This window comes from Pseudonocardia sp. C8 (assembly GCF_014267175.1).
In the GTDB taxonomy this organism is placed as follows: domain Bacteria; phylum Actinomycetota; class Actinomycetes; order Mycobacteriales; family Pseudonocardiaceae; genus Pseudonocardia.
On sequence record NZ_JACMTR010000002.1, the window covers coordinates 1837922 to 2068607 of the forward strand.

217 protein-coding genes and 1 riboswitch (2 of these 218 cut by a window edge) are annotated in these 230686 nt (G+C 75.1%); of the genes, 142 read left to right on the forward strand and 75 right to left on the reverse strand.

Annotated features, from left to right (window positions below):
- From H7X46_RS09250 to H7X46_RS09265, 4 genes are all read left to right on the forward strand, one after another.
- A protein-coding gene (locus H7X46_RS09250) for a cobyrinate a,c-diamide synthase (protein ID WP_370588671.1) crosses the window boundary here: on the forward strand, positions 1-291 show its final stretch. It extends 1086 nt beyond the left edge of the window; only the last 291 of its 1377 coding nucleotides appear in the window; its start codon lies off the left edge, out of view; the stop codon is at positions 289-291.
- A complete protein-coding gene (locus H7X46_RS09255) occupies positions 288-716 on the forward strand; it encodes a cobalamin biosynthesis protein (RefSeq protein ID WP_186359015.1) in 429 nt (142 codons plus the stop codon). Before H7X46_RS09250 ends, H7X46_RS09255 begins: the two co-directional genes overlap by 4 nt.
- 127 nt (positions 717-843) lie before the next feature.
- Complete coding sequence (gene cobA / locus H7X46_RS09260; RefSeq protein WP_186359016.1) at positions 844-2067, forward strand: uroporphyrinogen-III C-methyltransferase; 1224 nt, start codon at positions 844-846, stop codon at positions 2065-2067.
- Between the two features lie 47 nt (positions 2068-2114).
- Positions 2115-2284: riboswitch (cobalamin riboswitch) on the forward strand.
- A gap of 37 nt (positions 2285-2321) precedes the next feature.
- Entirely contained in the window at positions 2322-2705 is a 384-nt protein-coding gene (locus tag H7X46_RS09265) for a hypothetical protein (protein WP_186359017.1), read from the forward strand.
- Positions 2706-2724: 19 nt separating this feature from the next.
- Here H7X46_RS09265 and H7X46_RS09270 read toward each other — a convergent pair whose 3' ends face one another.
- From H7X46_RS09270 to H7X46_RS09280, 3 genes are all read right to left on the reverse strand, one after another.
- Positions 2725-4263: a DNA polymerase IV gene (locus H7X46_RS09270; protein ID WP_370588672.1), complete on the reverse strand. Its 1539-nt coding sequence runs from the start codon at positions 4261-4263 to the stop codon at positions 2725-2727.
- Complete coding sequence (locus H7X46_RS09275; protein WP_186359018.1) at positions 4260-4967, reverse strand: 4'-phosphopantetheinyl transferase superfamily protein; 708 nt, start codon at positions 4965-4967, stop codon at positions 4260-4262. Before H7X46_RS09275 ends, H7X46_RS09270 begins: the two co-directional genes overlap by 4 nt.
- Before the next feature lie 63 nt (positions 4968-5030).
- Positions 5031-5390, reverse strand: coding sequence for a hypothetical protein (locus H7X46_RS09280; RefSeq protein WP_186359019.1), 360 nt, complete (start codon positions 5388-5390; stop codon positions 5031-5033).
- Positions 5391-5634: 244 nt separating this feature from the next.
- On the opposite strand from H7X46_RS09280, the gene H7X46_RS09285 reads away from it, so the two are divergent.
- Complete coding sequence (locus tag H7X46_RS09285; protein WP_186359020.1) at positions 5635-6753, forward strand: FAD-binding oxidoreductase; 1119 nt, start codon at positions 5635-5637, stop codon at positions 6751-6753.
- A gap of 43 nt (positions 6754-6796) precedes the next feature.
- On the opposite strand, the gene H7X46_RS09290 is transcribed toward H7X46_RS09285, so the two are convergent.
- The 4 genes from H7X46_RS09290 to H7X46_RS09305 form a co-directional block, all read right to left on the reverse strand.
- The gene (locus tag H7X46_RS09290; RefSeq protein ID WP_186359021.1) at positions 6797-7423 is read right to left on the reverse strand and encodes a 3-oxoacid CoA-transferase subunit B; all 627 of its coding nucleotides are present in this window, start codon (positions 7421-7423) and stop codon (positions 6797-6799) included.
- A gap of 2 nt (positions 7424-7425) precedes the next feature.
- The gene (locus H7X46_RS09295; protein ID WP_186359022.1) at positions 7426-8169 is read right to left on the reverse strand and encodes a CoA transferase subunit A; all 744 of its coding nucleotides are present in this window, start codon (positions 8167-8169) and stop codon (positions 7426-7428) included.
- A 241-nt stretch (positions 8170-8410) separates the two neighbouring features.
- Entirely contained in the window at positions 8411-9310 is a 900-nt protein-coding gene (locus tag H7X46_RS09300; RefSeq protein WP_186359023.1) for an MOSC domain-containing protein, read from the reverse strand.
- A gap of 44 nt (positions 9311-9354) precedes the next feature.
- Positions 9355-10002 carry an HAD hydrolase-like protein gene (locus tag H7X46_RS09305; protein ID WP_186359024.1) on the reverse strand — a complete coding sequence of 216 codons (648 nt, stop codon included), beginning with the start codon at positions 10000-10002 and terminating at the stop codon, positions 9355-9357.
- A 40-nt stretch (positions 10003-10042) separates the two neighbouring features.
- Here H7X46_RS09305 and H7X46_RS09310 point away from each other — a divergent pair, with 40 nt between their 5' ends.
- The 7 genes from H7X46_RS09310 (at position 10043) to H7X46_RS09340 (ending at position 17184) form a co-directional block, all read left to right on the forward strand.
- Positions 10043-11194: a lyase family protein gene (locus H7X46_RS09310; RefSeq protein ID WP_186359025.1), complete on the forward strand. Its 1152-nt coding sequence runs from the start codon at positions 10043-10045 to the stop codon at positions 11192-11194.
- On the forward strand, positions 11191-11979 hold the full coding sequence (locus H7X46_RS09315) for an IclR family transcriptional regulator C-terminal domain-containing protein (RefSeq protein ID WP_186359026.1): 789 nt from the start codon (positions 11191-11193) through the stop codon (positions 11977-11979). Before H7X46_RS09310 ends, H7X46_RS09315 begins: the two co-directional genes overlap by 4 nt.
- Positions 11980-12033: 54 nt before the next feature.
- On the forward strand, positions 12034-12498 hold the full coding sequence (locus tag H7X46_RS09320; RefSeq protein ID WP_186359027.1) for a pyridoxamine 5'-phosphate oxidase family protein: 465 nt from the start codon (positions 12034-12036) through the stop codon (positions 12496-12498).
- A 226-nt stretch (positions 12499-12724) separates the two neighbouring features.
- Entirely contained in the window at positions 12725-13789 is a 1065-nt protein-coding gene (locus H7X46_RS09325; RefSeq protein ID WP_186359028.1) for a winged helix DNA-binding domain-containing protein, read from the forward strand.
- 67 nt (positions 13790-13856) lie between these two features.
- A complete protein-coding gene (locus H7X46_RS09330) occupies positions 13857-14822 on the forward strand; it encodes a GlxA family transcriptional regulator (protein ID WP_186359029.1) in 966 nt (321 codons plus the stop codon).
- A 58-nt stretch (positions 14823-14880) separates the two neighbouring features.
- Positions 14881-15741 (forward strand): PaaI family thioesterase, encoded by an 861-nt coding sequence (locus H7X46_RS09335; protein ID WP_186359030.1) that lies wholly within the window; start codon positions 14881-14883, stop codon positions 15739-15741.
- 60 nt (positions 15742-15801) lie between these two features.
- On the forward strand, positions 15802-17184 hold the full coding sequence (locus H7X46_RS09340) for an FAD-dependent oxidoreductase (protein ID WP_186359031.1): 1383 nt from the start codon (positions 15802-15804) through the stop codon (positions 17182-17184).
- Positions 17185-17219: 35 nt separating this feature from the next.
- Here H7X46_RS09340 and H7X46_RS09345 read toward each other — a convergent pair whose 3' ends face one another.
- On the reverse strand, positions 17220-17528 hold the full coding sequence (locus H7X46_RS09345; protein ID WP_186359032.1) for a hypothetical protein: 309 nt from the start codon (positions 17526-17528) through the stop codon (positions 17220-17222).
- A 288-nt stretch (positions 17529-17816) separates the two neighbouring features.
- Here H7X46_RS09345 and H7X46_RS09350 point away from each other — a divergent pair, with 288 nt between their 5' ends.
- From H7X46_RS09350 to H7X46_RS09400, 11 genes are all read left to right on the forward strand, one after another.
- Positions 17817-18095, forward strand: a complete 279-nt coding sequence (locus H7X46_RS09350; RefSeq protein ID WP_186359033.1) for an Lrp/AsnC ligand binding domain-containing protein — start codon at positions 17817-17819, stop codon at positions 18093-18095.
- A gap of 8 nt (positions 18096-18103) precedes the next feature.
- Positions 18104-19222, forward strand: coding sequence for a Gfo/Idh/MocA family protein (locus H7X46_RS09355; protein WP_186359034.1), 1119 nt, complete (start codon positions 18104-18106; stop codon positions 19220-19222).
- 114 nt (positions 19223-19336) lie between these two features.
- The gene (locus H7X46_RS09360; protein ID WP_186359035.1) at positions 19337-20248 is read left to right on the forward strand and encodes an alpha/beta hydrolase; all 912 of its coding nucleotides are present in this window, start codon (positions 19337-19339) and stop codon (positions 20246-20248) included.
- The gene (locus H7X46_RS09365; RefSeq protein WP_186359036.1) at positions 20245-21543 is read left to right on the forward strand and encodes an aromatic acid/H+ symport family MFS transporter; all 1299 of its coding nucleotides are present in this window, start codon (positions 20245-20247) and stop codon (positions 21541-21543) included. The genes H7X46_RS09360 and H7X46_RS09365 overlap by 4 nt, the downstream gene beginning before the upstream one ends.
- Positions 21540-22397 carry a TetR/AcrR family transcriptional regulator gene (locus H7X46_RS09370; RefSeq protein ID WP_186359037.1) on the forward strand — a complete coding sequence of 286 codons (858 nt, stop codon included), beginning with the start codon at positions 21540-21542 and terminating at the stop codon, positions 22395-22397. Before H7X46_RS09365 ends, H7X46_RS09370 begins: the two co-directional genes overlap by 4 nt.
- A 94-nt stretch (positions 22398-22491) precedes the next feature.
- Complete coding sequence (locus H7X46_RS09375) at positions 22492-24183, forward strand: (2,3-dihydroxybenzoyl)adenylate synthase (RefSeq protein WP_186359038.1); 1692 nt, start codon at positions 22492-22494, stop codon at positions 24181-24183.
- Positions 24180-25814 (forward strand): FAD-dependent monooxygenase, encoded by a 1635-nt coding sequence (locus tag H7X46_RS30365; RefSeq protein WP_186359039.1) that lies wholly within the window; start codon positions 24180-24182, stop codon positions 25812-25814. The genes H7X46_RS09375 and H7X46_RS30365 overlap by 4 nt, the downstream gene beginning before the upstream one ends.
- The gene (locus H7X46_RS09385; protein ID WP_370588673.1) at positions 25807-26472 is read left to right on the forward strand and encodes a VOC family protein; all 666 of its coding nucleotides are present in this window, start codon (positions 25807-25809) and stop codon (positions 26470-26472) included. Before H7X46_RS30365 ends, H7X46_RS09385 begins: the two co-directional genes overlap by 8 nt.
- Positions 26469-26795, forward strand: coding sequence for a hypothetical protein (locus H7X46_RS09390; protein WP_186359040.1), 327 nt, complete (start codon positions 26469-26471; stop codon positions 26793-26795). The genes H7X46_RS09385 and H7X46_RS09390 overlap by 4 nt, the downstream gene beginning before the upstream one ends.
- Positions 26792-27574, forward strand: a complete 783-nt coding sequence (locus H7X46_RS09395; protein ID WP_186359041.1) for a maleate cis-trans isomerase — start codon at positions 26792-26794, stop codon at positions 27572-27574. Before H7X46_RS09390 ends, H7X46_RS09395 begins: the two co-directional genes overlap by 4 nt.
- 1 nt (position 27575) lies before the next feature.
- The gene (locus H7X46_RS09400) at positions 27576-28808 is read left to right on the forward strand and encodes an alpha/beta hydrolase (protein WP_186359042.1); all 1233 of its coding nucleotides are present in this window, start codon (positions 27576-27578) and stop codon (positions 28806-28808) included.
- Between the two features lie 32 nt (positions 28809-28840).
- Here H7X46_RS09400 and trpD read toward each other — a convergent pair whose 3' ends face one another.
- Positions 28841-29881 (reverse strand): anthranilate phosphoribosyltransferase, encoded by a 1041-nt coding sequence (trpD, locus tag H7X46_RS09405; protein ID WP_370588674.1) that lies wholly within the window; start codon positions 29879-29881, stop codon positions 28841-28843.
- 12 nt (positions 29882-29893) lie between these two features.
- Positions 29894-30289 carry a hypothetical protein gene (locus H7X46_RS09410; RefSeq protein WP_186362545.1) on the reverse strand — a complete coding sequence of 132 codons (396 nt, stop codon included), beginning with the start codon at positions 30287-30289 and terminating at the stop codon, positions 29894-29896.
- Positions 30290-30478: 189 nt separating this feature from the next.
- Between H7X46_RS09410 and H7X46_RS09415 the strand changes: the two genes are divergently transcribed.
- The 4 genes from H7X46_RS09415 (at position 30479) to H7X46_RS09430 (ending at position 34899) form a co-directional block, all read left to right on the forward strand.
- On the forward strand, positions 30479-31087 hold the full coding sequence (locus H7X46_RS09415; RefSeq protein WP_186359043.1) for a heme-copper oxidase subunit III: 609 nt from the start codon (positions 30479-30481) through the stop codon (positions 31085-31087).
- A gap of 178 nt (positions 31088-31265) precedes the next feature.
- Positions 31266-32054: a c-type cytochrome gene (locus tag H7X46_RS09420; RefSeq protein ID WP_186362546.1), complete on the forward strand. Its 789-nt coding sequence runs from the start codon at positions 31266-31268 to the stop codon at positions 32052-32054.
- A complete protein-coding gene (locus tag H7X46_RS09425) occupies positions 32051-33187 on the forward strand; it encodes a ubiquinol-cytochrome c reductase iron-sulfur subunit (RefSeq protein ID WP_222131253.1) in 1137 nt (378 codons plus the stop codon). Before H7X46_RS09420 ends, H7X46_RS09425 begins: the two co-directional genes overlap by 4 nt.
- Entirely contained in the window at positions 33184-34899 is a 1716-nt protein-coding gene (locus H7X46_RS09430; protein ID WP_186359044.1) for a cytochrome bc complex cytochrome b subunit, read from the forward strand. Before H7X46_RS09425 ends, H7X46_RS09430 begins: the two co-directional genes overlap by 4 nt.
- Before the next feature lie 289 nt (positions 34900-35188).
- Here H7X46_RS09430 and H7X46_RS09435 read toward each other — a convergent pair whose 3' ends face one another.
- Entirely contained in the window at positions 35189-36934 is a 1746-nt protein-coding gene (locus H7X46_RS09435; RefSeq protein ID WP_186359045.1) for a DEDD exonuclease domain-containing protein, read from the reverse strand.
- A gap of 119 nt (positions 36935-37053) precedes the next feature.
- Here H7X46_RS09435 and H7X46_RS09440 point away from each other — a divergent pair, with 119 nt between their 5' ends.
- The gene (locus H7X46_RS09440) at positions 37054-38697 is read left to right on the forward strand and encodes an NYN domain-containing protein (RefSeq protein WP_255426105.1); all 1644 of its coding nucleotides are present in this window, start codon (positions 37054-37056) and stop codon (positions 38695-38697) included.
- 13 nt (positions 38698-38710) lie between these two features.
- On the opposite strand, the gene H7X46_RS09445 is transcribed toward H7X46_RS09440, so the two are convergent.
- From H7X46_RS09445 to H7X46_RS09480, 8 genes are all read right to left on the reverse strand, one after another.
- Entirely contained in the window at positions 38711-39046 is a 336-nt protein-coding gene (locus H7X46_RS09445) for a hypothetical protein (protein ID WP_255426106.1), read from the reverse strand.
- Between the two features lie 89 nt (positions 39047-39135).
- Positions 39136-40683: a long-chain fatty acid--CoA ligase gene (locus H7X46_RS09450; RefSeq protein ID WP_186359046.1), complete on the reverse strand. Its 1548-nt coding sequence runs from the start codon at positions 40681-40683 to the stop codon at positions 39136-39138.
- A gap of 105 nt (positions 40684-40788) precedes the next feature.
- Complete coding sequence (locus H7X46_RS09455) at positions 40789-41949, reverse strand: TetR/AcrR family transcriptional regulator (RefSeq protein ID WP_186359047.1); 1161 nt, start codon at positions 41947-41949, stop codon at positions 40789-40791.
- Positions 41950-41965: 16 nt separating this feature from the next.
- Positions 41966-42796, reverse strand: a complete 831-nt coding sequence (locus tag H7X46_RS09460; protein WP_222131254.1) for an enoyl-CoA hydratase-related protein — start codon at positions 42794-42796, stop codon at positions 41966-41968.
- Positions 42780-43613 (reverse strand): SDR family NAD(P)-dependent oxidoreductase, encoded by an 834-nt coding sequence (locus H7X46_RS09465; RefSeq protein ID WP_186359048.1) that lies wholly within the window; start codon positions 43611-43613, stop codon positions 42780-42782. The genes H7X46_RS09460 and H7X46_RS09465 overlap by 17 nt, the downstream gene beginning before the upstream one ends.
- Positions 43610-44047: a MaoC/PaaZ C-terminal domain-containing protein gene (locus tag H7X46_RS09470; protein WP_186359049.1), complete on the reverse strand. Its 438-nt coding sequence runs from the start codon at positions 44045-44047 to the stop codon at positions 43610-43612. The genes H7X46_RS09465 and H7X46_RS09470 overlap by 4 nt, the downstream gene beginning before the upstream one ends.
- Positions 44044-44505 carry a MaoC family dehydratase N-terminal domain-containing protein gene (locus tag H7X46_RS09475; RefSeq protein WP_186359050.1) on the reverse strand — a complete coding sequence of 154 codons (462 nt, stop codon included), beginning with the start codon at positions 44503-44505 and terminating at the stop codon, positions 44044-44046. Before H7X46_RS09475 ends, H7X46_RS09470 begins: the two co-directional genes overlap by 4 nt.
- Complete coding sequence (locus H7X46_RS09480; RefSeq protein WP_186359051.1) at positions 44502-45692, reverse strand: lipid-transfer protein; 1191 nt, start codon at positions 45690-45692, stop codon at positions 44502-44504. The genes H7X46_RS09475 and H7X46_RS09480 overlap by 4 nt, the downstream gene beginning before the upstream one ends.
- 154 nt (positions 45693-45846) lie before the next feature.
- Here H7X46_RS09480 and H7X46_RS09485 point away from each other — a divergent pair, with 154 nt between their 5' ends.
- Positions 45847-47016 (forward strand): glycosyltransferase family 4 protein, encoded by a 1170-nt coding sequence (locus H7X46_RS09485; RefSeq protein ID WP_186359052.1) that lies wholly within the window; start codon positions 45847-45849, stop codon positions 47014-47016.
- A 58-nt stretch (positions 47017-47074) separates the two neighbouring features.
- Here H7X46_RS09485 and H7X46_RS09490 read toward each other — a convergent pair whose 3' ends face one another.
- Entirely contained in the window at positions 47075-48916 is a 1842-nt protein-coding gene (locus H7X46_RS09490; RefSeq protein WP_186359053.1) for an AMP-dependent synthetase/ligase, read from the reverse strand.
- 183 nt (positions 48917-49099) lie between these two features.
- Between H7X46_RS09490 and H7X46_RS09495 the strand changes: the two genes are divergently transcribed.
- From H7X46_RS09495 to H7X46_RS09520, 6 genes are read left to right on the forward strand one after another with little or no spacing between them, the layout of a single operon-like run.
- Complete coding sequence (locus H7X46_RS09495; protein WP_186359054.1) at positions 49100-49516, forward strand: polyketide cyclase / dehydrase and lipid transport; 417 nt, start codon at positions 49100-49102, stop codon at positions 49514-49516.
- Positions 49517-50323 (forward strand): metallophosphoesterase, encoded by an 807-nt coding sequence (locus tag H7X46_RS09500; protein WP_186359055.1) that lies wholly within the window; start codon positions 49517-49519, stop codon positions 50321-50323.
- A 10-nt stretch (positions 50324-50333) separates the two neighbouring features.
- Positions 50334-50771, forward strand: a complete 438-nt coding sequence (locus tag H7X46_RS09505; protein WP_186359056.1) for an SRPBCC family protein — start codon at positions 50334-50336, stop codon at positions 50769-50771.
- 39 nt (positions 50772-50810) lie between these two features.
- Positions 50811-52058: an ArsA family ATPase gene (locus tag H7X46_RS09510; protein WP_186359057.1), complete on the forward strand. Its 1248-nt coding sequence runs from the start codon at positions 50811-50813 to the stop codon at positions 52056-52058.
- A complete protein-coding gene (locus H7X46_RS30370; protein ID WP_186359058.1) occupies positions 52055-52606 on the forward strand; it encodes a hypothetical protein in 552 nt (183 codons plus the stop codon). Before H7X46_RS09510 ends, H7X46_RS30370 begins: the two co-directional genes overlap by 4 nt.
- Positions 52603-53595: an ROK family glucokinase gene (locus H7X46_RS09520; RefSeq protein ID WP_186359059.1), complete on the forward strand. Its 993-nt coding sequence runs from the start codon at positions 52603-52605 to the stop codon at positions 53593-53595. The genes H7X46_RS30370 and H7X46_RS09520 overlap by 4 nt, the downstream gene beginning before the upstream one ends.
- On the opposite strand, the gene H7X46_RS09525 is transcribed toward H7X46_RS09520, so the two are convergent.
- Positions 53571-54020: a hypothetical protein gene (locus tag H7X46_RS09525; RefSeq protein WP_186359060.1), complete on the reverse strand. Its 450-nt coding sequence runs from the start codon at positions 54018-54020 to the stop codon at positions 53571-53573. The two genes, H7X46_RS09520 and H7X46_RS09525, sit on opposite strands and share 25 nt — an antisense overlap.
- 164 nt (positions 54021-54184) lie before the next feature.
- Between H7X46_RS09525 and H7X46_RS09530 the strand changes: the two genes are divergently transcribed.
- Genes H7X46_RS09530 through H7X46_RS09540 form a run of 3 tightly spaced genes read left to right on the forward strand, consistent with a single transcriptional unit; the run spans position 54185 to position 56865 of the window.
- Positions 54185-54940, forward strand: a complete 756-nt coding sequence (locus tag H7X46_RS09530) for a lysophospholipid acyltransferase family protein (RefSeq protein WP_186359061.1) — start codon at positions 54185-54187, stop codon at positions 54938-54940.
- On the forward strand, positions 54940-55440 hold the full coding sequence (locus tag H7X46_RS09535; protein WP_186359062.1) for a polyadenylate-specific 3'-exoribonuclease AS: 501 nt from the start codon (positions 54940-54942) through the stop codon (positions 55438-55440). The genes H7X46_RS09530 and H7X46_RS09535 overlap by 1 nt, the downstream gene beginning before the upstream one ends.
- Before the next feature lie 27 nt (positions 55441-55467).
- Positions 55468-56865 (forward strand): class II 3-deoxy-7-phosphoheptulonate synthase, encoded by a 1398-nt coding sequence (locus H7X46_RS09540; RefSeq protein WP_186359063.1) that lies wholly within the window; start codon positions 55468-55470, stop codon positions 56863-56865.
- A gap of 12 nt (positions 56866-56877) precedes the next feature.
- Here the strand turns inward: H7X46_RS09540 and H7X46_RS09545 are convergent, their stop codons facing one another.
- Positions 56878-57933 carry a LacI family DNA-binding transcriptional regulator gene (locus H7X46_RS09545; RefSeq protein WP_222131255.1) on the reverse strand — a complete coding sequence of 352 codons (1056 nt, stop codon included), beginning with the start codon at positions 57931-57933 and terminating at the stop codon, positions 56878-56880.
- Positions 57934-57998: 65 nt separating this feature from the next.
- Here H7X46_RS09545 and H7X46_RS09550 point away from each other — a divergent pair, with 65 nt between their 5' ends.
- Both H7X46_RS09550 and H7X46_RS09555 read left to right on the forward strand, forming a co-directional pair.
- Positions 57999-58439: a DUF1801 domain-containing protein gene (locus tag H7X46_RS09550; protein WP_186359064.1), complete on the forward strand. Its 441-nt coding sequence runs from the start codon at positions 57999-58001 to the stop codon at positions 58437-58439.
- Between the two features lie 124 nt (positions 58440-58563).
- Entirely contained in the window at positions 58564-59418 is an 855-nt protein-coding gene (locus H7X46_RS09555) for a ribokinase (RefSeq protein WP_186359065.1), read from the forward strand.
- Between the two features lie 9 nt (positions 59419-59427).
- Here H7X46_RS09555 and pknB read toward each other — a convergent pair whose 3' ends face one another.
- A complete protein-coding gene (gene pknB / locus H7X46_RS09560; RefSeq protein WP_186359066.1) occupies positions 59428-61287 on the reverse strand; it encodes a Stk1 family PASTA domain-containing Ser/Thr kinase in 1860 nt (619 codons plus the stop codon).
- A 157-nt stretch (positions 61288-61444) separates the two neighbouring features.
- On the opposite strand from pknB, the gene H7X46_RS09565 reads away from it, so the two are divergent.
- Positions 61445-61798, forward strand: a complete 354-nt coding sequence (locus H7X46_RS09565) for an Rv2175c family DNA-binding protein (protein ID WP_186359067.1) — start codon at positions 61445-61447, stop codon at positions 61796-61798.
- On the opposite strand, the gene H7X46_RS09570 is transcribed toward H7X46_RS09565, so the two are convergent.
- The 4 genes from H7X46_RS09570 to H7X46_RS09585 all read right to left on the reverse strand — a co-directional run bounded on the left by H7X46_RS09570 (position 61767) and on the right by H7X46_RS09585 (position 67379).
- On the reverse strand, positions 61767-62768 hold the full coding sequence (locus H7X46_RS09570) for a phytoene/squalene synthase family protein (protein WP_186359068.1): 1002 nt from the start codon (positions 62766-62768) through the stop codon (positions 61767-61769). The two genes, H7X46_RS09565 and H7X46_RS09570, sit on opposite strands and share 32 nt — an antisense overlap.
- On the reverse strand, positions 62749-64275 hold the full coding sequence (gene mptB, locus H7X46_RS09575; RefSeq protein WP_370588675.1) for a polyprenol phosphomannose-dependent alpha 1,6 mannosyltransferase MptB: 1527 nt from the start codon (positions 64273-64275) through the stop codon (positions 62749-62751). Before mptB ends, H7X46_RS09570 begins: the two co-directional genes overlap by 20 nt.
- A gap of 333 nt (positions 64276-64608) precedes the next feature.
- Positions 64609-66264, reverse strand: a complete 1656-nt coding sequence (gene crtI, locus H7X46_RS09580) for a phytoene desaturase family protein (protein ID WP_186359070.1) — start codon at positions 66262-66264, stop codon at positions 64609-64611.
- Positions 66261-67379 carry a polyprenyl synthetase family protein gene (locus tag H7X46_RS09585; RefSeq protein WP_370588676.1) on the reverse strand — a complete coding sequence of 373 codons (1119 nt, stop codon included), beginning with the start codon at positions 67377-67379 and terminating at the stop codon, positions 66261-66263. The genes crtI and H7X46_RS09585 overlap by 4 nt, the downstream gene beginning before the upstream one ends.
- 123 nt (positions 67380-67502) lie before the next feature.
- Between H7X46_RS09585 and metF the strand changes: the two genes are divergently transcribed.
- On the forward strand, positions 67503-68450 hold the full coding sequence (gene metF, locus H7X46_RS09590) for a methylenetetrahydrofolate reductase [NAD(P)H] (protein ID WP_370588677.1): 948 nt from the start codon (positions 67503-67505) through the stop codon (positions 68448-68450).
- Between the two features lie 51 nt (positions 68451-68501).
- Here metF and H7X46_RS09595 read toward each other — a convergent pair whose 3' ends face one another.
- Both H7X46_RS09595 and H7X46_RS09600 read right to left on the reverse strand, forming a co-directional pair.
- Entirely contained in the window at positions 68502-69185 is a 684-nt protein-coding gene (locus H7X46_RS09595; protein ID WP_186359072.1) for a DUF3153 domain-containing protein, read from the reverse strand.
- Positions 69186-69223: 38 nt separating this feature from the next.
- Positions 69224-69847, reverse strand: coding sequence for a GNAT family N-acetyltransferase (locus tag H7X46_RS09600; protein WP_370588678.1), 624 nt, complete (start codon positions 69845-69847; stop codon positions 69224-69226).
- Between the two features lie 332 nt (positions 69848-70179).
- Between H7X46_RS09600 and H7X46_RS09605 the strand changes: the two genes are divergently transcribed.
- Positions 70180-70446, forward strand: a complete 267-nt coding sequence (locus tag H7X46_RS09605; protein WP_370588679.1) for a hypothetical protein — start codon at positions 70180-70182, stop codon at positions 70444-70446.
- Between the two features lie 29 nt (positions 70447-70475).
- Positions 70476-71093, forward strand: coding sequence for an SAV_6107 family HEPN domain-containing protein (locus H7X46_RS09610; protein ID WP_222131256.1), 618 nt, complete (start codon positions 70476-70478; stop codon positions 71091-71093).
- A 15-nt stretch (positions 71094-71108) separates the two neighbouring features.
- On the opposite strand, the gene H7X46_RS09615 is transcribed toward H7X46_RS09610, so the two are convergent.
- Positions 71109-71939: a ParA family protein gene (locus H7X46_RS09615; protein ID WP_186359074.1), complete on the reverse strand. Its 831-nt coding sequence runs from the start codon at positions 71937-71939 to the stop codon at positions 71109-71111.
- 185 nt (positions 71940-72124) lie between these two features.
- On the opposite strand from H7X46_RS09615, the gene H7X46_RS09620 reads away from it, so the two are divergent.
- Both H7X46_RS09620 and H7X46_RS09625 read left to right on the forward strand, forming a co-directional pair.
- A complete protein-coding gene (locus H7X46_RS09620) occupies positions 72125-72880 on the forward strand; it encodes a bifunctional 2-polyprenyl-6-hydroxyphenol methylase/3-demethylubiquinol 3-O-methyltransferase UbiG (protein ID WP_222131814.1) in 756 nt (251 codons plus the stop codon).
- A gap of 303 nt (positions 72881-73183) precedes the next feature.
- Complete coding sequence (locus H7X46_RS09625) at positions 73184-73591, forward strand: DUF3040 domain-containing protein (RefSeq protein ID WP_186359075.1); 408 nt, start codon at positions 73184-73186, stop codon at positions 73589-73591.
- A gap of 404 nt (positions 73592-73995) precedes the next feature.
- Here H7X46_RS09625 and H7X46_RS09630 read toward each other — a convergent pair whose 3' ends face one another.
- Genes H7X46_RS09630 through H7X46_RS09640 form a run of 3 tightly spaced genes read right to left on the reverse strand, consistent with a single transcriptional unit; the run spans position 73996 to position 78831 of the window.
- Positions 73996-76287: a transglutaminaseTgpA domain-containing protein gene (locus H7X46_RS09630; RefSeq protein WP_186359076.1), complete on the reverse strand. Its 2292-nt coding sequence runs from the start codon at positions 76285-76287 to the stop codon at positions 73996-73998.
- Complete coding sequence (locus H7X46_RS09635; RefSeq protein ID WP_186359077.1) at positions 76284-77765, reverse strand: DUF58 domain-containing protein; 1482 nt, start codon at positions 77763-77765, stop codon at positions 76284-76286. The genes H7X46_RS09630 and H7X46_RS09635 overlap by 4 nt, the downstream gene beginning before the upstream one ends.
- Before the next feature lies 1 nt (position 77766).
- Positions 77767-78831, reverse strand: coding sequence for an AAA family ATPase (locus H7X46_RS09640; protein ID WP_370588680.1), 1065 nt, complete (start codon positions 78829-78831; stop codon positions 77767-77769).
- A gap of 636 nt (positions 78832-79467) precedes the next feature.
- Between H7X46_RS09640 and mraZ the strand changes: the two genes are divergently transcribed.
- The 25 genes from mraZ to H7X46_RS09765 all read left to right on the forward strand — a co-directional run bounded on the left by mraZ (position 79468) and on the right by H7X46_RS09765 (position 113112).
- Positions 79468-79899, forward strand: coding sequence for a division/cell wall cluster transcriptional repressor MraZ (gene mraZ, locus H7X46_RS09645; RefSeq protein WP_186362556.1), 432 nt, complete (start codon positions 79468-79470; stop codon positions 79897-79899).
- Positions 79900-80241: 342 nt separating this feature from the next.
- Positions 80242-81255 carry a 16S rRNA (cytosine(1402)-N(4))-methyltransferase RsmH gene (gene rsmH, locus H7X46_RS09650; protein ID WP_186359078.1) on the forward strand — a complete coding sequence of 338 codons (1014 nt, stop codon included), beginning with the start codon at positions 80242-80244 and terminating at the stop codon, positions 81253-81255.
- Positions 81252-82094 (forward strand): hypothetical protein, encoded by an 843-nt coding sequence (locus tag H7X46_RS09655; RefSeq protein WP_186359079.1) that lies wholly within the window; start codon positions 81252-81254, stop codon positions 82092-82094. Before rsmH ends, H7X46_RS09655 begins: the two co-directional genes overlap by 4 nt.
- Positions 82094-83929: a penicillin-binding protein 2 gene (locus H7X46_RS09660; protein ID WP_186359080.1), complete on the forward strand. Its 1836-nt coding sequence runs from the start codon at positions 82094-82096 to the stop codon at positions 83927-83929. Before H7X46_RS09655 ends, H7X46_RS09660 begins: the two co-directional genes overlap by 1 nt.
- A 315-nt stretch (positions 83930-84244) precedes the next feature.
- On the forward strand, positions 84245-85837 hold the full coding sequence (locus H7X46_RS09665) for a UDP-N-acetylmuramoyl-L-alanyl-D-glutamate--2,6-diaminopimelate ligase (RefSeq protein ID WP_186362557.1): 1593 nt from the start codon (positions 84245-84247) through the stop codon (positions 85835-85837).
- A 52-nt stretch (positions 85838-85889) separates the two neighbouring features.
- Positions 85890-87341, forward strand: coding sequence for a UDP-N-acetylmuramoyl-tripeptide--D-alanyl-D-alanine ligase (gene murF, locus H7X46_RS09670; protein WP_186359081.1), 1452 nt, complete (start codon positions 85890-85892; stop codon positions 87339-87341).
- Between the two features lie 23 nt (positions 87342-87364).
- Complete coding sequence (gene mraY / locus H7X46_RS09675; RefSeq protein ID WP_222131817.1) at positions 87365-88408, forward strand: phospho-N-acetylmuramoyl-pentapeptide-transferase; 1044 nt, start codon at positions 87365-87367, stop codon at positions 88406-88408.
- 17 nt (positions 88409-88425) lie between these two features.
- A complete protein-coding gene (gene murD, locus H7X46_RS09680) occupies positions 88426-89853 on the forward strand; it encodes a UDP-N-acetylmuramoyl-L-alanine--D-glutamate ligase (protein ID WP_370588681.1) in 1428 nt (475 codons plus the stop codon).
- Positions 89850-91124: a putative lipid II flippase FtsW gene (gene ftsW, locus H7X46_RS09685; RefSeq protein WP_186359083.1), complete on the forward strand. Its 1275-nt coding sequence runs from the start codon at positions 89850-89852 to the stop codon at positions 91122-91124. The genes murD and ftsW overlap by 4 nt, the downstream gene beginning before the upstream one ends.
- Positions 91125-93225: 2101 nt before the next feature.
- Positions 93226-94302, forward strand: a complete 1077-nt coding sequence (murG, locus tag H7X46_RS09690) for an undecaprenyldiphospho-muramoylpentapeptide beta-N-acetylglucosaminyltransferase (RefSeq protein ID WP_370589061.1) — start codon at positions 93226-93228, stop codon at positions 94300-94302.
- Positions 94303-94349: 47 nt separating this feature from the next.
- On the forward strand, positions 94350-95717 hold the full coding sequence (gene murC, locus H7X46_RS09695) for a UDP-N-acetylmuramate--L-alanine ligase (RefSeq protein WP_222131819.1): 1368 nt from the start codon (positions 94350-94352) through the stop codon (positions 95715-95717).
- A 45-nt stretch (positions 95718-95762) separates the two neighbouring features.
- Complete coding sequence (locus H7X46_RS09700; RefSeq protein WP_186359086.1) at positions 95763-96890, forward strand: cell division protein FtsQ/DivIB; 1128 nt, start codon at positions 95763-95765, stop codon at positions 96888-96890.
- A 1262-nt stretch (positions 96891-98152) separates the two neighbouring features.
- Positions 98153-99595, forward strand: coding sequence for a cell division protein FtsZ (gene ftsZ, locus H7X46_RS09705; protein ID WP_186359087.1), 1443 nt, complete (start codon positions 98153-98155; stop codon positions 99593-99595).
- Complete coding sequence (pgeF, locus tag H7X46_RS09710) at positions 99592-100383, forward strand: peptidoglycan editing factor PgeF (protein WP_370588682.1); 792 nt, start codon at positions 99592-99594, stop codon at positions 100381-100383. Before ftsZ ends, pgeF begins: the two co-directional genes overlap by 4 nt.
- Positions 100380-101132: a YggS family pyridoxal phosphate-dependent enzyme gene (locus tag H7X46_RS09715; protein WP_186359088.1), complete on the forward strand. Its 753-nt coding sequence runs from the start codon at positions 100380-100382 to the stop codon at positions 101130-101132. Before pgeF ends, H7X46_RS09715 begins: the two co-directional genes overlap by 4 nt.
- 107 nt (positions 101133-101239) lie before the next feature.
- The gene (locus tag H7X46_RS09720) at positions 101240-102004 is read left to right on the forward strand and encodes a cell division protein SepF (protein ID WP_186359089.1); all 765 of its coding nucleotides are present in this window, start codon (positions 101240-101242) and stop codon (positions 102002-102004) included.
- 3 nt (positions 102005-102007) lie between these two features.
- Entirely contained in the window at positions 102008-102304 is a 297-nt protein-coding gene (locus H7X46_RS09725; protein WP_186359090.1) for a YggT family protein, read from the forward strand.
- Between the two features lie 47 nt (positions 102305-102351).
- Positions 102352-103233 carry a DivIVA domain-containing protein gene (locus tag H7X46_RS09730; protein WP_186359091.1) on the forward strand — a complete coding sequence of 294 codons (882 nt, stop codon included), beginning with the start codon at positions 102352-102354 and terminating at the stop codon, positions 103231-103233.
- Positions 103234-103316: 83 nt separating this feature from the next.
- Positions 103317-104921 carry a hypothetical protein gene (locus tag H7X46_RS09735; RefSeq protein WP_186359092.1) on the forward strand — a complete coding sequence of 535 codons (1605 nt, stop codon included), beginning with the start codon at positions 103317-103319 and terminating at the stop codon, positions 104919-104921.
- A gap of 334 nt (positions 104922-105255) precedes the next feature.
- Complete coding sequence (gene ileS / locus H7X46_RS09740) at positions 105256-108465, forward strand: isoleucine--tRNA ligase (RefSeq protein ID WP_186359093.1); 3210 nt, start codon at positions 105256-105258, stop codon at positions 108463-108465.
- A 112-nt stretch (positions 108466-108577) separates the two neighbouring features.
- Complete coding sequence (locus H7X46_RS09745; protein WP_186359094.1) at positions 108578-109378, forward strand: bifunctional 2-polyprenyl-6-hydroxyphenol methylase/3-demethylubiquinol 3-O-methyltransferase UbiG; 801 nt, start codon at positions 108578-108580, stop codon at positions 109376-109378.
- A 15-nt stretch (positions 109379-109393) separates the two neighbouring features.
- The gene (locus H7X46_RS09750; protein WP_186359095.1) at positions 109394-110875 is read left to right on the forward strand and encodes a potassium/proton antiporter; all 1482 of its coding nucleotides are present in this window, start codon (positions 109394-109396) and stop codon (positions 110873-110875) included.
- 8 nt (positions 110876-110883) lie between these two features.
- Positions 110884-111438: a signal peptidase II gene (gene lspA / locus H7X46_RS09755; RefSeq protein ID WP_186359096.1), complete on the forward strand. Its 555-nt coding sequence runs from the start codon at positions 110884-110886 to the stop codon at positions 111436-111438.
- Positions 111431-112363: an RluA family pseudouridine synthase gene (locus H7X46_RS09760; RefSeq protein WP_186359097.1), complete on the forward strand. Its 933-nt coding sequence runs from the start codon at positions 111431-111433 to the stop codon at positions 112361-112363. Before lspA ends, H7X46_RS09760 begins: the two co-directional genes overlap by 8 nt.
- Positions 112360-113112, forward strand: a complete 753-nt coding sequence (locus H7X46_RS09765; protein WP_186359098.1) for a hypothetical protein — start codon at positions 112360-112362, stop codon at positions 113110-113112. The genes H7X46_RS09760 and H7X46_RS09765 overlap by 4 nt, the downstream gene beginning before the upstream one ends.
- A 589-nt stretch (positions 113113-113701) precedes the next feature.
- On the opposite strand, the gene H7X46_RS09770 is transcribed toward H7X46_RS09765, so the two are convergent.
- Positions 113702-113854 carry a hypothetical protein gene (locus H7X46_RS09770; RefSeq protein ID WP_186359099.1) on the reverse strand — a complete coding sequence of 51 codons (153 nt, stop codon included), beginning with the start codon at positions 113852-113854 and terminating at the stop codon, positions 113702-113704.
- 931 nt (positions 113855-114785) lie between these two features.
- Here H7X46_RS09770 and dnaE point away from each other — a divergent pair.
- Positions 114786-118328: a DNA polymerase III subunit alpha gene (dnaE, locus tag H7X46_RS09775; RefSeq protein WP_186359100.1), complete on the forward strand. Its 3543-nt coding sequence runs from the start codon at positions 114786-114788 to the stop codon at positions 118326-118328.
- Positions 118329-118346: 18 nt separating this feature from the next.
- Here the strand turns inward: dnaE and H7X46_RS09780 are convergent, their stop codons facing one another.
- Positions 118347-119228, reverse strand: coding sequence for a PaaX family transcriptional regulator C-terminal domain-containing protein (locus H7X46_RS09780; RefSeq protein WP_186359101.1), 882 nt, complete (start codon positions 119226-119228; stop codon positions 118347-118349).
- Positions 119229-119389: 161 nt separating this feature from the next.
- Between H7X46_RS09780 and trxA the strand changes: the two genes are divergently transcribed.
- The 9 genes from trxA to H7X46_RS09825 all read left to right on the forward strand — a co-directional run bounded on the left by trxA (position 119390) and on the right by H7X46_RS09825 (position 127273).
- Positions 119390-119764, forward strand: coding sequence for a thioredoxin (trxA, locus tag H7X46_RS09785; RefSeq protein WP_186359102.1), 375 nt, complete (start codon positions 119390-119392; stop codon positions 119762-119764).
- A gap of 144 nt (positions 119765-119908) precedes the next feature.
- Positions 119909-120586, forward strand: a complete 678-nt coding sequence (locus H7X46_RS09790) for a DNA alkylation repair protein (RefSeq protein ID WP_186359103.1) — start codon at positions 119909-119911, stop codon at positions 120584-120586.
- Between the two features lie 147 nt (positions 120587-120733).
- Complete coding sequence (locus tag H7X46_RS09795; RefSeq protein WP_186359104.1) at positions 120734-121249, forward strand: type II toxin-antitoxin system PemK/MazF family toxin; 516 nt, start codon at positions 120734-120736, stop codon at positions 121247-121249.
- Between the two features lie 24 nt (positions 121250-121273).
- Complete coding sequence (locus H7X46_RS09800; RefSeq protein ID WP_186359105.1) at positions 121274-121873, forward strand: TetR/AcrR family transcriptional regulator; 600 nt, start codon at positions 121274-121276, stop codon at positions 121871-121873.
- A gap of 89 nt (positions 121874-121962) precedes the next feature.
- A complete protein-coding gene (locus H7X46_RS09805) occupies positions 121963-123195 on the forward strand; it encodes an MFS transporter (protein ID WP_186359106.1) in 1233 nt (410 codons plus the stop codon).
- Positions 123179-123961: a cyclase family protein gene (locus H7X46_RS09810; protein ID WP_186359107.1), complete on the forward strand. Its 783-nt coding sequence runs from the start codon at positions 123179-123181 to the stop codon at positions 123959-123961. The genes H7X46_RS09805 and H7X46_RS09810 overlap by 17 nt, the downstream gene beginning before the upstream one ends.
- Complete coding sequence (locus tag H7X46_RS09815; protein WP_186359108.1) at positions 123958-124932, forward strand: fumarylacetoacetate hydrolase family protein; 975 nt, start codon at positions 123958-123960, stop codon at positions 124930-124932. Before H7X46_RS09810 ends, H7X46_RS09815 begins: the two co-directional genes overlap by 4 nt.
- 95 nt (positions 124933-125027) lie before the next feature.
- A complete protein-coding gene (locus tag H7X46_RS09820; RefSeq protein ID WP_186359109.1) occupies positions 125028-126728 on the forward strand; it encodes an ATP-binding cassette domain-containing protein in 1701 nt (566 codons plus the stop codon).
- Between the two features lie 38 nt (positions 126729-126766).
- Positions 126767-127273, forward strand: coding sequence for a DUF6328 family protein (locus H7X46_RS09825; protein ID WP_186359110.1), 507 nt, complete (start codon positions 126767-126769; stop codon positions 127271-127273).
- Positions 127274-127318: 45 nt separating this feature from the next.
- On the opposite strand, the gene H7X46_RS09830 is transcribed toward H7X46_RS09825, so the two are convergent.
- The gene (locus tag H7X46_RS09830; protein WP_186359111.1) at positions 127319-127999 is read right to left on the reverse strand and encodes an LON peptidase substrate-binding domain-containing protein; all 681 of its coding nucleotides are present in this window, start codon (positions 127997-127999) and stop codon (positions 127319-127321) included.
- A gap of 4 nt (positions 128000-128003) precedes the next feature.
- Complete coding sequence (locus H7X46_RS09835) at positions 128004-128729, reverse strand: NUDIX domain-containing protein (RefSeq protein ID WP_370588683.1); 726 nt, start codon at positions 128727-128729, stop codon at positions 128004-128006.
- A 167-nt stretch (positions 128730-128896) separates the two neighbouring features.
- On the opposite strand from H7X46_RS09835, the gene nadA reads away from it, so the two are divergent.
- The 3 genes from nadA to nadC are packed head-to-tail and all read left to right on the forward strand — an operon-like array spanning position 128897 to position 132443.
- A complete protein-coding gene (gene nadA, locus H7X46_RS09840; protein WP_186359112.1) occupies positions 128897-129895 on the forward strand; it encodes a quinolinate synthase NadA in 999 nt (332 codons plus the stop codon).
- Positions 129892-131475 carry an L-aspartate oxidase gene (locus H7X46_RS09845; RefSeq protein ID WP_186359113.1) on the forward strand — a complete coding sequence of 528 codons (1584 nt, stop codon included), beginning with the start codon at positions 129892-129894 and terminating at the stop codon, positions 131473-131475. The genes nadA and H7X46_RS09845 overlap by 4 nt, the downstream gene beginning before the upstream one ends.
- Positions 131472-132443: a carboxylating nicotinate-nucleotide diphosphorylase gene (nadC, locus tag H7X46_RS09850; protein WP_186359114.1), complete on the forward strand. Its 972-nt coding sequence runs from the start codon at positions 131472-131474 to the stop codon at positions 132441-132443. Before H7X46_RS09845 ends, nadC begins: the two co-directional genes overlap by 4 nt.
- On the opposite strand, the gene H7X46_RS09855 is transcribed toward nadC, so the two are convergent.
- Positions 132409-133734 (reverse strand): winged helix DNA-binding domain-containing protein, encoded by a 1326-nt coding sequence (locus H7X46_RS09855; RefSeq protein WP_186359115.1) that lies wholly within the window; start codon positions 133732-133734, stop codon positions 132409-132411. The two genes, nadC and H7X46_RS09855, sit on opposite strands and share 35 nt — an antisense overlap.
- A 144-nt stretch (positions 133735-133878) precedes the next feature.
- Here H7X46_RS09855 and H7X46_RS09860 point away from each other — a divergent pair, with 144 nt between their 5' ends.
- From H7X46_RS09860 to hisB, 4 genes are read left to right on the forward strand one after another with little or no spacing between them, the layout of a single operon-like run.
- A complete protein-coding gene (locus H7X46_RS09860; protein WP_186359116.1) occupies positions 133879-135372 on the forward strand; it encodes a hypothetical protein in 1494 nt (497 codons plus the stop codon).
- 34 nt (positions 135373-135406) lie between these two features.
- Positions 135407-136753: a histidinol dehydrogenase gene (gene hisD, locus H7X46_RS09865; RefSeq protein WP_186359117.1), complete on the forward strand. Its 1347-nt coding sequence runs from the start codon at positions 135407-135409 to the stop codon at positions 136751-136753.
- The gene (locus tag H7X46_RS09870) at positions 136750-137871 is read left to right on the forward strand and encodes a histidinol-phosphate transaminase (protein ID WP_186359118.1); all 1122 of its coding nucleotides are present in this window, start codon (positions 136750-136752) and stop codon (positions 137869-137871) included. Before hisD ends, H7X46_RS09870 begins: the two co-directional genes overlap by 4 nt.
- A complete protein-coding gene (gene hisB / locus H7X46_RS09875) occupies positions 137868-138467 on the forward strand; it encodes an imidazoleglycerol-phosphate dehydratase HisB (RefSeq protein ID WP_186359119.1) in 600 nt (199 codons plus the stop codon). Before H7X46_RS09870 ends, hisB begins: the two co-directional genes overlap by 4 nt.
- Here the strand turns inward: hisB and H7X46_RS09880 are convergent.
- From H7X46_RS09880 to H7X46_RS09890, 3 genes are read right to left on the reverse strand one after another with little or no spacing between them, the layout of a single operon-like run.
- Positions 138464-140548, reverse strand: a complete 2085-nt coding sequence (locus H7X46_RS09880) for a xanthine dehydrogenase family protein molybdopterin-binding subunit (RefSeq protein WP_186359120.1) — start codon at positions 140546-140548, stop codon at positions 138464-138466. The genes hisB and H7X46_RS09880 overlap by 4 nt on opposite strands.
- Positions 140549-140550: 2 nt before the next feature.
- Positions 140551-141549, reverse strand: a complete 999-nt coding sequence (locus H7X46_RS09885; RefSeq protein ID WP_186359121.1) for a xanthine dehydrogenase family protein subunit M — start codon at positions 141547-141549, stop codon at positions 140551-140553.
- Positions 141549-142079, reverse strand: a complete 531-nt coding sequence (locus tag H7X46_RS09890) for a (2Fe-2S)-binding protein (protein ID WP_186359122.1) — start codon at positions 142077-142079, stop codon at positions 141549-141551. The genes H7X46_RS09885 and H7X46_RS09890 overlap by 1 nt, the downstream gene beginning before the upstream one ends.
- Positions 142080-142267: 188 nt before the next feature.
- Between H7X46_RS09890 and hisH the strand changes: the two genes are divergently transcribed.
- The 6 genes from hisH to hisI all read left to right on the forward strand — a co-directional run bounded on the left by hisH (position 142268) and on the right by hisI (position 146012).
- Entirely contained in the window at positions 142268-142900 is a 633-nt protein-coding gene (gene hisH, locus H7X46_RS09895; protein ID WP_186359123.1) for an imidazole glycerol phosphate synthase subunit HisH, read from the forward strand.
- 58 nt (positions 142901-142958) lie between these two features.
- A complete protein-coding gene (locus H7X46_RS09900) occupies positions 142959-143546 on the forward strand; it encodes a DUF3558 family protein (RefSeq protein WP_370588684.1) in 588 nt (195 codons plus the stop codon).
- 76 nt (positions 143547-143622) lie between these two features.
- On the forward strand, positions 143623-143994 hold the full coding sequence (locus H7X46_RS09905) for a PE domain-containing protein (protein ID WP_255426109.1): 372 nt from the start codon (positions 143623-143625) through the stop codon (positions 143992-143994).
- Positions 143995-144052: 58 nt separating this feature from the next.
- Positions 144053-144799, forward strand: coding sequence for a bifunctional 1-(5-phosphoribosyl)-5-((5-phosphoribosylamino)methylideneamino)imidazole-4-carboxamide isomerase/phosphoribosylanthranilate isomerase PriA (gene priA, locus H7X46_RS09910; protein ID WP_186359124.1), 747 nt, complete (start codon positions 144053-144055; stop codon positions 144797-144799).
- Between the two features lie 2 nt (positions 144800-144801).
- Positions 144802-145608 carry an imidazole glycerol phosphate synthase subunit HisF gene (gene hisF / locus H7X46_RS09915; protein ID WP_186359125.1) on the forward strand — a complete coding sequence of 269 codons (807 nt, stop codon included), beginning with the start codon at positions 144802-144804 and terminating at the stop codon, positions 145606-145608.
- Positions 145605-146012 (forward strand): phosphoribosyl-AMP cyclohydrolase, encoded by a 408-nt coding sequence (gene hisI / locus H7X46_RS09920; RefSeq protein ID WP_186359126.1) that lies wholly within the window; start codon positions 145605-145607, stop codon positions 146010-146012. The genes hisF and hisI overlap by 4 nt, the downstream gene beginning before the upstream one ends.
- A gap of 12 nt (positions 146013-146024) precedes the next feature.
- Here the strand turns inward: hisI and H7X46_RS09925 are convergent, their stop codons facing one another.
- The 4 genes from H7X46_RS09925 to H7X46_RS09940 all read right to left on the reverse strand — a co-directional run bounded on the left by H7X46_RS09925 (position 146025) and on the right by H7X46_RS09940 (position 150899).
- A complete protein-coding gene (locus tag H7X46_RS09925; protein WP_186359127.1) occupies positions 146025-146996 on the reverse strand; it encodes a universal stress protein in 972 nt (323 codons plus the stop codon).
- A 162-nt stretch (positions 146997-147158) separates the two neighbouring features.
- Complete coding sequence (gene ctaD / locus H7X46_RS09930) at positions 147159-148835, reverse strand: cytochrome c oxidase subunit I (RefSeq protein WP_186359128.1); 1677 nt, start codon at positions 148833-148835, stop codon at positions 147159-147161.
- Positions 148836-148905: 70 nt separating this feature from the next.
- The gene (locus tag H7X46_RS09935) at positions 148906-149850 is read right to left on the reverse strand and encodes an oxygenase MpaB family protein (protein ID WP_186359129.1); all 945 of its coding nucleotides are present in this window, start codon (positions 149848-149850) and stop codon (positions 148906-148908) included.
- Positions 149851-149954: 104 nt separating this feature from the next.
- On the reverse strand, positions 149955-150899 hold the full coding sequence (locus tag H7X46_RS09940; protein ID WP_186359130.1) for a hypothetical protein: 945 nt from the start codon (positions 150897-150899) through the stop codon (positions 149955-149957).
- Between the two features lie 109 nt (positions 150900-151008).
- Here H7X46_RS09940 and H7X46_RS09945 point away from each other — a divergent pair, with 109 nt between their 5' ends.
- Together H7X46_RS09945 and H7X46_RS09950 are read left to right on the forward strand one after the other, a co-directional pair.
- Complete coding sequence (locus tag H7X46_RS09945; protein WP_222131257.1) at positions 151009-152277, forward strand: histidine kinase; 1269 nt, start codon at positions 151009-151011, stop codon at positions 152275-152277.
- A 32-nt stretch (positions 152278-152309) separates the two neighbouring features.
- Entirely contained in the window at positions 152310-152966 is a 657-nt protein-coding gene (locus H7X46_RS09950) for a response regulator transcription factor (RefSeq protein ID WP_186359132.1), read from the forward strand.
- On the opposite strand, the gene H7X46_RS09955 is transcribed toward H7X46_RS09950, so the two are convergent.
- The gene (locus H7X46_RS09955; RefSeq protein WP_186359133.1) at positions 152924-153562 is read right to left on the reverse strand and encodes a TetR family transcriptional regulator; all 639 of its coding nucleotides are present in this window, start codon (positions 153560-153562) and stop codon (positions 152924-152926) included. The two genes, H7X46_RS09950 and H7X46_RS09955, sit on opposite strands and share 43 nt — an antisense overlap.
- A 161-nt stretch (positions 153563-153723) precedes the next feature.
- On the opposite strand from H7X46_RS09955, the gene H7X46_RS09960 reads away from it, so the two are divergent.
- From H7X46_RS09960 to H7X46_RS09985, 6 genes are all read left to right on the forward strand, one after another.
- Positions 153724-155301, forward strand: a complete 1578-nt coding sequence (locus H7X46_RS09960) for an anthranilate synthase component I (RefSeq protein ID WP_186359134.1) — start codon at positions 153724-153726, stop codon at positions 155299-155301.
- The gene (locus tag H7X46_RS09965; RefSeq protein ID WP_186359135.1) at positions 155298-155924 is read left to right on the forward strand and encodes a Trp biosynthesis-associated membrane protein; all 627 of its coding nucleotides are present in this window, start codon (positions 155298-155300) and stop codon (positions 155922-155924) included. The genes H7X46_RS09960 and H7X46_RS09965 overlap by 4 nt, the downstream gene beginning before the upstream one ends.
- Before the next feature lie 49 nt (positions 155925-155973).
- Positions 155974-156816, forward strand: a complete 843-nt coding sequence (trpC, locus tag H7X46_RS09970; RefSeq protein WP_186359136.1) for an indole-3-glycerol phosphate synthase TrpC — start codon at positions 155974-155976, stop codon at positions 156814-156816.
- A gap of 3 nt (positions 156817-156819) precedes the next feature.
- Positions 156820-157734, forward strand: coding sequence for a prolipoprotein diacylglyceryl transferase (lgt, locus tag H7X46_RS09975; protein ID WP_186359137.1), 915 nt, complete (start codon positions 156820-156822; stop codon positions 157732-157734).
- Entirely contained in the window at positions 157731-158369 is a 639-nt protein-coding gene (locus H7X46_RS09980; protein WP_186359138.1) for a DUF2461 domain-containing protein, read from the forward strand. Before lgt ends, H7X46_RS09980 begins: the two co-directional genes overlap by 4 nt.
- A 1119-nt stretch (positions 158370-159488) precedes the next feature.
- Entirely contained in the window at positions 159489-160529 is a 1041-nt protein-coding gene (locus H7X46_RS09985) for a M28 family peptidase (protein ID WP_370588685.1), read from the forward strand.
- A gap of 154 nt (positions 160530-160683) precedes the next feature.
- Here the strand turns inward: H7X46_RS09985 and H7X46_RS09990 are convergent, their stop codons facing one another.
- Positions 160684-161046, reverse strand: a complete 363-nt coding sequence (locus tag H7X46_RS09990; RefSeq protein ID WP_370588686.1) for a VanZ family protein — start codon at positions 161044-161046, stop codon at positions 160684-160686.
- A 97-nt stretch (positions 161047-161143) separates the two neighbouring features.
- On the opposite strand from H7X46_RS09990, the gene pyk reads away from it, so the two are divergent.
- From pyk to H7X46_RS10075, 17 genes are all read left to right on the forward strand, one after another.
- On the forward strand, positions 161144-162568 hold the full coding sequence (pyk, locus tag H7X46_RS09995) for a pyruvate kinase (protein ID WP_186359140.1): 1425 nt from the start codon (positions 161144-161146) through the stop codon (positions 162566-162568).
- A 25-nt stretch (positions 162569-162593) separates the two neighbouring features.
- Complete coding sequence (locus tag H7X46_RS10000) at positions 162594-163514, forward strand: acyl-CoA thioesterase II (protein WP_186359141.1); 921 nt, start codon at positions 162594-162596, stop codon at positions 163512-163514.
- Complete coding sequence (locus H7X46_RS10005) at positions 163511-164221, forward strand: dienelactone hydrolase family protein (RefSeq protein WP_186359142.1); 711 nt, start codon at positions 163511-163513, stop codon at positions 164219-164221. Before H7X46_RS10000 ends, H7X46_RS10005 begins: the two co-directional genes overlap by 4 nt.
- Before the next feature lie 19 nt (positions 164222-164240).
- Positions 164241-165581, forward strand: coding sequence for an O-acetylhomoserine aminocarboxypropyltransferase/cysteine synthase family protein (locus H7X46_RS10010; RefSeq protein ID WP_186359143.1), 1341 nt, complete (start codon positions 164241-164243; stop codon positions 165579-165581).
- Positions 165578-166057 (forward strand): CoA-binding protein, encoded by a 480-nt coding sequence (locus tag H7X46_RS10015; RefSeq protein WP_370588687.1) that lies wholly within the window; start codon positions 165578-165580, stop codon positions 166055-166057. Before H7X46_RS10010 ends, H7X46_RS10015 begins: the two co-directional genes overlap by 4 nt.
- Positions 166058-166284: 227 nt before the next feature.
- Positions 166285-167385 carry an FAD-binding oxidoreductase gene (locus H7X46_RS10020; RefSeq protein ID WP_222131258.1) on the forward strand — a complete coding sequence of 367 codons (1101 nt, stop codon included), beginning with the start codon at positions 166285-166287 and terminating at the stop codon, positions 167383-167385.
- A 346-nt stretch (positions 167386-167731) separates the two neighbouring features.
- On the forward strand, positions 167732-168544 hold the full coding sequence (locus H7X46_RS10025; RefSeq protein WP_186359145.1) for a hypothetical protein: 813 nt from the start codon (positions 167732-167734) through the stop codon (positions 168542-168544).
- A complete protein-coding gene (locus tag H7X46_RS10030) occupies positions 168537-169604 on the forward strand; it encodes an SRPBCC family protein (protein WP_186359146.1) in 1068 nt (355 codons plus the stop codon). Before H7X46_RS10025 ends, H7X46_RS10030 begins: the two co-directional genes overlap by 8 nt.
- Positions 169601-169984: a gas vesicle protein GvpJ gene (gene gvpJ, locus H7X46_RS10035; protein WP_186359147.1), complete on the forward strand. Its 384-nt coding sequence runs from the start codon at positions 169601-169603 to the stop codon at positions 169982-169984. Before H7X46_RS10030 ends, gvpJ (H7X46_RS10035) begins: the two co-directional genes overlap by 4 nt.
- Entirely contained in the window at positions 169981-170757 is a 777-nt protein-coding gene (locus H7X46_RS10040; protein WP_186359148.1) for a GvpL/GvpF family gas vesicle protein, read from the forward strand. Before gvpJ (H7X46_RS10035) ends, H7X46_RS10040 begins: the two co-directional genes overlap by 4 nt.
- 1 nt (position 170758) lies before the next feature.
- Positions 170759-171001: a gas vesicle protein GvpG gene (locus H7X46_RS10045; RefSeq protein WP_186359149.1), complete on the forward strand. Its 243-nt coding sequence runs from the start codon at positions 170759-170761 to the stop codon at positions 170999-171001.
- A 19-nt stretch (positions 171002-171020) separates the two neighbouring features.
- Positions 171021-172181 carry a gas vesicle protein GvpO gene (gene gvpO, locus H7X46_RS29070; protein ID WP_222131259.1) on the forward strand — a complete coding sequence of 387 codons (1161 nt, stop codon included), beginning with the start codon at positions 171021-171023 and terminating at the stop codon, positions 172179-172181.
- Positions 172182-172210: 29 nt separating this feature from the next.
- Positions 172211-172876, forward strand: a complete 666-nt coding sequence (gene gvpJ, locus H7X46_RS30585) for a gas vesicle protein GvpJ (RefSeq protein ID WP_186359150.1) — start codon at positions 172211-172213, stop codon at positions 172874-172876.
- Positions 172877-172882: 6 nt separating this feature from the next.
- Entirely contained in the window at positions 172883-173650 is a 768-nt protein-coding gene (locus tag H7X46_RS10060; protein WP_186359151.1) for a GvpL/GvpF family gas vesicle protein, read from the forward strand.
- Positions 173647-173865, forward strand: a complete 219-nt coding sequence (locus H7X46_RS10065; RefSeq protein WP_186359152.1) for a gas vesicle protein — start codon at positions 173647-173649, stop codon at positions 173863-173865. The genes H7X46_RS10060 and H7X46_RS10065 overlap by 4 nt, the downstream gene beginning before the upstream one ends.
- Positions 173862-174179, forward strand: coding sequence for a gas vesicle protein K (locus H7X46_RS10070; protein ID WP_186359153.1), 318 nt, complete (start codon positions 173862-173864; stop codon positions 174177-174179). The genes H7X46_RS10065 and H7X46_RS10070 overlap by 4 nt, the downstream gene beginning before the upstream one ends.
- A gap of 81 nt (positions 174180-174260) precedes the next feature.
- Complete coding sequence (locus H7X46_RS10075) at positions 174261-175247, forward strand: malate dehydrogenase (RefSeq protein ID WP_186359154.1); 987 nt, start codon at positions 174261-174263, stop codon at positions 175245-175247.
- Between the two features lie 163 nt (positions 175248-175410).
- On the opposite strand, the gene H7X46_RS10080 is transcribed toward H7X46_RS10075, so the two are convergent.
- From H7X46_RS10080 to glgX, 4 genes are all read right to left on the reverse strand, one after another.
- Positions 175411-177678 carry an HNH endonuclease signature motif containing protein gene (locus H7X46_RS10080; RefSeq protein WP_186359155.1) on the reverse strand — a complete coding sequence of 756 codons (2268 nt, stop codon included), beginning with the start codon at positions 177676-177678 and terminating at the stop codon, positions 175411-175413.
- Positions 177679-177976: 298 nt separating this feature from the next.
- On the reverse strand, positions 177977-179719 hold the full coding sequence (gene treZ, locus H7X46_RS10085; RefSeq protein WP_186359156.1) for a malto-oligosyltrehalose trehalohydrolase: 1743 nt from the start codon (positions 179717-179719) through the stop codon (positions 177977-177979).
- 222 nt (positions 179720-179941) lie between these two features.
- Positions 179942-182308: a malto-oligosyltrehalose synthase gene (gene treY, locus H7X46_RS10090; RefSeq protein WP_186359157.1), complete on the reverse strand. Its 2367-nt coding sequence runs from the start codon at positions 182306-182308 to the stop codon at positions 179942-179944.
- 12 nt (positions 182309-182320) lie between these two features.
- Positions 182321-184483 (reverse strand): glycogen debranching protein GlgX, encoded by a 2163-nt coding sequence (gene glgX / locus H7X46_RS10095; RefSeq protein WP_186359158.1) that lies wholly within the window; start codon positions 184481-184483, stop codon positions 182321-182323.
- A 135-nt stretch (positions 184484-184618) separates the two neighbouring features.
- Between glgX and H7X46_RS10100 the strand changes: the two genes are divergently transcribed.
- From H7X46_RS10100 to H7X46_RS10115, 4 genes are all read left to right on the forward strand, one after another.
- On the forward strand, positions 184619-185044 hold the full coding sequence (locus H7X46_RS10100; protein ID WP_186359159.1) for an HIT family protein: 426 nt from the start codon (positions 184619-184621) through the stop codon (positions 185042-185044).
- A 61-nt stretch (positions 185045-185105) separates the two neighbouring features.
- A complete protein-coding gene (locus tag H7X46_RS10105; RefSeq protein WP_186359160.1) occupies positions 185106-185702 on the forward strand; it encodes a histidine phosphatase family protein in 597 nt (198 codons plus the stop codon).
- Positions 185703-185935: 233 nt separating this feature from the next.
- Positions 185936-187210, forward strand: a complete 1275-nt coding sequence (locus tag H7X46_RS10110; protein ID WP_186359161.1) for an MFS transporter — start codon at positions 185936-185938, stop codon at positions 187208-187210.
- A gap of 223 nt (positions 187211-187433) precedes the next feature.
- On the forward strand, positions 187434-188753 hold the full coding sequence (locus H7X46_RS10115) for a GGDEF domain-containing protein (protein ID WP_186359162.1): 1320 nt from the start codon (positions 187434-187436) through the stop codon (positions 188751-188753).
- Positions 188754-188810: 57 nt separating this feature from the next.
- Here H7X46_RS10115 and H7X46_RS30590 read toward each other — a convergent pair whose 3' ends face one another.
- Positions 188811-190142: a GGDEF domain-containing protein gene (locus tag H7X46_RS30590; protein WP_186359163.1), complete on the reverse strand. Its 1332-nt coding sequence runs from the start codon at positions 190140-190142 to the stop codon at positions 188811-188813.
- 753 nt (positions 190143-190895) lie between these two features.
- Between H7X46_RS30590 and dxs the strand changes: the two genes are divergently transcribed.
- The 3 genes from dxs to H7X46_RS10135 are packed head-to-tail and all read left to right on the forward strand — an operon-like array spanning position 190896 to position 194782.
- Positions 190896-192854 carry a 1-deoxy-D-xylulose-5-phosphate synthase gene (gene dxs / locus H7X46_RS10125; RefSeq protein WP_186359164.1) on the forward strand — a complete coding sequence of 653 codons (1959 nt, stop codon included), beginning with the start codon at positions 190896-190898 and terminating at the stop codon, positions 192852-192854.
- On the forward strand, positions 192854-193549 hold the full coding sequence (locus H7X46_RS10130; RefSeq protein ID WP_186359165.1) for a response regulator transcription factor: 696 nt from the start codon (positions 192854-192856) through the stop codon (positions 193547-193549). The genes dxs and H7X46_RS10130 overlap by 1 nt, the downstream gene beginning before the upstream one ends.
- Before the next feature lie 3 nt (positions 193550-193552).
- Entirely contained in the window at positions 193553-194782 is a 1230-nt protein-coding gene (locus H7X46_RS10135; protein WP_370588688.1) for a sensor histidine kinase, read from the forward strand.
- A 5-nt stretch (positions 194783-194787) separates the two neighbouring features.
- Here H7X46_RS10135 and H7X46_RS10140 read toward each other — a convergent pair whose 3' ends face one another.
- The 3 genes from H7X46_RS10140 to H7X46_RS10150 all read right to left on the reverse strand — a co-directional run bounded on the left by H7X46_RS10140 (position 194788) and on the right by H7X46_RS10150 (position 197631).
- A complete protein-coding gene (locus tag H7X46_RS10140; protein ID WP_255426478.1) occupies positions 194788-195963 on the reverse strand; it encodes a ribonuclease D in 1176 nt (391 codons plus the stop codon).
- Between the two features lie 83 nt (positions 195964-196046).
- On the reverse strand, positions 196047-196715 hold the full coding sequence (locus H7X46_RS10145) for a response regulator (protein WP_370588689.1): 669 nt from the start codon (positions 196713-196715) through the stop codon (positions 196047-196049).
- A 310-nt stretch (positions 196716-197025) separates the two neighbouring features.
- Positions 197026-197631 carry a DUF3000 domain-containing protein gene (locus H7X46_RS10150; RefSeq protein ID WP_186359166.1) on the reverse strand — a complete coding sequence of 202 codons (606 nt, stop codon included), beginning with the start codon at positions 197629-197631 and terminating at the stop codon, positions 197026-197028.
- Between the two features lie 94 nt (positions 197632-197725).
- Between H7X46_RS10150 and hemE the strand changes: the two genes are divergently transcribed.
- The 3 genes from hemE (at position 197726) to hemQ (ending at position 201212) form a co-directional block, all read left to right on the forward strand.
- A complete protein-coding gene (gene hemE / locus H7X46_RS10155) occupies positions 197726-198835 on the forward strand; it encodes a uroporphyrinogen decarboxylase (protein WP_255426113.1) in 1110 nt (369 codons plus the stop codon).
- Positions 198832-200301, forward strand: coding sequence for a protoporphyrinogen oxidase (gene hemG, locus H7X46_RS10160; protein WP_186359167.1), 1470 nt, complete (start codon positions 198832-198834; stop codon positions 200299-200301). The genes hemE and hemG overlap by 4 nt, the downstream gene beginning before the upstream one ends.
- A 215-nt stretch (positions 200302-200516) precedes the next feature.
- Positions 200517-201212, forward strand: a complete 696-nt coding sequence (gene hemQ / locus H7X46_RS10165; protein ID WP_186359168.1) for a hydrogen peroxide-dependent heme synthase — start codon at positions 200517-200519, stop codon at positions 201210-201212.
- 12 nt (positions 201213-201224) lie between these two features.
- On the opposite strand, the gene msrB is transcribed toward hemQ, so the two are convergent.
- Positions 201225-201659: a peptide-methionine (R)-S-oxide reductase MsrB gene (msrB, locus tag H7X46_RS10170; RefSeq protein WP_186359169.1), complete on the reverse strand. Its 435-nt coding sequence runs from the start codon at positions 201657-201659 to the stop codon at positions 201225-201227.
- A 74-nt stretch (positions 201660-201733) separates the two neighbouring features.
- On the opposite strand from msrB, the gene ligD reads away from it, so the two are divergent.
- The gene (gene ligD / locus H7X46_RS10175) at positions 201734-202753 is read left to right on the forward strand and encodes a non-homologous end-joining DNA ligase (protein ID WP_186362570.1); all 1020 of its coding nucleotides are present in this window, start codon (positions 201734-201736) and stop codon (positions 202751-202753) included.
- Between the two features lie 91 nt (positions 202754-202844).
- Here the strand turns inward: ligD and H7X46_RS10180 are convergent, their stop codons facing one another.
- The 15 genes from H7X46_RS10180 to H7X46_RS10250 form a co-directional block, all read right to left on the reverse strand.
- Positions 202845-203819, reverse strand: a complete 975-nt coding sequence (locus tag H7X46_RS10180) for a DNA polymerase domain-containing protein (RefSeq protein ID WP_370588690.1) — start codon at positions 203817-203819, stop codon at positions 202845-202847.
- Positions 203820-203904: 85 nt separating this feature from the next.
- Positions 203905-204876: a glycine betaine ABC transporter substrate-binding protein gene (locus H7X46_RS10185; protein WP_370588691.1), complete on the reverse strand. Its 972-nt coding sequence runs from the start codon at positions 204874-204876 to the stop codon at positions 203905-203907.
- Between the two features lie 45 nt (positions 204877-204921).
- Positions 204922-205713, reverse strand: coding sequence for an ABC transporter permease (locus H7X46_RS10190; RefSeq protein ID WP_186359170.1), 792 nt, complete (start codon positions 205711-205713; stop codon positions 204922-204924).
- Entirely contained in the window at positions 205710-206789 is a 1080-nt protein-coding gene (locus H7X46_RS10195) for an ABC transporter ATP-binding protein (protein WP_370588692.1), read from the reverse strand. Before H7X46_RS10195 ends, H7X46_RS10190 begins: the two co-directional genes overlap by 4 nt.
- The gene (locus tag H7X46_RS10200) at positions 206782-207465 is read right to left on the reverse strand and encodes an ABC transporter permease (protein ID WP_186359171.1); all 684 of its coding nucleotides are present in this window, start codon (positions 207463-207465) and stop codon (positions 206782-206784) included. Before H7X46_RS10200 ends, H7X46_RS10195 begins: the two co-directional genes overlap by 8 nt.
- A gap of 150 nt (positions 207466-207615) precedes the next feature.
- Positions 207616-209292 (reverse strand): alpha/beta hydrolase, encoded by a 1677-nt coding sequence (locus tag H7X46_RS10205; protein ID WP_186359172.1) that lies wholly within the window; start codon positions 209290-209292, stop codon positions 207616-207618.
- Positions 209293-209406: 114 nt separating this feature from the next.
- Positions 209407-210159 carry a 3-hydroxybutyrate dehydrogenase gene (locus H7X46_RS10210; RefSeq protein ID WP_186359173.1) on the reverse strand — a complete coding sequence of 251 codons (753 nt, stop codon included), beginning with the start codon at positions 210157-210159 and terminating at the stop codon, positions 209407-209409.
- Between the two features lie 57 nt (positions 210160-210216).
- Positions 210217-210927, reverse strand: coding sequence for an alkaline shock response membrane anchor protein AmaP (locus H7X46_RS10215; protein WP_186359174.1), 711 nt, complete (start codon positions 210925-210927; stop codon positions 210217-210219).
- 1 nt (position 210928) lies between these two features.
- Complete coding sequence (locus tag H7X46_RS10220; RefSeq protein WP_186359175.1) at positions 210929-211480, reverse strand: DUF6286 domain-containing protein; 552 nt, start codon at positions 211478-211480, stop codon at positions 210929-210931.
- A gap of 39 nt (positions 211481-211519) precedes the next feature.
- Positions 211520-211894, reverse strand: a complete 375-nt coding sequence (locus H7X46_RS10225) for a hypothetical protein (RefSeq protein ID WP_186359176.1) — start codon at positions 211892-211894, stop codon at positions 211520-211522.
- Positions 211891-212079, reverse strand: coding sequence for a hypothetical protein (locus H7X46_RS10230; RefSeq protein WP_186359177.1), 189 nt, complete (start codon positions 212077-212079; stop codon positions 211891-211893). The genes H7X46_RS10225 and H7X46_RS10230 overlap by 4 nt, the downstream gene beginning before the upstream one ends.
- 24 nt (positions 212080-212103) lie before the next feature.
- Positions 212104-212457 (reverse strand): hypothetical protein, encoded by a 354-nt coding sequence (locus H7X46_RS10235; RefSeq protein WP_255426114.1) that lies wholly within the window; start codon positions 212455-212457, stop codon positions 212104-212106.
- Positions 212454-212783 (reverse strand): hypothetical protein, encoded by a 330-nt coding sequence (locus tag H7X46_RS10240; RefSeq protein ID WP_370588693.1) that lies wholly within the window; start codon positions 212781-212783, stop codon positions 212454-212456. The genes H7X46_RS10235 and H7X46_RS10240 overlap by 4 nt, the downstream gene beginning before the upstream one ends.
- Before the next feature lie 2 nt (positions 212784-212785).
- Positions 212786-213265 carry an Asp23/Gls24 family envelope stress response protein gene (locus H7X46_RS10245; RefSeq protein WP_186359179.1) on the reverse strand — a complete coding sequence of 160 codons (480 nt, stop codon included), beginning with the start codon at positions 213263-213265 and terminating at the stop codon, positions 212786-212788.
- Positions 213266-213382: 117 nt separating this feature from the next.
- Positions 213383-214045, reverse strand: a complete 663-nt coding sequence (locus H7X46_RS10250) for a dihydrofolate reductase family protein (RefSeq protein WP_186359180.1) — start codon at positions 214043-214045, stop codon at positions 213383-213385.
- Between the two features lie 206 nt (positions 214046-214251).
- On the opposite strand from H7X46_RS10250, the gene H7X46_RS10255 reads away from it, so the two are divergent.
- Genes H7X46_RS10255 through H7X46_RS10265 form a run of 3 tightly spaced genes read left to right on the forward strand, consistent with a single transcriptional unit; the run spans position 214252 to position 217159 of the window.
- Positions 214252-215247: an iron ABC transporter permease gene (locus H7X46_RS10255; RefSeq protein WP_255426483.1), complete on the forward strand. Its 996-nt coding sequence runs from the start codon at positions 214252-214254 to the stop codon at positions 215245-215247.
- Positions 215244-216335 carry an iron chelate uptake ABC transporter family permease subunit gene (locus H7X46_RS10260; RefSeq protein WP_186359182.1) on the forward strand — a complete coding sequence of 364 codons (1092 nt, stop codon included), beginning with the start codon at positions 215244-215246 and terminating at the stop codon, positions 216333-216335. The genes H7X46_RS10255 and H7X46_RS10260 overlap by 4 nt, the downstream gene beginning before the upstream one ends.
- Positions 216332-217159, forward strand: coding sequence for an ABC transporter ATP-binding protein (locus tag H7X46_RS10265; protein WP_186359183.1), 828 nt, complete (start codon positions 216332-216334; stop codon positions 217157-217159). Before H7X46_RS10260 ends, H7X46_RS10265 begins: the two co-directional genes overlap by 4 nt.
- A gap of 42 nt (positions 217160-217201) precedes the next feature.
- Here H7X46_RS10265 and H7X46_RS10270 read toward each other — a convergent pair whose 3' ends face one another.
- Positions 217202-218347: an acyl-CoA dehydrogenase family protein gene (locus H7X46_RS10270; protein WP_186362575.1), complete on the reverse strand. Its 1146-nt coding sequence runs from the start codon at positions 218345-218347 to the stop codon at positions 217202-217204.
- Positions 218348-218430: 83 nt separating this feature from the next.
- Here H7X46_RS10270 and H7X46_RS10275 point away from each other — a divergent pair, with 83 nt between their 5' ends.
- From H7X46_RS10275 to H7X46_RS10285, 3 genes are all read left to right on the forward strand, one after another.
- The gene (locus H7X46_RS10275; protein ID WP_186359184.1) at positions 218431-219543 is read left to right on the forward strand and encodes an alpha/beta fold hydrolase; all 1113 of its coding nucleotides are present in this window, start codon (positions 218431-218433) and stop codon (positions 219541-219543) included.
- A 75-nt stretch (positions 219544-219618) separates the two neighbouring features.
- A complete protein-coding gene (locus tag H7X46_RS10280; RefSeq protein ID WP_255426484.1) occupies positions 219619-220962 on the forward strand; it encodes an FAD-binding oxidoreductase in 1344 nt (447 codons plus the stop codon).
- A gap of 30 nt (positions 220963-220992) precedes the next feature.
- Positions 220993-222270, forward strand: a complete 1278-nt coding sequence (locus H7X46_RS10285) for a cyclopropane-fatty-acyl-phospholipid synthase family protein (protein WP_186359186.1) — start codon at positions 220993-220995, stop codon at positions 222268-222270.
- Here H7X46_RS10285 and H7X46_RS10290 read toward each other — a convergent pair.
- Both H7X46_RS10290 and H7X46_RS10295 read right to left on the reverse strand, forming a co-directional pair.
- On the reverse strand, positions 222264-223124 hold the full coding sequence (locus H7X46_RS10290; protein ID WP_186359187.1) for a fructosamine kinase family protein: 861 nt from the start codon (positions 223122-223124) through the stop codon (positions 222264-222266). The genes H7X46_RS10285 and H7X46_RS10290 overlap by 7 nt on opposite strands.
- Positions 223121-223636, reverse strand: coding sequence for a low molecular weight protein-tyrosine-phosphatase (locus H7X46_RS10295; protein WP_186359188.1), 516 nt, complete (start codon positions 223634-223636; stop codon positions 223121-223123). The genes H7X46_RS10290 and H7X46_RS10295 overlap by 4 nt, the downstream gene beginning before the upstream one ends.
- Positions 223637-223702: 66 nt before the next feature.
- On the opposite strand from H7X46_RS10295, the gene cobC reads away from it, so the two are divergent.
- The 5 genes from cobC (at position 223703) to H7X46_RS10320 (ending at position 228787) form a co-directional block, all read left to right on the forward strand.
- Positions 223703-224800: an Rv2231c family pyridoxal phosphate-dependent protein CobC gene (gene cobC / locus H7X46_RS10300; RefSeq protein WP_186359189.1), complete on the forward strand. Its 1098-nt coding sequence runs from the start codon at positions 223703-223705 to the stop codon at positions 224798-224800.
- Positions 224797-225963: a Nif3-like dinuclear metal center hexameric protein gene (locus H7X46_RS10305; protein ID WP_186359190.1), complete on the forward strand. Its 1167-nt coding sequence runs from the start codon at positions 224797-224799 to the stop codon at positions 225961-225963. The genes cobC and H7X46_RS10305 overlap by 4 nt, the downstream gene beginning before the upstream one ends.
- Positions 225960-226685: a zinc ribbon domain-containing protein gene (locus tag H7X46_RS10310; protein ID WP_186359191.1), complete on the forward strand. Its 726-nt coding sequence runs from the start codon at positions 225960-225962 to the stop codon at positions 226683-226685. The genes H7X46_RS10305 and H7X46_RS10310 overlap by 4 nt, the downstream gene beginning before the upstream one ends.
- A 2-nt stretch (positions 226686-226687) precedes the next feature.
- Positions 226688-227839, forward strand: a complete 1152-nt coding sequence (locus H7X46_RS10315; protein ID WP_222131843.1) for a bifunctional RNase H/acid phosphatase — start codon at positions 226688-226690, stop codon at positions 227837-227839.
- A gap of 774 nt (positions 227840-228613) precedes the next feature.
- Complete coding sequence (locus tag H7X46_RS10320; RefSeq protein ID WP_186359193.1) at positions 228614-228787, forward strand: hypothetical protein; 174 nt, start codon at positions 228614-228616, stop codon at positions 228785-228787.
- Between the two features lie 299 nt (positions 228788-229086).
- Here the strand turns inward: H7X46_RS10320 and H7X46_RS10325 are convergent, their stop codons facing one another.
- Positions 229087-229851: a sulfite exporter TauE/SafE family protein gene (locus H7X46_RS10325; RefSeq protein ID WP_186359194.1), complete on the reverse strand. Its 765-nt coding sequence runs from the start codon at positions 229849-229851 to the stop codon at positions 229087-229089.
- A 94-nt stretch (positions 229852-229945) separates the two neighbouring features.
- On the opposite strand from H7X46_RS10325, the gene H7X46_RS10330 reads away from it, so the two are divergent.
- Positions 229946-230686, forward strand: partial view of a bile acid:sodium symporter family protein gene (locus H7X46_RS10330; RefSeq protein ID WP_186362576.1) — the 5' portion only. The gene runs 228 nt beyond the window's last position; 741 of the gene's 969 nt are visible here — the first part of the coding sequence; the start codon lies at positions 229946-229948; its stop codon lies off the right edge, out of view.

Below are 230686 nucleotides of genomic sequence, written 5' to 3' on the forward strand. Positions count from 1 at the left end.
ATGTGCGGGGTCCTCGACACCACCGCCGCGATGACGCCGCGGCTCACCCTGGGCTACCGGGACGCCGTCGCCGTGTCCGGGTCGGCGCCGTTCGCCGCCGGAACCCGGGTGGGTGCGCACGAGTTCCACCGGTGCGCCGTCACGCCGCGGGCCGGCGCCACCCCCGCCTGGGCGTGGCGCGGCGGCGAACCCGAGGGCTTCGTCGCGGGCGGCGTGCACGCCTCGTTCCTCCACACCCACCCGGCCGGCGTGCCGGAGGCGGTGGCCCGTTTCGTCGACGCCGCCGCATGATCACCGTTTCGGGAGCGTGGCGTTCGCCTGCCGGGCGCAGCACTCCACAACGCGCGATCATCGCGGTCGGGATCGGGCTGCGGCCCGGCACGGGGGCGACCGCCGTGCGGGCGCTGCTGGAGCAAGTGGCGGCGACGCACGGGCTGGGCCTGGGCTCCGCCGTCGTCGCGACGCTGGACCGGCGGGTGGACGAGCCGGGGCTGCGGGCCGCCGTCGCCCCGCGGGTGCCGCGCGGCTACCCGGCCGCCGCGCTCGCCGCCGTGCCGGTCCCCAACCCGAGCCCGCGTGTGGCGGCCGCCACCGGGACGCCGGGGGTCGCCGAGGCGGCGGCGCTGCTCGCGGCCGGGCCGTGCGCCGAGCTCCTGGTGCCCCGGACCACCGGCGACGGCGTCACGGTCGCCGTCGCCGCCCGCCGGCGCCGGTGAGCCCGGTGTGGGCTTGGCCTCCGTGGTCTCTGCCCACGCATGCGCGGGTCGTTATCCTCGATCGTCGCCGCGGGCGGCGGGTTCGCTGTAGGCGGTCGGGCGCGGACGCCCCGGGAGAGGAACGTCGTTGAGCGCGCAGCACGAGCAGTACCTGGTCGGCCTGGACCTGTCCGGCCGGCGGGTCGTCGTCGTCGGCGGGGGACAGGTCGCTCAGCGCCGGGCCGCCCGGCTGATCGCGGCCGGGGCCGACGTCGAGGTCGTCTCGCCCGAGGTCACCCCGGCCGTCGAGGGCATGGCCTCGGCCGGCGAGATCACCTGGAGAGCCCGGCGGTACGCCGACGGCGACCTCACCGCGGCCTGGTACGCCATCGCGGCCACCGACGACCCGGCCGTCAACGAGGCGGTCGCCGCGGAGGCCGAGCGGAACCGGGTCTTCTGCGTCCGCGCCGACGACGGGGCGCGGGGCACCGCGGTCACCCCGGCCACCGGCGGGTACGACGGGCTGACCGTCGGCGTCCTCGCCCGGGGCGCGCACCGCCGCTCGGCCGCCGTGCGGACCGCGTTGATCGAGGCGCTGCAGTCCGGGCTCGTCGACGAGGACGCCGAGCTGCCGCAGGCCGGTGTCGCGCTCGTCGGCGGCGGGCCCGGCGACCCCGAGCTGATCACGGTCCGCGGGCGCAGGCTGCTGTCCCGTGCCCAGGTCGTCGTCGCCGACCGGCTCGGGCCGCGGGACATCCTCGACGAGCTGTCCCCCGACGTCGAGGTGATCGACGCCTCCAAGATCCCGTACGGCCGCGCGATGGCCCAGGAGAAGATCAACGAGCTGCTGGTCGGGCACGCCCGTGCCGGGAAGTTCGTGGTCCGGCTCAAGGGCGGGGACCCGTTCGTCTACGGCCGCGGGTTCGAGGAGGTCCAGGCGTGCGCCGCCGCGGGCGTCCCTGTCACCGTCGTGCCCGGTATCACCAGCGCGTTCGCCGCGCCCGCCGTCGCCGGGACGCCGGTCACCCACCGCGGTGTGGCGCACGAGATCGTCGTCGTGTCCGGGCACGTGGCGCCGGACGATCCCCGCAGCCTCACCGACTGGACCGCGCTCGGCCGGATGACCGGGACGATCGTGCTCATGATGGCGGTCGAACGGATCGGCCGGTTCGCCGACGCCCTGATCACCCACGGCCGCGCCCCGGACACGCCGGTGCTGATCGTGCAGGACGGCACCACCCGCATCCAGCGCTCCGTGCGCACCACCCTCGAGGCCGCCGAGAAGGTCGCCGCCGAGGAGGGCGTCAGCCCACCGGCGATCGTCGTGATCGGTCCGGTGGCCGGGCTGGAGGCACCCGTCGGCCGCGGTTGACCCCCGGCCGCCTGTGTGGTTGTTGACCGCCCACCCACCCGCGTGGTGGGCTTTGGACTGACGACGGTGCAGGAAGCCGGTGCGAGTCCGGCGCGGTCCCGCCACTGTCACCGGGGAGCGCGTCCCCACCCATGGCCACGGCCCGACCAGGGCGGGAAGGCCGGGGGCGCGCGACGATCCGGGAGCCAGGAGACTGACCGTCGTCGCCGGAGATCCCACCGATGAGGGCGAGGACCCTCGAGGAGGTCATACGAGTGAGCGACGACGCGCGCCCCGTTCTGATCGTGCTCGGCACCGACCCGGCCGGCGCGGCCGGATCCGGCGGGGCCGACGACCTGCTCGCGGAGGCCGACACGGTCTTCGCGTTCCCGCACGGACCCGAGTCGGTCGCGCTGTTCTACGCCGAGGCGTGGCGGGTGGAGCGGATCGCTCCGCGCGGCGCGGTCGAGCGGCTGACCGCGTGGGCACACGCGGGCCCGGGCCGCGCCGGTGTGCTGCTGGTCGCGGGGGAGCCGGGCGGCGACGTCGCACTCGGGGCCGTGCTGGACGGGCTCGCCCGCACCTGCCCGGAGCTGGACGTCCGCGTCCCCGCCGGCACCCGGGTCGCCCCGCCGCACCGCAGCCCGCTGATCGGCTGACCCGGGGTCGCCACGGGCGTCAGGCCGGAGCCCGCCAGCTCCCGAGCGGGTCGGCGCGGGTCAGGTCCGGGTCGGCGGCGTCGAGGGTCCGCGACGGGCCCGGGCCGGTCTGGGCGGTCTCGAACCGGATGGTGACCCGGCCGTGCCCGGCGCCCTGCACCCAGCCGTGCCCGTGCCCGGGATGGTGGACGTCGTCGCCGGCCCGCCACGGACGGTTCGGGTCCGGCGCCCGGTCCGGACGAGTGGGGCCGGGCCCGAGCGTCGGCTCGGCGGTGACGACGGCCTGCCCGGCGGCGGTGACGGTGGCCGGCCCGCCGGCGGCGACCGCTTCCCCCGGTCCATCGCCGGCCGCCGATTCACCCGTGGCGGCCGGGTCTCCCGCGGCCGCCGGGTGTCCCGCAGCGACCGGTGTGCCCGGGTCCGGCGGGCCCGCGGAGCCCGGATCGGCGGGCGCGGCCGTCCACCCCTGCTCGGAGGGCACCGCGTCGAACAGCGCCAGCGGCGGCTCGTCGCCGAAACCGGACACCGAGACGCCGAGCAGCCGGACCCCGCCCTCGCCGACGGCCGCGTCGGCGAGCCGCCGCGCCACCGCGGTCAGGGTGGACAGCTCCCGGCTGGGGAACGGCGTCGTCTCCGAGCGGGTGTGGGTCACGAAGTCCCCGGTGCGGGCCTTCACGGTCACGGTGCGGGCGGCCCGCCCGTCCGCGACGAGCCGCCGGTGCACGGCCACGCAGATGGACTCGACGGCCTCGTGGACCGCGGACATGGCGGTCAGGTCGGTGTCGAACGTCGTCTCCGCGCTGATCTGCTTCGCCGCGCCGCGCGGGGCGACCGGGCGGTCGTCGATGCCGCGCGCCAGCCGGTGCAGCTCCGCGCCGACCGCGGTGCCCAGGACGCCCGCGAGCTCCCGGGTGTCCAGGGCGGCGAGCTGGCCGATCGTCTCGACCCCGATCTTGCGCAGGGCTTCCCCGGACACCGGGCCGATGCCCCACAGGGACCGCACCGGCAGCGGGGCCAGCACGTCGTCCTGCTCGGCGTGCGCGACCACGCGCAGCCCGTCCGGCTTCGCGAGCTCGGAAGCGATCTTCGCGACCTGCTTGCCGGACCCGGCCCCGACCGACGCGGGCAGCCCGGTCCGCTCCCGCACCGCGGCACGCAGCGCGGTGCCGAACTCCTGCACGATCGCCGGGTCGGCCCCGGCCAGTGCCGGCGGCTCCAGGAACGCCTCGTCGACCGACACCGGCTCCAGCACCGGCGAGAACTCGCCGAGGATTCCCATCACCTCGTCGGAGATCGCCTTGTACAGCGGGAACCGGGGCGGCAGCACGGTCGCGTGCGGGCAGCGGCGCCGGGCCTGGCTCATCGGCATCGCCGAGCGCGCCCCGAACACCCTGGCCTGGTAGCTGGCGCCCGCGACGACGCCGCGCGGGCCGGCCCCGCCGACCAGCACCGGGCGATCGGCGAGCGTCGGCCGGGTGAGCTGCTCGACTGAGGCGAAGAACGCATCCATGTCGAGGTGCAGCACCCAGCGCGCGGCGCCGGTTCCGGACGTCGTCACCGCCCCATGATGTCGTGGACCCCCGACAGGACCGCGTCGCCGTCGGCGACCTCGATCCGCGGTGCCGCGGGGCCGGCGCCCGCGACGGCGCCCGGGTGGTCGTCGTGCGGGGTCGCGACGTCGGCGACCCACCACGCGCCGGCGGCGCCGGGCCAGTCCAGGATCCGGGCGGGCCCGCCGGGCGCGGTCAGCGTGATCGCGTCCATCGGGCTGGCCAGGCCCTCGCCGGTGGCCTTGAGCAGGGCCTCCTTGCGGGCCCAGGTGACGAGGAAACCGCCGGCCCCGACCGGGCCGGCTGCCCGCTCGGCGGGCGAGAGCGCGTGCCGGGCGAGGCCGTCCAGATCGGACAGCGTGCGGTGCCGCTCGACGTCGATCCCGACCGGCCCGGCGCCCACGGCGACCCCGACCAGTGCCCCGGAGTGGGTCAGCGAGAACCCGGGGTCGTCGGCGCGGCCGGCCAGGCGCGGCTTGCCGTGCGGCGCGCCGCAGCGGCAGGTGCGGTCGAGGTCGAGCGCCGCCGGGTCGGTGTCCAGGTGCGTCGCCAGCACGAGGCGGGCCAGCGCGTGCGCGGCCAGGTAGCGGGCGCGGTCCTCGGTGCGGCGCAGCGCACCCATCCGGGCGCGCTCGTGATCGTCCAGCAGCGGGACGAGGTCGGAGCGCGCCTCCGGATCGACCGGCGCGGCCCACCAGACGGTGACGGTCATGGGGCACACAGTGCCTCGTGAGTGGTTATCAGGGCCACAGCCCTGATAACCACGCACGAGGCGCTAGCCCGTCCGGCGGGCGGCGAAGTCCGTGCGGACGTGTGCGGGCTTCGCGTGCGGTGCCGGACCCGCGGTGCGGGGCGCGGCCGGCCCGAACCCGTGCCCGGCGTCGCGGCCGCGCTTCGCGGCCCGGCGCTCGGCGCGGTTGGCCGGCCGCGGCGGCGCGGCGTCCGGGCCCACGGCACCCGGCGCCCCGAGGGCTCCGGTACCCGGGGCCGGAGCCGCCTCGGTCCGGGGACCCGTGGGCCGGTTCGTGTCCGGCGAGCCGGAGCTCCGCAGCCCGCCAGGCAGGTGCGCGGCGAGGGACTCGGTGGCGGGCCGCGGCGCCGGACCGGTGGCGGCGCGGGATCGGGTGGTACGCATACGGGCCTCCTGGAGATGGTGGGTCGGGCGAGGACCGGGAAGGCCGGTGACGTGCCGGAACGGCCGGAGACGCGCAGCATCGGTTCCGGTCCCGGGGACGACGTCACGGGCCGGCGGGCGCGCGGCCTCCGTCGGAGGAGGAGGCCGGGCGGGCCGCTCAGCGGAACCGGATCAGCATGGTGAGGACGGTAGGGAGCGCCGCGGCGCCGTGCCACCGGTTTTCGCGCCGCTATCGTCGCCGGTGATGGACGGGCACGAGACGGACCTCGTCGTGATCGGCGGCGGCATCGCCGGGGTCTCGGTGGCGTACGAGCTGGCCGCGCACGCACGGGTCGTGCTGCTCGAGGCCGAGCACGACATGCCGGTGCACGCCACGGCCCGCTCCGCCGCGACCTACATCCCCGGGCACGGGTCGGCCCCGTTCCGCGCGCTGATCGCCGCGTCCGGGCCGCGGTTCGCGGCACTGCCCGACGAGCTGGGGACGCCACCGCTGCTGTCCCCGCGCCCGGTGCTGCACGTCGCCACCGACGACGCCGGGGCGGCCGCCCTCACCGCGATGCTGGCCGAGCAACGCGGCGAGCCCGGCGCCCCGGTCGCGCTGGACCCCGCCGAGGCCCACCGCCGGGCACCGGTGCTGCGTGACCCGCCGCGGGCGGCCGCGTGGACCGCCGGCGCCGCCGACGTCGACACCGCCGCCCTGCACGACGGCTACCGGCGCGGGCTGCGCGCCCGCGGCGGCACCGTGCTGCGCGGAGCGCGGGTGGTCTCGCTGGCGCGGGACGGCAGCGGCTGGGTCGCGACGACGGCCGCCGGGCACGTCGTGCGGGCCGGGGCCGTCGTCGACGCGGCCGGGGCGTGGACCGACGAGGTGGCCGCACTGGCCGGCGTCCCCCGGATCGGGCTGGTCCCGTACCGGCGCACGATCGCGGCGTGCCCGGTCGCGGACCCGTCCGTGCTGCGGGTGGACGGCGCCCCGCTCCCGCTGATCGCCGACGCCGCCGAATGCTGGTACCTCAAACCGGAGGCCGACACGGTCCTGGTGTCACCAGCCGACGAGTCACCCCAGCCGCCGGGCGACGCGCGGCCGGACGAGCTCGACGTCGCGCTCGCCCTGGACCGGGTCGGTGCCGCGACCACGCTCGGCCTGCGGTCCGTGCGCACCGCCTGGGCCGGCCTGCGGACCTTCGCCCCGGACCGGGCGCCGGTCCTCGGGGAGCGGCCGGGCCATCCCGGGTTCCACGTCGTCGCCGGGCAGGGCGGCTCCGGTATCGAGTCGGCGCCGGCGCTCGCCGCCCTGGCCGCAGCGGTGATCCTCGGACGCCCGGCACCGGACGACGTCGGGAGTGCGCTGGCGCGCTCGTGAGTGGTTGGTGGGGCCGGGGCCCGCGTATCCACTCACGGGCGCGTCAGCGCAGCGGTGCGCCGGTCTTGTCGCGGATCTCGGTTTCGGTGACGCCGGGGGCGGTCTCGACGAGTTGCAGGCCGTCGGGGGTCACGTCGATGACGGCGAGGTCGGTGACGATCCGGGTCACGCAGCCCAGCCCGGTGATCGGCAGGCTGCACCGTTCGACGATCTTCGGTGATCCGTCCTTGGAGACGTGGTCCATCATCACGATGACCCGGCGGGCGCCGTGGACGAGGTCCATCGCCCCGCCCATGCCTTTGATCATCTTGCCGGGGACGGCCCAGTTCGCGAGGTCGCCGTTGGCGGCGACCTCCATTCCGCCGAGCACGGCGACGTCGAGCTTGCCGGCGCGGATCTGGCCGAAGCTGTCCGAGGAGCCGAAGTAGGCGGCGCCGTCGTTGACGGTGACGGTCTCCTTGCCGGCGTTGATCAGGTCCGGGTCGACCTCGTCGTCTGTCGGGTAGGGGCCGACGCCGAGGATGCCGTTCTCGGAGTGCAGGATCACCGTGCGACCGGCCGGGATGTGCCCGGGGACCAGGGTCGGCATGCCGATGCCGAGGTTGACGTAGGAGCCGTCGGGCAGCTCCTCGGCGACCCGGGCGGCCATCTCGTCGCGAGTGAGAGCCATGATCAGCGCACCGTCCTGAATTCGACCGGCTTGTCGGCGTCGGGGACGTGCACGACGCGCTGGACGTGGATGCCGGGGGTGTGCACGTGGTCGGGGTCGATCTCGCCGGGTTCGGCCAGGTGCTCGACCTGGGCGATGGTGATCTGCCCGGCGGCGGCGGCGTCGGGGTTGAAGTTGCGGGCCGAGCGCCGGTAGACGAGGTTGCCGTGCCGGTCGCCCTTCCAGGCGTGGACCAGTGCGAAGTCGGGGGTCAGTGCCCGCTCGAGGACGTAGGAGGTGCCGTCGAACTCGCGGACCTCCTTGGTCGGTGACAGCACCGCGACCGAGCCGTCCGGGTGGTAGCGCCAGGGCAGGCCGCCCTCGGCGACGAGCGTGCCGACCCCGGCCGGGGTGTAGAACGCCGGGATCCCGGCCCCGCCCGCGCGCAGGCGCTCGGCCAGGGTGCCCTGCGGGGTCAGCTCGAGCTCCAGCTCGCCGGCGAGGTACTGGCGGGCGAACTCCTTGTTGTTGCCGACGTAGGAGCCGATCGTGCGCCGGATGCGGCCGGCGGCGAGCAGGGTGCCCAGGCCGAAGCCGTCGACGCCCAGGTTGTTCGAGATCGTCTCCAGATCGGTCGCGCCCTGCTCGAGCAGCGCCGCGATCAGCGCCGTCGGCACGCCGCACATGCCGAACCCGCCGACCGCCAACGACGCGCCGTCACCGATGTCGGCGACCGCCTCCGTCGCGGATGCCACCACCTTGTCCATCACGCACACACCTCCGTCGCCGACGACCGTACATGAGTGTTCGTCACACGCACAAGCGTTCGTTATGCGAACACGACGGCGTGCGCTCTTCCCGCGACGAAAGGGTCGTTCGTGGGACGGCGGTGACGCGGGGAGCGGCGACCACCTCGCCGGCGCTCACGGAGCCCGGCCACGCTCGCGCGACCGGGTGAGCGGCACCGGATCCCGTGAGCGGCGCGGACCGGGCCTCGCCGGTGCGGGGTCAGGGCGGGGTGGGGGTGCTGTGGCCGTCCCCGACGGCGATCTCGCCGTCCGCGGTGACGTCGGCGTAGACCCCCGCGCACGCCCACACCCCGCCGACCTGCGGGATCTCGATCCGGTTGTGCTTGGCGACGGTCCGGAGGACGCCGGCGTCACGCGGCAGGTCACCCTGCGCAAGGGTGGTCATCACGCACCGCATCGTGGCGAACGAGTACCGCACGCCGGTGCTGCCGATGGTCCCCACCGACCCGGGCCAGTCGTTCTCGACGAAGCCGGTGCCCGTCCCGTCGAGCACGACGTTCGGCCGGTACCGGCGGACGTCGAACGTGACCTCCGGTGCCAGCTCCCGCAGCCGGTCCAGGGTGGACTCGGTGAGGACGTGCAGTGTGGACAGGTCGAAGAAGGTCCCGGGCGCGCCGAACGCCGAGACGTCGAACCGGCTGACCCGCTCGCCGGACTCCTCCCGCCGCGCGGTCGTGCCCTCGATGAGCTGCTCGGGGGCCAGCTCGCCGACCGGCAGGTCCTCGAACTCCGGCCAGACCTCCTCGAACTGGCTGCCCTCCGGCGGTTCGGCGACCAGCCGCACCTCCCGGCCGAGCACCGTGGACAGTGCGATGTCGACTCCGGCGTCGTCGGAACGCAGCATCGAGCCGTCCGGGAACCGGATCTCGACCTCCGGCAGCGGGCGCCCCGGCTCCGGCTCGGCGGCGAACCGCGCCGAGAAGCCGAGCAGGCCGGCCCACAGTCGCGGCACCTTGGCGCTCGCCACCGTGCCGGACTCGACGTCGTACACCGCCAGCGCGCGGTCGCCGAGCAGGCCCCGGCCGGTCACCACCGACCGTTCCACGGACTCGCCGAGCATGGACTTGACCGGGTACCGGTGCAGGGAGACGACCGTCATACCCGGGTGTCTACCCGCTCCGGGCCCGGCTCGCGAGATCGTCCTCAGCCGAGGAGCGCCACCCGCAGGTCGTCCGCGGATGCGTACACGGTCTCGGCGCCCGCGGCCACCAGCTCGCCCGGCTCGGCGTAGCCCCAGCCCGCACCGAGGCAGCGCAGGCCGTGCTCGGCCGCGCCCTCGACGTCGTGCAGCCGGTCGCCGACCATCGGCGGGACGTCCGCACCGGACGGGTGGCCCAGCCGGCGCAGCGCCTCGGCGACGACCGCGCCCTTGGTGGGCCGGTCGGCCGCGCGGGTGTCGCCGACGATCTCGGTGAACAGGTCGGTCCACCCGTGGTGGGCGAGGATCTTGAGCGCGGACGGCTCGGCCTTGCTGGTGGCCAGCGCCATCGTCACGCCGGCGTCGAACAGCCCCCGCAGGAGCGTCTCGACGCCCGGGTAGGGCGTGCAGTCCAGGCAGCCGTCCTCGTCGCCGTAGATCCGCCGGTAGATCGGGAGGACGGCGGCGGTGCCGGCGTCGCCGAGGATCGGCGGCAGCGAGCGGTAGAGCGGCGGCCCGAGCAGGTGGGTGCCCAGCGCGGAGTCGGGGACGTCCAGGCCGGCCTCGTCGATCGCGCGGCGCAGCGAACCGAGGATGCCGGGGGCGGAGTCGACGAGGGTCCCGTCGAGATCGAGCAGGATGTGGGTCAGCACCCGACCATTGTCCCTGTGCGCCGGCCGTACACTCGTCCGCATGGCGAACTCGCTCTTCGGGCCGCTCTCCGGCACCGACCGGGTCGACGGGGTGCTCGACGACGCCGCCTGGATCGCGGCCCTGCTGGAGGTCGAGCTGGCGCTCTCCGCGGTCGCCGCCGAGCAGGGGACGGTCGCCGAGGCCGACGCCGACGGGGTGGAGCGCGCGGTCGCCGCCGTCGCCGGAGTCGACCCGGCCGAGCTCGCCGCCGCGTCGGTGGAGGGCGGCAACCCGGTGATCCCGCTGGTCAAGCGGCTCAAGGCGGCCGGCGCGCGGATCGCGCCGGGCACCGAGCGGGCCGTCCACCCCGGCGCGACGAGCCAGGACGTCCTCGACACCGCGCTGGTGCTGCTGACCCGGCGGGCCGGCGCCCGGATCGTCGACGACCTCACCGCCTGCGCCGACGCCGCCGCCGGCCTCGCCGGAGCCCACCGCGACACCCGGTGCGCGGCCCGCACCCTCGGCCAGCAGGCCCTGCCGACGACGTTCGGGCTGGTCGCGGCGAACTGGTGCGCCGGGCTGGACCGGGCCCGGGTGCGGCTCGCCCAGCTCCTCGACGACCTGCCCGTCCAGTACGGCGGCGCCGCCGGCACGCTCGCCGCCGCCCACCCGTACGGCCCCGCGGTCGCGGACGCCCTGGCTGCCCGGCTCGGGCTCGCCCCGCAGGGCGTGCCGTGGCACACCGAGCGCAGCCGGATCGGCGAGCTCGCCGGGGCGCTCGGCGTCGCGGCGGGGGCCTGCGCGAAGCCGGCGACCGACGTCGTGCTGCTGTCCGCGACCGAGGTCGGCGAGCTGTCCGAGGCCGCGCCGGGGGACTCGTCGTCGATGCCGCACAAGCGCAACCCGGCGGCCGCGGTCACCGCCCGCGGGTCGGCGAAGCGGGCTCCCGGGCTGGTCGCGACCCTGCTCGCGGGCGCCGAGCAGGAGTTCCAGCGCGCCGCAGGCGCCTGGCACGCCGAGTGGGGGACCCTCACCGAGCTCCTCCGCGTCACCGCCGGGGCGGCGGCCCGGCTGCGGGTCTGCCTGGAGGGCCTGCAGGTGCACCCCGAGGCGATGGCCCGCAACCTCGCCCTCGCCGCCGGCGCGCAGGGCGGCGGGCCCGGGCACGCGCCCGAGCTCGTGGACCGGGTGCTCGCGGGACGGCCGCGATGAGCGACGGGGAGCGCCGGGAACAGGTCCGCTCGCTGGCCCGCGGCCTGGCCGTGATCCGCTCGTTCGACGGCGACCGTCCCCAGCAGACACTCGCCGAGGTCGCCCGGGCGACCGGGCTCACCCGCGCCGCGGCCCGCCGGTTCCTGCTCACGCTCGCCGACGAGGGCTACGTCCGCACCGACGGCAGGCTGTTCACGCTCACCCCGCGGGTGCTCGAGCTGGGCTGGTCGTACCTGTCGGCGATGGGACTGCCCGAAGTGGCCACCCCGCACCTGGAACGCCTGGTCGCGACGGTGCGCGAGTCGGCGTCGGTGTCGGTGCTCGACGGCGATCCCGAGTCCGGTTACGACGTCGTCTACGTCGCCCGGGTGCCCACCGCGCGGATCATGACGGTGACGATCACGATCGGCACCCGCTTCCCGGCCTGGGCGACGTCGATGGGCCGGGTCCTGCTCGCCGCGCTGCCGCCGTCCACCCTGGACACCTATCTGGACGGCCTGCACCCGGAGACGCTGACCGAGCACACCGTGGCCGGTGCCGGCGCGCTGCGCGCGGAGCTGGACCGGGTACGGGCCGACGGGCACTGCGTCGTCGACCAGGAGCTCGAGGCCGGGCTGCGGTCGATCGCGGTGCCGGTGCACGACCGGGCCGGACGGGTGACGGCCGCCGCCAACGTGTCCACCCACGCGTCCCGGCGGGACGCCGCCGCCCTGCGCACCGAGATCCTGCCGGAGCTGCGGGCGTGCGTGTCGGCGATCGAGGCCGACCTGCGGGCGTCCGGATAGGGGATCATCTCCCGGCATGGAGCACGTGACACCGATCACCGTCCGGGAGCGGCGATGACCCCGCTGCTCGATCCGGCCGACCCCCGGCACGACCACGCGGCGGCCCGGCTGGCAGCCGAACCGATCATCTGGCTCACGACGGTCGGCGAGGACGCCCGGCCGCACTCGGTGCCGGTCTGGTTCCTGTTCGCCGACCCCGAGATCGTCCTGTTCAGCCGGCCGGACACCGCGAAGGTCGGGCGGCTGCGGGAACGCCCCGGCGTGTGCCTGGCGCTGGACACGGCCGCGTCCGGCACCGACGTCGTCCTCGCCGACGGGGACGCGACGCTCACGGGTGATCCCGCGCCCGCCGAGCTGAAGGCGTTCGGCGAGAAGTACCGGGACATGCTGCGCGGCCAGGACCTGGACTCCTGGCGGGCGGTGTTCGCCCAGCCGGTCCGGGTGCGGCTGCACCGGATCGTCGCCTGGCGCGCCGGTCCGGACGGCCTGGAGCAGATCGTCGCCGACCGGCACGGGTGAGCCCGGGGACCATCGCCGATCACCGGGGCGGCGCCCGGACCTGATCGCGGTGCCCGACTCGCCACATCCCGCCGACATGCACCTGAGCGCGAATTGTCGATCTTCGCCGAACGCTGGAGTGCATCTCGGCGAGGAGCCGGCGACCCGCGCGACGCGGGGGTCGCACCGCATCTCGGCGGGGCGTCCCGCGGGCGCGCCGGATCCGTGGCCGGGCAGACTCCGGTGCATGCGCCTGCTCACCGCGGACGACTCGCTGCGCGCGCTGCTCGCCCGCCAGCTGCTGCTGGAGCGGTCCGGCCTCCCGGTCCCGCGGGCGCTGGAACGGTTGTGCGGCCTGCAGACCCAGCACGCGCCGTCCGGCTACCTGGGCCTGTGGTCCCGGCTCGCCGGCTTCGAGCGCGACTCGCTGACCGCGATGCTGGGAGACGGCCGGGTCGTCCAGGCCTGGGCGATGCGCTCGACCGTCCACATGCTCTCCCGGCGCGACCACGACGTGTTCACCGCGGCGGTGCGAGCCGAGCAGCGGGCGAACTGGCTGCGGATGCGCCGCGACGTCACCGAGCACGACATGGTCGCGGCCGCGGCCGTGGTACGGGAGTTCCTGGCCGGCGGGCCGCGCCGGCAGGCCGAGATCACCGCGGAGCTCGCCGCGCGCGGGGTGCCGGCGGGCACCTTTCCCGGGGTACAGCACTGGGTCGGGCTGGTCCGGGTGCCGCCGGCCGGGACGTGGGAGGCGCCCCGGGCGCACGTGTACGGCCTGGCCGCCGGGCCGGGAGCGCCCGGGAGCGGACCCACCGACGACGAGGTCCGCGCGGCGCAGGTCGAGCTCGCCCGCCGGTACCTGAGGGCGTTCGGCCCGGCGTCCGCGCCGGACGTCGCGCGGTTCGCCGGCTGGCCGGTCGGCGTCGCCCGTGCCGCGCTGGGCGAGCTGACGCTGCGCCGGTTCGCCGGCGAGGACGGCGCCGAGCTCGTCGACGTCCCGCACGCCCCGCTGCCCGGCCCCGGCACCCCGCTCCCGGTCCGCTTCCTCGGCCCGTTCGACGCCGTCCTGCTACTCGGGCACGCCGCCCGCACCCGGATCCTGCCCGCCGAGCACCGCCACCACGTGTTCGCGACGAGCAAGCCGCGGTCGGCGCCGGTGTACCTGGTCGGGGGCCGGGTCGCCGGCACCTGGACCTACCGGGACGGGCGGGTCGTCACCGACCCCTTCACCGAGCCGGACCAGGACCGGGACGACCGCCGCGCCGTCGCCGAGGAGGCCGAGCGGCTGGCCGTCTGGCACCGGTCCTGACCGGATCCCGACGACGTCCGGCAGGATCTCGCTGGACCTGCCGGTTCCTGCCGCCTACCGTCGGCCCATGCTGCGCAGCGTCTCGGTCCTGGTGCTCGACGAGCTGGCGGTCTTCGAGTTCGGCGTGCTCTGCGAGGTCTTCGGCCTCGACCGCTCCGACGACGGGCTGCCGGTGTTCGACTGGAAGGTGTGCGGTGTCGAGGCCGGGCGGCCGGTGAGCACCAAGAGCGGGGTCACGATCACCCCCGAGCACGGGCTGGACGCGCTGCCCGGCGCCGACCTGGTCTGCGTCGCCGCGACGGCGCTGCGCGAGTTCCCGCCCGAGGCGCTCGACGCGGTCCGGGAGGCCCGCGCCCGCGGCGCGATGGTCATGTCGATCTGTTCCGGCGTGTTCGTGCTCGGCGCGGCGGGGCTGCTCGACGGCCGTCGCTGCACCGTCCACTGGATGCACGCCGACGAGCTGCGCCGGGCCCACCCCGAGGCGCTCGTCGAGGACGACGCCCTCTACGTCGACGACGGCGACCTCGTCACCGGGGCCGGCACCGCCGCCGGGATCGACGCCTGCCTGCACCTGGTGCGCCGCGAGCTCGGTGGCGCCGTCGCGAACGGGATCGCGCGGCGGATGGTCGTCGCGGCGCAGCGCGAGGGCGGGCAGCGCCAGTTCGTCGAGCTCCCGGTGCCGGAGTGCACCGCCGACTCGCTCGCGCCGGTGCTGGCCTGGATGCTGGAGAACCTCGACGCCGAGCACACCGTCGCCGCGCTCGCCCGGCGGGCCGCCATGTCCGAGCGGACCTTCGCCCGCCGGTTCGTCGAGGAGACCGGCACCACGCCACACCGCTGGATCTCGGCGCAGCGCGTGCTGCACGCGCGCACCCTGCTCGAGGAGACCGACCTCGGGATGGACGCCGTCGCCGCCCGGGCCGGGTTCGGCAGCGCCGCGCTGCTGCGCCACCACTTCCGGCGGGCGCTGGGCGTCGCCCCCGTCGACTACCGCAGCACGTTCCGCTGCCACCGCGCCGCGACCCCGGCGTGACCGACGGCACACCCGCGCCCCACCCGGAGGTCCCGCCCGGTCCCGCACGATGACGGGCATGACCACCACCACCGACCCCGGCCGCAGGACCCGGGGCCACCTCGGGCTCGGGCCGGTCGATGCGGGACTCGGGGTGGTGCGCGACCCGTCGCCGCTCCCGGACGGCCTGCGGCTGCGTGCCGCGCTGCACGACGGTGTCCGCGCCGGCGACGGCGGGGTCCGGCCCGTGCTCCCCGCGGTGCTCGCCGACTCCGGGATCGGGAAACTGATCTTCTCCGCCGCGCGCCTGACCGCGGGTGCGCCCACCGTCGACCTGCGGATCGACCTCGCCGGCCCGCCGGCGCCCGGTGCCGGGGAGCTCGTCGCCGACATCACCCTGCTGCACCTCGACGACGAGATCGGCGCCGGCCGGGCGGAGATCCGGGACGACACCGGGGTGCTGGTCGCGCACGCCGTCGCCACGATGGCGCTCAGCGGCGTCCCGGACCGCCCGGGCGGGCTCGCCGGGCCGGAATCCGCGAAGCCCGGCGACGGCGCCGCCGACTTCCGCGCCGGGATCCCGCCGTTCGACCCGGCCCGGCTCGAGCCGGACCGGCTCGGCACCGACGACGGTGATCCCGTGCTCACCCCCGGCCCGTCCACGATGAACCTCAACGGCACCACGCACGGGGCCGTGCTCGCCGGGTTCGCGCAGTCCGCGCAGGCCTTCCACCTGCGACGGTCCGGTCCCGGCCCGGCCCGGCCGCTGTCGTTGACGGTCGACTACCTGCGCCCGGTGCCGGTCGGCGCGCCGCTGCGCGCCCGCTCCGAGACGGTCCGGGACGGCCGGCGGTTCTGGACCGTGCACACCGAGCTGCTGCTGGCCGACGGGCGCCTCGCGGCGCGCGCGGTGGGCGGGGGTCTCCGCGCGCTCCGATGATCGCCCGGGGCGTCGTGGGCTGTTAGCGTCGTCACCACACGTTCCACGGAGGTGCCGACCGTGTCGTCCCCGCACAGCCCCCGGCCGTACCGGGTCGCAGTGATCGGGTCCGGCCCGTCCGGCCTGTACACCGCCGAGGCGCTGCTCGAGGGCGATCCGGGGGTTCACGTCGACGTCGTCGACCGGCTGCCCGCCCCGTACGGCCTCGTGCGCTACGGCGTCGCCCCCGATCACCTCAAGATGAAGTCGGTGGTCCGGGCCCTGGTGGCCACCTTCGACGACCCCGAACGTGTCCGGTTCCTCGGGAACGTGCACGTGGGGGAGGGCGGGATACCGCACGAGGCGCTGCGCGAGCACTACCACGCCGTCGTGCACGCCACCGGCAGCACCCACGACCGCAGCCTCGGCATCCCCGGTGAGGACCTGGCCGGCTCGGTCGGTTCCGGCGCGTTCGTCTCCTGGTACTGCGGCCACCCGGACGCCACCGGGGCCGGGCCGGCCCTGGACCGGCCCGGTGCGGTCGTCGTCGGTGCCGGGAACGTCGCGCTCGACGTCGCCCGGATGCTGGCCCGTCCCGCCGAGGACCTCGCGGCGACCGACCTGCACGACGCGGTGCTGGACCGGTTCCGCGACAGCGCCGTCGAGCGGGTGGACGTGCTGATCCGGCGCGGCCCGCAGCACGCCCGGTTCACCCCGGCCGAGCTGCGGGGCCTCGGCCGGCTCGACGACGTCGAGGTGCGGGTGCACGACGACGGCGTGCTCGCCGCCGGGGTCGAGGAACCCGCGGAACGCCGGATGCGGCAGGTCGTCGACACGCTCACCGAGTGGTCGGCCCACCCGCCGGGCGCGGGCGGGCGGCGGCGGATCGACCTGCGCTTCCTGCGCAGCCCGGTCCGGCTGCTCGGGGAGGGGGGCCGGGTGCGCGGCGTCGAGGTGGAGCGCAACGAGATCGGCCCGGACGGCCGGGTCCGGGGCACCGGCGAGACCGAGGTGATCGACGCCGGGCTCGTGGTCCGCGCCATCGGCTACACCGGCGAGCCGATCGACGGGCTGCCGTTCGACCGGTCGACCGGCACCGTCCCGCACGAGGCCGGGCGGGTGCTGCTCGGCGGGGAGCCGGTGCGCGGCAACTACGTGACCGGCTGGATCAAGCGCGGCCCGACGGGGGTGATCGGCACCAACAAGGTCGACGGCGCGGAGACCGCCGCGTCGGTGCTGGCCGACCTGCCCCGGCTGGGCACCCCGCCCCGGCCCGGTGGTGACGCGGTCCTGGCCCGGCTGCGCGAGTACGGCATCGACCCCGTGCTGTGGGACGACTGGCAGCGGCTCGACGCCGCCGAGATCGCCCTGGGGGAGCGCCGCGGCGGCACCGAACGGGTCAAGATCGCCGAGCGGGCGGCGATGCTGGACGCGGCCCGCGGGCGGACCAACGCGACCCCCTGACGACGGTCGCCCCCCGGTGACGGGCGCGGCCGGGATCAGTACGGGTCGACGGCCAGGACGTACGGCATCGCGCGCATCCGGGTCTCGAACTCGTCGGCCTCCGCGGGCGTCATCGACATGGTGCAGGTGACCGAACCGTAGGCGACGCCCTCGCGGACGTCGACGGAGAACTCCCGCAGGGGGCGGCCGCAGGTCTGGAGGGCGGTCGCGACCTGCATGGCCCCGTGCAGCCCGTCGGCGGTGACGACGGTGTGCCGGCGCGGCATGCGGGCCGCGATGTCGGCGGGCCCGCCCGATCCGGCGGGGAAGGTGAAGGTGGTCGGGCGGTCGGCGGTGATGCTCATGATCGGTGGCTCCGTGCGTGGCGCGAGAAGATGCTCGGACGCGAGCCAGGTCTCGAGAAGGAAGGGGAGCGCCGGGATCGGGCGCGGCGCGTCGGCAGCCTGGATCAGCCGACGCGCAGGGCTACTACCGCGAGAAGTCGTGCGGGCAGCGCTGCGACCGGAGCAGGGGTGTGCTCGACGGAACGCATGCGGGCACGGTAGCAAAGCCCGTGCGTCGTGCGCCACATCGATCTCCTACCGACTAGCCTGATCGCCGACGCCGACCACCGTCCCGAGGGGGAACCCGCCGTGATCACCGCGATCGTCCTGGTGCACACCGCCACCGACCGGATCCCCGAGACCGCGCAGGCGATCGCGGACATCCACGGCGTGTCCGAGGTGTACTCGTGCGCCGGCGACGTCGACCTCATCGCGGTCGTGAAGGTCCGCGAGCACGAGCAGCTCGCCGACGTCATCGCCGGCAAGCTCAGCAAGGTCGAGGGTGTGATCGCGACCGACACCCACATCGCCTTCCGGTCCTACTCGAAGGCCGACACCGACGCGGCGTTCGCCATCGGGCTCGACTGACGCGCGACGTGAGCGGGCGCGTGGGCGTCGGCGTCGTCGGCGCCGGGGTGATCAGCGAGCAGTACCTGTCCAACCTGACCGGGTTCCCCGACCTGGACGTCCGGTACGTCGCCTCCCGGGACCCGGCCCGCGCGAAGGCCCGGGCCGCGCAGTTCGGCGTACCCGCCTTCGGCGACCTCGACGGCCTGCTCGCCGACGACGGCGTCGACATCGTCGTCAACCTCACCGTGCCGTCGGCGCACGTCGAGGTGGCGCTGGCCGCGCTGCGCGCCGGCAAGCACGTGTGGAACGAGAAGCCGCTCGCCACCGACCGTGCGGGCGCCCGGCTGCTGCTCGACACCGCCGCCACCACCGGGCTCCGGGTCGCGGCCGCACCGGACACCGTGCTCGGCGGCGGCATCCAGACCGCGCGGCGGCTCCTCGACGCCGGCGCGATCGGCACCCCGCTGACGGCACTGGCCCTGATGCAGCAACCCGGGCCCGACCAGTGGCACCCGGACCCGGCCTTCCTGTTCGCCGAGGGTGCCGGCCCGCTGCTCGACCTCGGCCCGTACTACCTGACCGCGCTGGTGCAGCTGCTCGGCCCGATCACCCGGGTCACCGCGCGCACCGCCCGGTCGCGGGAGGTCCGCACCGCCGGCTCCGGGCCGCGGGCCGGGCAGGAGTTCCCGGTGACCGTGCCGACGCACGTCGTCGCGCTCTACGACTTCGCGGGCGGCCGCTCCGCGCAGTGCACGTTCAGCTTCGACTCGCCGCTGCGCCGGACCCTGCTCGAGATCACCGGCACCGAGGCGGTGCTGGCCGTGCCGGACCCGAACCGGTTCGACGGGAACCCCGCCGTCGTCGCCGAACGCATCGGCATGGAGGCGACCTCCCGCAGCCGTGTGGAGTACGAGGTGCCCGGGCGGCAGGCCGGCCGGGGCACCGGCGTGCTGGAGCTGGCCCGGGCGATCGCGGCGGGGGAGCCCGAGCGGGCCTCCGGTGCCGTCGCGCTGCACGTGCTCGACGCCATGCTCGCCACGCTGGAGGCCGGTGAGCGGGGGGCCGCGGTCGACGTCACGAGCACGGTGACGGTCCCACCTGCCCTGCCGGCGGACTGGAATCCCTTTGCGCTGACGCGCTCGTGAGTGGCTAGCAGGGCCCTGGCCCTGCTTGCCACTCACGGGGCGATACCCGTTCGGACTATTGCCGCTCCGGACAGAGATGTCCATAGTTCGACATCACTGTCGAAGGGAGTGGCCATGACACAGGTGTCGGCCATCGAGATCGAGGTCGAGGGGCAGGTTCTGAGCGGCCGTGCCGCCGAACCGGACACCGCCGCGCGGGCGATCGTGTTCGCGCTGCACGGCGGGTCCTACTCGAGCCGGTACTACGACCTCTGCTCGGCGCCGCGGGCGTCGGCGCTCCGCAACTACGCCGACCTCGGCTACCGGGCGATCGCGCTGGACCGCCCCGGCTACGGCGCGTCGGCGGGAATCGCGCCGGAGCGGTGCGGTTTCCGCGCCCAGGCCGCGCTCCTGCACCGCGCGATCGACCGGCTCCACGCCGACCGCGGCGACGGGCTGCCGGTGTTCCTCGTCGGCCACTCGATCGGGGGCATGCTCGCGATGACGGTCGCCGCGGCCGCCGCTGACACCGCCACCCCGCTGCACGGGGTGATGGCGTCGGGGATGGGCATGGTGTGGCAGCCGGGGATCCACGCGATGTGGGCGTCGCTGGTCGGCGACGACCCGCACGTGGCGGTGCCGAACGAGGCCCGCGACCAGATCATGTTCGTCGCGGACCCGGCCCTGGTGGACCCGGCCGTGCAGCAGGAGGTGGGGGAGGACCTGCACCCCATCCCGGCCGCGGAGTTGCGCGACGCACTCGCCTGGCACGAGGCGATGCCCGAGGTCGCCGCGGGCATCCGGGTCCCGGTCCTGCACGTGCTCCCCGAGTACGACGGGATCTGGAGCGCGGACGAGGACGCGCGCCGGCAGGCCGCGACCGCGCTGAAGGGCGTCGAGGGGGCCGCCGTGACCGTCCAGCGCGCCGCCGGCCACTGCCTCGACGCCCACCGCACCGGTTACGCCCACCACCTCACCACCGCAGCGTTCTTCGAGACCTGCCTCGCCGTGCGTGCGACGCGGGCCGACTCCGGGAGGTCGTCATGACCACACCGTCCACCAGTCCCCGTGCGGCGTCGGCAGCGGTCGGCCTGTGTTTCGGCGCGATCGTGTTCGACGGGTACGACCTGATCGTCTACGGCTCGGTCATGCCCGCCCTGCTGCAGTACGAGCCGTGGGGGCTCACGCCCGCCCAGGCCGGGGCGATCGGCAGCTACGCGCTGCTGGGGATGTTCATCGGGGCGATCGCCTCGGGAACGTTGACCGACCTGATGGGCCGGCGGCGGTTGTTCATCGCATCGCTGACCTGGTTCTCGGTGATGATGCTCCTGGTTGCGGCGGCTCCGGACCCGACATGGCTGGGCCTGTTCCGGTTCCTCGCCGGGTTGGGGTTCGGCGGTATCCCGCCGACCGCGATCGCGCTGGTCGTCGAGCTCGCGCCGGTCGCGCGCCGGCAGGTTCTCAACGGTCTGATGCTGTGTGGGTTCCCGATCGGCGGGGTGCTGGCCGCGGTCCTGGCGATCGCGCTGCTCGAACCGTTCGGTTTCCGCACGCTGTTCGCGATCGGAGCGCTCCCGCTCGTCACGCTGGTGCCGCTGGCGGTGTGGCTGCTCCCGGAGTCGCCGAGCTTCGTCCGGCGGGAGCGCCGCACGGCGCCGGGACGGCAGCGACGGGAGCTCCTGGAGCTGGTCCGGGGCCGGGCCGGGGTCGCCACCGCGCTGTTCGTCGTCGCGAACTTCTGCGGGTTCCTGCTGGTCTTCGGGCTGAACACCTGGTTGCCGCAGCTGATGCGGGGTGCGGGATACGAGCTGGGGTCGGCGCTGGCGTTCCTGCTGGTGCTCAACGTCGGCGCCGTCGCGGGCGGGCTGGGTGGTTCGGCGCTGGCCGACCGCTACGGCAGCCGCTGGGTCGCGACGATCCTGTTCGCCCTCGCGGTCGTGTCGCTGGGGCTGATCGCGGTACCGCTGCCCGCCGCCGTCCTCTACCTGCTGGTGTTCGTCGCGGGTGCCGCGACCACCGGGAACCAGATCGTGGTCTACGGCTACGTCGCGGCGCACTACCCGCCGCTGCGGCGCGCGACCGCGCTGGGGCTGAGCAGCGGCATCGGCCGGCTCGGTGCGGTGGCGGGGCCCGTCGTGGGCGGCTCGCTGGTCGCCGCCGGCCTCGGGCTGGGCTGGAACGCCGGTGTCTTCGCCCTGGTCGCGGTGGTGGGGGCGGTTGCATGTGCGCTCGTCCCGCGCCCGGCCGAGGTGTCCGCGGACCGGGTTCCGGCCGGGCCGGATCGCCGCCCGCGCGCGGACGGGGGACCCGCGCCGGTGCGTGAGCGGGAAGGTGCGTCGTGAGCGCGGAGGCGGACCTGCGTCCGAAGCGGCTCGCCGCCGTGGTGCAGGATGGCGGCGGACGCAGGTCGGACGAGCAGGGTGGGACAGCGATGGCGCGGCAGCACAATCGCCGGCAGCTGGTGTCCCACGAGCTGCTCGAGCACTCGGCCCGCCTGTTCGCGGCCCAGGGGTACGCGAACACCTCCTTCCAGGACATCGCCGACGCGATGGGGATCAGCCGCCCCGCGCTGTACCACTACGTCAGCAACAAGGAGGAGATCCTCGCCGCGCTGGTGCGGGACGTCCTCGAGCGGGTGGTCGAGATCCTCGAGGAGGCGCGGGCCCGCCACGACCTCGCCGAGGACGAGCGCGTCGAACAGGCCCTGCGCCGCATCATCGTCAACAACGCGCGCAACACCACCCGGTTCCGGCTGCTCGACCGCAGCGAGCCCGACCTGCCGGCCGAGATCGCCGAGCTGCACCGCCGGGCCCGTCGGCGCGTGCTGGAACTGCTCACCGCCCTGATCGAGGACGCGACCCGTGCCGGCCGGTTCCGGCCGCTGGAGGCCCGCACCGTCGCCCTGGGCATGCTGGGCATGGCGAACTGGGTCGCCTGGTGGTACCGCGCCGGCACCGACGGGGACGCGGAGGCCGTCGCGGATGTGCTGCTCGATCTCGTCATGGCCGGTGTCCGGCGGGGCGACGACCGGCAGGTACAGCCCGGCCCGTGGGCGGCGCTCGCCCTCCTCAAGGAGGACATCGCCCACCTGGAGAGCGCCCTGTCGGAAACCGGTGGCGCGGGCCCCGCCCCGGGCGCGGCCACCGAGCCGACCACCGCGGACCCCGACCCCGCGGACCCGAACGCGCAGGCCTGATCCGCCGTCCCGGCCGGTCGGGCGCAGCCGCAGGTCGCGCTTGACACTGCTGTCGATAGTTCTACACTCTTGTTCTCATCCCTGGGGAGTTGCCATGCCGGTCGATACCGAGATCCCGCCGACCCCGCCGTCCTTCCCGCTCGAACGCGCCGAGGCCTACCGGCGCCGCGGGCTGTGGACGGGCGAGACGCTGGGGGAGGCGCTGCACCGGGCGGCGCGGGCGCATCCGGGCCGGACCGCACTGGTCACCGTCGAGGGCCGGCTGACCCACGCCGAGCTGGACGAGCGGGCCGCGGCCTTCGGGGCCGGGCTGCTGGCGCGCACCTCGCTGCGCGCCGGTGACCGGGTCATGTTCCAGCTCGGCAACGAGCTCGAGACCGTGGTCGCCTACTACGGCTGCATCCGGGCCGGGGTCGTCCCGGTCTGCACCCTGCCCCAGCACGGGGAGCGGGAGATCGGCCGGCTCGCCGAGCACACCGGGGCGCGCGGCCACCTCGTGCAGGCCGACTTCCGCAACCGTGACCTCGTCGGACTCGGGCAACGGCTGCAGCGCGAGATCGACGTCCTGGACACGCTGATCGTGACCCGGGGCGACGCACCCGGGACCGCGCACGCCTACGCCGGGATCCTCGACGCGGGTGACGAGCGGCGGGCCCGCGAGGAGCTGGCCGCGGCCGCGATCGATCCGGACGGGCTGGTGGTGCTCCAGCTCTCCGGCGGCACCACCGGGCTGCCGAAGGTCGCCCCGCGCCGGCACGAGGAGTACGTCTACAACTCCCGGATCTGGGCCGAGGTGCTCGAGATGACCGAGGAGTCGGTGCTGCTGCACCCGCTGCCGATCATGCACAACGCGGGTACCGCGGCTGCACTGCAGCCCGCCCACCTCGTCGGGGGGACCTGCGTCGTCGCGCCCGACGCCGAGCCGGGCCGGCTGTTCGACCTGATCGCCGCGGAGCGGGTCACCGTCGTCCCGGTGGTGCCGCCCGCGGTCGCGATCCGGATGCTGGAGCACGAGCGGGCCGGGCACGCCGACGTCAGCAGCATCCGGCGGTTCGTGCTCGGCGGCCAGCGCCCGAGCGCGGACCTGATCGAGCGCCTGGAGCGCGAGCTCGGCATCCGGGCACTGCAGATGTTCGGGATGGCCGAGGGGATGTTCCTCTACACCCCGCCCGACGCGCCCGAGCAGGCCCGCCTGAGCACCGTCGGCACCCCGATCTCGCCCGCCGACGAGGTCCGGGTCCTGGACGTCACCGGAGAGGGCGAGGTGCCGGACGGCGAGCTCGGGGAGCTGGCCTGCCGCGGTCCGTACACCATCAACGGCTACTACCGGGCCGCCGGGCACAACGCCACGGCGTTCACCTCGGACGGCTTCTACCGCACCGGTGACCTGGTGACCCGGCACGTCCTCGACGGCCGGGCGTTCTACGCGATCGACGGCCGGATCAAGGACGTCATCAACCGCGGCGCGGAGAAGATCCACGCCGAGGAGGTCGAGGAGCTGCTCGTGCGGCACCCGGACGTGCGCAACGCGGCCGTGGTGGCCATGCCCGACCCCGTCCTCGGCGAGCGGGTCTGCGCCTGCCTGGTGACCGCCGAAGGTGCGGGGGCGCCGACCGTCGACTCGCTCGGCCGGTTCCTGCTGGACCAGGGACTGGCGAAGTTCAAGCTGCCCGAGCGGGTCGAGGTGTTCGACGCGTTCCCCCTGACCAACGTCGGGAAGGTCTCGAAGAAGGACCTGCGGGCCGGCGTCGAAGAGAAGATCGAGAAGGAGAAGGCCGTCTCATGAGGCTCGACAGCATCGCCGTCCTCGGCGGCGGCCCCGGCGGCCTGTACGCCGCGCGCCTGCTCAAGCTCGCCCATCCGGACGCGGTCGTGCGGGTGCACGAGCAGGGCACCCCGGAGACGACCTTCGGGTTCGGGGTCGCGGTCGCCGGCCGCACCCAGCGCAACCTCGAGGAGGCCGACCCCGCCACGCAGCGGGACATCATCGCCGCCGGCCGCCCGCACGACATGCGGATGCTGGTCGACGGCCGGGCCGCGCGGGTGCACAACGGACCGCTGATCGGCATCGCCCGCCCGGAGCTGCTCGCCGTGCTCGACCGGCACGCGCGGGCCGCCGGCGTCGAGCTGTGCTACGGCGAACGCCGCCGGCTCGAGGAGCTCGACGCCGACCTGGTCGTCGTCGCCGACGGGGTGAGCAGCCAGACCCGCACCGACCACGCCGAGGACTTCGGCGCCGAGGTCGAGGTCGCCGGCGGGCTCTACCTGTGGGCCGGGGCGGACTTCGCGCTCGAGACCGCGATCTTCGCCCCGGTCACGACCGGGCACGGCACGTTCGTCACCCACGCCTACCCGTACGCCCCCGACCGCAGCACCTTCCTCATCGAGACCGACGAGGCCACCTGGCGCGCGGCGGGCTTCGACGCGACCACCGAGGCGACCGCCCCGGACGCCTCCGACACCACCGCGCTGGCCTACCTGCAGGACGCGTTCGCCGAGCACCTCGACGGCCACCACCTCATCGGCAACCGGACCCGCTGGCTGCGCTTCCGCACCGTGCACTGCACGCGCTGGACCCGCGGCAACGCCGTGCTGCTCGGCGACGCCGCGCACACCGCGCACTACTCGGTCGGGTCCGGCACCAAGCTCGCGATGGAGGACGCGATCGCCCTGCGCGACGCGATCGCCGAGGCCGGCGACCTGCCCACCGCGCTGGCCGCCTACGAGAGCGTGCGCCGCCCCCAGGTCGAGCGGCTCCAGGAACTGGCCCGGCGCAGCCGGCTGTGGTGGGACTCCTTCCCGCGCCGCACCCACCTGCCCGTCGACCAGCTGATGCTCGCCTACATGACCCGGACCGGGAACGTCGGGCTGCAGCGCTTCGCCGGCACCAATCCCGAGATCGTCCGCCGGGGGCTCGCCGGGTTCGCCGGCGCCGACCCGGCGGAGGTGCCGGCCGACGACGTCGTCGAGTGGGTGCTGGCCCGCCCGCTGCGTCACGGCGACCGTCGCCGGGACGGCCGGGTCCTGGCTCCGGCCGAGCGCGACCGGCTCAGCACCCCGGCCCCGGACGTCGCCGCGGCACCGGCCGGTGCGGACCTGGCCCGCGTCCCGGTCACGCTCGGCGATCCCTGGAGCCCGGACGCCGACACGCTGGTCAAGAACCTGAACGACCTGGTCCTCGCCGGGTGGCGCGGGGTCTGGCTCACCGGACCGGCCGATCGGGGGAGCGTGCTGACCCGCCTCGACCTCGGCGAGCGGGTCCGCGCCGAGACCGGCGGACTGGTCGTCGTCGACGGGCCCGCGTCGTGCCGCGACGACCTCGCCGCCGGGGTCGTCGCCGGCCGCGCCGACCTGGTCTGCCCCCTGCCGCCCGCCGACACGTCACCGAACACCTTCGAGGAGGACCACCGTGCCTGACGACAGCATCCGCACCGAGCATCGTGTGCAGGGCGTGGACCACGCCGCATTCCCGACCTTCGACCCGGCCGCGACCGTCCGCTTCTACCGCGACACCCTGAAGTTCCCGGTCGTGCACTCGATCTGCGCGGCCGGATGGGGCCCGGAGGACCACCCGGACTTCATCCACTTCTTCTTCGACATCGGCAACGACGACCGGATCGCGTTCTTCTACTACTTCGGCGTCGACCGGGCCGTCGCCGGGGACCCCGGGCCGGCCAAGGGCGACGTGTACGCCCGGTTCGCCGCCGACGTGCCGGACTTCTTCGTGCGCTCGCGGCACCTGGCCATCCACGTCGACACCGAGGAGGACCTGCTCGAGTACCGGCGGCGCCTCGACGAGAGCGCCTGGCCGTGCGAGATGCAGGTCAAGCACGAGACCATCGAGTCGATCTACACCCACGACCCGAACGGGTACATGGTCGAGATCACCCGCGCGCTGCGCCCGGTCACCCCGCAGGAGGACCTCGACGCGGAGCTGACCATCGAGGCCCTCTGCGAGGTCGCGGACGGGCCCGACCCGTCGCTGGAGAAGCTGCTCACCCGCAAGGCCGAGCTGATCGTCGAACGGGCCGCGGGCTGGGAGGCCCCGGCCGACCCGGCCGAGGTGACGACGTGACCGCGGTGTTCGTGCTCGACGTGCCGGAGAACGAGGGCGTCGTCGAGGTGGCGGAGCAGGACGCGCTGCTGCAGGTCGAGAAGGTCGGCCCGTACTACCGGATCGCGCTCGACGACGACGGCGCGCCCGAGGCCGCCGACCCGGGCGAGGACGTCGGAGCCGGCCACACGAGCACCCGCGACCAGATCGTCATCGACCGCCGGGCCACCGGCTGCCGGCACGCCGTCTGGTACTCGGCGCTGGCCGGCCTGCAGCAGGCGCGTGTGGCCCAGCACGACAAGGACGCGCTGCGCGTGGTCCACGCACCGCAGGAGGCACGATGACCGGCTCACCGGACCGGCCGCATCACCGGATCGGGCTCGTCGTCCCCAGCTCGAACGTGACCGTCGAGACGGAGATGCCGGCCCTGCTGCAGCGCCACCGGGAGGCGACGTTCTCCTTCCACTCCACCCGGATGCGCATGCACACGGTCTCGCCCGAGGAGCTGCGCGCGATGAACGCGCAGCGCGGCCGCTGCATCGACGAGATCGGTGACGCCGGCGTCGACGCGGTCCTCTACGCCTGCCTGGTCGCCCTCATGGCCCAGGGCCACACCGACGGCGTCGGCGAGCACGAGCGCACCGAGCAGGCCGCCACCGCCCAGCTCGCCGCACGCGGGTTCGGCGCGCACGTCGTGTCCAGCGCCGGCGCGCTCGTCCACGCCCTGCGGGCGACCGGCGCCGAGCGGGTCGCGCTGGTCATGCCCTACCTGCGCCCGGTCGCGGAGCTCGTCGTCGGCTACCTCGAGGCGGAGGGCGTCACGGTGACCGACTGGCGGGCCCTCGAGGTCGCCGACAACGCCCAGGTCGGGTGCCTGCCCGGCCACCGCGTCCTCGGTGCCGCCCGTGCTCTCGACCTTGCCGGCGCCGACGCGCTCGTCCTGTCGGCCTGCGTGCAGATGCCGTCGCTGCCCCTGGTCCAGGCGGCCGAGGACGAGTTCGGGCTGCCGGTCCTGTCGGCGGCCACCGCGGGTGCGTTCACCCTGCTCGACCGGCTCGGGCTCGCGGTGGACCTGCCCGGCGCCGGTCGCCTCCTGACCCGCGACGCGAAGGTGGGTGCCTGACATGGCCGCGAACCCGGGCCTCAACGTCGACTGGTACCCGGCGACGCTGCCGGCCGGTACCGGCATCCACCTGCAGACCGTGGTCACCGTGGACGGCAACGCGGCCAAGGGCACCCTGTACACGCCGCCCGGCCGCGAACCCCGCGAGACCACGGTCGTCGTGCTGATGCACCCGCGGGTCGACTTCTCCCGGCACTACCTGATCCCGGCCCTGGTCGGGGCGGGCGACGCGGTGTACGTCCAGCAGTCCCGCGACGCCGGCAACGACCTCCGGCTCGTCCACGAGCAGGCCCTGCTCGACCTGGGCGCCGGCCTGGAGTGGCTGCACACCGTCGGGTTCCGGCGGACCGTCGGCCTGGGCAACTCCGGCGGCGGGGGGCTGCTCACCTACTACGTCCAGCAGTCCCAGCGGGCGCCGTCCGACCGGATCACCCGCACCCCGGCCGGCCGGCCGAGCGCCCTCGACCGGGCCACGCTCCCGATGCTCGACGCGCTGGCCTACCTCGCCCCGCACCCCGGGCAGGGCACCCTGCTCGGCCACTGCATCGACCCCTCGGTCACCGACGAGGACGATCCCTTCTCGGTCGACCCGGCGCTGGACCCGTTCGCCGAGCACAACGGCTACCGGCCCGCACCGGACAGCTCCAGCTACCCGCCCGGGTTCGTGGAGCGCTACCGCGCCGCCCAGCTCGACCGGGTCGCCCGCATCGACGAGCGCGCCCGCGCACACGTCGCCGAAGCCCGCGACGCACGCACCAGGGTCAAGGCGGGCGGCGCGACCCCGGACGACCGGCGCCGGGCCGGCACCGCCCGCCTGATCACGGTCTGGCGCACCGACGCCGACCTGCGGGCCATGGATCTCGGCCTCGACAAGTCCGATCGCGGGTACGGCTCCGTGATCGGCCCGCGGCCCGAGGTCACGAACTACGGCATCGCCGGCTTCGGGCGCCTCACCACCCCGGACGCGTGGCTGTCGACGTGGTCGGCGCACACGTCGAACGCGACGATCGCCCGGACCGGGCCGGACATGACGCTCCCGGCCCTGCTCGTCTCCTACACCGCCGACAACTGTGTCTTCCCCGGCGACGTCGACCGCATCGTCGACACCATCGCCAGCAGCGACCTGCAGGTCCACGCGATCGCCGCCGACCACTACGGCAACCCGGTCGACCCCGGCGACCGGCGCCGGGACCGCGCCGCCGGGATCATCGCCGAGTGGATGAGGGACTTGTGAGTGGGTAGCAGGGCCCTGGCCCTGCTACCCACTCACGACGCGAGTTGGGTCGACCGGGCCGCCCAGCGGGTCAGCAGGTCCGCCGCCGCGCCCGAGTCGATCGCCGTGGTGACGGCCTCGAGGGCGTCGGCGATCGCGGCCGTCAGGTCGCCGGAGATCCCGCGGTGCGACGCGAGCGCGCCGGCGGCGTTGAGCAGCACCGCGTCCCGCACCGGGCCCGGCTTCCCGGCGACCACGTCGCGGACGACGGCCGCGTTGACCTCCCGGGTGCCGCCCCGCAGGTCCTCGGCCGTCGCCGGACGCACGCCCAGCGCGGCCGGGTCCAGGCGTTCCCGGCGGACCCGGCCGCCGTCGGCGATCCAGACGGTGCTCGACGTGACGGTCGTGAGCTCGTCGAGGCCGTCGTCGCCGCGGACGAGCAGCACCGACTTGCCGCGCCGGGCGAACACCTCGGCCATGATCGGCGCCAGCCGGGGGTCGGCACAGCCGATCAGGCCGCACTCCGGCTGGGCCGGGTTCGACAGCGGCCCGAGGATGTTCATCGCGGTCGGGACGCCCAGCTCGCGGCGCACCCCTCCGGCGTAGCGCATGGCGGGGTGGAAGGCCTGCGCGAAGCAGAAGCCGATGCCGAGCTCGGCCACGCAGCGTTCCACGGCGGCCGGGGTCAGCTCGATCGCGACGCCGAGCGTCTCGAGGACGTCCGCGGTCCCGCACTGCGACGACGCGGCGCGCCCGCCGTGCTTGACCACCGGCGCGCCGGCCGCCGCGACGACGATCGCCGCCATCGTCGAGATGTTGACGGTGTGCGCCTGGTCCCCGCCGGTGCCGACGACGTCCACCGCCCGGCCGGGGACGGTGACCCGCAACGCGTGCGCCAGCATCGCGTCGGCCATGCCGGAGATCTCGGCCGGCGTCTCGCCCTTCGACCGCAGCGCGACGAGGAAGCCCGCGAGCTGCGCGGGCGTCGCCTCGCCGGCGAAGACCTGGTCCATCGCCCAGGTCGACTCCTCGGCGGTCACGTCCTCGCCGCCCATCAGCCGGCCGATGACCGACGGCCAGGTCGGTGCGCTCACGCCGGGACCCCCCTACTCGCCCGCGGTCACGGTGCCGGCCCGGGAGTCGCGCAGCACCTGGGCGACGACCTCGGCCGTCTCGATCGGGTCCAGCGGGTGCACCAGCACCGCGTCCGCCTCCGACCAGGTGCCCAGCCAGCGGTCGTCGCGGCGGCGGACGGTGAGCACGATCGGCGGGCAGTCGGTGATCTCGTGCCGCAGCTGCTTCGCCACGCCCATGCCGCCGGTCGGCTGCGCCTCGCCGTCGAGGATCAGGAGGTCGGCCTCGCCGGCGTCGCACGCGGCGAGGACGTCGGCGATGCCGGCGGCCTCGGTGAACCGCACCCGGCCGACGTCCGGGGCCGGGCGCCGCCCGACCGCGTCGATGATGCCCTGCCGGACCTCGGCGCGGTGGCTGTAGACGAGCACCGTGCTGGTGCCCGTCGCCGTGCCGCCGCCCGGTCCGCCGATCCTCGCTGCTCCGCTCGCCACGGGCCGGATAGTAGTCCGGGCGGGCCCCCGGGACGGGCGTGGACCCGCTGATCATGGCTGCCGTTCGGCGATCGTGATGCGACAAGGGGTATCCCGACAAGCCGTAGAAGTTCGGCTCGGGTCATAATGCCCGGCGTGACGACAGCGGCACCCAACATCAGCGCGCGGATCCACTCGCTGAACCGACCCAACCTGGTCAGCATCGGCACCATCGTCTGGCTCTCCAGCGAGCTGATGTTCTTCGCCGGGCTGTTCGCGATGTACTTCACCGCGCGGGCCCAGAACGACGGTCCCTGGCCGCCGCCGCCGACGCACCTCGACGTGCCGTACGCGCTCGTCGTGACGATCGTGCTCGTGGCGTCCTCGTTCACCTGCCAGTTCGGCGTGTTCGCGGCCGAGCGGGGTGACGTGTTCGGGCTGCGCCGCTGGTACCTGCTGACGCTGGCGATGGGCACGTTCTTCGTGCTCGGCCAGGCCGGCGAGTACCTCACGCTGGTCGAGGAGGGCACCACGATCGCCTCGAGCGCGTACGGCTCGGTCTTCTACATGGCGACGGGCTTCCACGGCCTGCACGTCATCGGTGGGCTGGTCGCGTTCGTGTACCTGATCATCCGCACCAAGCTGAGCAAGTTCACGCCGGCGCAGGCCACCGCGGCGATCGTCGTGTCGTACTACTGGCACTTCGTCGACGTGGTGTGGATCGGGCTGTTCGCCGTCATCTACTTCATCCGCTAGCTCCGACAGCCGAAGCCCGCTCCGTCCCACGAGACTCCCCACCCGCCACGACGTCGAGGTTGGAAGACCCCCAGCGATGACCGAGAACCCCGAGGGCGCCGAGAGCGCAGCCCAGAACCCACCACCGGGCAACCGGCCGGACCGCAACGGCGGGGGCCGCACCCGTCCGCACGGCAAGATGCGCCGCCGGATCGCGGGCGCCCTCGCCATCGGTCTGGGCCTGCTGTCCGTCGGCTTCCTCTACGCCGCTTTCGCGCCCCAGCCGCAGGTCGCGCAGGCGCAGCCGGACGCCGCGCTGATCGCCAAGGGCGAGCAGCTCTACAACAACACCTGCATCACCTGTCACGGGTCGAACCTGCAGGGCGAGCAGGGCCGCGGGCCGAGCCTGATCGGCGTCGGTGACGCTGCGGTGTACTTCCAGGTCTCCTCGGGGCGCATGCCGATGGCCCGCCAGGAGGCGCAGGCCATGCGCAAGCACCCGCTGCCGATCTTCGACCCGGAGACCGCCGAGGGCCGCGCGAACCTGGAGGCGCTGGGCGCCTACATCCAGGCGAACGGCGGCGGCCCTGTCACGCCGGCCCAGGAGGGTGAGGCGCTGCGGGGCGAGGACCCGGGCCGCGGCGGCACGCTGTACCGGCTGAACTGCGCGTCCTGCCACAACTTCACCGGCGTCGGCGGCGCGCTGTCGTCCGGCAAGTTCGCGCCGGCCCTGGACCCGGCCAGCGAGTCGCAGATCTACACCGCGATGCAGACCGGTCCGCAGAACATGCCGCGCTTCTCCGACCAGCAGCTCACGCCGGAGGAGAAGCGGGACATCATCGCGTACATCAAGTCCGTGAACGAGGGCAACAACCCCGGCGGCAACGCGCTGATGGGCCTCGGCCCGACGGCGGAGGGGATCTTCATCTTCGTCGCCGTGATGGCCGGACTGGTCGGGTTCGCGATCTGGTTGGGGGCGAAGAGTTGAGCAGCGACGTCGGCACCGGCTCGGGCAAGCGCCCGGCCCAGGAGGATCTCGACGCGATGTCGCCCGAGCAGCTGGCCCGGCTGGCCGGTGAGCTCGACGACGTCGACGTCGTGCACAACGCGCCCGCGTTCCCGATCCCGGGCACCCGGGCGGAGAAGCGGGCCGAGCGCGCGGTCGCGCTGTGGTTCGGGCTCTCGGCGCTGTCCGGGCTCGCGTTCGTGGTCGCGTTCATCTGGTGGCCGTGGGAGTACGTCAACAGCGGCGAGCCCGGCCACCTGACGTACCTGATGTACACGCCGGTCATCGGCTTCACGTTCGGGTTCTCGATCCTGGCGCTGGGCATCGCGGTGATCCAGGCCGTGAAGAAGCTCTTCCCGAACGAGGTGTCGGTCCAGCAGCGGCACGACGGCGCCTCCGACGAGGTCGACCGCCGGACCGTCATGGCCCAGCTGGCCGACGCGGGCAACTCGACCACGCTCGGCCGCCGCAAGCTGATCATCCGTACGGCCGGTCTGTCCGCCGCCGTGCTGGGCGTCGGCACCGGCGTGATCGCCCTCGGCGGCATCGTCCGGGACCCGTGGGCCGAGGGTGAGGAGGCGCCGCTGTGGCACACCGGCTGGCGTCCCGAGAACGGCGAGACGGTGTACCTGCGGACCGACACCGGTATCGTCGGTGAGATCGCACGGGTGCGGCCCGAGGACATGGAGCCCGGTTCGATGATGACCGTCTTCCCCTACCGGGAGAGCGAGCGCGGGAACGAGGAGGAGCTGCTGCACGCGCAGCGCGCCTCCGACGCGCCGGTCATGCTGATCCGCCTCCGTCCGGGCACGCACGTGACGCCGCGTCCGGGGCAGGAGAACTTCCACCACGGCGACTTCTACGCCTGGTCGAAGATCTGCACGCACCTCGGGTGCCCGACGTCGCTGTACCAGGCGCAGGACAACCGCATCCTGTGCCCCTGCCACCAGTCGCAGTTCCTGGCGACGCGGGACGCCGAGCCGGTCTTCGGCCCGGCCGCCCGCCCGCTGCCGCAGCTGCCGATCACGGTGAACGAGGAGGGCTACTTCGTCGCGCAGGGCGACTTCGTCGAGCCCGTCGGACCCGCGTTCTGGGAGAGGCCGAAGACGACATGAGTTCGATCACCACTCCGACCTCCTCCTCCGGAGGGGCGTCCGCGAAGGCCGCCGAGGCCCTCGACGAGCTGGACCAGCGTTTCCACCCGGCGGCCGGGCTGCGCAAGCAGTTCAACAAGGTCTTCCCGACCCATTGGTCGTTCATGCTGGGCGAGATCGCGCTCTACAGCTTCATCATCCTGCTGCTGTCGGGCACCTACCTGGGCCTGTTCTTCGACCCCTCCATGGAGGAGGTCGTCTACAACGGCCCGTACGACCCGCTCCGCGGCGTGCACATGTCGCGCGCCTACGAGTCGGCGCTCGAGCTGTCGTTCGAGGTCCGCGGCGGGCTGTTCATGCGGCAGCTGCACCACTGGGCGGCACTGCTGTTCATGGCGTCGATGATCATCCACATGTTCCGGGTGTTCTTCACCGGCGCGTTCCGCAAGCCGCGTGAGGCGAACTGGACGATCGGCATCGTGCTGATCCTGCTGGGCACCTTCACCGGCTTCACCGGCTACTCGCTGCCGGACGACCTGCTGTCCGGCATCGGCCTGCGGATCGCCTCCGGTATCACGCTGACGGTGCCGATCATGGGCACCTGGGTGCACTGGGCGCTGTTCGGCGGGGAGTTCCCCGGTACCGAGGTCATCCCGCGGCTCTACATCATCCACGTGCTGGTGCTGCCCGGGATCATCCTCGCGCTGATCGCGGTGCACGTCGGCCTGGTCTGGTACCAGAAGCACACCCAGTTCCCCGGTCCCGGCCGGACCGAGGGCAACGTGGTCGGCGTGCGGATCCTGCCGCAGTTCGCGGCGAAGGGCGGCGCGTTCTTCGCCGTCGTCGCCGGCGTGCTGTGCCTGATCGCGGGCCTGTTCCAGATCAACGGCATCTGGAGCCTCGGCCCCTACGACGCGTCGCACGTGTCGGCGGGGTCCCAGCCGGACTTCTACATGCTGTGGTCCGAGGGCATGGGCCGGATCTTCCCGCCGTGGGAGTTCTACCTGTTCGGCACCTACACGATCCCGGCCGCGTTCATCCCGACCGCGGGCTTCCTGCCGGTGCTGTTCGTGGTGGCGGCGATCTACCCGGCCGTCGAGCGCCGCTTCACCGGCGACGACGCGCTGCACAACCTGCTGCAGCGCCCGCGGGACGTGCCGGTCCGCACGGCGCTCGGCGCGATGGCGATCTCGTTCTACCTGTGGCTGGTGATGTGCGGGTTCAACGACTGGATCGCGTACTTCTTCCACATCTCGCTCAACGCGACGACGTGGGCCGGCCGCCTGGGCCTGCTGATCGTCCCGCCGATCGTCTACTGGGTGACCTACCGCTGGTGCCTCGGCCTGCAGAAGTCCGACCGGGCGGTGCTGGAGCACGGCATCGAGACCGGCATCATCAAGCGGCTGCCGCACGGCGAGTTCATCGAGGTGCACCAGCCGCTGGGCGGTGTCGACTCGCACGGCCACGCGATCCCGCTCGAGTACCAGGGCGCGTCCGTGCCGAAGCGGATGAACCAGCTGGGCTCGGCCGGCGAGCCGGTCCCGGGGTCGATGCTCACGCCGGACCCGGTCGACGAGTCGCGGGCACTGGCCCACGCGCGGCACGAGGCGCGCGAGCGCGAGCTCGCCGAGCTCGAGGAGCGCCGGGTGTCGCGGACCGAGCTGGCGGCCCGCACCGAGGAGCCGGCCGGCCGGCCGGACGACGGCGGTCGTCCCCAGCAGCCGACGGAGTGATCGGCTAGTGCCTCGTCAAGCAACGTTGGTGCGGAAATCGGTGGATCCAGGAGTTCGCCGGCAAGGCGCCGGCCGGGCCCAGTACCGGAGGTACTCGGCCCGGTCGGCAACGCCGCCGGCGGGCGCCTGGGCCGCCGAGTTCCGTGCCGAACGTTGCTTGATGGGGCACTAGCACGGACGACGACGGGCCCCGGCCCGGAGCGGACAGCTCCGGCCGGGGCCGTCGTCGTTCCGTGCGCCGCCGCTCGAGCTGTCGTCGGGTGCCGGTCCGGGCCCGTGCGGCCGGGTGTCAGGTGGTGCGTGCCTCGTCGGGCGCGCGGTCGCCGGTGCGGTGGGCGGCGTCGCGGGCCCGCTCGGCCCACGCCCGCCAGGGGCCGCCGCCGCGAGCGGGCTCGGCCCACGTGGGCGTGCTGGACACCAGCCGGGTGCCCCCGGTGGTGAGCCAGCGGTACAGCACGCGGACCTCCTCGGGCGGGGCACCGCGCAGCGGCCCCGGCCCGGGCAGCACGGTCTGCGCGCCCGTCCGCAACGCCTCCACCACCGGCATGGGGCGCACCCCGCGCGGGGCGTTCCCGGCGGCGGCGAGCCGCCCGTACCGCAGGACGGCGAGCTCCCAGCCGCCGCGCCCGTCGGGCCGGGCACCGACGACCTCCTCCAGCGATGCGAGGCCGGCGAGCGATCCGTGCCGGTCGACGCCGCCGGCGAGCGCCGCCAGCCGGTCCCGGGCCCGGGCGGCGGCCTCGTAGCGGCCGTCGGCGGAGCGGGCGTCGACGGCCGCGGCGAGCGTCCGCAGCGGGGTGTCGTCGCTGCCGGCGACGAGGGCGTGCCAGGCGTCGACGGCGAGGGCGTAGTCCGCGGCGCTCTGCAGCCCGGCGCAGGGCGCGGCGCAGCGCCCCAGCTCGTGCAGCGCGCACGGCGTGCCGGACGGGTCGCGGCGCGGGATCCGGATCGTGCACCGGCGCAGCGGCACCGCGTCGAGTGCGGCGTCGAGCGCGTCGGTCGCGGCCCGCTGGGAGGGGAACGGGCCGAGCGCCCCGGGCCGCGGGGAGGCGACCACCGACAGCCGGGGGAACGCCTCCGCGGTCGGCGCCACCCACCAGCTGCGGTCCGGGTTGCGGGAGCGCCGGTTGTAGCGGGGCCGGTGCGCGGCGATCAGCCGCAGCTCGCGGACCGCGGCCTCGAGCGCGTGCGCGCAGACCACGGTGTCGACCCGCTCGGCCTGGGCGACCATGTCGCGGATCCGGCGCCGCCGCTCCCCGGCGGTGAAGTACGACCGGACCCGCCGGTACAGGTCGGCGCTGGTGCCGACGTAGAGCACCTCGTCGCGCGCGCCGCGGAACAGGTATACCCCGGGCGCGGACGGCACCCCGTTCGCCAGGTGCCGGCGCCGGCGCTGCGCGGTGGTCGGGCGGTCCGGCGACCGGTCCTTCACCAGCCCCAGGAGCTCCTCCAGGCTCTGCACGCCCAGGTTCCCGATCCGCTCCAGCAGGTGGTGCAGGACCTCGACGGTGGCCCGGGCGTCGGTCAGCGCGCGGTGGTCCGGCGTCGTCGCGCACCCGAAATGGGCGGCGAGCGCCCCGAGCCGGACGCTGGGGACCTCGGTGCGGGGCAGCACGGCCCGGGCCAGCCGGGCCGTGCACAGCACGGGGGGTGACGGCCACGGCCGCTCGTGCCGCTCGCAGGCGGCCCGCAGGAACCCGGTGTCGAACGGCGCGTTGTGCGCGACCAGCACCGCGCCGCGCAGCCGGTCGAGCACCGCGGGCAGCACGGCGCCGAGCGGTGGTGCCCCGGCCAGCATCGCGTTCGTGATCCCGGTGAGGCGGGTGACGTCGACGGGCACCCGCGTGCCCGGGTCGACCAGGGTCGCCAGCTCGCCGACCCGTTCCCCGCCGCGCACCGAGACGGCCCCCACCTCGGTGATCGCGTCGGTCCGGTGGCTGCCGCCGGTGGTCTCCAGGTCGAGGACGCAGAAGGTGACGTCGCGCAGGGGCGTGCCCAGCTCGTCGAAGGCGAGCTGCGGGGAGCGGGTGGCCACGGCCGCACGGTAGCCCCCGGGACCGACAGTATGTTCGAAGGCCGGTGGCGGCCCGCTCCGTGGCCGGTCCCGTGGCGTGGGCCGCGGCGTCCCGCGCGTGGCGGGGATAGCCTGGACCGATGGCGAGCGACGACGGAGCAGGAGCGGGGCCCGCGGGTTCCGGCGCCCCGTCGGGCCCGGTGCCGGATGCGGCGGCCGGCCGGTGCGCCGCAGCGGGAGACGCCGCACAGGTGGCCTGGTCGTCGCTGCCGTCGCCGTTGCGGACGCGGCTCGCGGAGATCGCGGGCACCGCGCTGAGCGGGATGCCGGCCGCCGACGTCCCCGGCCCGTTGCGCCGGTTCGCCAAGTTCACGCCCGCCAAACGGGCCCGCCTCGGCGGCCAGGCGCTGGTCACCCGGCTGGAGCAGGACCCGGCGTTCCGGGCGGCCGTCGTCGCGTGGTGGGCCGAGCACCGGCCGGGTGAGCTGGAGCTGCCCGACGCCGGCGCCGCCGGGGGGACGGCGACCGGTGCGGATCACGGGACTGCCGGATCCGGCGCGGACCGCGGGACCGCCGCGGAGCACGGGACCGCCAGCGACCACGGCACCGGTGCGGAAGGCGGGACCGGCGCCGACCACGGCACCGCCACCGACCACGGGACCGGTGCGGGAGCGGCGACCGGTGCGGAGAGCGCACCGGCCCCGGTCACCGCGGCGGCCGGGCGCGACGCACCGCTGCCCGCGCCGGTCGACCGGATCGATGCGGCCGCCGTCGCGTTGCTGACCGGCGACCCGCTGGCCCCCCGGTGGGTCGCCGAGGTCGAGCGGGCGGCCGACCTGTCCGCCCTGCGCGCCGAGCGGGACGAGGCCCTCGCGAAGGTCGACAAGGTGACCGCGGAGCTGGAGCGGGTGACCGCGGAGCTGGCCGAGGAACGCGAGCGGGCGCGGTCGCGCGTCGCGGACCGCGAGTCGGAGTACCAGCAGATGCGCCGCCGGGTCAGCGAGCAGGGCGCGAAGCTACGGGCCGCACTGGACGCCCGCGCCGAGCTGGAGGCCGAGGTGGACCGCCTCCGGGCCGGCGCCGACGAGCGGCTGGCGGCGGCGCGCGCGCAGTGCGAGTCCGAGCGGGAACGCGCCGACCAGGAACGGCGGCGGGCCGAGTCCGCCGCCCGGGAGGTCGCCGCGGCCCGGCAGGCCGCGCGCGAGGCCCGGCGCGCCGACGAGGTGCGCCTCGAGCTGCTGATCGACACGGTCGGGGGCGCGATCGCGGGGCTGCGCCGCGAGCTGGACATCGGTGCCGGCGGGCCGCGCCCGGCCGATCTCGTCGCGGGCGGTGCGGGGGAGGCCGCGGGTGCGCGGGCCGGCGTCCCGGTCGACGGGCTCGCCGCCCTGGACACGCTGCTCGCGGTGCCCTCCATGCATCTCATCGTCGACGGCTACAACGTCAGCAAGACCGGGTACCCCGACCTGCCGCTGGCCGACCAGCGCTCCCGGCTGGTGGGGCAGCTGGGCGCGCTCGGCGCCCGCACCGGGGTGGAGATCACCGTCGTCTTCGACGGTGCGGCGGTCACCGCCGCCCCGATGCGGGGGACCCGCGGGGTGCGCGTGCTGTTCAGCGAGGCCGGTGTCCTCGCCGACGACGTCCTGCGCGACCTCGTCGCCGCCGAGCCGGCCGGGCGGCCGCTGCTCGTCGCGACCTCGGACCAGGAGGTCGTCCGCTCGGTGCGGCGACGCGGGGCCCACACGGTGCCGTCCGCGATCCTGCTGCGCCGCCTCGGCGGCTGAACCCGGCCCCCGGTCACCCCGCGGCCCGCCGCCGGGGCGCGCCGGGTGGCACCTCCGGTACCGGCAGCAGCGGTGGGTCCGCACGCCGGGCCGGACGCGCGGCCGGCGCGACCAGGCGCAGCTGCGGGACGAGGCCCTGGTCGGCCAGGACCTGCAGCGCCCGCCGCTCGGCCTCGGCGAACTCGACCGGCCCGTGGCCCGCACCGCCGGCCGTGCCGGCCGGGCCGGGCGGGTCCACCGGGAGGTAGGGGATCGGGCGGTCGATCTCGGGCACCTCCATGAGCACGCCGATCACGCAGTCCCCACAGGCGGTCCCGCGGACCTCGCAGCGGTCGCAGTCGACGATCATCGTGCGCCTCCTCCGTCGAACCTCGTGCGATCACCGCGGACGGTAGGGCAGGGGTCCGACAGAAACGGGCGGCGCAGGTCCGCCCGGCGTCAGGAGACGTTGCGGTCCGCGCCGCCCCAGTGCGCCGCCCTCAGCTCCCGCTTGAGGATCTTGCCCGCACCGGACATCGGCAGCGCGTCGACGAACTCCACGCTGCGCGGGCACTTGTAGCCGGCGATCAGCTCGCGGCAGTGGCTGCGCAGCTCGTCGGGCGTGACCGACGCGTCCGGCGCGGTCACCACCACCGCGTGCACGCGCTCGCCCCACTGCTCGTCCGGGACCCCGATCACCGCGCAGGAGGCCACGGCCGGGTGGCGGGCCAGCGCGTTCTCGACCTCGGCCGAGTACACGTTCTCCCCGCCCGAGACGATCATGTCCTTGATCCGGTCGACGACGAACAGGTACCCCTCCTCGTCGAGGTAGCCCCCGTCGCCGGTGTGCATCCACCCACCGCGGAGCGCGGTCGCCGTCTCCTCGGGCCGGTCCCAGTAGCCCAGCATGACGTGCGGCCCGCGGGCGACGATCTCGCCGACGCTGCGCGGGGGGAGGGGCTCGTCGTACTCGTCGACGACCCGGACCGAGCCGTGCGGGGCGGCCCGGCCGGCGGCGCGCCGCAGCTCCGGACGCGCGTGGTCGGCCGGGGTGAGGATCGTGCACACCGGGGCCAGCTCGGTCATCCCGTAGAGCTGCGAGAACTCGGTGTCCGGCAGCCGTGCCGCCGCGCGTTCGAGGACCGCCTCGCTGATCGGGGAGGCACCGTAGAAGAGGCGCCGCAGGCTCGACAGGTCGTGCTGCGCCGCCTCGGGGGAGTCGACCAGCATCTGGATCATCGTGGGGACGAGCAGGATGTCGGTCACCTGGTGCTCGGCGATCGCGGCCGCCACGCCGGCCGGGGTGAACCCGGACACGATCACGTGGGTGCCGCCGAGGAGGTTGCGGGCCACCCAGGCCGCGCCGTCCGCGAGGTGGAACATCGGCGCGGCGTGCAGGAACCGGCCCCCGGGGACCAGGAAGTGCTCGGTGGCCGCGGTCCCGAGCGCGGAGCTGAGCAGGTTCGCGTGGCTGAGCATGACGCCCTTGGGGCGCCCGGTCGTGCCGCCGGTGTAGTAGATGGCGGCCAGGTCATCGCCGCCGCGACCGGCGTCCGGGACCGGGTCGTGCTCGGCGATCAGCGTCTCGTAGGACTGCAGGGCCCCGGGGGCGTCCCCGTCACCGCAGTAGATCACCGTCTCGACGACCGGGGCGTGGTCGAGCACGGCCGGGACGAGATCGACGAACGTGTCGTCGACGACCAGCACCCGGGTGCCCGAGTCGGTCAGGGAGAACGCGATCTCCTCGACGCTCCACCGGGTGTTCACCGGGACGCCGACCCCGCCCGCCCACGGGACCGCGAGCTGGAACTCGTGGTAGTCGTCGCGGTTCAGCGCGAGGATCGCGACCCGGTCGCCGGGCCGGACACCGAGCGACCGCAGGGCGCCGGCGAACCGGGCGACCCGGTCGCGGCACTGGGCCCAGGTGCGGGTCCGGTCACCGAAGACGGTCGCGGCGAGCTGCGGCGTCTGCTGGACCGCCCGCTCGAGGGACTGGGTGAGCTGCATCGAACCACCTTCTCCGTTGAAGTGGATGGAAGCTTATTGCCGTTCACTTACTGCGAGCAAGTGCTGGTCAGGAGTGCTTGTTCCTCCGTTGGGAAATCTGGCGGTTCACCGACCGCGGAGCGTGGCGTGGCCGAGGGTCGCGATCTCGGACGCGAGGCCGGGCCGGCGGTGCAGGGGCCGGACCCGGGCCAGGCCGTTGACGACGGCCAGTGCCGCGTGGACCAGGACCCGGCATTCGGTCGCGTCGAGGTCCGGCCGGACGATGCCGAGCAGCGCGACCCACTCGGCGACGTACTCGAGCTGGTGGGTCCGGAACACGGCCCGTCGTTCCTCGGGCAGGTGGATGAGCTCCGAGTGCAGGACGCCGACGAGCCGGGGATCGGTGTGGGCGAACGCGGTGTAGTCCTCGACCAGGGCGCGCAGCGCCGAGGCCTCGTCGTCGGCCCGGGCGAGGACGTGGTGCAGGCCGAGCCAGAGACGTTCCTCCCCGCGCCGCAGGGCGGCGTCGAGCAGGTCGACCTTGGTCGGGAAGTGGTTGTACACGCTCGGCCCGGCGATCCCGGTGGCGGCGCCGATGTCGGTGAGCCCCACCGAGGGGTAGCCCCGCTCGGCGAACAGGCGCAGCGCCGCGGCCAGGAGCGCCTCGCGCCGGGAGGCCGGGGCGAGCCCGCGCCCGGCACGGCGCGGAACGGGTGCCGGCCGCGGCGGGTCCGGCAGCGACACGGCGAGGCAGGCGTGCGCGGCCTCGCCGAGCAGCCGCCGGAACCGCTCCTGGTCGAGGGCCACCCGGTGGTGGGACGGGCTGTTGGTCACCGACAGGGCCGCCCAGGCGCGGAGGTTCGCGGCGTCCGGGGCGGGCACCGCCGCCTCGACGGCCTCGGCGAGCCTGCGCAGCCGCCGCCAGATCGCGATCCGCTCGGCCGGCAGCAGGTGCCCCGCCTCCCGCTCCCAGAGCAGCCCGAACCCGCGGCGTTCCAGGCCGACCCGGGCCAGGCCGTCCACCACGTCGGCGCCGGTCAGGCCGACCGTCCGCTCGGCTGCGGTCAGGTCCTCGTCGAGCGCGGCCAGGAGCAGGTCGTGCTTGCTCCGGAAGTGCCGGTAGAGGGCGCTGGCCCCGATGTCGACGGCCGCCGCGAGCTCGGCCATGCCCACCTGGTGGTAGCCACGGGACCAGAACTGGTCCCGGGCCGCGGTGAGGATCTGCTGCTTGCGGTCGCGCGGCCTGCGGCGCGGGGCCGCGGTCCGCGGCGGGGTGTCGGTGCTCATCAGCTCCCCACTGCTGTCACGGCGTCCGGGACAGCGTATCGACGGGCCGGAACCGGGGATCCCGGCGCTCGAGGAACGCCGACACCCCTTCCGGGCAGTCCGGCCCCGCCGCCAGCTCGACGAGCGTGCGGCTCTCCGCGGCGGAGGCGGCCTCCGGGGTGTCCGGTGCGGCGGCGAGCAGGCCGCGGGTGGCGGCCACGGCCGCCGGCGAGCACCGCAGCGCCACCTCGCGGGCCCAGGCACGGGCCTCCTCGAGCACCCGGTCCGCCGGAAGCAGCCGGGACACGAGACCGGCGGCGAGGGCCTCGTCGGCGTCGATCCGCCGGCCGGACAGCAACCAGTCCGCGGCCCGGCCGGGACCGACCAGCCGGGGCAGGTGGTAGGTCGATGCGCCCTCCGGGCACACGCCGAGCCGGGTGAACGGGAACGAGAACCGGGCTCCGGCGGCGGCGTATCGGACATCGGCCGCGAGGGAGATCGTGGCCCCGCCCCCGGCGGCGTCCCCGTTGACCGCCGCGATCACCGGGACCCGGAGCCGGCGGATCGCCGTCACGATCCGGGCTGCGGGCTCGCGGTAGCCGGGCCGGTCGGCGCCGTCGTCCTCGAGCAGCCGGCGCAGTGATTCCGGGCCGTCGAGCAGGTCGGCGCCGGCGCAGAACGTGCGGCCTGCCCCGGTCAGGACCATGGCGCGGACCCGGCGGTCGGCACCGACGTCGTCGAGGGCACCCACGATCGCCTCGGCGAAGGCGGCGGTCAGCGCGTTGCGCGGGGGCCGGTCCAGCATGACAGTCGCGACGCCCGCGTCGACCTCGACGCGGGCCGTACCGGGCTCAGCCAGTGAACCCACCACCGCAGACCAGCACCTGCCCGGAGACGTAGTCGCTCTCCGGCTGGCAGAACAGGTAGACCGCACCGGCGGCCTCGGCCGGTGTCCCGGCCCGGCCGAGCGGGATGCCGTGCTCGAGCCGGGCGAGCAGGTCCGGGTTCACGCCGACCTTGATCTGGCGGCCGTCGACGTCGATGTGCGCGTCGCCGCCGGCGGCGGCCTCCGTGAGCCGGGTCCGGATCAAGCCGAACGCGACGCAGTTGACGGTGACGTCGTAGCGGCCCCACTCCTTGGCCAGCGTCCTGGTCATGCCGGTGACCCCGGCCTTGGCCGAGCTGTAGTTGATCTGGCCCGCGTTGCCGGCCGTCCCGGCGACCGACGAGATGTTGACGACCTTGCGGGTGATGCGCGGGCCACCGGCCGCCCGCTCGGCCCTGACCGCAGCGGAGATCACCGGCTGGGCGGCGCGGAGGATCCGGAACGGCGCCTTGAGGTGGACGTCGAGGATGTCGTCCCACTGCTGGTCGGTCATCTTCTGCACGACGGTGTCCCAGGTGTAGCCGGCGTTGTTCACGATGATGTGCAGGCCGCCGTAGGTGTCGGTGGCGGTGTCGACGAACCGCTGCGCGAAGCCGGGGTCGGTGACGCTCCCGGCGCACGCGGTGGCCCGCCCGCCCGCGGCCGTGATCTCGTCCACCGTCTGCGCGGCCACGTCGGCGTCCAGGTCGTTGACCACGACGGCCGCACCGGCCCCGGCGAGCTTGCGTGCGATCTCGCGGCCGATGCCACGCCCGGAGCCGGTGACGAGGGCGACGCGGTCGGTGAGGGGCGCGGTCATGGGGTCTCCGTTCCGGGGGTGTCGAGGGCGACGACGGCGTCGCCGGTGAGCGTGGTGGTGCCGTCGGCGAGGGTGACGGTGAGGGCGAGCGTGGCGCGCCGCTCGCCGTCGACGGCGTCGACGGCGGTGACCCGGCCGTGGCAGGTCGGCCGGGCGTGCACCGGGGTGATCGCCGCGAACCGCACACCGAAGGAGCGGACCGCGCGCTGGTCGACCCATCCGGTGAGCAGCCGCCCGAGGTAGGCCATCGACAGCATGCCGTGGGCGAACACGTCGTCCAGCCCGGCCGAGCGGGCCACGTCGAGGTCGAGATGGATCGGGTTGAGGTCCCCGGAGGCAGGGCCGAACAGGGCCAGCGTGGTCCGGGTGATCGGGGGCAGCTCCAGCGGCGGGAGCTCGGTGCCCACCTCCACCCGGCCGGGCACGGCGGTCACGATCCGACCTCCCGCACCACGATCGTCTCCTCGAGGTCGGCCACCGCCGACCCGTCCACCCGGGTCACGACCGTCTGCCGGACGAGGAACCGCAACGTGCCGCCCTTCTTCTCGTAGGTGTCGACGATCTGCGGGGTGAGCCGCAGGGAGTCCCCGGCGTGGGCCACCGAGTGGTAGGTGAACCGCTGCGAGCCGTGCAGCACACCGCGCAGGTCGACGCCGAGCGCGGTGAGCCAGGTGAAGTCGTCGCCACCGCGGCCGAGCCCGGCGCCGAACAGGAACGTCGGCGGTACCGGCAGGTCCGGATGACCGGCCGCGCGCGCCGCGTCGACGTCGACGTAGACGGGGTCGGTCTCGCCGATGGCGTGGGAGAACGCCCGCAGCCGGCCGCGTTCGACGTCGACCTCGACCGTCGGCTGGACGGTCCCGACGACCGAGTCGTCGATCCGCGCGCTCATGCCGCCACCCGCTCGTAGAGCGTGACCACGCAGGCCCCGCCGAGGCCGAGATTGTGCTGCAGGGCCAGGCGCGCGCCGTCCACCTGCCGCGGGCCGGCGGTCCCGCGCAGCTGCCAGACCAGCTCGGCGCACTGGGCGAGCCCGGTGGCGCCGAGCGGATGCCCCTTGGACAGCAGCCCGCCGGACGGGTTGGTCACGACCCGGCCGCCGTAGGTGTTGTCCCCGTCCCGCACGAACTTCTCCGCGGATCCCTCCGGCGTCAGGCCGAGGCCCTCGTAGGTGATCAGCTCGTTGGTCGCGAAGCAGTCGTGCAGCTCCACGACCGGCACGTCCTCCGGGGACACCCCGGCGGCCTCGTAGACCTGGGTCGCCGCGGCGGCGGTGAGGTCGTACCCGACGATGCGGCGCATGTCGCCGGCCTCGAACGTGCTCGGGGTGTCCGTGGTCATCGACTGGGCGCGGACCACGACCGAGGCGTCGATGCCGTGCCGGCGGGCGAACTCGGCGCTGCACACCACGGCGGCCGCCGCACCGCAGGTGGGCGGGCAGCACATCAGGCGGGTCAGCGGGCCGTAGACGGCCGGCGAGGCGAGCACCTCGTCCTCGGACACCGGGGTGCGGAAGACCGCGTACGGGTTGTTCGCCGCGTGCCGGCGCGCCTTGACCGAGATCTTGGCGAACGTGGCCTGCTCGGTGCCGTAGCGCTCCATGTGTTCGCGGCCGGCGCCGCCGAAGTACTGCGCGGCGAACGGGGCCTTCTCGTCGCGTTCCTGCAGGGGCCGGGCGGCCTCGTCGAAGCTCGCGAACGGTGACCGGCGATCGGTGTAGGCCATCGACAGGGCACCGTCGACCATCTGCTCGAAGCCCAGCGCGAGCGCGCACTCCACCGCGCCGGAGGCGACGGCCTGCCGGGCGAGGAACAGCGCCGACGAGCCCGTCGAGCAGTTGTTGTTGACGTTGACGACCGGGACGCCGGTCAGCCCGACCGGGTACAGCGCAGCCTGTCCCGACGTCGAGTCCCCGTAGACGTAGCCGACGTACGCCTGCTGGACGAGGTCGTAGTCCACCCCGGCGTCCTGCAGGGCCGCGCGGGCGGCCTGCGCTCCCATCGTCTCGTAGCCCTGCGTCTCGCGCGGCTTGGTGAACGGCACCATCCCGACCCCCGCGATGTGCGCACTTCGACTCATGAACGTTCCTCCCGGTCAGGAGCAGGGCTTGCCAGATAGGGTGACGACGTCTTGATTGAGCTAATCACAGTTCACATAAGGCCGGCAAGGGTCGGAGTCGGCCCGGGACGGGTGCCGTCGCAGGGGGCGACCCGGGCCGGGATACCGTCCGGCCGTGGCGCGCACGCTGCTCGTGACCAACGACTTCCCGCCGCGCCCCGGCGGGATCCAGAGCTATCTGCACGACCTCGCCCGCGGCCTGCCGCCCGGCGACCTCGCGGTCTACGCGCCCGCCTGGCGCGGGGACCGGGAGTTCGACGCCGCCCAGCCCTTCCCGGTGCACCGGCACCGCACGTCGCTGATGCTGCCGGTCGGGGAGGTCGCCCGGCGGGCCGCGTGCCTGGCGCGCGAGCACGGCGCCGGCACCGTCTGGTTCGGCGCCACCGCGCCGCTCGGCCTGCTCGGGCCGGGCCTGCGGCGCCGGGCCGGGATCGCCCGCGTCGTCGCGTCCACCCACGGCCACGAGGTGGGCTGGTCGATGCTGCCCGGCGCCCGGCAGGTGCTGCGCCGGATCGGGGCCGACGCGGACGTCGTCACCACCGTGTCGCGCTGGACCCGGGACCGGCTCGGCGCGGCGTTCGGCCCGGACGCCGCCCTGGAGCCGCTACCACCGCCGGTGGACACGGCCCGCTTCGCCCCGGACCCGGCCGCGCGGGCGGCGATCCGGTCCCGGTACGCACTCGGCTCGGCCCCGGTCGTGTCCTGCGTGTCCCGGCTGGTGCCACGCAAGGGGCAGGACGTGCTGGTCGCGGCGCTGCCCCGGATCCGGGAGCGGGTGCCGGGCACCCGGCTCCTGCTGGTCGGCGGCGGCCCCTACCGGGACCGGCTGCGGCGCCTGGCCGCCCGGTGCGGGGTGGCCGACGCCGTCGTCGTCACCGGGGGAGTGCCGGCCGCCGACCTCGCGGCGCACCACGCCGCGGGGGACGTCTTCGCGCTGCCCTGCCGCACCCATCTCGGCGGCCTGGACGTCGAGGGGCTGGGCATCGCGCTGCTGGAGGCCGCGGCGGCCGGGCTGCCGGTCGTCGCCGGGGACTCCGGCGGGGCCCCGGAGACCGTCGAGGAGGGCGTCACCGGGCACGTCGTCCCGGGCCGGGACGTCGCGGCCGTCGCCGACCGGATCGCGTCCCTGCTGGCCGACCCGGACCGGGCCGCGGCGATGGGCCGGGCCGGCCGAGAACGGGTGCGCCACATCTGGGGCGGCCCCGCCTCCGTGACCCGCCTGCGCACGTTCCTCGCCCCACCGGGAACCCACTCATGGAGCTTCAGTCCCGTGCCACAGGACTAAAGCTCCATGAGTGGCAATGAGGGGGGAGGGGCGGGCGCGAGCGCAGGGCCAGGGGCGGTCAGGTCCGGTGGGCGGGCGTGCCGGAGTAGAGCGCCTCGATCTCCTCGGCGTAGGACTCCAGGACGACCTTGCGCTTGACCTTCATCGTCGGCGTCAGCTCCCCGCCGGCCTCGGAGAAGTCGACGGGCAGGATCCGGAACTTGCGGATCTGCTCGGCCCGCGACACGGCCTGGTTGGCCTCCTCGACCGCGGCCGCGACCTCACCACGCAGCTCCGGGTCGTCGACCAGGTCGGACGCCGAGCCGCCCGCCCCCGCCGGCTTGCCGTGGCGCTCGCGCCAGCCGGGCAGGGCCTCCGGGTCGATCGTGACCAGCGCCGAGATGAACGGCTTCTGGTCGCCCAGCACGATGCACTGCCCGACCAGCGGGTGCGCCCGCAGCCGGTCCTCCAGCACCGCGGGCGCGACGTTCTTCCCGCCCGCGGTGACGATGATCTCCTTCTTGCGGCCGGTGATCGTGAGGAAGCCGGCGTCGTCGATCTCGCCGATGTCGCCGGAGTGGAACCAGCCGTCCGGCTCGAGGGCCTCCCGGGAGGCCTCCTCGTTGTGCCAGTACCCCCGGAAGACGATGTCGCCGCGGAGCAGGATCTCGCCGTCGGGCCCGATCCGGACCGCGCAGCCCGGCACCGGGCGGCCGACCGAGCCGATCCGCTGGGCGTCGAGCGTGTTCAGCGTGATGCCGGCCGAGGTCTCGGTGAGGCCGTAGCCCTCCAGCACCGGCAGCCCGACACCGCGGAAGAAGTGGCCGAGCCGGGCACCCAGCGGCGCCGACCCCGACACCGCGGCCCGGACGTTCCCGCCGACCGCCTCGCGCAGCTTGTTGTAGACGAGCTTGTCGAACAGCGCGTGCTTGGCCTTGAGCACCAGGCCGGGGCCGCCCTGGTCGAGCGCCTCGGAGTAGGCGATCGCGGTGTCCGCCGCCGCGTCGAAGATCTTGCCCTTGCCCGCGTCGTGCGCCTTGAGCCGGGCGCCGTTGTAGACCTTCTCGAACACCCGCGGCACCGCGAGCAGGAACGTCGGCCGGAACTCGGCCAGGTCGGGCAGCAGGTTCTTCACGTCCGGGGTGTGCCCGACCGTGGTCCGGGTGATCAGCGCGCCGCACTGGATGACCTTGCCGAACACGTGCGCGAGCGGCAGGAACAGCAGCACCGACCCGCCGGAGGCGAGCAGGTCCGGGATCGTCGCGGCGATCGTCCGGCACTCGGTGAGCAGGTTGCGGTGGGTGAGCTCGCAGCCCTTGGGCCGTCCGGTGGTGCCCGAGGTGTAGATCAGCGTGCAGAGGTCGTCGGCGCGGACCGCACCCCGGCGCTCGTGCACGACGTCGTCCGCGGTGTCCGAGCCGAGACCGGTCAGCTGCTCGACGGCCGACGGGGCGTCCGGGGCGGACGCGGCCGGCTCGATCTGCCAGATGTTGCGCAGCTGGGGCAGGTCGGCGCGCACCTTGTCGACCGACGCCGCGTGGTCGGCGGTCTCGACGACGATCCCGGCCGCGCCGGAGTCGGACACGATCCAGGCGATCTGGTCCGGCGACGAGGTCTCGTAGATCGGGACGGTGACGGCGCCCGCCGCGAGGATCGCGTAGTCGAACAGCGTCCACTCGTAGCGGGTGCGGGACAGCAGCGCGATCCGGTCCCCGGTCTGCACGCCGGCCGCGATCAGGCCCGCGGCCACCCGCGTCACCTGCCCGGCGAACTCGCGGGCCGTCACGTCGCTCCATCCGCCGGAACCCTTGCGGCGGTAGAGGACGTCCGCGGGGTGCTCGGCGGCGTGGGAGAAGACGGCGTCGGAGAGCGACTCCTCGGCTCCCACCGACACGTTCGCGGGGATGCTGTACTCACGCACGGGATCGACCTCCTGGCGGCCTCGACAGGGCTGGAACTCGTCGGAGCGACGAGCGCACCGACCTGCTGGGCCGTGAACTTACCGGCTGGTAGCGAGTCCGTACATCGCTCGGAGATGACAGACCGGTTGCAGCGCGACCGTACCCCCGCGGGCGGGCCGCCACCGGGCTGGCACGCTGGTCGGGTGACCGGCCCGCCGACCGCACCGACCGTGGACGTGATCGACGAGACGTTCCTGGCCGTGCCCCGGGAGCGGGTGGCGGCCGAGTTCGCCGATCCGGCGCGCTGGCCGGTCTACTGGCCGGACCTGCGCCCGGAGGTCGCGCACGACCGCGGCCCCGCGGGGCTGCGCTGGACGGTCACCGGCGCGCTCACCGGGACGATGGAGGTGTGGTGCGAGGAGGTGCTCGACGGCACCGTCCTGCACTTCTTCCTGCGTGCCGAACCCACGGAACCGGTGCCGGGGCTGCGCCGCCGCCGGGCCGGACGGGCCGAGAGCGACCGGCGGCACCGGGCGTTCAAGGCACACGCCTTCACGTTGAAGCGCCGCCTGGAGGGCGGGCGCCCGGCCGGTGTCGCGCCGTCGGTCCGGGAGCGCTGAGTGCGGCTGCACGTCGTCTCCGACGTCCACGGCAACGCCCGCGCGCTGGCCCGCGCCGCGGCCGGCGCCGACGGGCTGGTCGTGCTCGGGGACCTGCTCGAGTTCGTCGACTACCGCGACCCGGACAACGGGATCATCTCGCGGCTGCTCGGCGCCGGCGTCGCCGCCGAGTTCGGCCGGATGCGCCGGGTCGGGGCGCCCCGCGCCCAGATGCTCGGCCTGCTGGAACGGTCCTGGGCCCGGTTCGCCGACCCGGCCGCCGCCGTCGAGGAGGCCGTCCGGGAGGAGTACGCCACCCTGTTCGGCGTGCTCGGGGCGCTCGACGTCCCGGTGTGGGCGATCCCCGGCAACGTCGACGTGCCCGCCGCCTGGCCGGACACCGACGGTGTCACCGCCGCCGACGGCCGGGTGATCGAGATCGCCGGGCACCGGGTCGGGTTCCTCGGCGGCGTCCCGCTCCCGGCCGGGATCGACCCGCGCCGGCCCGGGCCGTGGCAGCCGCACTTCCTGACCCACGAGGACTGGACCGCCCGGCTCGCCGCGCTCGGGCCCGCCGACGTGCTGTGCACGCACGTGCCGCCGGCGGTCCCGGAGCTCGTCTACGACGTCGTCACGCGCCGCGGGGAGCTCGCCAGCGCACCGCTGACCGCGCGGATCCGGTCCGAGCAGCCCTCGCACGCGCTGTTCGGGCACGTCCACCAGCCGCTGCACCGCCGGGCCAGGGCCGGCCGGACCGAGTGCGTGAACGTGGGGCACTTCCGCGCGCTGGAGACGCCCTACGTGCTCCACCTGTCCGGTGGCCGATAACCTCCCCGCCATGGCCGACGCGACCACCTCCTCGATCCACATCGACGCCCCGCCGGAACAGGTGATGGCGGTCGTCGCGGACTTCGCGTCGTACCCGGAGTGGACCGACCAGATCACCGCGGTCGAGATCCTCGACCCGGGGACGGGCGACCGGGCCAGGCAGGTCCGGTTCTCGATGGACGCCGGCGCGATCAAGGACTCCTACACCCTCGACTACGACTGGGCCGGCGACGACCGCTCGGTCACGTGGACCCTGGTCAAGGGCGGTATCCAGAAGGCCCAGGACGGCGCGTACCGGCTGGAGCCGGACGGCACCGGCACCCGGGTCACCTACGAGCTCTCGGTCGAGGTGAACTTCCCGATGATCGGGATGCTCCGCCGCAAGGCCGAGAAGGTGATCATCGACGCCGCGCTGAAGGGACTGAAGCGACGCGTCGAGAAGGGGTGAGAGCCCGGCAGGGCACCGCCGGTCGTTAGGCTCCCGCCCGTGCGCGTCGTGCTGTTCACCGGCAAGGGCGGGGTCGGCAAGACGACCCTCGCCGCCGCCACCGCCGCACTGCTCGCCGGGTCCGGCCGGTCGGCGCTCGTGGTGTCCACCGACCCCGCGCACTCGCTCGGCGACGCCCTCGGCACCGAGCTCGGCGCCGAACCCACCGAGGTCGCCGACCGCCTGTGGGGCGCGCACATCGAGGCCCGGCACCTGCTCGACGGCGCCTGGGGCGAGCTGCAGGGCCACCTGCGCACCATGCTGGCCGGTGCCGGCGTCGACGAGCTGGTCGCCGACGAGCTCACCGTGCTGCCCGGCGTCGAGGACCTCCTCGCGCTCGTCGAGGTGCAGCGCTTCGCCGACTCCGGGGCCTACGACGTCGTCGTCGTCGACTGCGGCCCCACCGCCGAGACGCTGCGGCTGCTGACCCTGCCCGAGGCGCTGTCCGGCTACGTCGAGCGGCTGTTCCCCGCGCACCGCCGGGCGGTCCGCGGGCTCGTCGCGAACCTGGCCGGCGCGAAGAACGACAACGGCGGCTGGGACCGCACGGTCGCCGCGCTCGGCGCGTTCGCCGAGCAGCTCGCCGGGCTGCGCGCACTGCTCGCCGACCGGACCCGCACCTCGATCCGGCTCGTCCTCACCCCGGAGCGGGTGGTCGCCGCGGAGACCCGGCGCACGCTGACCGCGCTCGCCCTGCACGAGCTGCGGGTCGACGCGCTGCTGGCCAACCGGGTGATGCCCGGCCCGCCGCCGTCGCTGCGCGGCCCCGCGGCCCGCTGGCTGCGCGAGCGCGCCGCCGAGCAACGGGCGGTGCTCGCCGAGCTGGACCAGATCGGCGCGGACGTCCCGGTCACCACGGTGCGCTACACCGCTGCCGAGCCGACCGGCGTCGAGGCGCTGCGGGAGCTGGCCCGCTCGATCTACCACGACACCGACCCGGCCGGGTCGCCGGACGACGCGCCGGTGCGCCCGCTGATGGAGATGCGCCGCACCGCGGGGCACGGGGTCTCCCGGGACACCGAGTTCGAGCTGGACGTCGCCCTGCCCGGCGCCGAGGACGCCCCGCTGGACCTGGCCCGGATCGGCGACGACATGGTCGTCGGGATCGGGTTCTCCCGGCGGGTCGTCGCGCTGCCGTCGGTGCTGCGCCGCTGCGAGGCCACCGGTGCTCGGCTGGAGGGCGCCGGCTCCGACGCCCGCCTCGTGATCACGTTCGTGCCCGACCCGGGCACCTGGATGACCTCGTGACGGCCCGGAACTGCGGTGCCCACGCGGGGCTCTCCGACGAGCTGCGCGCCACCGCCCGCCTGCTCGCCGAGCGCCTGCGGGCCGCGGTCGAGCCGCTCGCCGCGGACGACCGCGAGCCCGCCCCGGGCAGCGCGGGGGCGTGCACCGCGTGCCCGGTGTGCGCGCTGATCGGGCTGCTGCGCGGTGAGCGTTCCGAGCTGGCGGCCGCGCTCGCGGAGCACGCCACCGGCCTGCTCGCCGCGCTGGTGGCGGTGCTGGAGGACCCGCCGCCGCGCCCCGGGGAGCCGGGGGCCACCGCACCGCCCGGGACCGGCGCACCGCCGGGGACCGACACGCCGCCCGGGGCCACCGCGCCGCGCGGTGCTGCCGGGTCACGCGAGTCCGCCGGGTCGCGCGAGACCACCGGGTCGCCCGGGGCCGCTGCGCCCTACGGGAGCGCCGCGCCGCGCGGGACCGGAGCGCCGCGCGGGACCGGGGGGCCGCACGGGTCCCCGGTGCGCCGGCCGCGCGGCCGCACCGTGCAGCGGATCGTGGTGCACCGGACGTGAGCCCCCGCACCGGCGACGGGCTCACGATCGGGGTCGACGTCGGCGGGACCAGCGTCCGCGCGGGGGTGGTCGACGCCGACGGCGAGATCCTCGACACCGCGACCGCGCCCACCCCCCGCACCGACGACGCCCTCGAGGCGGCGATCACCGGTGCCGTCGACGAGCTCCGCGGGCGGTACCCGGTCCGCGCGGCCGGGCTCGCTCTGGCCGGCTTCGTCGACGCCCCGCGCGGGCTGGTCCGGTACGCGCCGCACCTGTCCTGGCGGGACGCGCCGGTCGCCGACCGGATCTCGGAGCGCCTCGGCGGGCTGCCGGTCGTCGTCGAGCACGACGCCAACTCCGCGGCGCTCGCCGAGCGCCGCTACGGGGCCGCGGCCGGGGCGTCCACCGTCGTCGTGATCGCGCTCGGCACCGGCATCGGCGGCGCCCTGCTGCTCGGCGGGGACCTGTTCCGCGGCGCGCACGGCGTCGCCCCGGAGCTGGGGCACCTGCGCGTGGTCCCGGACGGCCGGGCCTGCCCGTGCGGCAAGCGCGGCTGCTGGGAGCGCTACTGCAGCGGCACCGCGCTCGCCACCACCGCCCTGGAGATGATCTCGTCGGCGGACGCGCCCGGTCCGTCGGTGCTGGCCCGCGAGGCGGCCGCCGACCCGGGGCGGATCACCGGCAAGCGGGTGGCCGCCGCCGCCCGGGAGGGCGACCCGGTGGGCCGGGCCGCCCTCGACGACCTGGCCCGCTGGCTGGGGGAGGGGTTGTCGCTGGTCGCCGACGTCTTCGACCCGGACTTGGTGGTCCTGGCCGGCGGGGTGTCGACGTCCGCGCCGCTGTTCCTCGACGCCGCGCGCGAGCACTACACGCGGGTCGGGACCGGCGCGGCGCACCGCCCGCTGGCCCGGATCCGCACCGCCCAGCTGGGTGCGGCGGCCGCGGTGGTGGGGGCGGCCACGCTCGCCCGGGACGCCGCCGTTCAGATCCGCGAGCCGTCGTCGTAGGGGTCGGGGCCGGGGTCGCCGGGGTCGGCGGTCCACAGCCGCAGCACCAGCCAGGTCAGCCCGGCCGAGATCAGCACCAGCCCGAGCGGCAGCGGCCAGGTGCCGCCGGCGCCGAGCAGGCCCGGCGCGACGCACAGCAGCAGCCCCAGCAGGATCAGCCCGCCGCCCACGACCGCGGGCGGGCCCGGCCGGGGCAGCGGCGGCGGCTCGGGCGGGTGGTAGTGCTCGTCGTCGGCGTCGAGCCCGGCCGTCGGGCCCGGCCGGTGCACCGCACCCGCCCCGGGGTGCTCGTGGTGCTCGGGCGGCTCGGCGGTGTCGGTGCGGTCGGACGGCCAGTCGGGCACCGAGCCCTCGCGACGCCAGCTCGCGACGATCGACTCGAAGTCGTCGTCCGGCCGGTCGTCCCGGCGGCGTGCAGGGTCCATTCGGAGTCCTTCCCGGCTCGTCCGCCGGCCCATCCTGTCACGACGCGGCGCCGGATCCATCCCCTCCCTGCGCGCGCGGGCGACGAGGTGATCATGGCCCCGTTGTGAGGATCCGGGGACGCTCCGTAGGCTGGCGCCGGAAGTCGGTAGGGAGGCAGCGCAGGGTGCTGTACTGGTGGTCCAAGTTCGTGCTGCTCGGCCCGTTGATGCGGCTCTTCTGCCGACCCGAGGTGACGGGCGGGGAGCGCGTCCCCGAGCGGGGTGGCGCGATCCTCGCCAGCAACCACCTCGCGGTCGCCGACTCGTTCTTCCTCCCGCTGATGCTGCCGCGCCGGGTCACCTTCCTCGCCAAGCGCGAGTACTTCACCGAGCCCGGGGTCCGCGGCTGGCTCAAGAAGCAGTTCTTCACCGGCGTCGGGCAGGTGCCGGTGGACCGCTCCGGCGGCTCCGCGGCCCGCGCGGCGATGGACACCGCGGTGCGGCTGCTCGGGGAGGGCAAGCTGCTCGGCATCTACCCGGAGGGCACCCGCTCACCCGACGGGCGGCTGTACAAGGGCAAGACCGGCGTCGCCCGGATGGCCCTCGAGGCGGGCGTCCCGGTGATCCCGGTCGCGATGGTCGGGACCGACAAGGTCAACCCGATCGGCTCCCGGATGTGGCGCCCGCGGAAGGTCAAGATCATCATCGGTGAGCCGATCGACTTCAGCCGCTACGAGGGCATGGCGGGGGACCGGTTCATCGAGCGGTCGATGACCGATGAGATCATGTACAACCTGATGGAGCTCTCCGGCCAGACCTACGTCGACCTCTACGCCGCCTCGGTCAAGGAACGGGCCGCGTCCGGCGCGCCGCCGCCCGCACCGGCCCGGCCCGCCCTGCACCGGCCCGACCCGCACGTGCCCGACTCGCGGGCCAGCTGATGCGGTTCTTCTACGACTGCGAGTTCATCGAGGACGGGACCACGATCGACCTGGTGTCCATCGGGATGGTCGGCGAGGACGGACGCGAGTTCTACGCCGTGTCCACCGAGTTCGACCCGAACCGGGCCGGCCGCTGGGTGCGGGACAACGTGCTGCCCAAGCTGCCGCCGCCGTCGGACCCGGCGTGGAGGTCCCGGTCCCGGATCCGGGAGGAGCTGCTGGCGTTCTGCACGTCGGCGCCCGGCGAGGTCGAGCTGTGGGCCTGGATCGCCGCCTACGACCACGTCGCGCTCTGCCAGCTGTGGGGCGCCATGCCGGCGCTGCCACGGGCGATGCCCCGGTTCACCCGGGAGCTGCGCCAGCGCTGGGAGGACGCCGGGCGGCCCACCCTGCCCCCGCCGCCGCGGGACGCGCACGACGCGCTGGCCGACGCCCGGCACAACCTGCGCCGGTGGGAGGTCATCGCCGAGACGCTCGCCACGGGGGCCGGGGCCCGCTGAGGAGGCCGCAGCGCCTACTCTGGGACCGTGAACTGGTCCGTCGACGCGCCGATCGACGTCCTCCCGGAGCTGCCGCCGCTGCCGGCGGAGCTGCGCTCCGCCCTGGACGACGCCCTCTCCCGTCCTGCCCAGCAGCAGCCCGACTGGCCCGACCCGGCGGGCGTCGCCGACGTGCGCAAGGTGCTCGAGTCGGTCCCGCCGGTCGTGCTGCCGCCCGAGGTGGACCGGCTGCAGGACCGGCTCGCCGCCGTCGCCAACGGTGAGGCGTTCCTGCTGCAGGGCGGGGACTGCGCGGAGACCTTCGTCGACAACACCGAGCCGCACATCCGGGCGACGATCCGCACGCTGCTGCAGATGGCGGTCGTCCTCACCTACGGCGCGTCGATGCCGGTCGTCAAGGTCGGCCGGATCGCCGGCCAGTACGCCAAGCCGCGCAGCAGCGCGATCGACGCGGCCGGGCTGCCGTCCTACCGCGGGGACATCGTCAACGCGCTCACCCCGGACCCGCAGGCCCGCATCCCGGACCCCTCCCGGATGATCCGCGCCTACGCCAACGCCTCGGCCGCGATGAACCTCGTGCGGGGGCTGACCGCGACCGGTATGGCCGACCTGACCAAGGTGCACGACTGGAACAAGGACTTCGTGCTGACCTCGGCCGCGGGGGTGCGCTACGAGGCCGTCGCCGCCGAGATCGACCGCGCCGTCCGGTTCATGGACGCGTGCGGCGTGCAGGACCACAACCTGCACGAGGTCGAGTTCTACGCCAGCCACGAGGCGCTGCTGATCGACTACGAGCGCGCCATGCTGCGCCTGGACACCGACCGCGACGGCGGCGAGTCGCCCCGGCTCTACGACCTGTCCACGCACTTCCTCTGGATCGGCGAGCGCACCCGCCAGCTCGACGGCGCGCACGTCGCGCTGGCCGAGCTGCTGGCCAACCCGATCGGCATGAAGATCGGTCCGACGACGACGCCCGACCAGGCCGTCGAGTACGTCGAGCGGCTCGACCCGCACAACCGGCCCGGCCGGCTGTCGCTGATCTCCCGGATGGGCAACGACAAGGTCCGCGACGTGCTGCCGTCGATCGTGGAGAAGGTCACCGCGTCCGGGCACAAGGTCATCTGGCAGTGCGACCCGATGCACGGCAACACCCACGAGTCCTCGACCGGGTACAAGACCCGGCACTTCGACCGGATCGTCGACGAGGTGCAGGGCTTCTTCGAGGTGCACCGCACCCTGGGCACCCACCCCGGCGGCATCCACGTCGAGGTCACCGGTGAGGACGTCACCGAGTGCCTGGGCGGCGCGCAGCGGATCTCCGACACCGACCTCGCCGGCCGGTACGAGACGGCCTGCGACCCGCGGCTGAACACCCAGCAGAGCCTGGAGCTGGCGTTCCTGGTCGCGGAGATGCTCCGCGGCTAGTGCGTGACGGGGTCAGCCCGCCGGGGAGGTGCTGGCGCGCACGGCCAGCCGGGTGGTCAGCGGCGCCGGCCCCGGCGTGCCGGCGCCGGTGAGCAGCGCGCTGAGCCGCCGCGCGGCGGCCCGGCCCAGCTCCTCCGCGGGCAGCGCCACGCTGGTCAGCGGCGGCGCCGTGACCTGCGAGTACGGCAGGTCGTCGAACCCGGCGACGGCGAGATCACCGGGCACGGCCAGCCCGAGCCGGTGGGCGGCGGCCAGCACCCCGTAGGCGAGGGTGTCGGCGGCCGCGACGACGGCGGTGGCGCCGGCGTCGCGCCAGCCGGGCAGCGCGTCGACCGCGGTGTCGGCGGCGTCCTCCAGGGACAGCCCGGCGCGGACCGGGGCGTCGCACGGCGGGTCCTCGTCCCGGTCGTGGCCGGTCCCGAGGACCGTGACGCCGTGCTCGGCGGCGACCGCCCGCAGCAGGGACCGGCGCAGCGCGAACGTCGCCGAGGGCGTCGAGCCGTCCAGGTAGGCGACGGTCCGGTGCCCGGCCGCGGCGAGGTGCCCGACCAGGGCCCGAACCCCCGGCCGCAGGTCGAACGTGACGGTCGCGGCGCGGTCCTCGAAACCGGGGGCGTCCAGCAGGACCAGCGGCGGGCCACCCGGCTCGAGCTCGTCCAGCAGCGACCGCGACGGGGCGTGCACCAGCAGGCCGGCCGGCCGGAACGCGGCGATCCGGCGGACGTCGTCGGCGGACGGCTGCGCCCCGCCGGCGATCACCGACAGCATCAGCTGGTGGTGGTCGCCCAGGCCCTCCCTGATCCCGGTCGTCACCCGGCCGAAGTAGGGGTTGGGCAGGTCGGGGGCCAGCAGCACGACCAGGTCGGTCCGGCCGCGCGCCAGCGAGCTGGCCGCGTGGTCGACGACGTAGCCGAGCTCGTCCACCGCCGCCCGCACCCGCTCGGTGATCGCCGCGGATACCCGGCCGCGGGACTTGCCGTTCACCACCAGCGACACCGTCGAGATGCTGGTCCCCGCGCGTTCGGCCACCATCGCCGCGGTCACCCGCTGTCCCCCCGGTCCGGCCACCCGGCGAGGCTACCTGCCACGCCGGGGCGTCGACCGCTCCCCGGCGACGCCGATAGGTTGGTGCCGTGTCCCGGTCAGAGTCCGTCCGGTCGACCGGCAACTCGGTCGACGCGTTTCTCGCGGCCCACGATCCCGACGGCTCGCTGCGCCGCCTCGACCCCGTCATCACCGCGGCGCTACCGGGCGGGGCCCGCAGGATGTGGGAAGGCGTGCTCTGGGGCGGGACCCACCAGTCGATCATCGGGTACGGCGACATCGAGCAGCCCCGCCCCCGCGGCGCGCCCGTGTCCTGGTTCCTCGTCGGCCTCGCCCGGCAGACGAACCACCTGAGCCTCTACGTGCACGCCGCCGAGGGACGCGACTACCTGTCGACGTCCTACGGACCGCGGCTGGGGCGGACCCGGGTGGGTGCGGCGTCGATATCCTTCCGGTCGGCCGCCGACCTCGACCTCGCCGTGCTCGACGAGATGGTCCGGCACGCCGGGCGGCTCGTGGAGTGGCACTGAGGCCCGGCGGTCGAGGGCCGAAGCAGCGGTACCGAGGCCCGGCGGTCGAGGGCCGAAGCAGCGGCACTGACCTGCGTGATCATGCACGGTGCGGGCGGTGGCGAACCGGATCGGGAGGGCACGCATGAGCAGGGTGCTGGTGGTGGGCTCGCTGAACGCCGACCTCGTCGTGCGGACCGAGCGGTTCCCGGCGCCGGGGGAGACGGTGCCGGGGGAGGACCTCGCCGTCGGCCCCGGCGGGAAGGGCGCCAACCAGGCGGTGGCGGCCGCACGGCTGGGCGGTGACGTCGGCATGGTCGGCGCCGTCGGTGACGACGCGCACGGCGAGCTGGTGCGCGAGGCCGTCGCCGCGGCCGGCGTCGACGCCGGCCGGGTCGCGGTCCGCGCCGGCGCCCGCACCGGCACTGCCGTGATCACCGTGGACGCGGCCGCGGACAACACGATCGTCGTGTCGCCGGGGGCGAACCGGACCCTGTCCGCGGACGACCTGCCGCCGTTCGACGGGGTCGCGGTGCTCACCCTGTCGCTGGAGATCCCGCTCGGCACGGTGCTCGCCGCGGCCCGCGCCGCCCGCGCGGCCGGGACGACGGTGGTGCTCAACCTGTCGCCGTACGGGCCGGTACCCGACGGGCTGCTCGAGGCCACCGACGTGCTCGTCGTCAACGAGCACGAGGCGGCCCGGCTCGGGACGCACCCGGTCGCGCGCACCGTCGTCACCCGCGGCGCGCGGGGCTGCGACGTCGACGACGCCGGCGCCGTGACCACGGTGGACGCGTGGCCGGTGGACCCTGCGGACGCGTGCGACAGCACCGGGTCGGGAGACGCGTTCCTCGCGGCCGTCGCGGTCCGGTTGGCCGCCGGGGACTCGCTGCCCGCCGCGGCGTGCTACGCGGTGCGGGCGGGCGCGTTCGCCGTGACCGTCGCGGGTGCGCAGCTGCCGGAGATCACCGGGCCGGTGCGGGCACGCTTCGAACTCTAGGCACCAGCCCTACAGGACGGTGAGGGTGACGGTGTCGCCGGGATCGGCGGCGTCCCCCGCGGACGGATCCTGGTCGATCACCTGGCCGTCCCGGCGGCCGAACGGGAAGCTGCGGTCCACCTCGACGTCGAAGCCCTGCGACTCCAGCAGCTCCTCGGCCTCGTCCGCGCTCATCCCGATCACGAACGGCACGTCGGTGTCCTGCTGCTGCCCCGGCGGTGGTTGCGGTGCCGTCGGGCGCGGCGGCGGGGCGTCCACGGGCTCCTCGCCGCGGCTGGTGACCAGCGTGACCGGGGCACCGCCGGGCAGCCGGGTGCCGGCGGGCGGATCGGTGCGGATCACCGCGCCGGCCGGGACGTCCGCGCTGAACTCCTCGGCCGCCGTCGACCGGACGGGAGTGAGCCCGGCCCGGCGCACCGCCTCCTCGACGTCGGCGACCGCGCTGCCGGCCGCGACCTCCGGCACGGCGGGCCGGCCGGTCGAGACGACGAGGGTGACCGTCGAGCCGCGCAGCACCCGGGACTCGGGGGCCGGGTCGACCTCGGCGACGACGTCCGCGGCGACGTCGTCGTGCGCCCGTTCGGTGATCGACGGCGTGAGGTCGGACTCGGCGACCAGGGCGGTCGCGCGGTCCCGGTCCAGCCCGGTCACCGCCGGCATCGTCGTCCACCGGCCCGAGCCGAGCCACCACGCGCCGGTGCCGGCCAGCGCGGCCAGCAGGACCAGCAGCACCATCCACAGCGCGAACCCGCGGCGGCCGCGGCGGCGCTGCGCGCGCAGCTCCGACCGGGACAGCGCCTCCGGCTCCCCGGCCGGGGTGACCGCGGTGCCGTGGGCGCCGCGGGGCCGGATGCCGGACGCGGCCCCGTCCGACTCGGCCCGGACCCGGCGCGGTGCGGCCGGGAGGGTCACGCCGTCGTCGGGCGGTGGCGGGCCGGGCGGGCGCGGGACCCCGGCGCGGGGCAGGCCCAGCCGGTCGGCGACGTCGAGGAGCTCGCGGCGGAAGTGCTCGGCGTCGACCGGACGGTCCTCCGGGTCGCGGGCGGTCGCGCGGGCGACCAGCGCGTCCACCTCGGCCGGCAGCCCGGGCACGGTCGCCGACGGGGGCGGGACGTCCTCGTTCACGTGCCGGTAGGCCACCGACAGCGGGTTGTCCGCGGTGTAGGGCGGCTGCCCGGTGAGCATCTCGTAGAGGACGACGCCGGCCGCGTACACGTCGCTGCGCCCGTCGGCCCGCCCGGTCATGACCTGCTCGGGCGAGAGGTAGGCCATCGTCCCGAGGATCATCCCGGCGTGGCTGACGCCCGCCTCCGCGGCCGCGGTGAGCAGGCCGAAGTCGGCGACCTTCACCTGCCCGCTGGACGCGATCAGCACGTTCTCCGGTTTCACGTCCCGGTGCACCATGCCCAGCCGGTGGGCGCGGGCCAGGCCGGCGAGCACCGGTTCGAGCGTGCGGACGGCGGCGGGCAGGCCGAGCGCGCCGCGGGCGCGCAGCACGTCCCGCAGCGTGCCGCCGTCGACGAGCTCCATGACGACGAACAGGCTCGGCTCGCCGAGCGGCCCGGCCGGGACGGTGCCCCGGTCGTACACGGCGACGACCGACGGGTGGTCGATCCGGGCGGCCAGCCGGGCCTCCCGGTCGAAACGGGCCCGGAACGCCTGGTCGCCGGCCATCCGCGGGTCCATGACCTTGATCGCGACGGCACGTTCGAGCCGGGTGTCGGTGCCGTGGTACACGGTGGACATGCCGCCGCGGGCCAGCACCGGTCCGACTAGGTAGCGGCCGTCGAGCAGCGCGGGGCCGTCGGCCGCGACCCGGCCGGCCGCACCCGGCGTGCCGGGATCGGCCGGTCCGGACGGTGCGCTCACGGGAGGGAAGGCTACTTCAGCGGCGGTCACCGTCCGTGCGGGTGGTCCGGCGCGTCCGGGTGTGGCACGCCGTCCGCCCTCCCGCGTGCGGTCACCGACGGTCCGCCCGGCGACGCCGGGTGGGACGGCGGCGTGCCGTGTGCAACAGTGTCCGGCTGTGAGCGAGTCCCTCCCCGCGGCTGTCACCGAGGAGACGCTGAGCGTCTCCGACGTCGCCGCCCGGCTGTCGATCCCCACGTCCCGTGTCATCCAGCTGGTGCGGGACGGCCAGCTGCTGTCGCTGAAGCACGAGGGCGAGGTGGTCGTCCCGGCGGCGTTCCTGTCCGGCGACGACGTCGTCCGCGGCCTGGCCGGCACGATCACCGTGCTGCGCGACGGTGGCTACGACGACCGCGACATCCTGGCCTGGCTGTTCACCGAGGACGAGTCGCTGCCCGGCTCGCCGATCGGGGCGATCCGGGCGGGCCGGCACAAGGAGGTCAAGCGGCGGGCCCAGGCGATGGCGTTCTGAGCCGCTCGCCGGCCTGCCGCCCGCGGGCGGCGAGCGCCCGGGCGAGCCCGGGCAGCGCGACCGCGGCCCGGCGCCGGGGCGGCACCGCGACCCGGCGGCGCAGCACGTCGTAGCCGGCGGCGGTGATCTCGTCGAGGATCCCCGCGTAGAGCATGCGCGCCGCCCGGACGCACTCGCGCGACACCGGCTCCAGCATCGGGATCCCCGGGTCCGCGCGCCGGTAGGTGGCCCGGGTGCGGGCGACGAGGTGCGCGAGCGCCCGCCGGATCCGCGAGTCGGCCCGTCCGGTGCGCCGCGACCAGGCGAGGAGCTCGCGGTCCACCCCGAACGCGGCCAGCTCCGCGGCCGGCAGGTAGACCCGGCCGCGGTCGAGGTCCTCGCCGACGTCGCGCAGGAAGTTCGTCATCTGGAACGCCACCCCGAGCAGGGCGGCGTGCGGCTCGGCCTCGGCCCGCGGTACCACGGTCCCCAGCACCGGCAGGGTCTGCAGCCCGATCACGGCCGCCGAGCCGTGCACGTAGGTGGCCAGCGCCGCGTCGTCGGCGTAGCCGGTGACGGTGAGGTCCATCCGCATCGAGCCCAGGAAGTCCCGGAAGAGCTGCGGGTCCAGGTCGTACCGGCGCGCGGTCTCGGCGACCGCGAGGACCTCGGGGCGGCTGCCCGGCGCTGGAGTACCGGTGAACGCGGCGGCCAGCTCGGAGTCGAGCGCGTCGAGGCGCCCGCGCGGGTCGCCGCCGCCGGCGCCGCCGGGGTCGTCGACGATCTCGTCGGCGTGCCGGGCGAACCCGTAGAGGGCGTGGACGTCCATCCGGCGCTCTGGGGGGAGCAGGCGGGTCGCGAGGAAGTAGGTGCGGCCGTGCGCGGCGTGCAGGGCCCGGCAGGCGGCGTACGCGGCGCGCAACGCGGGATCGGTCAGGCCGGCGGCGTCGAGCTCGGCCCGGCCGGCCCGGTCAGCCCCGGCCCGGGACACCGTCGCGCCCCACCGGCGCGCCAGGCCGGCCCGGTCCGAGCGGGTCCGGGCGCAGCAGCGAGACCGCGGCCAGTGCCGCGGCGGCGGCGCACAGCAGCAGGTACGGCCACGCGTACAGCGCGGTCTCGCCGTTCGGGAAGTAGACGATCATCAGCCAGATCGAGCCTGCGATCACCCACTGCAGCCCGCGGGCGCTCCACGCGGTCATCGCGAGGATGCAGAAGCCCCAGCTCAGGTACCACGGCAGCGTCGTCGGCGACAGCACGGCGGCGAACGCCATGGCGATCGCCGCGTTGCGGACGGCGACCGTGCCGCCCTCGCGGGCCCGCCACCACAGGGCCACGATCACCAGGGCGAGCACGCCCCCGCCGATCGCCCGGGAGACGTCGACGAAGGCCTGCTCGTTGAGGTCGTCGACGACCATCCCGAGCAGCCCGGCGGCTGCCTGCCCCGCACCGGTGGACCACGACAGCCAGTTCACGATCATCGACGGGGCGCTCAGTGCGGGCAGCCAGCCCAGGCCGAACCCGGTCACCCAGGTGCACGCGCCGAACACGGCGAGGAACACCGCCACCGACGGGACCCCCGCCCGGAGCAGCCGCGACCAGAACCCCCCGGTGCGGCGCGCCGCCCACACCAGCACCAGGAACGGCAGGATCAGCCCGGCCGACGCCTTGACCGCCATGGCCAGCGAGGCGACCGCGACCGCCGCCAGGTGCCGGTCGCGCAGGGCGAGCAGCGCGGCCAGCGGGAGCAGCCCCACGACCAGCAGGTCGTTGTGCACGCCACCGACCATGTGGACGATCATCACCGGGTTCGCGACGGCGATCCACAGCGCCACGGCCGGGCGCCCGCCCAGCCGGCGGGTCAGCGCGGGGAGCACCGCGACCAGCAGCGCCACCCCGCTGAGCAGCGCGATCCGCATCGCGATGACGCCGAGGAGCACGTGCTGCCCCACGAGCAGGACGATCCCCTGGGCGAGCAGGATGAACAGCGGCCCGTACGGCGCCGGGGTGTCCTGCCAGAAGAAGTGGACGTTGTCGGTGAAGGCCCCGCCCATCACGTCCGGCCCGTGGACGTACGGGTCGAACCCGGCCAGCGGCAGCGCGCCCTGGGCGAGGTAGCTGTACGGGTCCCGGGTGAACAGCGGCGGCGTGACCAGCATCGGGAGCACCCAGGCCCCGGACACCGTCAGGACCGCGCGGCCCCCGGTCCGGCGGGCGAGGACGTCGCGGCCCAGCCGCACCCACGCCCAGACCATCAGGGCCAGCCCCGTGTAGATGACGAGCGAGGCGAGCATCTGACCGTGGCCGTAGCGCCAGAACGACAGCCAGGAGTCGCCCAGCAGCGGGTCGCGCATCGGGATCCCGCCGCCGCCCGGGGCACCGAGGAACATCAGCAGGGTGCCGGCCAGGCCCAGCAGCAGGGTGCGCCGCGGCGGCCGGCCGAGCCGGTCGCCGAGCCCCTGCCGGCCCGACGGCGCGGTCCCGGTCCGGGGGTCGCTCACGTCGCCGGACGGGACGGAGCCGGGGGCCGCCGGGCGGGGGAGCGAGGGCGAGGGCTGGGCGGTCATCGTGGGTGAATCATCCCACGGGCGGTCCGGCGCGGTCGGTCCGACCCGGGGTGCCGGACCCGCCGCGGAGCGCCGGTGAGGTGCACGAACCGGGCCGCGGGGACTAGTGCCCCGTCAAGCAACGTTCGGCACGGAACTCGGCGGCCCAGGCGCCCGCCGGCGGCGTTGCCGACCGGGCCGAGTACCTCCGGTACTGGGTCCGGCCGGCGCCTTGCCGGCGAACCCCTGGATCCACCGATTTCCGCACCAACGTTGCTTGACGAGGTACTAGCGCGCCGCCCGGGACCCCGCACCGCGGCCGGCGTGCGCGGCCGGGCGGGGCCCGGTGATCCGCTCGGCCGCCAGCCGGCCGGAGATCAGCACGGGGGGGATGCCGACCCCGGGCGTCGTGCCGCAGCCGGCCAGCACCGCGTTCTCCACGCCGCGCACCAGGTTCCGCGGCCGGAACGGGCCGGTCTGGGCGAGCGTGTGCGCGGCCGAGAACGGCGTGCCGGCCGCCATCCCGGCGGCCGACCAGTCCCGCGGGGTCCACATCCGGGTCCAGCTCGGCGTGGCGGAGCCGTCCACCAGGCCGCGGTCGGCCAGCACGCCGGCGAGCTCCTCGGCGTAGGCCGGGCCGACCCGTTCCCAGTCGATGCCCGGCGCGACCGCGGTGTTCGGGCACGGCGCGAGGACGCCGAGCAGCTCGCGCCCGGCGGGCTGCAGGCCGGGGTCGGTCACGCCCGGGCGGGTGACCAGCAACGACGGGTCGGTCATCAGGCGGCCGTCGTCGATGATCTCGCGGAAGGTCCGGGTCCAGGCGGCGCCGAACGAGATCGTGTGGTGGCGCCGCGCCGCATCCGCGCGTGGTGCCGGCATGCCGGCCTGCACCACAACCGCCGACGGCGACCAGCGCAGCCCGGCGGGCCGGCGCGGCGCCCGGCCGAGGAGCCCGTACGCGACCGGTAGCTCGGGGGTGAGCACGACCGCGTCGCACGGGATCTCGGCGGTGTCGGTGCCGCCCGGGCGGGTGTCGCCCGCGCCCGTGCCGTCGGAGCCCGCACCCGTGCCGCCGGGGCCCGTGCCGTGGGCGCCGGAGCCGTCCGCGCCGGGGCCGTCGGTGCCGTGGTGCTGGACGGCCGTGACCCGGCCCCCGGAGCGGACCAGGCCGGTGACCGTGCGGCCGTAGTGGATCTCGGCGCCGGCGTCGGCGGCCGCGCCGGCCAGCGCCGCGCCGACCGCCCGCATCCCGCCGCGCGGGAACCACACCCCGGCGACCGTGTCCATGTAGGCGATCACCCCGTAGGCGCCCAGCGCCTGGTGCGGGGCGACCCCGGCGTACAACGCCTGGAACGAGAAGATCCGCCGCAGGCGCTCGTCGGGCAGCAACCGCGCCACCCGCCTGCCGAGCCGGCCGAACCCGCCGAGCGCGACCACCCGGGCCAGGTCCGGCCCAGCCAGCGACCACGGCGAGTCCATGTTCGCGTCGATGAACGCGTGCATCTCGGCCCGGTACAGGTCGGTCAGCCAGCGGCGCAGCCGCCGGTAACCGGCCGCCGACCCGGGCCCGCAGGTGACGCGGATCTCGTGCTCCATCGCCGCCGCATCGGTGTGCACGGCGATCGCCGACCCGTCGGCGAACTCGGCCCGGTAGGCGGGATCCAGGCGGACCAGGTCGAGCCGGTCGGCCGCCGTCTCACCGACCGCGGCCAGGGCGGACTCCAGCAGCTCCGGCATGGTGAGCACGGTCGGGCCCGTGTCGAGCCGGTACGTGCCGTGCGCGTCGGTGACGTCGAGCCGGCCCGCCCGGCCCCCCGGGAACGGCTCGCGTTCGACGACCGTCACCCGGCGGCCGGCCCCGAGCAGGTGCAGGGCCGCCGACAGGCCGGCGAGCCCGGCGCCGACGACGACCACGTGGTCGGTGCGGCCGCTGACCTGCCTCACCACGCCCGCCGGGTGGCGCGCTCGGCCAGCTCGAACAGGCGCGACCGGCCCGGCTCGGCGACCGGCGCGGCGTCCAGCGCGTCGAGCGCGGACCCGGTCAGCGCGGCGATCCGCTGCTCGACGGCCTGCACGGCGCCGAGCTCGGTCAGCACCGACCGGACCCGCTCGAGATCCGGCTCGGGGTTCCCGAGCGCACCGCTGACCACGTCGTACGCCGCCCGGTCCGCGCGCTGCTCGGCCCGCTGCAGCGCCGAGGCGACCAGCAGGGTCCGCTTACCCTCCCGCAGGTCGTCGCCGGCGGGCTTGCCGGTCACCTTCGGGTCGCCGAACACGCCGAGCAGGTCGTCACGCAGCTGGAACGCGACCCCGATGTCCGCGCCGTAGCGCCGGTAGGCGCTCACGACCTGCGGGTCGGCCCCGGCGATCGCCGCACCCAGGTGCAGCGGGCGTTCGACGGTGTACGCGGCCGTCTTGAACCGGTCGATCTTGAGCGCGGAGGACTCCGCGGTGTCGCCGGAGGCCTGGGTCACCACGTCGAGGTACTGCCCGGCCAGGACCTCGGTGCGCATCGCGCGCCACGGCTCGGCGGCCCGCGCGTGCGCGCCCTCGGGCAGCGCGGCGCCGTGGAACATGTCGTCGGCCCACACCTGGGCCAGGTCGCCGACCAGGATCGCGACCGCCGCGCCGAACCGGGCCGGCGGCCCGGACCAGCCGTTCGCCGCGTGCGTGCGGGCGAACTCGACGTGCACCGTCGGGCGGCCGCGGCGGGTCGCGGAGGCGTCCATCAGGTCGTCGTGCACCAGGGCGCAGGCCTGGACGAGCTCCAGCGACGCGATCGCGGTCAGCACACCCTGGGCGTGCTCGGCGTGCGGATCCCCGCCCGCGCCGCGCCAGCCCCACCAGGCGAACGTCGGCCGGAGCCGCTTGCCCCCGCCCAGGACGAACCCGGCCAGCGCGTCGGCGGCCTGCGCCACGCCCGGGTCGATGCCCAGCACGTCGGTGCGGCGCTGGTCCAGGTAGCCGGCCAGCACCCGCTCGACGTGCTGGGGCAGGGCGTCGTCCAGCGGGGCGGGGCCGGTCGCGGTGACGTCGGCATTCTGGGACGAAGCGGACACGGGAGCAGCGGGGTCGACCACCCACCCAGGCTATCGGTGGGGTCCGACCCTCACCTGCCGGCCGCGGTGACCAACGGCTCCGTGGCCTACGCCGGGGGGACCCGAGCACGTATGGTCGGCCGCGTGACGACGACTTCTGCATCCACGGTGACCGAACGGATCAGTGTCGACCGCCCCTTCTTCGCGGTGGAGTTCTTCCCGCCGAAGGACGACCAGGGTGAGGCGGACCTCTGGCGGGCGATCCGCCGCCTGGAGGTGTTCGACCCGGCCTACGTGTCGGTGACGTACGGCGCGGGCGGCTCCAGCCGCGACCGCACCGTGCGCACCGTCGAGCGGATCGCCACCGACACCACGTTGTGCGCGATGGCCCACCTCACCGCGGTGTCGCACTCGACCGACGAGCTGCGACACGTGATCGGATCGCTGGCCGCGGCCGGTGTGCGCAACATCATGGCGCTGCGCGGCGACCCGCCCGGCGACCCGCTGGGCGAGTGGGTCAAGCACCCCGAGGGCCTCGAGTACGCCGACGAGCTCGTGTCGCTGATCAAGCGGTCCGGGCCGTTCTGCGTGGGCGTGGCCGCGTTCCCGTACGGCCACCCGCGCTCGGCCGACCTGCAGTCCGACACCGAGCGGCTGCTCGGGAAGTTCCGGGCCGGCGCGGAGTTCGCCGTGACCCAGCTGTTCCTGGAGCCGGAGGGCTTCCTGCGGCTGCGCGACCGGGTCGCCGCGGCCGGGTTCGACCAGCCCGTCATTCCCGGGATCATGCCGCTGACCTCGGAGAAGACCTTCTACAAGGGGCCGGAGCTGTCCGGGTCGCCGCTGCCCGACGCGCTCGTCGAGCGGCTGTCGCCGTACTCCGGGGACGCGAAGGCGTTCCGGGCGGCGGGCATGGAGGTCACCGGCGAGCTGTGCGAGCGGCTCATCGCCGAGGGCGTGCCGGGGATCCACTTCTACTCGCTGAACCGGTCGACGGCGACGACCGAGCTCGTCGAGCGGCTGGGCCTGGCCGAGCACCACGGCGCGGCCGCCGTGACCGACCGCGGCGAGACCGAGGCCGTCCTGCCGGTGTAAGGGCGCTGCGCGCTCGTGAGTGGTTGTCGCGGCCGGGACCGCGACAACCACTCACGAGCTGTGTACCGGCGGGTTCCGGTCGCGGCGCGCCAGCAGGACGGCCGCGCCGCCCGCCACCGCGACCAGCGCGGCCAGCAGCAGTGACCAGCCCACCACCGACGGGGCGTTCGGGTCGGTGGCGAGCACCGACGCGTTCAGCGGCGACACCTCGCCGGGGGCGAACGTCCAGGTGACGGTCCCGCCCTCGGCCTCGCCGTCGGTCTCGACGACCTCGCCCGGGAAGCTCAGCGCCAGCCGGACGTCCGAGCGGTCCACCGGCATCGTCGTGAGGTCCGCGCGGCCCTGCACCACGATCCGCTCGCCGACCCGGCGCATCTCCAGCCGGGCCCGGCTGCCCGCGGGGCCGCCCATGGCGTTGAGCTGGGCCACCTCGGCGAAGGTCAGGCCGCTGAACGACACCCGCGACCCGACGAACCCGTCCCGGTCGTACGACCCCACGTCGACCTTGCCCTCCAGCTCGGGGGGCACGGTGATCTCCGGGCCGGAGCCGCCGGGCGCGCCGTCCGGGGTGGCGACGACGATCTCGCCGTCCACCGTGTCGTCGGGCTGGACGGCCATCGCGACCTGCACCCGCGTGCAGCCGGTCAGGGCGAGGAGCGCGAGCACCACGAGCAGCACCGCTGCCTTCGACCGGGCCTTCGTGCGGTGGCGCGCGGGGGTGCGGGGGAACGGCATGCGGGTCATCGTGCCACCCGGACCCGGCCGGGCCCGGGTCACGCCGGGGTGTGTGTCGGGTGATCCGTCCCGTGGGCCGGCGGGAGCAGCGGCAGCTCCCGGCCGAGGACGGCGAAGGGCCGCGGGTCGCCGGTGAACAGGTGCTCGCGCAGCACGTCCCGGAAGCCGGTGCGCCGGTAGAGCCGCCACGCCCGGCCGGGCTCCCGGTGGCCGTACTCGGGGGTGGAGAGCAGCATCCGGGCCCGGCCGGCGTCGCGGGCGAGCGCGCGCAGCAGCTGCTCCCCGATCCCGGAGCCCTGGGCACCGGGGTGCACGTGCAGCTCGGTGAGCTCGAAGTAGTCGGTCAGCCAGTCGGTGCCGACGGTGTGCGGGTCCCCGCGGCGGGCCCGCAGCCCGCGCCGGACCTCCTCGAACCACCACTGCCCCGGGCCGCCCCAGTAACCGTAGCCGATCCCGGTGAGCCGGTTCCGCTCGTCCAGCCAGCCGACCGCGCGCCAGCCGGGGCGGTAGGAGTGCTCCAGCCACAGCGACCGGCGCTGCCGCAGCGTCGAGCGCGGGTATCCCATCGCGGTGACGTAGATGTCGATGGCCTCGTCCAGCCGGTCGGCGAACTCGCCCCGGCCGAGGCCGACCAGGCGCGGGCGGGCCGGCGCCGCGGTCACCGCCGGCACCGCCCGGCGGGGTCGGTGTCCGGATGCATGGACCCATCACATCACGTCCGGCCGGGTCCCGCGGGCGGGGGAGTGCCGGACCTGGCGCGACGACCCGTCCGGCCGACTTGACGCGGGATCGAACACGCGTTCTACTAGAGGTGTCGAACGCGCGTTCGACGCCCGGGCGTCCGGCCGGCGGAGTGGGGGAAGCACTCCGTCGCCGGGCGTCCCGGGGCCGGAGCCGGGGAGCGGGAGCCGAGGCCCGCCGACCGGGAAGGGGCGTGGTGGTAGTGGGCGGCTTCTCGCGACTGTTCCGAGGGCGGCAGCCGGCTGCCATCGACGTGCGCTGGCAGAACGGCGAGCCGGTGGAGTTCCAGCGGCGCCCGTCGCGCCGCGGCGAGCGGTTCCTGGTCACCGGGGTGCGGGACCAGTGGATCGAGGAGTCGCCGTGGCCGTTCCCGTCGCCGATGCCGATCGGCGGGGACCGGCTGAGCTGCTGGCGTGTGCTGGCCCGGTCGGTGGCCGAGCCACACGAGCCACCCCGCGAGGTGGTGCTGCGGATGCGGGCCGGTCCCGGGGTCTGGGACCTCGTGCGGCTGAACGACTGACGGTGGAGCGAGCACGGGAGGTGCGCGAGATGGGCCGGACGATGGAGCTGGATCTGCGGTTGCCGGCGACGGCGCGGGGTGGGCGGGCCGCCGGTGCGCCGGTCACGGGGGACGTCCCGGGGCCGCGCCGGCCGGCGGTGCGGGCCGGGACCGACGGGACGCGCCGGGCCGACGGGCTGTGGCCGCTCGACCGCCCCGCCCGTGCGGCGCGGACGGCGGACGCGGTCGCCGGCGGGGGCGTGCCCGCGCCCCGGCGGCCCGGTGGCGGTCCGGCGCCGCCGCCGTCCCGGGACGCGCTCGCCCTGCTCCGGCAGGCCGCCGACCAGCTGGCCGAGGCGCACCGCGAGACCGAGCCGGTGCGCCGGTACCCGGCCGCCTACCTGGCGGCGTTGCGCGCCGGCGCGGCCGTGCTGGCGATGCGGGCGCGGCCCCGGCCGCGGCGCGGGGCCCCGCGCGACGTCTGGCGCCTGCTCGCCGAGGTCGCGCCGGAGCTGGAGGAGTGGGCGACGTTCTTCGCGTCCTGCTCGCGGGCGCGCGCGGCGGCCGAGGCCGGCATCGACCGGCTGGTGGACCGGCGCGGGGCCGACGACCTGCTGCGGCAGGCCGAGCAGTTCGTCACCCGGGTGCAGCGGATGCTGCCCCGGTGACGGGCGGGCCGGGAGTCAGGCCGAGGCGGCCGGCCGGTCCCGGGAGGCGCTGCGCAGCACCCGCCCGAGCAGCGCGGAGAACACGGCCGACACCTCCCGGGCGCCGGGCGTGTCCCAGTCCTGGATCGGCAGGCAGGCGCCCTGGGCCTGCTGCACGGCCGACCGGTCCGGCAGCACGCTGTTGAACACCAGCGGGCCGAACAGCTCGCGCAGCTCGGCGATGCGGAACTCGTGCTCGCTGTTCCGCGGACGCACCCGGTTCACCAGGACACCGAGCGGCTGCAGGCGGTTGTTCGAGCGCTCCCGCTCGGTCTGCACCGCGTCGAACGCGCGCTGCACGCCGGACACCGAGAACATCGTCGGGTCGGTCACCAGGATCGCCCGGTCCGCGGCGGACAGCGCGCTGCGGGTCAGCTGGCCCAGCGAGGGCGGGCAGTCCACGATCACCAGCCGGTAGCGCTCCTCGGTCAGGTCGTCACCGTCACCGCCCAGCAGCTCGTCCGCGATCCGCTGCAGCGCCCGGTCCAGCCGGTGCAGCTGGGCCGCGCCCGGATCCGGGTGGTTGTGCCGCTCGGTCTGCTCCGCGCCCACCATCACGTCGAGGCCCTCACCCCAGGCAGACGGTGCGATGGCCCGCTCGACGACCGCGCGCCGTGGCTCGTCGAGCACGTCGGCGACCGTGGCCGTGGTCGGTTCGGGATCCAGCGCGGTGGTGGCGTTGGCCTGCGGGTCGAGGTCGACCACCAGGGTGGACACGCCGTGCCGCTGCGCGGCGCCGGCAAGACCCAGCGCCACGGTGGTCTTCCCGACGCCGCCCTTGAGACTGAGCGTGGCGACGACCTGCACCCGGTCAACCTACCGCGTGGTCACCGTCGTCGTGCACCGTGGCGTCGTGCACCGCGGCGTCGTGCACCGCGGCGTCGTGCACCGCGGCGTCGTGCACCGCGGACTCGTCGGAGGGCGTCCGGCGGCGCGCCGGTGTGGCGCGGGCGCGGGCCGGCCGGCACACGGCCTAGGCTGCCCGCGTGGAATTGCCGACACGGGAGCAGGCCGGGGCAGCGCGCGGTGCTGCCGTGTCCCGGGTGCTGGACAGGGAGATCGCTCGCGTCCGCCGCGAGACCGGCAGCACCACACCCCGGGTGCTCGACGTCGGTGGTGGCAGCGGCACCTGGGCGGTGCCGCTGGCCGTCGAGGGCTGCGCGGTCACGGTCGTCGACACGAGCCCGAACGCGCTCGCGACGCTGGCCCGGCGGGCCGACGAGGCGGGCGTCACCGACCGGATCACGCCGGTGAACGGGGACGTCGACGGCCTCGCCGACGTCGCACCGGTGGACGGCGCCGACCTCGTGCTCGGGCACGGCCTGCTCGAGGTCGTCGACGAGCCCGGCCGGGTCCTGACCGCGCTGGCCGCCGCGGCGGCCCCCGGCGCCGCGGTCTCCGTGCTGACCGTCGGCCGCTACGGCGCTTTCATCGCGAGGATCGCGACCGGGCGGCTCGCCGAGGCGCGCCGGCTGCTCACCGACCCGCACGGCCGGACCGGTCCGGACGACCGGCTGGAGCGCCGGTTCGACGCGGGCCAGCTGCGTGAGCTCGCCGCGGCCACCGGGCGCCTGGAGGTCGAGACCGTCCAGGGCGACGGGACCCTCGAGGCCTGGCTGCCCGGCCCGGGCCAGGACGGCGAGACGGCCGGACGGGACGAGCGGGACGAACTGGATGCGCTGGCGTCCGCGGTCCCGGCGCTCGGCGAGGTCGCCCCGCGGTTGCACCTGCTCGCCCGGCGGTACTGAGCGGGGGGGTGCCGCGGGCGGCGGGCGTACGGCTGCCGTCGGTCACCGTCCACTCACCGTTCCACCCTGCGACCGACCCCGTTCGGGGAGCCGCGGACGGCCCGGAGTGAGCAACGACACGTCGCGCCACGCCGTCCACTCGACGATCAGTCGGTCGGGTTGGCCGGTCCGGGTGGTCGCGGCACGATTCGCCTCGTACTCTTGGTCCCAGACGCCCAGGTGGGGCGCCCGTCGTGCGGTCGGGGCAGGGATGTCCCGGTCGACACGGCCTACCGTCCGATTTCGTGTGCCGGAGGTGAAGGCATGCCGCTCTCCGAGCACGAGCAGCGCCTGCTCGAACAGATCGAACGGGCCCTCTACCAGGAGGACCCGAAGTTCGCCTCATCGGTGAGTGGCAAGCGGATGAGCAAGCCCGCTCGCCGGCGCCGGATCCAGGGGGCCGTGCTCTTCGTGCTGGGCCTCGTCATGCTCGTGGCCGGGATCCCGTTCCAGGTGCTGTACCTGGGCGACATCCCGCTGCTCAGCGTCATCGGGTTCCTCGCCATGCTCGGGGGAGCCCTGCTCGCGGTCACCTCGATCGGCGCCCGCGGCAAGGAGGCCGAATCGGCCGAGGGCGGCGCCCCGCCCTCGAAGGACAAATCCGGTGGGGAAAGCGGCGGCTTCACCAACCGGATGGAGGAGCGCTTCCGGCGCCGCTTCGAACAGGAGTGACGCGGCGGCCGGCGGGCTGCCCACCTGACGCCCGGCGGGGCGGGACAACACATGTCCCGCCCCGCCGTCGTGTGCCGTGAGGCCGGCCGGCACCTCGCGGGACCGGTGCACGCTCCCGCCCCCGGATCCGCGCGAGGCGCACGGTTCGGCCCGGTCGGGGCGTCATCGTGCGGGGTCGTTGGCGCCCAGCGCGGTGACGTGCGCGGTTTGGCCCTCGGCGGGGCGCGATCGTGCGGGTCGACGGGGCGCCGTTCGGTGAGGTGGACGGTTTCGCCCCGGGCGGGGCGGGAGCGTGCGGGTCGCCGACGGGGCCGGGGCCCTGGCCCGACCCTGGCGGGCGGCGCGAGCCAGGAGGCGCGGTCGCGCCCGTGAGTGGTTCGGAGGGCCAGAGCCCTCCGAACCACTCACGGGCGCTCTGCGCCGCTCGGCTCCGCCCCCGACCGATCCCGGCGCACCTGCTCGGGCACCACGGAGGGCGGCAGGACCTTCGCCCGCAGCGACGACCCACCGGCGGCGATCGCCGACCGGACCTCGTCGACGAGGCCGTCCAGCAGCCCCGGCCCGGGCAGCAGGTCGCCGTACCAGCTCGCCTCCACCCGCGCGGCCAGCTCGTGTACCGCCTCCGCCGGCCGCCCGGTGAGGCCGTGCGCCTCGACGATCCGCGCCGCCGCGGTGCGCACGGTGTCCCCGGGCGGCACCGGGACCCCGTGGTCCCGGGACGCGGCCAGCACCTCGTCCCACGCGGCCGTCGCCGCCCCCTCGCCGCCGGCCCGGGCCAGGCCGGCCCGGCGGACGTACTGGCGGCGGCGCCACCAGCGGGGGAACAGGGCGGCCAGCAGGAGGCCCACCAGCGCCAGCACACCGGCACCGGCGGCGAGCCACCACGACGAGCCGAGCCCGGCCGTGTCCCCGGGCTGCTCACCCGGGGGCGGGGGCGGCGGGGTCTCGCCGCCACCCCCGGCGGGCGGCGGGGGCGCGGCGGTCGGCTCCGGGGCCGGCGGCTGCTCCCGGGCCGGGGAGCCGCCCTCCTCCTGCCGGGCCTGCTGGACGTATCCCGGGTCGAGGGTGCGGCCGTCGGCCAGCGGGGTCGGGTCGAAGCTCATCCAGCCGTAGTCGGGGAACCACGCCTCGACCCAGGCGTGCGCGTCCTCGGTCGTGACGACGCGGCCGGAGCCGTCGTCGTCGCCCGCGGTGAAGCCGACCGCCACCCGCGCGGGCACGCCGACCGCGCGGAGCATCACGGCCATCGCGGAGGCGTACTGCTCGCAGTACCCGGTCCGGCCGCGGGTCAGGAAGTCGGCGAGCGCGTCGCCGCTGCCGCCGGGGGCGGTCGCGAGGCTGTAGGTGAACGGCGAGCCGGGCCCGGTGAAGTGGTTCTGCAGCGCCATCGCACGGTCGAACGGCGTCCGGGCCCCCGCGGTGACCTCGCGCGCGATCCGCGCCACCCGCGGATCGACGCCGGCGGTGTCGAGGTAGGCGCGGTCCACCGTGACCGGTCCGGACGCGGCGCGCAGCTGGTCCGCGGACGGCTCGGGCACGCGCATCGCCTGCGTCCAGCCGTCCTCCTCGCGGGGGCGCTCGCTGTAGGCGATGCCGCCCGACGGGTCGTAGGCCCAGCTCTCCGACGCCACCCCGATCGCGGTCGGGTCGCCGAACACCGGCAGCCAGTAGTCGCGGAAGCCCAGGTTCTCGACCTGCACGGTCTGCGGGGTCGCCGGCCCGGCCGTCGACGGCGGCAGCGGACCGGTCAGCGGCACGCCCGGTGCGGGCCGCCCGGCCTTCCAGCCCTCCTGCGGCACGTAGGACTGCAGTGTCAGCGCGCGCAGGTAGGTCGCCCGCTGCAGGCCCCGCACCCGGAACAGCTCCCGCGGCTCGCTGCGGGTCAGCTGGCCGCGCAGCGACGTGAACGGGTTCAGCCCGATGGAGCCGTCCGCACCGCCGCCGGCCCCACCGGTGGCGTCGAAGCGGCCCGCGGTGCCGACGGCCGTGGCCGCCGTCCCGACCAGCAACGCCCCCACCACGGCGACGGCGACGACCGCGCCCCCGGCCGGCCCCTGCCGCAGCCGTTCGGGCCGCAGGAGCAGCAGCACGCCGAACCCGGCTGCCGCCGCGACCAGCGACCACCACGGCAGCAGGTCGGAGTGCAGCGCGGTCGGCACCGCGAACACCACGAGCAGCGGCACCCCGGCCGCGGCCGGCGCGGCGACGGTCACGGCCAGCCCGAACACCGCGACCGCGAGGGTCCCGAAGCCGAGGGTGACCAGCAGCAGGATCTCCGGCGACGCGGGGACCGGCGGCACCCCGGTGTCGATCTGCTGCCCGGCCCCGCGGAGCAGCGCGGCGAGCTCGCCCAGCGCCTCCGGGCCGGGCAGCACCCCGGCCACCCCGCCCCCGGTGAACCAGCCGGTGACCAGCACCAGCAGCGCGGCGAGCTGGCCGGGTGCGGCCAGCCACGGACGCACCCGGTCGAGCAGGCCGCCGGTCACGACCACGACCGTCACCGCGACGGCCGCGTGCCACACCCAGGCGGCCCCCTGGACGACCGCGCCGGTCGCCGCCCCGGCCAGCAGCACCGCGATCCCGCACGCCAGCGGCGCGAGCACGACCGTCCAGCGGGGAGCGCCCGGCGGGCGGCCGGACGGGGGCGTGGCCGGCGTCGGCGGGACGGCGGCCGGCTGCCGGGTGGACGCGGTCACCGGCCCGCCCCCGCCGACGTGGGCACGCCGCACGCCTCGGCCCAGGCGTGCTGCACGCTGGTCCCGGCGCTCACGACGGTCGCCTGCCAGCCGGCCCGGCGCAGCAGCGTCGCGGTGGCCGCGGCCGGGCGGCCCGGCGACGTGCCGGCGGCCCAGCCGTCGACGTCGAGCAGGATCGCGTGCCCGCCCCGCGGCCACGCCGCGATCAGCGCCGTCACGTCCTGCGGAGCGGCCGCCCCGAGGACGGCCAGCACGCCGTCGGACGACGCCGTGCCCGGCTCGGGCACCCCGGCCCCGCCGAGCCCGGCGGTGGCCGACGGCCGGAGCACGGCCAGCGCCTCCAGCCGTCGTGGCACCTGGTCCTCCTCGCTGCCGCCGCCGGCGTCCGGGCCGTCGTCGAGCGGCTCCCCGGACTCGTCGACCAGGGTGACGGCCTCGCCGCGGCGGATCAGGTGGACGGCGACGCTCGCGATGAACTCCACCGCCCACTCGAGGCTGGAGCCGGCGCCGTGCCCGCGGTGCGCGCCGGCCCGGCGGTCCAGCAGCAGCGTCACCCCGGTCGGGTCCGGGCGGTCGTCGAGCCGGACCATCAGCTCGTCGCGGCGCGCGCTGGACCGCCAGTGCACCCGGCGCAGCTCGTCACCCTGCCGGTAGGGCCGGATCAGGACGTCGGGGGTGCCGCCGCCGGGCCGGCTGCCGCCCTCCGCGCCGCGACCGGCGGCGGTGGAGGCGAGCGACGGGCGTCCGGTGAGCGGGGTGGTGCGCGGCAGCACCAGCCAGCGGTCGGCGGGCAGCAGGTCGTGCCGGAACTCGGCGAGGCCGAGCGCGTCGGTGCCGCGCCCGCGCAGCGGGCCGATCCGGTACGCGCCGCGCACCACGGGCCGCAGCGGGTAGCCGACCCGGGCGCCGCGGCGGCCGAGCCGGTGCACCGTGAACCGGGGCGGGTAGCGGTCCGACGGGCCCGCGGAGTCGGGCACGTGGTCGGCGATCCGCAGCGCACCCAGCAGCGAGCCGCCCGCGATCCGCAGCAGCACCGTGCCGGACGTGCCGGCCTCGATCCGGGCCGGCTCGAGGGCCCGCTCGACGTGCAGTGTCCGCCGCGACCGGAGCGCGACGACCAGCGCCAGCAGCGGCAGCAGCACGACGAACGCGCCGATCCGGACCAGGTCGCGCTCGTCGAGGGCGACCGCGCAGACGACCATCGCCAGCCCGCCGGCGAGCAGGCACCGGCCGCGGACGGTCAGCCCGGCGCGGCGTTCCTTCCGGGCGGCTGCGGTGGGAGCCAGCGGGGCGGCGCCGGACCCGGCCGGCGTGCGTCCGAGCGACGCCGGGGCGGTCCCGGAGCGTCCGGGACCCGCCGGGTCGGTCCCGGTCCCGGCAGGTGACGCGGGCCCGCCCGGCCCGTCCGCGGAACCGGGGACCGGCGGGCGGCGCGGCGGCCGGGCACCGGGGTCGCGGGAACCGGCGGGCGCCGTCACGTCAACTCCGCGGCGGGGACGGCACCGCGACCCGGCCGACGGCGGTCCGCACCAGGTCGGCGGCCGACCGGCGGGCGGCCACGCCCTCCGGCCCGAGCAGCAGGCGGTGCGCGAGGACCGGGACGGCGACGGCCTGCACGTCGTCGGGGACGACGTAGCCGCGGCCGGCCGTGACCGCCCACGCCCGGGCGGCCCGTAGCAGGTGCAGCGTCGCGCGCGGCGACGCACCGAGCCGCACCTCGCTCAGCCGGCGGGTCGCGCCGACGATCTCGACGCAGTAGCGCCGCACCTCGGGGGCGGTGTGCAGGCCCCGGGTCGTGGCGGCCATCGCGCGCAGGGTGCGCAGGTCGGTGACCGGTCGCATCCGGTCGAGCGGCTCGGTGGCCCCGTGCTCGTCGAGCATCGCGAGCTCGGCGGCCGGGTCCGGGTAGCCGACGCTGATCCGGATCGTGAACCGGTCCCGCTGCGCCTCGGGCAGCGGGTAGGTGCCGTCCATCTCGACGGGGTTCTGGGTGGCGACGACCATGAACGGGTCGCCCAGGTGGTAGGTGCCGCCGTCGACGGTCACCTGGTGCTCGGCCATGCACTCCAGCAGCGCGGACTGGGTCTTCGGCGAGGCCCGGTTGATCTCGTCGGCGATCACCACGTTGGCGAACACCGGGCCGGGCCGGAACTCGAACTCCGCGGTCTGCCGGTTGTAGACCGATGTGCCGGTGATGTCGCCGGGCAGCAGGTCCGGGGTGAACTGGATCCGGCTGACGGCGCCGTCGACGGCCCGGGCGAGCGCCTTGGCGAGCGAGGTCTTGCCGACACCGGGAACGTCCTCGACCAGGAGGTGCCCCTCCGAGAGCATCGCGACGAGCGCGAGCCGCACCGCGTCCGGTTTCCCGACGATGATCCGCTGCACCGCGGCGGCGACCCGGCCGGCGACCTCGGCGACCGCGCCGGCGTCCATCGGCTCGGCCGCGTAGCCCGGGGTGGCCCCGCTCGACTCCGGGCGGCGCGGGGATCCGGCCGGCGACGGCGCCGGCGGCACGGACGGCGCAGAGGGTGCGCTCGACGACAAACGGGCCTCCTCGGGTGGTGGCGCGGGCGTCCTCAGTCTGTCAAACGCCGCCCGGCCGCCCTCGGGTGCCGCCGTTTCGCCTGCCCCGTCCGGGTCATCCGCTCGGTGCTCAGCGGCAAGCGGCGCGCTGCTTCGCTCGCCCGTCGCGACGCCCGGCTTTCCCGCCGACGTGCAGCCCACGGTCGTCGGGAGATCGACAATTCGCGCTCAGGTGCATCTCGGCGGGGGAGCGGGCCGGTCCCGGCGCCACACACCGGCCGCCGGCGCACACCCCCGGCCGCCGGCGTCCCACACCCCGCCACTGCCACCCCCCACTTCCCGCCACCGGCGCTCCCCACGGCCACCCACCGCGTCCTCCACCTCGCCCCACCCCGCTGCCCCTGCTCCCCGGAAATCCGCCCTGACCAGCGGTGATCGTCCACGCTCCACGAGTGGGCGATCGGCACGCGCCGATCCGTCCGACGTCCCGCGTCCGGGTGGCACGCCGACGCCCCCCACCGTGACCCACCGCCGTCTACCTGCGGAAACGTTCGGTGAACAGGCCACGTTGGACCCGTGTCGGGTTGACGGTGGGTGGCTGTGGGGTAGTGTGGTGATCGCTGGGGCGAACAGGGGCTCCAGGTGGAGGTGGGGCAGGTGTTCCTCGGCACCTACACCCCGAAGCTGGACGACAAGGGGCGGCTCACGCTGCCTGCGAAATTCCGCGACGAGTTGCGAGGCGGCTGCATGATCACGAAAGGGCAGGACCACTGCCTCTACGTGTTCACCCGTGACGCCTTCACCGAGATGGCGCGCAAGATCGCCGCGGCCCCGCTGACGAACGAGTCGGCGCGGGTGTTCCAGCGGAACCTCTTCTCGGGCACCGACGAGCAGAACCCCGACGGGCAGGGCCGGATCGCGATCACGTCCGAGCTGCGCCGGTACGCGGGACTGACCAAGGACTGCGTGGTGATCGGCGCGTTCACGCGCGCCGAGATCTGGGACGCGCAGGCCTGGCAGGAGTACCAGGAGCGGCACGAGGACGAGTTCGCCAAGGCCCAGGAGGAGGTTCTGCCCGGGCTGTTCTGACCCCCGCTGGCGGGTGGGGGGACGAGCGGCGCACGACACGGGCGGCGCCACCGTCGCCGTCCCGACCCGGGTGCCGTGATCGCCCGGCCCTGGCACACCTTCCCCGGTGCCAGGTCCGGTCGGCACGGTCCCCGGGTGGGGGCGGCGCCGGGACCATCCCGACTGGGGAGTTCGGATGGCGTGGTGAAGCCCGGGCGTCTTCGGACGTGCAGCGGATCGGTTGTGGGAGCCGGTGACGCGGCACGGCCACGGACATGTCCTCCCCGGTTCCGGCCCTGCGGGGCCGGGACCGGGAGCGGGCGGCAGGGGCGGACCACGGGGAACGGACGGCGGCACCGGGGGGTGGACGTGGAGCACGACGAGCGGACCCCCGCCGAGCGTCACACCCCCGTCCTCCTCGACCGGGTCTCCGAGCTCCTCGCGCCCGCGCTGGCCGATCGGCCCGCGGTCTACGTGGACGCCACCCTCGGCATGGGCGGCCACGCCGCGGCGCTGCTCGCCGCGCATCCCCGGCTCACGGTCGTCGGGCTCGACCGCGACCCGCAGGCCCTGGAGCTGGCGGGGCGCCGGCTCACGGCGTACGCCGACCGGCTGCACCGGGTGCACGCCGTCTACGACCGGATCGGTGAGGCGCTCGCCGGGACCGGGGTGGGTCCCGCCGACGGGATCCTGTTCGACCTCGGTGTCTCCTCGCTACAGCTCGACGAGACCGCCCGCGGCTTCTCCTACGCGCGCGACGCCGACCTCGACATGCGGATGGACCCGACCACCGGGCCGACCGCCGCCGACGTCCTCAACACCTACTCCGCGCCCGAGCTGCGCCGGATCCTGCGCGACTACGGCGAGGAGCGGTTCGCCGGGCAGATCGCCAACGCGATCGTCCGGACCCGGGAGAAGACCCCGTTCACCCGCAGCGCGGAGCTGGTCGAGCTGCTCTACGGGGTCGTCCCGGCCGCGTCCCGGCGGACCGGCGGGCACCCGGCCAAGCGGACCTTCCAGGCGCTGCGGATCGAGGTCAATGCCGAGCTGGACGTGCTGCGGGCCGCGCTGCCCGCCGCGCTCGACGCGCTGGCCCCGGGCGGCCGGATCGTCGTCCTGTCCTACCACTCGCTGGAGGACCGGATCACCAAGCGCGCGCTCGCCGAGCGCACCCGCTCCCGGACGCCGGTGGACCTCCCGGTCGAGCTCCCCGGGCACGGGCCGGAGTTCCGGTCGCTGACCCGGGGTGCGGAGACGGCGTCCGAGGAGGAGATCGCACGCAACCCGCGGGCCGCCCCGGTGCGGCTGCGGGCCGCCGAGCGGATCGCCGGCGGAACGAGCAGTACGAGCACGGCGGAGAGGCAGGAACGGCGATGAGCACACCCGTCATCGAGCGCCCGGGGACACCGGGCGGTGGCCGGCCGCGTCCGCAGACCCGCCGGGTGGCGGCCCCGCCGCGGATCCCGGCACAGCGGGCCCCGCGCCGCGCCTCGGAGCCACGCCGCCGTCCGGTGGCCCGCGAGCACGCCGGCCGCGCGAAGTTCGTGCTGGTCGTGATGGTGCTGCTCGCCGTGGGCCTGGTCGCCACGCTGTGGTTGTCGACGGCGGCGGCCGCCGACTCGTACGCCCTGCAGGAGGCCCGCCAGCGGACGGGGGCGCTCACCGAGCAGTCCGAGGCGCTCCGCAAGGAGGTCACGGTCCTGGAGAGCCCGGCCTCGCTGGCCCAGCGGGCCGCCGCGCAGGGCATGGTCCCGGTCGCCGACCCGGCCCGCCTGGTGGTCGCGCCGGACGGGCGGGTCGACGTCGTCGGGGAGCCGAAGGCCGCCGAGGCCACCGCGGCGCCGATGGTGCTGGTCCCGGGCGGCCCGGTACCGCCGTCCGGTCCGGCCGGCACGTCGGACCCGGCGGCCGACGGTGGGGACGCCGCGGCCGCCGAGGGTGCCGAGCCGGGCGCCCCGCCGGCCGGGCAGCAACCGGCCGGACAGCCCGGCCAGCCGGGCGGGCACGCCGGTCAGGCCGATCAGGGCGGTCGGTCCCCGCAGGCCGGCGACACCGGACCGGCGGACCCGCAGGCCGGGCCGGCGGACCCGCAGGCCGGACCGGCCGACCGCCGGGCCGCGGGTGACCAGCCGGGCGAGCAGACCGGGGCGCAGGGCGAGCCCACGCAGGAGGGCGTCGAGCGCGAGGTCCCGGCCGGCGTGGCGGGCGGGCGCTGATGGCCTACGCCCCGCCCCGGCCGAGGCGCCCCGGCGGCCCGCCGGGGACCGGGCGGCGGCCCCGCCGCCGGTCCCCGGCCGACGAGCCCCGGTTCCGCCTGCGGCTGGCCTGGGTGCTGCTCGCCGGGCTGCTGCTGCTCGCCGGCGCCAAGCTCGTCGTCGTCCAGACCGTGCAGGCCGGGTCGCTCACCGCCGACTCGGAGAAGCAGCGCGCCAGCCGCATCGTCATCCCGGCCGAACGCGGCTCGATCACCGACCGGGACGGCAACGTCCTCGCGTTCTCCACCGAGTCGAAGGCGCTGGTCACGAACCCGCGACTGATCAACCAGACCAAGGGCGCCGAGGCCGTCGCGTACAAGAACGCGATGGCCGACGAGGTCGCCCGGGTCACCGGCAGCGACCCCGAGGAGCTCCGGCGCGGGCTCGCTGCCGACCGCGGCTACGTCGTCCTGGCCACGGCCGTCGACCCGGGCCCGGCGCGGGCGCTGCGCGAGCGGTTCCCGGAGATCGCCGAGGAGAGCCGGGAGGCCCGCCAGTACCCGGGCGGGACGCTGGCGTCCAACATCATCGGTGCGGCCACCTGGAGCGCGGACGCGCAGAAGCTCGTCGGCCGGATCGGCCTGGAGTCCTCCGACGACGACCTGCTCGCCGGCCGCGACGGCTTCCAGATCGCCGACACCGCCGAGGGCAGCCGCACCATCATCCCCGGCAGCGTGCGGTCCGAGCAGCCCGCGGTGTCCGGATCGGACGTCGCGCTGACCATCGACTCCGACCTGCAGTTCCAGGTCCAGCGGATGCTCGCGGACTACGCGGCGAAATCGGGCGCGCGCAGCGGCTCGGCGGTCGTGCTCGACCGGGCCACCGGCGAGGTGCGGGCGCTGGCGGACAACACCTCGTTCGACCCGGCCCACCTGCTCACCGCGGACCCGAAGTCGCTGGGGAACAAGGCCGTCACCACGCCGTTCGAACCGGGATCGGTGAACAAGGTGGTCACGATGGCCGCCGCGCTGGAGGCCGGCGCCGCCCGGCCGGAGGACGTGCTGGAGGTCCCCGGGCAGATCACCGTCGCGGACCGGACGATCAAGGACGCGTGGGCGCACGGCCTCGACCGCTACACCCTCACCGGGGTCCTGGCGAAGTCGTCGAACGTGGGCACGCTCATGACCGCGCAGAAGGTCGGGGAGAACGCGTTCTCCGACATGCTCTCCCGGATGGGGATCGGCCAGCGGACCGGGATCGGGCTGCCGGGCGAGAGCGCCGGCACCGTGCCTCCGCGGGCCACCTGGTCGGGCTCGACGTTCGGCAACCTGCCGATCGGGCAGGGCCTGTCGATGACCGTGCTGCAGATGGCCGGGATGTACCAGGCCGTGGCGAACGACGGCGTCCGGATCCCGCCCCGGGTGGTCGCGGCCACCACCGGGCCGGACGGCGTCCGGGTCCCGGCCGAGCGTCCCGAGCCGGTCCGGGTGATGTCCCCGCAGACCGCGCAGACCCTGCGCACCATGCTCACCGCCGTCACCCAGGACGCCGACGGCCAGGCCGGGACCGGCCCGGCCGCCGCCGTGCCCGGGTACGAGGTCGCCGGTAAGACCGGGACCGCACAGCAGGTCGACCCGGAGTGCGGCTGCTACTCGCGGTCCCAGTACTGGATCACCTTCGCCGGGATGCTCCCGGCGCAGGACCCGCGGTTCGTCGTCGGGATCATGCTGGACGCCCCGAAGGCCGGGACCAGCGCGGCCCCGCTGTTCCACGACATCGCCTCGTACCTGGCGCAGCGGGACGGCATCCCGGTGCAGACCCAGCCGGCCCGGGTGCAGACGCTCCAGATCGAGTGAGCCCGCGGCCGGTGATCACCGGCGTGCGTCCGGCGGTCGGCGGCACCGCTCACCCGTCCGGGGCAGGCCGGTCGCGGCGCGACGGCCCCCGGCCGGCCCGCCCACCGGCGGCCGCCCTGCGCCGGATGGCCCTGTCCGGCACGTCGTACGGCCGTACGGTGACGTCCGTCCCGCCGCCCGTCGCGACCGTGCCCGTGAGCGGTCGCGCACCGGAGGTGCCGACCCCGGACGGCCCTGCACCGATCGGTAACCTCCCGCCCTGTGCCCGACGTCCACGCAGCGTCCGACGCCCGTGCCGAGGCGGGGGCGGCACCGGTGACCGGTGACCAGCTCCCGGACCGGCCGGCGACCGTCCGCCCGGTCGACGTCGCCCTGCTCGCCCGAGTCGCGGGGGCCGAGCTGAACCCGCGCACCGCCGGTGCCGGGCCCGGCCCGCTGCTCGACCCGGCCACCGGCCCGCACGCCGTCACCGGGGCCACGCTGCGGGCCGCGTCGATCCGGTCCGGGGACCTGTTCGCCGCGCTGCCCGGGACCCGCGCGCACGGCGCCGACTTCGCGGCCCAGGCGATCGCCGGCGGTGCCGCCGCGGTGTTCACCGACCCGGACGGCGCCGAGCGGCCGGAGATCCGGCACTCCCGGCTGCCGGTGCTGGTCCACCCGCACCCGCGCGAGGTCCTCGGCCCGGTCTCGGCGGCGGTCTACGGCGAGCCGACCGCCCGGCTGCGCGTGCTCGGCGTCACCGGCACCTCCGGCAAGACGACCGTCGGGCACCTCCTGGAGGCCGGCCTGACCGCGGCCGGGCGGGCCACCGGCCTGCTCGGCACCGTCCGCACCCGGGTGCAGGTGCCCGGCCACCCGCCGCGCGCGCTGCCCAGCGCGTTCACCACCCCGGAGGCACCCGACCTGCAGGCGCTGTTCGCGGTGATGGTGGAGGCCGGGGTCACCGACGTGGCGATGGAGGTGTCCAGCCACGCGCTGGCACTCGGCCGGGTTGGCGGGTCCCGGTTCGCCGTCGGGGCGTTCACCAACCTCTCCCAGGACCACCTGGACTTCCACCCGACGATGGCGGACTACTTCGAGGCCAAGGCCCGGCTGTTCGACGGCCGCGAGGCCGCCCGGCACGGCGTCGTGTGCGTCGACGACGAGTGGGGCCGCCAGCTGGCCGGCCGCCGGCCGGACGCGGTCACCGTCAGCTCGGACCCGGGCAACACCTACGCCACCTGGACGGTGCGCGACCTCGCCGCCCACCCGGACGGCACCCAGACCTTCACCGCGATCGGCCCGCAGGGGCTGGCCCAGCCGGTGACCCTGGCCCTGCCCGGCCGCTACAACATCGCGAACGCGCTGGTGGCGCTGGCCTGCCTGGACGCGGACGGGATCCCGCCCGCGGTCGCCGCCGAGGGCTTCGCCCGGCTGTCGGTGCCGGGGAGGATGCAGCGGGTGGACGCCGGGCAGCCCTGGCTGGCCGTCGTCGACTACGCGCACAAGCCCGCCGCCGTCGCCGCCCTGCTGGACGCGCTGCGCGCCCAGCTCCGCCCGCACGCGCGGGTGATCACGGTGCTGGGCTGCGGCGGGGACCGCGACACCGGCAAGCGCCCGCTGATGGGTGCGGCCGCCGCGATCCGCTCGGACCTGCTGGTGATCACCGACGACAACCCGCGCAGCGAGGAGCCGGCCTCCATCCGCACGGCGATGCTGGAGGGTGCGATGCACGAGCCTGCCCGCGGTGACGTGATCGAGATCGGCGACCGGCGCAGCGCGATCACCTACGCGGTGCGCTCGGCGCGCCCCGGCGACGCGGTGGTGATCGCCGGCAAGGGCCACGAGACCGGTCAGGAGGTGCACGGGGTCAAGTACCCGTTCGACGACGCGGACGAGCTGGTCACGGCGATCCGGGCGGCCTCATGACGGAGAGCGGCAGGACGGGAGGACGGACGGAACCGGTGGAGGCGTTCGGGCGATGATCGAGATGACGCTGGCCGAGGTCGCGACCGTGACCGGCGGCACGCTGCACCGGATCACGGAGGCGGAGGCCGAGGCCACGGCGGTGACCGCCGTCGAGTTCGACTCGCGCCGGGTCGGCCCGGGCGGGCTGTTCCTCGCGCTGCCGGGGGAGCGGGCCGACGGCCACGACTTCGCCGCCGGCGCGGTCACCCGCGGCGCGGCGGCGGTGCTGGCCGGCCGGCCGGTCGACGCGCCCGCGGTGATCGCGCCGCCGGTCGAGGCGCGCGACGCCGGTACCTACCTGGGCGCGGTCGACCCGGACGGGCACGGCGCCGCCGTGCTCGCCGCGCTGGGCCGGCTGACCCGGCACGTGCTGGGCGCGCTGCCCGGGCTGGCCGTCGTCGGGATCACCGGCAGCGCCGGCAAGACCTCCACCAAGGACCTGGTGGCCGCGGTGCTGGCACCGCTGGGCCGCACGGTCGCACCCCCCGAGTCGTTCAACAACGAGCTCGGCACCCCGTACACGGCGCTGCGGGCGGACGCGACGACCCGGCACCTCGTGCTGGAGTTCTCCGCCCGCGGTGCCGGGCACATCGCCGCGCTGTGCGCGGTCGCGCCGCCGCGGATCGGGGTGGTGCTCAACGTCGGGTCGGCGCACCTGGGCGAGTTCGGCTCCCGCGCCGGGATCGCCGCCGCGAAGGGTGAGCTGGTCGAGGCGCTGCCGCCGGGGGACCTGCCCGGCGAGCGGGGCGGGGTGGCCGTCCTCAACGCCGACGACGACCTGGTCGCCGCGATGGCCACCCGCACCCCGGCCCGGGTGGTGACGTTCGGCCGGTCGGCGGGCGCCGACGTCCGTGCCGAGGAGGTCCGCACGGACGCAGGGCGCGCGTCGTTCCGCCTGGTCACCCCGGCCGGGGAGGCGGACGTCGCGCTGCAGCTGGTCGGCGAGCACCAGATCTCGAACGCGCTCGCCGCGGCCGCCGTCGCGCTGGAGCTCGGCGCCACACCGGGGCAGGTCGCGGCCGCGCTGTCGGCGGCCGTGCCGGCGTCCCGCTGGCGGATGGAGGTCACCGAGCGCCCGGACGGCGTCACGATCGTCAACGACGCCTACAACGCCAACCCCGAGGCGATGGCCGCCGCGATCTCCGCGCTGTCCGCGCTGGCCGGGCCGGACCGCCGCGCCTGGGCCGTGCTCGGCCCGATGGCCGAGATCGGCGACGGTGCCGCGGACGCGCACGCCGCGGCCACCGGCCGGGCCCGCGCCGCCGGGGTCGAGCGGGTGGTCGCCGTCGGTGCCCCCGAGTACGGGCCGGACGCCGAGCACGTCGACGACGTCGGCGCCGCACTGGACCTGCTGCGCGCCGAGCTCGGCGCCGGCGACGTCGTGCTGGTCAAGGCCTCCCGCAGCGCCGGCCTGGAGCGGGTCGCGGCCGGGCTGCTGCAGAGCGAAGGGCTGGTCCGCCGGTGAGGGGCGTCTTCCTGGCCGCGGGTATGGCGCTCGCGGTGTCCATCCTGCTCACGCCGTACCTGATCCGGTTCTTCGCCAAGCAGGGCTTCGGGCAGGAGATCCGCGAGGAGGGCCCGCAGAGCCACCAGTCGAAGCGGGGCACCCCGACCATGGGCGGGGTGGCGATCCTGGTCGCCATCTGGGTCGGCTACCTGGGCTCGCACGGGTTCACCCAGGAACCGATCACCGCGTCGGCGCTGCTCGTGCTGTTCCTGACGACCGCGCTGGGGCTGGTCGGGTTCCTCGACGACTTCCTCAAGATCCGCCGCCAGCGCAACCTGGGCCTCAACAAGACCTCGAAGATCGTCGGGCAGGTGCTCACGGCGACGATCTTCGGGATCCTCGCGGTCCGGTTCGCGAACGAGCGCAACCTGACCCCCGCCTCGGAGAGCCTGTCGTTCGTGCGGGACATCACCGTGCTGAGCTTCGGCGTCGTCGGGTTCGTGCTGCTGTGCAACCTGATCGTCGCGGCCTGGTCGAACGCGGTGAACCTCACCGACGGCCTCGACGGGCTCGCCGCCGGCACCGCGGCGATGGTGCTGGGCACCTACGTGATCATCGCGTTCTGGCAGTTCCGCAACAGCTGCGGCGTCGCCGCGTCGGCCGGCTGCTACGAGGTCCGCGACCCGCTGGACATCGGCCTGGTCGCCGCGGCCGCGATGGGCGGCTGCATCGGCTTCCTGTGGTGGAACGCCGCCCCGGCCCGGATCTTCATGGGCGACACCGGCTCGCTGGCCCTGGGCGGGCTGCTGGCCGGCCTGTCCATGGTGACCCGCACCGAGCTGCTGCTCGTCGTGATCGGCGGCGTGTTCGTGGTCGAGGCGCTGTCGGTGTCGCTGCAGATCGTGGTGTTCCGCACGGCCCGGCGACGGCTGTTCCGGATGGCGCCGTTCCACCACCACTTCGAGCTCGCCGGCTGGGCCGAGACCACGGTCATCATCCGGTTCTGGCTGCTCGCGGCGATCTGCGCGGCGCTCGGGCTGGGGATCTTCTACAGCGAGTGGCTCGCGGCCTCGGGATCGGCGTGACCCCGGCGGCCGGGTCCGTGACGGACCACCCGGTGCTGGTGGCCGGCGCCGGGATCTCCGGGCTGGCCGCCGCGGTCGCGCTGCGCGACACCGGGGCGACGGTGTACGTCTCGGACGACGCGCCGGCCGCGCTGGACGCGCTGCCGGACGGCGTCCGGGCCTGGCGCTCCGAGGGGCTGCCGGACGGTGTCGGCACGGTCGTCACGTCCCCGGGCCGCCGCCCCGACCACCCCCTGGTCGCCCGGGCGGCCGCCGCGGGCGCCGAGGTGATCGGCGAGCCGGAGCTGGCCTGGCGGCTCGGTGCCCGCCGCGCCGTCCCGCCCGTCTGGCTGGTCGTCACCGGCACCAACGGCAAGACGACGACCACCGAGATGCTCGCCGCGATCCTGCGCACCGCGGGGCTGTCCTCGATCGCCTGCGGGAACATCGGCCATCCGGTGGTGTCGGCGGTGGCCGAGGGCCACGACGTCCTCGCGGTCGAGCTGTCCAGCTTCCAGCTGCACTGGTCGCCGTCGGTCCGGCCGGCGGCCGGTGTCGTGCTCAACGTCGCCGACGACCACCTCGACTGGCACGGCGGGCCGGCCGGCTACGCGGCGGCCAAGGCGCGCGCCCTGGTCGGGGACGTCGCCGTCGCCGGGGTGGACGACCCGGTCGCGGCCCGGCTGCTGGCCGCGGCACCGGCCCCGCGGCGGGTCGGGGTCACCCTGGGCGTGCCGGGGCCGGACCAGCTCGGCGTCGACGGCGGGATGCTGGTCGACCGCGCGTTCGGCGGGGGAGAGCTCGTGGCGGCGGACGCCGTCGTCCCGCCCGGGCCACCCGGGATCACCGACGCGCTCGCCGCCGCCGCGCTGGCCCGCGCGCACGGTGTCGCGGCCGCCCACATCGGGGCGGCGCTGTCGGCGTTCACCCCGGGGCCGCACCGCAGCGCACCCGCGGGGGAGCTCGACGGCGTCCGCTACCTGGACGACTCGAAGGCCACCAACCCGCACGCCGCCGATGCGTCCCTGGCCGCGATCGCCGCCCGGTATCCCGGCGCGCGGGCGGTCTGGGTGGTCGGCGGGCTCCTCAAGGGGGTCGCCCCGGACACGCTCGGCGAGCTGGCCGCCGCGCACGCGTCCCGGCTGGCCGGCGTCGTCGTCATCGGGACGGACCGGGAACCGATCGTCGAGGCGCTGGTCCGACACGCCCCCGGCCTCCCGGTCGAGGAGGTCCGACCGGGTGACCATGACGGTATGGCGCCCCCTGACCAGCAGGACCCCGGCCCCACCGACCCGATGCCCGAGGCGGTGCGCCGCGCGGCGGCGCTCGCCCGGCCGGGTGACGTCGTGCTCCTGGCCCCCGCGGCCGCCTCGATGGACCAGTTCCGGGACTACGCCCACCGCGGCGACGCGTTCGCGGCGGCGGTCGCCGGTCTCGCGGCGACCCGTACCGGGGGAACCCGGTGAGCCCGGCCGCCCCGGCCGCGCGGACGGCCGCGGCCGGCGTCCAGGGCGGGGTGCGCCGGCTGCGGCGCTGGCTGCGCAGGCCGCTCACCTCGCTGCACCTGATCCTCGGGGTGTTCGGGCTGCTGACCCTGTTCGGGCTGGTCATGGTGCTGTCGGCGTCGGCGGTGTCGGCCGGCTCGTCGTACTCGGTGTTCACCCGGCAGCTGATGTTCTGCGGGGTCGGCCTGGTGCTGTTCTACATCGGGGTGCGGGTGCCGCCGCGGCGGCTGCGCGCCGCGGCGCCGGTGCTGCTCATCATCGGGCTCGTCGCGCTGGTCGCGGTGCTGATCCCCGGCATCGGTGTGGTCCGTGGCGGTGCCCGGTCCTGGTTCGCGTTCGGTCCGGTGTCCCTGCAGCCCTCCGAGGGCGTGAAGATCGCGCTGACGCTGTGGGGCGCGCACGTCCTCGTCGCCCGGCGCGCGGTGATGCACCGCTGGAAGCACGCGCTGAACCCGGTCGTCCCGGTCACGCTGCTGATCTTCACGTTGCTGGTGCTGGAGCCCGACCTCGGCATGACGATCTCGATCGGGATCGTCATGCTCGCGCTCCTGTACTTCGGCGGTGCCCCGATGAAGCTGCTCGCGCTGATCGCCGTCGGCGGGCTCGCGGGCGCGGTGCTGCTCGGCCTGACCGCCGGGTACCGGGCGAGCCGGATCACCGCGTTCCTGTCACCGGCCACCTCCGACCCGCTCGGCCCCGCTTACCAGGCGACGCAGGCGCTGTACGCCCTGGCCGACGGCGGCCTGTTCGGCGTCGGCCTCGGCCAGGGGCGGGCGAAGTGGGACTACCTGCCCAACGCACACAACGACTTCATCTTCGCGATCATCGGTGAGGAGCTGGGCTTCGTCGGCGCGTTCGCCGTGCTGGCGCTGTTCGCCACGCTCGCCTACACCGGGATGCGGATCGCGGCCCGCAACACCGATCCGTGGCTCCGCATCGTGGTCGCGACGTCGACGACGGGCCTGGTCGTCCAGGCCTCGATCAACATCGGGTACGTCGTGGGGCTGCTGCCGGTGACCGGGCTGCAGCTCCCGCTGATCTCCTCCGGCGGCACGTCGCTGGTGGTGACCATGTTCCTGTTCGGGCTGCTCACGAGTGCGGCCCGGCACGAGCCGGAGGCGATCGCCGCACTCCGGAAGGACGGGCAGGGCCGCGTGGCGAAGCTGCTGCGGCTCCCGCTGCCGGAGCCCTACCGGGCACCGGGACCGGCGTCGCGGTGGGCGGCGCGCTGAGACCTGAGGTCCCCGCACGGGGACCGGACGCAGTCGACGACGCAAGGGGCACACGAGCGTGACGGGCACGGATCAGACCGGTGGCACGGGCGACGGCGGCACGGACCGGGACGGCCGTTCCGCCGGACCGGGCGCGACCGGCGGTTCCGGGCGGCCGACCATGGGCGGGGGCCGCCCGGGGTCCGAGCGGTCCGCGGTCGAGCCGGAGGGCGTCGTCTTCGGGTCCGGTGAGCCGCAGGCGGACCGGCCGTCCTGGCCGGGGCCGGACGACCGCACGGCCGGGCCGGGGGACACCGCCGGTGACCCGGGGGCGCCCGGAGCGCCTGGAGCGCCCGAGACCGAGGCGCTCCCCGGCGCCGGCCCGGCCGGCCCGCGGGGTCCGCAACGCCTGCCCGGTACCGGGTGGAACCCGTACGCGCACGGGGGTCCCGGCGGTGTGCCCCGGGAGGGGGCCGGGCCGGACGGTGCCGGGCCGAACGGCCGGCCCCGGAACGGGTCCGCGCCCAACGGTCGGTCGCGCAACGGTGCTGTGCCGAACGGGAGTGGTGCGCCGAACGGGAGTGGTGCGCCGAACGGGGGTGCTGCGCCGAACGGGGTGAACGGGCATCCGCGCAACGGGGCGCCGCGGGACGGGGCCGTCGGCGGTGACGATCGCGTGACACCGCCGGGCGGCGGCCCGCGCGCCGCGTCCGGCCCTCCCGGTGCGGCACCCGGGGGCGCCGAGGGTCCGTCCGGGCCCCCGCCCGGCGCTCCCACCGGTCGCGCCCCGCACGGCGGCGCGGGGACCGGGCCGGGAGGACCACCCGCCGGCCCGCGGCCGCGCCCCGGGCAGCCCGCCGGTCCGACTCCGCCGGGCGCCATGCCGCCCGGGGGGTTGTTCACGCCCGCCGGCCCACGGCATCCGGGGCCCGGGACGCCCGACCGCCCCGGGAACCCGGCGGGTGAGCCCGGGCCGCCGGAGGGCCGGGGGCCCGGGCGCCCGGAGTCCGCGGGGGAGGTTCCCGGGAACGGTGCCCCGGCCGCCGACGCTACGCGTGGTGGCGGGGCGGGCCGGGACTCCGGGAACGGTGGTGACCCGGCGGGCCGGGACTCCGGGAACGGTCGTGGCGCGGCGGGCGGTGACCAGTCGAACACCGGGCCGACGCCCACCGTTCCGGCCGACACCGGCCCGACGCGCGCCGTTCGCGCGGACACCGGTCCGACGCGCGCTGTTCGCACGGACACCGGCCCGACGAGCACCGTTCCGACGGACACCGGCCCCCTGCACGCCCCGACGTCGAGCCGTGGTGCGCAGAACCCGGCTGCGGCGCCCGGCCACCCGCAGCCCGGCGACCCCGCACACGACCGGGCACACGGCGACCCGGTACACCGTGGCCCGGCACACAGTGGCCGGACGGACGCCGGCTCGCGGCACCCCGCGGGTGTTTTCGCGACGGGGCCGCAGGCCCCGGCCGGCTCCGCGCTCTTCACACCCGGCACTGCGCCCGGCCCGCGCCCCGCGTCCGATCCGCGCCCCGCTTCCGGTCCGGGCGTCGAGTCCGACCCGCCCGCCGGGTTGGGTCCGGGCGCCGCGTCCGGTCCGCGCCCCGCCTCCGGCCCGGGCGCCGTGCCCGACCCCGGCACGTCCGGCGGGCCGGGAGGGCCGCAGGCCGCCCAGGGGCCGGGCGTGCAGGGGCCGGCCGCGCAGGGAGGGCGCGGGCAGCCGCGCCGCGGCGTGTCGCAGGCGGGTGGTGGCCCGCAGGGTGCTGGCTCCGCGGCCGGTGGTCCGCCGGCCGCACACCCGGCGCCGGCCGGTCCTCCGGCCGCACACCCGCACCCCGCGCCGATGCCACCCGGCCGGCCGGGCCTCCGTGCCCCGCAGCAGACCCGTGCGGGCGGACCGGGAGCGTCCGGGCCAGGTCCGTACGGCCCGGGCCGGCCCGGGGACCCGCAGCAGCCGGTGCCGCCACACACGCAGCACCAGGCCCCCCAGCACCAGGCCCCCCAGCACCAGGCCTCGAACGATTCCGGTGGCCCCGGCCGGCCCGCTCCCGGCGCCGACGGAACCCGGGCGTTCCCGCCCGCCACGACCCGCCCGGCCGGCGAGCCGGGCCGCGCGCCCGTGCCGGGTGCGCTGTCGGTCGTCGTCGCCGGCGGTGGCTCGGCCGGGCACATCGAACCGGCGCTCGCCGTCGCCGACGCGGTCCGCCGGCTCGTCCCCGGCGCCCGGGTCACCGCGCTCGGCACCGAGCGCGGCCTGGACACCCAGCTGATCCCGGCGCGCGGCTACCCGCTCGAGCTGATCCCGCCGGTGCCGTTGCCCCGCAAACCGTCCGCCGACCTGCTGAAGCTGCCGGGCAACGTCCGCGGTGCCGTCAGGCGGGTCCGGGAGGTGCTCGAGTCGGTGGAGGCAGACGTCGTCGTCGGCTTCGGCGGGTTCGTCTCGCTGCCGGCCTACCTCGGTGCCCGCGGCCGGGTGCCGATCGTCGTGCACGAGGCCAACGCCCGCGCCGGGCTGGCCAACAAGGTCGGTGCGCGGTTCGCCGCCGCCGTCGCCACCGCGGTGCCCGGGACCGGGCTCCCGCACGAGGAGGTCGTCGGGATGCCGCTGCGGCGCTCGATCACCACCCTCGACCGGGCCGCGCTGCGTCCCGAGGCGCGGACGTACTTCAACCTGCCCCCGCACGGGCCGGTCCTGCTGGTGTTCGGCGGATCGCAGGGCGCGCGCACGCTGAACCGGGCCGTCGCCGAGGCGCTGCCCGCTCTGAGCGAGCGCGGGATCGCGGTGCTGCACGCGTACGGCCGTAGCGGCACCCCCGCGGACCCGCGGCCCGGGTACGTCCCGACGCCCTACATCGACCGGATGGACCTGGCGTACGCGGCGGCCGACGTCGTCCTCGGTCGCTCCGGGATGACCACCGTCGCCGAGCTGACCGCGGTCGGGCTGCCCGCCGTCTACGTCCCGCTGCCGCACGGCAACGGCGAGCAGGCGCTCAACGCGCGCCCGGTCGTGGAGGGCGGCGGCGGCATCCTGGTGCCGGACGAGGAGATGAACGGCGAACGCGCGATCGCCGAGCTGATGCCGATTCTCACCGACCCGGACCTGGCGCTCGCGATGGGCCGCCGGGCCAGGGCGGCCGGGCACGGCGAGGCCGACGAGAAGCTCGCCCGGATCGTGATGGAGGTGGCGGGGCGGTGACCGTCCTCGGCACGCACGTGCACCTGGTCGGGATCGGCGGTGCCGGGATGAGCGGCATCGCGCGGATCCTGCTGGCCCGCGGCGTCACCGTCTCGGGTTCCGACGCCCGCGAGTCGCGCACGGTCACCGCGCTGCGCGCCCTCGGTGCCCGGGTGGAGGTCGGGCACGACGCCGCCCACCTGCAGGTGGCGGGGGAGGACCCGCCGGTCGTCGTCGTCTCCACCGCCATCCGGGACACCAACCCGGAGCTGGCGGAGGCCCGGGCCCGCGGGCTCGACGTCGTCCACCGGGCCACCGCGCTCGCGGCCCTCACCGAGGGACGGCAGCTGATCACCGTTGCCGGGACGCACGGCAAGACCTCGACGACGTCGATGGTCACCGTCGCGCTGCAGCACGCCGGCGCCGACCCGTCGTTCGCGATCGGCGGGGACCTGTCGGTCTCGGGCAGCGGGGCCCATCACGGGAGCGGCGACGTGTTCGTCGTCGAGGCCGACGAGAGCGACGGCTCCTTCACCGCGTTCGCGCCGTCGATCGCGATCGTCACCAACGTCGAGCCCGACCACCTCGACCACCACGGTGACGAGGCCGCGTACCGCGCCGTGTTCGAACGGTTCCTGGACCGGCTGGTGCCCGGCGCGACACTGATCACCTGCGCCGACGACCCCGGCGCCGAGGACGTCGCCGTCCACGCCGAGCGGGCCGGGACGGCGGTGTGGCGTTACGGCCGCACCGCCACCGGCGCGCGCGACGCCCGGCTGCTGCAGTTCGCCCCGGACGGCACCGGCTCCCGCATCCGGTTCCGGTGGGACGGCACCGAGCACGAGCTCGTCCTCGCCGTGCCGGGGGAGCACATGGCGCTGAACGCGCTCGGGGCGTTCCTGGCCGGGATCGCCGCCGGGCAGGACGCCACCCTGATGCTCGAGGGCCTCGCCGGGTTCGGCGGCGTCCAGCGCCGGTTCGAGTTCAAGGGCCGGGTCCGCGGCGTCTCGGTCTACGACGACTACGCCCACCATCCCACCGAGGTCGCTGCCACCCTGCGGGCGGCCCGCGAGGCCGCGCCGGTCGTGCACGGCCGCCGGGGACGGGTGCTGGTCGCCTTCCAGCCGCACCTCTACTCCCGGACGCGGCTGTTCGCGCGCGAGTTCGGCGCGTCGCTGTCGCTGGCGGACGAGGTGATGGTGCTCGACGTCTACGGTGCGCGGGAGGACCCCGAACCCGGAGTCGGGCCGACGATGATCACCGACGAGGTTCGCCTGCCGGCCGGGCGGGTGCACCGCGCACCGTCCTGGGAGCAGACGCCCGCGGCGATCGCGGCGCTCGCCGCCGACGGCGACACGGTGATCACCATGGGCGCAGGCGACGTCACCGCGCTCGGCCCGGAGATCCTCCGCGAGCTCGCGGGGGGCGGGGACTGATCCGGGCATGACCGGCCCGGCGCAGCACACGGACGGGGGCGTGCGATGAGCAGCGACGACGGCGAGGGCGGGCACCCGGCCGGCGGGGGCCGCCGCACTCCCGAGCAGGAGCGGCGCGCCGCGGAGCGCGCCCGGCGGATCCGCGAGCGCCGGGCGGCCGAACGGGCGCGCGGTGGTGCGGCGGAGCGGGCGCGGGGTGGCACGGCCGAGCGAGCGGGCGGTGATGCGGCCGAGCGAGCGAGCGGCGGCGCGGCCGAGCGGACCGGCGGTGGAACGGCCGAGCGAGCGGGCGGTGAAGCGGCCGAGCGGACGCGCGGCGGCGCGGCCGAGCGAGTGGGTGGCGGTGGTGTCGAACGGTCGGGCAGTGGCGCGGCCGCGCGGTCGGGTGGTGGCGCCGCCGAACGGTCGGGTGGCGGCGCGGCCGCCGTCCGGGAACGCACCGCTGCCCGGTCAGCCCAGCGTGCGCGCAGCCGGGACCCGCGCTACCGGCGGCGCCGGGCGGTCGCGCTGCTCGCGACGGTCGTCGTCGTGCTGCTGGGGGTGTCCGCCGCCGGCTGGTGGGCGCTGGGCCGGTTCGGCCCTGGCGTCGCGTCGGTCGAGGTCACCGGTGCCCGGCAGATCCCGGTCTCCGATGTCGAGGACGCCGCCGCCGTCGAGCCCGGCACGCCGCTCGCGGCCGTCGACACCGACGGCGTCACTGCTCGGGTGGCCGCGATCCCCGGCGTGGCCGCGGTCGAGGTCGGGCGGTCCTGGCCGGACACGCTCACCGTCGCCGTCACCGAGCGGACCCCGGTCGCCCTGGCCGACACGCCGACCGGCCCGCAGCTGGTCGACCCCGCCGGGGTCGCCTACCGGGCCGCGCCGCCGGACGCCCGGGTGCCCCGCCTGCAGCTGCCGCGGGTCGCCCCCGACGATCCGGCGACCCTCGCCGCCGTCGCGGTGCTGCAGGCGTTGCCCCCCGGTGTCCGTGACCAGGTGCAGACGCTGTCCCTCGGTGCGGGCGGCACCACCTTCGAGCTGGGCCTCACCGACGACCGCCGGGTGCTGTGGGGTCCCTGGGCCGACACTGCCGCGACCCCGCAGCGGGCCGCCGTGCTCGGACCGCTCCTCAGCCGGGAGGGCGCGGTCTACGACGTGTCCAGTCCCGCCCTGGTCACGGTCCGCCCCCGCTGAGGGAGACCGCCGCCCGCGGTCGCGTTCCGCGGAACGCACCGCCGTGGTGCGCCATGACCGGTCGGCCCGGTGCGGTCGCTCGCGGTCGCGTTCCGCGGAACGCGCTGCGGCGTGCGATGGGCACGCCCGGTGCGGCCTCCCATGGGTGCGTTCCGCGGAACGCACCCATGGGAGGCCATGACCGGTACGGCCGGTGCGGTCGCTCGCGGTCGCGTTCCGCGAGACGTCCCGCGGCGAGATGCCGGACCGGCGCCCGGTGCGCCTGCCCACGGGCGCGTTCCGCGGAACGCGTCACGGCGGTGCGTGACGACCGGGCGGCCCGGCGCACGACCCGTCCTGCGGGCGCCGGCCGCGGCGGGCGCAGGTTCGGGGTGTCGGCGTGCGCACACCGGTCCTGTGGCGACGTGACGCCCGTGCAGGGCGGACGAGGGATGCCGGTGGGAGGCGCAGGCGGTTCGATCATCACGGTGCGGCCCCGCCTTGGGCCGCAGCGTGCAGATCGAGCGCCCCGCGGGAGTCGATCTGCACGTACACGGCTCGGGCAGGGCGAGAACGCGCGTCCGGATCGCTGCGCCTCGGTGGATCTGCGCGGTATTGCCCTGGTGGGGGCGGTAGCGTGCGTGTCGAGCGCCAGGCCCCGGTTGATCTGCGCGGTGTTTCCCCGGTGGGGGCGGAAGCGCGCGTCTCGAGCGCCAGGTCCCGGTCGATCTGCACGATGTTGCCCTGGTGTGTGCGCCTGCGGGCAGCTCGACCGCCTGCCGCGGACCGACCTGCACGCGGGGGCTGGTGCGCACACGGCGCGTCGCGGCGTTGGCGGACACCGGCCCGGTGCAGCCGCCGGGCTCCACGACGTCATGCAGCCGACACGAACACCTGGGCGCCCGGGCCGGGCGTGCCAGATGGCAGACCGGGTCGGCGATTTCCCGGAACGAGCATGGGCCGTCCCCGCACGGACACGAGGTCCGGGAGAATCATCCGGACGCCCGTACCGTCACCCGTTTCCCACACAACGACGACGTCCGGACGGAGCAGCGCGCCACGGCGCGGCGCTGCGTGCCGGACCCCTTCACGGCGTAGCGTGACCGACCGGCGACGGTGCGCGAGTCACGTGGCCGTGGACCACGAATCACCCGGGCAGGGTGTTGTCGACGCGCGGCGCGCCTGCTGGACCCGGGCCGGGGAACCGACCTAGCGTTCGCACGCGAAGGCCCGGGGCACCCGGAGCTGGACCGGACTCCCCGAGCGACTGGAAGGTGCCGCGCATGACGCCCCCGCACAACTACCTGGCCGTGATCAAGGTCGTCGGCATCGGTGGCGGCGGCGTGAACGCCGTCAACCGCATGATCGAGGTCGGCCTCAAGGGCGTGGAGTTCATCGCGGTGAACACCGACGCCCAGGCCCTCCTGATGTCCGACGCCGACGTCAAGCTGGACATCGGACGTGAGCTCACCCGTGGTCTCGGTGCCGGCGCCAATCCCGAGGTCGGCGGCAAGGCCGCCGAGGACCACGCCGAGGAGATCGAGGAGGTCCTCAAGGGGGCCGACATGGTCTTCGTCACCGCGGGCGAGGGCGGCGGCACGGGCACCGGCGGTGCGCCGGTCGTCGCGTCGATCGCCCGCAAGCTCGGCGCGCTGACCATCGGTGTCGTCACCCGCCCGTTCACCTTCGAGGGGCGCCGCCGGGCCGGGCAGGCCGAGGAGGGCATCCAGCAGCTCCGCAACGAGTGCGACACCCTCATCGTCATCCCGAACGACCGGCTGCTGCAGCTCGGTGACGTGGGCGTCTCCCTGATGGACGCCTTCCGCTCGGCCGACGAGGTGCTGCTCTCCGGTGTCCAGGGCATCACGAACCTCATCACCACACCGGGTCTGATCAACCTGGACTTCGCCGACGTCAAGTCGGTCATGTCCGGCGCGGGATCGGCCCTGATGGGCATCGGCTCGGCCCGCGGCGAGGGGCGCGCGGTGCAGGCGGCCGAGAAGGCGATCAACTCGCCGCTGCTCGAGGCCTCCATGGACGGCGCGCAGGGGGTGCTGCTGTCCATCGCGGGCGGCTCCGACCTCGGCCTGTTCGAGATCCACGAGGCGGCGTCACTGGTCCAGGAGGCCGCCCACCCCGAGGCCAACATCATCTTCGGAACGGTGATCGACGACTCGCTGGGCGACGAGGTGCGCATCACCGTCATAGCGGCCGGCTTCGAGGGCGGCACGCCGACCCACAAGAAGCTGGAGCCTGCGGTCTTCCGCCAGGGCACCCAGAAGCCGGCCGAGCCCGCCGCGACGCAGGAGGGCCAGCAGGGTCAGCAGTTCCCGCAGGGGCAGCAGACCCAGCAGACCCCGCAGGCGACCCAGCAGCAGGCCTCGTACCAGCAGGTCACGCAGGCCCCGCCGCAGCAGGCCGCGCCGCAGCACCCGCAGGGTCAGCAGGGCGGTTCCGGGTACGGGGCGGCTTCCGCCACGTCCCCGCAGCAGGGCTCGCCGAGCCTGCCCACGTCCGTGCCGGCGTCCCCGGAGCGGACCGGCACGCTCCCGCCGTCCCAGCCGTCGGCGCCCGCGCCGCGCCAGCCCGACACCCGCGCCGAGACCACCGGCAGCGACGGCACCGCAGGCCACACGACGGCGTCCGCGCCGGCCACCGGCGTGTCCCGGCCGGCCGCGGAGCCGGTCGAGGACGAGGTGGACGTCCCGCCGTTCATGCGCCGGTGACGGCCGGTCCGGTGGCCCCGCCCGGCACGCGGATCCGGCGGGTCACGACGACCCGGGCGGGCGGACGGTCCACCGGCCCGTTCGCCACGTTCAACCTCTCGCTCGGCGTCGGCGACGACCCGGCGGCGGTCACCGCGAACCGTGCCCGGGTGGTCCGCGAGCTCGGGCTGTCCGGGCTGGTGTTCCTCCGGCAGGTGCACGGCCGCGACGTCGCCGTGCTCCGCGAGCCTCCCCGTGCGCGGCCGGGCACCGGCGGGGTCGCCCCGGACCTCCCGGACGTCGACGCCGTCGTCACCGACGTCCCGCTGCTCGGCATCGCCGTGCTCGCCGCCGACTGCGTGCCGGTGCTGCTCGGCGACCCGCAGGCCGGTGTCGTCGGGGCCGCGCACGCCGGCCGGGCCGGCGCCGCGTCCGGCGTGCTCGACGCCGTGATCGACGAGATGACCGCGCTCGGCGCGGCCCCCGACCGGCTCGAGGTGCTGCTCGGGCCCGCGGTCTGCGGGCAGTGCTACGAGGTGCCGGCCGCGATGCGCGACGAGGTCGAGGCCGCCCTCCCGGGCAGCGCGTCGACCACCCGCGCCGGGACGCCCGGGCTCGACCTGCGTGCCGGGCTGACCCGGCGGCTCGCCGGCCTCGGCGTCACGAAGGTCGGCACCGACCCGCGCTGCACCATCGAGGATCCCGACCTGTACAGCCATCGCCGCGAGAGCCGCTGCGGCCGCCAGGCCGCGATCACCTGGCTGGACCCGGGCGACGGTCGCCGTCCCCCCGCCCGCGCGGCACGATGACCGGTGTGGCCGAGACGAACACCCCCGCACGCACCGCCGAGCTGAAGGAGCGCCTCGCCGCCGTCCGCGAGCGCCTGGACGCGGCGTGCCGCGCCGCCGGCCGCGACCCGGCCGAGGTCTCCCTGCTGGCCGTGACGAAGACGGTGCCCGCGTCCGACGTGGCCGCCCTCATCGACCTCGGGCTCACCGCGTTCGCCGAGAACCGGGCCCAGGAGGCGGCGCCGAAGGTGGGCGAGGTGGCCGAGCTCCGCCCCGAGGCCCGGCCGGCCTGGCACTTCGTCGGCGGGCTGCAGCGGAACAAGGTCCGGACGGTGCTCCCGTGGGTGACGCGGATCGAGTCGGTCGACTCCGCGCGGCTGGCCCGCGCCCTCGACAAGGAGGTCGCGAAGGCCCGCGACCGGGGCGAGCGGGACGGGCCGCTGCCGGTGCTCGTCCAGTACAGCGTGGACGGTGACCCCGAGCGCGGCGGCGTGCCCGACGCGGGACTCGACGAGCTGACCGACCTGGTCACGGAGCTGCCGGGGCTGGACCTGGCCGGGCTGATGGCCGTCGCACCGCTGGGCTGGGAGCCGGAGCGGGCGTTCGCCGCGATCGCAGGCGCCGCCCGCCGGACCCGGGACCGGCACCCCGGGGCGATCGAGCTCTCGGCCGGCATGAGCGGGGACCTGGAGACGGCCGTCGATCACGGTTCGACCGTGGTGCGTGTCGGTACGGCTCTTGTGGGGGAACGGCGGATAGCCTCCGAGTAATCGCTGGTCGGTGCGGGAACCGGGCCATCGGCGAGACCGTCGCCAGAACGCGGGTGCGCGCCTCGGGTGCGCGTGCGGAGTCGAGCAGTACTGCGAGGGGACAGCGGATGAGCACGATGTACCGGCTGAAGGCCTACTTCGGCATGGTCCCGGCCGACGAGATGGACTATGTGGACGAACCGGACCGCTACCGGGGCGCCCCCGAGCAGCAGTCCGGCCCGCGTGGTGACCGCTGGTCCGCCGGCGGAGGGCGCTTCGCCGACCCGGCCGGCTACGACGACGACCGCTACGACGCTCCCGGCGGCTACGACGACGGCTGGGCGGCCCGCACGGCGCGGGAACCGGCCCGTCCGGCGCGCGCCGTGCGGCAGAATCCCCGCGGTGAGCGGGAGCCGGCGGAGCACCCCGGCGACCGCGGCGCCGCGCCCACACCCATCGGCGGCAGCGCCGGACCGGCCGTCCGGGGGGCGCTCGCGATGGACCCGGACACCATCCGGAGCCCCTCCCGCGAACCCCAGCGCGAGGAGCGTCCGACCCCCCTCGCGCCGGCTCCCGCGCCGGTGCCCGAGCAGCGCGACCGGACCGCCGCGGGACCGGCCTCGATCACCACGCTGCACCCCCGCAGCTACACCGAGGCACGCACGATCGGCGAGCGCTACCGCGAGGGTGTGCCGGTCATCATGAACCTCACGGACCTCGACGACGCGACCGCGAAACGCCTGGTCGACTTCGCCGCCGGCCTGGTCTTCGCTTTGCGCGGGGGCTTCGACAAGGTCACCAACCGGGTGTTCCTTCTCACCCCCGCGGACGTCGAGGTGTCCGCCGACGACGCACGGCGGCTCGCCGAGCGCGGAGCTTTCCGCCAGGATTGAGCCGTGCCCACCGCCATCGGCTTCCTGATCTATTACGTCCTGTTCTTCTTCTGGCTGCTGCTCGCGGCCCGGATCGTCGTGGAGACGGTCCGGTCGTTCGCGCGCCAATGGCGCCCGGCCGGCCCGCCCGCGGTGGCACTCGAGGTGGTGTTCACCGTCACCGACCCTCCGGTCAAGTTGCTGCGGAGAGTGATCCCCGTCGTCCGGATCGGAGGCGTGGGACTGGACCTGTCGATTATGGTGCTGGTGCTGGTGGTGTTCATCGCGATGACCGCCGTCAGATCACAGCTCCTGGGATGAGCCCCAGTCATCCGGGAGTGCCGCCGAGGACCGCATGAGGTGATCCGATGCCGCTGACGCCCGCCGACGTTCACAACGTCGCGTTCAGCAAACCCCCGATCGGGAAGCGGGGATACAACGAGGACGAGGTCGATGCCTTCCTCGATCTGGTCGAGGCCGAGCTGGCCCGGCTGATCGGGGAGAACGACGAGCTGCGCGACCAGGTCGCCCAGCTCGAGCAGCGCCTCGGTGACGCCGAGGCCGACCTGGAGGACGCCCGGAGCCAGCCGCAGCAGGCTCCCGCGCAGACCCAGGCGCTGCAGCAGGCCTCGCCGTCGCCGATGGGCCGCGGAGCCGGTGCGCCGGCCCCGCAGCTGGCCGGTGCCGCCCCCGCCGACGCCGACGGTGGTGACCACCACGTGCAGGCGGCGAAGGTCCTGGGCCTCGCCCAGGAGATGGCCGACCGGCTCACGGCCGAGGCCAAGAACGAGGCCGACACGATGCTGTCGGACGCCCGGACCAAGTCCGAGCAGCTCCTCTCCGACGCCCGCACCAAGGCGGACGGCCTGGTCAACGACGCGCGCTCGCGCGCCGAGACCATGCTCGGCGACGCCCGCACCCGGGCCGAGACGCTGGAGCGCCAGTCGCGCGAGAAGGCATCCGGCCTGGTCAGCGAGGCTGAGCGCAAGCAGAACGAGATCATGGGTGCCATCCAGCGGGACAAGGGCACGCTCGAGAAGAAGATCGACGAGCTCCGCACCTTCGAGCGCGAGTACCGCACCCGGCTCAAGACCTACCTGGAGTCGCAGCTGCGCGACCTGGAAGGACGCGGGTCGGCCGCTCCGTCGGACAGCACCACCAACTCCGGTGGCACCTCCAGCAGCCGGTCGAGCTCGAACGGCGGCTACGCCGCCTCCGGTTACGGCCAGCGGGCCGACACCGGGAGCTGACGCCTCCGGGCGTGTCGACGCCCGGACGACCGACGACGACCGGGTAGCGGCCGGGTGCCGCTGCCGACCCACGGAGTTCGCCGATGCTGGTGCTGGTCCTGATCCTCGTGGTCATCGCGCTGGTGCTGCTGCTTGCAGGATGGTTCCTGCACGTGGTGGCACTGGCCTGGGCGTCGGTGGGCATCAGCGTGCTCGCCGGCCTCGCGCTGCTCTACGACTGGTGGCAGACCCGGTCCGCGGTGCGGGCCGGGGACCGGTCCGCAGCCGCGGGGGCCGGGCCCGGCGAGCCCGGGGCACCGGGTGCCGTGGGCGGCGCGCACGACCGGGCCGGCGCGGAAGCGCACCCGGGCCCCGACCAGGAACCGGCGACGCAGGTCCTGCCGGTGGTCCGGCCGGGGCAGGCAGGGCCTCCCGGGGCACCGGGAGCGGCGTCGGAGGACACCGCGAACGCGGCCGACCCGACGATTCGGATGCCGGTGGTCCGGCCGCCCGGCTCAGCGGAGGGACCGCCGAACGCATCTCGATCGAGTGGTTCTTCGTCACCGTCCGTGACCGATTCCGGGGGTGGAGGAGCCGCGGCCCGAGCCGGTGGTCATCCGGACGAGCCGAGGACCGCCGCCGTGCCCGGAGCGGAGGGCGCGGGTGCGGCCGCCGGGGAGGGTGCGGGTCGTGGCGGCGACACCGTGCACCCGGGAGCGCCGTCCGGTGCCGGCCGCGCGGACGGTCCGGACGCCCCCGGTTCCGGAGCCGACGGGTCCGCACCCGGATCGGCCGGGACGGGCCGGCGGGACGCGGTGACCACTGCGACGGCGGTGGGCGCGACCGCGGTGGGCGGGGCGGCCGCCGCCGCGGCCACCGGTGACCGCCGATCCGGCGAGCAGGCCGGATCGGGTACGGCCGCCGGCGGGAACACGGCCGGTTCCGGTCCGGCAGGTACGGCCCCCGGCGACCGCCAGGCGGGCTCCGGCCCGGGTGACCGGTCCGGCGAGCGATCGGGCACGACGTCCGGCGGCCCGGCCGGAGCGGCCGACCGGCCGGACACGGCGGCCACCACGGCCGTCCCCGCGGGGACGGCGACCGGCGCGACCGGGTCCCCGGCCTCCGGCGACGGCGGCGCGACCACCGCGACCGCGACCGGCACGACCGCCGGGGCCGGTACGCCCCCCGGGGCCACCGGGACCGGCGCGGCTTCCGGGACCGGCTCGGCCACCGGGACCGGTACGGCCTCCGGGACCGGCTCGGCGTCCGGGACCGATGAGGCGACCCGGGCCGGCGGGACGACCGGGACCGGCGGCGCAGCGACCGGGATCGGCGCGGCCGCCGGCGTGATCGGGACGGGCGCGGCCACCGGCGCGATCGGGACCGGCGCGGCCACGACCGCGATGGACACGTCCGCCGCGGACCGGCCCGACGACCGGACCGCGGCCCACCCACCGCCGCCGGCGGAGGGTGAGGCCCCCGAGGAACCCCGCGACCCCACCGCGGCGAACCTCGTCGCGCGGCTCCCGGACGAGGTGCTGGTCATCGACGAGCACCCCCGCTACCACCTGCAGACCTGCTCGTCGCTGTCCGGCCGTCCGGTGATCCCGCTCCCGGTCAGCGAGGCCGTCGAGCTCGGGTTCACCCCGTGCGCCTGGTGCACGCCGAACCGGGTCCTCGCCGAGCGGCACCCGGCCGAGGTGCGCTGAGCCGGCCCGGGCGGCCGTACGCCGCCGGGCCGCGGGCCCGGATCGGGCGCGTGCCCCGCCGAGCCGGCCCGGGCCCGGGAATATCCCGGTGCGCGGCCGCGCTACCCTGGACCCACAGGCGTCGATCCGGCCATCACCGGGGAGCCTCCGGAAGAACGGCGCCACGGCGCCCAGTAGAACCGGACGGCAGCGGCCCGTCATCGCCGCAGAACGAGCGGCGCGCGTGCCCGGCACGCGCGCAAGCGGGGTGGTACCGCGGCGCGGCTCACGACGAGCCGTCGTCGTCCCCGTGCGAGAGGCAGTGACCAGAGGCCGCCGCACGAGGAGCCAGCCGATGAGCGACACCGGTTACCCGGAGGTCCCCGCCCACCCGTCCTTCCCGGCGCTCGAGCGCGACGTGCTCGCGTCGTGGGAGGCCGACGACACCTTCCGTGCCTCGGTCGAGCAGCGCCCGGCCGGCGAGAACGGCGCCGACGAGTTCGTCTTCTACGACGGCCCGCCCTTCGCCAACGGCCTCCCGCACTACGGTCACCTGCTCACCGGGTACGTGAAGGACGTCGTCCCGCGCTACCGCACCATGCGCGGCCACCGGGTCGAGCGCCGGTTCGGCTGGGACACCCACGGCCTGCCCGCCGAGGTCGAGACCGAGAACCAGCTCGGCATCAAGCACAAGTCCGAGATCGACGAGATGGGCGTCGCCGCGTTCAACGAGGCGTGCCGCACCTCGGTGCTGCGCTACACCGGCGAGTGGCGCGACTACGTGACCCGCCAGGCCCGCTGGGTCGACTTCGACAACGACTACAAGACGCTCGACCTGGACTACATGGAGTCCGTCATGTGGGCGTTCAAGTCGTTGTGGGACAAGGGCCTCGTCTACTCGGGCTTCCGCGTCCTCTGGTACTGCTGGCGTTGCGAGACGCCGCTGAGCGCCACCGAGACCAAGATGGACGACGTCTACCTCGACCGGCAGGACCCGGCCGTCACCGTGGGGCTCACGCTGCACGTGCCGGGGAACGCGGCCCTCGACGGTGCCCGCGCCCTGGTCTGGACGACGACGCCGTGGACGCTGCCGTCGAACCTGGCCATGGCCGTGCACCCGGACGTCACCTACGTCGTCGTCGAGGCGGACGGCGAGCGCTGGCTGCTCGCCGAGGCGCGCGTTCCCGCGTACGCCCGCGAGCTGGGGGACGAGCCGCCGGTCCTGGCCCGGGTCACCGGCTCCGAGCTGCTCGGGCTGGCCTACACGCCGCCGTTCGACTTCTTCCCCGGCCGGGCGAACGCCCACCGGATCCTCGCCGCCGACTACGTCACCACCGACGACGGCACCGGCCTGGTGCACATCGCCCCGGCCTTCGGCGAGGAGGACAAGGAGGTCACCGACGCGGCCGGCATCGAGGTCGTCAACCCGGTCGACGCCCGCGGCGAGTTCACCGTCGAGGTGCCGCCGTACACCGGGATGCAGGTGTTCGACGCCAACCCGCAGATCATCCGGGACCTCAAGGACGGCACGGCACCGCACGTGCAGGGCGTGCTGCTGCGGCACGAGACCTACGACCACCCGTACCCGCACTGCTGGCGCTGCGGCAACGCCCTGATCCAGCGCGCGGTCGACTCGTGGTTCGTGCGGGTCACGCAGTTCCGGGACCGGATGGTCGAGCTCAACCAGGAGATCAACTGGACGCCCGCGCACGTCCGGGACGGCCAGTTCGGCAAGTGGCTGGAGGGCGCCCGGGACTGGGGCATCTCCCGCAACCGCTACTGGGGCAGCCCGATCCCGGTGTGGCAGTCCGACGACCCGCGCCACCCGCGGACCGACGTCTACGGCTCGCTCGACGAGCTGGAGCGCGACTTCGGCGTGCGCCCGACCGACCTGCACCGCCCGCACGTCGACGAGCTGACCCGCCCCAACCCGGACGACCCGACCGGGCGCTCCACCATGCGCCGGGTGCCGGAGGTCCTGGACTGCTGGTTCGAGTCCGGCTCCATGCCGTTCGCCCAGGTGCACTACCCGTTCGAGAACGCGGACTGGTTCGAGCACCACTACCCGGGCGACTTCATCGTCGAGTACAACGGCCAGACCCGCGGCTGGTTCTACACGCTGCACGTGCTGGCCACCGCGCTGTTCGACCGGCCCGCGTTCCGCAACTGCTCCGCGCACGGCATCGTGCTCGGCGACGACGGCGCGAAGATGTCGAAGTCGCGCAAGAACTACCCGGACGTCAACGACGTCTTCGACCGCGACGGCTCGGACGCCATGCGCTGGTTCCTCATGGCCAGCCCGATCCTGCGCGGCGGGAACCTCGTCGTCACCGAGCAGGGCATCCGGGAAGGCGTGCGGCAGGCGATCCTGCCGCTGTGGAACACCTGGTACTTCCTGTCGCTCTACGCCGGCGGGGAGCGCGGCACGTTCCGCACCGACTCACCCCACGTGCTCGACCGCTACGTGCTCGCCAAGACCGCCGACCTCGTCGACGGGGTCACCGCCGCGATGGACGTCTACGACATCGCCGGGGCCTGCGAGCGGATCCGCGAGCACGCCGAGACGCTGACCAACTGGTACGTCCGCCGGTCCCGCGAGCGGTTCTGGGCGACCGGCTCCGCCGACGCCGAGGCCGCGCGCCGCGACGCCGTCGACACCCTGCACACCGTGCTGGAGGTGACCTGCCGGGTCGCGGCGCCGCTGCTGCCGCTCACCACGGAGGCGATCTGGCGCGGCCTGACCGGCGGCCGCTCGGTGCACCTCGCGGACTGGCCGGGCGGATCCGATCCGTCCGTGTCGCGGCAGCAGGCCGGCGCGGGCCTGCCGCACGACGCCGGGCTGGTCGCGGGCATGGACCGCATCCGGCAGGTCGCCTCGGCGGCGCTGTCGCTGCGGAAGTCGGCGAGGATCCGGGTCCGCCAGCCGCTGCCCGGGCTCACCGTCGCCGCCGCGGACGCGGCCGCGCTGGAGCCGTTCACCGACCTGCTGCGCGACGAGGTGAACGTCCGCGCCGTCGAGCTGACCGACGACGTCGCCACGCACGGCCGGTTCGAGATCGCGGTCAACGCCCGGGTCGCCGGGCCGCGGCTTGGCTCCGACGTGCAGAAATGCATCCGCGCGGTGAAGAACGGGGAGTGGAGCCAGGAGGCCGACGGGACCGTGGTCGCCGCCGGGATCACCCTGCAGGAGGGCGAGTTCACCGAGAAGCTCGTCGCCGCCGACCCGGAGCACACGGCCGCGCTGCCGGGCAACGCCGGGCTGGTCGTGCTGGACACCACGGTCACGCCGGAGCTGGCCGCGGAGGGCACCGCGCGGGACGTCGTGCGCGTCGTCCAGCAGGCCCGCCGCGAGGCCGGCCTCGCCGTGGCCGACCGGATCGCGCTGACCGTGGACGGCCCGGACGCGGTGCTCGACGCGGTGCGGACGCACGAGGCGTTCGTGGCCGGCGAGGTGCTCGCGACCGCGGTGTCCTACGGCCCCGCGAACGACGGTGCCGCCACCGGCCAGGTCGTGGCGCCCGACGGTGCCACCGTGGAGCTCGCCGCGGCCGTCGCCCGGACCTGACCCACCCGTGATCGACGGTCCGGCACGGGAACCGGCCGGACCGTGCCCGACCGTCGATCACCGGGGGTGAGCCGGACGCGGCGGCCGGGGCCGGTCCGACTACCCTCGGCGCATGGGAGACGCGGCACGGCGGTGGCGGGAGCGCCAGTCCGCGCGCGGGCTCCCCGAGCACATCCTCCGCGCCGCGCCGGCCGACCCGTGGACGCACGACCCGGCGGACTTCGCGCCGCCGGTGACCCCGGCCGACACCCCGTCCCGTACGGCCGCCCGCGCACTGGCCGAGCGGGCCGCGGCCTGGGGCTGCGGCGGGGCGTCGCTGCTCGACGTCGGCTGCGGTGGCGGGGACGCCGCGTTCGCCGCCGCCTGGCCGGAGCCGTCCCCGGTCGCCCGGATCGTCGGCGTCGACCGGCAGGCCGACATGCTGGCGGTGTTCGCCGCCACCGCGCGCGAGCGGGGCATCCCGCACACGACCGTGCCCGGGACCTGGCCCGAGGCCGCGGCCGACGCGGGGCGGCACGACGTCGTCGTCTGCCACCACGTGCTGCACAACGTGGTCGACCTGCCGCCGTTCCTGCGCGCGCTCACCGCGGCCGCCCGCCCGGCCGGCGGCGTCGTGGTCGAGATGCTGCCCGAGCACCCGATGGCGTGGCTGGACCCGCTGTGGGCCCGGTTCCACGACCTGCACCGGCCGGCGAGCGCCACCGCCGACGACGCCGTCGCCGTGCTGCGCGAGGAGCTCGGCATCACCCCCGAGGTGCACCGCTGGGAACGCGCGCCGCGGCTCCCGCACGGGCCCGCGTGGGTGGCCCGGCGGTTGTGCCTGTCCGACGACCGGGTGCCGGAGGTCGAGGCGGCGCTGGCGGGGATCCCGCCGCGCCGGACCGACGCCGTCACCCTCGTCTGGTCGCCGTAGAGCCGGGGCCCGGCGATGAGCCTCGAGATGGTGCTCGGCGTGACCGCCGGGGTGCTGCTGCTCGCCGTCGTCGCGGTGCGCGTGTCGGTGCGCCTGGGGATGCCGTCGCTGCTGCTCTACCTCGCGATCGGGCTGCTGCTGGGGAACACGCTGCCCGGGTTCTCGCCGCCCGGCGCCGACCTCACCGAGACGCTCGGGCTGGCCGCGCTCGTGCTCATCCTCGTCGAGGGCGGCCTCACGACCCGCTGGTCGTCGGTCCGGCCCGCGCTGCGGCTCGGGATGCTGCTGTCCACGCTGTCGGTGCTGGTGTCGATCGCCGTGGCCGGCGGGCTGCTGCACCTGCTGCTGGGCCTCGAGTGGCGCACCGCGCTGCTGTGGGGTGCGGTGCTGTCCTCGACCGACGCGGCCGCGGTGTTCAGCGTGCTGCGCGGTGTCGCCGTGCCCCGCCGGCTGGCCGGGACCCTGGAACTCGAGTCCGGCATGAACGACGCGCCGGTGGTGATCGCCGTCGTCGTGCTGGCCGGGACGGACCCGATCGGCTGGACGACGCCGCTGCTCGTGATCTACGAGCTGGCCGCGGGCGCGGCGATCGGGGTGCTGCTCGGGCTCGCCGGGGCGTGGGCGCTGCGCCGGGCCGCGCTGCCCGCCACCGGGCTGTACCCGCTGGCCGCGATCGCGGTCTGCCTGCTCGCGTACGCGGCCGGGCAGGGCGTGCACGCCTCCGGGCTGCTCGCCACCTACTGCGCCGCGCTGGCCCTGGGCAACGCGCGGCTGCCGCACCGCGGCGGCGTCGTGTCGTTCGCCGAGGGCACCGGCTGGATCGCCCAGATCGGGCTGTTCGTGATGCTCGGTCTCTACGTCGACGTGCAGCGGCTGCCGGCGGCGATCGTCCCGGCCGTGCTCTGCTCGCTGGTCGTGCTGCTCGCCGCCCGCCCGGTGTCGGTGCTGGCGGCCGCGCTGCCGTGCCGGATCCCGCTGCGCGAGCAGGCGTTCCTGTCCTGGGCGGGCCTGCGCGGCGCGGTGCCCATCGTGCTCGCGCTGATCGCGTTCACCGAGGGCGGCGCGGACCACCAGCTGCTGGTGGACGTCGTGTTCATCCTGGTGGTGGTCCTGACCCTGGTGCAGGGCACGACGCTGCCGTGGGTGGCGCGGCTGCTCGGGGTCGTGTCGCGGACCGACACCCGCGCGGTCGAGGTCGACGCCGCCCCGCTGGACGAGGTCGACGCCGAGCTCCTGCAGGTCCGGGTGCCGCACGGGTCCCGGCTGCACGGCGTCTACCTGCGGGAGCTGCGGTTGCCGGCGGGGGCGACGGTCAGCCTCGTCGTCCGGGAGTCCGAGGCGTTCTCCCCGGAGGGCGGCACCCGGCTGCGGGAGGGTGACCAGTTCCTCGTCGTCACGACGCGCGAGGTCCGGGACGCGGCCGAGCAACGGATCCGGGACGTCGACCGCGGCGGCAAGCTGGTCCGCTGGCACTCCGGCGGGGACCGCTCGTCATAATCGGGCGTGTGAGTGCCGATCCCCCCGCCAGCGAGACACCCGTCGATCCCGCCGTCCGGCGGCGCGGGACGGTCCTGCTGGCCGGGATCGCCGGCACCGTGCTCGTCCTCGACCTGGTCACGAAGATCGCCGCCGTCGCGCTGCTGGAGCACCGCGCACCGGTCGCGGTGATCGACGGGTTCTTCTGGCTGACGTTGCTGCGCAACCCGGGCGCCGCCTGGTCGATGGCCACCGGGTACACCTGGATCCTGACCGTCGTCGCCGTGGTCGTCGTGGGCGTGATCGTCCGGATCGCGCGCCGGCTCGCCTCCACCGGCTGGGCGGTCGGGCTCGGTCTCGTGCTCGGCGGCGCGCTGGGCAACCTGATCGACCGGTTGTTCCGTGCGCCCGGCCCCATGCGCGGGCACGTCGTCGACATGCTCGCGGTGTTCGCGCCGGACGGCAGCGCGTTCCCGGTGTTCAACCTCGCCGACTCGGGCATCGTGTGCGGCGGGATCCTGCTGGTGCTGATGGCGCTGCGCGGGGTCGAGATCGACGGCACGCGGGGGTCGGACCATGGGTGAGCTGCGGAGCATGCCCGTCCCCGATGGGCTCGACGGCATGCGGATCGACGCCGGGCTGGCCCGGCTGCTCGGGCTGTCCCGGACGGTCGTGGCCGGGCTCGCCGAGGACGGCCGGATCCAGGTGGACGGCCGGGACGCCGGCAAGTCCGACCGGCTGCCCGGCGGTGCCTGGCTGGAGATCGAGCTGCCCGACCCGGCGGGGCCTGCCGTGATCGAGGGCCCGGCCGAGGTCGTCGCGGGGCTGGACGTGCTGCACGAGGACGACGACCTCGTCGTCGTCGACAAGCCGGTCGGCGTGGCCGCGCACCCCTCGCCGGGCTGGGCCGGGCCGACCGTCACCGGCGGGCTCGCCGCGCTCGGCACCCGGCTGTCGACCTCGGGCGCCGCGGAACGGCAGGGCATCGTGCACCGGCTCGACGTCGGCACCACCGGTGTCATGGTCGTCGCGAAGTCGGAGCACGCGTACACGCTGCTCAAGCGGGCGTTCAAGGAACGCACCGTCGACAAGCGCTACCATGCCGTCGTGCAGGGGCACCCGGACCCGTCGTCGGGCACGATCGACGCGCCCATCGACCGGCACCCGCGCCACGACTACCGGTTCGCGGTGCTCCAGGGCGGCAAGCCGAGCGTCACCCACTACGACACGGTCGAGGCGTTCCGCTCGGCGAGCCTGCTCGACGTGCACCTGGAGACCGGGCGCACCCACCAGATCCGGGTGCACTTCTCCGCGCTGCGCCACCCCTGCGTCGGGGACCTGACCTACGGTGCGGACCCGGTGCTGGCCCGGCGGCTGCGGCTCGACCGGCAGTGGCTGCACGCCCGCAGCCTCGGCTTCGCGCACCCGGCCGACGGCCGGTACGTCGAGTTCACCAGTCCGTACCCGGACGACCTGGCCGCGGCGCTCGAGGCGCTGCGGGACCCGTGACCGGACTGGGCACCCGCGGCCTGTGGGTGGTCGTGGCGGTGCTGGCCGTCGTGTGCGCCGGGGCGGTGTGGGCGGCCGGGTCCGGCCCCGCCCCCGGACCGGCGACCGCGACCGGGTCGGTGCGGCTCGGTCCCGACCCCGGGCAGGACGTCGGGGCCTACCTCGTCGGGCTGCCCGGCCGGCTGCCGCCGCCGGGGGAGCGGGTGCCGGCGCTGGTGCAGTTCGCGCGCCCGCTGGACGTGGCCGCTGCGGCCGGGGCGGTCGTACCGACAGGCCCGGCCGGCCCGGGGCCGGGCCGCGTCGAGACCGCGGTGTTCCGGGTGCCGCTGGACCGGGTGCAGACCGCGCTCCGGTTCGAACCGGTCACCGGCACCGGGGACCCGGTCGCGGCCCTCGGGGTCGCCCGGGAGCGGGCCGCGTTCGGCGCCGAGGCCGACGCGGACCGCGCCGCCCGTGCCGTCGCCGCGGCGACCAACCCCGAGGCCCGCGACGCGCTGGCCCGCCGGGCCGCCGTCGCCGCCGCCGAACGACGCGCGCTGGCCGACCCGGCCTGTGCCTGCGTGATCGCCGTGGTGGTCACCGCCGACCGGGCCGGGCTGGAGGCGCTGTCCGCCCGCGCCGACGTCCGCGCCGTCCACGCCGCACCGCCCGGCACCACCGTCCCGGAGCTCGCCCTCTCCCCGTTGCTCCCCGAACAGTCCACGGCTGCGACCCCGCCGCCCGACGACGGCCCGGTCCCCACCGGCTGACGCCCCACGCCGCACCGACCGGGCGCCGCGCCACTCCGCGTGCCGTCGCATCGACTGCGTGGTGCGCCACTCCGCATGCCGTCGCATCGACTGCGTGGTGCGCCACTCCGCGTGCCGTCGCATAGACCGCGTGCCGCGCCACTCCGCGTGCCGTCGCATCGACCGCGGGCCGCGCCACCCCGCGCGTGCTGCACCCGCGTGCCGCAGCGCCGTGTGTCGCCGCACCAACCGCGTGCCGCCCCCCCCGCGTATCGCCACCTCACACCGCATGACGCTGCCTCACACCCGGCGACGCCGCCTCACACCCGGCGACGCCGCCTCACACCCGGCGACGCCGCCTCACACCCGTTGCAGCGGGGGTGCGGTGGAGCGAAGGGGTGTGAGGACGCTGATCGGCGGCGGCTCCTCCGGCGATCAGCGCGTTCCCGCCCGATCCGGGGCGGGAACGTGCAGGTGATCTGTGCGGTTGCCGGCGAGCGGCACCTTCTCGCCCTCGTGCGGGCGCGAACGTGAAGCTCAGTATGGCCGGACGGGTCGACCGGCACGGTTTCGCCGCCGCGGCGGCCGGAACGTGCTGATCGATATCGGGTCACGTGTCGATCAGCACGATCCGGCCCCTCTGGGGCGAGGTCGTGCTGATCGACGGCTGGTCGTCGGGCGGGAGCACGGTGATCACCACGGTTCTGCCGTCCCCGGGGCGCGACCGTGCTGATCGATAACTGAACCGGTCGACGATCAGCACGATCCCGCCCTCTCGGGCGACACCGTGCCGACCAGCCCAGCCGCGCCTGGGCCGGGGCACGGCCGACGAGCCGACGCCCGGGATCCGATCGACAGCGGTCACCCGCACCAGGCACTTGGCGGGACGACCCGCGCGGCCGAGCGGTAGGGCGAACCCGCCGAACGCGCCGAACGCCTCCCTGGGCGTGGCGACCACGCGCACCACGACCACGCGCACCACGACCGCGAGCGCGGGGGACCGCATGCGCCGGGGCCGCGTGCACCACGACCGCGAGCGCCGGGGCCGCGTGCACCACGACCGGGAGCGCGGGGCCGCGTGTGCCGGGGCCGCGTGCACCACGACCGCGGGCGCCGGGGCCGCGTGCACCACGACCGCGGGCGCGGGGACCGCGAGTGCCGGGGCCACGCGCACCACGACCGCGAGCGCCGAGGCCAGCGCACCACGACTGCGCGCACCACCGACCGCGCGCACCACCGACCGCAGGCACCACCGACCACGCGCACCACCGACCACGTGCGCCGAGACCCTGTCCGCGACCGGCCGCCGTCGCGTCGTCCCGCGGGGACCCACCACGACCGGGTCGCGCCCCGGTGCGCGGTGCCTCCCCGCCCGTCCTCCCGGGCCGCGACACGCCGCGGCCGGGCGGCGCGCCCGTGAGCAGGATCGACACGCCGAGCCCGATCACCACGCGGCGCCGTCTCCGTAACCGTCGGACCCCGCGGCTAGTCTGGGGACCTCACCGATCCGGTCGGCCCGGCCTCGCGGCGGGACCCCACCGGCACCTCGCGCGGGCCCCGCCGGGCCACGCCGGGCCGTCCCCCGCGTGCGGCGGACCGCGGTCGGTGGGGAGCACGGCAGCGCGCGTCCCGCCACGCGCGCGACGAGGACGTCCGCGCCGCCCCAGGGCGCGGGAGAGGAGCGCGACACACCGATGGCCAGCGGGGCAGGCTCCTTCGTCCATCTGCACACCCACACCGAGTTCTCGATGCTCGACGGGGCGGCCCGCCTGGACGACCTGTTCGCCGAGGCGACCAAGTACGAGATGCCCGCGATCGCGATGACCGACCACGGGAACGTCTACGGCGCGTTCGAGTTCTGGCGCAAGGCGAAGTCCGCGGGCATCAAGCCGATCATCGGCATGGAGGGCTACCTCGCGCCCGGCTCCCGGCACGAGCGCAAGCGCACCGCGCTGGGCAACGGCAGCGAGAACAACCCCGACCTCATGTACACCCACATGACGCTGCTGGCCGAGAACACCGAGGGGATGCACAACCTCTTCCGGCTGTCGTCGCTGGCCAGCCTCGAGGGGTACTACTACAAGCCGCGCATGGACCGCGAGCTGCTCGAGCAGTACGGCAAGGGCCTCATCGCGACGACCGGCTGCCCGTCCGGGGAGGTCGCCCGCCTGCTCCAGCAGGACGACTTCGAGGGCGCCTGCCAGGCCGCGTCGGACTACCGGGACATCTTCGGCAGGGACAACTTCTTCTGCGAGTTGATGGACCACGGGATCGAGATCGAGAAGCGGGTCCAGGAGGACCTGTTCGCGCTGAAGAAGCGCCTCGACCTGCCCGGGCTCGCCACGAACGACCTGCACTACACCTACCCGGACGACACCAAGGCGCACGAGGTGCTGCTCTGCGTCCAGACCGGGAAGACGCTCGCCGACCCGAACCGCTTCAAGTTCGACGCGCAGGACTTCTACCTCAAGTCCGCCACCGAGATGCGCGAGCTCTGGGACCCCATCCACCCGGAGGCCTGCGACAACACCCTCTGGGTCGCCGAGCGCTGCAACATCGACTTCGCCACCGGCCAGGACCTGCAGCCCAAGGCTCCGGTGCCCGAGGGGGAGACCGAGGAGTCCTGGCTGATCAAGGAGGTCGAGCGGGGCCTGCACAAGCGGTTCCCGAACGGCGTCACCGAGCAGTACCGCCGCCAGGCCGAGTACGAGGTCGGCGTCATCATCAAGATGGGCTACCCCGGCTACTTCCTGGTGACCGCGGACCTCATCCAGCACGCCAAGTCGGTCGGCATCCGGTGCGGCCCCGGCCGCGGCTCGGCGGCCGGCTCGCTGGTCGCCTACGTCCTCGGGATCACCGACCTCGACCCGATCCGGCACAAGCTGATCTTCGAGCGGTTCCTCAACCCGGACCGCGTGTCCATGCCCGACATCGACATGGACTTCGACGAGCGCCGGCGCGGCGAGATGATCCGCTACGTCACCGAGAAGTACGGCGAGGACCGGATCGCCCAGATCATCACCTACTCCACGATCAAGGCGAAGGCCGCGATCAAGGACTCGGCGCGCGTCCTCTACGGGCAGCCCGGCTACTCGGTCGCCGACCGGATCTCCAAGGCCATGCCGCCCGCAGTCATGGGCAAGGACATCCCGCTGTCCGGGATCTTCGACCCGTCGCACAAGAGGTACTCCGAGGCCACCGAGGTCCGCGCGCTCTACGAGGCCGACCCGCAGGTCAAGGAGATCGTCGACACCGCCCGGGGCCTGGAGGGCCTCAAGCGGCAGTGGGGCGTGCACGCCGCCGGCGTGATCATGTCGAGCACGCCGCTGATCGACGTCATCCCGATCCAGCGCCGCGAGTCCGACGGCGCGATCATCACGCAGTTCGACATGGGCGTCTGCGAGACCATCGGTCTCCTCAAGATGGACTTCCTGGGGCTGCGCAACCTCACGATCCTCGACGACGCCCTCGAGAACATCACGCTCAACGGCAAGCCCGAGGTCGACCTCGACCACGTCGAGCTGGACGACCCGAAGACCTACGAGCTGCTCTCCCGCGGCGACACGCTCGGCGTGTTCCAGCTGGACGGCGGCCCGATGCGGGACCTGCTGCGCCGGATGGCGCCGTCCGAGTTCGAGCACATCTCCGCGGTCGGCGCGCTGTACCGGCCCGGCCCGATGGGTGCGAACGCGCACAACGACTACGCCGACCGCAAGAACGGCCGCCAGGAGATCACGCCGATCCACCCGGAGCTGGCCGAGCCGCTGCGCGACGTCCTGGGGGAGACGTTCGGTCTGATCGTCTACCAGGAACAGGTCATGGCGATCGCGCAGAAGCTGGCCGGCTACTCGCTCGGCCAGGCGGACCTGCTCCGCCGCGCGATGGGCAAGAAGAAGAAGGAGATCCTGGACAAGGAGTACGTCACCTTCGCCGGCGGGATGAAGGAGAACGGCTACTCCGAGGACGCGATCAAGACCCTCTGGGACATCCTCCTCCCGTTCTCCGACTACGCGTTCAACCGCGCGCACTCCGCCGCGTACGGCGTCGTGTCGTACTGGACGGCCTACCTCAAGGCCAACTACCCGGCCGAGTACATGGCGGCCGTGCTGACCAGCGTCCGCGACGACAAGGACAAGGCCGCCGTCTACCTGGCCGAGTGCCGGCGCATGGGCATCACGGTGCTCCCACCGGACGTCAACGACTCGGTCCGCAACTTCGCCCCGGTCGGGGACGACATCCGGTTCGGTCTCGGCGGCATCCGCAACGTCGGGCACAACGTCGTCGACGCGATCGTCGCCGCGCGCCGGGAGAAGGGCGCCTTCGCCGACTTCTCCGACTTCCTGCGCAAGGTCGACGCGGTGGTCTGCAACAAGAAGGTCGTCGAGTCGCTGATCAAGGCGGGCGCGTTCGACTCGCTGGGTCACTCCCGCAAGGGCCTGCTGCTGGTGCACGCCGACGCGATCGACGCGGTGATGAGCACCAAGAAGGCCGCCTCGATGGGCCAGTTCGACCTGTTCGGGTCGATGGACTCCGGGGGCGGTGACGGCGGCGGGGACGACGCGCTCGGCGGGATCTTCGACGTCAAGGTGCCCGAGGAGGAGTGGGACGCCAAGCACAAGCTCGCCGTCGAGCGGGAGATGCTGGGCCTCTACGTGTCCGGGCACCCGCTCGAAGGCCTGGAACAGGCGCTGGCCGCGAAGGCCGACACCTCGATCGCCGACATCGTCGAGGGCTCGGTCGCCGAGGGCGCGCAGGTCACCGTCGGCGGCATCCTCGCCAACGTCAACCGCCGGGTGAACAAGAACGGCGAGCCGTGGGCGTCGGCCCAGATCGAGGACCTCGCCGGCGGGATCGAGGTGCTGTTCTTCCCGCGGGCCTACCAGGTCGTCGGCGTCGACGTGGCCGAGGACGCGATCGTGCTGGTCAAGGCCCGGGTCAACAAGCGCGACGACCGGATCTCGCTGATCGCCAACGACCTCGCGGTTCCCGAGCTCGCCGCCGGCGACGCCGGGCTGCCGATCAAGGTCAGCCTCCGCACCGACCAGTGCACCCCGGAGCGCGTCGCGAAGCTCAAGGAGGTGCTCACCCACCACCCGGGCACCTCCGAGGTGCACCTGTCCCTGGTGTACGGCAGCAAGGTCACCGCGCTCCGGCTGGACGACTCGCTGAAGGTCACCCACACCTCGGCGCTGATGGGTGACCTGAAGGCGCTGCTCGGGCCGGGCTGCCTGGGCTGATCCCGGTACGGGGAACGCTCAGCAGGTGGCGGTGAGCGCGGCCCAGGCCGCGCGGGCCGGGCCGTTCCACCGGGCGTGCAGGGTGCGGAACAGCTCCGCGGCCCGGGCCCCCGCCCACCGCTCCGGCAGCAGCTCGGCGGGCAGCTCCGGGTCCACGAACGGGAACCGCCGCCAGGCGTGCACCAGCCGGACCTGGCGGGCGAGCACGTCCTCGGGGTCGGGGCGGTCCAGTGCGGGGGCGAACTCCTCGAGGAACTCCTCGTAGGCCTGCTCGATGCGGTCGAGGTCCCAGGCCTGCGCGACGATGTCGGCCGGCCGCCCGATCGCCCCGTACCGGCCGACGAACGAGGAGCTCGTCCCGCTCAGGTCGAGCTCGTCGAGCACGGCGGCGACCTCGGGTTCCTTGCCCGGGTCCGGCGACAGCCACACCCCGGGGGCGGGGGAGCCGAGCCCCGCCCACGCGAGCCGGGTCCGCAGCCGGTGCCGCAGCCGTCGCCGGGACTCCGGGACGGACGCGAGCAGGACCAGCCACCGGCCGTCCCACCCGGTGGCCGGGGAGCCGAACCCGTAGATCCGGGTGGCGCCCTCGGACAGCAGGCGCTCACCGGCGGGCGTCAGCGACCAGCGGACCCGCCGGCCGTCCCGGTCGGAGGTCAGCAGGCCCTCGGCGGCGGTGCGGGCCAGCGCCTGGCGGGCCGACTTCGACTCCACCCCGAGCGCGCCGAGCACCTCCAGCAGGGCCCGCGTCCAGACCGGCTCCCCGGCCGGCAGCACGAACTCACCCAGCACGGTGAGCAGCAGCGAGCGCGCGGACGCCTGACCGAGGTCGCGGCGGCGCGGCGCCGGCTCGTCCGGCAGGTCCGGATCGTCGGCGCCGGCGGTGCGGGAAGGGGTGGCCATGGTCGGACCAGCCTAGATGCCGGTACGGCGGTGCACGTGCGACCGCCCCGGCCGGACCGGTCCGGCGGGGGTCGCCCCGCCGCCACACCCGATGCGCTCCACGGAGATCCGTTTTCGCCGCGCCGGGAACAACCGGCGGGGTCCGGCTCGTTGGGCTTCGTATGGCCACCGTGGAACTGACCACCGACAACTTCAACGACGTCGTGGGCGCGCCCGGGGCGACCGTCCTGATCGACTTCTGGGCGTCCTGGTGCGGACCGTGCAAGCAGTTCGCGCCCGTGTACGACGAGGCGTCGGAGAAGCACCAGGACGTGACCTTCGGCAAGGTCGACACCGAGGCGCAGCAGGAGCTGGCCGGTGCGTTCGGGATCTCCTCGATCCCGACCGTGATGGCCGTCCGGGACGGTGTCGTGCTCTACTCCGAGCCCGGCGCCCTGCCCGCGGAGGCGCTCGAGGACCTGATCGGCCAGGTCAAGGCGGTCGACATGGACGAGGTGAAGGCCGCCGTCGCCGAGCAGGAGAAGCAGCAGGGCTGACTCCCGGCCCACACCCCCTGACCACCGACCGGCCCCGCACGCCACCGGCGTGCGGGGCCGGCCCGTCTCCGACGCGCGATGAGTTCTGCTCTCGAACGCCGTCGGTACGGGGGAGCGGGAAACGCGACGAGGGAGGGCCCAGCCATGTCTGCCGTCACCATCGACCGGGTCGACGCCGGGCTGACCGCGCTCCGGGCCGCCGCGGGCGAGCGCGGCATCCCGAAACGCGACCTGTTCGCGCTGGCCAAGGAGACCGCGGAGCTCTCACCGCACGAGGTCGAGGTGCTGCTGGACCGCGACGATCCCGACGCGCGCGTCGTCGCAGTGAGCATCATGGACTTCCAGGCGCGCCGGCGGCGGCTCGACCCCCGGCGGCGGAGGGAGCTCTTCGAGCTCTACCTCGGCCGCCACGACCGGATCGACAGCTGGGATCTCGTGGACCGTGCTGCGCCGTACGTGGTCGGTGGGTACCTCGCGGACCGGCCGCGCGACCCGCTCTACCGGCTGGCCGCGTCGCCGCACTGGTACGAGCGGCGGACCGCGATCGTCGCGACGTACTTCTTCATCCGCCGGGGCGAGCTCGACGACACCTTCGCGATCGGTGACCTCCTCGCGCACGACCCGCACGACCTCGTCCAGAAGGCAGTCGGCGGGTGGACGCGCGAGGCCGGCAAGCGTGACCGGGGCCGGCTACTGGCGTTCCTGAACCGGCACGCCGTCACCATGCCGCGGGTCGCGCTGCGGTACGCCGTCGAGCATCTCGAACCGGAGCTGCGCCAGCATTACCTCGGGCTCGCCCGTGGCGCCGCCGAGCCCCGCTGACCGCTCCCGGGCCGGCCGCGCGCACGGCCTCGCCGCACCTGCTCCCTGGCGTTGCGGGCGTTGGGAGTTCTCGCCGCCCGGCTGAACGTGGGCCGTCGTCGTCCCCTGGTGCACGGCGTAGGAGGCGGGTACGGCAGGCTGCACGCCATGGCGATCAACTGGGGCCCGGTCCTGCGCAAGGCCGCCGACCTGGCGATGCAGCTGCTGAAGGACACGAAGGAGCCGCAGCGGCGGTCCACCGCACCGCCCCGCGGCGCCCCGGCCGGCGGGGTCCGCACCGCGCCCACCGGGGACCGCGCCCGGGAGATCGTCTACGCGCCCGAGCCGGACGGCGCCGCCGACCCGGGCGAGATCGTCTGGACCTGGGTCCCCTACGAGGAGGATCCGAACCAGGGCAAGGACCGGCCGCTGCTCGTCGTCGGGCGCTCCGGCACGGACCTGCTCGGCCTCATGCTGTCCAGCCAGGCCCACCGGGCCGACGACCCGAACTGGGTCGGCGTCGGCTCCGGGCCCTGGGACCGCACGGGCCGGGCCTCCTACCTGCGGCTGGACCGGGTGCTGGAGGTGGACGAGCACGGGATCCGCCGCGAGGGCGCGGTGCTGGACCGCCCGCAGTTCGACCGGGTCGCCGAGCAGCTGCGGTCGCGCTACGGCTGGCGCTGACGGCGCGGGTGCGATCATGGCGGCATGCCACGGGCAAGCCGCAAGGACGACGTGCTCCGCGCCGCGGAGAAGGTGTTCGCCGAGCACGGGTACGAACGCGCGACCATGCGGCTCATCGCCGACGAGGCCGGGGTCCGGCTCCCGCTGGTCGTCTACCATTTCGAGACGAAACTGAACCTGTACCGGTCGGTGTTCGAGGCCCACCAGTACCTCAACGAGCAGCGGCTCGAGCGACTGCGCGCGGTCGACCTGGACGCGCCCGACGCCCTCGACGAGATCGTCGCGGCCTTCCTCTCGATCGGCCGGGTCGATCGGGACGACCTGCGCAAGCAGCGCTACCTCCGGTTGGTGCTGCGTGAAGCGGGCGACCCGCTGTCCGGGGAGCGCGGCATCATCGCGGACCTGTTCGACCCGATGGCGCGCGAGTTCATCGCGGCGCTCGAGACCGCCGTCCCGAGCAAGCCGGCGGGGTTCCACCGCTGGGCCTACATCTTCTCGGTCGGCGCGCTGACGATGTCGAACTTCGACGACCGCGAGCGTGCGCTTGCCGCCGGGGCATCCAGCGCGGTCGACCGCATCGACTTCCTCCAGGACTACATCGTCGCCGCACTGCGGCACGGCTGAGCACGACACCGGTGCACCGCAGGCAACCGCTTGCCATCGAGACTGAACGTACGGACAGTCAGGGTTCCCTGGTGGTTCCGGAGGATCCGATGACGCAATCTTCCACGTACAAGTGGGTCGTTCTCGTCGGCACGTTCATCATCTACATGAGCGACGCCATGGAGATCGCGATCCTGTCGTTCACCCTGCCCGCCATCTCGCGGGAGTTCGGGCTGGTCCCGCTCGAGGCGGGGTTCCTGGCGACGGCCACACTGCTCGGCATGGGCGTCAGCGGGCCCGTGATGGGCTGGCTGGCCGACAACCGGGGCCGGCGGTTCGCACTGATCGTCTGCCTCGGCATGTTCGCCGTGCTCACGGCGGTCGTCTACGTGGTCCCGAACTTCGAGACGTTCCTGGTCCTGCGGTTCCTGGCCGGGATCGGGCTCGGCGGCGTCTGGAGCATCATCTCGGCCTTCGTGGTCGAGACCTGGCCCGCGCACCAGCGTGCCAAGGCCGTGGCGTTCGTCCTCGCGTCGTTCCCGATCGGCAGCGCCGTGGCAGCCCAGCTCGCCCGCGCCCTGCTGCCGGACTGGCGGCTGCTGTTCCTCGTCGCGGGGGTCGGAGCGGTGCTCCCGCTGCTCATCGCGATCGTGGCGCTCCGGGAGTCCGGGGCCTGGCAGGCGAGCCGCGCGGCGGCACCCGCGACCGTGTCGGTCCGGGAGATCTTCCGGCCCGGCCTGGCCCGCGTGACGATCCTGGCGAGCGGGGTCGCGATCTGCACCTTCGTGGCGTACTACGGGACGACGACCTGGCTTCCGAGCTACCTGCAGAACGAGCGCGGCCTCGACGGGAGCACCGTCGGCCAGTACATGACCTGGCTCAACCTCGGCATGTTCGTCGGATACCTCGCGTTCGGCTGGGTCGCCGACCGGTACGGCAAGAAGCTGGCGCTCACGGCGTCGCTCCTCGGGGCGGGCGTGCTCATGCCGGTGTACGGGCTGGTGACCGACCAGTCGGCGTTGCTGTGGCTCGGCCCGCTCTACGCGTTCTTCATGACCTTCGCCGGGCTGTTCGGCTCCTACCTGGCCGAGCTCTACCCGACGGCCGTGCGGACGACCGGTGCCGGATTCTGCTTCAACCTCGGCCGGGGCATCTCCGCGTTCGCCCCCATGGTCCTCGGCGGGATCGCCGCCGCGGCCTCGCTGGCACTGGGGCTGGTGATCAGCGGCGGCATCTTCCTGCTCGGTGCGGTACTCATGTTCTTCCTGCCGAAGGCCCCCTCGGACACCCGCGACGCCGACTCCGGCGCCCTGGAAGGGATCACCAGTGCGACGACTCGTTGACATCTCGGTCCCGCTGCAGGGCGGGATCGCCTCCGATCCGCCCGGCCACGAGCCGTCGATCACCTACATCGACCACCAGCAGTCCACCGCGGACATGCTCCGGTTCTTCCCGGGCGCGACACCGGGCGACCTGCCCGACGGCGAGGGCTGGGCGATCGAGCGGATCGAGGCCACCACCCACACCGGCACCCACCTCGACGCCCCCTACCACTACGCGTCCACCATGGACGGCGGGCAGCGGGCCATCACGATCGACGAGGTCCCCCTGGAGTGGTGCTTCCAGGCCGGGGTCAAGCTGGACTTCCGGCACCTCGACGACGGCCACGTCGTGACCCCCGCCGACATCGACGCCGAGCTCGACCGGATCGGGCACCGGTTGCGCCCGCTGGACATCGTGCTGGTCAACACCCGTGCGGGCGCCCGGTACGGCGAGGACGACTACGTCGCGACCGGCTGCGGGGTCGGCCGTGCGGCCACCCTGCACCTGCTGGAGCAGGGGGTCCGGGTGACCGGCACCGACGCCTGGAGCTGGGACGCCCCGTTCCGGTTCACGGCCGAACGCTACGCCCGCGACGGGGACGCCTCGATCATCTGGGAGGGGCACCGGGCGGGCCGCGAGATCGGCTACTGCCACATCGAGAAGCTGCACAACCTGGAGAGCCTGCCCGCCACCGGGTTCCAGGTCGCCTGCTTCCCGGTCAAGATCCACGCAGCCTCGGCCGGGTGGACCCGGGCGGTGGCGATCGTCGAGGAGGGAACGGAATGAGGATCGGGTCACTGGAGCTGGCGGGCGCCCGCCGGTACGGCCGGGTGACCGGGGACGACCTGGACCTCCTGGCCCCGGGCTGCGACCCGCTCGCCCTGCTGGACCCGGACCGGGCCGGCGAGCTCGCCTGGGAGGGCCGGGTGCCGTGGGACGGCGCGGGCCGGCTCGCACCGCCGGTCCCGGTGTCCACCGTCCGCGACTTCATCACCTTCGAGCAGCACACCGCCGGGTCGCTGCGGTCCGTCGTCGGCTCGGCGGAGGTTCCCGAGGCCTGGTTCGAGGCTCCGGCGTTCTACTTCACCAACCCGCACGCGGTGATCGGCTCGGGCGAGGACGTCCCGGTCCCGCCCGGGAGCGAGCTGTTCGACGTCGAGCTGGAGGTCGGGATCGTCATCGGGCGGGCCGGGTACAACCTCCCGGTCGACCGGGCCTGGGACCACATCGCGGGCCTCACCGTGCTGAACGACTGGTCCGCACGCGACCTGCAGCGTGCCGAGATGCGGGTGGGGCTCGGCCCCGCCAAGGGCAAGGACACCGCGACCACCCTCGGGCCGGTCCTGGTCGGCCTCGACGAGCTCGCGGGGGCGCGGCGCGGTGACCGCTACGACCTCGACATGGAGGTCACGGTCAACGGGAGCCGGCTCGGCGGGGACTCGCTGGCGAACATGGCCTGGTCGTTCGCCGAGCTCGTGTCCTACGCGAGCCGGGGAACCTGGGTGCGGCCCGGCGACGTGCTCGGATCGGGCACCTGCGGTGGTGGCTGCCTGGCCGAGCACTGGGGCTGGTCGGGAGACCGGTCCCCGGCTCCGCTGGCCGTCGGCGACGTCGTCCGGATGACCGTCGAGGGAATCGGGACGATCGAGAACCGGGTCGTCGCGGGGCCGGAGCTGCACCCGGTGCCGGCCGCCCGGCGGGTTCCGTGGTCGGAGCCACCGGCGCCGCAGCTGCGCCGACGGCCGGCCATCGGCTAGGCTGACGATCATCATGGAGCTCTGACGACGTACCCGACCGCGGACGCGGCCCAGGCCCCCGCGGTCTCCCTCTGTTCTCCGGAGGAGACGTCGTCGTGTCACCCGTCACCGACCTGCGGGCCGTCGCCGCGCACGGCCTGGTCCGCTCCTACGCCACCCGCGCCGGGCGCCCGCCCGTGCTCGACGGCATCGACCTCATCGTCGCGCCCGGCACCCGGCTCGGGCTGATCGGGGAGAACGGCAGCGGCAAGTCGACGCTGCTGCGGCTGCTCGCGGGCGTCGACCGTCCGGACGCCGGGACCGTCGAGACGCCCGCCGACCTCGTGTACCTGCCCCAGGAACCCGACGCCGGCGCGGACGGCACGGTCGGGTCGCTGCTCGACGGTGCGCTGCGCCCGCTGCACGAGGCGGTCGCCGAGCTGGAGCGCCTGGCCGCGGCGATGGCGGCCGGTGCCGACGTGGGTGGCGACTACGACCGGGTCCTCGCCTGGGCCGTGGCGCACGACGCCTGGGACGCCGACCGCCGCGCCGGGATCACCGCCGGCACGCTCGGCGTCGCCGGCCTCGACCGGGACCGTCCGGTCGCGACGCTGTCCGGCGGGCAGCGGACCCGGCTGGCACTGGCGGCGGCACTGGTCCGCCGGCCCGCGGTGCTGCTGCTCGACGAGCCCACCAACCACCTCGACGACGACGCCCTCGACCTGCTCGAACGCTCGCTGGTCGAGCTGCCCGGGGTGGTCGTCGCGGCCAGCCACGACCGCACGTTCCTGGACCGGGTCTGCACCGAGCTGTTCGACCTCGACGCCGGCGCGCTCGGCACCGACGGCCGCGGCGGGCACCGGTTCGGCGGCACGTTCACCGCCTACCTGGAGGCGCAGGCCGCGAGCCGGCGCCGCTGGGAGGAGCGGTTCGCCGCCGAGCAGGAGGAGATCGCCCGGTTGCGGGCGCGGACCCGGACCGGCACCGAGGCCGTGGCCCCGGGGCGCGGCCCGCGCGACAACGACAAGTTCATCGATAAGTTCAAGGGCGCCAACGTGGAACGGGCCCGGGCCCGGCGGGTCGCCGACGCCCGGCGCCGCCTGGAGGTCGCCGAACGCGAGGCCGTGCCGAAGCCGCCGCGGCCGTTGCGGTTCGCCGGCCGGCTCACCGCCGCCGACGAGGGCGACGGCCTCGCCGTTCAGGTACGCGACCTGCGCGTCGACGGCCGGGTGAAGCTCGACCTGCTCGACCTGCCGGTGGGGGAGAAGCTGCTGGTCAGCGGGTCGAACGGGGCCGGGAAGTCGACGTTGCTCGCCGTGCTGCACGGGGATCTGGTCCCGGGCTCCGGGACCGTGGACCTCCGGGCGCGGCGGGCCGGGCCGCACCGCGAGGTGGCCCCGGGCTCCGGCACGGTCGTCGTCCGGGCGCGGCGGGTCGGGTTGCTCGCCCAGGACCCGGACGTCGGCCCGGCAGGCCGCACCGCCCGCGACGCCTACGCGGCGCTGCTCGGCCCGGACCTCGCCGAGCGGGTGCCGCTGCGCGACCTCGGGCTGCTGCATCCGCGCGAGCACGGGACCGCGGTGGGGGCGCTGTCCCTCGGGCAGCGCCGCCGGCTGGCGCTGGCCGTCGCCGTCGCCGACGCCCCCGACCTGCTCCTGCTCGACGAGCCGACCAACCACGTGTCGCTGCGGCTGGCGGGGGAGCTGGAGGAGGCGCTCGGGACGGCGCCGGGCACCGTCGTCGTCACCTCGCACGACCGCCGGCTGCGGTCGCGGTGGACCGGTCCGGAGCTCGTCCTGGCGGGCGGTTCGCCGTGACCCCACCGCCCGGCCCGTCGCGGTGGGAAACTGGGCCGATGACCCGCTCTCCGCCGTCACCGGACGACGGCACCGAGCCGGCCCGCAACGAGAACGAGCTGGAACGGCTGGACCGGCACTGGATCGAGCTGCTGCAGGAGCTGCGGGTCGTGCAGACCGGCGTGCAGCTGCTGACCGGGCTGCTGCTGACCGTCCCGTTCCAGTGGCGGTTCCCCCAGCTCGACGACTTCCAGCGCGGGCTCTACCTGGTCGCGGTCTCGCTGTCGGTGTGCGCCACGGCGTCGCTGATCGCGCCGGTGGCGCTGCACCGCGCGCTGTTCCGCCAGCACGCCCGGCCCGCGCTGGTCGACTCCGGCCAGCGGTTCGCCGTGGCCGGCCTGGGGATCCTCGCGCTGGCCGTCGTCGCGGTCGTCTGGCTGATCTTCGACCTGGTGCTCGGGCGGGAGGGCGCGCTCCTCGCGGCGGCGCTGGCGTTCCTGCTGTTCGCCGTGCTGTGGACGGTCGGGCCGTGGCGGCGGCGCCGCCGCGCCCGGCGGGAGAGGTGAGCAAGCGTGCGCCACCGTCGTGCCGTCACGGGGAGGACGGCGCGGTCAGTTCGGGCTGTGCGCGTCCGGGTGGAACGTGCCCTGCGGCGCCGGGACCGCCCGCAGCCGTCCCAGCAGCCCGGTCTCGCGGGTCAGCAGCCGGCGGACCTCGCGCAGCCGCTGCACCGGGCAGGTCTGCTCCAGCAGGTGCTGGCGGTCGACCAGCGGCAGCAGGCAGTCCCCGGCCAGCAGGTGCGCGAGCGCGGAGACCGGGGTGTCCTCGTCGGGCTCGGACCAGTCCCCGCTGCGCCAAGCGGTGCGGCAGTAGCCGCGGTGCGCCGCACGGGCGGCCCGCTCCAGCATCGTGACCAGCCGCGGATCGGTGCCGGGGGCCGCGTCGGGGACGAACTCGACCTCGGCGCACAGGTACGGGCGGGCGCCGTCGTCGATGTCGAGCACCCGGAACCGGCGCGCACCCCGGGTGACCACGTCGTAGCGGCCGTCGGGCAGCGGCCGGGCGTCGAGCAGCACCGCGGTGCAGCCGACGGGATACACCCCGTCCGGCCCGGACCGGTCCGGATGGTGTCCCTCGCGGACCGCGACGACCCCGAACTCCTTGCCCGGCACGACGCCGGTGAGCAGGTCGGCGGTCAGCCGGCGGTACCGCGGTTCGAAGATGTGCAGGGGGAGCGCGACACCCGGCAGCAGCACCGTCCCCAGCGGGAACAGCGGCAGCGTCGCAGGCACCGGTTCACGGTAGTACGACCCCGGTGCTCCCGCCCGGCCGCGACGGGTCCGGCCGGGCCGGGGGCCGCAGCACCGCGAACGCGTCCGTCACGCGCAGGGTGCGGTCGGTGAACCGGAACAGCGCCGCGGGACGCCCGCCGGCCCGGCCGGGCGGGGCCGTCTCCCCGGTCGGCTCCAGCAGGTCGCGGCGAGTCAGGACGCGCTGCAGGTTGGTCGCCGACACCGAGTGGCCGAGCGCGGCCACGTAGTGCTCCCGCAGTGCCGAGATCGTGAACTCCGCCGGGGCGAGCGCGAAGCCCAGGTTCGTGTAGGACAGCTTGGCGCGCAACCGGTCCCGGGCCGAGTCGACGATCCCGGCGTGGTCGAACGCGGTGGCGGGGAGCGCGTCGACCGGGTGCCACCGGGTGTCCGCCGGCAGCGCCGGGTCCGCGTCGGACGGGACGAGCCCGAGGAACGCGGTCGCGATCATCCGCGGGCCGGGCGTGCGGTCCGGGTCGGAGAACACCGACAGCTGCTCCACGTGGGCGATCTCGCGGACGTCGACCTTCTCGGCGAGCTGCCGGCGCACCGAGGTCTCCACGTCCTCGCCGGCGGCGAGCCGCCCGCCCGGCAGGGCCCACCGGCCCGCGTCCGGGTCCAGCGCGCGCTCCCAGAGCAGCACCCGCAGCCGCCCGTCCCGGATCCCGAGCACGGCGGCGAGCACCTCGTGCAGGACCGGCGGCGACGTCACGGCCGCCAGCGTAGGGGCCTCCCGGCAACCGACCGTGGCGTGACGTCCGGGTGTCCGTCAGGTGAGGTCCCGGTCACCGTTGTGGTGCCGCCGCCGCATCCCCGGTGCTACGATCCCGCAAGTTTCCGCTCACTAGGCGAAAACCCGAGCGGCCCGGGAGGGCGAGAATGGTGACGACGCTTTCGGCACCCGAGGAGACCGGGGTGGACCCCGGCTGGGCCGACGAGGTGCGCACGCTGGCGCGCGAGCGCGACGCGGTCCTGCTGGCGCACAACTACCAGCTGCCGGCGATCCAGGACGTCGCCGACCACGTCGGGGACTCCCTGGCCCTGTCCCGGATCGCCGCCGAGGCGGACGCGTCGACGATCGTGTTCTGCGGCGTGCACTTCATGGCCGAGACCGCGAAGATCCTCAGCCCGGACAAGACCGTGCTGATCCCGGACGCGCGGGCGGGCTGCTCGCTGGCCGACTCCATCACCGCCGAGCAGCTGCGGGTGTGGAAGGCCGAGCACCCGGGCGCCGTCGTCGTCTCCTACGTCAACACCACCGCCGCGGTGAAGGCCGAGACCGACGTCTGCTGCACCTCGTCGAACGCGGTCGAGGTCGTCGCCTCGATCCCGCGCGACACCGAGGTGCTGTTCCTGCCCGACCAGTTCCTCGGCGCCCACGTCCGCCGGGTCCTCGAGCGGGAGAACATGCACGTCTGGGCCGGCGAGTGCCACGTGCACGCTGGCATCAACGGCCGCCAGCTCACCGACCAGGCGCGGGCCCACCCGGACGCGGACCTGTTCGTGCACCCCGAGTGCGGCTGCGCGACCTCGGCGCTCTACCTGGCCGGCACCGGCGCCGTCCCCTCGGACCAGGTCAAGATCCTCTCGACCGGCGGGATGATCGACGCCGCCCGGGCGACCGGCGCGAAGGAGGTGCTGGTCGCGACCGAGGTCGGGATGCTGCACCAGCTCCGCCGGGCAGCCCCCGAGATCGAGTTCCGGGCCGTGAACGAGCGGGCGTCCTGCCCCTACATGAAGATGATCACCCCGGAGGCGCTGCTGCGGTCGGTCCGGTTCGGGACCGACGAGGTCCACGTGGATCCCGACCTCGCCGAGCGCGGGCGCGCCGCGGTGCAGCGGATGATCGAGATCGGCAACCCGGGGAGCGGCGAGTGAGCTCCGGCTGGGAGGCCGGCGCCGACCTGGTCGTCGTCGGCTCCGGGGTGGCCGGGCTGACCGCCGCGCTGGACGCCGCCGAGGCCGGGCTGCGGACCGTCGTCGTCACCAAGGACGACGTCGTCGAGGGCGCCACCCGCTGGGCCCAGGGCGGGGTCGCGGTGGTGCTCGGGGACGTCCCCGGCGACACCCTCGACGCGCACGTCGCCGACACCCTCGCCGCCGGCGGCGGGCTGAACGACCTGCCCGCGGTCGACGCGATCGTCCGCGGCGGGCCGGGCGCGGTGCGGCGGCTCCGCGAACGGGGCGCGCTGTTCGACGTGCGCGGGACCCGCCTGGACCGGACCCGCGAGGGCGGCCACTCGGCGTACCGGGTGGTGCACGCCGGGGGGGACGCGACCGGCGCCGAGATCGAACGCACCCTGGTCGCCGCGGCCCGGTCGGCGCAGCTCACCGTGCTCGACGGGCACGTCGCCGTGGACGCGCTGCGTGACGTCACCGGCCGCGTCACCGGGCTGGCGGTGCTGTCCGCGGACGGCGAACCCGGGGCGCTGCGGGCCCCCGCCGTGCTGCTCGCCACCGGCGGGTACGGCCTGCTCTACGCCTCCACCACCAACCCCGCGACGGCCACCGGCGACGGGATCGCGCTCGCCCTGCGGGCCGGGGCGACGGCGTCCGACCTGGAGTTCGTGCAGTTCCACCCGACCGTCCTGCACACCGGGCCGGCCGCCGGGCAGCGGCCGCTGGTGACCGAGGCGGTCCGCGGGGAGGGCGCGGTCCTGCGCGACCGGAACGGGACCGCGTTCATGGCCGGGGTGCACCCGCGGGCCGACCTCGCCCCGCGCGACGTCGTCGCCGCCGCGATCACCCGGCGCCTGGCCGAGACCGGCAGCGACCACGTCCACCTCGACGCGACCGGGATCGACGGGTTCGCGGCACGGTTCCCGACCGTGTACGCGTCCTGCCGCGCGGCCGGGATCGACCCGGCCACCGACCCGATCCCGGTGACCCCGGCGGCCCACTACGCGTGCGGCGGGGTCGTCGCCGACGTCGACGGCCGGACCGGTGTCCCCGGGCTGTACGCGGCCGGGGAGGTCGCCCGGACCGGCCTGCACGGGGCGAACCGGCTGGCGTCGAACTCGCTGCTGGAAGGCCTCGTGGTGGGGGAGCGGGTGGTCCGGGCGGTGCTGGCCGACCGCGCGCTGGCCGCGGTGTCGGCGCCGGCCGAGCCGGCTCCGGCGCTGCCGATCGCCGACCGCGCCGTGGTGCAGCGGGCGATGACCACCTGTGCCGGCATCGGCCGGGACGCCACCGGCCTGGCCGCCGCCTCGGACGCGATCGAGTCGGCCACCGTGACCGCGGTGCCGACCGGCCGGGCCGGGGTGGAGGACGCCGCGCTGACCCTGCTCGCCCAGGCGGTGCTGGCCGCGGCCGGGACCCGGCGGGAGACCCGGGGCTGCCACGTGCGGACCGACTTCCCGGAGCGCGACGACGTCCACCAGCGGGCGTCGCTGCCGGTGCGGCTCGACGCGGCCGGGCGGCCCGTGGTCGTCGCCGACGCCCTGGTGGGGGCGGCATGAGCGGCGCTGTCGCCGCCGGCGTCGGCGGGCGCTCCGGGATCGGGATCCCGGACGCCGACGACCTGGCCCGGGTGGTCCGCACGGCCCTCGACGAGGACCTGCGCTACGGGCCGGACGCGACGACCGCCGCGACCGTGCCCGCGGACGCGGTGGCGGTCGGGTCGTTCACCCCGCGGGCGGACGGGGTGCTGGCCGGGCTGCCGGCGGCGCTCGCCGTCCTCGACGCGGTGCTCGGCCGCTCCGGGGCCGGCGCGCCCGGTGCGGGTGCGCCCGGGTCCGGTGCGCCCGGGGCCGGTGCGCCCGGCGGGTACGAGGTGCTCCTGGCCCGCGCGGACGGCGACCTGCTGGTTGCCGGCGAGCCCGCCCTGGTCGTCCGCGCCCCGGTCCGCGGCCTGCTGACCGCCGAACGCACCGCGCTCAACCTGCTCTGCCACCTGTCCGGGATCGCGACCGCCACCCGGGCCTGGGTGGACGCCGTCGCCGGCACCGGCGCCCGGATCCGCGACACCCGCAAGACGATGCCGGGGCTGCGGCTGCTGGAGAAGTACGCCGTCCGCTGCGGCGGCGGGACGAACCACCGGCTCGGGCTCGGCGACGCGGTGCTGATCAAGGACAACCACGTCGCCGCGGCGGGGTCGGTGGCGGCGGCGCTCGCCGCGGCCCGCACCGCAGCGCCGGACCTGCCGTGCGAGGTGGAGGTCGACGGGCTCGACCAGCTCGACGAGGTGCTCGACCTGTCCGCCGAGCTGGTCCTGCTCGACAACTTCACCCCGGACGACACGGCCGCGGCCGTCCGGCGGCGGGACGCCGTGGCCGCGGCGACCGGGCACCGCACGCTGCTCGAGTCCTCCGGCGGGCTACGGCTCGCGAACGCCCGGGAGTACGCCGCCACCGGGGTCGACTTCCTCGCCGTCGGCGGGCTGACCCACTCGGTCACCGCCCTGGACCTGGGGCTCGACCTGAGCTGACCGTGGTCGGTGGCGCCCGCTCCGCCAGCAGCTCGCCCTGCACCGGGGCCGGGTAGCGGACGGTGAACCGGACATCGCCGAGCAGCTCCCGGATCCGCGCGGCCGCGGCGTCGACCCCGGCGCGGGCCGCGCCGCCGACGTCGTCGAACAGGCGGGTGACGATCTCCCCGTCGCGGCGCTGCACCCAGCTGCCCGCGATCCGGCCGTCCACCCAGATCGCCGGGCCGCCGTTGCCGTTCCGGTCGAACAGCAGCGCCCGGTGCTCCGGGGCGAGGTACCAGTCGCGGGCCTTCCAGCCCATCGTCGTCGGGTCCAGGCCGGGCAGCAGCGCCACCGACGGGCCGGGATCAGGGACCGGGTCCAGGTCGTCGGGCAGCAGGAACCCGGTACCGCCGCCGTCGAGGGACACTTCGACCGCGCCCGCGTCGGCCAGCGCGGTGCGGGCGGTCGCGACGGTCCAGCCGGCCCACCACTTGAGGTCGTCGCGGGTCACCGGGCCGAACGACCGCAGGTAGGCGCGGGCCAGCCCGGCGGCGGCGACCCGGGCGGAGCCGTCCGCGGCGCCCGTGCCACCTGCGCCCCCTGCACCGCCGACCCCCGCGCCGCCGCTCGCGGCGTCGCCACCCACCGTGCCACCCCCTGCGGGACCCGGCACCGGCCCGATCCCGCCGGGCACCCACGCCTCGGCCGCCGCCCACCGGTACTGGCCGTTGATCCACGTCCCGGTCGGGCGGGCCCGCAGCACCCGCCCCTCGAAACCCAGGAGCAGCAGCACCCGCGTGTGCCCGGCCTGGAGGGTGCCCTGGATCGGGACGCCCAGGGCCGCGAGGTCCGGCAGCGCGGCACCGATCTCGCGCGCGGGGGCCGGCCCCCGCTCGGCGAGCACGTCCAGGACCCGGCCGGCCGCCTCCGCGTACCAGGCCTCCGGGTCGGTGACCCCCGCCTCGCGCAGCTGGGCCATCAGGTTGCGCCGCTGCACGGCCGCGACACCGGCGGTCGCGGCGTGGTGCGCCAGTGCCGCGTGCCGGCGGCCGAACACCCACAGCGTGCGCCGCATCGCGTGGTGCCGCAGCAGCGTGCGGTCGGTGTACAGCGCGGCGTCCACGGGTTCCAGGGCCGGTGTCACCATCCGGGCCGCGGCCGAGAGGTACACGGTCACCGGGTCCGTGGAGTGCAGGGCGACGAGGTCGTCGGCGATCGCGACGACGTCGTCGGTGCGGGTGTGCGGGGCGAGCCGGTGCCGGGTCACCAGCCGGGCCCGGCGTTCGGCATCGCTCACGTGGTGGGTCACGGGCGGAGCCTGCCACGGGGCCCCGACAACCGGCCGCCGATCCCGGGCTGTCGACATCGGGCCGCGGACGCCGGCTGCCGGGCGGCGGACATCGCATCTGGACGCCCGGGCCCGCGGCCGGCCGCGTGGTGCCAGACTTCCGCTGTGTTCACCGTCACCCGGCGGCCGCCGGTCCGCCCGGGCCGGCACCGGGCCCCCGTCCCGCGGGCGTCCCGGCTTGCGGCCGCGCTGTTCCCGGCGGGTGCGGCGGTGCTCGCGGCGGGGGTGTTCCTGCTGGCCCGCGACGCGCTGGTGGACGACGCCTACATCACGCTCACCTACGTGCGGAACCTCGCGTTCCACGGGCACTGGGGCGTGAACCTCGACGGGATCGCGCACACCGCGACCTCGCCGCTGAACGTGCTGCTGCACGCGGCGGTGACCGTGGTCGTGCGGGACGCGGTCGTCGCCGCCGGGATCGTGCTCGCCGGCCTCGCCGCGACGATCACCTGGTGGTCGCAGCGGACCGCGGAGCACCTCGGGTGGCCGCGCTGGACGGCGGCGACGCCGGCGCTGCTGCTGCTGGTCGACCCGCTGCTGCTGTCGACGGTCGGGCTGGAGACCTACCTGGCGGTGACGCTGACGGTCGGGCTCGCGCACGCCGCCGTGACCGGGCGGGCGGTGCTCGCCGGCGTGCTGTGCGGGCTGCTGCCCCTGACCCGCCCGGACCTGGTGGTCGTCGCGGCCGTCGCCGCGCTCGGCGTCCCGGTGCTGCGCAGGCGGTTCGGGACGCTGCTCGGTGCCGCGGCCGCCGTGTCGCTGCCCTGGTACGCGTTCTCCTGGGTCGCGCTCGGCTCGGTCGTGCCGGACACGGTGCTGTGGAAGGTCGGCGACAGCTGGGGCCGGGACCACGTCACGTTCGCGGACGGCCTGTGGCTCTATCACGACCGCTTCCCGACGGCGACGCTGCTGAGCGTGATCCCGCCCGCCGCCGGGGTCGTCGGCGGCCTGTGCTGGCTGCTGGGCCGCCGGCGCGGGGCCACCGCCCCGGTCGTGCTGGGGCTGGGTGCGGCCGCGCACGCGGGCGCGTTCGTCGTGATCGGCACCGCGCCGTACCACTGGTACTACGGGCCCGCGGCCGGCGCGCTGACCGTGCTGGCCGCCTGGTCGATCGGGGCGGTCGGCGGGCGGGTCACCCGGCCCGTGCTGGGGACGACGGCGGCGGCGCTGGCCGTCGTGTCCGGCGTGGTCGCCGTGCAGCACGGCACCCCCTGGACCGTCGCGCCGATCTCCACCAACCGGGCCACCGCCGCCGAGTACGCCGCGATCGCCGCGGGGCTGCACGGCAAGGTGATCAGCCCCGGCGAGCTGGGCACCCTGGTCTACTTCTGCGCGAACCGGTGCGCGATCGACGACCCGCTCGCCGAGCGGGCCCCGATGCTGGACCGGATCGCCCAGCGCCGGGCCGGGGCGGGCCCGGTGACGCGCGCGCTGCTGGACCTCAACTACCTGTTCCTCGAGCCCGCGCCCCACCACCGCGGCACGACCCGGCTGGTGTCGCGGCCCGGCCACCACCGTGACGGTGTGAACGTCGGCACCGCGTGGTCCGGCCCGGAGAACCTGCTCCTGGTCCCGGCGGGCCGAGTACCGGCGGGCTGAGTTCTCGTCGGAGCACCGCCGTACCCTGGGGACCATGCTCCGCCGTCTCGACCTGCGCCCCGAAGCGCTGAACGGGGAACCCCTGCCGCGCCCGGCCACGCTGCGCGGGATGATGCCGCGCGCCGAGCTGGACATCGACGCCGCACTCGACGCCGTGCGCCCCCTCGTGGAGGACGTGCGGGTCCGTGGCGCGGCCGCCGCGCTCGACGCCACCGAGCGGTTCGACCGGGTCCGCCCGGAGACCGTGCGGGTGCCGGCGACCGCGCTGGCCGAGGCGCTGCGCGAGCTCGACCCGGCCGTGCGGGCCGCGCTGGAGACCGCGATCGAGCGGGCCCGGGCGGTGCACGCCGACCAGCGGCGGGCCGACGTCGTCACCCGGGTCGTGCCGGGCGGCACGGTCACCGAGCGGTTCGTCCCGGTGCGCCGGGTCGGGCTCTACGCCCCCGGCGGGCTCGCCGTCTACCCGTCGAGCGTGGTCATGAACGTGGTCCCCGCCCAGGCCGCGGGCGTGGAGTCGCTGGTCGTGGCCTCACCCGCGCAGGCCGAGTTCGGCGGGCGGCCGCACCCGACGATCCTGGCCGCGGCGGCGCTGCTCGGCGTCGACGAGGTGTGGGCGGTCGGCGGTGCCCAGTGCGTGGCGCTGCTCGCCCACGGCGGCACCGACACCGACGGCACCGAGCTGGAGCCGGTCGACATGGTCACCGGCCCGGGCAACGTCTACGTCACCGCGGCCAAGCGGATGCTGCGCGGGACCATCGGGATCGACGCCGAGGCCGGCACCACCGAGATCGCGATCCTGGCCGACGACACCGCCGATCCCGCGCACGTCGCCGCCGACCTCATCTCGCAGGCCGAGCACGACCCGAACGCGGCGTCGGTGCTGGTCACGACGTCGGACGCGCTCGTGGAGCGGGTCGAGGCCGAGCTGGAGACCCGGGTGGGCGCGACCAAGCACACCGAGCGGGTGCGCACCGCGCTGACCGGGCCGCAGTCCGGGGTGATCCTGGTCGGCTCGCTCGACGACGGCATCGCCGTCGTCGACGCCTACGCCGCCGAGCACCTGGAGATCCAGACCGCGGACGCGGCCGCCGACGCCGCCCGGGTCCACAACGCCGGGGCGATCTTCGTCGGGGCGTACGCGCCGGTGTCGCTGGGGGACTACTGCGCCGGGTCGAACCACGTGCTGCCGACCGGAGGCTGCGCACGGCACTCGGGCGGGCTGTCGACGGCGACGTTCCTGCGCGGGATCCACGTCGTCGACTACTCGGAGCAGGCGCTGCGCGAGGTGGCCGACCAGGTCGTGACGCTCGCGCACGCCGAGGACCTGCCCGCGCACGGCGAGGCCGTCACCGCCCGGTTCGGTGCGGGGAGCAGCGCATGACCCCCGGCGACGGCGTCCGCCTCGACGACCTGCCGCTGCGCGCCGACCTGCGCGGGAAGAGCCCGTACGGCGCCCCGCAGCTCGACGTCGCGGTCCGGCTGAACACCAACGAGAACCCGTACCCGCCGCCGCCCGAGCTGGTCGCCGACGTCGCCGCGGCGGCCAAGGAGGCGGCCCGGGACCTGCACCGCTACCCGGACCGGGACGCCGTCGCGCTGCGCACCGACCTGGCCGCCTACCTGACCCGGCAGACCGGCGTCGAGCTGGGCGTGCGCAACCTGTGGGCGGCCAACGGCTCGAACGAGATCCTGCAGCAGCTGCTGCAGGCGTTCGGCGGCCCGGGGCGCACGGCGCTCGGCTTCGTGCCCAGCTACTCGATGCACCCGATCATCTCGGCCGGCACGCAGACCGAGTTCGTGCCCGTGCCGCGCCGCGCCGACTTCACCATCGACATCGACTCCGCCGTCGCGACCCTGCGCGACCGGTCCCCGGACATCACGTTCGTGACCAGCCCGAACAACCCGACCGGGCAGTCCGTCGCCCCGGAGGAGCTGGCCCGCTTGGTCGACGCCGCGCCCGGGATCGTGATCGTCGACGAGGCCTACGCCGAGTTCGCCGAGGCCACCGGCCGGCCCAGCGCGACGACCCTGCTCGACACCCACGGGCACAAGCTCGTGGTGTCCCGGACGATGAGCAAGGCGTTCGCGTTCGCCGGCGGCCGGCTCGGCTACCTGGCCGCCGCGCCCGCCGTCGTGGACGCGCTGCAACTGGTCCGGCTGCCGTACCACCTGTCGGTGCTGGCCCAGGCCGCGGCGCGGGCGGCGCTGCGGCACGCCGACGCCACCCTCGGCTCGGTCGCGCTGCTGGCCGCCGAGCGGGACCGGGTGTCCGCCGGGCTGGCCGCCGCCGGCTACGACGTCGTGCCCAGCGACGCCAACTTCGTGCTCTTCGGCCGGTTCGCCGACGCGGGCCGGGCCTGGAAGGGTTTCCTGGAGCGCGGCGTCCTGATCCGTGACGTCGGGCTGCCCGAGCGGCTGCGCGTCACGATCGGCACCCCCGAGGAGAACGACGCCTTCCTGCAGGTCGCAGGAGACCTCGCGACAAAGGAGACCATGTGACACGGGTGGGACGCGTCGAGCGCGTCACCAAGGAGACCCGGATCGTCGTCGAGATCGACCTCGACGGCACCGGGAAGACCGACATCGACACGCGCGTGCCGTTCTACGACCACATGCTCGACAGCTTCGGCAAGCACGGGTCGTTCGACCTGTCCGTGCACGCCGACGGGGACGTCGAGATCGACGCCCACCACACCGTCGAGGACGTCGCGATCGTGCTCGGCCAGGCGGTCCGGCAGGCGCTGGGCGACAAGACCGGCATCCGCCGCTTCGGCGACGCGTGGATCCCGATGGACGAGGCGCTCGCGCACGCGGTCGTCGACGTCTCCGGCCGGCCGTACACGGTGTGCTCCGGGGAGCCGGAGATGATGCGCGGCTTCGTCGTCGGCGGGCACTACCCGACGGTGCTGAACAAGCACGTGTTCGAGTCGCTGGCCTTCCACGGCCACCTCGCGCTGCACGTCCGGGTGCTCGACGGGCGCGACCCGCACCACATCACCGAGGCCCAGTTCAAGGCGGTCGGCCGGGCGCTGCGGGCCGCCACCGAGGACGACCCGCGGGTGTCCGGGGTGCCGTCGACGAAGGGCGCCCTCTAGGGCAGCAACGCGTCCAGCGTGATCGGCAGGTCGCGCACCCGGACGCCGGTCGCGTGCCACACCGCGTTCGCGACCGCGGCCGCCGTGCCGACGATGCCGATCTCGCCGACCCCCTTGGCGCCCATCGGGTTCACGTACGGGTCGTGCTCGTCGATCCAGTCCGCCCGCAGGTCGGCGACGTCGGCGTGGGCCGGCACGTGGTACTCGGCCAGGTCGTGGTTGACGACGTGCCCGGTGCGCGGGTCGAACACGCCGTGCTCGTGGAGCGCCATGCCCAGGCCCATGGTCATGCCGCCGGTCAGCTGCGAGCGGGCCAGCCGCGGGTTGATCACGCGGCCGACCGCGAACGTGCCGTACAGCCGGGGCACCCGGATCTCGCCGGTGTCGGCGTGCACCGCGACCTCGGCGAACTGCGCCCCGAACGCGGACATCGCGTACCGGTCCGCGGCGTCGTTCGCCGGCACCTCGGCCCGGGCGGTGTCGCCGTCGGCGGGTGCGTCGCCGTACTTGGCCCGGAACTCGCGGGCCGCGGCGACGACGGCCGACCCCCAGGTCGCCGTCCCGGTGGAGCCGCCGGCCACCGACGCCGTCGGGTACGCGGTGTCGCCGATCCGGACGTCGACCTCGTCCAGCGGAACGCCCAGCGCGTCCGCGGTGATCTGGGCGAGCGAGGTCCAGGTCCCGGTGCCGAGGTCGGCGGCCCCGATCCGGGCCACGTAGCGCCCGCCCTCCCGGGCGATCTCCACCTCCGAGGTCGGCATCCGCGCGGTCGGGTACATCGACGCGGCCACCCCGGTGCCGCGCCACCAGCCGCCGTGGAGCCGGGTCGCCGGCCGCGGGTCCCGCGCGGCCCAGCCGAACTCCTCGGCCCCCCGGTGCAGGCAGGCGATCACGTTCCGGGACGAGTACGGCAGCCCGGTCTGCGGGTCGGTCGTGGGCTCGTTGCGCTCGCGCAGCTCGATCGGGTCGATCCCGAGCTCGTGCGCCAGCTCGTCCATCGCGACCTCCGGCCCGAACATGCCCGGACACTCGCCCGGTGCCCGCATCCAGGACGGGATCGGCACGTCGAGTGCCGCCGTGCGGTGCGTGACGCGCCGGTTCGGGGCGGCGTACATGCTCCGCGCCGGGCCGCCGGACTGCTCGGCGAACTCCTTGATCCGCGAGGTCTGCTCGACGACGTCGACCGCGATCGCGTCCAGCCGGCCGGTGCGGTCCGCACCCAGCCGCACCCGCTGGATCGTCGGGGTGCGGTAGCCGGCCAGCGCGAACATCTGCTGGCGGGTGAGGGCCAGCCGGACGGGGCGCCCCGGCACGGCCCGCGCCGCCATCGCCGCGACGACCGGGTTCTGATGCGGGACACCCTTCGACCCGAACCCGCCCCCGACGTACGGGCACACCACCCGCACCTGCCCGGGATCCAGGCCCAGCACGGTGCTGACCGTGTCCCGCACGGTGTGCACGCCCTGCGTGGAGTCCCAGAGGGTCAGCGACCCGGCCCCGCCGTGGCCCGTGGGTTCCCACAGCGCCGTGGTGGCGTGCGGCTCCATCGGGTTGTTGTGCTCCCACGGCGTCGTGTAGGTCCGGTCGAGCGTGACGGCGGACGGGGCCGCGTCGACGTCGCCCTGGACGGTGTCCGCCGGGTCGGCCTGCTCGGGCGGGTAGAGGTCGTCCCGGTCGGCGGCGAACCGGGTGTCGGCCCGTTGCGCGTCGTAGCCGACGTCGACGAGATCGGCCGCGTAGCAGGCCTGCTCGAAGGTCTCGGCGACCACCGCGGCGACGACCTGGCCGCGGAAGTGCACGGCGTCGTCCTGCAGGATCGCGTACTCGGCGTCGGAGGTGTCGGCCAGCCGTTCGGCGTTCGCCGGGGTCAGCACCGTCAGCACGCCGTCGGCCGTCTCCGCGACGGCCGGGTCGACCCGGGTGGCCCGGCCCCGGGCGACGGAGGCCTGCACGATCCGGCACCAGACCGGGTTCTCGACCGGGGAGTCGTCGGCGTAGGGCGCCGTCCCGCGCACCTTCTGCGCGCCGTCGCGCCGTTCCGGGGCGGTGCCGACCGCCCGCGGGGTGAAGGTCTCGGTCATGGTCAGGCCTCCTCTCGGGCGAGGTCGCGCAGCGTGGCGGTCAGCGTCCGCGCCAGCAGCGGGATCTTGAAGGCGTTCCCGCCGTCGATTCCGTCCTGCGGGTGGGCGTCGGCGAGTTCGGCCTCGGCGGCCGCACGGAACGCGTCGTCGGACGGGGTGGCGCCGCGCAGCGCCTCCTCGGCGCGGTACGCCCGCCACGGCGCGTGCGCCACGCCGCCGAACGCGATCCGCGCGTCGGTGATGCTCCCGCCGGTCACTTCCAGCGCGGCGGCCACGGAGACCAGCGCGAACGCGAACGACGCCCGGTCGCGGACCTTGCGGTAGTCGGAGCGTGCGGCGATCGGCAGTTCCGGGAGCACGATCGCGGTGATCAGCTCACCGTGCCCGAGCTCGGTGTCGCGCTCCGGCGCGTCCCCGGGCAGGCGGTGCAGGCCGGTGAACGGGATAGTGCGCTCGCCGTCCGGGCCGAGCACCTGCACTCGGGCGTCGAGCGCGGCGAGCGCGACCGCCATGTCCGACGGGTGGGTGGCGATGCAGTGCTCCGAGGCGCCGAGGATCGCGTGCTGGCGGGTCGCGCCGCCGATCGCGGAGCAGCCGGTGCCGGGGCTGCGCTTGTTGCACGGCGTCGTGACGTCCTGGAAGTAGACGCACCGGGTGCGCTGCAGCGGGTTCCCGCCGACGGTGGCCATGTTGCGCAGCTGGGCCGACGCGCCGGAGAGCAGCGCCCTCGCCAGCACCGGGTACCGCGCGCGGACCCGCTCGTCGGCGGCCAGGTCGGCGTTGGTGACGCCCGCGCCGATCCACAGGCCGCCGCCGTCGTCGCGGATCTCGGTCGACACGAGCCCGGTGACGTCGACCAGCAGGCCGGGTTCGGCGACGCCGAGGCGCAGGTGGTCGACCAGGTTGGTGCCCCCGCCGAGGAACGCGGCGTCCGGCCGGCCGGCGACGGTGGCCACGGCGGTCGCCGGATCCTGCGGGGCGCGGTAGTCGAACGGTCTCATCACGCCCCCTCCCGCTCGTGGGCGACCCGGGCCACGGCGGCTCGGATGCCGGGGTAGGCGCCGCAGCGGCACAGGTTGCCGCTCATCCGTTCCGCGATCTCGGCGTCGTCGAGCTCCGGGGTACCGGTCAGGTCCCCGGTGACGGCGCTGGGCCGGCCGCGGTCGAGCTCGTCGAGCATGCCGACCGCCGAGCACACCTGCCCGGGCGTGCAGAAGCCGCACTGGAAGCCGTCCTCGGCGACGAAGGCCCGGTGCACCGGGTGCTCCCCGGCCGATGCGTCAGGCAGGCCGGCGAGCCCGTCGGCGGTGACGACGTCCGCGCCGTCCCGGGTCACGGCCAGGGTCAGGCAGGACAGCACGCGCGTGCCGTCGACCAGGACGGTGCACGCCCCGCACTGGCCGTGGTCGCACCCCTTCTTCGGGCTGGTGTTGCCCAGGCGCTGCCGGAGGGCGTCGAGCAGCGAGGTCCGGGGATCGACGAGGACCCGCCGGGTGGTCCCGTCGACCCGCAGCGTCAGTTCGTGGTCCATGCCCGGCCGCTTTCCCGGACCGGCCGCGCTCAACCCTCCCTCCGGGCAGCGGACGATCCCATGATCGACCGTTGAGGAGTGCGGCGTTCGCGAGCCGGGCGCTGCGCTCCACAACGGTCGATCATCACCGGTGCGTGGCCCGGGCGGCCGTCGTCACCGGCCGCGCGTGCGGTGTCTACGCTGGCGGGGTGGCACGCATCGTCGTCCTCGACTACGGCTCGGGAAACCTCCGCTCCGCCGAGCGGGCGCTGGAACGCGTCGGGGCGGACGTCACGGTCACGTCCGACTTCGACGCCGCGGTGGGCGCGGACGGCCTGGTCGTCCCGGGGGTCGGCGCGTTCGCGGCGTGCATGAAGGGCCTGCACGCCGTCCGCGGGCCGCAGATCATCGGTCGCCGGCTGGCCGGCGGGCGTCCGGTCCTCGGCATCTGCGTCGGCATGCAGGTGATGTTCGAGCGCGGTGTCGAGTTCGGGGAGGACACCCCGGGCTGCGGCGAGTGGCCGGGCACGGTCGAGCGGATCCACGCCGACGTCCTGCCGCACATGGGCTGGAACACCGTGCGGATCCCCGAGGGCAGCACCCTGTTCGCCGGGCTCGACGACGACACCCGCTTCTACTTCGTGCACTCGTTCGGCGTGCGCCGCTGGGAGCTCGAGGAGTCGCACGCGATCGCGCCGCCGCGGGTGACCTGGACCCACCACGGTGAGGACGTCGTCGCGGCCGTCGAGAACGGCCCGCTGGCGGCGACCCAGTTCCACCCGGAGAAGTCCGGCGACGCGGGCGCGGCGGTCCTGGAGAACTGGCTGAAGTCCCTGTCCTGACCGGGTTGCACCCTCGCATTCAGCTCCGGTCTCGCGGATCGGTGGCTACGCTCGACGGGTGCCGATCGGTGGGGGAGCCGTGCCCCGGCCCCGCGCCGTCGTCCCGAGGGGGCTGGCCCTGGCGGTGCTCGCCGCGATGCTGGTGGCCGGGTGCGGCGGTCCGCCCCCCGGGCCGCCCGACCCGTTCCCACCACGGCCGGAGGTACTGGACATCGAGCGGCTGGAGCCGTGCGGATTGTTGAGTCCCCAGGCCCGAGCCGTGTTCCAGGTCGACGAGGGTCGTTCGGGCACAGCGCAACTCCGGGGTGTGACGACTCGTGCCTGCGGCTGGGGCAGCCTCGACACGCCGTTCGACTACAGCGTGCAGCTGATTCCCCAGGACGCAGCGCAGGCCGTGGGCGCTGCGGGTACAGTCCTCGGTTCTGTGGAGGGGTACGGAACGGTCCGGCACACGGATCGCGAGGAGACCTTTCCCCTCTGCGAGATCCTCGTCGACGTCAACGAGGGCCAGCTGCTTCGGATTCAGGTGCAGACGGTCGAGCGCCGCCGTGACAACGGAGCGGCATATCCGATCGAGCAAGTCTGTGGGCAGGCCGAGCTGGCCGCAGCCGACGCCGTCCGGTCGGCACGTGCTGCCACATCGTGAGGGTGCCGGATTCGCAGTCGTGATCGTGTCGACGCGATGGCGGCCGCGATCACGGGGCGAGCCCTACTTTGAGCTGATGACGATACCTGCGAACGTTCCTCGTGGAACCGCCTCGGACGGCCTGATGACTCAAGTCGGTCCGGAGAACGTGCTGGCGGTGCACGCCCTGCTTCGAGCACAGGCGGAGTCGATGGCCGCCGCCCTACGCGCGGCGAACTGGCTGCAGGCCATTCCGCGGTGTGGCGACGACGTGGTGTCCGTCGACGCGCAGGCACTGTTCCAGCAGAAGATCAACGCGATTCTCGATGTCCATCACGCGCACGTAGACGAGATTCGCGAAGCCGCGGACCGGCTCCGCGAAGCAGCACTGCAGTACCGCTATACCGAGTCTGACATCATCGGTGCCCTTGCCCCTGCCCGCGAACAGCTCGGCCTCCCCGGAGCCTGACGGCGACCCCGGAGTGCCGCCGGACGGGCGGTGCGGAGGCCCTGGCTACCCTGGCCCGGTGAGTTTCACGTTGCTGCCCGCGGTGGACGTCGTCGACGGCCAGGCCGTCCGGCTGGTGCAGGGCGAGGCCGGCACCGAGACCGGCTACGGCTCGCCCCTGGAGGCGGCGCTGACCTGGCAGCGCGACGGCGCGGAGTGGGTCCATCTGGTCGACCTGGACGCGGCGTTCGGGCGAGGCTCGAACGCCGAGCTGCTGGCCGAGGTCGTCGGGAAGCTGGACCTGTCGGTGGAGCTGTCCGGCGGCATCCGCGACGACGAGTCGCTCGAGCGCGCGCTGTCGACCGGCGCCGCCCGCCTCAACCTCGGCACCGCCGCGCTGGAGCAGCCGGAGTGGTGCGCGAAGGTGCTCGCCGAGCACGGTGACCGGATCGCGATCGGCCTGGACGTCAAGGTGATCGACGGCCGGCGCCGGGTCGCGAGCCGGGGCTGGACCACCGACGGCGGCGACCTCTGGGAGACCCTGGCGCGCCTGGACCGCGACGGCGCCGCCCGCTACGTCGTCACCGACGTCTCCAAGGACGGCACCCTGCAGGGCCCGAACGTCGAGCTCCTCACCGAGGTCGCGAACGCCACGAACGCCCCGGTCGTCGCGTCCGGCGGCATCTCCGAGGTCGCCGACCTGGTGCGGCTGGCCGAGGTGGCGGCCAGCGGGGTCAACATCGAGGGTTCGATCATCGGCAAGGCGCTCTACGCCGGCCGGTTCACGCTGCGCGAGGCCCTCGCGGCCGTGCGGGAGGTGGGGTGAGCATGGGTGTCGCGGTCCGCGTGATCCCCTGCCTGGACGTCGACGCCGGGCGCGTCGTCAAGGGCGTCAACTTCAAGGAGCTCCGGGACGCCGGCGACCCGGTCGAGATGGCCCGCGTCTACGACGCCGAGGGCGCCGACGAGCTCACCTTCCTCGACGTCACGGCGTCGTCCTCGGAACGCGGCACGATGATCGACGTCGTGCGGCGCACCGCCGAGCAGGTGTTCATCCCGCTGACCGTCGGCGGCGGGATCCGGACCCCGGACGACGTCGACCGGATGCTCCGGGCCGGCGCCGACAAGGTCAGCGTCAACACGGCCGCGATCGCCCGGCCGGAGCTGCTGCACGAGATGTCGCGCCGGTTCGGCTCGCAGTGCATCGTGCTGTCGGTCGACGCCCGGCGGGTGCCCGAGGGCGGTGCCGATGCGCGCTCCGCCTGCGCTCCGCGCTCCAAGCCCCAGCCGTCCGGCTACGAGGTGACCACGCACGGCGGCCGCCGCTCCGCCGGGGTGGACGCCGTCGAGTGGGCCGCCCGCGGCCAGGAGCTCGGCGTGGGGGAGATCCTGCTGAACTCGATGGACGCCGACGGCACCCGCGCCGGCTTCGACCTGGAGATGATCGAGGCGGTCCGGAAGGTCGTGGACGTGCCGGTGATCGCGTCCGGTGGGGCGGGCTCCGTGGAGCACTTCACGCCGGCCGTGCGGGCCGGGGCCGACGCCGTGCTGGCCGCGAGCGTCTTCCACTTCGGCACGCTGCGGATCGGCGAGGTCAAGGACGCGATGCGTGCCGGCGGGGTGGAGGTCCGATGAGCAGCGCCGACGTCCGTGGTGAGGCGCCGGACGGGGCGCGGGTGCCGGCCGGCGGGTCCGCGCTCGACCCGGCGATCGCGGCGCGGCTCAAGCGCGACGCCGACGGCCTGGTCTGCGCGGTCGTCCAGTCGCGCGCCGGTGAGGTGCTGATGGTCGGCTGGATGGACGACGAGGCGCTGCACCGCACGCTGACCACCGGCCGGGGGACCTACTGGTCCCGTTCCCGCCGCGAGTACTGGGTCAAGGGCGGCACCTCCGGCCACGTCCAGCACGTGCACGAGGTGCGGCTGGACTGCGACGGGGACGCCGTGCTCGTCGTCGTCGACCAGGAGGGACCGGCCTGCCACACCGGTACCCGGACCTGCTTCGACTCCGACGTCCTGCTGGCCGCCGACGACCGGTAGCCACACCCGCGGTCACGGCCAGGGGTCCGGGGCGCGCAACCCGGTCCACCAGGCCGAACGGGATCCCCGCCACGGCCCGGCCCCGGGCCGGGACGCGGGACCGACCGGGGCCGCCTGCACGATCATGAGCGGGCAGGGGCTGCGCGGCAGCAGGGCGCGGGCGACCGCACCGGGCGCCGTGCCACGCAGCCCGCGGTCCCCGGCGCCGACGACCAGGAGGGCGGCCCCGCGGGACCGGGCCTGCAGCATCGGCGCGGGCTCGCCGCGGGCGAGCACGGCGTGCACCGGCACGTCCGGGAACTCGGCGCAGCGGTGGCCGAGCGCGTTCTCGAGGGTCCAGCGGGCGTGCTCCTCGGCCAGGACGGCGGTGCCGCTGACCCCCTCGAGGTCGGCAGCACGGTCGGGCGTCCAGGCGTGCACGGTCATCAGCGGGACGCCGCGCTGCCGGGCGGCCGCGAACGCGTACCGGATCGCACCGTCGTCCGGGGTGGGACCGATCCCCACCACGACCCGGGGGACCGACCGCTCCGGGGCGTGGGCGTCGGCCGGTGGCCGGACGACGACGACCGGACCGGGGGCGCGCGCGGTGACCTGCGCGGACAGTGAGCGGTGGAGCACCCGGCGCAGCCCGGTCCGGGAGCGGCGGCCGAGCACGAGCAGGTGCGCGCCGCGTGCCTCGTCGAGCACGCCCCGGACCCGACCGGCGTGCCGGGCCCGGGTCGTGATCGGGATGTCGGAGGCGACCGCGCGGGCCCGCTCGGCCGCCTCCCGCAGGATCGCGGCGGCCGCAGCCCGCGCGGTGTCCGGGTCGGCGGCCGGGAGACCGGTGCCGCACGGGTCGGCGGGGGGCGGCGGACGGAAGGCGTGGACGATCCGCAGGGGCCGGCCGGTGGTCGCCGCCTCGGCGCTCGCCCACTCGACCGCGTGCAGGGCCGCGGCCGCCCCGTCGACCGCGACGACGACGGGTGCCCGCCCGCGGCTCACGCCCGCCGCCCCGGTCGCCGGGGCACGGGAGCGCGGAGCGCCGGATGTGCACGGTCGCTGGGCATGGCAGGAACCTCCGTCGGAACCCGACCCTGACAATTCGTATCGTAACACGATATGTCGTGCCACGACATGCCGCCGGGGCAGGGGTCGACGAGGAGGTCAGCCCGTGACGTGGGCCTCGGCCCGCGACCGCTCCACCAGGTGCGGGTAGTGCAGGTCGAACGCCGGGCGCTCGGAGCGGATCCGGGGCAGCTCGGTGAAGTTGTGCCGCGGCGGCGGGCAGGAGGTCGCCCACTCCAGCGAGTTGCCGAAGCCCCACGGGTCGTCGGCGCTGCAGACCCGGCCGAACCGGTAGCTCTTGAACACGTTGTAGACGAACGGCAGCGTCGACGCGCCGAGCACGAACGCGCCGACCGAGGAGATCGTGTTGAGCGTCGTGAACCCGTCGGTGGCCAGGTAGTCGGCGTAGCGGCGCGGGTAGCCCTCGTTGCCCAGCCAGTGCTGCACCAGGAACGTCAGGTGGAACCCGACGAAGGTGAGCCAGAAGTGGACCTTGCCGAGGGTCTCGTCGAGGAACCGGCCGGTCATCTTCGGGAACCAGAAGTAGATCCCGCCGTAGGTCGCGAACACGATCGTGCCGAACAGCACGTAGTGGAAGTGCGCGACCACGAAGTAGGTGTCCGACACGTGGAAGTCCGCCGGCGGCATCGCGAGCAGGATCCCGGTGAGCCCGCCGAACAGGAACGTCGCCATGAACCCGACCGCGAACAGCATCGGCGTCTCGAACGTGAGCTTGCCCCGCCACAGCGTGCCGATCCAGTTGACGAACTTGATGCCGGTCGGGATGGCGATCAGGAACGTCATGAGCGAGAAGAACGCCAGCAGGACCGCGCCGGTCGCGAACATGTGGTGGGCCCACACCGCCACCGACAGCGCCGCGATCGCCAGCGTCGCGAACACCAGGCTCTTGTAGCCGAAGATCGGTTTGCGGGAGAACACGGGAAGGATCTCGGTGACGATGCCGAAGAACGGCAGCGCCACGATGTAGACCTCGGGATGGCCGAAGTACCAGAACAGGTGCTGCCAGAGGATCGTGCCGCCGTTCACCGGGTTGAACACGTTCGCCCCGAGGTGCCGGTCGGCGGCCAGCCCCATCAGCGCGGCCGTGAGGATCGGGAACGCGATCAGGATCATGATCGCGGTGACGAAGATGTTCCAGGTGAAGATCGGCATCCGGAACATCGTCATGCCGGGCGCGCGCAGGCAGACGATCGTCGTGACGAAGTTGACCGCGCCGAGGATCGTCCCGACACCCGCCACGGCCAGGCCCATGATCCACAGGTCGCCGCCGACGCCGGGCGAGCGGACCGCGTCGGAGAGCGGGGTGTAGGCGAACCAGCCGAAGTCGGCGGCGCCGCCGGGGGTCACGAACCCGGCCATGACGGTGAGCCCGCCGAACAGGAACAGCCAGTACGAGAACGCGTTCAGCCGGGGGAACGCGACGTCCGGGGCGCCGATCTGCAGCGGCACGATGTAGTTGGCGAACCCGAACAGGATCGGGGTCGCGTAGAGCAGCAGCATGATCGTGCCGTGCATGGTGAACAGCTGGTTGTACTGCTCGCTGGACAGGAACTGCAGCTCCGGCCGGGCCAGCTCGGCCCGGATCAGCAGCGCCATCGCACCGCCGGCCATGAAGAACGCGAAGGACGTGACCAGGTAGAGGATCGCGATGTCCTTCGGGTCCGTGGTGCCCAGCATCCGGAGGAACCGGGATCCCTTGGCCCCGCGGCGCGCCTGCGGGTGGGGGATGATCGGAACCGGTTTGAGCGTGGTCATCGCAGGACCCTCCGGGCGCGTCCGAGCCGAACACGTGGCCGGTGGCGACCCGCAGCCGGCGGGCCGGCGGTCACTGCGGCCGATGGTCCCGCAGGCGGTGGGCGGGCACAAGTCGTGCCGGCGGCTCCGGCGGCGCGCTGGTCGCCCACCGCAGCCCGGCGGTGATCGCCAACCCGCCGGCCCGGACGACGGTGGCCTCGGCGACCGGCAGCCACGGCAGCCGCAGCGGCGCCCGCGCCCAGCGCGGCAGCAACCCGACCGACGCGGCCGCCAGCACGCCGTACGGCACCCGAGCGGCCAGCGGCAGCGGCGGCTCCCACAGCAGGAACCGGGCCGCGTCCCGGGCCTCCGGGGTGCCGCACAGCTCCGGCCGGTAGCCCTCGAGCTGCGCGGCGAGCCCGGCGACCGTCTCCGGCGGGTCCGGCACGCCGAGCGCGCGGGCGACGCGTGCGGTGTCGGCGACGTAGCGGTCGCGGCCGGCCGCGTCGAGCGGCTCGTGGCCGTAACGGTCGTGCGCGGCGAGGAAGCTGTCGATCTCGGCGACGTGGACCCAGCGCAGCAGGTGCGGGTCGGACGCCGCGTAGGGACGGCCGTCCGGTGCCGTCCCGCGGACCGAGGCGTGCACCCGCCGGACCCGCTCGATCACCCGCTGCGCCTCGGCGGCCGGACCGAACGTCGTCGCGGCCAGGAAGTACGACGTGCGCTGCAGCCGTCCCCACGGGTCCCCGCGGAAACCGGAGTGCCCGGCCACCCCGGCCATGGCGAGCGGGTGCAGCGACTGCAGCAGCAGCGCCCGCAGCCCGCCGACGAACATCGACGCGTCGCCGTGCACCCGGCGGATCGGGGCGTCGTCGGCGAACCACCGCGGCCCGGCCGCGTGCACCCGGGACCGGCGGCGGCCCGGCCCCTCGCCCGCACCGGCGACCCGGGCGAACACGGCCGCGCCGGCCCGCGACCGCAGGGTCGCGAGCCGGGCGGTGACGGGGCCCGGGAGCAGGGCGGTGAGGTCGCTCACGGCTCCAGTCTCCGGAAACGCCCGGGATTCCGCACCGTGCCGGGCCGCCGGTCGCCCCGATGGCCCCGGCGGCCCCGGGCGGCCGGTCGACCCGGACCCGCCGGTCACGCCCGGGCCGTGGCCGGGCCGGGCGCCGGGGCGTCCGCGGTGCGGCCGGGCGCGGAACCCGACACCGCGAGCAGTCCCGCCACCGCCAGCGCGAACCCCGCCAGCAGGCCGCACACGTGCCCGAGCCCGGCCGCGGGGGACGAGCCCCCCATCGACAGCTCGGTTGCCCCCATGGTGACCGCGACGGCGTACAGCCCGGTCGCGAACGCCACCGCGCTGCCGGTCCACGCGGCCGTCACGACGACCCCGCCCGACCGGCCGCGGGCCAGCAGCAGCACCCCGGTCACGCCGGCCAGCACCAGTGCCGCGGGCACCACGGCCGCGACCAGGGCGACCGGGTCACCGGTCAGCCCGGTGTGGAGCAGCTGCAGTCCCGCGGCGAGTACCCCGGTCACCGCGCCGCCCCCGGCGGTCGCCCGCAGCAGCGGCCGCACCGGCTCCGGCGCCGCGCCGGGCGCCGCCAGCCGGGCGCCCCACCGCTCCCGGGCGTACAGCGCGAACGACAGCAGCAGGCACAGGCCCTGCACGGTGAACCCGCCGTAGACCATCGGCCGCACCCAGCCGGCCAGACCGGGGTCGCCGGCGTCGGGCAGCGCGAGCGTCAGCGGCAGCGACACCAGCGCGATCGGGACGAGCAACCCGGTCGCGACCCAGGCGGGCAGCAGCACCGGCAGCGCGGGTGCCCGGAGCGCCGCCCGGCTGCCCAGCGCGGCCGCCAGCGCGATCACGCACACGTCGAGCAGCAAGGTGATCGCGTTCATCGCCGGCATCCCGGCACCCGCCACGGCGCGCAGGTCGGTGATCCCGACGGGGTTCCCGGTGAGCCAGGCGAGCTTCATCGTGACGTAGGGGAGGGTGGCGAGCGCGGCGACCGCGCCGAGCGCGCGGCGGGCCGTGAGCGTGCCGCGGACGTCCTGTGTGGTCATGCCCTGAGTGGTCATGGCGGTCACGCTGCCGGGCCCGGGGCCGCCGCGGCCTCCCGCCGGCGAGGGGACCGCCTCCCTCGCAGGAGGGAACGCCGGCCGGGCCGGTTCTGCGACGATCGTGGTCGTGACGGGGTGGCTGCGACGGGCGCTGTCGGCGCGGACCTACCGCCGCGTGCTGCACGTGCTGCTGGGGGCCGTGGTCGTGCTGCCCTACCTGGCCGCCGGCTGGGTGCTGGCGCTCACCGCCGCCGCGGGCGCCGGGACCGGCGCCATGATCGTCCTGACCGTGCCGGTCGTGCTGATCGGGGCCGGGGTCACGGTGCTGCCCGGGGTGCGGGAGCTGCTGGGGGCGGCCGCCCGGACACTGCTCGACGCCGACCTCCCGGACGAGCCCGCCAGCGTCCGGGTGCCGCTCGCGGCCCGGCTCCGGGCCGCGGGCTGGTTGCTGCTGTGCGCCGCGCTGGGGGCGGCCGCCGCGGTCGTGGTGCTGTTCGTGGTGCCGATCGCGATCGCGATGGTGCTCGCCCCGTGGCAGCCGTACCCGCCGCTGCCCACCGGGGCCTCGGCCTGGTGGGCCCCGCCGCTGGGCCTGCTGCTGGTGCCGGCCCTGCTCGTGGCGCTCGCCGGCGCCGGGACGGTGCAGGGGCGGCTGGCACCGTGGTTCCTCGGCCCTGACGCCGAGCAGCGGCGGGCCGCCGGGCTGGCCGCGGAGCTGGCCGACGCCCGGCGCCGCGCCGACCGGCAGGCCGAGCGGGCCCGGCTGGCCCGCGAGCTGCACGACTCGGTCGGGCACGCGCTGACCGTCACCACCCTGCAGGCCGGCGCGGCCGCCGAGCTGCTCGGGACCGACCCGGCGTTCGCCCGCCGCGCACTGGAGACGATCGCCGAGACCGGTCGCGCGGCCCTCGACGACCTCGACCACGTCCTGGGCGTGCTCCGCGAGGACGACGACACCCGCAGCCCGGAGCCGGTCCGCGACCTCGAGTCGCTGGACGCCCTGGTCGCCGGGGCACGCGCCGCGGGCCTCGAGCTGCGGGCCGAGTGGGACCCGGCGGCCGGCGTGCCCGCGGCGGTGTCCCGGGAGGCCTACCGGCTCGTGCAGGAGGGCCTGACCAACGCACTCAAGCACGCCGGGCCCGGCCCGGCCGAGCTGTGCCTGCGCCGCACCGCGGACGGCCTGGAGCTGCGGATCGTCAACGCGGCCGGTGCGGCGGTACGGCGGCGCGGGCGCGGCCTGGCCGGGTCCGGCGAGCGGGTCGCGCTGCTCGGCGGCACCCTCCGGGCGGGCCCGGACGGCGACCGCTGGGTCCTGCACGCCACGCTCCCGGCCGGGAACCCGCCCGGATCACCCGCCACGGCGCGGCGCGACGACGACCGCGGGCCGGCGCGGTAGGACGGATACCGGGCGGTGTCGGGGGGAGGACGATGACGACCGGGGTGCTGCTGGTCGACGACGAGGAGCTGGTCCGCGCGGGCCTGCGGGCGGTGCTCGACGCCGATCCCGGCCTCACCGTGCTGGGCGAGGCCGCCGACGGCGCCGAGGTCCCGGGGCTGGTCGCCCGGCTCCGCCCGGACGTCGTGCTGATGGACGTCCGGATGCCGGCCGTCGACGGCATCACCGCGACCCGCGAGGTGCTCCGCCGCCCGGACCCGCCCCGGCTGCTGGTGCTGACCACGTTCGGCCACGACCGGTACGTCTACGACGCGCTCCGCGCCGGGGCCACCGGTTTCCTGCTCAAGCGGACCCCGCCCCGGGAGATCGTCCGCGCCGTGCACACCGTCGCCGCGGGGGAGTCGCTGCTGTTCCCGGCCGCCGTCCGCGAGCTCGTCGCCGGGTTCGCCCCGGGCGGCGGGGACCGGCTGGCCGCCGCCGGGCTCACCGCGCGGGAGGGCGAGGTGCTGCGGCTGATGGCCCGCGGCCTGTCCAACGCCGAGATCGCCGCCGAGCTGTACCTGGGCGTCGAGACCGTGAAGACGCACGTCGCCGGGGTACTCGCGAAGACCGGGTCCCGGGACCGGACCCAGGCCGTCGTCGCCGCCTACGAGTCCGGGTTCGTCGACCCCAGGTTCCCGGTCAGGTAGCGCTGCAGGGTCGGGGCCACAGTGGCCACGACCTCCTCCCGGGGTGCCGAGGCCAGCGGTTCCATCCGCACGACGTAGCGCATCATCGCCAGCCCGATCAGCTGCGAGGCGACCAGCGCGCCCCGCTCGGCGGGGCGGTCCGGGGCCACGCGGCCGACCACCGGCTGGATCATCACCCGGGTCAGGAACTCGCGCAGCATCCGGGCCGCCACCTCGTGCGCGGTGACGCTGCGCAGCATGGCCGCCATCGCGCCGCCCGAGGCGGCGCCGTCCCACACCATGAGGAAGCGGGTGACGATCCGCTCGGCGATCCGGTCCGGGTCCCCGCTCAGCACGGCGGCCCGGACGGCCGTGGGGTCGACGGGGATCTCGAGGGTGGCGACGAACAGCTTCTCCTTACCGCCGAACCAGTGGTTCACCATCGCCGGGTCGACCCCGGCGCGCTCGGCGATCCGGCGCACGGTTGCGCCGTCGTAGCCGCGCTCGGCGAACTCCGCGCGGGCGGCGTCGAGCAGGCCGGCGCGGGTGTCGGAGCCGCCCGACCGGCGCCCCCGACGCCGGCGGGGAGCCTCGGGTCCGACCGGTTGCGCGCTCATGTGTCGGCCGGGGCGCGCACGCCGTCGGTGTTCATGCGCCGGCCCTGGCGAGCAAGCCGTCGGTGTTCATGCGCCGGCCCTGGCGAGCAAGCCGTCGGTACTCATGGGTCCATCTTCACCCGCCCGTCCGTGGCCGTCGACGGCCGGGGAGAATGAGCTGCATGACCCGGAGCCCCGGCATCACGTCCGTCCCCGCGGCCGCCGCGCTCGGGGCGGTGAGCCCGACCCGCGAGGAGTTCCGCGAGCTCGCCCGCGCGCACCGGGTCATCCCGGTGACCCGCCGCCTGCTGGCCGACGACGAGACCCCGGTCGGCGTCTACCGCAAGCTGGCCGCCGGCCGCAGCGGCACCTTCCTGCTCGAGTCCGCGGAGAACGGCCGCTCCTGGTCGCGCTGGTCGTTCGTCGGGGCCCGCAGCGCCGCCGCGCTGACCGCCGTCGACGGCGAGCTGCACTGGAGCGGTGAGGTCCCGGACGGCCTGCCCACCGGGGGTGATCCGCTCGATGCATTGCGCACGGTCGTCACCGAGCTGCACTCCGAGCCGCTGCCCGGGCTGCCCCCGCTGACCGGCGGGATGGTCGGCTACCTGGGCTACGACGTCGTCCGCAGGGTGGAGCGGATCGACGACCCGGACGAGCCGGCCGTCGACGACCTGCGGCTGCCCGAGCTGGTGATGCTGCTGGCCACCGACCTGGCCGCGCTCGACCACCACGAGGGCACGATCACGCTGATCGCGAACGCGATCAACTGGGACGCCTCGGACGAGCGCGTCGACCAGGCCTACGACGACGCCGTCGCCCGGCTGGACCGGATGACCGGCGAGCTGGCCGCACCGGCGGCGAGCACGGTCGCCGTCTACACCCCGGGCGAGCCACGGTTCACCCGCCGCCGCACCCCGGCCGAGCACCACGCCGCCGTCGAGGAGGCCAAGGAGCAGATCCGGGCCGGCGAGGCGTTCCAGATCGTGGTGTCGCAGCGGTTCGAGATGCCGTGCGCCGCGGACCCGCTGGAGGTCTACCGGATCCTGCGGACCACCAACCCCAGCCCGTACATGTACCTGCTGCGGCTCGAGGACGCCGCGGGCGGGCCGCCGTTCTCCATCGTCGGGTCCAGCCCGGAGGCGCTGGTCACCGTGCTCGACGGGCGCGCCACCACGCACCCGATCGCGGGCACCCGCTGGCGCGGGGCGACCGACGAGGAGGACCAGCTGCTGGAGAAGGACCTGCGCGGCGACGAGAAGGAGCGCGCCGAGCACCTGATGCTGGTCGACCTGGGCCGCAACGACCTCGGCCGGGTCTGCGAGCCGGGCACCGTCACGGTCCGGAACTTCTTCGAGATCGAGCGCTACAGCCACGTCATGCACCTGGTGTCGACGGTGACCGGGCTGCTGCGGGCCGGCCGGACCGCGTTCGACGCCGTCGTGGCCTGCTTCCCGGCCGGCACCCTGTCCGGGGCGCCGAAGGTCCGCGCGATGCAGGTCATCGACCGGCTGGAACCCACCCGCCGCGGCCAGTACGGCGGCATCGTCGGGTACCTCGACTTCGCCGGGAACGCCGACACGGCGATCGCCATCCGCACCGCGTTGATCCGCAACGGGACGGCGTACGTGCAGGCGGGCGGCGGGATCGTCGCCGATTCCGACCCGGTCGCCGAGGACACCGAATGCCTCAACAAGGCCCGGGCGGTGCTGTCCGCCGTCGCGGCCGCGGGATCGCTGCGGCCCCCGGAGGCGTCCTCGTGACGGCGCCCGGCCCGGACCGCACCGACCGGCGCACGGCCGGGATCGTGGTGCTCGGCCTGCTGGCCGGCGCCGCAGCGCTGTGGGGGGCCGGGTCGGCGCCGTGGTTCACCGTCGGCGTGCCGACGGCGACCCGCGGCACCGTCTCCGTGTCCGCGACCGGTGCCCAGCTGCAGCCGGTGGTCACCGCGGTCGCGGCGCTGCTCGTCGCCGCGGTGGCGGCGCTGGTGGCACTGTCCGGCATCGCCCGGCGGCTGCTGGGCGTGCTTGTCGGCGCCGGCGCGCTCGCCGTCGTCGGGCTGACGCTGCGCCTGGTCGCGGTCCCGCCGACGGCCGCCGAGCTCGCCTCCGCGCGGGCCGGGCTGAACGCGCCGAACGCGCCGCAGGGCGTGGGCGCCGTGACCGCCACGCCGTGGCCGTGGCTGGCCGTCGCGGGCGGGGTGCTGGCGCTGGCCGCCACCGTGCTGCTGGTGGTGCGGGAACCACGGCTGCCCCGGCTCGGCGCCCGCTACGCCGCCCCCGGGGCGCGGGAGGGGGCCGCGGACACCGACCCCGACCGCGCCGCGTGGGAGCGGCTCGACGCGGGCGGCGACCCGACCGTCGGCCCTCGTGAGGGGGAGAACTAGCATGTCGCCGACGACGGGGCGGTCCGCGAGCGGAGGAGGACTCGGCACGATGGCGCAGCAGAACGGGACCGACGGCCGGGTGCCGAGCGTCCTGGAGTCCATCGTGGAGGGTGTCCGCGAGGATCTCGCCGAGCGGGAGAAGGCCGTCGACCTGGAGGAGGTCAAGCGGCTCGCCGCGGCGGCCCCGCCGCCCCGCGACGCGATGGCCGCGCTGCGCGAGCCCGGGGTGGGCGTCATCGCCGAGGTGAAGCGGGCCAGCCCCTCGAAGGGCGCGCTGGCCGACATCCCGGACCCGGCCGAGCTGGCCGCGATCTACGCCGACGGCGGCGCCCGCGTCATCAGCGTGCTGACCGAGCAGCGCCGGTTCGGCGGGTCGCTGGCCGACCTCGACGCGGTCCGCGCCCGGGTGGACGTCCCGCTGCTGCGCAAGGACTTCATCGTCAGCCCGTACCAGGTCCACGAGGCCCGCGCGCACGGCGCCGACGTCGTGCTGCTGATCGTCGCCGCGCTCGAGCAGCCGGTGCTGGAGTCGCTGCTCGACCGGGTCGAGTCGCTCGGGATGACGCCGCTGGTCGAGGTGCACACCGAGGAGGAGTGCGACCGCGCGCTGGAGGCGGGGGCGACGCTGATCGGTGTCAACTCGCGCAACCTGCACACGCTCGAGGTGAACCGCTCGGTCTTCGGGCAGATCGCGCCCGGCCTGCCGTCCAACGTGATCAAGGTGGCCGAGTCCGGCGTCCGCGGCCCGGGTGACCTGCTCACCTACGCCGGGTGGGGCGCCGACGCGGTGCTCGTCGGCGAGGGCCTGGTGACCAGCGGTGACCCGGCGGCGGCGGTCCGGGGCCTGGTCGCGGCGGGCTTCCACCCGTCCTGCAGCCGGACCGGCGCCTGAGCCGTGCTCGCCACCCTCGCCGCCGCCGTCCCCGCCACCATCCCCAGCCCGGACCGGGGGGTCTGGCACCTCGGGCCGATCCCGATCCGGGCGTACGCGCTCTGCATCATCGCCGGCATCGGGATCGCGCTGTGGTGGGGCGAGCGCCGCCTGGTGGCCCGTGGCGGGCGTCCCGGCACGGTGCTCGACGTCGCCGTGTGGGCCGTCCCGTTCGGGCTGGTCGGCGGCCGGCTCTACCACGTCGCGACCGACTGGCACGTCTACTTCGGACCCGGTGGAGACCCGCTGGGTGCGCTGCAGATCTGGAACGGGGGCCTCGGCATCTGGGGCGCGATCGCGCTCGGCGGCGTCGGCGCCTGGATCGGGTGCCGCAGGCACGGGGTCCCGCTGCCGATCTTCGCCGATGCCGTCGCCCCCGGGATCGTCGTCGCGCAGGCCGTCGGGCGGCTCGGGAACTGGTTCAACCAGGAGCTCTACGGCGAGCCGACCACGCTGCCGTGGGGTCTGGAGATCTACCGGCGGGTGGACCCGGCGACCGGCCTGGAGGACGCGCTCGGCGGGGTCGCGCTCGACCCGACGCCGATCGCCGTCGTGCACCCGACGTTCCTCTACGAGCTGGTGTGGAACCTCGCCGTCGCCGCGGTCGTGGTGCTCGCCGACCGCCGGTTCCGGCTCGGCCACGGCCGCGCGTTCGCGGTCTACGTCGCGGGATACACGCTCGGCCGGTTCTTCATCGAGATGATGCGCACCGACCCGGCCACCCGGGTGCTGGGGGACCTGCGGATCAACGTCGTGGTCTCCGCGGTCGTGTTCGCCGGTGCGGTGGCCTACCTCGCGCTCGCGCCGAAGGGCCGGGAGGAGTTCGCCCAGCCGGACCCGCCCGCCGGGTCCGAGACGACCGAACGCGAGGACGCGTGAGCGCCTTCGCCGGGTTCGGCGACGGCGCGGTCGAGTTCTACGACGGCCTGCTCGCCGACAACTCGAAGGCGTACTGGACCGACAACCGCACGGTCTACGAGAACGACGTCCGCGGGCCCATGCTCGCGCTGCTCGCCGACCTCGAACCCGAGTTCGGCGAGGGCAAGGTGTTCCGCCCGTACCGCGACGTCCGGTTCTCCGCCGACAAGACCCCCTACAAGACGCACTGCGGCGGCTACGCGGCCCCGTTCTACGTCGAGGTCTCCGCCGAGGGGATGCTCGCCGCGGGCGGCTACTACGCCATGACCCCCGACCAGCTGACCCGGTACCGGGCGGCGGTCGACGACGAGCGCCGCGGCGAGGACCTCCGGGCCCGGCTGGCCGCCGCGCAGGCCGCCGGGCTCACCGTCGGTGGGGAGACCCTCAAGACCCGCCCGCGCGGCACCGACCCGGACCATCCACGGCTGGACCTGCTGCGGCACAAGGGCCTGTACGTGTCACGGCGGTGGCCGCCGGACGACGTCCTGCACGGGCCGCGGTCCCGGGACCGGGTGCGGACGGTGTGGCGGGCGGCGCGGCCGCTGACCGAGTGGCTGGCCGACCATGTGGGGCCCGCGGAGCAGCCGCGCCGCTGACGTTCGCGCTGCTGACCCGCGCGCCGCTACCCCCGCGCTGCTGACCCCGCGCTGCTACCCCCGCGCGCCGCCGCGGCTCCGCCGGGCGCCACTCGGCCGGGCGCCACTGCGCGGGGCACCGCTCCGCCCAGCCCCACGCTGTCGGGCGCCACGCTGCCGGCACCGCTCGGGCAGGCCCCGCTCTGCCGGGTGCCCGTATCGGATGCCGGGCCCGGTCGCCCACCGTGGGCCGAGACCAGTGTCAGCATCGTCAGCACCAGCGCCCTCGAGCGCCGGCGGCGAGCCCGGGAGCGACCGTGCTGATCGGCGCGGCGATCGAGGCGCACGTCGTCGCCCCCGCTGGGGCGGATGCGTGCTGGTCGAGCTGGGGTCTCGGGCGCTGAGATGCACGGTGGCGCCCCCGGGCGGGTCGGAATCGTGCTGATCGAACGTCGTGCGCCCCTCGAGGCGCACGATGTCGTCTCCGGCAGGGCGGATGCGTGCTGATCGACGTGGGGCTGGTGGGCGAGGCGCACGTTGTCGTCCTCGGTCGGGCAGATTCGTGCTGATCGAGTCCGGCGGGGCGTGCGAGGTGCACGTTGTGGTCGCCGGTGGGGCGGATGCGTGCTGATCGACCGGGGGCTCGGGCGTGAGATGCACGGTGGCGCCCCGGGCGGGGCGGAATCGTGCTGATCGAACGTCGTGCGCCCCTCGAGGCGCACGATGTCGTCTCCGGCAGGGCGGGTGCGTGCTGATCGACGTGGGGCTGGTGGGCGAGGCGCACGTTGTCGTCCTCGGTCGGGCAGATTCGTGCTGATCGAGTCCGGCGGGGCGTGCGAGGTGCACGTTGTCGTCCCCGCCGGGGCGGATGCGTGCTGATCGACCTGCGCCGGGTGCGCGACAGGCACGTTGGCGCCCGTACCGGGGGCGGAACCGTGCTGATCGATCTGGTGCGAACTCCGTGATGACTACGTTGCCGTCCCTAGCGGGGCGGATCCGTGCTGATCGATCGGGGAGGGCGCGCGGGGTGGGCGTATCGACCCTTCTGGGCGTGTGGGGGTCGCGAACCCTCCGATCCTCCGCCGTTCTCGCCCCGGTCGGCCCTGGAGATCCCCGGCCGGGTCCGCGAGACTCCTCCCGGTGGAACGCCAGTCGAAGACCGGCCGTCGCCGCCGGTGGACCCGCACCGCCGCGGCCGTCGTCACCGCCGGGCTGCTCGCCGCCGGATGCGCGGGCCCGTCGCCGGCGCCGGCGGCCCCCGCGGCGCCGGACGGCCCGGTCGCGCAGCGGGTCGCCTCGACCGCGACCGGTGCTGGCGCCGCCGTCCACCTGGAGGCGTTGCAGCGCATTGCCGACGGGGCAGGCGGGAACCGCGCCTCGGGCGGGCCCGGCTACGAGCGGTCGGTGGACTACGTCGCCGGCGTGCTGCGCGACGCCGGGTTCGAGGTCACGACCCCCGAGTACGACGCGGGCGACGGCCGCCGGTACCGCAACGTCGTCGCCCGCACCCGCGGTGGTGACCCGGGGGCGGTCGTGCTCGGCGGCGCGCACCTGGACTCGGTCCCGGAGGGGCCCGGCATCAACGACGACGGCACCGGCGTCGCCGCCCTGCTGGAGACCGCGATCCGGATCGGGGCCGCGCCGGGCACGCGCAACACCCTCGCGTTCGGGTTCTGGGGGTCCGAGGAGGACGAGCTGCAGGGCTCCACCGGCTACGTCCGCGGCCTGACCGGCGCCGAGCGGGACGCGCACCTGCTCTACCTCAACATCGACATGGTCGGCTCCCCGAACGGCGGCTACTTCGTGCAGGGCGGGGTGGGTGACGGCCCCGAGGCGACCGGCCCGGACGGCTCGGGGGCCGTCGCGCGGGTGCTCGCCGAGGAGCTGGCCGCGACCGGCGTGCAGGCCGAGCCGATCGCGTTCACCGGCGACGACGAGGCCCCGTTCGCCGAGGCCGGCATCCCGGTCGCGGGCGCGGTCACCGGCGACGACGAGACCAAGACCGCTGCCCAGGCCGAGCGCTGGGGCGGCACCGCCGGTGCGGTGTACGACGCCTGCTACCACGCCGCCTGCGACGACCTCGGCAACGTCGACCGGGAGCGGCTGGACCGCTACACGAAGGCGATCGCGGGGACGCTCGCCCGGTTCGCCGACACGGCGGGACGCCCGGCCGGGCCGTGAGCCGCCCGGTCCCGCCGCCGACTCCGCCCCGGTCCAGTCCGCCGCGTCGCCGAGTCCGCCGCGCCGCCGAGACCACCGCGCGGCCGACCCCGCCCCGCCGCCGACACCACCGCGCCGCCGACACCACCGCCCCGGCCGGCCCTCCGCCGCGCTCTCAGCCGAGCCGCGACCGCGTGCCGCGGCCCGCCCGGGCACCCCGCCGCCGCGCCACGATCGCAGCCACGCCCAGCCCGAGCGCCGCGCCGGTGACGTCGACCAGGCCGTCCACCACGTCGCCGGTCCGCCCGATCGGCAGCAGCGCCTGCAGCACCTCCGAGGCCGCCGCGTAGCCGACCAGTCCGCCCACCAGCGGCCACACCCGGAAGCCCGCGGCGCACCCGGTCAGGCCGAGCAGCGCGAACACCAGCAGGTGCACGACCTTGTCGGTCCCCGGCGGCGCCGTCGGCACCCCGGACGCCGGGGCGAACAACACCACCAGGCTGAGCAGGACGGCGAGGACGAACGGCTGGACACGCACCCGTCCAGTCTGCTCCACCCGCCGATCCGGAAACCGGCCACCGCCCGTCGGGGTTCCGGAAACCGGATCGTTCCAGATCGGCGCTACCCTGTTCGCCGTGACACGTCGAACCAAGATCGTTTGTACCATCGGTCCGGCCACCGCCACCCCGGACCGGATCCGTGACCTCGTCGACGCCGGGATGGACGTGGCCCGGCTCAACTTCAGCCACGGTGACCGCGAGGACCACAAGCGCGTCTACGACATGGTCCGTGCCGCCGCCGACACCAGCGGCCGCGCCGTCGGCATCCTCGCCGACCTGCAGGGCCCGAAGATCCGCCTCGGCCGTTTCGCCGACGGCCCGACCGAGTGGAAGACCGGCGAGGAGGTGCGGATCACCGTCGAGGACGTGCCCGGCACCTACGACCGCGTCTCCACCACCTACAAGGGGCTCGCCCAGGACGCCCGGCCCGAGGACCGGCTGCTCGTCGACGACGGCAAGGTCGGCCTGCGCGTCGTCGCCGTCGAGGGCGACGACGTCGTCTGCCGCGTCACCGAGGGTGGCCCGGTGTCGGACAACAAGGGCCTCTCCCTGCCCGGCATGAACATCTCGGTGCCGGCACTGTCCGACAAGGACGTCGCCGACCTGGAGTTCGCGCTGTCGCTGCGGGTCGACGTCATCGCGCTGTCGTTCGTGCGCAGCCCCGCCGACATCGACCTCGTCCACAAGATCATGGACAGCTCCGGCCTGGGCCGGATCCCGGTGGTCGCCAAGCTGGAGAAGCCGGAGGCCGTCGACAACCTCGAAGCCATCGTCCTCGCCTTCGACGGCATCATGGTCGCCCGTGGCGACCTGGGCGTGGAGCTGCCGCTGCAGAACGTGCCGCTGGTACAGAAGCGGGCCGTCCAGATCGCCCGGGAGAACGCGAAGCCGGTCATCGTGGCCACCCAGATGCTGGACTCGATGATCACCAACTCGCGCCCGACCCGGGCCGAGGCCTCCGACGTGGCGAACGCGGTGCTCGACGGCACCGACGCCGTCATGCTCTCCGGCGAGACCAGCGTCGGCCGGTACCCGATCAAGACGGTCCGGACGATGGCCGAGATCGTCGAGGCCGTCGAGGCCGGGCCGGCGAGCGTCCCGCCGCTGAACCACGTGCCGCGGACCAAGCGGGGCGTGCTGTCCTACGCCGCGCGCGACATCGGTGAGCGGCTCTCGGCGCGGGCACTGGTCGCGTTCTCCCAGTCCGGTGACACCGTGCGGCGGCTCGCCCGGCTGCACACCCGGCTGCCACTGCTGGCGTTCACCCCGGAGCCGGCGGTGCGCAGCCAGCTGGCGATGACCTGGGGCGTCGAGACGTTCCTCGTCGACAAGGTCGACTCCACGGACGCCATGGTCCGCCAGGTCGACCACGCGATCCTGTCCATCGGCCGGTTCAAGCCGGGCGACCTCGTCGTGATCGTCGCCGGGTCGCCGCCCGCCACGGTCGGGTCGACGAACCTGATCCGGGTGCACCGGCTGGGCGAGGACGACCACGCCTGATCGCCGTTCGGCATACTCGGCGACCGTGACCGCCGAGCCCGCCCCTCGCACGCCCGCGTCCACCGAGATCGCCGCCGACGGCGAGCCGCGTGGCCAGGCCGTCCTCGACGACCTGGTCGCGTTGCTCGACCTGGAGTGGCTGGAGGACAACCTCTTCCGCGGCGTCAGCCCCCCGGTCTCGCTGCCCCGGGTGTTCGGGGGCCAGGTCGCCGCGCAGGCGCTGGTCGCGGCCGGCCGGACGGTGTCCCAGGACCGCCCGGTGCACTCGCTGCACGCGTACTTCATCCGGCCCGGCGACCCGCGCATCCCGATCGTCTACGAGACCGAGCGGGTGCGCGACGGCCGCTCCTTCACGACCCGCCGCGTACTGGCCATCCAACGCGGCGAGCCGATCTTCTCGCTGTCGGCGTCGTTCCAGCTCGCCCAGGAGGGGCTGGTGCACACCGAGCCGATGCCGGCCGGGGTGCCGGCCCCGGACGACGTCGACGACCTCGGCACCCGGGCGGTGCGCGGCGACGGCGGCTGGATGGCGGGCCTGCCCCGGCCGCTGGACATCCGGCTCATCGACGAACCGCCGTGGTCCCGGCACCGGGCCGGTGCCTCCGACGACCCGGTGCGCCTGTGGCTGCGCGCCGACGGCACGCTGCCCGACGACACGCTGCTGGGGGTGTGCGTGCTCACCTACGCCAGCGACCTGACGCTGCTCGGCTCGGTGCTGGCCCGGCACGACGTGACCGAGGCCCGCCCGCAGATGGCCAGCCTGGACCATGCGATGTGGTTCCACGGGCCGTTCCGCGCCGACGAGTGGCTGCTCTACACCTGCTACTCGCCGGCGGCGTCCGGCGGGCGCGGGCTGGCCACCGGCCGGTTCTTCACCGCCGACGGCCGCCTGGTCGCGACGACCATGCAGGAGGGCCTGGTGCGGGTGCCGCGGGGGCGCGCGTGACGGTCGAGGCGGACGTCGCCGTCGGCAGCGTCAACGGCGGCCGGCTGCCCGGGTTCCTGGTCCGGCCCGAGTCCGACGACCCCGGCCCCGCGCTCGTGATGGTCTACGAGCTGCACGGGATGACCCCGGAGATGCGGCGGATCGCCCGTGAGCTCGCCAGGGCGGGCTACACGGTGCTGATCCCGGACCTGTTCGCCCGCGGCCCGGTGAAGCCGCTGTGCGTCGCCGCGACCATGGCCACGATGGCCACCGGACGCGGTGCGGCACTGGGTGACTGCGAGTCCGCACGGCGCTGGCTGGCCGCCCAGCCCACCGTGGACCCGGACCGGATCGGCGTCGTCGGGTTCTGCATGGGCGGCGGGTTCGCGCTGCTGCTGTCGCAGACCGGGCTGTACCGGGTCGCCGTGCCGTTCTACGGCCGCACCGCGGTCCGGGTGGAGCCGGTGTGCCCGGTCGTGGCCAGCTTCGGCGGCCGGGACCGGGAGTTCACCGACGGCTACCCGGAACGCCTGGAGGCCGACCTGGCCGAGCGCGGCGTCCCGCACGACGTGAAGGTCTACCCGGATGCCGGCCACTCGTTCATGACCCGGACGCCCGGGATCACCGGGGCGCTCGCGCGGCGGCTGCCGATCCGTGCGGACTTCCACGAGCCGTCCGCCACCGACGCCACGCAGCGGATGCTCGCCTTCCTGCGCACCCATCTCTGAGGCCAGGCAGGATGGGGGTGTGAGCGAGCAGCGAGACGGCGACCGTGCCTGGGGCTTCCGCACCCGCGCCGTGCACGCCGGCAGCGTCCCGGACGCGGCGACCGGGTCGCGGGCCGTGCCGATCCACCAGACCACCAGCTACGTGTTCCAGGACACCGACGACGCCGCCGCGCTGTTCGCGCTGCAGAAGTACGGGCTGGTCTACTCGCGGATCGCGAACCCGACGGTCGCCGCGCTGGAGGAGCGCCTCGCCAGCCTGGACGGCGGCATCGGTGCCGTGTGCACGGCCAGCGGCCAGGCCGCGGAGTTCCTCACGTTCGCCGCGCTCGCCGGCGCCGGCGACCACGCCGTCGCCGCGGCCGGGCTGTACGGCGGCACGATCACCCAGCTCGACGTGACGCTGCGCCGGTTCGGGGTCGACACGACGTTCGTCCCGGGCACCGACCCGGCCGACTACGCCGCCGCGATCCGCCCGGAGACGAAGTTCGTGTTCGCCGAGGTGATCTCCAACCCGGGTGGGGAGGTCGCCGACATCGCCGGGCTGGCCGAGGTCGCGCACGCGCGCGGGATCCCGCTGATCATCGACGCGACGCTCGCGACCCCCTACCTGTGCCGCCCGCTGGAACACGGCGCCGACATCGTCATCCACTCGGTCACGAAGTTCCTCGGCGGGCACGGCACGACCCTCGGCGGCGTGGTGGTCGAGGCCGGCACGTTCGACTGGGGCAACGGCAACTTCCCGGGCATGACCGAGCCGGTGCCGTCGTACGGCGGGCTGAGCTGGTGGGGCAACTTCCAGGAGCTCGGCTTCCTCACCAAGCTGCGCGCCGAGCAGCTGCGCGACGTCGGTGCCACGCTCTCGCCGCACTCGGCGTTCCTGCTGATGCAGGGCGTGGAGACGCTGCCGCAGCGGATGGAGCAGCACGTGGCGAACGCCCGGCACGTGGCGGAGTGGCTGGCGGCCGACCCGCGCGTCTCGTACGTGACCTACGCGGGTTTGCCGTCGCACCCGCACCACGAGCGGGCCCGCCGCTACCTGCCGGACGGCCCCGGCGCCGTCTTCGCGTTCGGGGTGGCCGAGCGGGACCGAGCGAGCGGGAGCCGGCGCGGCGGCCGGGAGGCCGGTTCCCGGTTCATCGAGTCGGTGCAGCTGTGCAGCCACCTCGCGAACGTCGGCGACGCCCGCACGCTCGTCCTGCACCCGGCGTCGACCACCCACCAACAGCTCACCGCCGAGCAGCTGGACCGCGCGGGCGTGCCCGCGGACATGATCCGGATCTCGGTCGGGCTCGAGGACCCGGAGGACATCGTGTGGGACCTCGACCAGGCGCTGACGGCGGCCCAGAAGGAGACCTCGTGACCTGGGAGAACCCGCCGGCGTGGCGGCGCATGCAGATCCTGCAGGACACCCGGACGGTCGCCGTCGTCGGTGCGTCGCCGAACCCGTCGCGGGCCAGCAACTTCGTCGCGACCTACCTGCTCGCCTCCACCGGGTTCGAGGTGTACTTCGTGAACCCGAACGCGACGGAGATCCTCGGCCGGCCGGTGTACCCGTCGCTGGCGGAGCTGCCCGTCGTGCCGGACCTCGTCGACGTGTTCCGCCGGCCCGAGGACCTCTCCGGCGTGCTGGACGAGGTGCTCGCCCTGCCCGGGCGGCCGCACACGTTCTGGCTGCAGTTCGGCCTGTTCGACGCCGATCTCGCCGCCCGGGCCGAGGCCGCGGGCCTCGAGGTCGTGATGGACCGGTGCCTGAAGGTCGAGCACGCCCGCTTCGCCGGCGGGCTGCACCTCGCCGGGTTCAACACCGGGGTGATCAGCGCCCGCCGGCGCGGCTGAGCCGGCCGGGCGCACGGCCTGGGCCGCGCGGGGCAGCAGCCGGGGGCGGCCGTCGTCAACCGTGGCGATATCGGGCCGGTTCCGGTGACATGCCGCGCCGGCCGGTCCACCGTGTCCGCTGTCACATCGCCGCCCGGACCGGAGTGCGCCATGACCGCGACCGTCGATCACGCCCACATCGGGGACCTGCGCGCCCGGATGACGGGCACCGTGCTGGGCCCGGCCCGGTGGCACGCCGGGTCCGGGTCGGCGGCGGCGCGCTGTTGCGGGACATGGACGCCGCCACCCAGGAGCACGGCCTCGCCGTGCCCGCCGGGGAGATCGGGCACACCGGTGTCGCCGGGCTGACCCTCGGCGGCGGGATGGGCTGGCTGACCCGCCGGGCCGGGCTCACGATCGACAACCTGCTCGCGGCGCAGGTGGTGCTCGCCGACGGTGGCGTGGTCCGGGCCGACACCGAGGAGCATCCCGACCTGTTCTGGGCGCTGCGCGGGGGCGGGGGCAACTTCGGGATCGTCACCGAGTTCGAGTTCGCGGCCGTCCCGGTCGGCCCGATCGTCTCCTTCGGCCTGTTCTTCTTCGGCCTCGACGACGGCGCCGCGGTGCTCCGCGCGGCCCGCGAGACCATCCCGCACCTGCCGCCGACGGTCGGGTTCCAGATCATCGCGGTGACCGCGCCGCCCGCGCCGTTCGTGCCGGCCGAGGTCCAGCACCGCCTGGGCTGGGCGATCGCCGTCGTCGGGACCACGGGCTCGACACCGGACCCGGAGGCCGAGCAGGTGCACGAGCGGGTGCGTGCGACGTTCCCGGAGCGGCTCTTCGAGTTCTGCACGCCGATGCCGTTCACCGCGCTGCAGCAGATGTTCGACGAGGGCAACGCCTGGGGCATGCACGCCTACGACAAGAGCTGCTCGGTGGCGACGCTCACCGAACCGGCGATCGAGGTGCTCGCCGAGCACGTCGCCCGCAAGGTGTCCCCGATGTCGGTGGTGCACCTCTACACCCTCGACGGCGCCTACTCGGCCGTCGCCGAGGACGCGACCGCGTTCGGCGGCGGCCGCAGCCCGCGGCTGACCGTGTTCCTGATCGGGCTGTCGCCGGACGGGGCCGGGCTGCCCGCCGAGCGGGCGTGGGTGCGTGCGTTCCACCGGGCGCTGCTGCCGCACGCGATCGGGACCGGGATGTACGTCAATGCGATGACGGCCGACGACGCCGACCGGCTCCGTGCGACCTACGGCGACAAGTACGACCGCCTGGCCGAGATCAAGGCCGTCTACGACCCGGCCAACCTGTTCCACCGCAACGCCAACATCCCGCCGGCCGGCTGACCTCGTCGTCGCAGGTCGTTCCGGAAATACGGATTCAACCTCCTCTCTTCGGGTGAGAATTCGCCGATAATTGACCGGTTCCAGTATCTGCACGGAGTGTCGGACGTGGCCCGGGAATCTTGCTCCGTTCGACGGATCGGGTACGGGCCATCGGGGCAGTTTAGCGATCATTTCGACGTCATCGCCTGTCGCGGACCCCGGCGCCGACTTCCGGTCGGATTGCGGCCCCGGAGTGCGCCCATAGAATGATGAACAGCCGCATCCGATCATGAGGTGGATCGCGGAAAACTGATCTCTGCGGCACCCGGGCGCTGGAGATCATCATTCGTTCTGGAAGTGAGGCGCCATGGTGTCGGCCGGAAAGGTGGGGCTCGCCGTACTCGGGGGGTACGTCCTCGGGCGCACCCGGAAGATGAAACTCGCGATCATGCTGGGCGGTGCGCTCGCCGGCCGGAAGCTGGACCTCACACCGTCCGAGCTGCTGGCCCGGGGTGCGAAGCTCGCCGCGGGCTCGCCGGAGGTGGCCCGCCTGCGTGACGCGGTCAGCCATCGCCTGATCGACGCGGGCAAGGACGCGGCACTCGCGGCCGCCGCGACCCGGATGGAGTCGCTGACCGACTCGCTGGTCGAGCGGGTGGAGAACCTCGGCAAACCGGTCGAGCAGGTCGCCGGGACCGCCGGGGACACCGCAGGCGCCGCGGCGGAGAAGGTCGGCGACTCGGCGGGCGCGGCCGCGGAGTCCACGGCGAAGGGGCTCGGGCGCGCCGGCCGGCGGTCCCGGCGGGGTGAGGAGCCCGCGGACACCGCCGACGACGCCGACACGGCCGACGCCGACGTTTCCGACGCCGAGGCCGACGAGACCGGCTCGGACGGCACCGGCTCCGAGGAGAGTGGCTCCGACGAGGCCGGCTCCGGCGAGGGTGGCGACGGGACCACGGCCGGCCGGGGGAAGGCCCCTGCTCGCCGGCGCCCGGCCCGCTCGTCGTCGACCTCCGCGGCGGCGTCCTCCGGGAAGGCGTCCTCCTCGACGGCGTCCTCCGGGAAGGCGTCCGGGACGCGGTCGCGCAGCCGCGCGAAGGCCCCGGCGACCCCGTCGAAGGGGCGCGGGACCGGCACCCGTTCCACGACCCGGCGGAAGGGCGGTGGCAACGATGGCTGACACGGACACCGGACGGTCGTCCGCGTCCGCGCAGCTCCCGATGGACCGGTTGAAGGACGCGGCGCAGGCCTTGCTCACGGTGGTCACCGAGCGCGCCGTCGCTGCCGCGGCGGACCGGGTCGACGCCCTGTCCGACCGGCTCGGCGAGGTCGCCGACAACGGGGGCGTCGGGCTCGGCTCGGCCCTGGGTGGCGGCCGCGCCCTGCTGCAGGGCGACAACCCGATCACCGGTGCGGTGAAGGGTGGCCTGTCCGCGGTGAAGGACAAGGCCGCGGAGGCCGTCGGACTCGGCGGCGGTTCCGGTGGCGGTTCCGGCGGGGAACGCGGCAAGTTCAAGTTCACCAACATCGTCGAGGAGATCGACGTCGGGGTCCCGGTGCGGATCGCCTACGACCAGTGGACACAGTTCGCCGACTTTCCGAGCTTCATGAAGAAGGTGCACAGCGTCGAGCAGGAGGCCGACGAGAAGACGGTGTGGAAGGCGCAGGTCTTCTGGTCGAAGCGGACGTGGAACGCCACGATCATCGAACAGGTGCCCGACAGCCACATCATCTGGCGATCCCAGGGCGTGAAGGGATATGTCGACGGGATCGTCTCCTTCCACGAGCTGACGCCGACGCTGACCAGGGTCCTGCTGGTCCTGGAGTACTACCCGGTCGGATTCTTCGAGAAGACCGGAAACATCTGGCGTGCGGTGGGCCGGCGGGCCCGGCTGGAGTTCAAGCACTACCGGCGGCACGTCATGGTCTCCTCGCTGCTGCACCAGGACGAGCTCGAGGGCTGGCGGGGCGAGATCCGGGACAGCGAGGTCGTCAAGACCCACGAGGAGGCGCTCGAAGAGGAGGAGCGTGCCGCCGAGGAGAACGGGTACGACGAGGACCCGTACGACGCGGACGACGACTACGACGACGACTACGACGAGTACGACGACACCGACCGCGGCGGCCGGGAACATGCCGACGACGCCGACGAGGACGACATCGATGAGGACGAGACCGACTACGCCGACGAGGACGAGGCCGACGAAGTCGATCGCGACGAGGAGGTGGTGACCCGGTGACGGTCAGCCAGCGCCCGGACAGCCGGGTCGAACGCGTCCCGCAGGGAGACCTCGCGCAGGTCATCGACCTGATCCTGGAGAAGGGACTGGTCATCGACGTGTTCGTCAAGGTCTCGCTGGTCGGGATCGAGATCCTCACGATCGACGCCAGGGTCGTCGTCGCGAGCGTGGACACCTACCTGCGCTTCGCGGAGGCGACGAACCGGCTGGACCTGCACGAGAAGGGTGGCAAGGACCTCGGCGAGATGGTCGGCGGGATCACCCAGAACGCCACCGAGGGCGGCGCGAAGGGCAAGACCCGCGGCGCCCTGGAGGCCGGCAAGGAGAAGTTCGACGAGTTCCGCGGCGAGCGGCGCCCCAAGGAGGAGAAGCGCAGGTGAGCGGGACGACGACGGCGACCGGAACCTACGTGTACGGCGTGGTCGCGGCCGGGGCGGAGATCCCCGCCGACCTCGCCGCGGTGGGCGGCGCCGGTGAGATCACCCTGATCGACCACGGCGACCTGGCGGCAATCGTCAGCGACATCCCGACCGACCGGCCACTCGGCCGGCCCGACGACCTGAAGGCGCACGAGCGGGTGGTCGACGCGGTCGCCGCGGAGCGGACGGTCCTCCCGATGCGGTTCGGCGGGGTGGTCCGCGACGACCGGGCCGTGGTCTCCGAGCTCCTCGAACCGCACCACGACTTCTTCGCGGACGCGTTGCGGCAGCTCGACGGCCGAGTGCAGTTCGTCGTGAGCGGGCGCTACGACCAGGATCTCCTGCTGGCCCGCATCGTGGAGCGGAACCCCACCATCGCCGAGCTCAGCCGGGAGCTGCGGGACACCGACCCCGACGCCACGCATTTCGAGCGGATCAAGCTGGGAGAGCAGATCGCGGCCGAGGTCGACCGGGAGCGCGAGGCCGACGCCGGCACCGCGGTCGAACTCCTCGAGCCGTTGTGCGAGGGGATCGTGGTGAAGCAGGCCGGCGGTGAGGACGGAGCGCTGCACCTCGCGGTGCTGGTCCGCCGGGACCGGCAGGCCGAGTTCGACGACGCCCTCGAGGCGCTCGCGAACGAGTGGGGCGAGCGGGTGACGCTGCAGCTCATCGGCCCGGTCGCGCCGTTCGACTTCCTGCCCGAACCCGAGCAGGAGGCCGGGGTGGAGGCGTGAGATGGGGCTGATCACCGGACTGCTGACGCTGCCGCTGGCCCCGGTCCGCGGGGTCGTCTGGGTCGCCGAGCAGATCGAGCAGGAGGTCGACCGGGAGATGAACGACCCGGCGGTCGTCCGCCGGAAGATCGACGACGTCGAGCGGGAGTACGAGCGGGGGGAGATCGACGAGGCCGAGCGTGACGCCCGCCAGGACGAGCTGCTGCAGCGCCTGATGCCGCGGGACGGGGGCCCGGGTGTCTGACGGCCCGAGCCGCGGAGACATGTCCGGGGCCTCCCGCCGCCGGTCGTCCGGGGACGACGCCGGCTCCCCCCGGCCGCGGGCACGGTCCCGGCGCGACGAGCCGGACCCGGATCCGGAACGGCAGCCGCGCTCGGAGCGGCCGCTGCGCCGGAGGCCCGACGAATCCCGCCGCGCCCGGCCGCGCCGGGACTCCGGCGAACCGGACCGGGACCGGGAACGCAGGCCGGCTGACGGGTCCGGCCGTACCCGGGCGCGTCGGGAGTCCGGCTCGGACGGGGCCGGTGGTACGCGGGCGCGTCGGGAGTCCACCTCGGAGGAGCCGGGCCGTCCTCGGCGGCGCCGTGAGTCCGGCGAGCCGGGCCGGGATCGGGAGCACCGGAAGCGCGACGGTCCCCGCCGGACGTCGGAGCGCCGCACGCCCGATGAGCCGAGCCGGGAGCGCGGGCCGACGCGCAGCCGCCGCGCGCCGGCCGAGGCGCGGGAGGGTTCGGAGCGGCGGTCCCGGGGGGAGGCCGAGGCGGAGGAACAGGAACCGACGCCGAGGCGCCGCACGCCAGGCCGGTCGGCTGCGCGGCGGCGCCGGGAGCCCGATGAGGCTCGCGGCCGGCCGGGGGAGCGGGCCGACCCGGACGACGCCGTCGAGGATCTCGAGGATGAGGACCGCGCCGGCGAGGACCGTGTCGACGAGGAGGTCGCGACGGAGGACCTCGAGGACGAGGACGTCGACGACGAGACCGCCGCTGACGAGACCGCCGCCATTGAGGACGCCGCCGACGAGGACACCACTCACGAGACCACTGAGGACACCACTGACGAGACCTCCGCTGAGGCCAGCGATCACGAGGAGGCCGAGGACGCCGATCAGGAGGACGCCGACCAGGAGGACACCGACCGCGACGGCACCGAACCGGCCCGACCCCGCCGCCTCGGCGCCCGTGCCGTCGCCCGCGCGGCCGTCGAGCAGATTGCCGAGATGACCGGCCGGACCCCGGAGGGGGTCACCTCGGTGGCCCGCAGCGAGGACGGCTGGTCGGTCGAGGTCGAGATGGTCGAGGTGCGCCGGATCCCGGACTCCGCCGACGTCCTCGCGGTCTACCAGGCCGACCTCGATGCCGACGCCGAGCTCATCGGATACCGGCGGATGCGCCGGTACAACCGGGGTGCCGGGGGCGACGCGTGAGCAGCAGTGCATCGGGTAACCGCGGGAACGTGAACGAGACCGTGCGATGGGACTCCGGGGCGCAACCCGCCGTGGAACGCCGGGGTGAGAGCGCCAACCTCGCCGACATCCTGGAACGCGTCCTCGACAAGGGCATCGTGATCGCCGGGGACATCCAGGTGAACCTCCTGGACATCGAACTGCTGACGATCAAGGTGCGGCTGGTGGTGGCGTCGGTCGACCGGGCGAAGGAGATGGGGATCGACTGGTGGGAGCGTGACCCGACGCTCTCGGCGGGCCGGCAGGACCTGGAGGACGAGAACGCCCGGCTCCGCCGGCGTCTCGAGGCGCTGGAGGCCGGCGGCGGCCGCGACGAGCTCCCGGCCGGCGCCGGGGACGGCGTGTCCGGGCGGGAGGACCCGGCGACGGGTTCGCGGCGCGAGGAAGAGGCCGCGCCCACCGGCTTGCGGCGGGAGAACGCGCGCACCGGTTCCCGGCGCGAGGACGCGCCCGCCGGCTCCCGGGACGGCACCCCCGCGCGCGAGACGGTTCCCGCCAGTTCCCGTACCGGCAGCTCCCGGCGCAAGGACGCCGCCACCTCCCGGGACGGCGGCGGGCGGCGCAGCGACTCCAAGGCGGCCAAGGACACCAAGGACACCAAGGAGGCCCCCGCCCGCTCCCGTGACAGCGGTACCCGCCGTCCCCGGAAGGGATGATCACGCGTGTCCACCCGCTCCGAGTCGCTGGTCTACGTCTACGCGGTCTGCCGCGACGACCCGGCGCTCCCCGCGGATCTGGCCGGGGTGGCGGGCGGCCCCCTGCACACGGTCGAGTTCGGTGACCTGCGGGCCGTCGTCGGTCTCGTGCCCGCCGCGGACTTCGGTGCCGGCCGCATCGACGAGCTCCTCCAGGACCTCGACCGGCTCGCCGAGGTCGCCCGTGCCCACCACCGGGTGGTGGAGGCGGTCGGGGGCGCCGTCGACGTCGCCCCGCTGTCCCTGGCCACCGTGTTCGGTGACGAGGACCGGGTCCGGGAGGTGCTCGGCGAGCGGCACGACGAGTTCGCCGCCCTCCTCGGCGAGCTGCACGGCCGCGTCGAGTGGGGTGTCAAGGCCTGGGCGGCGCAGGCGCAGGGACCGGAGGCGGACTCCGGGCGACCGGCGTCGGGCACCGAGTACCTGCGCCGCCGCCGCGCCGCGCTCGGTGCGGCCGAGCGGCACACCGACGACGCCGTCCGCGCGGCCGGCCGGCTGCACGACACGGTCGCGGCGGCGTCGGTCGCGGCCCGGCGGCACCGGGTACACGACGCGGCCCTCACCGGGCGCCGGGAACCGATGGTGCTCAACGCGGCCTACCTGGTCGATGCGGGTGCCACCGAACAGTGGCGGCAGGTGGTCGACGAGGCCGACGCGGACGGGTTGCTCGTCGAGGTGACCGGCCCGTGGGTGCCCTACTCGTTCGCCGAGATCACGACGAGGGCGGCCTCATGACCGAGCCGGTCAGGGGGACCGAGCCGGTCGGACCGCTCGCGGACCGGGAGATCGCCCTCGTCGACCTGCTCGACCGGCTCCTGGCGGGCGGTGTCGTCCTCACCGGCGACGTCACGATCTCGCTCGCAGGGGTGGATCTCGTCCGCGTCTCGCTCCGGGCACTGATCACCTCGATCGCGCCCGCCGACGACGCCGGGACGGGGCCGGTCCGGTGAGCGCCGACGAGACGCCCGGGTCGAGGCCGGCGCGGCCGTCCGGCCGGGTCGAGATCGACCGCGAGTCGGTCGAGCGGGACCTGATGAAGCTGGTCCTCACGATCGTCGAGCTGCTGCGCCAGCTGATGGAGCGGCAGGCGCTGCGCCGGGTCGAGCAGGGCGACCTCACCGAGGACCAGGTCGAGGACCTCGGGACGGCGCTGATGCACCTGGAGTCCGCGATGGACGAGTTGACCGAGCGCTTCGGGCTCACCGCCGAGGACCTCAACATCGAGCTCGGCCCGCTCGGCCCGCTGCTCCCGCGGGACCGGTAGCGGTGTGCTTCGTGCCACCTGGAGCGATCCGTGTGCTCCCCGTCGCGGTACGCGCCGGGCGACCGGGCTAGGGTCCGTGCCGTGTCTGCTAACCCCGTTACCGTCACCGTCACCGGAGCCGCTGGCCAGATCGGTTACGCGCTGCTCTTCCGGATCGCCTCCGGGCAGCTTCTGGGGTCCGACACCCCGGTCAAGCTGAACCTGCTGGAGATCCCGCCGGCCGTCAAGGCCGCCGAGGGCACCGCGATGGAGCTCGACGACTGCGCGTTCCCGCTGCTGCGCGGCATCGACATCTACGACGACGCCAAGGCCGCCTTCGACGGCGCCAACGTCGCGCTGCTGGTCGGCGCCCGCCCGCGCACCAAGGGCATGGAGCGCGGCGACCTGCTCGAGGCGAACGGCGGCATCTTCGGACCGCAGGGCAAGGCCATCAACGACGGCGCCGCGGACGACATCCGTGTCCTCGCCGTCGGCAACCCGGCCAACACCAACGCGCTGATCGCCCAGGCGTCCGCGCCGGACGTGCCGGCCGAGCGGTTCACCGCGATGACCCGCCTCGACCACAACCGCGCGCTGGCCCAGCTGGCCAAGAAGCTCGGCGTGCAGCTCGACGCGATCACGAAGCTGACGATCTGGGGCAACCACTCGGCCACCCAGTACCCGGACCTCTTCCACGCCGAGGTGAACGGGAAAGTCGCCGCCGAGCAGGTCGAGCGGGACTGGCTGGAGAACGAGTTCATCCCGACCGTCGCCAAGCGCGGCGCGGCGATCATCGAGGCCCGGGGCGCGTCCTCGGCCGCGTCGGCCGCCAACGCCGCCATCGACCACGTCCACGACTGGGTCAACGGCACCCCGGCCGGCGACTGGACCTCCGCGGCCATCCCGTCGGACGGCTCCTACGGCGTCCCCGAGGGCCTCATCTCCTCGTTCCCGGTCACCTCCGAGAACGGTGAGTGGAAGATCGTCCAGGGTCTCGAGATCGACGACTTCTCCCGCTCGAAGATCGACGCGAGCGTCGCCGAGCTCGGCGAGGAGCGCGACGCGGTGAAGAAGCTCGGCCTCATCTGACCGTGAGGCCGGCCTGAGCAAGCCCCGGCCCGTGGTCGATCGGCTCCGCTGCGACAGCGGGTCGGGGCTCGTGCTCGCGGTCAGGGTCATTCGGCGCTCGCCGCTGCGGTGAGGACCTCGTCGGCGCGCACGAGGTTCTCGCGTCCGCGATCGGTGCGGTTGATCAGAACGGCGGTGGCTCGTCGTCCGGCTTCGGTTTCGGCTGTGGCGGTGGTGGCAGGGGCGGGTTCGTCGCCGGGCGTTGCAGCAGCGGTGTGTCGTGCTTTCGCAGGTCCCGGTCGGTCTCGGCGGCGCTCTGTTCGCCCGGTTGCTCGTGCTCCTGCGACTCGGGCGCGGTCGGCTCGGGGTCGGGGAGGTCGGGGCGGACGGGTTCGCCGCGGGTGCGGTAGGTGCGTCCCAACGGGCTGGTCCAGCAGAACCGGCCGGGTTGGGGTTGGGTCAGGGTCCAGCCGCGGTGTTTGTCGGCGTGGTGGCGGCCGCAGGCGGGTCCGATGTTGGCGGGCACGGTGGGTCCGCCGTGGTCGTGGTCGGTGGTGTGGTCGAGTTCGGAGCGTCGGGCTGGGCGGGTGCAGCCGGGGCCGATGCAGGTGCGGTCGCGGACGTGGATGTGGGTGGCCAGTGGTCCGCGGGCGAACCGGGCGGTGGGGTCGGCGTCGAGCCGGGCGTGCCGGGTGTCGCGGTCGGCCCAGGCGTGGGCGATTTCGGCCAGCAGTGGGTGCCAGTCGGCCAGCTGGGGGTCGGTGGCGTAGCGGTCGAGCTCGTCGAGGCTGATGTGGAGTTCGACGACTCCGCCGCGCACCGGCGGCGGTGTGCCCGGTGCGCCTGGCGTCCTCGGTGTCTGCGGCGTGCCCGGTGGTTTCGGGCCGTTCGGGTTGTTCGGGGCGCGGGTGCGGGGGCGGCGGCGCAGGGGGCCGGCCAGCATGAGGTAGCCGTCGGGGTCGGTGATGGCGAAGATCCAGCGGGCGCCGCGGTGTTGGGTGGTGGCGGTGGTGCGGGCGGTGTGGGCGGTGATCGGGCCGAGGCCGGGGATGTCGCCGGGGCGGTCGTCGCGGCCGGCGAGGGTGCCGAGTCCGACGCGGAGTTCGATGCCTTCGCGGGTGGCGACCCGGTCGTGCGCCCACCGGTCCTGGGCCGGCTGTTCGGCCGCGGGCGGGTCCCCGGCCGGGCCGGTCGACGGCCCGCCCGCAGGACTCGACCCGGTCCCGGTGCCGGCCGAGTCGCCGGTGCCCGAGTCGCCGGGACCGGAGTCGGCGGCCGAGTGGACGTCCGTCTCGGAGTAGCCGTCGGAGTCGGCGTCCGAGTCGACATCCGCCTCGGTGTCGGACCCGGTATCGGCGGCGTTGGCGTCGGCAGCGGAGCCAGCGCCGCCCACGGCGTCGGCGTCGGTGTCGGGGTGGGTGCTGGTGTCGGTGCTGGAGTCGGTGTCGACGGTCCGGTCGCCGGAATCCTCGACAAGGGTGCCGGCCGAGTCGCCGTTGCCGGCGCCGGACTCACTCACGTCAGATTCCCCGAGGCCGGACTCGCCCGCGCCGGACTCGCCGTCGTCGGTGTCGGCCGTGTCGGTGGGCTGGTCTTCCGGGCGGGGGGAGGCCAGGAGCCGGTCGATGATCTCGGCCTCGGTCAGGCCGTGGAAGGCGCCGTCGAGCATCCCCAGATACAGGTCCGTGCTGATCTGGGCCAGGGTGCCGGGGTGTCCGGCCCGCCGGCAGGCGGCGGCCAGCCGGTCCAGGCGGGCGGCCGCGGCGGCGGCTTCGTCGGCGGGCAGCCCGGTGCCGGTCAGGGTGGCGGTGCCGGTGTGCGGGTCCAGGTAGAGCGCCAGGCCGCGGGCCTGCACGGCGCGCTGGTAGCGGCGCCGCCGCAGCGCGGGGTTCAGGTGCAGCAGGGCCCGGTAGAGCCGGTCGCGCAGCTGGGCGGTGGTCCACCCCGGCGCCTGGGGCAGGAACCGGTCGCACAGCTTCCGGGCCTGCTCGGCGGTGAGGTCCCCGGTGGCGGGGTCGAGGTGGTCGACCAGCACCCGGGCCTTGGCCAGGTCGATCCGACCCTCCTCGAGCGCGGTGAACACCCACGGCAGCCGCTGGCACAGGGTGGTGGCGAACCCGAGCTCGCGCTCGGCGCGGGCCCGGGTCCAGGTCAGCCCGGCCGCGATCTCCCCGGCCGCCCACTCGAACTGGTCCTCCGACCGCACAACCGCCTCGGCCCGAGAGGCGGTGTTCTCGGGCAGGTCGGCGACCGCGGCCGCGTGGCTGATCTCCACCAGCCCGGCGTAGAACCCGGCGTGCTCGTGGGCCAGCTGGCGGTCCCGGGCCTGCAACACCTCGACCAGCCGGTCGTTGGGCAGCTTCTCCCACGGCAGTTCGGCCAGGACGGCGGCGAGTTCCGGGCCGGGCGGCAAGCCTGCTGCCCGGTCGATCAGCTCCACCACCTCGGCCATGAATCGAACATACGTGCGACCCCCGACAGAACCGGGCCGCAGGCGGCCATGGTGCGGAAGTTCACCCGGACGGCCTAGCCGATGGGAGAGAGCGAGCGGCTCGGAGATCACGGCCCACGCGGCTGGAGGCCGACCGGTGTCGTGGCCACGCAGCGTCCGTGGCCCCCGGCGCGGGCGCCGAGGCGGCACCGTGCCGGTACGACGGCCGCCGAGTCGGCCCCGCGCCAGCACGAGCCGCGTACCCGGGCCACGCCCCGGGGACCGGGTCGAAAGCGCCGCCGGTGGAACCCCGGAGCGCTCAGGTGGCGATCCGGCAGATCGCGAACGCCTCCGCGGGCACGGTGAACGAGTCGTCCTCGCTGCGGGTCGGCTCCGACGCCAGCAGGATCCGGGTGATCGTCGCGCCCAGCGAGAGCGTCACCGGCTCGGAGCCCAGGTTGACCACCACCCGCATCGCGCCCCGGTTCACGACCAGGGTGCGCGCGTGCTCGTGGACGTCGACCACGACCGAGTCCAGCCACGGGTCGGACAGCTCCGGCCAGGCCCGGCGCAGCGCGATCAGCTCGCGGTGCATGCGCAGCAGCGTGGCGTGCGGTTCCTGCTCCGGCTCGGTCCAGTCGAGCCGCGAGTCGGTGAAGGTCGACTCGGCGTTCGGGTCCGGGACCTCCGCGGCCGCGTCCCAGCCGTGCTCGGCGAACTCGGTGCGCCGCCCCTCGCGGACCGCCCTCTGCAGTCCCGGATCCGGGAACCGGGAGAAGAACTGCCACGGCGTGCGCGCGCCCCACTCCTCGCCCATGAACAGCATCGGCGTGAACCCGGAGGTGAACAGCAGCGCCGCCCCGCACGCCAGCAGGCCGGGGGACAGGGTGTGGGTGAGCCGGTCGCCGGTGGCCCGGTTCCCGATCTGGTCGTGGTTCTGCAGGTAGGTGACCAGCCTGGACCCGGGCACGCGGGTGGTGTCGATCGGCGCGCCGTGGCTGCGCCGCCGGAATGACGACCAGTTGCCCTCGTGCAGGAACCCGCGGGTCAGGACGTGGGCGAGCCCGTGCAGCCCCGCCTCGGCGAAGTCGCCGTAGTAGCCCTGACCCTCGCCGGTCAGGACGGCGTGCAGGCAGTGGTGGACGTCGTCGGCCCACTGCGCGGTCAGCCCGTAGCCGCCGGCCTCCCGTGCGGTGATCAGCCGCGGGTCGTTGAGGTCGGACTCGGCGATCAGCGACAGCGGCCGGCCGACGTGGCACTCCAGCGCGGCGACCTCGACGGCCAGCTGCTCGAGGACGTGCTGGGCCCGGGTGTCGCGCAGCGCGTGCACCGCGTCGATCCGGAGGCCGTCGACGTGGAAGTCGCGCAGCCACATCAGCGCGTTGTCGATCACGAACCGGCGGACCTCGTCGGAGCCGTGGCCGTCCAGGTTCAGCGACGGGCCCCAGATGTTGGATCCGGCGAAGTAGGGCCCGAACCGGTCGAGGTAGGCCCCCGACGGTCCCAGGTGGTTGTAGACGACGTCCAGCACGACCCCGAGGCCGCGGGCGTGGCAGGCGTCGACGAACCGCTTGAACGCGTCCGGGCCGCCGTAGTTCTCGGTGACCGCGTACCAGCCGACCCCGTCGTAGCCCCAGTTCACCGGCCCGTCGACGGCGTTGACCGGCAGCACCTCGACCAGGTCGACGCCGAGCGAGACGAGGTGGTCGAGCCTGCTGATCGCGGAGTCGAACGTGCCGCCGTCGGTGAACGTGCCGATGTGCAGCTCGTAGAGCACCGAGCCGGCCAGGGTACGGCCGGTCCAGCCGTCGTCGGTCCACCAGAAGGAGTCGTGGTCGTACACCCGGGACCGGCCGTGGACGCCGTGCGGCTGCCAGCGCGAGCGAGGGTCGGGGAGCGGGGTGTCGTCGTCGAGCACGAACGCGTAGTCGGTGCCGTGCCCGTGGTCGGGCAGCTCGGTCCGCCACCACCCGCCGGGCGCGGGGTCGAGCGCGATCCGGTCGTCGCCGACCAGGACGCCGACCCGGTTCCTGTCAGGGGCCCACACCGCGAACTCCGTCACGGGTCTGATCCTTCCGCACGCACCGCGGCGCCCGCGCGCCCGGGCGGGCGTGCGCCCGCTCACCCGCGGGCGGCCCGGAGCTCCCGACGGGAGAACGTGCCCGGACCGTCCCCGTCGAGGTGCGGCCCAACGCGAACTGTCGATCTCCGGTGAACCGTGAGCTGCATCTCGGCGGGATTCCGGGCGGTGTGCGAGGTGGGCCGGGCGAGCGAGGGCGGGAAGTCAGGCCGGGCGGACCAGCAGCGCGACCGGGTAGCGGGCCAGGAGGTCCGCCAGGCGCGGCGCCGCGCCACCCACCGGCCGGTCCGCGATCATGTCGTGCCAGTCGTCGAACCCGCCGGGCAGCGGCAGGGTGGTGTCGCCCCACCCGCCCCGCCGGGCCAGCCCCCCGGGCAGCCGGGTCGCGACGGCCACGAGCGCACCGCCACCGCGGGAGAACGCGACCGCGTGCTCGGCGGCCTCCCCCTGGGCGGGCAGCGCCCCGTACCCGGTGAACAGCTCCGGCCGGTACCGGCGCAGCCGGGCGGCCGTGGCGGTGACCAGCAGCTTCGCCGCGCCGCCTGCGTCGACCGGTGGGCGCTCGCCGTCGTCGATCCGGGCCAGCAGCCGTTCCCGGACGGCGAAGTCGACCGGGCGCCGGTTGTCCGGGTCCACCAGCGAGTACTCGAACAGCTCGGTGCCCTGGTAGACGTCCGGGACGCCCGGCCCGGCCAGCTGCAGCAGCTTCTGGCCCAGCGAGTTCGACCACCCCGGCCCGGCGATCTCGCCGACGAACGCCTCGACCTCGGCGACCAGCTCGGGATCACCCAGCACCGCCGACGGCCACGCGGCGATCGCGGCGTCGACGGCCTCGACGGCGTCGGTGTGCGAGGTGACCAGCTTGGCCTCCTTCGCCGCCTTCGTCAGGTAGGACGCCAGCCGGTCGGCCGGGATCGGCCACGCCCCGACCAGCGACTGCCAGGCCAGCAGCTCCAGCGACCGGTCCGGCAGCGGGTGGCGCACCGACCAGCGGCGCACGTGGGCCGCCCAGTCGGTGGGCCGCTCGGCGAGCACCGCGAGCCGCGCCCGCACGTCCTCGGAGCGCTTGGTGTCGTGGGTGGACAGCGTGGTCATCGTCCGCGACCGGCCCGCCTCCCGGCGCGCCAGGCCGGTGTGGAACTCGGCGGGCGTGACACCGAACCGGGCCGGGTCACCGCCGACCTCGTTGAGCGCGACGAACCGGTTGTAGCGATAGAACGCGGTGTCCTCGACGCCCTTCGCGGTGACCATCCCGGACGTCTGCTGCAGCCGGGTCGCGTACTCCGAGCCCGGGTCGCCGACCAGGCCGGCGTGCAGGGCGGTGAGGATCGCGCCCAGGTCGGGGCGGTGGGTGCGGGCCACCGACACCGCGGTGTCGGTCGCGGCACGCCCCTCGGCGATCTCCGGGGTGAGGTAGGAGCGGTACACCGGGAACGCGCAGAGGAACTCGGCCACGGCGTCGTGCAGGTCTCCCGCGGTGACGTCGGCGAGGTCGAGCCCGGTCAGCGCGGTGTCGGCGCCCGGGCCGGCCCGGAACGCGTCGGCGATCCGGCGGACCTCGGCGACCAGGATCCGCTCGGTGACCAGGTGCCGGCCGTCGTCCTCTGTCGCGTGCGCGGCCCGCTTCTCCCCGGTGTGCTCGGCGGCGAACTGGGTGAGCAGCCCGGCGCCGTCCGGGTCGACGAACACCCCGCACACCTCCCGCAACGCCTCGTAGCCGGACGTGCCGTCCACCGGCCACGACACGGGGATGTCCTCACCCACGCCGAGGATCTTCTCCACGAGCAGCCAGTGCCCGGGCCCGATCTCGGCCCGCAGCCGGCGCAGGTACGCCCCGGGGTCGGCCAGGCCGTCCGGGTGGTCGACCCGCAGCCCGATGATCGTGTCGTCGGAGCGGAGCAGGCGCAGCACGAGGTCGTGGGTGTCGTGGAAGACCACCGGGTCCTCGACCCGCACCGCGGCCAGGTCGGACACGTCGAAGAACCGCCGGTAGGTCAGCTCGGCCGTCCCGCGCCGCCAGGAGACGAGCCGGTAGTGCTGGCGGTCGTGCACCTCCTGCGGCGTGCCGCCCTCGGTGCCGGGGGCGACCGGGAACCGGTGCTCGTGGTAGTGGATCTCGCCACCGACCACGGAGAGCTTCTGGAGCGCACCCTCCTCGTCGGCGTCGAGGACCGGCAGCAGCAGCTTCCCGGCGCCCCAGTCGATGTCGAAGTGCCGGGCCCACCGCGACGCGGGCCCGTGCGTGAGCACGTCCCACCACCAGGGGTTCTCCGCCGGCCGCGCCACGCCGACGTGGTTCGGCACGATGTCGAGCAGCAGCGTCAGGCCGTGCTCGCGCAGCGTCGCGAGCAGCGCCCGCAGCCCGTCCTCGCCGCCGCGCTCGGCGGAGATCCGGGTGGGGTCGACGACGTCGTAGCCGTGGTTGGAGCCGGCACTCGACTCCAGCAGCGGGGAGGCGTACAGCGCCCCGGTCCCGAGCCGGTCGAGGTAGCCGACCAGCGCCCGCGCGTCGGCGAACGTCCGGTCCTTCGAGAACTGCAGCCGGTAGGTGGAACCCGGAAGGCGGTGCATGTCGGGTGCGCCTCAGCCCTTCGATCGCAGGACGAGCAGGGAACGCGCGGGCAGGGTCAGCACCGAGCCCGCGGAGACCGGGGCGAGGTCACCACCGTTGTGGACGGCGCCGGACGGCGGGTGGACCTGGCCCGCGTGGGTGTCGACGACGATCTCCCAGGCCGCGCCGAACTCGGCCGGTGGCAGGGTGGCGTCGATGTCTCCCCAGTAGGAGTTGAAGCAGAGCAGGAACGAGTCGTCGGTGATCCGCTGGCCGCGCTGGTCGACGTCGGCGATCTGCTCGCCGTTGAGGAACACGACGACGGCCCGGCCCAGGTCGTTGTCCCAGTCCTCCTCGGTCATCTCTCGGCCGGCCGGGGTGAACCAGCCGATGTCGGCGACGTCCTCGCTGGTGGAGGAGCGGCCGATCGGGCGGCCGGCGAAGAACCGGCGGCGGCGGAACACCGGGTGGGCGTGCCGCAGCGCCGCGACGCCCGCGGTGAACGCGGTGAGGTCGTCGTACTTGCCGGCCAGCTCCCAGTCCATCCAGGAGATCTCGTTGTCCTGGCAGTAGACGTTGTTGTTGCCGCCCTGGGTGCGGCCGGCCTCGTCGCCGTGCAGCAGCATCGGGGTGCCCTGCGACAGCAGCAGGGTGGCCAGGAAGTTGCGCTGCTGCTGAGAGCGCAGTGCCCGGATCGTCGCGTCGTCGGTGGGGCCCTCGACGCCGCAGTTCCAGGACCGGTTGTGGCTCTCGCCGTCGTTGCCGTCCTCGCCGTTGGCCTCGTTGTGCTTCTCGTTGTAGGAGACGAGGTCGGCGAGGGTGAAGCCGTCGTGCGCGGTCACGAAGTTGATCGACGCCGAGGGACGGCGGCCGTCGGCCTGGTAGAGGTCCGAGCTGCCGGTGATCCGGGACGCGAACTCGCCGAGCGTGCCGGCCTCGCCGCGCCAGAAGTCGCGGACGGTGTCGCGGTACTTGCCGTTCCACTCGGTCCACAGCGGCGGGAAGTTGCCGACCTGGTAGCCGCCGGGTCCGACGTCCCACGGCTCGGCGATCAGCTTGACCTGCGAGATCACCGGGTCCTGCTGGACCAGGTCGAAGAACGTGGACAGCCGGTCGACGTCGTAGAACTCGCGGGCCAGCGTCGAGGCCAGGTCGAACCGGAACCCGTCGACGTGCATCTCGGTCACCCAGTACCGCAGCGAGTCCATGATCAGCTGCAGGGTGTGCGGGCTGCGGACGTTCAGCGAGTTGCCGGTGCCGGTGTAGTCCATGTAGTAGCGCGGGTCGTCGTCGACCAGCCGGTAGTACGCGTGGTTGTCGATCCCGCGGAACGACAGCGTGGGGCCCATGTCCGAGCCCTCGGCGGTGTGGTTGTAGACGACGTCGAGGATCACCTCGATGCCCGCGGCGTGCAGGTCGCGGACCATCGCCTTGAACTCGGGCACCTGCGACCCGGCCCGGACCGAGCCGGAGGCGTAGGCGTGGTGCGGGGCCAGGAAGCCGATCGTGTTGTAGCCCCAGTAGTTCGACAGGCCCTTCTCGATGAGGTGGTGATCCTGCACGAACTCGTGCACCGGCATGAGCTCGACGGCGGTCACGCCGAGCCGCCGGTAGTGCTCGATCATCGCCGGGTGGGCCACGCCGGAGTAGGTCCCGCGCAGCTCCTCCTCGATCTCGGGATGCCGGGTGGTGAGCCCGCGCACGTGCGCCTCGTACACCACCGTCTCGTTGTACGGGATCTTCGGGGGGCGGTCCGAGCCCCAGTCGAAGTACGGGTTGACGACGACGGACTTCGGCACGTGCGGCGCCGAGTCGGTGTCGTTGCGCGAGTCCGCGTCGCCGAAGTTGTAGCCGAACACCGCCTCGTCCCAGTCGACCGGGCCGTCGACGGCCTTCGCGTACGGGTCGATGAGCAGCTTCTGCGGGTTGCACCGCAGCCCCTGGGACGGGTCGTAGGGTCCGTGGACCCGGTAGCCGTAGCGCTGGCCGGGCTCGATCCCGGGCAGGTAGCCGTGCCAGACGAAGCCGTCGACCTCGGTGAGCCGCACCCGGGTCTCGGTCAGCCCGCCCTCGTCGTCCGGGTCGAACAGGCAGAGCTCGACCGACTCGGCGACCTCGGAGAACAGGGCGAAGTTCGTGCCGGTGCCGTCGTAGCTGGCACCCAGCGGGTAGGCGTGCCCGGGCCAGGGCTGCATAGCTTCCGGTCCTCTCCTCGCGACCCGGCCACCGGCCGCGTGCGCACTCAACCTATCGGGGCGGGCGCCATTGCCGCAGACTCCCTCGATCCTCCCAGGGGCCGGACGCGCGACGAGGCACTAGGGTCCGCGGATGTGAGCACCGTCTTCACGAAGATCATCGAAGGTGAGATCCCCGGGCGTTTCGTCTGGGCCGACGACCAGTGCGTCGGCTTCCTGTCGATCAACCCGCTCGGGCCCGGCCACACCCTGGTCGTGCCGCGGGCCGAGATCGACCAGTGGGTGGACGCCGACCTCGAGCTGAGCACCCACCTGACCGAGGTCGCGCGGGCCATCGGGCTCGCGGTGCGCAAGATCTGGTCGCCGCCACGGGTCGGGCTGATGGTGGCCGGGTTCGAGGTACCGCACCTGCACGTGCACGTCTTCCCGGCCTGGGACATGCGTGCCTTCGACTTCGCGAACGCCGCGACCGACGTCGACGCCGCCGAGCAGGACGGGCACGCCGAGGCGCTGCGGTCCGCGCTGCGGGCGGCCGGGCACGGCGACCAGGTGCCGGAGTGATCCGGCAGCGCGGGGCCGGGGCCGCGGGCGTGCCGTCCCGGGCGCAGCGGGGACCGGTCCCGTGCAGCTGATCCTGGTCCGGCACGCGCTGCCGGAACGGGTCGCCCACACCGACGGCACGCACGCCGACCCCGGGCTGACACCGGAGGGGCACGCGCAGGCCGCGCGGCTGGTGAGCGCGCTCGCCGGGGAACCGCTCGCGGCCCTCTACACGAGCACGATGCGGCGGGCCGCCGAGACCGCGGCCCCGCTGGCCGCCGCCCGCGGTCTGGTCCCGGTCGCCCGGGCCGACCTGCGCGAGTACGACGCCGAGCGCCCGGAGTACGTGCCGGTCGGGCAGCTGGCCGGGGCCGACCCGGTGGCGTGGGAGCGGATGCGGGCCGGGGAGCTGCCCGACCACGTCGACGCCGCGGCGTTCACCCGGCGGGTGCACCACGCGCTCGAGGAGATCGTCGCAGCGCATCCGGGGCGGGCGACCGCCGTCGTCGTCGCGCACGCCGGGGTGGTGAACGCCTACCTGGCGACCATCCTGGGCATCGACCGGCTGCTGCCGTTCCCGCTCGACCACACCGGGATCACCCGGGTCCTCTGCGCCCGCGACGGGCTGCGCAAGGCGCGGACGGTGAACGAGCTGTCGCACGTCGCCGACCTGCTGTGACTCCCGCAGGTGACCGTCCGGCGACGGACGGTGCCGTACCCTGACCGTGACGGACCCGTTCGGACGCCCGAGCGCGCCCGGATCGATCCGTTCTTCGCCGTTCGCCGCCGTCGGTGCGCCGTCCGGCGGCACATGCGTGCGCTGACCTGACGTTCGGCGGACGAATACTTACGCTCGACGAAAATCCCGGCCGGCCCCGCCGGTCTCCGCCGACGTCGAAGGGATCCGCGCGGATGACTGTGACCGGCAGCGGGGACGCGGCGCGCGGGGGCGACCCGGCCGCGAGCCCGTTCCGGATCGCGGACTTCCGCGCGCTCTGGACGGCCGAGGTGCTGTCCACGGCCGGCGACCAGGCCACCCGCGTGGCGCTCACCGTCCTGGTGCTGGAGCGGACCGGGTCGGTGGCCACGTCCGCGACCGTCTACGCCCTCACCTTCCTTCCCGCCCTGCTCGGCGGGCTGCTGCTGGGGCACCTGGCCGACCGGTTCCCGCGCCGCGCGGTGATGGTCGCCGCCGACCTGGCCCGGGCCGGGCTGGTCGCGCTGATGGCGGTGCCCGGGCTCCCGCTGCCCGCGCTCGGCGCGCTGCTCGTCGTCGCGGTGCTGCTCGGCGGGCCGCACACCGCGGCCCGGTCGGCGCTGCTGCCCGACCTGCTCCCCGGGCCGCTGCTGGCGCGGGGGATCGCGCTGCGCCAGGTCTCGGCCCAGGTCGCCCAGGTCGCGGGGTTCGGCGGGGGCGGCCTGCTGGTCGCGTGGCTGACGCCGGCCGGGGCACTGCTGGCCGACGCCGGCACGTTCGTCCTGTCCGCGCTGGTCGTCGCCGTGGGGGTGGGCGCGCGCTGTGCGGTCCTCCGGGTCGGCGGGCCGGCCCGCGCCGCGCGGGTGTCCGCGGGCCGGTGGTTCGGCGGTGCCCGCGCCGGCCTGGCGCTGGTGCTGGGCTGCCCCCGGCGGCGCTACCTGGTGGCGGCCGCCTGGCTGATCGGGATCTACATCCTGCCCGAGGCACTCGCCGCCGCGTACGCGTTCGCGATCGGTGCCGGGCCGGTCGAGGCCGGGCTGCTGATGGCGGCCGACCCGGCGGGCAGCGTGCTGGGCGCGGTGGCGTTGACGGTCGCGCCGCCGCTCGGGGAGCGATGGCTGATCCCGTTCGCGGTGGGGGCGGCGGTGCCCCTGGTGCTGACGCCGTTCGCGCCCGGCCTGTGGGCGGCGGTGGCGCTGTGGGCGCTCTCCGGGGCCTGCGCGACGGCCTGCTTGATCCAGGCGCAGTCGGGTTTCGCCCGGGCGACGCCGAGCGCGCTGCGCGGCCGGGCGACGGGTGTCGCGTCGGCGGGTCTGGTCGCCAGCCAGGGCGCCGCCGTGCTGCTGGGCGGCGTGCTGGCTCAGTGGACGGACCCGGCGGCCGCGCTCGCCGTCTTCGGGGCCGCCGGTGCGGTGTTCGCGCTCGCCGGTCTGCGGTGCCTCCGGGTGCCGGCGGCACCGGGAGGGCTCGCTCCGGGGACGGCCGGGTGAGCCCGCCGCAGGGCCCCGGCACGCCCGGGCAGGGTCACGGGGTGGGTGCTCACCAGCCGCGGTTGCGCATGCCGGCACCTCCCGTCCCCCGTCGAGCCGGAATCGTGGCTCTCTGCAACATCGCTGACCTCAGGGTACCCGTTCGGGTGATGAGTGGCGGTCAGGTTGTACGGTCCGTACCCGTTCGTCGGGCGCGTCACACTCCTTCTTGGGTGATCGTGTGATGGGGATACGCCGTCCGGGTGGCGCGACCGGGTTGCCGATCCTGGGCCTGCCCCGCCCGATGCTCGCCGTGTTCGCGGTGGTCGTGCTCGGCGCGGCCGCGCTGCTCGTCGGTGGGGCCACGACGCTCCCGCCCGACGGGACGACCGGGACGGCGCTGCTGGGCGCGCTGGGCCTGATCGCCCTCGGCGTGGTGCACACCGAGGCCGCCACCGGCATCGAGCGGGTCCGGCGGGGCGTGGCGGACTCGTCCTACTTCGACCTGTCCAGCGTGTGGACCTTCGCCGGTGCCCTGCTGGTTCCACCGGCCCTGGCCGGGGTGGTGGTGCTGGGTGTCTACGGGCACCTGTGGTGGCGGGTGTGGCGCCCGGCGGGGGCCCCGCTGTACCGGCACGTGTACACCACCGCGACGGTCGTGCTCGCCGCGTTCACCGCGGCGGCGCTCGTCGCGCCGGACCAGATCGCCGCCGCGGCCGGTGCCGGCCGCGGCAGCATGCTGGCGGGGTACGGCTGGCTGCTGGTGGCGATGGTCGTCTACGTCCTGGTCAACCAGGTGCTGGTGGCGGTGGCGCTGGCGCTGAGCTCCGGCCGGCGGTTCGCGTGGCGGGGCCTGCTCGGCGACGGCGACGACCACGTGCTGGAGGGCGCCACGCTCTGCCTGGCGGTGCTCGCCGCCCTGGCCGCCGTGCGCCAGCCCGCGCTGGTGCTGCTCGTGCTCCCGCCGCTGCTCCTGCTGCACCGTGCGGTGCTGATCCGCCAGCTGGAGGAGCGCGCCAACACCGACGCCAAGACCGGGCTGCTCACCGCGGCGGCCTGGCGGGGCCGGGCGCACCGGGCGCTGGCCCGCGCCCGGCGCCAGCGCGGAGCCGTGGCGGTGCTGATCCTCGACCTGGACCACTTCAAGTCCGTCAACGACGGCTACGGCCACCTGGCCGGTGACGAGGTCCTGTCCGCGGTGGCCGGCGCGCTGTCCGCCCAGGTGCGGGACGCCGACCCGGCCGGTCGGTTCGGCGGCGAGGAGTTCGTCGTGCTGCTGACCGGGCTCCCCGAGGGGGCACAGGGCCTGGAGCTCGCGCACGCGGCCGCCGAGCGGATCCGGCGGACCGTGCGGGAGCTCGTCGTGCAGGTCGAGGCCCCGGTCGGGCCGCTCACGATCACCGATCTGTCGGTGTCGGTCGGCGTCGCGCTGTCCGGGCTCGACGGTGACGTCCTCGACGAGCTCATGCAGGTCGCCGACTACGCGCTCTACGCGGCCAAGCGCGCCGGGCGCAACCGGGTGCGGCTGGGCCGGGCGGAGGCCGATCCGGGCGCGGAGGCCTGAGCTCCGCCGGCCCGGTGACGCTCTGCCGGGACCGGCGAGGTGCGGTCCGGGGGAGGGTCAGCCGGTCGCGGTCTCGGCGTCGCCGGTCTCCCGGAACGGGTGCGGCCCGATGCGCACGGCGTTCCGGCCGGCGCGCTTGGCCGCGTAGAGCGCCGAGTCGGCGACCTCGAGCAGCGCCGTGATCCCGCTGCCGTCCTCGGGGTACACGGCTCCGCCGATCGACACCGTGATGCCCGGGCGGTGGGGCCGGGCCGGGGCCCCCTCCGGCACCCCCGGGTCGTGGGTGCCCGCGTCCACCGGCTCCGCGGCGACCCGCCGCCGGAGCCGCTCGGCGATCTGCCGGAGCTCGTCGTGCCCGTCGTGGCCGTCGGGCCCGGCCAGCCGGGGGAGCAGCACGACGAACTCCTCGCCGCCGAACCGGCCGACGAGGTCGTGGTCGCGCAGCTCCTCGCGCAGCACCCGGGCGGTCGCGGCGAGCACCCGGTCGCCGTAGAGGTGCCCGTGCGTGTCGTTGATCTCCTTGAAGTGGTCCAGGTCGAGGATCAGCAGGGCCGCCCGGTGCCGGCCCCGCTCGGCCAGCTGCAGCGCCTGCGCGCCGCGCAGCTGCCAGGCGGCGTGGTTGAGCAGGCCGGTCTTGGCGTCGTGGTCGGCCTTCTCGCGCAGCTGCCGGACGAGGATCGTGCGGTGCAGGGCGATGATCGGCGGCATCGCCAGCAGCGCGACCGGGGGTCCGCCGGCGAGCAGCGCGCCCGCGGTGAGCGCCCCGAGGCAGAGCGTCGCCAGCTCCAGGGCGAGCTCGTCGCCGCCGAACAGGATCCGCATGATCGGGGTGTCGGGTGCGGTCATCGCCACCACGCCGAGCACCAGGCAGGTGTTCACGACGGTGTAGGTGAGCAGGGTGAGCAGCAGCGCCACGGCGCCGGGGAGGGTGCCGTAGAGCTCGCCGGGCCGGGTGGCGGCGAGCACCCCGGCCGCGGCGTGCACCGCGAGGACGACGGTGGCCGTGCTGTAGACCTCGCGGTACACCGGCCGCCGGTCCGGCGGGGGCACGGGGCGCAAGACGCGCAGGTACATGTGGGTGTAGACGACGACCACCACGAGCGCGCCCAGCACCGGTGGCAGCAGCAGCGCGGACGCGAACGTCCACACCGAGGTCAGGTTCACGTGGTGGGTCTCGGCGGTGTAGCGCCGGACGCGCTCGACCCCGGCGATGATCTCGGTGTGCGCGACTCCGGCCACCGTCAGGGTGGCCAGCAGCACGACCGTGTCCCCGTCGAGCCGCGGCACGTTCAGTGCCCCGGCGACGACGAGTGCCAGCGCGAGGAGCTCCACCGCGAGGACCGCGCCGAGCAGGCGGGGTGGGATCGACCACACGGGCCACCGGGTCACCTGGCGCAGGCGAACCGGGGGCGGGGCCATGCCGTCCCCCTTCCGGTCGTGCGCGGTGATGCGCCACCCGGCCCCGCAGGGAGCCCGGCCGCCGACGTACGGGACCGATCCTAGCCTGCGGCGTCGCGGTCCGTGATCGATGCCGCTCCGGGGCGGGGTCCCCGCTGCTCGGCCGGGCGGCCCGGTCACGCTGTGTGATCTCCGGCGCGAGAACGGCCGGTGCGTGAATGGGCAATGGTGTGCGCCCGATTGTCTGCCCGGCCGGGGTGGGTGATTATTCGTCCGGCGCCCGGCGGGAATGTTGTCCGGGCGCGGGTTCGGGCGCGGGGAAATCCCTTGCCCGACACATGCATGGCACACTATGTGTGCACCTGGACGTGCGGATGTCGTGCGATCGCGGAAAGGGGGAGCCATGCGCAACTGGGGGTGGTGAACGCGGCGGCGTACGACGCCGATTCGCATTCTCGGAGAGTCCTGACAACGATCTTCGAAAGGGGAGCTCGCGATGCGTAACTGGGGTTGGTGAGACAGGTGCGCCGCTGCGACGGCCTGCGGACCGCGGCGACGGCTCCGCCCCGGCGAGGGCGGGCCGTCCGCCGCGTCCGGCCGCTCCGCGGCGCCGATGCTCGTTCCGCCGGCGCTCCTCTCGGGTCGGCCCGGGTACCCGTCCGTAGAGTGGGACCGACGAGTCGATGCCGGACCGCCGCGGTGCTGAGTCGCCCGCGCGTGCGTCCGGCGGCGAGGAGGCAGCACGTGACGACGAACGGGGGGCTCGCCGGGATCCGGCGACCGGCCGACCTGCGCGCCCTGTGCACGGAGGAGCTGGCGTCGCTCGCGGCGGAGATCCGCGGCTTCCTGATCAGGGCGGTGTCGCGCACCGGTGGACACCTCGGGCCCAACCTGGGTGTGGTCGAGCTGACCCTCGCCCTGCACCGGGTCTTCGACTCGCCGCACGACACGCTGATCTGGGACACGGGCCACCAGGCGTACGTGCACAAGCTGCTCACGGGCCGGCAGGACGGCTGGGAGCGGCTGAAGAAGACCGGCGGGCTGTCCGGCTACCCGAGCCGGGCCGAGTCCGAGCACGACCACGTGGAGTCCAGCCACGCGTCGTCCTCGCTGTCCTGGGCGGACGGCATCGCGCGGGCGAACGCGCTGGCCGGCCGTGACCAGCACGTGGTCGCGGTGATCGGGGACGGGGCACTGACCGGGGGGATGGCCTGGGAGGCCCTCAACAACATCGCGTCCGGTGTCGACCGCAACCTGGTGATCGTGGTCAACGACAACGGGCGGTCGTACTCGCCGACGATCGGCGGGCTGGCCGACCGGCTCGCCTCGCTGCGGCTGCAGCCCGGCTACGAGCGGGTGCTCGAGGCCGGGAAGCGGACCGTGCGCGGCACCCCGGTCGTGGGGCCGGCCATCTACGCCGGCCTGCACGCGTTCAAGGCCGGGGTGAAGGACGCGCTGAGCCCGCAGGAGCTGTTCGCCGACCTGGGCCTGAAGTACTTCGGCCCGGTCGATGGCCACGACATCGCCCAGGTCGAGTCGGCGCTGCGCCGGGCGAAGCGGTTCGGCGGGCCGGTGATCGTGCACGCGGTGACCCGCAAGGGCAACGGCTACCCGCCGGCCGAGAACGACGAGGCCGAGCAGATGCACAGCCCGGCCGCGTTCGACCCGGAGACCGGGACGCCCACCGGGGAGCCGAAGACCGGGTGGACCGACGTGTTCGCCGAGGAGATCGTCGAGCTGGGCGAGCAGCGCGCCGATGTCGTCGCGATCACGGCGGCGATGCTCGGCCCGACCGGGCTGGCGCCGTTCGCCGCCGCTCACCCGGACCGGTGGATCGACGTCGGCATCGCCGAGCAGCACGCCCTGGCCACCGCGGCCGGGCTGTCCCGGGCCGGGATGCACCCGGTCGTCGCGCTGTACTCGACGTTCCTCAACCGCGGATTCGACCAGCTGCTGATGGACGTCGGCCTGCACGGCGAGCGGCTCACGCTGATGCTCGACCGCTCCGGGGTCACCGGCAGCGACGGGCCGTCGCACAACGGCATGTGGGACCTGTCGCTGCTGGGGATCGTGCCCGGCATGCGGGTCGCCGCCCCGCGCGACGAGGCGACGCTGCGCGAGGAGTTCCGCGAGGCCGTCGCGGTGACCGACGGGCCGACGGCGGTGCGCTACCCGAAGGGCTCGGTGATCGGCTCGGTGCCGGCGGTGCGCCGGCTCCCCGGGCGGGCCGGGGTCGACGTGCTGCACGAGCCGGGCGGGGACACCGCCGGGGACGCCCAGGTGCTGATGGTGTGCGTCGGCGCGTTCGGCGCGCTCGGTGTCGCCGCCGCGAAACGGCTCGCCGACCAGGGCGTGGGCGTCACCGTGGTGGACCCGCGCTGGGTGCTGCCGGTGCCGCGGGAGCTGCTCGCCCTCGCCGCCGACCACCAGCTCGTCGTGACCGTGTCCGACTGCGGCACGCACGGCGGCTTCGGCTCGGCGCTGTCCGACGCGTTGCGGGCGGCCGACGTCGACGTCCGCCAGCGGGACCTCGCCCTGCCGCAGGCCTACCTGGAGCACGGCAGCCGCGACGACGTCCTCGCCGCGGCCGGGCTGACCGAGCAGGACGTGGCCCGGCGGATCACCGAGTGGGCCGCCGCGGCGGCGCCCTCGGAGACCGGCGCCGGCGCGGAGGCCGAGCTCGACGCGGAACGGGCACGCTGATGCGCGTGATCGTCGTCGAGGACGAGCCGGCGATGGCCGACGCGGTCGCGCGCGGCCTGCGCCGGGACGGGATGGCCGTCGACGTCGCCTACGACGGCGACGAGGGTTCGGAGAAGCTCTCGGTCACCCGGTACGACGTCGCCGTCCTCGACCGCGACCTGCCCGGGCGCAGCGGCGACGAGCTGTGCGCGGAGCTGGTCGCGGCCGGCGGCACCACCCGGGTGCTGATGCTGACGGCGTCCGGCACGCTCGCCGACAAGGTCGACGGCCTGTCCCGGGGCGCCGACGACTACCTGGCCAAGCCGTTCGACTTCCCGGAGCTGGTGGCCCGGATCCGGGCGCTCGGCCGCCGCGCCACGCCCGCCGTGCCGCCGACCCTGGTGGCCGGTGACCTGGTGCTCGACCCGGCGCGGCGGACGGTCACGCGGGCCGGCCGGCCGGTCGAGCTGACCCGCAAGGAGTTCGGGGTGCTCGAGGTGCTGCTCGCCGCCGGCGGCGCGGTCGTCTCCAGCGAGGAGCTCCTGGAACGCGTGTGGGACGAGCACGCCGACCCGTTCACCACCACGGTGCGGGTCACCGTGATGACCCTGCGCAAGAAGCTCGGCGAACCCGGGTTGATCGACACGGTGGTCGGGGCGGGCTACCGGGTCCCCGACGCCCTCGCCGACGGCCCGCCCGGGACCGCGGCGGGCTGAGCCGTGCCGCGCCGCCGTCGCGGTCTCCGGCCGCGGCTGACCCTGCTGGCCACCGGGCTGGTCGCCGTGGTGGCGGCCCTGCTGCTGTGGCTGGGCTGGATGCTGGTCGGCGCGGCCGTCGCGGGGACCCCCGCGCTGCCCGGCACGGTCGTCGTGAACGGGGTGCCGGTGCCGGCCGAGACCGCCCGGGACGCGATCGCCGCGGCAGCCCGTGCGGAGGTGCTCCGGGCCGGGCTGATCGCGTTCCCGCTGGTCGTCGTGGCCGGGGCGGTGGCGGCGTGGGTGCTGGTCGGGCGGGTGCTGGACCCGCTGCGGCGGGTCGTCGACACCGCCTCTCGGCTGTCCGCGAGCTCGCTGGACGAGCGGGTCGCCCTCGCGTCCGCCCGGGGCGAGGTGGCCGAGCTGGCCGCGGCGTTCGACGCGATGCTCGACCGGCTGCAGGCCGCGTTCGACGCGCAGCGCCGCTTCGTCGCCAACGCCGGGCACGAGCTCCGGACCCCGCTCGCCGTGCTGCGCACCGAGATCGACGTGACCCTGCAGGACCCGGGCGCCGACGCGGCCGAGCTGCGCCGGATGGCCGAGGTCGTCCGGGACGCCGGCCGGCGCTGTGACGAGCTCGTCACCGGCCTGCTCCTGCTCGCCCGCACCGAGGCCTCGGGCCCGCTGGCCGGAGCCGACCGGGCGACCGTGGACCTGGGCACGGTCCTCGCCGCCGAGCTGGACGCGATCGCCCCGGATGCCGCGGCGCGGGCACTGGTGGTGCGGACCGACACGCGGCCGGTCGCCGTCGGCGGGGAGGAGGTGCTGCTGCGGCGGCTGGTGGCGAACCTCCTGGAGAACGCCGTGCGGCACAACCGTGACGGCGGCTGGATCGAGGTGGGGTGCGCCGGCACGCCGGACGGGTGGGTCGGGCTGCGGGTCGCCTCGTCCGGGCCGGAGCTGGGCCCGGGGCAGGTCGCGGAGCTGTTCGAGCCGTTCCGCCGGGGCCCGGTGGCCCGCACCGCGCACACCCGGGGGTCGGGCCTGGGCCTGTCGATCGTGCGGGCGGTCGCGACCGCGCACGGGGGAACCGTGGTGGGCGAGCCGGTGCCCGGTGGCGGGCTGGAGGTCCGGGTGACCCTGCCGGACGGGCGGGGCGCCGGCGAGCGTGGGGGAGACGTACCGGGCTCCGCGGGTGCGCCCGGCGGCGCCCGACGTGCGACGCAGGCCGTGCCCGGCGACCGGGAGCGCTGACCGGGTCAGCGGGTGTCGAGCACCGGCTCCAGCAGCGGGGCGAGCAGCTCGATCTGCCACGGCCGCGCCCCACCGGCGGCCAGCGCGCCGCGGACCTCGCCGTCGACCGGCGGCTCCCAGCACATCCGGCGCAGCAGGTCGGGCTGCAGCAGGTTCTCCACCGGCACGGTGTACTCCTCGGACACCTCCGCCAGCACCGCCCGGGCCCGGGTCAGCCGGTCGGCGGCCTCCGGGGCCCGGTCGGCCCAGCGGGACACCGGGGGCGGGCCGTCGGTGGGCGCGGACCCGCGGGGCAGCTCGGCCTCGGGCAGCTCCGCGGCGCGGCGCAGCGCGTCGAACCAGTACGCGGCCAGCCGTCGCTGGGAGCGCCCGCGGAACACCGGCAGCGCGGCCAGCGCCTCCGCCGAGGCCGGGTTCCGCACGGCGGCGTCGACGATCGCGGCGTCGGGCAGCACCCGGCCAGGCGCGATGTCCCGCTCGGCGGCCAGCGTGTCGCGGGCCTGCCACAGCTCCCGCACCGCCGCGAGTGGGCGGGGCCTGCGCACCTTGTGGATCCCCGACGTCCGCCGCCACGGCTCGGCCCGCGGCGCGGGCGGCGGCGCGGTGCGGACCGCCTCGAACTCCTGGCGGGCCCACTCGAGCTTGCCCTGGGCGTCGAGCAGACCGGTGAGGACGTCCCGCAGCTCGATCAGCACCTCGACGTCGAGCGCGGCGTAGACCAGCCAGTCCTCCGGGAGCGGCCGCCGGGACCAGTCGGCGGCGCCGTGGCCCTTCTCCAGGGACAGCCCGAGCAGGTTCTCGACCATCGGGCCGAGACCGACCCGGGGGAGCCCGGCGAGCCGCCCGGCGAGCTCGGTGTCGAACAGCGATGCGGGTCGCAGGTCCAGCTCGGCGAGGCAGGCAAGGTCCTGGGAGGCCGCGTGCAGCACCCATTCCGGTCCGTCGAGCGCGGCGGCGAGGGGAGCGAGGTCGCCGCGCAGGGCGATGGGGTCCACGAGTGCGGTGCCGGCGCCGGCCCGGCGCAGCTGCACCAGGTAGGCGCGCTGGGAGTAGCGGAAGCCGGAGGCGCGCTCGGCGTCCACGGCGACCGGACCGGTACCGGCGGCGACGGTCTCGGCGACCGCCACGAGGGCGGCCGGGGACTCGACGACCGGCGGGAGGCCGTCGGCGGGACTCAGCAGGGGAACCGGATCGGGTGAACCGTCCGGGGACGGATCACCGGGCGGCCGGAATCCCGTACCGCCTGTGGTCCGCGCTCCCTGGTTCAGCGAATGACCCCCGCACGCATCGCCAGCGCGACCATCTGGGCGCGGTCACCGGTGCCGAGCTTGCGCCCGATCCGGGAGAGGTGGCTCTTCACGGTCAGCGCCGAGAGGCTCAGCGCCTCACCGATCTCCTTGTTGGACTGGCCGTCCGCGACGAGCTGGAGCACCTCGACCTCGCGGGCGGAGAGCTCGCGCGGGGTGTTGTCGGTGCCTGGCACCCGGGATCCGGTGGCGAGCAGCGGCGCGACCGTCGGGTCAGCGTAGACGCCGCCGTCGAGCACCCGCTTGACCCCGTCGGTCACCACCGACGGCGAGGCCGACTTCAACAGGTACGCCTGGGCGCCGGCCTGGAAGGCCGACCGGACCGCGTACGGGTCGTCCGAGGACGCCAGCACGACCAGCCGGTTCCAGCCCAGCGAACGGAGCTCGCTGACCAGGTCCAGGCCGCTGCCGTCGGGCAGGGTGAGGTCGAGGATCGCGAGGTCGCACGGTCCGGACGCGTGTGCGCGGGCCCGGGCCTCGGTCACCGAGGCGGCCTCGTGGACGGTGCCCGCCCCCATCGAGCGGAGCCGGCCCGCGATCGCCTCCCGGAGCAGCGGGTGATCGTCCACGACGAGAACCGTGAACAGCTCCTCCCGCGGCTGCGGCACGATCCCCGGCGAGAGCACGGCTCCACCGATCGGAGCGCCACCGGCGGTGGAGCTGCCGGAACTCTGCGCCGGAACTTGCTGGCCAAGTACAGCCACGTCGTCAACCTTCCTGGAGTCGGTCGTCCGTCCCCGACCAACACCGGAACCCGAGGGACGGAGAGTGGCGCTCGGCCGCCCGGGTGGGTGCCATGCGGGAGATGGTATCCCTCCATGCGGCCTAACGTCCCGTGTGCAGTCGAACTTCTGGCATGGAAAGTTACATGGCTGTGGGTGCGGTCCCACCCGGACGGGTGACGTTTTCCCCCTCTGTGCCCTTGACCTGCGGGTATCAGCCGGGTGACCGGCTGAGAGGGACGGCGCCGACCGGCGGAAGGCCCGCCGCGGTCGCCACCAGGGCACCGAACGCGACGGCGTGTCGGGCAAGATCGGCGTCGCTCTCCGTAGGCGTCCAGGAGGCGCGCAGCTCGACGTCGTCCTCCCGCGGAGGGTCGTCGCCGTCCTCGCTCAGGCCGCCGAACCGGACCGACGACGTCTGGGTCACCGTCCCGCCCAGCGCGGTGTACCCGGCGCCGGCGTGCTCCAGCGCGTCGGTCAGCCAGGACCACCCGATCCGGGGCAGCATGTCGTCGCCGAGCTGGCCGGGCTCCAGGCGGGCCTGGACGAAGCAGACCAGGCGGAAGGTGCCCTGCCAGCGTTCCTGCCCGTCCGGGTCGTGCAGCAGGATCAGGCGTCCCGAGGTGTCCGGCTCGTCGAGGTCGTCGGTGCCGTCGCCGCGGTGCCCGATGTCGGCCTCGACGCTCGTCGCCCAGCTGAACGGGGCGAGCCGGGGCGGGGCCTCCAGCGGGCGCACCACGAGCTCCGGGCGCGGCGCCACCGACGCCAGCGACGACACGGCCCGGCGGAACGGCGGTGGTGAGGAGTTCGGGTCCGGCACGGCGGGGAACTCTAGGACGCCCCGGGCGGGCGACCTGGTAGGCGCGCCGGGCGCCTGCGCGCCGGCCGCGGCCGCGTGCGAGGATGAGCGGGTCATGACTGCAGGCACCGTCACCCCAGCGACCGACGTCCCGGCACGCCGTGCAGATGGGCGTTCCGCATCCGCTCCACGCCGCGACCTGAGCGGATCCCCGTTCCTGGACGCGGCGCACGGTCGCCGCCCGTCGCGGCTGCCGGTGTGGTTCATGCGCCAGGCCGGGCGGTCGCTGCCCGAGTACCGGGCCCTGCGGGCGGGCAACGGGATGCTCGAGGCCTGCCTGACCCCCGAGCTCACCTGCGAGATCACCCTGCAGCCGGTGCGACGGCACGGGGTCGACGCGGCGATCCTGTTCTCCGACATCGTGGTGCCGCTGTACCTGGCCGGTATCGGGGTCGACATCGTCGCGGGGACCGGGCCCGTCGTGGAGCACCCGGTGCGCACCGCGGCCGACGTCGAGGCGCTGCCCGAGCTGGAGCCGGGCCAGGCCGACCGGGTGGCGGAGGCGATCGCGCTGCTGCTGCCCGAGCTGGGGGGCACCCCGCTGATCGGGTTCGCCGGGGCGCCGTTCACGCTCGCGTCCTACCTCGTCGAGGGCGGCCCCAGCCGCAACCACGAGGTCACCAAGGCGATGATGCGCTCGCAGCCCGGCGTCTGGCACGCGCTGATGGCGAAGCTGTCCCGGCTCACCGGGGCCTTCCTGCAGCGCCAGGTCGCGGCCGGTGTCGACGCGGTCCAGCTGTTCGACTCGTGGGCAGGTGCCCTGTCCGAGCGGGACTACCGCGAGTTCGTGCTGCCGCACTCGTCGGCCGTGCTCTCCTCGCTCGCCGGGTCCGGGCTGCCCAGGATCCACTTCGGTGTCGGCACCGCCGAGCTGTACGGCGCGATGACCGAGGCCGGCGCGGACGTCATCGGCGTCGACTGGCGCACCCCGCTCGACGTCGCCGCCGCCCGGGCCGGGGGTGCGGTCCCGGTGCAGGGCAACCTCGACCCGGCGGTGCTGTTCGCCGGCCGCGACGCGATCGACGCCGAGGTCCGACGGATCGCCGCGGAGGGCACGCGGTGCCCGGGGCACGTGTTCAACCTGGGCCACGGCGTGCTGCCGCAGACCGACCCGGACGTCATCACCCGCACGGTCGAGGCGGTCCACGCCCAGCCGGTCGGGTGACCGCGCCGGTCTCCGTCGCCGTCGTCGGCGGCGGGATCTCCGGGCTCGCCGCGGCGCACCGGCTGCGCACCCTGCTCGGGGACTCCGCCGAGATCACCGTGCTCGAGCAGCGGGACCGGCTCGGCGGGGTGCTGCACACCGTCGACCTGGCCGGGGAGCCGTTCGACGTCGGCGCCGAGGCCTTCCTCGCCCGGCGGCCCGAGATGCCGGCGCTGCTCCGCGAGATCGGCCTGTCGGCATCGCTGACCCATCCGACCGCCGCGACGGCGACCCTGCGGGCCGGCGGGCGCACCGTCGGGCTGCCCCGCGGCACCCTGATGGGTGTCCCCGGGCGCGGCGCCGTGCTCGACGACGTGCTGTCCGAGGCCGGGCTGGCCGCCGTGGCCGGTGAGCCGTCGCGGCCGCTGCACTGGGAGCCGGGCACCGACACCGCGCTCGGCGGGCTGCTGCGCGCCCGGTTCGGGCCGGAGGTGGTCGACCGGATCGCCGACCCGCTGCTCGGCGGGGTGTACGCCGGGCGGGTCGACGCGCTGGGCCTGCGGGCGACCGTCCCCGCGCTGGCCGCCGCGCTGGACGCGGGCGCGCCGTCGCTGACCGACGCCGCCTCGGCCGCGATGGCGGCGAGCGGGCAGCAGGCGGGGACGCTGGCCGCAGGCCCTGCGGACCCGTCCGCGGCGGGTTCCCCGGAATCGCCGCCCCCCGGTCCCGGCCCGGTGTTCGGTGCCGTGCGCGGCGGCTACCGCGAGGTGATCGCCGCGCTGGTCGCGGCGTCGTCGGCGCACGTGCACACCGGTGTGACGGTGCGGGCGCTGAACCGGCGCGACACCGGCTGGCGGCTCGTCCTCGGCCCGGTGCCCGAGCCGGAGGTCCTCGACGTCGACGCCGTCGTCCTCGCCGTCCCCGCGCCGGCCCTGCGCCGCCTGCTGCAACCCGTCGTGCCGCGCGCCGCGGCCGCCGCGGGCCGCGTCGAGCTCGCCTCCTCCGCGGTGGTGGCGCTGGCCTACCGGGCCTCCGACGTCCCGGGTCTGCCGGGCACCAGCGGCTGCCTGGTCGGGGCCGGCGAGCCGCTCTCGGTCAAGGGCGTCACGCACGCGTCGACGAAGTGGGCGCACCTCGGCGCGGACGGCCTGGTCCGGATCCGCGCCTCGATCGGCCGGCACGGCGAGGAGGCGTCCCTGCAGGTCGACGACGCCGAGCTCGTCGCCCGCACCCGCGCCGACCTGCGCACGCTCGACGGGATCGACGCGGTGCCGATCGCCGCCCACGTGCAGCGCTGGGGCGGTGGCCTGCCCCAGTACGGCGTCGGGCACGGCGAGACGGTCGCCGCGCTCGAGGCGGCGGTGGCGGCGGAGCCGGGTCTGGCGGTGGCCGGGGCGATGCTGCACGGCGTCGGCGTCCCGGCCTGCGTGGGCACCGCCCGCGCCGCGGCCGAACGTCTGGTGGCGGCGCTCCCGGCGCACGGCTGAGCTCACCCTGCGCCGCAGGGTGAGCCGGCGCCCCGTGCGCGGCGACGCGGGCCGGCGCGCCCCGGTCGATCAGCACTGGGTTGATCAGCACGTTGCCGCCCGTTCGCGGGCGGAAACGCGCATCTCGAGGGTCGCGGGCCGGTCGGTCAGCGCGGCTCGGGGAACGCCCTCGGCCCGACATAGGGTCCCCTCACCGGCGGCGTAGCATGCCGGGCATGGCCCGCGTGGACGTCAAAGCGATCAACGAGACCATCCGCTACACCATGTGGTCGGTGTTCCGGATCGAACCCGGGAAGCTGGGCGACGACCGGGCCGAGGCGGGGCGCCAGGCGAGCGAGTACCTGGACTCGCTGGCCCACAAGGACGTCACCGTCCGCGGGGTGTACGACCTCGCCGGGCTCCGGCACGACGCCGACTACATGATCTGGTGGCACGCCTCGGAGATCGAGTCGCTGCAGGCCGCCTACGCCGACCTGCGCCGCACCACCGCGCTCGGCCGCGCGTCGGTGCCGGTGTGGAGCCAGACCGCGCTGCACCGGCCCGCGGAGTTCAACAAGAGCCACGTGCCGGCGTTCATGGCGGGCGAGGACCCCAAGCGCTACATCTGCGTCTACCCGTTCGTCCGGTCCTACGAGTGGTACCTCCTGCCGGACGACGAGCGCCGCAAGATGCTCGCCGACCACGGCATGGAGGCGCGGGACTACCCGGACGTCCGCGCCAACACCGTGCCGGCGTTCGCGCTCGGCGACTACGAGTGGATCCTCGCGTTCGAGGCCGACGAGCTCCACCGGATCGTCGACCTCATGCGGCACCTGCGTGGCACGGAGGCCCGCCGGCACGTCCGTGAGGAGATCCCGTTCTTCACCGGCCCGCGGGTCGAGGTCGGTGACCTGGTCGCCTCCCTGCCCTGAGCGGGCCCGCGGTCACTCGCTCGGCTCCAGCGTGAGCGACACCGAGTTGATGCAGTAACGCAGGTCGGTCGGAGTGCCGTAGCCCTCCCCGGCGAACACGTGCCCGAGGTGGCTGTGGCAGGTCGCGCAGAGCACCTCGGTGCGCGTCATGCCCAGGCTGGTGTCGGTGCGCTCGACGACCGCGTCCCCGGCCAGCGGGGTGAAGAACGACGGCCACCCGCAGTGCGACTCGAACTTCGTGTCGCTGCGGAACAGCTCCGCCCCGCACGCCCGGCAGCGGTACACACCGGTGCGCTTCTCGTCGGTGTACTCCCCGGTGAACGGCCGCTCGGTCCCGGCCTCGCGGAGCACGTGGTACTCGGCCGGGCTGAGCTGCGCCCGCCACTCCTCGTCGGACTTGACGACCTTCGGCGCGGGCTCGCCGGTGTCACGGCTGATCGGACCCATGCGTCCACGCTAACCCGTTGGGGCCCGAGGCGCCCCGGCGGTAGGTTCGCGCGGTGGCCAGCCGTGACGTCGTGATGTTGCAGGTCCCCGGGCCGGACGGGACCCGGGAGGTCCGGCTGACCAGCCCGGACAAGGTGGCGTTCCCGAAGCTCGGGATCACCAAGCGGGAAGTGGTCGAGTACTACCTGGCCGTCGGCGAGCCGATGACCCGCGCGTGCAGGGACCGTCCCACCAACCTCAAACGGTTCAACGACGGCGCCGAAGGTGACCCGTTCTTCGTCAAGCGGGTGCCCAAGGGCGCACCGGACTGGGTGCGCACCTGCACGGTGACCTTCCCCAGCGGGCGGACGGCCGAGTCGGTGTCGATCACCGAGCCGGCGACGATCGCGTGGGCGGCGAACCTCAACACGCTCGACTTCCACCCGTGGCCGGTCCGCTGCCCCGACACCGACCACCCCGACCAGCTGCGCATCGACCTGGACCCGCAGCCGGGCACCGACTTCGCCGACGCCGCCGCCGTCGCCGCCGTGCTGCGCGAGGTGCTCGACGAGGCCGGGCTCACCGGCTGGCCGAAGACCTCCGGTGGACGCGGGCTGCACGTATTCGCACCCATCCGCCCGGAGTGGGACTTCATCGAGGTCCGCCGCGCGGTGATCGCGATCGCCCGGCGGGTGGCGCGCCGCATCCCGGACCGGGCCACCGTGGACTGGTGGAAGGAGGAGCGCGGCGAGCGCGTCTTCCTCGACTTCAACCAGGCCGCGCGGGACCGCACCATCGCCTCCGCGTGGTCGGTGCGCGGGCTGCCGGACGCCACCGTCTCCATGCCGCTGACCTGGGACGCCGTCGGCGAGACCGACCCGGCCGAGTTCACCCTGCGGACCGTCCCGGACCTGCTGGAGCGGTACGGCGACCCGCACGAGCACATGGACGAGCACCCGGGCGGGTGCGAGACCGCCCTGGAGTGGTTCGCCGAGGACGAGGCGGAGCTGGGTGTCGCCGAGATGCCCTACCCACCCGAGTACCCGAAGATGCCCGGCGAGCCGATGCGGGTGCAGCCGAGCCGGGCACGGGGCGGCGGTCGTACGAACGGGTGACAGAGGATGCGGGAACGGTAAGGTCCACCTAAGTTGAGGGACGCCCGCTCCCGGGGGTTCCCGGACCCCCGGGAGGGGTCCAGACCCCGGCTCACGCCTGGCCGGCGCCCCGCTCGCGGGCCCGCTTGCGCCGCTTCCCCTCGTGCATCGCCTGCACCCGGGGGACCGGGATGTTCCGTCCCTCGGTCACGACCTCGGGCGGCACCGTGCCCGGGGCCGGGCGCAGCTCCCGCCACGGGTCGGTGTCGCCGAGCAGCCGGGCCGCGGTCGTCACCGTGAAGTCGGCCGGGGTCACGGCGCCGAGGTCGTCCCAGGCGACCGGGAACGACACGGGCAGGCCCGGCCGGGCCCGCGGGCTGTAGGCCGCGACCAGGGTGGCCCCACCGGCCCGGGTCGGGTCGAGGAACACCCGGCCGCCGCGGTCGTCCTTGATGAACGCGGTCGTCGCCACGTCGGGTCCGAGGGCCGCGGCGCGGGCGCACACCGCGCGGGTGGCCGCGAACGCGTCGTCGATGCCCAGCGCCGACGCCAGCGGCACGACCAGGTGCAGGCCCTTCGCCCCGCTGGTCTTGACCGCCGCGTCCAGCCCGAGGTCGGTCAGCGCCGCGCGGACGAGCCGGGCCGCGGCGACCACCTGGACGAACGCGCCGTCGGGCGGCGGGTCGAGGTCGACGACGAGCTCGTCGGCCGTCGGCACCTCGAACGGCACCAGTGTCGGGTGGAACTCGATCGCCCGCTGGTTGCCGAACCACAGCAGGGTCCGGCGGTCGGTGCACAGCGGGTAGTGCACGGTGCGCTGCGAGGTCTGCGCCCACACCGGGATCGTCGGGATCCAGTCGGGCGCCCCGCGCGGCAGGTTCTTCTGCACGAACGGCGCCTGCCCCGGCCGGGCCCGCACCACCGACAGCGCGCGGCCGGCGAGCCCGGGCAGGATCCGTCCGGCGAACGCGTCGAGATGGTCGACCAGCGCCCGCTTGGTGACGCCGGCGCCGTCGAAGGCCTCCCCGTCGAGGTTGGTGAGCTCGACACCGTCGCGGACCTCGTCCACGCCGCGGCGGGCCGTCACGAGGCGTCCCCGGGCGGGAGGAGCACGACGGCCCCGCAACCCGGGTGCGGGTTGCGGGGCGGCATCGCGGCGGCGGGCCGGGCGGTCAGCCGATGAATCCCTTCTCGGTCAGCCAGTCGCGCGCCACCTGGCGCGGGTCCTGGCCCTCGGAGGAGACCTTCCCGTTGAGGCCCAGCATGGTGTTGTAGTCCAGGGCGCTCGAGATCGGCGCCATGACCTGCCGGATCGCCTGGTTCTGGTTGTAGGTCTCCTCGCGGACGATCGGCGCCGCGTTGTAGGTGACGTGGTACTTCTTGTCGTCCTCGAGCACCTTCAGCTGCAGGCCGGGGATCCGGCCGTCGGTGGTGAAGACCAGGCCGAACATGCAGTCACCGTTCTGGGTGGCCTGGTAGATGACGCCGGTCTGGAGGACCTGCAGGCGGTCCCCGCCGACCTGGAACCCGTAGGCCTGCTGCAGGCCGCGGAGCCCGTCGTCGCGGGAGTTGTACTCGGTCTCCACGCACACCCGGCCCGGCTTGCCGGACTTGATGTAGGCGGCCATGTCGGAGAGCGTGTTCAGGTTCTCCTGCTGCGCCTTCTGGCCGTTGACGGCGAACGCGTAGGTGTTGTTGAAGTTCGCCTTGTCGAGCCACACGAGCTTGTTCTGCTGCAGGTCGCGCTCGGAGACGAGCCGGTAGAGCTCGTTGTCGTCCGGGATGCGGCGGGTCTCCTTGAAGAACGAGGCCCACGCGGTGCCGGTGTAGTCCCAGTAGATGTTGATGTCACCGGAGAGCAGGGCCTGCCGGGCGACGTCGGTCCCGCCGAGGTTGCACCGTTCGGTGACGTTCCCGCCGACCGACTCGAGGGCCGCGACGGTGATGTGGCAGAGCACCAGCTGCTCGTCGAAGTTCTTGCCGCCGACGGTGTAGTTGACACCCTCCAGGTTGCCGGCCTCGGCCAGCGAGCCGCCGGAGGCCGCGGGGCCGCCGCCCTCGAGCCCACCACAGCCGGCGAGGGCCAGCGCGGCGGCCGCGGCCACCGCTGTCAGGGCGAGGCGCCGGGATCGTCCGAATCTCACGTGTCCTCCAGGGAGTGCGTACAGCGGGACGTCGGGGGGAGGTGGTCAGCCGGAGCTGCGGCGGACCGCGTACTCGGCGAGACCGGCGAGCCAGTCCACGACGAGGGCGAGCGCGGCGACGATGGCCGCCGCCACGAGGGTTCCGGTGGGGCGGCCGAGCTCGAGCATGCCCTTGATCGGCAGGCCGAGGCCGCCGGCGCCGATGAACGTCGCCAGCGCGGCGGTGCCGACGTTGAGCACGAGCGCGACCCGGACGCCCGCGACCATGACCGGGGTCGCCAGCGGCAGCTCCACCTGGAACAGGGTCTGCCGCGCGGACATGCCGATCCCGCGGGCCGCCTCGATCAGCGCCCGGTCGACCTGCTGCAGGCCGACGACGGTGTTGGTCAGCACCGGCAGCAGCGCGGCCAGCGCGAGCGAGACGACGGCCGTGGGCAGCCCGAGCCCGAGCGGCGAGAACGCGAGCAGGACGATCACGCCGAACGGGGGCAGCGCCTGCATGAAGCCGCCGAAGGCGAGGATCGGGCGCCGGATCCGGCCGGCGGCGGGCCTGCTGAGCGCGATCCCGGCCGGGATCGCGATCACGATGACGACGAGGGTGGACAGTCCGGTGAGGACCAGGTGCTCGAGGAGGCGGGTGAGCAGCGCGCCCGGGTTGATGACCGACCGCTCGACCTCGTCGAGGCCCTCGGCGGCCGCGTAGGCGAAGACCAGCGCGAGCCCGGCGACCGCGATGATCGGGTTGACGATCAGGGCCTTGTCGATCTTCTGGCGGGGACGGCGCGCCGCGGCCCCACCCTGCGGGGCGCCGGCCTTCTCCCGCGTCGGGGCGCTCATCGGTGCGCCTTGGTCTTCAGGCCCTCGACGAGGTCCTTCCACCAGAGCGCGCCCTGCAGCTTCTGCTGCTCGTCGACCACCGCGACGATCTCGGTCTGGGCGTCGAGCATGACGTCGACGGCGTCGTACACGGTGCCCGACTGCGGCACGGTGACCAGCTTCGGCAGCGCCTCGGTGCCCGGCAGGTACGCCCACCGCACCGGCCGGCCCTCGGCGTCGACCTCGTAGGTGGGCGAGCCGTTGCGCGCTCCGGAACCGTCGAGGCCCACCGGATGGAGCTCGAGGTGGGACAGCTCCAGCAGCGACAGCCGCCGGACCGCCGCGCCGGAGCCGACGAACTCGGCGACGAACTCGTTCGCCGGGTGGGTGAGGACCTCGTCCGGGGTGGCGTACTGCTGCAGCGTCCCGCCCGGCCCGAAGACGGCGATCCGGTCGCCGAGCTTCACCGCCTCGGACAGGTCGTGGGTGACGAAGCAGATCGTCTTGGCGATCTGCTGCTGCAGCACCAGGAACTCGTCCTGGAGGCGGTCGCGGGTGATCGGGTCGATGGCGCCGAACGGCTCGTCCATCAGCATCACCGACGGGTCCGCGGCCAGCCCGCGGGCGACCCCGATCCGCTGCTGCTGGCCGCCGGAGAGCTGGCGCGGGTACCGGTCGCGGTAGTCCTTGGGTTCCAGGCCGACCAGGTGCAGCAGCTCGTCCACCCGGGCCGAGATCCGCTTGCGGTCCCAGCCGAGGATCTTCGGGACGACGGCGATGTTGTCGGCGATCGTGAAGTGCGGGAAGAGCCCGACCTGCTGGATGACGTATCCGATCCGGCGGCGCAGCTCGTCGGCGTTGACCTTCGTGACGTCCTCGCCGTCGAGCAGGATCCGGCCGCTGGTCGGCTCGATCAGCCGGTTCAGCATCTTCAGCGTGGTCGTCTTGCCGCAGCCGGACGGGCCGATGAACATCGAGATCGTGCCCTCGGGGACCTCCAGGTCGAGCTCCTGGACCGCCGGGACGGTGGCCTTCGGGTAGGTCTTCGTGATGCCCTCCAGGGCGATCATGACCTTGCCGGTGCCGGAGTCAGACACGGATCCCCCTCGGGGTGGTGACACGCTGCACGACCCAGAACACGAGCTCGTAGACGGCAGCCACGACGAGGCAGCCGAGCGTGGCCGCCAGTACCTGGTTGAACGAGTTGACCGACCCGAGGCGGGCCAGGCCCTGGAACAGCTGCGAGCCGAAGCCGGGGCCGTCGATGACGCCGGCGACGACCGCGATCCCGACGATGATCAGGACCGCCACCCGGATGCCGGAGAGCACGACCGGCCAGGCCAGCGGGAGCTGGATGGTGAACATCCGGCGGACCGGGCCCATGCCCATGCCCCGCGCCGATTCCAGAACCGCGTCGTCGACCGAGGACAGGCCGGCCACGACGTTCCGCAGGACCGGGTAGATCGCGTAGATGGTGAGCACGGTGATCGACGGCGTCGCCCCGAGTCCCAGCAGGGGCTGCAGCAGACCGAACAGCGCCAGGGACGGGATGGTCAGGGCCGCCGAGGCCGCGATCAGCAGGCCCTCCTGCGACCCGATTCGCAACGGCTTGCTCCAGGACTCCGGGGTCAGCCGGTTCGTGTGCAGCAGCATGCCCGCCACGAGCGCGATGACAGCGGCGATTCCGACCGCAAAGGCGACCAGCAGAAAGTGCTGCTGGCCGTAGAACACCAGCTGGTCCAGTTCCTTCCCGACATAGGTGAAGAAGTCCACCCGTACTCCTTCCGCCTGGTCGCCCCCGCCGAGCAGCTCGGGTGGCCCGGAGCCTAGTCGCACGAACGCGGCCGAGTAAGGCGCGCATGCCGTTTCGTGACACCCTGGTGACCGTTCCGGAGAATCGGTTCGCGCGCGGATAGGGAATCGTTACGGCGGGCAGACGACCGGTGCGGCCGGCGCCCGCCCCTCGACGAGCGCCCGGTCGACAACCGCGGTGACGCACGGGGTGCGGGGGTAGGCGCCCGTCCCGGCGCCCTCCCAGCGGACGACGCGGCCGTCGGCGAGCTGCTCGGCGGTCCGCTCGGCGCCGCTCTGGGGCGAGCGCGGGTCCTGGGCGGTGCCGAGCACCAGCACCGGTGGCGAGTCGTCCGGCGTCCCGGCGCCCGGCGGGGTGGACGGGGCCACCGGTCCACCGGACGGCCACGGCCCGCAGGCCACCAGGTCCTGCGCGGCGGCCACGCCGAACAGCGGGAACCGCCCGGCCCACTCCGCGGCCCGGGCGGCCGCCTCGCCGGGGGTGGCCCGGACCCGGCTGTCGTTGCACCGGGTGGCCAGTGCGGCGTCGAACCGGCCCTGCGGGCCGCCGACCGGGGCCAGGAGCCGGACGAGCCCGGCCGGGTCGCCTGCGCGGGCTGCGGCCAGTGCCGCCTGCAGCTCCGGCCACCGGGAGGGCTGCGCGAGCACCCAGCGGATCGCCCGCACGGTGGCGCCTGCGGTGACGGCGTCCCCGTCGCCGACCGGCATCGGGGTGTCGGCGAGCCCGCCGAGCAGGCCCCGCACGGCGGCCCGCGGGTCGGGGCCGAGCGGGCAGTCCGGCCGTGCCGTGCATGCGGTGGCGAACGCGTCGAACGCGGACTCGGCGGCCGCGGTGGCGGCCTCGGTGCGGGCCGGATCGTCGAGCGTGGGGTCGCCCGGGCCGTCGAGGACGACCCGGCCGACGGCGTCCGGGTGCCGCGCGGCCCAGCCGGCGGCGGCGTCGGCGCCGTCCCCGACGCCGAGCAGGTTCAGGCGGGCGAGGCCGAGCGCGCTGCGCAGCGACTCGACGTCGTCGGCGGTGCTGCCGGACCGGAAGCTGGCCAGCGTCCCGGACAGCAGCAGGTAGCAGTCCTGCACGATCGAGCGGGACCGTTCCAGCAGCCCGGTCATCGCGGCCTCGTCGCGGCGGTCCGGCCCGGCGTCGAGCAGCGCGGCGCGAGCCTCGGTCGGGGCACAGTCGAGGAGGTCCTCCCCGGTGCCGCGGCGGTCCATCCCGATCACCTGGAAGCGCTGCAGGACACCGGTGGGCAGCCGGGCGGACAGGTCCGCTGCGGTGCGCGCGGACCCGTCGAGGGCGGTGTCGCCGAGCACGACCAGCGCGGGCAGGTCCTCGGGCGCGCCCGGCGCCCGTACCCGGGTCAGGCCGAGCCGAGCCGGCCCGAGGTCGGGCCGGCTCCGGTCGGCGGGCACGGTGAGCTGCCCGCAGCCGACCTCCAGGGCGCGGCCGGCCGGGACCGGTGTGCCGGCCGCGGTCAGCCCGGCGAGCACGTCGGCGGTGCAGTCGGTGAACACCGGCCCGCCGCGCACCGGCTCGGGCGCGGGGAGCAGATCGGGTTCGGCGGGCGGTGCGGCCGCGGCGGGCGGGGGCGCGGCCGGGAGCAGCTCGCCCCGGACGGCGACCGGCGGGCGCTGCGAGGGGCCGACGGCACACCCCGCGAGCACGGCGAGCGCGAGGGCGAGCGCGAGGACGAGCGTGGGCCGGACCCGCGTGGTCCCGGCCGGTGCCGGACGACGCGGCGGGACCCCGGCGGGCGCCTCGGGGAGGGTGTTCTCGCGGGAACCGCTCACCGGGTCAGCGGTGTCGGCGGGACCACCCCTGCCGGAGACGCCGCCACGAGCCCGGTGCACCCGGCGAGTGTGCCGGGCCGCGGGTGAGAACCCGGTGAGCCATGGCCGGAACCCCTACCGGGCGGTCCAGCCGCCGTCCTGGCTGAGCGAGGTCCCGGTGATCGAGGCCGAGGCCGGCCCCCACAGCAGCGCCGCCAGCTCCGCGGTCTCGGCGGGCTCGATCAGCCGCTTCACCGCGACCGGGGTGAGCATGATCTTCTCGATCACCTCGTCCTCGGAGATGCCGTGCGTGCGTGCCTGGTCGGCGATCTGCGCCTCGACCAGCGGGGTCCGGACGTAGGCGGGGTTGATGCAGTTGCTGGTGACCCCGTGCTCGGCGCCCTCCAGCGCGGTCACCTTGGACAGGCCCTCGAGCCCGTGCTTGGCCGAGACGTAGGCCGACTTGTACGGCGAGGCCCGCAGGCCGTGCGCGCTGGAGATGTTCACGACCCGGCCCCAGCCGCGGGCGTACATGTGCGGCAGGGAACCGCGGATCAGCCGGAACGGCGCCTCGAGCATCAGCCGGATGATGTGCGAGAACGTCTCCGGGTCGAACTCCTCGAGCCGGGACACGTGCTGGCGGCCGGCGTTGTTGACCAGCACGTCGACGTCGCCCGGGAGCTCGGAGACCGCGTCCAGGTCGGACAGATCGCAGGTCAGCGGCGTGACCAGGTCGCTCTCGGCGGCCAGCGGCTCGAGCTTCCCGGGATCGAGGTCGACCGCGTAGACCGCGGCGCCGTCGGCCACCAGGCGGCGGGCGACGGCGGCCCCGATCCCGCTGCCGGCGCCGGTCACGAGGGCCTTCTTGCCGTCCAGCACTGCGCTCATGGTGCGACCGTACGACGCCCGCCCGAGCCGCCCGCTGTGAAGTGGATCACTGGCCGGTCAGGTGACCCGCGGGCCGCCGGCGTGGCGCCCGGAGTCGAGCTCCAGGCGGACCGCGACCGGCAGGTCCGGGCGGCCCAGGGCGTCCCGCACCTGGGCCAGCACCTCGGCGTCCAGCCGGCGGCAGAGCTCGGCGACCTCGTCGTCGGCGATGTCCTCGTCGATCCACACGGTGGCCCGCACCGCGGGGGAGTGCGTGCTGCCGACCATCCGGGCGCGGGCCCGGGTGACGCCGGGCAGCCCGGCGGCGCCGTCGGCGACCGCGTCCGCGGCGGCCGCGGAGTGGATCCGGATGGCCGTGCCGGCGCCGTCGTCGAGCACGACGTCGGGCCGGGGCTCGGGGCGCAGCGACCGGGCCGCCCAGAGCAGGCCGAGCACCAGCAGCAGGAGACCGGCGACGATCGCCACGATCCGGGCCACGGTCGCCTGGGCGACCAGGAACTCCTGGATGACCGGGTCGAGCAGCGGCCGCTGCGGCCGGTTCCGCCCGAAGACGCCGGCGACCAGCAGCACGGTCAGGACCCCGGCGGCCAGCAGTGCCAGCCCCAGCAGGGTGAGCCCCCAGCGGGCCCCGCCGGCCGAGCGGTACTGCGCCTTCCGGGCCGCCTTCGCCACCTTGCGCGGGTGGGCCGGGGCGGCCGCACGGGTGTCGTCCGGTGGCTGCGGGCGCCCGGCGCCGTTGCCCTCCACCGGGGTGGTGTCGGCGGACATCTCAGTGCCTTCCCTTCGACGGGCCCGGCTGCTCCGGGGCGGCGCGGACGGTCAGCCGGGGCCGGCGGGCGAGCGGCAACGCGTCGAGCACGCCCGACGCGGCGGCGCGGGCCTCGTCGGCGACCGTGGTGGTCTCGCCGCGGCCGCGGGCCCGCACCGAGACCGAACGCGCGGACGCGGTGACGGTGGCGGCGGTGACCGCGTCGACGGCGCGCACCCGGCCGCCGACCAGGCGGGCCAGCACGCGCGGGGCGGTGGTCACCGTCAGCCCGGGCGACGGCGAGGTGAGGGCGACGTCGTGGCGCCGGGCGAGCAGCCCGACGACCAGCAGCACCACTCCGGCGACGATCGCGGCGATCGCGAGCCACAGCACCGGGGTGTCGGCCCACAGGACGTTCCCGGCGGTCGTGCGCCAGTCCCGCCACGGCACGAGGAGCCCGGCGCCGGAACCCGGGCTCACCCAGGCCGCGACGACCTCGACGACGAGCAGGGCACCTGCCGCGGCGACGGCCAGGCTGACCAGCGGCGCGAGCACGCGGAGCAGGACACGCACGGCGTGTCACCTGCCTCTCTGTTGTGACGGTCGGGGGTCCTACCGGACCCGGGCGGTGTCGGTCCGCGCCGGGCCGTCGGCCTGCAGGGCGTCCACCTCGACGGTGAACCGGCCCAGCCGGCGCCCGGTCATCCGGAGCAGGTCCGCGGCGATGCGCTCGCGGACCTCGGCGACCGCGGCCCGGACGGCACCGGGGTAGGTCAGGGTCAGCCAGAGCCGGACGTCGAGCTCGTCGGCGCCGCGCGAGCGGACCTTCGCGCTCGGGCCGGCCTCGCCGACGCCCAGACCGGCCACCCGGCGGGTCCGGTGCCGGGTCGCCGACGCGGTGTCGGCCGCGTACTCGACGATCTTCTTCAGGACCGCGGGGTCGACCTCGAGCGCCCCGCGTTCCTCCGGGTCGGCGAGCGCGGTCACCGGTCGCGGCCCCGGCCGAGCAGGCCGCTGAGGCCGCTGACGTCGAGCTCGCCGTCGAGCGCCCGGCCGACCAGCAGGCCGATGGCGCCGAGCACGAGCGTGATGACGAAGGCCAGGAACCCGCCGGTGGCGCCGGCGATCCCCAGCAGCAGGCCCGCCAGCAGGCCGGTCTGGGTGGCGTTCATGAGTCTCTCCTCGCAGATGTGAGGTCAGGAGTCGCGGGAGTCGAACCAGCCGGGGCGGTCGACCCGGGGGCGGGTGCGGCGGCGGGCGGTGCGGATCAGCGCGACCAGCACCCGGGCCGGGAACGGCAGGTCCGGGACGATCTCGATCGGCCCGTCGTAGCGCCGGTCGTCGGGGTCGGCGGGAGCACCGGCCACGTCCGCGGCCTGCGCGGCGGCCAGCGCCCGGTAGTGGGCCAGGCCGGCCCGGAAGACCTCCGGGTCACCGCCCCGGTCCGGGTGGTGGGCACGGACGAACGACCGGTAGGCGGCGCGCTGCTCGGGGGTGAGCCCGTTGCGGACGCCCCGCTCGTCCATCCGTACCTCCGCCTGTGCTGTCATGCGCCACCGTCCCCGCCGGGGACCTCCACGTCGGCGACCACGACGTCGACCGGGACGTCACCGACCAGCGGCGCGACGGTGCGGCGCAGCGCGGCGACGGTAGCCGGGATCGGCCGGTCGAGGGTGAGCACCACCCCGACCTCCACCGGCTCGCCCGGCTTGCCGACGTGCACCCCGACCAGCTTGCGCCCCGGCAGCCAGGTCGCGACCGTGCCGAAGACCCCGCCGTCCAGCCGGGCGACGGCGGGGTGCGCGGCCACCGCGTCGGCCACCAGCTCGGCCAGCGCGGCCGGGTCCGGATCGGGCCCGCCCGGCGGTGGGGTCACCGTCATTCCACGACGCGGCCGGTCGGGGCGGAGGCCTGGGCGGACTCGTCGTCGCCGTCGTCCTCGGAGGCGAGGTGGATGTCGTTCACCGCGATGTTGACCTCGATGACGTCGAGGCCGGTCATCCGCTCGACAGCACCGATCACGTTGCGGCGCACGGCCTTGGCCAGGTCGGCGATGGCGACGCCGTACTCGACGACGATGTCCAGGTCGACCGCGGCCTGCTTCTCGCCGACCTCGACGGCCACGCCGGCGACGTTCGAGGCGCCGGTGGAGCCGCCGCCGGGGATCCGCTCGCGCAGCGCGCCGAACGCGCGGGAGGCACCGGAGCCCATCGAGTACACGCCGGAGACCTCGCGGGCCGCGATGCCGGCGATCTTCTGCACGACGGAGGCGGCGATCGAGGTCTTGCCCTGGCTGGTGTCGTCGCCGATCTTCGCCGGGCTGGTGCCGGTCGTCGTGGCCGGAGTGCTGGAGGTCATGTCCTGCTCCTCTCGCCTGCGGGGCCGCGGGGCCCGCCGGCGTCGTCGTACTGCGGTCACACGTGAGATGCCCCGCGGGGCGGGATCCTCACGGGAGTTCACCCGTTCGGCGGGTGATCACGCCCGGACGTAGTGCAGCAGGAGGGTCCCGTCGTCGTCGGCGGTGTGCCCGGCGAGCCGCATGCCGCGCGGCGGCTCGGCGGCGACCGGGCCCGCCGCGATCCGCCCGGCCGGCCCGCCGACGAGCACCGGGGCCAGGGTGAGCCGCAGCTCGTCGACGGCGTCCGCGGCCACCAGCGCGCCGAGCAGGGTGGGCCCGCCCTCGCACAGCACGTCGTGCAGCCCGCGCCGGCCGAGCTCGCCGAGCAGGGTGGCCGGCGCGAGGTCGGGCAGCACGACGACGTCGGCCCCGGCGGCCTGCAGCGCCTCCCGGCGGCGGGCGGGTGCGGCCCCGGTGGTGAGCACGATCGGCGGCGTGACCGTGTCGGTGAGCAGCGCCGCGCCCGGGTCGAGGTCCGCCGACCCGGTGACCACGGCGAGCGGCGGGGGCGGGCCGGGCTCGGGGTCGTCCGGGGTGGGCCGGCGGGGCCGGACGCCGCGGTAGTCCTCGTCGCGGACGGTGCCCGCCCCGACCAGCACGACCCCGGCCGACCGGCGCAGCGCGCGGAACAGCGTGCGGTCGGCCGGGGTGCTCAGGCCGCGCGACCCGGCCCCGCCCGCGACGACCGCTCCGTCCAGTGACGACACCATGACGGCGGTGACCCGTGGAGACGTCTGCATCCGCCGAGGATGCCCTCCGGCGCCGGGACGTGACCCACGTGGTGTTCATCCGTAGGGCAGCCTCACTTATGGTGAGCGGTGCCGCGCCGACCCCGGTGCGTCGGAACGACCAGTGCCGTATCGACCGGTACAGGGGGGACCGCAGTCACGTGAACGCGATCCGCGTCCGGCCCCGCCCCGCGGGCGCCCCGGCACCACAGCGCTCGATGCGGCAGCGCCGGCTGCTCGGCCTCGGTGCGCTGGCCGTGTCGCTGCTCGTCGCGGTGCTGGCCAGCATCGCGCTCGGGGCGAAGGTCATCCCGGTGAACGAGGTCCTGTCCGCGCTGGTCGCCCCGACCGGCAGCGAGAACGACGTGGTCATCCGCTCGTTGCGGATCCCACGGACCGTGCTCGGCGTGCTGGTCGGGATCGCGCTGGGCCTGGCGGGCGCGCTCGTGCAGGGCTTCACCCGCAACCCGCTCGGCGACCCCGGCCTGCTCGGCGTCCACTTCGGTGCCGCGTTCTTCGTGGTGTGCGGCATCTACCTGTTCGGGGTGACCTCGCTGTTCGGCTACGTGTGGTTCGCCTTCGCCGGCGCCTTCGTGGCGAGTGCCGTGGTGTTCCTCATCGGCACCCGCGCCCCCGGCGGGGCGACCCCGGTGTCGCTGGCGCTGTCCGGCGCCGCGGTCAGCTTCCTGCTGCAGGCGCTGACGTCGTCGGTGGTGCTGATCGACGAGACGAGCCTGGACGCGTACCGCTTCTGGAACGTCGGGTCGCTGGCCGGCCGGGACGCCGGCGTCGCCGGCCAGGTGGTCTGGTTCATCGTGATCGGCGCGGTGCTGGCGCTCGCCAGCGCCCCGGCGCTCAACGCGCTCTCGCTCGGCGACGACGTGGCCGCATCGCTCGGCCACTCGGTGCGCAGGACGCGGCTGGTCGGCGTCGCCGCGATCACCCTGCTGGCCGGGGCCGGGACGGCGGCGTGCGGCCCGATCGTCTTCCTCGGCCTGGTCGTGCCGCACCTGGTGCGGTCGTTCACCGGGCCGGACTACCGGTGGCTGCTCCCGGCGGCCGGGCTCGCCGGAGCGGTGCTGCTGCTGCTGGCCGACGTCGTCGGCCGGCTCGTCGCGCGCCCCGGAGAGCTGCAGGTGGGCATCGTGGTCGCGCTGATCGGGGCGCCCGTGTTCATCGCGCTCGTGCGGCGCCGGAAGCTGGGGGCGATATGAGCGGCGAGTCCTGGGGACCCGGCGTCCTCGTCCCCGGCCGCACGCCGCTGCGCTACCGCGGGGCCTCGGTCGTCTGGCGGGTCCGTCCGGTCGTGGTCTTCGCGCTGTCCGCGGTGGTGCTCGTGCTCGCGGCGGCGGTCAACCTGGGCCGCGGCGACTACCCGATCGCGATCACCGACGTGCTCCTCACGCTGTTCGGCGGCGGCGACGCGGGCCAGCAGCTCGTCGTCCTGGAACTGCGGCTGCCGCGCACCCTGGTCGGGGCCCTGGTCGGCGCCGCGCTGGCGGTCTCCGGCGGGATCTTCCAGTCCATCGCCCGCAACCCGCTGGCCAGCCCGGACATCATCGGCATCCAGGCCGGGGCGTCCGCGGCGGCCGTGTTCGTGATCGTGCTCGGCGGGGGGACGGCCGGGGTCGGCGGCCTGTTCGCGTCCCTGGGCATCCCGCTCGCCGCGCTGGCCGGGGGCCTGCTCGGCGCCGTCGTCATCTACCTGCTGGCCTGGCGGCGCGGCATCCAGGGCTTCCGGCTGGTGCTGGTCGGTATCGGCGTGAACGCGGTGCTGATCGCCGCGGTGCACTGGCTGCTGACCGTCGCCCAGATCTATCAGGCCGCCCAGGCGCAGGTGTGGCTGACCGGCAGCCTCAACGCACGCAGCTGGAACGAGGTGCTGCCGCTGGCGGGGACCATGCTGGTGCTGGTCCCGGCCTCGCTCGTGCTCGTCCACGTGCTCGGCGCGCTGCGCTACGACGACGACACCGCCCGCGGGCTCGGGGTCCGGGTCGACCGCTCGCGGACCGCGCTGCTGCTGGTCGCGGTCGTGTTCGCGTCGGTGGCGACGGCGGCGGCCGGGCCGATCGCGTTCGTCGCCCTGGTCACCCCGCAGATCGCGCAGCGGCTGTGCCGCACCGGGACCCCGCCGCTGGCGGTGTCGATGGTGCTCGGCGCGGCGCTGACCGTCCTCGCCGACCTGATCGCCCGGACCGCGCTGGGCTCCGTCGAGCTGCCGGTGGGCATCGTCACCGCCGTCCTCGGCGCCCCGTACCTGCTCTACCTGCTCGCCCGTCCCCGTCAGGAGGCCCGCGCATGACGTCGACCCGACCGGACCAGGTGATGACACCGGTGCCGCACGGTGAGGCCCGCCTGCGGGCCGAGGGGGTCTCGCTCGGTTACGGGCCGCGGACGATCGTCGAGGGCCTCGACCTCGAGGTGCGGCCCGGCGAGGTCACCACGGTGATCGGCCCGAACGGCTGCGGGAAGTCGACCGTGCTCCGCGCACTGGGCCGGCTGCTGCCCGCCCGGGCCGGCCAGGTCGTGCTGGACGGCAAGCGGATCGACCGGACGCCGACCCGCGAGGTCGCGAAGGTGCTGGGCATCCTGCCGCAGTCGCCCGCATCGCCCGAGGGACTGACCGTCGGCGACCTGGTCGCCCGCGGCCGGCACCCGCACCAGGCCTGGTACCGCCAGTGGTCGACCGACGACGAGCGGGCCGTGGCCGACGCGCTGGCCTGGACCGGGCTGTCCGACCTCGCCGACCGCCCGGTCGACGAGCTCTCCGGTGGCCAGCGCCAGCGCGCGTGGATCTCGATGGCGCTCGCCCAGCACACCGACCTGCTGCTGCTCGACGAGCCGACCACGTTCCTCGACCTGGCCCACCAGGTCGACGTCCTGGAGCTGGTGCGCCGGTTGCAGGCCGAGGCCGGCCGGACGGTCGTCATGGTGCTGCACGACCTCAACCTGGCCGCCCGCTACGCCGACCGGCTGATCGCGATGAAGGACGGCCGGATCGTCGCCGGCGGCAGCCCCGCCGAGGTGATCACCGAGGAGCTGCTCGCCGACGTGTTCGGGCTCCGGGCCCGGGTCATCCCGGACCCGGTCACCGGCACCCCGCTGGTGGTACCCGAGGCCCGGTGAGTGGTTCGGAGGGCCAGGACCCTCCGAAGCGCTCACGAGGCGTCAGCCGATCAGCGACCGGCCGATGATCTCCTTCATGATCTCGTTCGTGCCGCCGTAGATCGCCTGGACGCGGCCGTCGACGAAGGCGCGGGCGATCGGGTACTCGAGCATGTAGCCGTAGCCGCCGTGCAGCTGCACGCAGCGGTCGACGACCCGGTTCTGCAGGTCCGAGCACCACCACTTGGCCTTGGCGGCGTCCGGGACCGACAGCTCGGACTCGACGTGCTCGCGGATGCACCGGTCGACGAAGGTCCGCGCGACCGTCGCCTCGGTGTCCATCTCGGCGAGCTCGAAGCGCGTGTTCTGGAAGTTCGCCACCGGGCGGCCGAAGGCCGTGCGCTCCTTGGTGTACTCCAGGGTCATGCGGACCGCGGCCTCGACGGCGGCCACCGAGGTGACGGCGATCGACAGCCGCTCCTGGGCGAGGTTCTGCATCAGGTAGACGAAGCCCTGGCCGACCTCGCCGAGCCGGTTCGCGTCCGGCACCCGGACGTCGGTGAACGACAGCTCGGCGGTGTCCTGGGCCTTCATGCCGACCTTCTTGAGCCGCCGGCCGCGCTCGAACCCGGCCATGCCGCGCTCGACGACGAACAGCGTGAAGCCCAGGTGCTTGGCGTCCGGGTCGGTCTTCGCGACGACGATCACCAGGTCGGCCAGGATGCCGTTGGTGATGAAGGTCTTCGAGCCGTTGAGGATCCAGTCGCCGCTCGCCTCCTGCTTCGCGGTGGTCGCGATGCCCTGCAGGTCGGAACCGGTGCCCGGCTCGGTCATCGCGATCGCGGTGATCAGCTCGCCGGAGCAGAACCCGGGCAGCCAGCGCTGCTTCTGCTCCTCGGTCGCCAGCCGCAGCAGGTAGGGCTGGACGACGTCGTTGTGCAGCGGGAAGCCGATCCCGCTGGTCCCGGCGGCGACGATCTCCTCGTCGAGGACGACGTTGTAGCGGAAGTCGTCGACCCCGCCACCGCCGTACTCCTCGGGCACGCCCGTGCCGAGCAGCCCGGCCGCACCGGCCGTCGTCCAGATCGCGCGGTCGACCTGGCCGTCGGCCTCCCACTGCTCGTGGTGCGGGACGACCTCCTTGGCGAGGAAGGTGCGGCAGAGGTCGCGGAACGCGTGGTGTTCGTCGTCGAAGATGTCGCGCTGCATGGTCGTGAGTGTCACATACTCGTCGGTAACTCCGGTCGTCCGCACGGGCCCGGCGTGACCCCCGCGTGCCGTACGCTCCCGCCGTGCACTTCGTCGACGCCGTCGCCAACGTGTGGGACCGGACCGTCGTCGGGCATCTGGCCGACCTCGAGCGGATGCCGCGGGAGGCGATCGTCGGCTCGCCGTCCGGGATCCTGTACCGCTACCGCCCGCTGTCCGGTGTGGACCCGTGCGGCGGCGCGCCGGTCCTCCTGGTCCCGCCGCTGGGTGCCCCGGACTTCGCCTACGACCTGCGCCGCGGCTGCTCCCTGGTCGAGCACCTGCTGCAGCAGGGCCGCACCGTCTACCTCGTCGACTACGGCCCCAAGTCGTTCTCCGACCGGTCGCTGGGCATCGAGCACTGGGTCGACGACCTGCTGCCCTCGACCGTGCGGGAGGTCGCCTCGGCCGAGGGCGACGACGTCCACCTCGTCGCCTGGTCGCTGGGCGGGATCTTCGCCCTGCTCACCGTCGCGGCCGCCGTGCGGGACCGGGCCCGGCTGCCGGTGCGCAGCGTGTCGGTGATCGGCACCCCGGTCGACATCTCCCGCGTCCCGCTGGTGGCGCCGCTGCGCCCGCTGGCCGAGGTCGCGGGCGGCCGGGTGGTGTCCTCGCTCTACCGCGGGATCGGCAGCTTCCCGGCGCCGGTCGTGAGCTGGGCGTTCCACCTGACCGCGGTCGACAAGCTGGTCACCCGGCCGCTGGCCGTGCTGTCGCGGATCGACGACCGCGACTGCCTGGCCCAGATCGAGGCCGTCGACCACCTGATGAACAACATGCACGGCTACCCGGGGCGGGTGTTCGGGCAGATCTTCCACCTCATGCTGCGCAGCAACGACCTCGCCTCCGGGGCGCTGCGGCTCGCCGGGCGCGACGTCGAGCTGGCCGACGTCGACGTCCCGGTGCTGGTCGTCGCCGGCCGGGACGACGTCATCGCGCCGCTGAAGGCGGTCCGCAGCGCGGTCGGGCTGCTCACCGGCAGCCCCGAGGTGCGGTTCACGACCGCACCCGGCGGACACCTCGGCGTCCTGACCGGGCGGCGGGCCCGGTGCACGACCTGGCCGGAGCTGGACCGGGCGCTCGCCGACTGGGACGGCGCCGGGTCGGGCGCCGGCCGGCCCGGTCCGCCACAAAACGGTGAGCGTCGCAAACGGTAGAGGGCTATCGTCGCGGTCATGGTGGCGCTCGTGCCCGGCGGATCCCGTGTCGCACATGACCGGGCAGTGGAGGAGATGCGACGGGCCCGGACCGGCGCCGGCCGGGTCCAGCTGGGCAAACCGTCGTCGAACCTGTTCCGGTTCGGCGACCGGGACACCGGCCGCGGCGCCCACCGGCTGGACACCTCCGCGCTGGACGGCGTGCTGGCCGTCGACCCGGGCGGGGCGGCGGCGCGGAGCGCAGGCGGAGCGCCCGTCAGCACCGCCGAGGTCCAGGGCATGGCCACCTACGAGACGATCGTGGCGGCGACCCTGCCGCACGGGCTGATGCCCCTGGTCGTCCCGCAGCTCAAGACGATCACCCTGGGCGGGGCGGTGACCGGGCTCGGGGTGGAGTCGACGTCGTTCCGGCACGGCCTGCCGCACGAGTCGGTGCGGGAGATGGACGTGCTCACCCCGGCCGGGGAACTGCTCCACGTCACCCCGGACGGCGAGCACGCCGACCTGTTCGCCGCCTTCCCCAACTCCTACGGGACGCTCGGCTACGCCGTCCGCCTCGTCATCGAGCTGCAGCCGGTGCGGCCGTTCGTGCGGCTGACCCACCGCCGGTACCCGACCGCCACGGCGGTGGCCGGCGGGATCTCCGAGCTCGCCGGCTCGGGCGCGGACTTCCTCGACGGCGTCGTGTTCGGCGCGGACGAGCAGTACCTCACGACCGGCGAGTTCGTCGACGCCCCGATGCCCGGCGCGCGGGTCTCCGACTACACCGGTCAGGAGATCTTCTACCGCTCGCTGCAGCGGCGCCCGGTCGACCACCTGACGGTGCACGACTTCATCTGGCGCTGGGACCCGGACTGGTTCTGGTGCTCGCGCGCGTTCGGCGTGCAGCACCCGCTGGTGCGCCGGTTCTGGCCGCGCCGCTACCGGCGCTCCGACGTCTACCGCCGCCTCGTCGCGCTCGACCAGCGTTTCGGCGCCTCCAACCGGGTACGTAGCGCCCTGGGAGGGACGGCCGAGGAGATGGTCGTGCAGGACGTGGAGATCCCGGTGGAGCGGCTCGCGGAGTTCCTCGAGTTCTTCCACACCGAGGTGGGCATCGCCCCGGTGTGGCTGTGCCCGATGCGGTTGCGCGGCGAGCGGGCGTGGCCGCTGTACCCGATGGAGCCGGGCCGGCTCTACGTGAACGTCGGGTTCTGGTCGTCGGTCCCGGAGCGGCCCGGCGACCGGTGGGCACACAACCGGCTGGTCGAGGCCGCCGTCGCGGACCTCGGCGGCCACAAGTCGCTGTACTCGACCGTGCACTACGACGAGGACGAGTTCTGGGCGCACTACAACGGCGCGGCGTACCGGGCGGTGAAGGAGCGGTACGACCCCGACGGGCGGGCGCCCGACCTGTACCGCAAGGTGACCGGTCGCTAGGCCGGTCCGTTCGACAAGGGTGGTTCGGCGATGACGGGAGTACTGGAACAACGGACGGTGACGACCGAGCCGGTCGCCGGGATCCTGTCCCGGGTGATCGGGCGGTCGCCCGAACTGCGGGTGGAGGCGTTCGACGGGTCGAGCAGCGGGCCGTCCGGCGCGCCGGTGACGGTGAAGGTCCGGTCGCCGCGGGCGCTGGCGCGGCTGGTCAGCGCCCCCGGCTCGCTGGGGCTGGCGCGGGCCTACGTCACCGAGGAGATCGACGTCGACGGTGACCTCTACACCGGGCTGCGCGCGATGGCCGAGGTGACCCTGCACTCGATCCCGCGCAAGGAGCAGCTGTGGCTGGCCCGGCGGCTGCTGCCGTACTGGCGGGAGCACCGGATGCCGCCGCCGGACCTGGAGGCACGGCCGCGGGGGCTGCTGCACTCGAAGCGCCGCGACTCGCAGGCGATCGCGCACCACTACGACGTGTCGAACCGGTTCTACGAGTTCGTGCTCGGCCCGTCGATGACCTACACCTGCGCCGCGTACCCGGACGCCGACGCGACCCTGGAACAGGCGCAGGCGAACAAGTACGCGCTGGTCGCGGACAAGCTGGACCTGAAACCGGGGATGCGCCTGCTCGACGTCGGCTGCGGGTGGGGCGGCATGGTGCGGCACGCCGCCGCCGAGCACGGCGTGCGGGCGCTCGGCGTCACGCTGTCCCGGGAGCAGGCGGCGTGGGCGCAGGCGGAGATCGAGCGGCAGGGGCTCGGCTCGCTCGCCGAGGTGCGCCACCTCGACTACCGCGACGTCCCGGACGGGGTCTACGACGCCGTCTCCTCGATCGGGCTCACCGAGCACATCGGCAAGGCCCACCTCGGCAGCTACTTCCGGTCGATGCTGGCCAAGCTCCGTCCCGGCGGGCGCATGCTCAACCACTGCATCACCCAGCCGTACCGGCCCGATCACCGGCACACCGACCCGTTCATCCACCGCTACGTCTTCCCGGACGGCGAGCTGGAGCCGGTCGGCACGATCGTGACGGCGATGAACCAGGCCGGGTTCGAGATCCGGCACGAGGAGAACCTGCGCGAGCACTACGCGCTGACCCTGCGCGACTGGGGTGCCAACCTGGAGCGGAACTGGACCGACGCGGTCGCCGAGGTCGGCCTCGGGCGGGCCCGGGTGTGGCGGCTCTACATGGCCGCGTCCCGGCTCGGGTTCGAGATGAACAACATCCAGCTCCACCAGGTGCTCGGGGTGAAGCTGCACGCCGACGGGTCGTCCGGGTTCCCGCTGCGCGGCCCGCACGGGGCCTACTGAGCGAGCGCGGCCCGGGCGGCGGCGACGGCCCGGCCGGCGTACCCGCCGCCGAACAGGACGGTGTGCACCAGCAGCGGGAACAGCTGGTGCAGGGGGACGCGGCCGGGCCAGCCGTCGGCGAGCGGGGCGGCCTCGTCGTAGGCGGCCAGCACGGTGTCCAGGTGCGGGAGCCCGAACAGCTCCAGCATCGCCAGGTCGGACTCGCGGTGCCCGCCGTGTGCGGCCGGGTCGATCAGCCAGGCCGAGCCGCCCGTGGGGCCCTCGGTGGACCACAGCACGTTCCCCGACCACAGGTCGCCGTGCAGCCGGGCCGGCGGCTCCTCCGGGCCGGCGAGGTCGCCGATCCTGTCGCACACCTGCTCGATCACGGCGGCGTCGTCACGGGTGAGCGTGCCTCGGTCGCGGGCGGTCCGCAGGTAGGGCAGCACCCGGTCGGCGGCGAACCAGTCGCCCCAGGGGCCGCCGTGCGGGCGGTTGCGCATGCCGGTGCGGCCGATCCAGGCCCGTTCCGGGCCGTCCGGCGGCGGCGCGCCGAACGCGTCGGCGCCGGCCGCGTGCAGCACGGCCAGCCGGCGCCCGAACTCCCGGGCCGCCGCCGCGGTGGGCCGGCCGGCCGGGACCGCGCCGGTGACCAGCACGGCGTCGTCGTGCCCGTACACCGCGGGGACGGGCGGGCCGCCGGGGACCGCCAGCCAGCGCAGCCCGGCCGCCTCCGCGCGGACCGAGCCGGGGTCGGCGGCACCGTCCTTCACGACGACGGTCGCGCCGCCGTCCAGCGCGAACCGGGGTGGCCGGCCGCCGAGCTCCGCGACGACGGCGCGGCCGGTCAGCCGGGCGACGTCGGCGGGTTTCACGCGTGGCGCTTCACGTACTCGACGAGGCCGGGCAGCGCGGCGACGATCATCTCGTAGACCTCGTCGAAACCGTCGGGGCCGCCGTAGTACGGGTCGGGGACCTCGGCACCCTCGGCGGCGTCCGGGTCGAACGAGCGCAGCAGCCGGACCCGTTTCGGATCCGGCACCGAACACTGCAGCGACCGCAGGTGACCGGAGTCGAGTGCGACGAGCAGGTCCGCGGCGAGGATCTCCGCGTCGACCTGGCGGGCGCTGTGGGTGATGTCGAAGCCGCGCCCGGAGAGCACCTCGGCGGCGCGCGGGTCCATCGGCGCGCCGATGTGCCAGTGCCCGGTCCCGGCGCTGGTCACCCGGACCCGGTCGGACAGCCCGACGGCCTCCACCTCGGCGGCCAGCATCTTCTCGGCGATCGGCGAGCGGCAGATGTTGCCGCTACAGACGAACACGACGTTCACGGTGATGGTCCTTCCAGAGCGGGGAGCGGGCGCGGACGTCGACGGTGACGCGGCCATTGTCCCTTGTCGGCGCACGCTTCGGGTGGTGCGGGGCGCGTCGCACCCCCGCCGTAGGGTGACCGGATGCCGTTCGATCACGCTCCGGCCGGTCGCGGGTCCGGTGGCCCGGGTGCGCACGACCTGCGCCACCACGGTGACAGCGAGGCGTCCGACGGTCTCGTCGACTTCGCGGTCAACGTCGTCGGCGACGGCCCGCCGTCGTGGCTGCGGGACCGCCTCGCCGCCACCCTCGACGGGCTCGGCCGCTACCCGCGCGCCGACCACGACGCCCGGGCCCGGGCCACGGTCGCCGCCCGGCACGGCCGCACCCCGGAGCAGGTCCTGCCGCTGGCCGGCAGCGCGGAGGGCTTCGCGCTGCTCCCGGCGCTGCGTCCGCGGTTGGCCGCGGTCGTCCACCCCGGGTTCACCGAGCCGGAGGCCGCGCTGCGGGCGGCGGGGGTCCCGGTGACCCGGGTCCTCACCGACCCGGCCGCCGGCCACGTCCTCGATCCGGGGGCGGTGCCCGACGAGGCCGACCTGGTGGTCGTCGGGAACCCGACGAACCCGACCGGCGTGCTGCACCCGGCCGGCGACGTCCGCGCGCTCGCCCGGCCGGGCCGCGTCCTGCTGGTCGACGAGGCGTTCGCCGATGCCGTCCCGGGCGAGCCGGAGAGCCTGGCCGGGGACGAGGGGTTGCCCGGCCTGCTGGTGTTCCGCTCGCTGACCAAGACGTGGGCGCTCGCCGGGCTGCGCGCCGGCTACGCGCTCGGCGCCCCGGGGCTGCTCGCGCGGCTCGCCGCGCCGCGCCCGCCGTGGCCGGTGTCGACGCCCGCGCTCGAGGCGATCGTCGCCTGCTGCGAGCCGGAGGCGCTGTCGGCGGCCGACCAGCGGGCCCGCGAGCTCGCCGCGCACCGCGCCTCCATGGTCGCCGCGCTGTCGGCGATCGAGGAGGTCGCCGTCCAGCCGGGGACGGCGCCGTTCCTGCTGCTGCACCTGCCCGACGGCACCGGCCCCGACGTGCGGCGGCTGCTGCGCGAGGCCGGCCTCGCGGTCCGCCGCGGCGACACCTTCCCCGGGCTCGGCCCGGACCACATCCGGGTCGCGGTGCGCGCCCCGGAGGTCGCCCGCCGGCTCGTCGACGAGCTCGACGCGGCCCTGCGCGCGCTGGCGGTGGTCGCATGACCACCGTCGCGGACGTCGTGGGCGTGCTCGAGGCCGCCTACCCGCCGGACCTCGCGATGGACTGGGACGCCGTCGGGCTGGTCTGCGGCGACCCGGCCGAGGAGGTCGACCGGGTGCTGTTCGCCGTCGACCCGACCCCGGAGACGGCGGACGAGGCGATCGGTGCGGGCGCCCGACTGCTCGTCACCCACCACCCGCTGCTGCTGCGCGGGGTGCACGGCGTCGGCGCCGACACCCCCAAGGGCGCGCTGCTGCACCGGCTGATCCGGCACGGGGTCGCGCTGTTCACCGCGCACACCAACGCCGACCTCGCCGACCCCGGCGTGTCCGACGCGCTCGCCGGCGCGCTCGGCCTGCAGGTCGACGGCCCGCTCGAACCGGAACCCGGCCCGGCCCTGGACAAGATCGTCACGTTCGTGCCGGTCGGGCCGGCGATCGCCCAGGTGCACGCCGCGCTGGCCGAGGCGGGCGCCGGGAACGTCGGCAACTACTCGCACTGCTCGTTCGCCTCCGCCGGCACCGGACAGTTCCTGCCGCTCGACGGCGCCGCCCCGGCGATCGGCGAGATCGGCAAGCTGGAGCGGGTCGCGGAGACCCGCCTGGAGATGGTGCTGCCGCGGGCGCGGCGCGGCGCGGTCGTCGCCGCGCTGCGGGCCGCGCACCCCTACGAGGAGCCCGCGTTCGACCTGCTGGAGATGGCGCCGCTGCCGTCGTCGCGCGGGCTCGGGCGGGTCGGGACGCTGCCGGCCCCGGAACCGTTCTCCGCGTTCACCGAGCGGGTGGCGCGGGCGCTGCCCGCCACCGCGTGGGGCGTGCGCGGGGCCGGCGACCCGGACCGGGCGATCCGGCGGGTCGCGGTGTGCGGGGGAGCCGGGGACTCGGCGCTCGGGTCCGCCGCCCGGGCCGGCGTCGACGCCTACGTCACCGCCGACCTGCGCCACCACCCGGCGTCCGAGCACGCGCTGGCCGGGACCGGCCCCGGCGGCCCGGCGCCGGCGCTGGTCGACGTCGCGCACTGGGCGTCGGAGTGGCCGTGGTGCGGGCAGGCGGCCGGCGTCGTGCGCGCGGAGCTCGGCGGTAGCGTCGCGGTGTCGGTGTCCCGCCGGCGCACCGACCCCTGGACGACCGCTGCGACATCACCCGATCCGGAGGCGAGTTCATGAAGGCCGACCCCACGGTGCAGGCGAAGCTCCTCCAGCTGGCCGAGGTCGACGCCGAGCTCGGCCGGCTCGCCCACCAGCGGAAGAACCTGCCCGAGCACCAGCGCCTCGCCGAGGCAGAGCAGCGGGTCCGGAAGGCGCACGACGCGGTGGTCCGGGCCGAGACCCGGGCCCACGACCTGGACCGGGACATCGCCCGGCTGGAGCGTGACGTCGACGGCGTCCGCTCCCGCACCGAACGCGACCGGTCGCTGCTGGCCGGGTCCGGTGTCGGCGCCAAGCAGGCGACCGAGCTGCAGCACGAGCTGGACACCCTGGCCCGCCGGCAGGGCGTGCTGGAGGACGAGCAGCTCGGGCTCATGGAGGAGCGTGAGGCCGTCGGCGTCGAGCTCGACCACGCCCGCGGCGAGCTGGCGGCCGCCGAGGAGGAGGTCACCGAGCTGACCGGTCGGCGCGACACGGCCGAGGCCGACCTCGACGCCGCCCGGGCCGGCCGCGACCGCGCCCGCGACGAGCTGGTGGGCGCGATCCCCGCGGAGCTGCTGACCGAGTACGAGCGGATCCGGGGCCGCGGCCAGGTCGCGGCCGGGGCGCTGCGCGAGTCCCGGTGCGGGGCGTGCCGGCTGGAGCTGGACCGGACCTTCCTCAGCCAGGTCCGCGGCGCGGCGGCCGACGACGTCGTCCACTGCGAGGAGTGCGGCGCGATTCTGGTGCGTGGGCAGTGAAGCTGGTCGTGGAGGCGGACGGCGGCTCGCGCGGCAACCCGGGCGCGGCCGGCTACGGCGCCGTCGTGCTCGACGCCGCGGGCCGCCAGGTGCTCGCCGAGGTGTACGACGGGCTGGGCACGGCCACCAACAACGTCGCCGAGTACCGGGGGCTGATCGCCGGCCTGACCGCGGCCCGCGACCTGGGGGCCACCGAGGTCGACGCCCGGATGGACTCGAAGCTGGTCATCGAGCAGATGAGCGGCCGCTGGAAGATCAAGAACGAGGCGTTGCGGGAGCTCGCCGACACCGCCCGCGCGCTGGTGTCCGGGTTCGACCACGTCGGCTTCACCTGGATCCCGCGGGCCGACAACGCCCGCGCCGACGCCCTGGCCAACAAGGCGATGGACGGCGAGTCGAGCCCGGTCGTCGCGGCGGCGGCCGGTCCGGCGCCGAAACCCACCGCGCCGCCGACCGAGCAGGCCGAGGTCGCCGCCGCGCAGGACGGCTCCGCGGCCGCCGCCGCGGCCTGGACCGGCCAGGCAGGCACGCCGGTCCGGATGATCCTGCTGCGGCACGGCCAGACCGCCCTGTCGATCGAGCGCCGCTACTCCGGGCACGGCGACCCGGAGCTGAACGAGACCGGACAACAGCAGGCCGCCGCGGCGGCCCGGGCGCTCGCCGCACGGCTGCGGAAGCAGGGGGTGACACCGGCCGCGGTGCTGTCGTCGCCGCTGCGCCGGGCCCGGCAGACCGCCGCCGCCGTCGCCGAGACGACCGGGGCACCGCTGCAGGTCCGGGACGGGTTGATCGAGACCGACTTCGGCGGCTGGGAGGGGCTCACCTTCGCCGAGGCCCGCGAGCGGGACCCGGAGCTGCACGGCCGCTGGCTCGGCTCGGCCGACGTCGAGCCGCCCGGCGGGGAGAGCTTCCGGTCGGTGGGGGAGCGGGTCGGGGCCGAGCTGCGCCGGATCGTCGAGGAGTTCCCCGGGGAGACGGTGATCGTCGTCAGCCACGTGACGCCGATCAAGCTCATGTTGCGGGAGGCGCTCGGCGCGGGCGACGAGGTGCTGTTCCGGATGCACCTGGACCTGGCCTGCACCAGCGTCGCCGACTTCTACCCGGACGGCGGGGCCTCGGTGCGGCTGGTGAACGACACCTCCTACCTGGGGTGACGGGGCCGCGCCCTGCGCGCCGAGGATCGTGACGCGGTCGGCGGACCGCGGGCCGGGTCTCCCTGCCCGGCACCCGGGCGGGCGCCACCGTGCCTCTCGAACGCCGCGCCGGGTCGATCTGCGCGGTCTCGCCCTCGCCGGGGCGATTTGGTGCGTGTCGAGCGCGAGGCGGGGGTTCGATTTGCGCGGTCTCGCCCCAGGTGGGGCGGTTTCGTGCGTGTCGAGTGCTGCATGCGGATCGATCTGCACGGTGTCGCCCTGAGGTGGGCGATTTCGTGCGCGTCGAGCGCGACGCTGGGGTCGATCTGCACGGTCTGGCCCTCGCCGGGGCGGTTTCGTGCGTGTCGAGCACAAATGTTGGGGTCGATCTGCACGACGTTGCCCTGCGGCGGGCGATTTCGTGCGTGTCGGGTACTTCGCCAGGTTCGATCAGCGCGGCTGCGCCACGGGCAGGGCGCCTTCGCGAGTCTCGGCCGCCTCCGCGGGAGTCGATCTGCACGATCGTGCCGCGGGGTGGGGCGACGTCGTGCAACTCGGCGGTGGTGCCGCGATCGATCAGCGCGGTCCCGCTCGGCAGGGGCGAGCCGGTGCGTCTCCGGCTGCCCGGTGCCGGCACCGATCGCCCGCTGAATCGATCCTGTCATGCCCCGAACGGGGGTCGTCCACTGCGTACTGTTGTCCGGCCTCCCGGCCCGGGTGATGATCGATGGGCACCGTACGGGGCAGTTCGCGTACGGAGCGTGAGTCTCATTGGTGCGGGGAACGGAGACGGCGATGTCCGGTGCGCAGTCCGACGATCACGATTACGGCTACGACCTGGCCCACGAGATGAAGGTGGTCGCGCGGATGCCGCAGCAGCGACGGGGTACGTCTCGCCCGATCGGGGCTCCCGTCCGAGAGCCCGACCCGGACACCGACCTCGGCCACGACATGGCCCACGAGTTCTGATCCGGCGATCCCGGCCCGACGACGGCCCGCCCGGCGCTCCCGCAGGGCGGGCCGTCGCACGTCTGAGGCCATTCGCATGTCGGAGCCCAGTCGCCGTCGCGGGCCATTCGCCCGTCGCGGGTCACTTCGCCTGTCGCAGGCCATTCGTCCGTCGCCCCACAGACGCTCACCGAACCGGACAACACTCACCCGATCCCGCGAGCGACGGCCGAACCCGTGAGCGAACGGCGAACAGGTGAGCGTCCAGTCGCGCGCGGTCGGACGCGGGGCGTCACCGCACGACCGTCACCGCAGGGCCGTCACTGCAGGAACAGCGCGATGCCGACCGCGATCCCGAGCAGCACGACCGTCCAGCGCAGCAGGTTCGCCGGCATCCGCCGCGCGAGGAGCGCGCCGAGGTAGCCGCCGGCCAGCGTCGTCGGCGCCAGCAGGGCCACCGCGAGCCAGTCGACCGGGGCCCCGATCGCGAAGACCGCCACCGTCACCGTCGCGACCACGACCGACAGCACACCCTTGAGCGCGTTGAGCCGGCGCAGCTCGTCGTGCGCGAACAGCGCGAGCGTGGAGATCAGGACGACGCCGAGCGCACCGCCGAAGTAGCCGCCGTAGATCGCGGCGAGGAACACCGCCACCAGCAGCGCGGGCGTGCGGTCCCGCTCCGCGACCGCGGGATCCCCGATCCACCGCTTGAGGTACGGCCCGACCGCCATCGTCAGGCTGGCCAGGATGACCAGGGCCGGGACGACGGCGTCGAACACCGCCGCCGGCAGCACCAGCAGCAACGCGCACCCGATCCCCGCGCCGAGCGCGGCGGCGATCGCCGTGCCCACGATCCGGTGGCCCTGGCCGGGCAGGTCCCGGCGGGCACCGAGGACGATGCCGGCGTACCCGGGCCACTGCGCGACCGAGTTGGTGACGTTCGCGGTCAGCGGCGGGAACCCGACCGCGAGCAGGGCCGGGAACACCAGCAGCGATCCGCCGCCCGCGACCGCGTTCACCGCGCCCGCGAACAGCCCGGCGACGAGCAGGAAGACCAGTGCCCACGGCTGCGACAGGTCGATCACCACCGGACCGTAACCCGCGAGGTCCGTCCCGCGATCCGGACACCCGGTGTGCCCGCGGCACCGGGGCCGGTGCAAGAGTGCCCGTGTGGGTGCGATGCAGCGGGTCCAGCAGGTGGGCGACGTGGTCGGGCGATGGTTCCCGGTCATCGTCCTGGTCGCGGGGGCGGTGGCACTGGCCGTCCCGGGGGCGTTCGAGGGCTGGACGTCGGCGGTGCCGTGGCTGCTCGCCGTGATCATGCTCGGGATGGGCATGACGCTGCGGCCGGTCGACTTCGCCTACATCGCGCGCCGTCCGCAGGCCTTCGCGATCGGGCTGTGCGCCCAGTACGTCGTCATGCCGTCGCTCGGCTGGCTGCTCACCGTCCTCGTCGACCTGCCCCCGGAGATCGCGGTGGGCGTGATCCTGGTGGCGTGCGCCCCGGGCGGGACGGCGTCGAACGTCATGGTCTTCCTCGCCCGCGGCGACGTGGCGCTGTCGGTGGCGATGACCTCGGTGTCCACGCTCGTCGCACCGCTGCTGACACCGCTGCTCGTGCTGCTGCTCGCCGGCCGGTTCCTGCCGGTCTCGCCGGGCAGCCTGTTCCTGTCGATCGTGCAGGTCGTGCTGGTGCCGGTGGTCCTCGGCTTCCTGCTGCGCCGCTGGGCGGGCGGGTTCGTCGACCGGGTGACGCCCGCGCTGCCGCTGGTGTCGGTACTGGGGATCACGGCAGTGGTGCTCGCCGTCGTCGCCGGGTCCGCGGACTCGCTGCTCACCGCCGGTCTCGCGATCGCCGCGGTGGTCGCCGTGCACAACCTCGCCGGACTGGCACTCGGGTACGGCGTGGCCCGGGCGTTC

Coding starts and splice junctions, on each gene's coding strand:
- nadA (WP_186359112.1), top strand. CDS start 128,897: ATGGTGACGACGCTTTCGGCACCCGAGGAGACCGGGGTGGACCCCGGC.
- H7X46_RS09395 (WP_186359041.1), top strand. CDS start 26,792: ATGACCGGCTCACCGGACCGGCCGCATCACCGGATCGGGCTCGTCGTC.
- hemE (WP_255426113.1), top strand. CDS start 197,726: ATGACTGCAGGCACCGTCACCCCAGCGACCGACGTCCCGGCACGCCGT.
- H7X46_RS09940 (WP_186359130.1), bottom strand. CDS start 150,899: ATGACCACTCAGGGCATGACCACACAGGACGTCCGCGGCACGCTCACG.
- H7X46_RS09330 (WP_186359029.1), top strand. CDS start 13,857: ATGCTGCGCAGCGTCTCGGTCCTGGTGCTCGACGAGCTGGCGGTCTTC.
- murC (WP_222131819.1), top strand. CDS start 94,350: ATGAGCGGCATCGCGCGGATCCTGCTGGCCCGCGGCGTCACCGTCTCG.
- H7X46_RS09375 (WP_186359038.1), top strand. CDS start 22,492: ATGCCGGTCGATACCGAGATCCCGCCGACCCCGCCGTCCTTCCCGCTC.
- H7X46_RS09475 (WP_186359050.1), bottom strand. CDS start 44,505: ATGAGCGCGCGGATCGACGACTCGGTCGTCGGGACCGTCCAGCCGACG.
- H7X46_RS09795 (WP_186359104.1), top strand. CDS start 120,734: ATGGCGATCAACTGGGGCCCGGTCCTGCGCAAGGCCGCCGACCTGGCG.
- H7X46_RS09415 (WP_186359043.1), top strand. CDS start 30,479: ATGCCCGGCGTGACGACAGCGGCACCCAACATCAGCGCGCGGATCCAC.
- hisF (WP_186359125.1), top strand. CDS start 144,802: ATGGGTGTCGCGGTCCGCGTGATCCCCTGCCTGGACGTCGACGCCGGG.
- nadC (WP_186359114.1), top strand. CDS start 131,472: ATGAGCGGCGCTGTCGCCGCCGGCGTCGGCGGGCGCTCCGGGATCGGG.
- H7X46_RS09535 (WP_186359062.1), top strand. CDS start 54,940: ATGCGGTTCTTCTACGACTGCGAGTTCATCGAGGACGGGACCACGATC.
- H7X46_RS09790 (WP_186359103.1), top strand. CDS start 119,909: ATGTCTGCCGTCACCATCGACCGGGTCGACGCCGGGCTGACCGCGCTC.
- trpC (WP_186359136.1), top strand. CDS start 155,974: ATGGCGCAGCAGAACGGGACCGACGGCCGGGTGCCGAGCGTCCTGGAG.
- H7X46_RS10045 (WP_186359149.1), top strand. CDS start 170,759: ATGGGGCTGATCACCGGACTGCTGACGCTGCCGCTGGCCCCGGTCCGC.
- H7X46_RS09440 (WP_255426105.1), top strand. CDS start 37,054: ATGGCGAGCGACGACGGAGCAGGAGCGGGGCCCGCGGGTTCCGGCGCC.
- H7X46_RS09280 (WP_186359019.1), bottom strand. CDS start 5,390: ATGCGTACCACCCGATCCCGCGCCGCCACCGGTCCGGCGCCGCGGCCC.
- H7X46_RS10255 (WP_255426483.1), top strand. CDS start 214,252: ATGCGGCAGCGCCGGCTGCTCGGCCTCGGTGCGCTGGCCGTGTCGCTG.
- H7X46_RS10270 (WP_186362575.1), bottom strand. CDS start 218,347: ATGCAGCGCGACATCTTCGACGACGAACACCACGCGTTCCGCGACCTC.
- ligD (WP_186362570.1), top strand. CDS start 201,734: ATGTTGCAGGTCCCCGGGCCGGACGGGACCCGGGAGGTCCGGCTGACC.
- H7X46_RS10260 (WP_186359182.1), top strand. CDS start 215,244: ATGAGCGGCGAGTCCTGGGGACCCGGCGTCCTCGTCCCCGGCCGCACG.
- H7X46_RS10285 (WP_186359186.1), top strand. CDS start 220,993: ATGACGGGAGTACTGGAACAACGGACGGTGACGACCGAGCCGGTCGCC.
- H7X46_RS09800 (WP_186359105.1), top strand. CDS start 121,274: ATGCCACGGGCAAGCCGCAAGGACGACGTGCTCCGCGCCGCGGAGAAG.
- trxA (WP_186359102.1), top strand. CDS start 119,390: ATGGCCACCGTGGAACTGACCACCGACAACTTCAACGACGTCGTGGGC.
- msrB (WP_186359169.1), bottom strand. CDS start 201,659: ATGGGTCCGATCAGCCGTGACACCGGCGAGCCCGCGCCGAAGGTCGTC.
- H7X46_RS09465 (WP_186359048.1), bottom strand. CDS start 43,613: ATGACCGCGCCCCTCACCGACCGCGTCGCCCTCGTCACCGGCTCCGGG.
- H7X46_RS10110 (WP_186359161.1), top strand. CDS start 185,936: ATGACTGTGACCGGCAGCGGGGACGCGGCGCGCGGGGGCGACCCGGCC.
- H7X46_RS09285 (WP_186359020.1), top strand. CDS start 5,635: ATGGACGGGCACGAGACGGACCTCGTCGTGATCGGCGGCGGCATCGCC.
- H7X46_RS10030 (WP_186359146.1), top strand. CDS start 168,537: ATGGCTGACACGGACACCGGACGGTCGTCCGCGTCCGCGCAGCTCCCG.
- H7X46_RS09880 (WP_186359120.1), bottom strand. CDS start 140,548: ATGACCGAGACCTTCACCCCGCGGGCGGTCGGCACCGCCCCGGAACGG.
- H7X46_RS09720 (WP_186359089.1), top strand. CDS start 101,240: ATGAGCACGATGTACCGGCTGAAGGCCTACTTCGGCATGGTCCCGGCC.
- glgX (WP_186359158.1), bottom strand. CDS start 184,483: ATGCAGCCCTGGCCCGGGCACGCCTACCCGCTGGGTGCCAGCTACGAC.
- H7X46_RS09365 (WP_186359036.1), top strand. CDS start 20,245: ATGACCACACCGTCCACCAGTCCCCGTGCGGCGTCGGCAGCGGTCGGC.
- dnaE (WP_186359100.1), top strand. CDS start 114,786: ATGGCCAGCGGGGCAGGCTCCTTCGTCCATCTGCACACCCACACCGAG.
- H7X46_RS09290 (WP_186359021.1), bottom strand. CDS start 7,423: ATGGCTCTCACTCGCGACGAGATGGCCGCCCGGGTCGCCGAGGAGCTG.
- H7X46_RS10310 (WP_186359191.1), top strand. CDS start 225,960: ATGAAGGCCGACCCCACGGTGCAGGCGAAGCTCCTCCAGCTGGCCGAG.
- H7X46_RS09320 (WP_186359027.1), top strand. CDS start 12,034: ATGACCCCGCTGCTCGATCCGGCCGACCCCCGGCACGACCACGCGGCG.
- mraY (WP_222131817.1), top strand. CDS start 87,365: ATGGCGCTCGCGGTGTCCATCCTGCTCACGCCGTACCTGATCCGGTTC.
- H7X46_RS09715 (WP_186359088.1), top strand. CDS start 100,380: ATGACCGGTGTGGCCGAGACGAACACCCCCGCACGCACCGCCGAGCTG.
- H7X46_RS09315 (WP_186359026.1), top strand. CDS start 11,191: ATGAGCGACGGGGAGCGCCGGGAACAGGTCCGCTCGCTGGCCCGCGGC.
- H7X46_RS09300 (WP_186359023.1), bottom strand. CDS start 9,310: ATGACGGTCGTCTCCCTGCACCGGTACCCGGTCAAGTCCATGCTCGGC.
- H7X46_RS30365 (WP_186359039.1), top strand. CDS start 24,180: ATGAGGCTCGACAGCATCGCCGTCCTCGGCGGCGGCCCCGGCGGCCTG.
- ftsZ (WP_186359087.1), top strand. CDS start 98,153: ATGACGCCCCCGCACAACTACCTGGCCGTGATCAAGGTCGTCGGCATC.
- treY (WP_186359157.1), bottom strand. CDS start 182,308: ATGCACCGCCTTCCGGGTTCCACCTACCGGCTGCAGTTCTCGAAGGAC.
- H7X46_RS09400 (WP_186359042.1), top strand. CDS start 27,576: ATGGCCGCGAACCCGGGCCTCAACGTCGACTGGTACCCGGCGACGCTG.
- H7X46_RS10245 (WP_186359179.1), bottom strand. CDS start 213,265: ATGACCTCCAGCACTCCGGCCACGACGACCGGCACCAGCCCGGCGAAG.
- H7X46_RS10115 (WP_186359162.1), top strand. CDS start 187,434: ATGGGGATACGCCGTCCGGGTGGCGCGACCGGGTTGCCGATCCTGGGC.
- H7X46_RS09595 (WP_186359072.1), bottom strand. CDS start 69,185: ATGCCGTTCCCCCGCACCCCCGCGCGCCACCGCACGAAGGCCCGGTCG.
- H7X46_RS09255 (WP_186359015.1), top strand. CDS start 288: ATGATCACCGTTTCGGGAGCGTGGCGTTCGCCTGCCGGGCGCAGCACT.
- H7X46_RS09950 (WP_186359132.1), top strand. CDS start 152,310: ATGACGACCGGGGTGCTGCTGGTCGACGACGAGGAGCTGGTCCGCGCG.
- H7X46_RS09750 (WP_186359095.1), top strand. CDS start 109,394: ATGAGCCTCGAGATGGTGCTCGGCGTGACCGCCGGGGTGCTGCTGCTC.
- H7X46_RS09955 (WP_186359133.1), bottom strand. CDS start 153,562: ATGAGCGCGCAACCGGTCGGACCCGAGGCTCCCCGCCGGCGTCGGGGG.
- H7X46_RS09905 (WP_255426109.1), top strand. CDS start 143,623: ATGACGATACCTGCGAACGTTCCTCGTGGAACCGCCTCGGACGGCCTG.
- H7X46_RS09700 (WP_186359086.1), top strand. CDS start 95,763: ATGAGCAGCGACGACGGCGAGGGCGGGCACCCGGCCGGCGGGGGCCGC.
- H7X46_RS09825 (WP_186359110.1), top strand. CDS start 126,767: ATGACCCGCTCTCCGCCGTCACCGGACGACGGCACCGAGCCGGCCCGC.
- H7X46_RS09655 (WP_186359079.1), top strand. CDS start 81,252: ATGAGCACACCCGTCATCGAGCGCCCGGGGACACCGGGCGGTGGCCGG.
- H7X46_RS09760 (WP_186359097.1), top strand. CDS start 111,431: ATGGGTGAGCTGCGGAGCATGCCCGTCCCCGATGGGCTCGACGGCATG.
- H7X46_RS10130 (WP_186359165.1), top strand. CDS start 192,854: ATGCGCGTGATCGTCGTCGAGGACGAGCCGGCGATGGCCGACGCGGTC.
- hisI (WP_186359126.1), top strand. CDS start 145,605: ATGAGCAGCGCCGACGTCCGTGGTGAGGCGCCGGACGGGGCGCGGGTG.
- ileS (WP_186359093.1), top strand. CDS start 105,256: ATGAGCGACACCGGTTACCCGGAGGTCCCCGCCCACCCGTCCTTCCCG.
- H7X46_RS10080 (WP_186359155.1), bottom strand. CDS start 177,678: ATGGCCGAGGTGGTGGAGCTGATCGACCGGGCAGCAGGCTTGCCGCCC.
- H7X46_RS10250 (WP_186359180.1), bottom strand. CDS start 214,045: ATGCAGACGTCTCCACGGGTCACCGCCGTCATGGTGTCGTCACTGGAC.
- H7X46_RS09335 (WP_186359030.1), top strand. CDS start 14,881: ATGACCACCACCACCGACCCCGGCCGCAGGACCCGGGGCCACCTCGGG.
- ctaD (WP_186359128.1), bottom strand. CDS start 148,835: ATGACCACGCTCAAACCGGTTCCGATCATCCCCCACCCGCAGGCGCGC.
- H7X46_RS09420 (WP_186362546.1), top strand. CDS start 31,266: ATGCGCCGCCGGATCGCGGGCGCCCTCGCCATCGGTCTGGGCCTGCTG.
- H7X46_RS09780 (WP_186359101.1), bottom strand. CDS start 119,228: ATGGCCACCCCTTCCCGCACCGCCGGCGCCGACGATCCGGACCTGCCG.
- H7X46_RS09735 (WP_186359092.1), top strand. CDS start 103,317: ATGCTGGTGCTGGTCCTGATCCTCGTGGTCATCGCGCTGGTGCTGCTG.
- cobC (WP_186359189.1), top strand. CDS start 223,703: ATGCCGTTCGATCACGCTCCGGCCGGTCGCGGGTCCGGTGGCCCGGGT.
- hemQ (WP_186359168.1), top strand. CDS start 200,517: ATGGCCCGCGTGGACGTCAAAGCGATCAACGAGACCATCCGCTACACC.
- H7X46_RS09450 (WP_186359046.1), bottom strand. CDS start 40,683: ATGCAGCTCACCCAGTCCCTCGAGCGGGCGGTCCAGCAGACGCCGCAG.
- H7X46_RS09745 (WP_186359094.1), top strand. CDS start 108,578: ATGGGAGACGCGGCACGGCGGTGGCGGGAGCGCCAGTCCGCGCGCGGG.
- H7X46_RS09430 (WP_186359044.1), top strand. CDS start 33,184: ATGAGTTCGATCACCACTCCGACCTCCTCCTCCGGAGGGGCGTCCGCG.
- H7X46_RS10265 (WP_186359183.1), top strand. CDS start 216,332: ATGACGTCGACCCGACCGGACCAGGTGATGACACCGGTGCCGCACGGT.
- H7X46_RS09525 (WP_186359060.1), bottom strand. CDS start 54,020: ATGGACCCTGCACGCCGCCGGGACGACCGGCCGGACGACGACTTCGAG.
- gvpO (WP_222131259.1), top strand. CDS start 171,021: ATGTCCGGGGCCTCCCGCCGCCGGTCGTCCGGGGACGACGCCGGCTCC.
- H7X46_RS09815 (WP_186359108.1), top strand. CDS start 123,958: ATGAGGATCGGGTCACTGGAGCTGGCGGGCGCCCGCCGGTACGGCCGG.
- H7X46_RS09445 (WP_255426106.1), bottom strand. CDS start 39,046: ATGATCGTCGACTGCGACCGCTGCGAGGTCCGCGGGACCGCCTGTGGG.
- H7X46_RS10065 (WP_186359152.1), top strand. CDS start 173,647: ATGACCGAGCCGGTCAGGGGGACCGAGCCGGTCGGACCGCTCGCGGAC.
- H7X46_RS09885 (WP_186359121.1), bottom strand. CDS start 141,549: ATGAGACCGTTCGACTACCGCGCCCCGCAGGATCCGGCGACCGCCGTG.
- H7X46_RS09505 (WP_186359056.1), top strand. CDS start 50,334: ATGGCCGACGCGACCACCTCCTCGATCCACATCGACGCCCCGCCGGAA.
- H7X46_RS09310 (WP_186359025.1), top strand. CDS start 10,043: ATGGCGAACTCGCTCTTCGGGCCGCTCTCCGGCACCGACCGGGTCGAC.
- H7X46_RS09275 (WP_186359018.1), bottom strand. CDS start 4,967: ATGACCGTCACCGTCTGGTGGGCCGCGCCGGTCGATCCGGAGGCGCGC.
- H7X46_RS10295 (WP_186359188.1), bottom strand. CDS start 223,636: ATGGCCGCGTCACCGTCGACGTCCGCGCCCGCTCCCCGCTCTGGAAGG.
- H7X46_RS09610 (WP_222131256.1), top strand. CDS start 70,476: ATGGGCCGGACGATGGAGCTGGATCTGCGGTTGCCGGCGACGGCGCGG.
- H7X46_RS09730 (WP_186359091.1), top strand. CDS start 102,352: ATGCCGCTGACGCCCGCCGACGTTCACAACGTCGCGTTCAGCAAACCC.
- H7X46_RS09325 (WP_186359028.1), top strand. CDS start 12,725: ATGCGCCTGCTCACCGCGGACGACTCGCTGCGCGCGCTGCTCGCCCGC.
- H7X46_RS10190 (WP_186359170.1), bottom strand. CDS start 205,713: ATGAGCGCCCCGACGCGGGAGAAGGCCGGCGCCCCGCAGGGTGGGGCC.
- H7X46_RS09890 (WP_186359122.1), bottom strand. CDS start 142,079: ATGGACCACGAACTGACGCTGCGGGTCGACGGGACCACCCGGCGGGTC.
- H7X46_RS09345 (WP_186359032.1), bottom strand. CDS start 17,528: ATGAGCATCACCGCCGACCGCCCGACCACCTTCACCTTCCCCGCCGGA.
- H7X46_RS10210 (WP_186359173.1), bottom strand. CDS start 210,159: ATGAGCGCAGTGCTGGACGGCAAGAAGGCCCTCGTGACCGGCGCCGGC.
- H7X46_RS09360 (WP_186359035.1), top strand. CDS start 19,337: ATGACACAGGTGTCGGCCATCGAGATCGAGGTCGAGGGGCAGGTTCTG.
- H7X46_RS09455 (WP_186359047.1), bottom strand. CDS start 41,949: ATGAGCACCGACACCCCGCCGCGGACCGCGGCCCCGCGCCGCAGGCCG.
- H7X46_RS10320 (WP_186359193.1), top strand. CDS start 228,614: ATGTCCGGTGCGCAGTCCGACGATCACGATTACGGCTACGACCTGGCC.
- murF (WP_186359081.1), top strand. CDS start 85,890: ATGATCGAGATGACGCTGGCCGAGGTCGCGACCGTGACCGGCGGCACG.
- H7X46_RS10230 (WP_186359177.1), bottom strand. CDS start 212,079: ATGAACGCCACCCAGACCGGCCTGCTGGCGGGCCTGCTGCTGGGGATC.
- H7X46_RS09960 (WP_186359134.1), top strand. CDS start 153,724: ATGACCCGGAGCCCCGGCATCACGTCCGTCCCCGCGGCCGCCGCGCTC.
- H7X46_RS09625 (WP_186359075.1), top strand. CDS start 73,184: ATGCCGCTCTCCGAGCACGAGCAGCGCCTGCTCGAACAGATCGAACGG.
- H7X46_RS09870 (WP_186359118.1), top strand. CDS start 136,750: ATGACCCCCGGCGACGGCGTCCGCCTCGACGACCTGCCGCTGCGCGCC.
- H7X46_RS10215 (WP_186359174.1), bottom strand. CDS start 210,927: ATGTCCGCCGACACCACCCCGGTGGAGGGCAACGGCGCCGGGCGCCCG.
- hisD (WP_186359117.1), top strand. CDS start 135,407: ATGCTCCGCCGTCTCGACCTGCGCCCCGAAGCGCTGAACGGGGAACCC.
- H7X46_RS09660 (WP_186359080.1), top strand. CDS start 82,094: ATGGCCTACGCCCCGCCCCGGCCGAGGCGCCCCGGCGGCCCGCCGGGG.
- H7X46_RS10305 (WP_186359190.1), top strand. CDS start 224,797: ATGACCACCGTCGCGGACGTCGTGGGCGTGCTCGAGGCCGCCTACCCG.
- H7X46_RS09805 (WP_186359106.1), top strand. CDS start 121,963: ATGACGCAATCTTCCACGTACAAGTGGGTCGTTCTCGTCGGCACGTTC.
- H7X46_RS09295 (WP_186359022.1), bottom strand. CDS start 8,169: ATGGACAAGGTGGTGGCATCCGCGACGGAGGCGGTCGCCGACATCGGT.
- H7X46_RS10280 (WP_255426484.1), top strand. CDS start 219,619: ATGCGACGGGCCCGGACCGGCGCCGGCCGGGTCCAGCTGGGCAAACCG.
- H7X46_RS09480 (WP_186359051.1), bottom strand. CDS start 45,692: ATGAGTCGAAGTGCGCACATCGCGGGGGTCGGGATGGTGCCGTTCACC.
- H7X46_RS10025 (WP_186359145.1), top strand. CDS start 167,732: ATGGTGTCGGCCGGAAAGGTGGGGCTCGCCGTACTCGGGGGGTACGTC.
- H7X46_RS09555 (WP_186359065.1), top strand. CDS start 58,564: ATGAGCAGGGTGCTGGTGGTGGGCTCGCTGAACGCCGACCTCGTCGTG.
- H7X46_RS10235 (WP_255426114.1), bottom strand. CDS start 212,457: ATGACAGCACAGGCGGAGGTACGGATGGACGAGCGGGGCGTCCGCAAC.